We start from the raw sequence: 225718 nt of genomic DNA on the forward strand, positions 1-225718 counted from the left end.
CGGCGATCAGATAGAGGACCAGAGCAGCGGCCACGACCAGGCCGGCGATGTTCTCCGCGTTCATGCCTTCACTGCACACCGCTTGCTGCCCCGTCAGGAGGGTTCTCGCAGGGCTCTCACACCCGCCGACGCAGCTCTCACAGGCTTCTCACATACTTACGCCTGGCATTCCCACCGACAGATGAGGGAAGTACACGTAAGTGACTGAACTGGACACCACCGCCCCCGCCGAGCAGTTCTTCTCCGCGGAGACCCGGACCGCCCTCGCCGAAGCGAGCCGCAAGCTCGCCGAACGGCTCCAGGCGCACACCGACGCCCTGCTCGCGATGACGGGCGACGAGGATCACACCACGCTGTTCGAGCACAACGCCGCCCTCGAAGGCGTGGTCGAGGACTGGAACGACGCGGTCTTCGAGCACACCGGTACGTCGCCGTTGCTGCTGGACGACGCGGCCGACGACGAGGAGGACGAAGAGGCCGAGCAGGACCAGGTGATCAGCGTGGTGTCGCGGTTCGACCTGCGCGTCTTCGACCTGGACGCGCTGCTCGAGGCCGGACGCGCCGCGCAGGAGCGGCACCCGGCCGAACTGGACGAGTCCGGCGACCGCGAGCCGGTCGACTCCGCCGAGCAGGCGATCTACGAGATCAGCCGTGAGGTCGGCGAGGCGTGGTTCGAGCTGCCCGGTATCGAGATGGTGGCCGGCGCCCGCGCGTACGTCGTACCCGAGCCGCCCTTCGAGCCGCTCGACGCGGACGCCGAGGATGTCGTCACCGAACTCATCGCCCCGAACGGCGTCGCCACCCACGCCGAGACCTGGGCCTAGACGAGCAACTCCCCGTCCAGCACTGTGACCGCCTGGCCCTTCAGGTAGACGCGGTCGCCGGCCGGCACGACCTGGACGACACCGCCTCGGGCGGACGCCTGGTAACCCACCAGCTCGTCCCGCCCGAGGCGCTCGGCCCAGTACGGCGCGAGGCTCGTGTGTGCGCTCCCCGTCACCGGATCCTCCGGGATCCCGCTCGCCGGCGCGAAGAACCGCGAGATGAAGTCGTACGTCGTACCCTGCGCCGTCACGATCACGCCGCGAAGATTCTCCCGCTGCGTGATCGCGGCGATCGCGTCGTAGTCCGGCGCTACCGTGCGCACCGTCGCCTCGTCGCGGACGACGACCAGCAGGTCACGGAGTTCGCCGGTGACATAGACCTCCGCCGGCTCCACCGCCAGCGCGTCGCCGAGCCCGTCCGGAACCGGAACCTCGATCGGCCGGTTGACCGGAAAGTCCAACGTGATCCCGTCGTCCGCGACGTCGGCCACCAGCACCCCGCTCAGCGTCGCGAACGACGCCTTCCCGGACACCTTTCCGTCCGCCGCGAGTACATGGGCAGTCGCCAGTGTCGCGTGCCCGCAGAGCACCACTTCCTTCGTCGGTGTGAACCACCGCAGGTCCCACTCGGCCTCGGCGCCCGCCGACGGCCGGACGAACGCGGTCTCCGCGTGCTTCATCTCGGCTGCCACGGCTCGCATCCAGCCCTCGTCCGGCCAGTCACCGGCTTCGAGCACACAGACGCCCGCCGGATTCCCGGTGAAGGCTCGGTCAGCGAACGCATCAACCACGCGGATCCTCATGCCTCGACGCTAACCACTGCGCCGGTCCGCGTTCCATAACCACTTTCCGTCCGAGTGGCCATTGAACCGCTCCGCGGAACGGGCCGTATCGAGGGTGTCCCGCATCCCGACCGACAGGAAAGTGACATGTCGTTCCGCTCGAAGGGCCGTCCACTCGCAGTTGCGACCGCACTGGTCGGCAGCCTTGCCCTGGTCGCTCCGGCGACCGCCGACGCACACGGTTCGTCGCAAGCCCTCGCCGTACAGCAGGTCAATCTGGTTTCCGACGAGCCCGGGAAGGCCGTGCTTCAGGATCCGGATCTGGTGAATCCGTGGGGGCTGTCGCTGGGCGCGACGACCCCGCTGTGGGTCTCGAACCAAGGTACGTCGACGTCCACGCTGTACTCGTCCGCGCCGGGTTCGGCCACCGTGACGAAGGTTCCGACCGTCCGCGTCACAGTGCCGCTGCCGACCGGGCAGGTGTCCAACGCGAGCACCTCGTTCGTGGTCAGCAACGCGACCGCGAGCGCCCCGGCCCGGTTCATCTTCGCGACCCTGACCGGGCAGATCGCGGCCTGGAACCCGACGATCAACCCGCTGCTCGGGCCGGCCGACATCAAGGCGACCACGCCCGGCGCGGTCTACACCGGGCTGGCGATCGCCGCGACGCCGGACCGGTTGTTCGCGGCCGACTTCGCCCGCGGGCGGATCGACGTGTTCGACGGGGCGTTCCAGCCGGTGCAGCTACCGAGGTGGGCGTTCCGCGACTTCTCACTGCCTCGCGGCTACGCGCCGTACAACGTGCAGACGCTGGGCGGGCGGATCTTCGTCACCTACGCCAAGCCGGACCCCAAGACCGGCCGCGCGACTCGCGGACAAGGCCTCGGCTTCGTCGACGAGTTCACGACCGACGGCAAGCTGGTCACCCGGGTCGCGTCTCGCAGCACTCTGAACGCCCCGTGGGCTCTCGCTCTCGCCCCTGCCGCCTGGGGTGCGCCGGCCGGCACGCTCCTGGTCGGCAACTTCGGCGACGGGCGGATCAACATTCTCGAACCCAGGTCCCACAACCGCTTCAGGCTCACCGGCCAGGTCCGCGCCACCACCGGCGAACCTCTCGCCGTCGAAGGCCTCTGGGCCCTCATCCCGGGCACACCCACCACAGGCGGCACCGACGTCCTCTGGTTCTCCGCCGGCCCCGCCAACGAAACCCACGGCCTCCTCGGCCAACTCCGCAAACCGTAACTTCTCACCGGAGTTGGGGAGGGTTTCGTGCCGTTCCGGGTACAAAACCCTCCCCAACCCGGGCCGTCTCGGGGTCAGTCGATGGGGCGGAGCTCGTCGGCGTACGAGACGGAGACCCGGCGGAGTACGCCGTCCTTGACCGAGTACTGGCCCATGCGCCACAGGGGCGGGCTGTAGGCGTGGACGGTGACGCTGCCCTTGTCGAGGCCGGTGAGGCGGTGGATGTGGTCGGGGCCGAAGCCGTAGACGTCACCCGCCTCCACCTCGGTCTCGATCGACTCGGTACCGATCGCGAGATTGTGCTCGACAAGCTTGCCGCGGGCAACGGCCACCGCGCCGGACGAGACGTCGTGATCGTGCCAGCCGGTGTCGTTCACGGGCGTCCAGCAGATCAGCCAGACGTCGACGTTCGCGTCTCGGTGGAGTGAAGCGAAGACCCGCTCCTCGTCGCTGTACGCGACCTGGTCCTCCCACAGGTGCGGCTGCGCCGCGATCGACGCGGCCAGCTCGGACAGCTCCGCGGGTGTCAGGTCGCGGCCCGGAAGGTCGTCCAGCGACAGACAGTTGTTGAGCTCCACGAGCCGGCTGGCCTGGCGCGCCGGGACGTTGGGTACGTCGATTGGCTGAGCAGTCATTGCACTCCCCTCTCAGGAGTAGCTGTACCGGTGCCGAACAGCAGCCGGTGTGGATTGTCGTGGCGGATCACCGCGGTCGCGGCGTCGCCCTGGCGGAGCTCGATGCTGTCGGCGTACGGCCGGTCGGTGCCGTGCACGACCTGGTCGATGCCGAGTACCCGTGCGACCGCATCGATCCCTTGCGGGCCGTAGCTCGACGTGTCGACGTACAGGTTCGGGTCGATGGTGCCGAGCCGGCCGCCGCGCGCGGTCAGCCGCTCGTGGTGCACGGGCGCAAGACCGGCGGCAGCAACGAAGCACAGGCGAAGATCAGGGTACGAGCGTCGCCCGCCGAAGGCATGCCACGCCCACCAGGCCGCCTGCAACTGTGTCGTGTAGTCGACGACCGGCGCCCACCACCCCGGCGCCTCGGTCGGTCGCGCCGTACCGGGGTGGACCAGGATCGGCCTGCCCGCCCGCTCGGCGACGCGCAGCAACTCTGCCTGAGCCTCCCAACCGGTGGGTTCAGCAAGCACATGAGCCGGTAGCTGCAGTCCCAGGAATCCCTTGTCCAGAAGGGATTCCAGCCCGGCAACATCAGGATCGACCAGATCAACGGAAGCCCACGCGCGGAACGGCTTCGGGAACTCCGCCGCCCCGTCGTGCCAGGCGGCGAGCAGCTCCGCGTCCCCGAGTTCCTCGACACCGAGCGGACTCGACAGCGACACCGCGGCCAGCGTCGTACCGGAGTCCTCCTCCAGCGCGACCCGCTTGCCGAGCTCGTGCGCCGCCGGATCCACGTCGTACGGCGCTTCGCACGTGGTGTGCAGCGTCCAGCCGTCGAGGTACGGCGGCTCGCGGCGGGCCCGGAGCCGCTCGACGAACGCTTCCGGCCAGAGATGCTGATGGACGTCGATCATCGGCCCCTCCCCTCGCCTGTTTGATCAAATTGAAGCGCTTCAGGATGATTAGAGTGAAGCGCTTCAAAGGGCGGTCTGTCAAGTTTCTGTCCACGGCGACGGCTAGGGTCATGGACATGTCCGGAACCAGCCGGAGGCCGACCCTCAAGGACATCGCCGCCGAGACCGGGCTCTCGATGGCCGCCGTGTCGTACGCGCTGCGCGGTCTGCACGGCACGCCCGAGACCCGGCAGCGGGTCCAGGACGCCGCCGACCGCCTCGGCTACCAGGCCGATCCGGTCGCTCGCGCGCTCGCCTCCGGCCGCAGCGGCTCCATCGGCGTGCTCTGTGCCTCGCTCGAGGATCTCTGGCAGCAACGCGTCGCGGCCGCGCTCGGCCGCGAACTCCTGGCCCCGGACCGGAACGCCTGGATCATCGACTCGGCCGGCGACGCCGACCGCCAACTCGAGCTCGCCCAGCACCTGGTCGACCACCGCGCCGACGCGATCGTGGTGATCCCGATCGACCCGGCCGCGAAGGGCTGGGCCAAGATCGCCCAGCAGGCGCCGGTGATCGCGATCGGCGACGCGCTGCCCGGCGCGAAGGCGAAGTCCGAGGTGATCCTCGACAACGAGTCCGGCGTGAGTACGGCGCTGCGTCGCCTGTCGGACGCCGGCCACCGCGACATCGCCGTACTGAGTCCGACCCGCCGCCTCGAAGTCGAGCGCTCCGCCGAGGAGATCGCGCAGCGGGTGGCCGCCGATCTCGGCCTGAAGATCCGCCTGCTGCAATGCCCGCACGACCTGGCCGGCGCGACCGCCGTCGCCCGGACGCTGCTCTCCGGCACCGCGCGCCCGACCGGCATCCTCGCGCTCGCCGACTCGATGGCCTTCGGGGTGTACGCCGCCGGCCGAGAGCTCGGCCTGCGCATCCCGGACGACCTGTCGCTGCTCGGGTACGACGACCAGCCGATGTCCCAGCTGCTCACGCCGCCGCTCTCGACCTTCCACTGGCCGCTCGACGACCTGGTCAGCCACGTCGTCTCCCGCGTCACGTCCGCCGTCGACACCAACCGCCGGGTCCGCCGGACCACGCTCACCCCGACCCTGATCGAACGCGGCTCGGTCGCCGCCCCGCCCAGCAAGTAGGCGAAGCGGCGGCTGATACGCGACAGGTTCCACGCGCTCGAAACTAGACTAATCCACTGTACTTACTGCCCCTTGTCCATGATCCGGACGTCGGCGTGCGCCTCGGTCCTCGCGGCCGCCCAGCCTGCTGTGGTGCACTGGAGGCAATTGGTGGATCGCCGGGGGGTGATCATGACAGACGGCCTTGTCGGGAGGGACCGAGAGCTCGCCACCCTGTCGGCCTGCCTCGACGCCGCTGGGACGGGCCGGCCACAGCTCGTCATCTGTCGCGGCGAGCCCGGCGTCGGCAAGACCCGACTGGCCCGGGAGTTGGTGGCGCGCGCCCGCGAGGAAGGGTTCCTGACCGGTTTCGGTGCAGCACTCGAGGCCTCCGGGGCTCCGCCGTACTGGTGCTGGTGGCAGGCACTGCGCGAAATCGACGAGGTCGTCGGTCTGGAGGAGCTGGCGCGGGAACGCGGCCTGCAGGCCCAGCTGTCGGGTCTGCGCGACACCGGCCGTCCCCAGCTGGGGACGACTCCTGAAGACCGGTTCCGGCTCTTCGACGGCATCGCGCGGCTGATACGGGAGGTGGCCCGGCGGTCGTCTCTGTTGCTGGTGCTCGATGACATGCACTGGGCCGACGAGGCCAGCCTTCGACTGCTCCAGCACGTGGTGAAAGCGCTGCAGGACGAGCGGCTGCTGCTGCTGGTCAATTCGCGCCGACAGGCAGGAGGCCAGGAGATCGACGTCCTTGGCACCCTGCTGAGCGAGCCGGCGGCCACAGACCTGGCACTCGGCGGACTGGACTGTACGGCGGTGCGCCGGCGCCTCGTCGGGATCACCGGACGGGCCGTCGACGATGCCCTGGTCGAGCGGGTCCGTGCCTCGACCGGCGGCAACCCGTTCTTCGTGGGGGAGGTCGGCCGCGCGCTTGCTGCCGGACCGGATCCGGGTCGGGTACCGGTGACCACCGCGTTGCGGGCGGCGATCGCCGAGCGCCTGCGCAGCCTGGCACCCGCCGCAGCGGAGGTGGTCCGGGCAGCGGCCGTCCTGGGTGCGGAGGTGTCGGTTCCGGAACTCGCCAGACTGGCCGACGCCGACCCGACAGAGGTTGTGCGGCTGCTCGGTGAGGCACAGGACGCCGCGCTGCTCCAGCCTGCGGACGACGCCGGGCGGTGGCGATTCGACCACGCGATCGTGCGGGACGCCGTGCTCGACGCGCTACCGATGCGGACGCGCGGCGCGCTCCACCGGGCGGCGGCCGAAGCACTGGAAGCACGCGTGGGCGCGTGCCCTGGTGCCCACGTAGGCGACATCGCCCACCATCGCGCCGAGGCGGCGGTCGTCGGGGACGACCGCCTGGTCGCCGCAGTTTGGCTCGAACGCGCCGCCGTGCGGGCGATGGGCCAGCTGGCGTTCGAGGACGCGGCGCTGCTGCTGCGTCGTGCACTCGCCCTGGCGGAGGCCGAGCTGGCGCCCGTCGACCGGGTTCGCCTGCTACTGCTGGTCGGGCGCGCCGACCACCTTGCGGGGAACCTCGCCGGGCGGCTCCAGGCCTGCCTGGACGCTGCGGACGTCGCCCGCGAGCTCGGGCGGGCAGACCTCCTGGCCGAGGCGGCGCTCGTCATGGAGGTGACTGCGAGCGCGCCGGGCTTCGAAGTCGTAACCCGGAGGCTGTGCAAGGAGGCCCTGGCCGCGCTCGGCTCGGAGCCCACGTCACTGCGGGCGCGGCTCCTCGCCCGGGTGGTGGACACCCACATGTTCGGCAGCGACCTCGAGAGGGTCGCCCCCGAGAGCGACGAAGCGCTCGCCATCGCGACGGCCTGCGACGACGCGGCGGCGCTGGGTGCGGCGATGGCGGCCCGCCGGATCGTCTGCGCCGGCCCCGGCGGACTGGCGGAGCGGGAGATCCTGGCCGCGCGGATGCTCGAGCTGGCTGCGCGGGACGGCGACCCGCCCACCGAGCTGGCGGCTCGCCTGTGGCAGATCGATGCGTCGAGCGAGCGCGGCGACCTCCAGCGGGTGGCAGACGAGGTCGACGCCCTGGCCCGGTGCGCCTCATCGCTCGGCTGGCTCACCGCCCGCTTCGAGGTAGCGAGGTGCCGTGCGGTCCTGGCGCAGGCGCAGGGCCGGTACGCCGACGCGGTGCGGCTCGAGGACACGGCCTACGAACTCATGAAGGCGCGGGGCCTGGCGTCGACCCTCGTACTCAGGTCGGGACTGCTGCCCGTGGTCGGCCGCCACGTCGGACCGGACCGGCGGTCGATGGACGCCAGCGCGATGATGTCGGGCGACCCGGAGGTCCTGCGTCGCTTCGGGCTGATTGCCCACGTGGCCGCCGCGCACGCCCACGCGACGGCGGGCGAGCTCGGAGAGGCAGAGCGGCTCTATCGCGCGTCGGGTTCGGTCGAGTCCTGGCGTCCGCCGCCGCACGTGGTGCTGCTCGTCGACGCTTTCGGTATCGCGGTGTCGGACGTTCTCGGCGACGCCGGAGACCTGTCCTACTTGCGCGATCGTCTCGCCGCCCATCGCGGCCACCATGTCGTGAGTGGCATTGCCCAGATCTGCTACTTCGGACCGGTCGAGCTGTGGCTCGGCGTGGCCGCGCACCGGCTCGGACTCTTGGACGAGGCCGTAGCCGACCTCGAGCAGGCCGATGCCCACTGTGCGCGCGCCGGCGCCGCAGGCTTCCGGGTGGAGGCCCAGATCCGCCTCGCCGCCGTGCTGGCCGACCGGCGCGGTCACGGCGACCTGACCCGGGCGGGTGTCCTACTCGGTGTGGCGGCTCCGACAGCGCGCCGGCTCGGTATGACGCCGTACGTCGCGACTGCCGCGGCGGTCCAGGCCGAGGTGGACCGGCTCGCCGGCGTCGTCGCACTGTCGCCGCGAGAGACCGAGGTGGCACGGCTGGTGGCGGAAGGGCTGACCAACCGCGAAATCGCGGCGCGCCTGGTGCTTTCGGAGCGCACCGTCGAGCAGCACGTGCGGAGCGTGCTGGCCAAGCTGGGGCTGACCAACCGTGCGCAGGTGGCCGCCTGGGCTGCGCATCGGGTTGCGTACCACGCCTGAGTGGATCCACGGATCCCGCGGACGGGCAGGCGCCCCTACGGTGCGGTCATGACCACCGACACCGCTTCCGCTGCCACGCCCGTCCACGAGACCGTACGGTCCCTGATCAACGCCGCCATACCGGCGCGTTGCCTGCACCTGGTCGCCGAGCTCGGGGTGGCCGACCAGGTCGAAGGCGAGATCGACGTCGCCGCGCTGGCCGAGCGTTGCGCGGTGGATCCCGACTCTCTCGACCGTGTGCTCAGGCTGCTGGTCAGCTACGGCGTCTTCACGCGCCGCGGGTCGACGTACAGCCATAACGACGCCTCCGCGCTGCTCCGCTCCGACCACCCCAGGTCGATGCGCGCCTTCGCGCAGATGATGGGCCTGCCGGTCTTCGACCAGACCTTCGCCCGGCTCACTCACACGCTCGCGACCGGCGCGCCGGCGATCGAGAGCGTCTCCCCGGGCGGCCTGTGGACCTATCTGCGGTCCAATCCGGAAGCGGCCGAGACCTTCAACCGGGCCATGGAGGCGAAGGCGCAGGCCGATATCGGCGCCGTGGTGTCCGCCTACGACTTCCAGCCGTTCGCCACGGTCGCGGACATCGGAGGCGGACGCGGTCACCTGCTACGGGCCGTCCTCGAGGCGGCTCCGGGTGCGCGGGGCATTCTGTTCGAGCTGCCCGGAGTGGTGGACTCGTTGCCGGAGCCCGGCCCGGGCCTCGGCTACCACCGCGGCGACTTCTTCGTGGACCCCTTGCCGCGTGCCGACTGCTACGTACTGATGGAAATCATCCACGACTGGGACGACGCCGAGGCGACCGCGATCCTGCGCGCGATCCGCAGCGCGGCCTCGCCCGGCGCGACCGTGCTGATCGTCGAGGGCATCCGCGACGACGACGTCGACGACCCCCGCGCGGCCACCCTCGACGTGATCATGCTGGCGCTCACCGGCGGCCGGGAGCGTACGCCGGCGCAACTCGGCGCACTCCTCGGCGACGCCGGGTTCCGCACCACCACCGTCATCGACACCCCGAGCGCCATGCGGGTGCTCGAGGCCGTGGCGATCTGACGACACCTACCGACTCGAGGAGGAGTCATGGCCACCGAATCTGCGACCGGTGTCCGCCTGGTGCCACCGCCCCCACGCTGGGTGCTGCGGACGATGAACCACGTGATGCGGCCGCTGCTCGCCTCACCGCTCGGCAGGCGAATGGACGGCGTCATGTTGCTGGAGTTCCAGGGCCGGCGCTCGGGCCGTACCATCCGGGTCCCCGTCAACCTGAACCGCGTGGACGGAGTCTTCATGGCCTTCACCGAGGCGCCGTGGCGGCACAATTTCGTGACCCGCACGCCCGTAACCCTGACCTACCGAGGCCGGGCGCACCACACCCACGGCACGCTGGTGCGCCTCACCCCGGACGAGATGGGTGCGGCCGTCCGCAAGTCGCTGGACAGCGGTGGCTCGGCGCAGCGGATGGGGATCCGCAGTCCGAAGGGGCACGAGCCGACCGCCGAAGAGCTCGCCGCACTAGCTCCGGCCCTGGGCAGGTGCGCAATCCGCCTCGAGCTGGAGCCCGCGGCCCTCGAGGAATGACCGGCAAAGGCTTCTGACGATATGGCCGTGACAGGCAGCCTCGCCTAATGCCCGAGATCGCGGCGACCGGCGCTCAGCCGCGTACCCACCCGCCTGCCCGCGCCAGCCAACCGACACACGAGCAGATATCCCCGCGCGTTCTGGGTTCTCCCTTCCTACACCAGCAGAGAACCCATCACAGCAGGAGATATCCCCTCGCGTGAGCTACCCCGTGGCGGTGGGTGCACGGCGCGGGTCGGTGGGCGGTGCTGGTGGGTCGGCGGCTGGCAGGGCGGGTGGGTCGGTGGGTGCGCAGCGCGGTGGGTTGGTGGGTTGGTAGCGGGCGGGGTGGAGGTGGAATGCCGGAAGGCCGGTCGAGCTGGTGCTCGGCCGGCCTTCTCGGGGGAGGTACTGCGTTGTTGCGGGGGTGCTGGGTTACTTGGTGCCGAAGACCTGGAGTTCGGTCATGTCGGTGAAGCTGCAGCCGCTGGTGGTGCTGCCGGGGCAGGTGGTGGAGAAGTCCGGGACCTGCGGGCTGAGCAACCAGAAGCGGACGTACTGAACGCCGGTCGCGTTGCCGCTCGGGGTGAGCAGGTTGTACTTGCCCTGGTTGGCGGTGGTGAAGGTGCCCTCCTGAGCGGTCGCCCAGGTGGTGCCGTCGGCCGAGGTCTCGATCTTGTACTGGCCGGTCGACGCCGTGCCCGAGTCACCGCAGGTGGCCGACGGGTCGACGTTGAAGGAGCTGATGTTGACCTTCTCCGGCAGCTTGATGTCGACGTGCTTCGGGACCATCGTGCCCGTCGGCGTGCCGTTGTTGTCGCCGGTGGTGCTGCCCCAGCCGGTGCCCTGCGCGTTGTCGATCGCACCGCCCGGGCCGCAACCGAAGTCGCTGTAGTCCGGACCGTTGAAGCCGACGACAGACCCGCCGCCGGAGGAGGCGGCCCAGTTGCGGCGCGGTACGAAGTTCGCCTGAGCGCCGGCGCTGACCTTGACGGGCTGGACGAGCAGCTCGTAGCCCGGAGCGGAGACGACGACCTTCGGGTAGGTACCCGGCGCAACGCCGGTGATCGTGTACTTGCCGGTCGCGTCGGTCGAGCCCGCGTAGTCACCGGCGTAGCCGGACGAGTGACCGCCGACGTACACGAGCGCGCCGGCCACCGGGGCACCGGTGTCCTTGTCCTTCACGGTGCCGGTCAGCGAGGTGGTCGCACCTGTCGGCGGCTTGTGGAAGTCCTGCGCAGGGTAGGCGTCGCCGCCGTCGACGACACCGGCGTACCAGCCCATGCCGCGGTTGGCGAACACGGTCCAGATGATGTCGGCGTTCTTACCGCCGCTGGCGACCAGGTCGGCTTGGACGATCGCGTTGCGCATGTCGAGCATTGTCGGGTCGGCCGGCGACAGCTCCATCGCGCGGGTGATGATGCTCATCGCGTAGGCGCGACCGAACCGCTCACGCAGGTCCCACAGGGTCTGGGCCCAGACCTCGCCGGACGAGTGCACCTCCGGACCGCGGGATCCGATGGTCGGGAAGTCGCCGTACGTGTAGCCGCCCTTGGCACCGTTCGCCTTGACACAGTTCGGGCTCACAGCCTTCACGCGGCAGTCGATCGCCTGGGTGCGGAACAGGTCGCCGTGCGAGACGTACTTGCCCTCGAGGACCTCACCCGCAGCGGTGGTGTCCTTCTCCAGGCCGTGCGAGACCAGGTAGTCCATCGCGTAGAAGTCGCTCCACGCCTCGCCCATCGAGCCGCCCTGGATGCTGTTCAGGGTCGAGTTGCCGGTGGCGTCGACGACCAGGCGGTTCGACAGACCGTGTGTGTACTCGTGGTACAGGATGCTGGCGTCGTTGGCGCCACTGGCCGGGACCCACGGCTCCTGCGCGTCGGACTTGCCCGGCGAGTGCCACAGGTACATCTGCATGGTCGGCGAGGTGCCGTCCGGCGGCGTCGACATGTTCGCGTTGTCGTCGTGGTTGGCGTCGGGTCCTCCGTCCGCACCGGTCGCGGCGCCGTCGAGGGCGTTCAGGTGCACCGGGTCGCCGCCCGCGGCGTCGAACGAGCCGGCCGCCGGGGTGAAGCTGATCGGCGCCTTCGCCAGCCAGTCGTGGAAGTTGCTGGCCAGGTAGAACGCGTTGGTGACGTCCTGGTTCAGGTTCGTCTTCCAGGAGTCCGGCTTCGCCGGGTCCCAGGTGCAGATGAACGAGGCCGAGCAGAACGAGGACGCGTTCTGGAAGGTGGTCAGCTTGTACTCGGCGCCGGTCTTGGTGCCGGGCACCTTGACCGTCTCGCCGGCGTTCGGCTGGTTGTCGTCGTTGACGTCCGCGAAGGCGGCGACCGACGTACCTTCCAGGAGGGTCTTGGCGTTCTTCGGCAGCCACTTGTTGTAGATCAGGTTCTCGACCCGCTGCGTGCCGCCCTTCGCGGCGCCCGGGTAGTTGTCCTGCACGAGTGCGTCGCCGTTGCCCTCGCTGACCAGGTCCTTGCGGTACAGCGTGGCACCGGTCTGGGCGTCGACGACGTGGCTGTAGATCTTGGTGCCACCGGAGTTGGTGTAGGTCAACCAGCCCTTGCGGAGCCCGTCGGCGGTGTGGAACCACACCTGCTTGGCGGTGTCGCCGTTGCTCCACTTGGTGCTCACGCCGGACGTGGTCGCGGTCGCGGACTTCGTCGTACCACCGGCGTCCTGGATCGCGGCGCTGCGGGCGCCCGCGGCGGTGACCTTCGGCGACGCGGCGGCGGACCGGCTCTGCGCGGCGGTGGCGAGGCCGGAGACCGGCGAGCCCATGACCGAGATCAGCTGGCCGTGCTTGGTGACGTTGGCCTTCAGGCCGTTGCCGAACACCTCGACGCCGTCGACGACCTGCGACCAGAAGATGTGGTGGGTACCGAGATCGTCGACGTAGTCCTTGCGCAGCTTCAGCGTGCCGAGGTCGGCGTCGGACAGCTTGAAGATCTCCGGGTGCGCCTTCACATAGCCGAGGGCAACGTCCGTGGCCTTCTTCGCGCTCTTACCGGTGAGGAAGCCGTTGAGCTTGGTGACCTGGGCCGGCGTGCCGGTGTTCGGGTCGACCTCGACGACACCCTGGGTGCCGAGCGAGTCGCGGAACTTCTTCGCGGCGGCCGTCTCCTTGCCCTCGACCTTCGCGGCGCGGGCATAGGTGGTGCGGGCGTTCGGCGTACGGGCGTCGTAGTTGCCCTTGCGGTCCTTGGCTGCACTCTGTTCGGTCTGCGCGGGTTTCTTGCCCTCGGCACCGGAGTTCTGAGCAGCGTCCGCGCCACCGCCGGCCGTCATGGCCAGCACGGTGGCAGCCGCGGAGACGGCTGAGACTGCTAAGAGCCCCCGCCCTCTGCGTGATGTTGTCACAGCGAATCTCCATCAAGTTTCGTGTTCGCGGGTCGCCCTCCACGACCCGTCCCCGGGGGCCGACCTTAAGCCTGCGGAAGGGTCCGGGGAAGAGAAATCACCGGAATGTCGCGGAGTCGAGGGTTGTCCTTCGTGCTCGGAACAGTACCGTTAGTGACCGGAAGGTTGCACGTAGCGACAGACCGGTCACTAACGGTGTCTCAAAGGGGTCAGAAGGCTCCGGCGCCGTTCGGCGTACCGAGGCCTGTCGGACCGTCCCAACCAGTGCGGGCGTTGCACCACTGGGTTGTCGGGCAGGCGCCGTTGCTGCCGCTCGTCACGTCGAACAGCGAGCCCGGGTGGGTGTACGGCAACGCGTTGGCGTATCCGGCGGTGTTGCCCGACAGCGCGTAGACCGCCGCGATGATCGGCGCGGCCTCACTCGTACCGCCGAACTGCGCCCAGGTCGACGCCGTCTTGCTCGTCGGGTAGTAGATCGCCATGCCGCCCTTGGACGGGTCGGCCGCCGCGGACACGTCGGCCATCGCACGCTTCGAGCAACCGGTGTCGAACGACGACGCGGCGCTCAGAGCCGTGTTGTACGTCGAGCAGCCCGAGCCGGCGCCGTCCCAGACGCTCTCGCTCCAACCGCGAGTGTTGCTAGCAGCAACCAACGACGTACCGCCGACAGCAGTCGTGTACGACGAGGACGCCGGGTAACTACCGCCCTGGTAACCGTTGTCACCGGTGGAGGCGGTGACCGCGATACCCGGGTGGTTGTAGTAACTGCCGTACGTCGCGTCGGACGCGTCGCCACCGCCGTAACTGTTGGAGATGGCAACGACTCCCGGCTGCTTGGACGCCGTCACGACCGCGGCGCCGAGGTCGGCGAAGCTCGCCGAGTTCGCCTGGACGACGACGATCTTCGCGTCCGGCGCGGCCGCCGACACCGCGTCGACGTCGAGCGCCTGCTCACCGGCCCAGCCGACGTTGAACCGCGGAAGTGTCGTCCCGCCGCTCTGGTTGATGATCTTCAGGCAGCCGTTGGCCGTCGTACATGCCGACAGGCCGAACTGTGAGCGATAGACGCCGAGGTCGCGCTCCAGGTTCGGGTAACCGTAGGCGTCGACGATCGCGACCGTCCGGCCGCCGGCGCTGAGACCGTTCAGCTTGTACGCGTCGCGCAGGCCGGTCGGGGTGAGACCGGTCGCCGGTGGTGCGGTGGACGCGGGCGCGACACCCTTGTCGTTCACCAGCTTGACCGCCATGCAGGCCGCGGTGTGCGCGGCCGTAGCTGCCGAGCAGACCTTGGCGGCATGCTTCCCGGCCGTGTAGGGGGTGGGCGCCGCGACGGCTCCCGATGCGCTCGACACCGCTGTGGTCAGTCCGACGACGGCAAGTGCGCCGGCACTCAGGGCGGAGACGAGAATCCGTTGCCTCAACTGGACTCCTCGAGGTTGGGGCAGGCCTCCGCGGATGGTCCCGTCGGGCCGGTGGGCGGAGGCCGGCTTGATTTGGGGGTGATCGCATCGTGCGTCCGCCGGAGCACCGGAAGCCAGCGATCGGACCGCTGACAAATGTCATGGGTGACCCCGTGACAACCGCCCCGGCTGGACCGGAATTCTCGCGTGATCGCGGCGTCACGAGGGGGCGCGGGCCGATGAAGGTTTCCCCCTGAGTTTCCGGAGCGCCGACTCTTGACACGGTTTCAGCTCTCGGGACTATGCTGCCGGAATCTCTGAGAAATCGATTTCCCTCGCTGGAGGTTTCGTCATGGACCAAGCCCTGCTCAGCAGACGACGTTTCCTCCAGGCCAGTGGCGGTACGGCGCTCGCCGCATCGCTGGCCGCCTGCGGAGGCGGGGGTAGTGGGGGCGGTGCATCCACCAAGGAGCTGTCGTTCGTCTACATGGGCACGGCGGAGCAGCAGGCGACCTGGAACAAGCTGTTCGCGAAGTTCACCGAGCAGCACCCGGAGATCAAGCTCGAGGCCGAGGGCATCCCGCTGTCGAACTGGGGCGACTTCTTCAACAAGCTCTCCACCCGGATCGCCGGCGGCCAGGTGCCGGATGTCATCCAGATCGCCACCGAGGGCCAGCGGCTGTTCGCGTCCAAAGGCCTGCTCGCGCCGCTCGACGACTACATCAAGAAGGACCAGTCGACGATCGACGAGTACTACGGCGACATGGACCCGAACCTGATCGAGTGGGACAAGAAGTACGCGTCCACCGACGGCAAGACGTACTACCTGCCGGGCGAGTTCAACACGATGTGCATGTGGTACTCGAAGGACCTGTTCGCGAAGGCCGGCGTACCCGAGCCGACCGCGAAATGGACGTGGGACGACTTCCGGCACGGGTGCGAGCAGATCAAGACCAAGACCGGCGCCTTCGGGTACGCCGCCGACTCGGCGTACTTCGCGGCGATCATGCCGTGGCTGCTCACCAACGGGACCAGCAGTTTCTCCGAAGACTGGTCGACGCCGACGTACGACGACCCTCGCGTGATCGAGGCTGCCGAATTCAATCGGAAGCTGGTTGCGGACAAGCTGTCGCCGCCGCCCGGCGGCACGTTCGACGCGTTCACCGCGGCCGCGCAGGGCAAGCTCGCGATGTTCGGCGGTGGCCGCTGGCCGATCATCAGCATCCGGAACCTGAAGGCGACGTCGAAGATGGGCATCGTGCCCTGGCCTGTGAAGGTGCAGCAGGGCTCGCCGGTCGGCTGGAACGGGTACCCGATCCTGAAGGCGTCGAAGAAGAAGGACGACGCCTGGACGTTCATCAAGTTCCTGATCTCGAAGGAAGGCTCGTCGACGTTCGCCCAGCTCGGCGGCACCATCGTCCCGGCGCGGAAGTCGATCGCGAACAGCCAGTCGTTCCTCACCGACGCACCGAACGGGACGGAGTACCTCTACCAGGCGCTCAGCTACGCGACCCCGATCCCGTCGCCGGACAAGGGCGCCGCCGTACAGAAGGCGATCGAGGACGGCTGGAAGCAGGTGCTGACCGGCAACGCCGCGCCGGCCGACGCACTCGGCAAGGCCCAGACCACGCTGGAGGGATTGGTCTGAAACCCCAACGTCGTGACTGGCTGCCGGGCTACTTGTTCATCAGCCCAGCCATCCTGCTCTTCGTCGTCTTCGTCGCCGGGCCTCTGGTCGCCGCCTTCGCGCTCAGCCTGTTCCACTGGGATTTGCTGAGTACGCCGGAATTCGCGGGTCTGGACTACTTCAGGCAACTCGTCACCGACGGCGCCACCGTGCGTGCCGTGATCAACACCTTCGTCTTCGCGCTCGCGTCGGTGGTCACCCATATCGGGATCGGGATGCTGCTCGCGCTCGGCGTACACCGGACGATGACGCGCGGAACGAAGTACTTCGTCAGAACCGCCTATTTCTTCCCGTTCCTGGTGTCCTGGGCGGCGGTCGCGCTGATCTGGAAGTACGTCCTGGATCCGGCGTTCGGGCTGGCGAACTACTACCTCTCGGCGACGACGAACTGGCTCGCCTCGCCGACGCTCGCGTTGCCGACGCTGATCGTGGTCGACTGGTGGCACACGATCGGGTACACGTTCATCATCCTGCTGGCCGGGCTGCAGACCGTGCCGGCGCAGCTGCACGAGGCGGCGCGGGTGGACGGCGCGAACGCGTGGTGGCGGTTCTGGAGCGTGACGCTGCCGGTGATGTCGCCGACGATCTTCTTCGCGACCGTGATCACGTTCATCGGCGCGTTCCAGATCTTCGACCCGATGGTGATCATGACGCAGGGCGGCCCGGACGGGGCGACCCGGAGCATCGTGCAGTACACGTACGAGAAGGGCTTCCAGTCCTTCGAGGTCGGGTACGCCGCGGCGCTGTCGCTCGTCCTGTTCGTCGTGATCATGGTCGTCACCGGCCTGCAGTTCCGCCTGAGCCGGAGGTGGGTGCACCAGTGAGGGGCAAGCTGCTCGACCTCGTGCTGGTGCTCGGCGGGGTGGTGATGATCACGCCGCTGGTGTGGCTGGTCGTGAACGCGTTGTCGGAGCCGATCGACGCGTTCCAGTTGCCGCCGCGGTGGATTCCGCGACCGCCGACGCTGCAGAACTTCCAGCAGGTGCCCGACCTGATCCCGTTCGCGCAGATGGCCTGGAACAGTCTGCAGATCGCGGTGATCACGACGGCCGGCGCATTGCTGACGAGCGCGCTGGCGGCGTACGCGTTCAACCGGCTGCGGTTCCCGGGGCGGGACCAGATCTTCTCGGTTCTGCTGGCAGCGCTGGTTGTTCCGGTGCAGCTGACCGTCGTCCCGATCTTCATCATGATGCGCTGGTTGCATCTGGTGGACACGACGGTGGCGATCTGGTTGCCCGCGTTGGTGAACGTGTTCGGGATCTTCTTCCTGCGGCAGTACATCTCGTCGATCCCGCGGGAGCTGGACGAGGCGGCGATCATGGACGGCGCCGGGCATTTCTGGATCCTGTTCCGGGTGATTCTGCCGCTCGCGCGACCGGGGCTCACGGCACTCGGGATCTTCGTCTTCGAGGCGTCCTGGAACAACTTCTTCTGGCCGTACATCTTCCTGTCGTCGCCGGAGAAGATGACGCTTCCCGTGGGGCTGGTGTCGTTGCAGGGAGCGGTCGGCGGCGGTCCGGCCGTCGTACTGTTCGCCGCGATCACCCTGGTGGTGCTACCGATCCTCGTCCTGTTCCTGATCTTCCAGCGCTCGTTCATCGCCTCCATCGCGTCCACAGGCTTGCGCGCATGACCAACCACCCCGGCGCCACGCACGACCATCTCCCGACCGCGCTCAAGGCGCTCTGGCACGAGCTCCCTCTGCTGGCCACGGCCGGAGCCCTCGTCTGCGCAGCCTCGGCCGTTGTAGTACTACTCAGTCCAGGGCTGTCACCACTCAGCGTTCTCCTAGCCGCATTCGCCATCGCCCCGGTTTGGGCAGCCGTCGTCGCCACCATGGATGCAGTAGTCCGAGAAGACCGCGGCGGCGTACCCTTGCTGCTGAAGAACCTCCGCAGGCACGCACTAGCCGGGCTGGAGGTGGGTGTGGTTCCGGCAGTAGTGATCGCGCTCGCTCTACTGAACTGGCACCTGTACGCCGGACCGCTCTACGCCCTCCCCCTGGCAGTCAGCGGCTGTGCCGGCGTGCTGCTACTACTGGCCTCCTGCTACGCGTTCAGCCTGCGTATCACCTCAGGACTGCGCGGCAAGACACTCTGGTTCACCGCACTCCATCTGGTCGCCCGCGCTCCGCTGGTCCCACTCGGCGTACTCGCACTCGTTTTCGTCGCCCTGCTCCTCGGGACCTCGGTTACCGCCTCACTACTCCTGCTCGCCCCCGGTCCGGTGGCGTTGTTCGCCTCTGCCGGCACCTGGACTTCTTATGGGACGGAGAAACATGCACTACACCGGTGAGAACCTTCGACACTTCGCACTGCCGTTGGGAGGTCTCGGCACCGGCACCGTCGCGCTGGCCGGCAACGGTGCGCTGCGGCAATGGCAGCTGCACAACATCGGCAACCACGAAGGACATGTGCCGGACAGCTTCTTCGCGATCCGCCTCTCCCGGATCGAGCCGCCGCTCGACGAGATCCGCCTCCTCCAAGGCCTGCCGCTGGACCCCACCGACACCCCGCTGGTCACCGATGACGTCGTACCGGCTGGCGAGCAACGACTGCACGAGGTCATCCCGTCGATCGGTACGACGAAGGTGACCGCTACCTATCCCCGCGCCCGTGTGGTGTACGAGACGGAGCTGCCGATCGAGATCAGCCTGGACGTGTTCAACCCGTTGGTGCCGTCGGACGCGGCCGCCAGCTCGCAGCCGGTCGTCGGGTTCACGTTCACGCTGCACAACCCGGGTGACATCGCCATCCACGGCAAGCTCGCAAGCGCGCTCCAGAACTCGGTCGGCTGGGACGGCGTCACCCCGGTCGACGGCGTGTCCTGCAGCCTGTACGGCGGCAACACGAACCGCACCCGCCGCAGCGGCGGCTGGACCTCACTCGTCCTCGAAAACACCACGCTTCCTCTCGATCACCCCGGTTCCGGGCAGCTGGTACTCGCGACCGACTCTGACGCGTTCACTCACCCGCAATGGTCCCGTCCGGACGAATTCGTTGCCTTCCTCAACGGCCCCGTACACCAGGCGAGCGGTGCCAGCGCTCCGGGCACCACCTGGAACGGCGGCCTGGCGGTGCCGTTCAACCTCCGACCAGGTGAGACCGCCACGGTCCGGTTCGTGATCGCGTGGCACTTCCCGAACCGATATGTCGACTTCAACCAGTTCGGACCGCACCCGGAGTACGGTCACACCCGCTTCTGGCTCGGCAACGCGTACACCCGTCGTACGCCGGACGCCGTCGCCGCGGCCGACCACTTCATCGAGCACTGGTCCGAACTGGAAACACTGACGACCGCCTGGACGGAGGCGTTCGAGGAGAGCAGTCTGCCCGGCGAGGCCGGTGCACGGCTAGCAGCGCTAGCGGCCGATGTACGGAGTCCAACCGTCTTCCAGACCGCGGACGGCGACGTACTCGGATTCGAAGGCGTCCTCGGCGCGTCCACCGCGATGTGGGGCGGCCGGTACGGCGGCTCGTGTCCGCTCAACTGCACGCACGTGTGGAACTACGAGCAGACGCTGTCGCGCCTCTTCCCGGCGCTGGAGCAGAACATGCGTGACACGGAGTACGACGTCATGCAGGCACCGGAGGGGTACATCCCGCACCGGGTCCGTGCACCGCTCTACGTGAAGCAACTGTGGGACGTGGTGATCGGTGGACCGGAAGAGCCGGCCCTGGACGGGATGCTGGGCGCGGTACTCAAGACATATAGAGAGGTACGGCAGGGCGCCGGTCTGGACTGGTTGGTTCGACGTTGGCCTCAGGTGGTGCGCCTACTCGACCACATCCACGGCAAGTGGCTGCGGGACGGCGTACTGCGTGGCATCCAGCCCAGTACGCACGACATCGACCTGTGCGGTGTCAACTCGTTCATGGGCACCCTGTGGCTCGCTGCACTACGTGCGGCGGAGGAGATGGCGCTACTGCTCGGCGAGGACGCCAAGGAGTACCGCAGCCTGTTCGACACGGGCAGCACGGCGTACGACGAACTGCTCTTCACAGGCGAGTACTACCGGCAGATCCTGGACCCGGAGGAGACCCGTGACTTCCAGTGGGGTGACGGCTGCCTGGCCGACCAGCTGATCGGGCAGTGGTGGGCGCACCAGCTGGACCTCGGCTACCTGCTCCCGGAGGACCACGTGCGTACAGCGCTGCGAAACGTCGTACGGCACAACCTGCGGACCGGTTTCCGCGACTTCGACCACCCCTACCGCGTCTTCGCCGACGGCGACGACACCGGACTCCTCATGTGCACCTGGCCACACGGCGGCCGCCCCGACATCCCCACCCGGTACTGCGACGAGGTCTGGACCCGGCTCGGAGTACCAGGTCGCCGCCCACTGCCTCTACGAAGGCCTCACCGCCGAGGGCTTGTCCATCCTGCAAGGCCTCTGGACCAGGTACGACGGAACCCGCCGCAACCCGTTCAACCCGATCGAGTGCGGCGACCACTACATCCGCAACGCCGCGGGCTGGTCCGTCCTCGAAGCCCTCACCGGCTACCGCCACAACGCGATCACCAAGACCATCACCTTCGCGCCCCTCCCCCCGGCCCGATCAGGCAACACCTGGCGCTTTCCCTTCACCACCAACACCGGCTGGGCCACCGCCACCCACAACGGCACCACCCTCACCCTCACCTGCCAAACCGGCCACCTCGACCTCCGAACAGTCCACGTGGATGGCACGCCGTACCCGATCGACGCCCCCGTCATCCCCGGAAAACCCTTGGTGATCGCAACAACCTGACACCTACCGTCGAGGCATGGACCTCGTCGAGCGTGCGCAGGCGCTGCAGGCCGAGGCCCAGGAGCTCTATCGACTCCTGGACCTCGGCACGGCCTTCCCCTGGCAACCTGTGCTGATCGGGAGCGCGCTGTCGGGGTTGATGGTGGACCGCGACCTCGACGTCATGTTCGACGCCCCGGACGCGACGACCGCCGCCATCCTCAACGGCCTGATCACCCTGGCCGGCCGGGTGGAGTTGCGCAGCGTCGACTTCCGAGACGAGCGAGCGGACCGCCGCCCCACACCAGCAATCACCGACGAACGCTTCTACGCGGTGTTGCACACCGACGACTGGAAGATCGACCTGACTTTCTGGCTGCATGTGGTGAAGCGACCGCATGTGGCTGATGCGCTGCGGCTGAAGGGAGCGAGCGATGGGCAGCGGCGGCGGATTCTGGAGTCGAAGGATGCCGATGCCGACAGGGACAGTTCGGCGATCTACGCCGCCGTTCTCGGGAAATAGAAGAGTGCCGGCCGTCCGGCAACGCCACCGGACGGGCGGCACTCGATCAGGGGAGTCCTAGTTCGGCGGACTCTTTGTCGGTGAAGAGGCGGGAGCGGATCAGGAAGCGGACGCCCTCGGGGGCCTCCACCGAGAAGCCGCTGCCTCGGCCTTTCACCACGTCGACGGTGAGTTGGGTGTGCTTCCAGTACTCGTACTGGTTCGCGGACATCCAGAAGGCGATCGGATCGTCTACCCCGTCGACGACCAGGTCACCGAGATGCACGTCCGCGGACCCCGTGATGAATTCCCCGTCCGGGTAACACATCGGCGAGCTGCCGTCGCAGCAGCCACCGGACTGGTGGAACATCAGCGGACCGTGCATCCCGGTGAGGCGGCGCAGCCACTCCGCCGCCTCGTCCGTCAACAACACCTTCTCGACCGTCATGAGCTCAGAAGAACCCGAGCTTCGAAGGGCTGTAGCTGACCAGCAGGTTCTTGGTCTGCTGGTAGTGGTCGAGCATCATCTTGTGGTTCTCCCGGCCGATGCCGGAGTTCTTGTACCCGCCGAACGCCGCGTGCGCCGGGTAGGCGTGGTAGTTGTTCGTCCAGACCCGCCCGGCCTGGATCTCCCGGCCGGCCCGGTACGCCGTGTTGATGTCCCGCGACCAGACGCCCGCCCCGAGTCCGTACAGCGTGTCGTTGGCGATCTTCATCGCGTCGGCGTAGTCGTCGAACTTGGTCACCGCGACGACCGGGCCGAAGATCTCCTCCTGGAAGATCCGCATCTTGTTGTCGCCCTCGAAGACCGTCGGCTGGATGTAGTACCCGCCGGCCAGGTCGCCTTCCAGTTCCGCGCGAGCTCCACCGGTCACGACCCGGGCGCCCTCGGCGCGACCGATGTCGAGGTAGGCGAGGATCTTCTCGTACTGGTCGTTGCTGGCCTGCGCGCCCATCATCGTGTCGGTGTCGAGCGGGTTGCCGAGTTTGATCGCCTGCGTCCGGGCCACCGCGTCGCCCAGGAACGATTCGTAGATCGACGACTGGATCAGCGCCCGTGACGGGCAGGTGCAGACCTCGCCCTGGTTCAGCGCGAACATCGTGAAGCCCTCGAGCGCCTTGTCGTAGAAGTCGTCCCGGGACGACGCGACGTCGGCGAAGAACACGTTCGGGCTCTTGCCGCCGAGCTCGAGGGTCACCGGGATGATGTTCTCGGACGCGTACTGCATGATCAGCCGCCCGGTCGTGGTCTCACCAGTGAACGCGACCTTGGCCACTCTGTTGCTCGAGGCAAGCGGTTTGCCGGCCTCGACGCCGAACCCGTTGACGACGTTGAGTACGCCGGGCGGCAGCAGGTCGTGGATCAGTTCGAGCAGCACGTGGATCGAGGCCGGGGTCTGCTCGGCCGGCTTGAGTACGACGGCATTGCCGGCCGCGAGCGCGGGCGCCAGCTTCCAGACCGCCATCAGGATCGGGAAGTTCCACGGGATGATCTGCGCGACCACGCCGAGCGGCTCGTGGAAGTGGTACGCGATGGTGTCGTCGTCGATCACCGACACCGAGCCCTCCTGGGCCCGCAGCGCGCCGGCGAAGTACCGGAAGTGGTCGATCGCCAGCGGCAGGTCGGCGGCCAGCGTTTCGCGGACGGCCTTGCCGTTGTCCCAGGATTCGGCAACCGCGAGCAGCTCGAGGTTGGCCTCGATCCGGTCGGCGATCTTGTTCAGGATGTTGGCGCGCTCGGCCGGTGACGTCCGCCCCCAGCCCGGCGCGGCACCATGGGCGGCGTCGAGGGCACGCTCGACGTCGTCCGCCGTACCGCGAGCGATCTCGGTGAAAGTCTCCCCCGTGACGGGAGTTGGGTTCTCGAAGTACCCGCCCTTGACCGGCGGCACCCACTCCCCGCCGATGTAGTGGTCGTAGCGCGACTTGAACGTGACCGGGCTGCCATCCTGCCCAGGAGCTGCGAAGATCGTCATTGGTTCTCCTTCGGATACCCGACGTTGAACCGAAGGTAGGAGAATGAACGTTGCACCGACGTTGCAGCGCGGAGTGAGGCGGCATGGACGCACCGGATCAGGCCCGCCGGTTGAGCGAGTTGTACGACGAGGTTCTCGGCGGCGGCCGGGCAACGGCCGACCCGCGCCCGCTCGTTGCCGCTTCCTGGGAGCGCTCTCTGGCGGCCGCGGTCGATCCCGAGCTCGACGCGCCGCCGGTGATCGTCGACCCGGACGTGGTCGCGGCGCTCCGCGAGAACCACCCGCTGCAGGCCGTCCTCCCGGTGCTCCGGCAGACGCTGACCACGATCGCCGACGAGGCGTCGCACATCATGATCATCACCGACGCGCAGGGGACGATCCTGTGGCGCGAGGGATCGTCGGAGGTGAAACGCCAGGCCGACCGGATCGCGCTGTCCGAGGGTGCGGTCTGGTCGGAGGAGAAGATCGGGACGAACGGCATGGGTACGTCGCTCGCCGTCGGCCAACCGGTCCAGATCCACTCGGCCGAGCACCTGGTCCGCCGGATCCACGAATGGACCTGCGCCGCCGCGCCGGTCCACGATCCCGACACCGGCAAGCTGCTCGGCGCGGTCGACGTCTCCGGACCGCTGCGCACGGTCCACCCCGCCATGGTCGCCCTGGTGACCGCGGCGGCTCAGCTCGCCGAAGGACAGCTGCGGGTCCGGATGGCCGCCGCCGACGAGATGCTTCGCGCCCGCAACATGCGGCACCTGATGGCGCTCGGCGATGCGCCGGGGGCCTTGCTGACCCCGACCGGCCGCGTGCTCGCCGTCCAGCCGCTCGAATGGTTGCCCGACCGCCTCGTCGTACCGGACGGCGCCGACCGCATCGACCTCGGCGACGGCCGGGAAGGTCTGCTGGAGCGCCTGGACGAGGGCTTCCTGCTCCGCATGCCCGGTACGCCGGTACGCCGTACGCGACCGTCGTTGCGGTTGAAGCTGCTCGGCTCGGGACAGCCGATCGCGGTCGTCGACGGCCGCGAGATCGCGCTGACATTGCGGCGCGCCGAAGTACTCGCACTGTTGTTACTGCAGCCGACCGGGCTCACAGCCGACCAGTTGATGCTCCAGTTGTACGGCGACGAGGGCAACCCGACGACGGTCCGCGCCGAGATGCACCGGCTGCGGAACCTGCTCGGCGGCGGAGTCCTCGACACCAAGCCGTACCGCATCATCGCGGACGTCACCGGCGACGTGACCGAAGTACAGGCCGCGCTGCGCCGCGGCGATCTGCCGAAGGCCCTCGAGCTGTACGCCGGTCCGCTGCTCGCCCGCTCCGACGCCCCGGCACTGCGCTCCGAACGTGACGAACTCGACGCCACTCTGCGCCGCGCCGTCCTGGACGCTGCCGACGCGGACATGCTCTGGCAGTTCGCGCAGACGCCGGTCGGCGCCGAGGACCTCGAAATCTTCGAGGCCCTCGAGGCCCGTCTGCCCGTGGACGACCCGCGCCGCCCGGCGATCGCTGCCCGCCTCGCGCGGCTCGTCGACTGAGCGGACGCCCACCACTCAGCAACCTGTGCCGCAAGGCGCCCGAGGCGGTCCGGCGAGCGTGCGCCCCCGCGCACGCCGCCGTTTGGTGAGTGGCTGAGGTCCGCCTTCACTCGCGGCCGACGAGGATCCACATGTAGTCGCGGTTCTTGGTCGGGAACGTGGCGGTCTTGTTGCTGACTTCCTTGGTCTTCTTGCAGTCGCTGCTGGTGTACTTCCAGCGCACCACCTGGACCCGCCACGACTGCTTGAGCTGATGCAGGCGGCGTACCTTGTTGGCCGGCACTTCGGCGGTGTACGACCAACTGTCGGTGATCGCGTGGGACTTGCCGACCGTCTTGGAGTACTTGTTCTGGATCTCGGCGATCACCAGCGGGATGCTGACCCCGAGGTCACCGGACCAGGACGAGTTCGACTCCGAGGTAGCGGTCTTCTGGTAGGTGATCCGGCCCGGCCCCTCCATCCAGTCGCTGTAGAGGTTCGTGCCGACGTACACCTCGTGCCCGCCGCGGGTGTACCAGTTGACGGTGTTCGTGTCGCACTTCTTGGCCACGGCCGGTGCCGCGCTCGCCGCGGCCGGCACCACCAGACCGGTCGCGATCAGTACTCCAGCAGCGATTACCCGACGAAGACGCATGGTTCTCTCCCACCGAAACCGATTGACAGATACTGCGGTTGCAGTGGTTAGAAACTTACGGATTGGTCCACCACGAGCACAACGAACCTTCTGTAACGCTGTGTGTCGGTTTGGTGACAGCGGAATTGGCGGCGTGACGAGCCCTACACAGACATGACTGACGGGTAACCGACCAATAACATCGCTGGTATGCAGATCCTCGCCATCGTCGTCTCGCTCGCGGTGACACTGGTCGCCGTCGCGCTGTTCGGCAAGACGATCGGGCACATCGTGTCCGTGATCAAGCTCGGTCAGCCGGTCTCCCGGACCGATGAGCCGGGCAAGCGGACCGTCACCCTGGTCAAGGAATCCCTCGGCCACACCCGGATGCTGCAGTGGAGCCACATCGGGGTGATGCACTGGTTCGTCGCGTTCGGGTTCATCGGGCTGTTCCTCAGCCTGGTGACGGCGTTCGGCCAGCTCTTCGACCCGCACTGGGCACTGCCGATCATCGGGCACTGGTTCGTGTTCGAGTGGGTCAGTGAGGCGCTCAGCTGGACCGGCCTGCTGTCGATCATCGGTCTGATCGCGATCCGGTTGCGCAACCTGCCGCGTCGCTCGGGCGGCGAGGAGGGCCGGTACTCGCGGTTCTACGGATCGGTGTCCTGGCAGGCCTACTACGTCGAGTACACAATCCTCGGCGTACTGATCTGCATCCTGTTGCTGCGCGGTCTCGAGTACCAACTCGGAGCAGGCGACAAGTTCCACTTCCCGATGACGTTCTTCCTGGGCAGCGGACTGTTCGGCGGGCTGAGCGAGCACGGTCTGGAGAACGCGGTCTACCTGGTCGCGATGGTCAAGATCCTGATCTCGTTCGCGTGGATGATCACGATCTCGCTGAACGCGACGATGGGCGTGGCCTGGCACCGGTTCACCGCCTGGCCGAACATCTGGTTCAAGCGCAAGGCCGACGGCGGTACGGCGCTCGGCGCGCTGCAGCCGATCTCGGTCAACGGCGCCCCGATCGACTTCGAGAACATCGACGAGCTGGACGAGGACGCGGCGCTCGGTGTCGGCAAGGTCGAGGACTTCACCTGGAAGGGCCTGCTCGACTTCACCACCTGCACCGAGTGCGGGCGGTGCCAGTCGCAGTGCCCGGCGTGGAACACCGACAAGCCGTTGTCGCCGAAGCTGATCATGATGAACCTGCGCGAGCACGCGTACGCCAAGGCGCCGTACCTGCTGGCCGCCGATGACGACGCCCGCAAGTCGTTGCCGGAACTGGTGCTCGCCGAACAGGACAAGCCCTTGGTCGGGCCCGCGGACGTCGCGGTCATCGACGAGGACGCACTGTGGGCGTGTACGTCGTGCGGTGCGTGCGTGCAGCAGTGCCCGGTCGACATCGAGCACGTCGACGCGATCATGGACATGCGCCGGTACCAGGTGCTGATCGAGTCGTCGTTCCCGTCCGAGCTCAACGGGCTGTTCAAGGGTCTGGAGAACAAGGGCAACCCGTGGAACATGAACCCGTCCGGCCGGATGGACTGGGCCAAGGACCTGCCGTTCGAGGTCAAGCAGGTCGGTTCGGACGTCGAGTCGCTGGACGAGGTCGAGTACCTGTTCTGGGTCGGCTGCGCCGGTGCGTTCGAGGACCGCGCCAAGAAGACCACGCAGGCAGTGGCCGAGCTGTTGAACATCGCCGGCGTTTCGTTCGCCGTACTCGGTGACGGCGAGACCTGCACCGGTGACCCGGCGCGGCGGTCCGGCAACGAGTTCGTGTTCCAGCAGTTGGCGATGCAGAACGCGGAGGTCTTCAAGGAGACGAACGTCAAGAAGGTCGTCTCGACCTGTGCGCACTGCTTCAACACATTGAAGAACGAGTACTCGCAGCTGGGCGTCGAGCTCGACGTCATCCACCACACGCAGTTGCTGAACCGGCTGGTCCGCGACGGCAAGCTGACCCCGGTCGCGCCGGCCGACAGCTCGCTCAACGGGCAGAAGATCACGTACCACGACCCGTGCTACCTCGGCCGCCACAACCAGGTGTACGACGCCCCGCGCGAGCTGCTCGACATCATCCCGGGCGCGGAGTACGCCGAGATGCCGCGGAACCAGACGAAGTCGTTCTGCTGCGGCGCCGGCGGCGCGCGGATGTGGATGGAGGAGAAGCTCGGCACCCGGATCAACCTGAACCGGACCACCGAGGCGGTCGAGACCGGTGCGGATAAGATCGCCACCGGCTGCCCGTTCTGCCGGGTGATGCTGTCCGACGGCCTCACCGCCAAGCAGGCGGACGGATCGGCCCGCGAGTCCGTCGAGGTCCACGACGTGGCCCAGCTCCTGCTCACTTCCGTAAAGCGTGGGGAAAGCTGACCTGCAACTAGCTGCAAAACACTTCCTCCCCGGGTGGTCCAGACCATAAGATCCACCGTCTGCATCATCTGGGGAGGAAAACGCATCATGAAGTTCCGCGCCGCCGTGGCCACCGCGGCCGCCGTACCGCTCGCCCTCGGCCTCGCCGCTTGCGGTGGAGAGCCCAAGGCCACCGGCTACAAGCCGACGACTCCGGCCACCACAACGGCCGCACCCAAGCCGGCCGCCACCAGCACGTCCGCACCGGCCAAGCCGGCAACGGTCGTCCACCTGAACCGCGTGACGTTCGTCCCGGCGATGACGACGGCGGTCAGCAAGCAGAAGGCCTGGCACACGGTCGGCACGGTCACCGCCAACGGCTCGCCCCTGATGACGATGGACGGCGTCCAGACCACGAACCCGGTCGCCATGTCCATGGAGATGTCCGGTGCGGCGTTCCAGGGCAAGACCGCGAAGATCGTCGTGATCGGGAAGACCGCCTACCTCTCGATCCCCGGGCTGACGCCGGCCGGGAAGTACAAGAAGGTCGCGTCCGGTCTGAACGACCAGCTGACCGAGCTGATCGAAGGCGGCGACCCGACCAAGATCTACAAGTCCTTCGACAAGAGCATGGTCGACGCCAAGTTCGTCCGCACCGAGACGATCGGCGGGCAGCAGCTCGACCGGTACGCCGTGACGGTGAACACCGCGAAGGCGCTGGCCCTCCAGGGCAAGAAGGTCCCGGCCGGCCTGCCGAAGACGCTGACCTACTCGATGTGGCTGGACAAGTCCCACCTGGTCCGGCGGATGACCTTCGACCTCAGCGGTGTGTCGATGGTGATGACCATGTCCGACTACAACAAGCCGGTGAACATCACCGCGCCGCCGGCGAGCAAGATCGTGAAATAGGCCGGAATCGGTCATTTTCCCACCCTGTTGTGTGAACTTCTCGTAATCTCCCGTTACGGATGTGATCACCTCAGGATGATCGGGTGGGTGGGTGCCGATGCCGACTACACGACGCAACTTCCTTACCGTCAGCGGAGCAGCGGCGGCGCTCGCGCTGAGCGGCAGTCTTCCGGAGATCAAGACGGCCGCAGCGGGCTGGACCGGCCGGGTGGACCGGCGGGATCCGTTCACGCTCGGTGTCGCGTCCGGCGATCCGTTGCCGGACGCGGTGGTGATCTGGACCCGGCTGGCCCCCGATCCACTCGCGCCGTTCGGCGGGATGGATCGGCGGCCGGTCGAGGTGCAGTGGCAGGTCGCGGAGGACGAGGAGTTCCGCCGGATCGTCCGCTCCGGCACGGCCAGGACGGGGCCCGAAGCGAGTCACTCGGTGCACGTCGACGTACGCGGTCTGCGGCCCTGGCGGCACTACTGGTACCGCTTCCGCGTGAACGGGCAGCTCAGCCCGGTCGGTCGGACCAGGACCGCACCGGCGTACGACGCTGTCGTTCCTGAGCTGTCGCTGGCGTTCGCGTCCTGCCAGGCATGGTGGGAGGGCTGGTACACGGCGTACGCCGACATGGCGAAGCGCGACCACGACGTGGTGTTCTTCCTCGGCGACTACATCTACGAGTTCGGGATCGACCGCGGCATCCGGCCGCATTCGAACGAGCCGTACATCACCCAGCAGACCGTGACGCTGGACGAGTACCGGCAGCGGTATGCGGCGTACAAGCTGGATCCGGATCTGCAGAGCGCACACGCGAAGGCGCCGTGGATCGTGACGCTCGACGACCACGAGGTGGTCGACAACTGGGCCGACGAGGCGCATCCGAGTGCGCCGCCCGCCCAGTTCCGGGTACGCCGGGCCAACGCGTTCCGCGCGTACTGGGAACACATGCCGCTGCGCCTCTCAAGCCTGCCCAAGGGTCCGGACATGCAGCTGTACCGACGGTTCAGATACGGGCGGCTGGCAGAGTTCAGCGTGCTCGACACGCGCCAGTACCGGTCGGACCAGGCGTACGGCGACGGCACGAAGGCGCCGGGGCCGGAGACGAAGGACCCGGCGCGGACGATCACCGGTGACGCTCAGGAGAAGTGGCTGCTCGACGGGTGGGCCGCGTCGCAGACGCGCTGGAACGTGCTGGCGCACCAGACCGCGATCGCCCGGCTGGACACGAAGGACGGGCCGGAGGTGCTGGTCCCGATGGACACCTGGGACGGGTACGAGGCATCGCGGAACCGGATTCTCGGCGGCGCGGTACAGCGCAAGGTTCGCAACCTGGTGTCGATCGCGGGCGACCTGCACCGCAGTGTGGCGTCGGACCTGAAGCTGGACTTCAACGATCCGGCATCGGCGACGGTCGGAGCCGAGTTCGTCGGTACGTCGATCACGTCCGGGATCGACGGTCAGGACCTCGACGCCGGCGGCGCGACGTTGCTGCGGGAGAACCCGCACATGAAGTTCGGCAACTTCCAGCGCGGGTACGTCAGCTGCTCCATCACGCCGCAGCGGTGGATCTCCGACTACCGCGTCGTCGACAAGGTGTCCGTCCAGGGCGGCACCGTGAGCACTCGGGCCAAACTCCTCGTGGAGGACGGCCGCCCCGGCATCGCGGAGGTGCAGAAATGAGGATCCGCCGACAGACCGTCGTCGCGGCCGGCACGCTGCTGGCGGCCGCCGTGCTCGGCTCCAGTTCGATGCCTGCGGCAACCTCCGACGTGGCGGCGACCTCCGACGTGGCGGTGAGCGTCGCTCCGGAGCAGCTGAGCGTGGTCGGGCTCCCATGCTTGCCCAGCACCCTCAACCTGACGATGACCAACACCGGCAGCCAGGACCGGTACGCCGACCTGACGCTCGAGCCGACCGGTCCGCTGCAACTGTCCCGCACGCTCTTCTCCTCGTGGCTGCCCGCGGTCGATCCCGACCAGCCCGTGTCCGCGCCGGTCGAGATCCGGGTCCCGCGCGAGACCAGGCCCGGCAGCTATCAGATCGGCGTCGAGGTCGACCGGTCGCGGGTCACGGTCCCGGTGACGGTCGAACCGCTGCCGTCGAAGGGTCCCGGTGACAACCTCGCGCTCGGCGAGCAGGCGACGGCGTCCTCCACCCACGGCAACTTCACCCTCTGCGGCGCCGTCGACGGCGACAAGGACCCAGAACACTGGGACACCCTGACCGGCTGGAACGACGGCACCCGCGCGGTCTTCCCCGACACGTACGACGTCGCACTGTCGGCCCCCGCCACCGTGAACCGGGTAGAGCTCTACACGCTCGACTCAGCGAAGTACCCGGCACGGCTCAACGGCCTACGCGACTGGGACATTCAGGCCAAGGTCGGAGGCGTATGGCAGACCGTCACACAGGTCCGCGGCAACACCCTGGGCCACGTCACGTCGACCTTCGACCCGGTCCAGGCGGAAGCTGTACGTATCCTCTGCCTCGACGGCAACGACCACACCTACTCCCGCATCGTCGAACTCGAGGTCTACGGAACCTAGGTCAACCATTTGAACTATGCCTGGTTCAGAAGAAGTCGCGCTCGCCTTCGATCTGGGCACACCGGACGGCGACCTCATCCACGTCCGGCGCGGCGACGCGGATGCTTGGCGGCTGAACACCTCAACCGGAAGCTATTTCGTCAAGGGGTACTTGGCTGCCGCGGATGTGCACCAACTGGAACTCGCGATGGCGTTCGAGCGTCAGGCACTCGCGTCCGGCGTGGACATGCCAGAGCCGATCGCGCCGACCAATCCTCTTCTTGGCTGGGTGACCCGCATCGAGGATCGGCTGTTCCGCGTCTACCGATGGATCGAGCACCGACCACCTGAACCCGACATCTCGGCCTGGCTCGGCGGAACGATGGCGAAGGTCCATGAACTGCAGCCACTCGGTCGGGCCGGCTTGCCTCGGTGGTGGCGGCAAGCGGTGCAGCCGCCGGGGACCTGGCAGGGCTGGTTCACCCACAACATCGTCACGTCTCCATCCGGTCCAGTATTAGTGGACTGGGACAGTGTCCGGACCGACAGTGCAGCTCTTGAGGCAGGTCGGTCGGCGTACATCTTCGGAGACGGCGAACCCGAGCAGATCAAGAGAATCCTCACCGCGTACGTCGCAGCAGGCGGCGATCTCGGATGGGCCGGCGCGGATCTCTTCCTCAGTGTGGCGAGAAATGTCGTACAGGTGCTCGGCGAGCAGATCCGCGTCTCACTCGGGGAGACCACAGCAGTCCGATGGATGGGCGACCACACGACCATCGAGAACGCCATCGGCAACACTCTGCGGGACCTTCCCGGCAAACTCGACCAACTGCACCGAGCAACGCAAACGATCGATTTACTCTGAGTTGTCCAGCAGACCGAAGTGGCGCAGCGTACGCTCAGCCACCTCCTGCGGCTCGAGCGCGCTGGTGTCGATGACCAATTCGTCCAGATCCGCGGCGTCGAGGCGCGCGGCGATCTCGTCACAGCGCTCCAGGTGCCACTCCAACGCCGACCTCTGACTCGCGGTGTACCGGCCGCGCAGTCGTTTCCTGGTGATGTCGGCATTCGCGGTGAGACGAACCATACGAAGCGGGCTCTCGACCGCGGCCTCGTAGCGCTCTCGATCGGCCGCGGTACTGATCACCCCACACATGACCAACTGACGCGGCCCCACCGACCGATAGGACTTCCAGACCGCGGCAATGTTGTTTGCCTCGATCAGAGCATTGTCCTGCTCAGCAGGCGGCCACGACCGATGGAACCAGTCGACATCCATCAGACTGAACGGCCGACCGGCATTCGCGAGCAGATCCCCGACATGCTCGAGCGCAGCCGACTTCCCAACCCCGAACCCACCGTTCAAAAAGATCGCGTAACCGGACGGCGGCACAGCGCATCCTCCCTGGAACGACAAAACCCGCAGGTCGCAAACACACCGCTGACCTGCGGGTTACCGATGGAGCGGGTGACGGGAATCGAACCCGCACTGTCAGCTTGGGAAGCTGATGTTCTGCCATTGAACTACACCCGCGCGGCCGATCTCCCGGCAGCGGTGAAGAGCATAGCCGATGCGCCAAGGTGCCGGCATCACGGGTCCGGCGCGCCGCGCGACTGCGACGCCGTACCGGGACTGGGAACACCCGCCGGGGACTTGGGACAGGTCATTGCCTGTCTCCTGTCTCCAGCACATGTCCCCGGGTCTTGTCCGAGGTCCCGGGTGGCGGGGTGGTTGTTGCCGGGTCAGGAGGGTTGGTGTGTAGAAGGTGCCCGATGCATCGAAAAGAGGGGGTGGGCGGTTTGCATCGGGGGTTCTTGGGCAGTTTTTCACAAAGGGCACGTTCAGGACTGGGCAGGTTCGTCATCTTCTGGCAGATTAGAACGCGTTGCCGGGGGCAACATTCGACGCAACGTGAGGATGCGGTCCTCGCCGGGACCGGACAAGATGGTTGCGGGGCAACTGGATGAAGGGGTGAACGGTGGCAACAGACACAACTGACGCGGTGGACAACCTGGAGAAGGAACTCGTCACGTTGGCACGGCGGCTGCGCGGTCTGCAGCGGACGCTGTCCGACGAGGCGCATCCGGACCTGGAGCCGGCGCAGTACGCGTTGCTGAACCACGTGGAGGAGCTGGCGCCGGTGCGGATGGCCGACCTGGTGGCAGCGCTCGAGGTGGACAAGGGACCGGTCAGCCGGGCCTGCGCGCGACTCGAGGAGGAGGGCCTGCTGAAGCGGGCCGCCGACAAGTCGGACGCGCGCGCGACCCTGCTGACGCTGACCGCGGCCGGCAAGCGCAAGCTGACGGCGGCCCGGAAGAAGCGGCACAAGGTGATCGAGGACCTGCTCAAGGACTGGTCGCCGGCGCAGGTGAAGACCTTCGCCAGCCAGGTGTCGAAGTTCAACAAGCTGGCCAACTGAAATAGTTGCCTCAGGCCCACGGTCTGGTGGTGTGCTCCCGCCGGGGAGCTGAGGGCTCCGGACGACTCACCACCAGGCACGGGAACGGGCCCGACCGGCAACTCGAGCTGTGCGGACGAGCGGCACGCTGCTAACGTGCGACCGTGCTGCTCTCCGACCGCGACATCTTGGCCGAGCTCGACGCGAAGCGGGTCCAGCTGGATCCGTTCGAAGCTGCGATGGTGCAGCCGTCGAGTGTCGACGTACGGCTGGACCGGTTCTTCCGGGTCTTCGAGAACCACAAGTATCCGCATATCGACCCGGCCGAGGAACAGCCCGATCTGACCCGGCTGGTCGAGCCCGAAGGCGGCGAGCCGTTCATCCTGCATCCCGGTGAGTTCGTCCTGGGATCGACGTACGAGCTCGTCACGCTGCCCGACGACGTCGCCGCCCGGCTCGAGGGCAAGTCGTCGCTGGGCCGTCTGGGCCTGCTGACCCACTCCACCGCCGGCTTCATCGACCCGGGCTTCTCCGGCCACGTGACGCTCGAGCTCTCGAACGTCGCGACACTGCCGATCAAGCTCTGGCCCGGCATGAAGATCGGCCAGCTCTGCTTCTTCCGGCTGTCCTCCCCCGCCGAGTACCCGTACGGCTCGTCGAAGTACGGCTCCCGCTACCAGGGCCAGCGCGGCCCGACCCCGTCGCGCTCGTTCAAGAACTTCCACCGCACCGACATCTGACAAACGAAAGGGCCCCGGGAAACCGGGGCCCTTCTCGCTGACGTCAGGCGGTCGGCTTCAGGAAGATGAACACGGATTCGAGCTCGACTGTGCTCATGCCGTCACCGTTCGGCAACTGCCCGTAGACACCGCCGTACGGCGACACGGCCGACGGCGACAGCATCTTGCCGTCGAACAGACCCATGTCGCCGTTCCCGGGAGACTCGTTGCCCGTCGGAGAGTCGCTGGCGGACGGCGTGTCACTGGACGTGGGCGTGTCACCGGAGGACGGGGTTTCGCTCGAGCCCGGGCTGGACGAGGACGACGCGCTCGGCAGGTCCTCACCGGTCTTCGCGTCCATCAGCACCGGCTGTGCCTCCGTCTGCGCGTAGACGACACCATGGAAGGCCGCGGTCACCCGAGGTACGACACGGCCGCCGGAGTCGTTCGTGTAGCCCCACGTCTTCTTGCCGGTCGCGTCGTCGAACCCGACGATCTCCAGGGCACCGCCCTGGACCGTCCTGCTCGTGCAGACGACCGAGGTCGCCTGATCCGCGAGGCACTCGACCTCGACGTTCGAGTCCGACGGGGCCGCGGGCACGGTCTGCGTGACGGCACCGGTCGACAGGTCGATCACGAACAGGGCCTGGCCCTTGGTGCCGCTGACGTACGACGAGTCCTTGTATCCGTAGAAGTACGCGTGCCCGGCACTGGTGGCCAGCGGCTTGAGGGAGGCCTGCTTGAGCGGGACCTGCTTCGTGACCTTCCCGCTCGCGCCGTCGACGAGCAGGACCGTGCCGTCAGCGGAACCCTCGTCCGCCGCGCCCTTCGAGCCCGCGACCACTCCGTCGTGCACGGCGGCCGGATTCATCCCCGGCACGACCGTGGACTTCTGCGTCTTGGGATCCGCGTACACCGTCTGGTACTTCGACACGCTGCCGGACAGGCTCACGCCGACGGCGATCTGACCGGTCTCCGGGTCGTAGGCCGCGCCCGCGATGCTCGGGGTGCCGGGCGCGGTGTCGCCGGTGCCCTCCAGCGTGCTCACCTTCGCGGACACCTCGGCGATCTTCTGGCCGGACGCCACGTCGACCCAGTGGACGACCACCAGCCCGGTCGGCTTCTGCGTCCCGCTGCCCTTGTCGGACTCGGCGTACGCGACCAGGGCGACGTCCTTGCCGTCGACCTTGACCGCCGCCGGCTTCGTCGCGTCACTGACCTTGGTGGTCTCGGCCTCCGCGGACTTGACCGTCCAGGTCTTCTTCGGGTCGGCGACGTCGTGGCCGGTGAGGCCGGTCCAGCGCCCGATCAGCGCGACCTGGCCGGCCATGCCCGTCTGGGCCTTCGCCTCCGAGAACGGGTTCGCCTTGTCCTTGATCACCGGGTACGCCGCCGCGGCGGTGAAGGCCTTGGGCGGGTCGAACGACGGGGCAGCCGGGGCGGACGGTGTGGCCGAAGTGGTGGACTCGCCGCTTTTGTTCTCGGAGCCCGAGTCGGACTTCTTGTCGTTGCCGCCGCAACCGGCTACCAGGATCAGGGCTGCGGTGACAGCTGTGGTTGCCACCATCGGACGCAACATCGTTGGTTTCTCTCCCATGTCGACCGAGAATGATCGACTGAACGCTAGCAGTGTCCGCGGGTCCGCCCGGCGGTTATCCACAGGCATTGCACGAACCTGCAGCGCTACCGGCGGACCGTCGATCCCGCGCCGAGGAGTCCGAGCCTTTCGAGTACGGCGCAGATCGCGGCGGCCGGGCCGTTCAGCGGTAGGCCGTTCAGCGGTACGCCGTTCATCGGACGATCGAGAGCCCGGTCCCGCGATGGCGGGGCTGCGGCTCGGTCAGGCGGCGGGACGCGGGCTCCAGCCGGTCGGCGATCCTGCGCAACAAGTGCGCCACCCGCGTGCGCAGCGTGGTGCGCGGCCTGCCGTTGCGCCCTATCGCCCGTGCTTCGATTCTCCGCAACTGGTCCTCGACGCGGTAGCGGGCAACTTCCTGCTGCTCGGTCATCATGATGGTGCTCCCCTCGCGTAATCCCCGTGCTGTGCTGGTTTCAGAGTGGTTTCAGGCAGTGCTTCGCCCAGGTCCCGCCCCCAGTGGCGGGACCTTGTGCGGTGGTGGGTGGGTCAGACCTTGACGACGGTGATGTCGCCGGAGACGGTGCGGGCGCGCAGCATCAGGGCGCGGTCCCCTTCGGCCGGCTTCTGGCCGGGCTCGAGATCGCACCGGATCCGTCCGGTGACCGTCTTCAGGTCCAGGTACGTCGGAAGTCCGTCCGGGACCCCGATCTGTACGTCGCCGCGGGCCGTCTCGGCCTGGACGCTCGGCCCGTCGGCGATCTCGACCTTGACGTCGCCGGAGCCGGAGGTGGCGACCGAGTGGTCGCGGATCCGCTCGATGGTGATGTCACCCGAGCCGACCTTGACGGAGGTGGGACCGGCCGCGTCGCCGATCGTGACGTCGCCGGAGCCGGTGCTCAGGCCGAGCGCGTCGCCGGCCTCCTCGATGTCGATCGAGCCCGAGCCGGTGCCGGCCCGGACCGCGCCGGCGGCCGACTCGACCTTGACGTCACCACTGCCGGTGTTGACGCCGAGCTCGTTCTCGACCCGGGTCAGCCGGACGTCGCCGGAGCCGGTCGCGAGCCGTGCCGAGCCGAGCGGGACGTCCGCGGTGATGTCACCGGAGCCGGTCTTGACCCGGGCGTCGAGCACCGCGGAGGTGGCGATCCGGACCTGGATCTCCGGCCCCCGGCGGACGTTGCGCGGGCCCTCGACGATCAGCTCGCCGTCCACGACCTCGACGACGACGTCCTCCTCGGGCCCGCTGTCGACCTCGACGGTGACCGCGGTGCCCTCGCCGTCGGCGTTGGCGCCGATCTCGACCAGGCCGGAGCCGATGTCGATCCGGATCCGCTCGATCCGGTCGTTCTCGTCGTCGATGATCTGCTGGCTGAAGCCGCCCATCACTCCGCCCATCCCGTCAGTCGCTGGCCCGGCCCGTGTCCGCCACGGCGGCGTTCCTTGTCCTCGCGTCGCCGGTCCTTGTCGTCCCGGCGGCGGTCCCGGTCGTCACGACGCCGGTCGCGCTCCCAGCGGCCGCGGTCCTGGCCGAAGACGCCTTCCTCGCCGAACGGGCCGTTCGGGCCGAACACGCCGTTCGGGCCGAAGACCCCGTCGGGGCCGAGCGGTCCGTTCGGACCCAGCGGGCCCTCCGGACCGAACACCGGGCCACGCGGTGGGCGCGGCGGCCGGGGTGGGCGCGGGCCGCCGCGGCGGCGCTCGCTGAGCGCGGTCATCACGGTGCGCATCAGCCACGCGTTCGAGGAGATGCCCTCGGCGTTGGCGGCCTCGTCGACCTTGTTCTTGATCGACATCGGCAGCCGCAGCGTGATCCGCGCGGTCGGCTCGTCGGCGTCGAACACGAACTGCTGGTCCGCGTCGGCGTCGGTCTCGTCGTCGATGTCTTCGTCGGTCTCGTCCGGACCGGTCAGCTGGCTGGGCGCCGGCGTGACCACGAACTCCGGGCGGCCGCCGGCCATCCGGAGCTCGACCGAACCCGGGGACAGCTCACGGCTGATCTCCCCGGCGGCGTCGGACAGGGCTGAGATGAGGGCCAGGCGGCCCGCGTCATCCAGCGTTGCCCCGAGGCGCTGTGCCACGGAGCGAGTTTGCTCGTCGGCCAGGGCGGTGGCGTTCTCAACGCTCCGCCGGACCGACTCGAGGTAATGGTCAAGTTCCATGACAGCAAGCATGACGTCATCGTGACGTCACTGTCAACCCCTTCTGATGTCATGATGGCGGCAAGGGCAGAATTTCGTGCAGTCACCGATAGGAGGACCATGTCTAGAGGAGTACTGATCACCGGTGCGTCGAGGGGTGTCGGCGCGGCTGCCGCGCGGGCGTTCGCGGACGCCGGCGACCGGGTCGTGCTGCATTGCCGGGGCGCCGTCGATCGCGCCGAGGAGGTCCGCGCCGGACTTCCCGGCGAGGGCCACGCGGTGATCGCCGCGGATCTCGGCGATGCGGCCGCAATCCCTTCCCTGGTTGCGGAATCGGCCGCCGAGCTCGGGCGGATCGACGTACTGGTGAACAACGCCGCGATGTTCGTCGACGAGCCGGTTGCGGGCTCCCGCCGGGTCGGTCACCCGCTGGCGGAGACGTCGTACGAGGAATGGGTCGCGACCTGGCGTCGTACCCTCGCCGTCAATCTCGAGGGTGCGGCGCACGTGACCTGGTGCGTGGCGCGGCAGATGCTCGACAAGGAGCCCGCGCAGGGCGTACGGCGGGGCGCGATCGTCAACGTCGGCTCGCGTGGCGCCTACCGCGGTGAGCCCGACGTCCCGGCGTACGGCGCCTCGAAGGCCGGACTGCACTCGCTCGGGCAGTCGTTGGCGGCGTCGTTGGCGCCACATGACATCACCGTGACGTCAATCGCGCCCGGTTTCATCGCGACCGACATGACCGAGACGTTCCTCGCGGGTCCCGGCGGTGACGCGATCCGGGCACAGAGCCCGTTCGGCCGGGTCGCGACCGCCGAGGAGGTCGGGAACGCGATCTACTGGCTCGCCTCAGCCGAGGCGAACTGGGCGAGCGGCGCGGTCCTCGACTTCAACGGCGCGTCGTACCTGCACTGAACAGACCGCCACCAGGAACACCGTCACTCCTGAGATAGGGGGCGATCATCAGGTCGATCTGCTCGGTCAGGAACTCGGACAGCGAGCCCCAGCCGTTCACCGCCCAGACCTGGAGCGCGCCGTTGAAACAGACGAGGGTCTGCCGAGCCAGCGCCGGTACGTCGGTGTCCTCGCGGAGCTCACCGACTTCCACCGCAGCCCGGTAGAACGTCTCGCAGCTGTCGACGATCGCCGCGGAGTGCGCCAGCGCGTGCTGCCGGAACTCCGGATCCGCGACGTCGAGCTGGACGAAACCGAGACCGTTGCCGAGCTCCTCGCGGCGCTTGATGTGCCCGACCGCCGAGAGCGCGAAGTCGCGCAGCGTCGCGAGCGGGGAGGTGTTGCGGGCGGCGGCCTCCTCGGCCCCGAGCTTGACCATCAGTGGCGACCGCGCCGCGGACGCGAGCAGCAGACCGCGCTTGGAACCGAACCGCTGCATCAGCGTCGGCGGCGCCAGACCGACCCGGGAACCGACCGCCGCGAGGGTCAGTTTCACCGGGCCGAGCTCCGCCAGCACCTGGCGAGTGGCGTCCAGGATCGCGTCGTCGCTCACCAGCCGCGGCCGGGCCATGTCAACGCCTCCGGGTTTATGAATGGCTATTCGTTAATACACGGAATCGTAACAGATCCTTGTTGGCTCAGTTATTCAGTGACAACGGGTGAGCTTCCGGACACCTGGAGAGGGGTCCGGACCAGTGCACCCGCCGTCCGGTGCACCCGTCCGTGGGCCGGGCTCGTCGGACAACGGGAGCCTCTTCATGCGTTTCGCCCGCATCACCTTCGGTCTGCTGCTGGCACTTTCAGGCCTGCTCGCCGCCATCGCCGGGGCCGTCGCGGCCTTCTGGCTCGTCGGCCCGGACAACACGATCACGACACCTCGCCGCGAGCTCGCCAGTACGGGTCTCGCGGTCGTCACCGCCCCGTCCCTCCTCGACCGGCACGGCCCGACACTGCGCATGAGCGCGTCGGGCGACAAGCCGCTGTTCATCGGCGTCGGACAGGACCTGGACGTGCGCGACTACCTCGCGGGGACCGCGCACACCCGGCTGATCCAGTTCGAGCCGCCGGCCACGTTCGGCACGCAGGAGCTGCGCGGCGACACCAAGAAGCTGACGCCGCCCGGCGAGCTGGACTGGTGGGTCGCGCAGTCGGCGCCGGGCTCGCAGGCCGTCAATTGGCCGATGCAGGACGGGCTGTACGACGTGGTAGTGATGAACGCGGACGGTACGCCGGCGGTCGGCGCGCAGGTCTCGTTCGGGATCGAGGTGCACCGCCTGTTCGGCATCTGCCTGCTGGTCCTCGGGGCCGGCATCGTGGTGCTCGCGCTCGGCCTGGCCTTGGTACTGCGCCGCCGCTCGGTGGTGAAGGAGATCTCGGACACGACCGAGATCCCGGTCATCACGAACACCCGGATCCCGGTCCTGGTGACGACGGCCCCGGTCCAGCGCGCAGAGGAGGAGAACGCTCCGGCGTATCGCGTCTCCCCCTTCGCCCCCGATCGAGTCAGCCCGTTCGCCCCGGTCGCCGCGAAGAAGGAGCAGGCGGTGAACGAGACGGCACCGGCCGCCGTGACCGCGGCTCCGGCACAGGTCCGCCCGGCTCCGGCTCCAGCTCCGGTGAAGGCGCCCGTACGGCAGGTGCCTGTGCGGCCGGCACCGGTTCGGCCGGCGGCTGCTGTGCCGGCGGCACCGATGTTCATGTCGCCTGCCGCGATCGCGCGGGCCAAGTCGCCCGCGCTCATCGGGGCGGGCGCCTCCCAGCGGTACGACGAGCCTGCGCAGACGACGTACGCCGAACCTGTCGATGAGCCCACCGAGAGCGTTGCGGAGGAGACCGTTCCGTTGGCGGCCTCGCCGGAGTTCGTGAAAAGCGACGAGGCTGTGCGGCGGACGGCGGCGTTGCTGGCCAGCGGCGCGATGTTGCTGACGGCAACCAGCTGCGGGCTGATGCCGCCGAAGAACACGATGACGGCGGCGGACTCCCGCCCGGCCGTCACGCTCGCCGACGCGCAGGCCGTCGTCCAGCGGTACAACCAGCTGAACAACCAGGCGAACAAGACCCGCGACGGGAAGCTGGCCGCGACGATCGAGGGCAACCCGACCCTCGCGCAGACCCAGGCGGGCTTCCTGATCGGCCGGAAGCTCGACGCCGCGGGCAAGGACGTTTCGAAGCCGTTCAGCTACACCGACCCGGAGATCGGCGCGCCGCAGTTCGCCTCGTACCCGATGCGGTTCGTGGTCAGCTCCGGCGTCTCGGACGCGCCCGGGAACCGTCAGCTCGGCGTCTGGCAGCGGGAGAGCGCCGGGAGCCCGTGGCTGCTGACGCACTCGGTCTACCCGCCGAAGGCCGTGGAACTGCCGTCCGTCGACGGGCTGCGTACCCCGGACGCGGACGACCTGAGCAAGCTCCAGGGCCGGCCCGAGGCAGTCGCGAAGGACCTCGCGGCGTACCTCACCGGCGGCAAGAACGCGCCGCAGTCGCAGCTGTTCACGCCGACCCCCAGCCTGACCAAGATGCTCGACCTGCGCGCGAAGTCCAAGGCCGCCGACACCGCGGAGCCGTACATCGCCGACGTCACCGACACGTTCGCGCCGTCCGGTGTCCCGCTGACGTTCATCACGGAGTCCGGCGACGCGCTGGTGTTCCTGTCACTCACCGAGCGGTACCTGCAACGCGTCGAGCCGGGCTCGAACGCCTACTGGACCAGCGGCGAGGCCACCGCGTTCAGCAGCATGGTCAAGTACACCCAGACCCTGCACCAGGACTACCTGCACCAGGTCGCCGTTGTGATCCCGGCCAAGTCAACCGGCGACGCGGTACAGGTCCTCTCAATAGACCCTCAACTAGTCGGCGCCGGCGGCGCCTGACGGGACAGCAGCCACCGCCACCGTGGCTGCTCCGTCACCACACATCCAGCCGCGAGCACGCTGACGACGAGTGCGACAGCAGTCGGCCAGGCAAACCAGGCGGCCACCACTGCGGCGACCAACTGCAGAAGCACCAGCAGGACAGTGACGAAGCCGGGGACCGGTACGACGACGTGCGGCTTGTCACCCCGGGTCTGGAAGACCGTCGGCAGGCCGATCAGGACGACGACCGAGACGATCGCGAGCAGGACGGAGTGCGGAGCGATCGCCCACGGTGTTCCGACCCACGCGATCAGCTCAGTCGCGAACCGCAGTACAGAGGCGAGACGGCTGTCGGGCGCCGTGCGAGTGGTCACGAGCAGAACGATCTCATGTCTTACTGAGCAGTCAGCGGTTGTCGAAGGATAGTTCCGACTGATTGACTTCGCTGGTTAAGTTTTCCCATCCGCCCGGGAGTACCAGTGGATCTCACCCGCCGTCGTCTGCTGTCCTTTGTCCCTGCGACCGCGTTGCTGACTGCGGTCAACCCGGCTCCGGCCGCGCGCGCCGGCAGGGCTGCGGTGAACGCCGACCCCAGCCAGCTACTGGCCAACGCGATCGCGATCTACGCCGGTACGGCGGAGTCGAACGCGCGCCCCGAGGTCGCCGCGAAGGTCACCGCGATGGACAACACCGCCCGTACCTGGCTGGCCGCACTCGACCGCGCCGGCAGCGGGGAGCTGTTCGCGGGCCTCCCACTCGGGACCAGCGATCCGAACCTGAGCTCGTCGTACCAGCACCTCTACGAGATCGCCCTCGCCTACCGGCGGCCCGGACCGGCCTCGGACCTGCAGGGCAACGCGCAGGTCCGCGCGCGGATCGCGGAGAAGCTCGTCTGGATGCACGACAACTACTACGGCGACCAGTCGAAGGGGTACTACGGCAACTGGTTCACCTGGGAGATCGGCATCTCGACGTATGTGTCGAAGACGCTCGCCCTGATCGACGCCCCGGCCGACCTGATCACGCGGTACGTCGCCTCGATGGACGCGTACCTGCGCAACGGCAAGGACGGCGACGTCGACCTCGACTCGCGCTTCCACACCGGCGCGAACCTCGTCGACATCACCGCGAACCGGGTCCTCCAGGGCGCTCTCCTGAACGACGACGCGCGGGTCCGGAAGGCGTTGCAGGACCAGTTCACGGTGTTCGCGACCGTCGACCCGTACAACCTGCAGCACGGCGTCACCGACGGGTACTACGCGGACGGCTCGTTCATCCAGCACGCGTCGGTCGCCTACACGGGCTCGTACGGAAAAGGCCTGCTCAGCAGGGTCGTGCAGACCATCAAGGTGCTCGCCGGGACGGAGTACGCGCAGAGCGACGACCTGGTCGGCGTGGTGCAGGGCTGGGTCGAGCACGGGTTCGCGCCGCTGATCTTCGAGGGCTGGATGATGGAGATCGTCAAGGGCCGCGCGGTGTCCCGGACGGCGACCGGGTACGACGACGTCGCGGTCGTCGTCGAGGCGATCGTCGACCTCGCTGACTACGCGACCGGAGCGGATTCCCAGCGGTTGAAGGCCTTCGCGAAGTTCACCGCACGGCCGACGATCAACGTGAATTCCTTCGTCTCACCAGTGAGCATCGGGCGGTTCGCGGACATCAAGAACGATCCTGCGATCGTCCCGGCCGATCTCAACCCGGCCGCGGGTACGACGGCGTTCAACGCCATGGACCGGACGGTGCATCGCAGGCCCGGATATGCGTTCGCGCTGGCGCGGAACTCGTCGCGGATCAGCAAGTACGAGTACATGAGTGGCGAGAACCTGATGCCGTGGTTCCAGGGCGACGGCGCGCACTACCTGTACCTCGCCGGTCAGGATCAGACGCAGTCCTTCGGCGTCGACTACTTCACCACGGTGTCGCCGTACGCGCTGGGCGGCGTGACGGCGCCGGTCGAGACACGCAAGTCGATCCCGGAGCTGTACGGGACGGCGTACTACGACAACCCGCCGACTTTCACCCCGTCGTCGGAGGCCCAGAACACCTACGTCTACTTCCCGGTCGGGACGAATGAATACTCCGGTGGCGCGACGCTCGATGCGTACGGCGCGGTCGGCTGGGTGCAGTCGGACGACTTCGCGTACGCGTCGCGGGCGAGCCTGCCGGACGACTTCGTGGTCTACCAGAACGCGTCGGCGACCAAGTCGTGGTTCCTGCTGGACGACGAGATCGTCGTACTCGCAGCCGGTGTCGGCGACGCGACCCGCGCGGTGACGACCACTCTCGACACCCGCATCGCCGGCGCCACCGATCCCGTGAGGATCACCGGCGTACGACGTGACGGTCAGACCTGGACCGGCACCGGGGAACCGCGGTGGCTTCGCTACGCCAACGGCGCCGTGTCCGTCGGCTACTACTTCCTTCAGCCGACCGAACTGTCGGCAGATCTCCGGACAGTCACCCGGAGCCGCCGGGTGGTGCGGACCTCCAATCCGGATACCGCGGTCACCAAGCAGGTCTTCGCGCTCACCGTCACCCAACCGGCCGGCACGAAGCGCGCACTCGCCTACGCATTGGTGCCCAACGCAACGGATTCCGCTTTGAAGTCGTATCAGCACGGCCGGATCGCGACGCTCTCGAACACCATGAAAATGCAGGCGATCCAGCACCTCGGGTTGCGCCTCACCGCCGTCAACACGTTCACTCCCGGCCCGCATAACCTCCCGGGGCTGAGCATCGACGGTCCGGCTTCACTGCTTATTCGTCGACAGTCCTCGAGCGTGCAGGTCGCCGTCTCCGATCCGACGACGCAGCGCGACAGCGTCACGGTCAACCTGCGGGCGCAGTACCTCAGGCCCGCGGCACCGGTCGACGGGGTTCAGGTGACGCGCACGGCCACCGGGACGCGACTGACGTTCACCACGCGGCAGACCTACGGGCGGAGCCTCGCGGTCAACCTTCTTCCAGCTTGGTGATCAGCGTCTGCAGCGTGCTGAGCGTCGTACGGAGGTCGTCGACGTCGACGGCCTTGGCGAGTTCGGTGGTCCACGGGCCCTGAGCAAGTGAGATCTGCCGGATCGCCCAGTAGCCCGCCTCGGTGCAGGCGAGGAGCTTCGCGCGGCGGTGGGCCGGGTTGGGCCGGTACTCCGCGAGACCACGTTCGACCAGCAGGTCCGCGATCCGTTGCACGGCTTGTCTACTGACACCCATGATCCGGCCCGCGTCGGCGACCGACCGCGGCTCGTCGAGGACGCCGCCGAGCACCTGCCACCAGGCCGCCGTGATCCCGCCGTTCGCCGCCAAGCCTTGCGCGGCCTCCATCAGCCGCGCGTTCAGCCGGAAGGTGGCGAGGACGACGTCCGTCAAGACCACACCACCTTCGGACCGCTTACCGACCTCCGGCCACTCCGCACGGGGCGGGACGGCCGCCGCGCGCTCGGCCGGTCCCGCTTGATCCTTCGCCGTCATCCGACCAGCGTTGCGTACGCCGCCGGGTCGGCGCGGTGGAACACGCCCTCGTACGCCTCGCGCTTCGGCTCGTCCGCGAGTTCGAGCCGCTCCATGACGGCCCGCGCGAACTGCACCGGCGAGTCCGGTCCCGCCGTGATCAGGTCCTGGTCGACGACCGCGCGGGCATCGACGTACTGCTCCGAACCCTGGTACCCGGTCGCCTGCAGGTACTCCTTGGCCGCACTCGTGTGCTTCCGCTCGTCGAGCAGCCCCGCCCGAGCCAGACCGGCCGTCGCGCCACAGATCGCCGCAACCGGTACGCCGGCATCGAGGAACTGCCCCGCCAACTTCGCGAACGCCTCACCACCACCGACATCCCACTGCCCCGACCCGGCGAGCACGAGCAGATCTCCCGCGTCGGGCGTCACGTCCGCGATCGTCACGTCCGGCACGACCCGCATCCCACCCATGGTCACCACCGACTCCAACGTCTCGCCCACCGTCACCACGTTCCACGGCACCCCGGTGAACCGCCCAGTCCGCAGCTCCACCACCAAATGCCCGATCTCCCAGTCCGCCAACGTCTCGTACACCGCCACATATGCTGTTCTCATAGACAACATGCTGTCATGACGACAACATATTGTCAATGGCTCGCGGGGGCGTCGACGGTCAGTCCGGCGATTCGGGCCGCGTCGGCCAGGCGCTTGTCGTAGGTGACGAACGACGTGAGCGGCTGGACGCGCAACGCGGTCGCGAGATGGATGGCGTCCAGGCTCCGCACCGTCGCCGGCCGCACGGTCTGCGCAAGGATCCGGGCACCGGCATCCAGCTCGAGGAGGTCGATCAGGTCGAGCACGCGGGGCAGCCGCGAGACCGCCTCCGGAACATGCCGCGCGAGGGCGCGGAACGACTCGATCTCCGCGAGCACCGAACTCACCCACCCCACCTCCGCCCGCTCATCGAGCCACTGACGCAGGGCGTGCGACTCGGACTCGGCATGTACCAGTTTCACGATCGCGGCCGAATCGAGGTAGATCATCAGCGCTCGCCGTCCCGCTCCCGGGAGAGTTCGGCACCGACGTCGATCCCGTCCGGATCACCGATGTGCATTCGCAGTACTTCGCGACGCATCGCCGCCGCCCGCTCGTGGCGGACCGCGGCTTCGAGGACGGCCCGCCTGATGACCGCCGACCGCGAGCTGCCGTCGCGTGTCAGCACGTCCAGCGCATGCTCGGTCTCCGCGTCGGTGCGAATCGTGATGGTGTCAGCCATGACACCAATTGTAAGACGAATCGTCTTACAAGGCCACAAGGCGGTCGGATGGTTTGAGTTTGAGGAGGATCAGGCCGGCTAGGGCTGTTGTGGTGGCGGTGAGGGTTAGGGATTGGTGGATGGGAAGGGTGGCCAGGAGGTTCGTCGAGGCGATCAGGGGGACGGTTTGGGCCAGGGAGAGGAGGGATTGGAGGCGGGTCAGGTGGGATCGTGGTGTGCTGCGGACGAAGAGGGGAGCTAGGTGTGAGGTGAACAGGCCGATGCCTACGCCTTGTGTGAGGGTTGCGCCGATGGCGGCTGGGACCGAAGGGGCTAGGGCTAGGCCGGCGATTCCGAGTGCGGCGAGTAGGCAGCCGAGGCCGCCGGTCAGTTCGGCTCGGGTGAAGGTGCCGAAGCGTGCGACGAGGACTGTGACCAGCAGTCCGCCGGCGACGTTGCCCGCCACCACGAAGCCTGCCTGCTTGGCTTCCCAGCCGTTTGAGCGGGCGAGTAGCGGGACGCAGAGGGACGTGACCGGTAGTACGAAGGCTGCGACCAGCGCGACGACCGCGAGGATCATCCGTAGTACGGGATCGCGGACAGCCACGCGGAGTCCGTCCACCGCGTCGCGGACCACCGAGGGGCGGACGCGCTGCGGTGTCACGTCGTACGGCGGTCTGAGCATCAGGAGGACCGCGAACTGGACGGCGAACGTCAGGCCGTCGAGGGTGAGTGCCCCGACCAGCCCGACCGTCGCGACGAGGAGACCGCTGATCGGTCCGCCGGCGAGGGTGATGAGCTGGGTGGCCGACGTACGCAACGCCATTGCCTTGGGCAACTGATCTTCGGGCACGAACAGCCGCGGGAGTACGCCGGCGGCCGGTAGTGCGAAGGCGTCGACGGTGCCGACGACGACCGATGTGGCCAGCAGCAGGCCGGCCGAGACTCCGCGGATCCCGACAGCGACGGCCAGCAAGAAGCAGCACGAGCCGACGATCGCGGTGCAGGCGAGCAGCAGGCGGCGTGGACCGATGCGGTCACCGAGTACGCCGCCGAGTAGGAGGAGTACGGCGCGGGGCAGGGTGAACCCCGTCAGCACCAGCGCGGCGACCCGCGGGCCGATGCCCGTCGCGGCCCAGCCGAGCGCGAAGAACAGCGCGGTGTCGCCGAGAACCGAGAGTGTCGAACCTGCCAGCCAGCCGTAGTACGACCGGTTCACCCGTCCAGCCGGACGGGCATGACGAGGGTGGTGAACGTGCCCTGGTCGGCCGACCGTACGACGACCGGTCGCGCCGGCTCACAGATCTCGAGCAGCACGTCCGGCCCGACACTCGCCTCGAGCGCGGCCGCCAGCAGGCTTGCGGTGAACCCGATCCGCACCGAACCGGTCCCGATCGCGTCGAGCTTCACCTCGTCGCCGATCCGCAGACTCTGCTGATCGATGTCTAAGGCAACGACGTCGCGGCCCGCCAGCACGTCCAGCAAACGCAGGCGATCGACTACTACGCGGCACGCCGGCGGCGTCAGGCCGTCGAGGATCTGACCGTACGCCGGATACTCCGCATCAACCGTCTGCAGTTCACGCGACTCGTCTCCTCGCACCAGTGTCAGACCGCCGTTCACCTCTACCCGTACGACGTCCCCCGCTGCAGCCCACCTACTTACCTGAGCCAGCTCGTCGGCGCGTACCAGCAACCGCGCCGCCACCCCGCCGAACTCCACCGGCCGCACGGTCCGCACCGCCAGCCGATACCGATCCGTCGCAACAAACGTAACCTCGTCCGGCCCCAGTTCAATCAGCACACAGCTCAACACCAGCCCCAGGTCCTCCTCCCCCGGTGGGGCTGCGGTGGGGGTTACTTGGCGGATGGCGCTGGCTAGTTCGGGGCCGCCTAGGAGGGCGGTGGTTTTTTGGGAGAGGAGGTTGGTGAGGAGGCGGGTTGCGGCTGTGCGGGTGGCGGTGGATTTCGCTTCCAGGGTGCGGAGGTGGGCGCGGACCAGGTCGGCGACCTCCGACGGAGAAGCGTCCAGGGCGAGGCGGACGTCGGGGAGTGGGAGGTCGATCTCGCGGAGGTCGCGGAGTAACTGGGCCCGCGGTTGTTGCGACTTGTCGTAGTACCGGTAGCCGTTCGTCGCGTCGACCTCGGCGGGTGGGAGCAGACCGCAGTCGTCGTAGAACCGCAGCGCACTCGGCGCCAGTCCCACCAGCCGTGCGAACTCACTGATCGTCAGCCTCATGGGCCCGACCTTCATCCCTGCACCAACTCGAAGGTCAACTCCGGAACCGGCCCCACAGGCTCAGGGTCTTGCCGAAGCGTTCCCCGCGGATCCAGTCCAGGATGCTCCTCGCGACCCGCTCCGGCGAGACGTCCCCGCGCACCGAGCGCGGTACGAGCTTACGGATCTCGGCCGCATCCGCGATCGCCTCGTCGATCTGGGACTCCGGCCAGCCACGGCGCGCCAGCCGCTTCCGCCGTACCGCGTCCGGACAGTCCAGGTGCAGCCACCGGCCCTCGGGCAGCTCGGCCGGCTGCGCCGGGGACAGCAGCAGGACCGGTATGCCGGAGCGCCGGATCAGCTCGGTGATCCGCAGCCACAGCGCGTTGTACGCCGGCCAGATCGGCGCCGCCATCGGACTCGCGATGTCGAGCCCGAGCAGCCGGCCGTCGTCGTCCAGCAGCTCGTCCATGTCCATCACGACCAGGTTCCCAGGATTCAGCCGCACGAGCTCCGGCACGACCGTCGACTTCCCCGACCCAGGTGCCCCAGTCACCACGAACAATCTCGTCACAGGACTAGTGTGCGGTCACTCGAGCAGGAGGCGCACGGGTGGTCGTGCCTCGACTGAGATGGTCGGTAGTCCGCCCAGACCGGGGGTGACCGAGCCGAGGACGCTCGAGTGTCCGGCGCCGGTGCAGCTCGGAACTGTTCCACCGAGGCCGTGGACGGTGAGGAAGCCGAGTACGGCGAATGCGTACGCCTCCTTCGCCGCCGACGGCATCCCCAGCTCGTCGGTGGTCCGGACCGGAACGTCCAACTCGTCCGCCAGCAGATGCATCAGCGCCGGGTTCCGGATCCCGCCACCCGACGCCACCACCTCGGTCCCGCCGTACCGCCGTACGGCGTCGGCCACGGTCCGCGCCGTCAGCGTGGTCACAGTCGCGACCAGGTCCTCCGCCGGGATCACCGGCAGTCCCTCCATCGCCTGGGCCAGGTACGCGAGGTTGAACAGCTCCTTCCCCGTCGACTTCGGCGCCGGCCGCGCGTAGTACGGCTCGGCCAGCAACCGCGCGAGCAACTCGTCATGCACCTGCCCGCGCGTCGCCATCACCCCGTCCGCGTCGAACGGCTGCCCGGTCAGCTCCGTCACGACCGCATCGATCAGCGCATTCGCCGGACCGGTGTCGAAGGCAACCGGTTCGTCCTGGACGACGGTGATGTTCGCGATCCCGCCGAGATTCAGCGCCACAGGTACGCCGGGCCGCCCGCGCAACCACAGCACGTCGAGAATGCTGACCAGCGGCGCCCCCTGCCCACCCGCCGCGACGTCCCGCGCTCGCAGGTCCGACACCACCGGTACGCCGGTCGCCTCCGCGATCCAGGCCGGCTGCCCGAGCTGCAGCGTTCCGCGCACCGCCCCGTTGTCGACCCAGTGGAAGACCGTCTGCCCGTGCGACACGATCAGGTCCGCGTACCCACCGCAGAGCTGCTCGACCGCCTGCCCCGCCACCGCCGCGAACGACTGCCCGATCCCGGTGTCGAGCTTGCACACCTGCTCGACCGAGGTGGACGCCGGCGGCAACGACGCCGCAACGGCCGCTCGCAGCTCGTCCGGATACGGCTGACTCAACATCCCCAACGGCGTCAGCACCAACTCGTCGCCGTCCAGCCGCAGGTCCGCAGCAGCGGCGTCGATCGCGTCGTACGACGTCCCGGACATCAATCCGATGACTCGCATGTCAGTCCCGCAGCTCCCGTCGGTAGTCGTCGCCTCGCAGTGTGAGCAATGCGATCACACTGACGGCACACGTGACCACCACGTACCAGGCCGGAATGTCGACGTTCTTCGTCCGCTTGATCAACTCGGTGATGATCAGCCCGGCCGATCCCGAGAAGACCGCGTTGGACAGCGAGTACGCCAACCCGAGCCCGGTGTAGCGCGCCCGGGTCGGGAACATCTCCGCGAGCATCGCCGGACCCGGGCCCGCCATCAGCCCCACGACGAGCCCGGCCACGAACACCGCGAGCCCCTTGGCGGCGTTGCCCGACTCCTTGTCCTGCAGCAGGTTCATCAAGGGGAACGCCAGTACGACGACCAGCGCCGCGCCGGCCACCATCACCGGCCGCCGCCCGATCCGGTCACTCAACCACCCGGCCGGGAGGATCGAGACCGCGAACCCGGTGTTCGCGAGCACGGTCGCGACCAAGGCCTGCTGGAACGTCGCGTGCAGGGTCGCCTGCAGGTACGACGGCATCACCACAAGGAACGTGTATCCGGCCGCGGACCAGCCCATCAGCCGGCCGATGCCGAGCGCGATCGCCTTGGCCACCTCACCGGCCGGGGCAGGGCGCGGCTGCTCCTGGACCCGTGCGAAGCTCGGCGTCTCGTCCAGTTTGAGCCGCAGCCACAGCGCGACCAGGCCGAGCGGCAGCGCCACCAGGAACGGCACCCGCCAGCCCCAGTCCGACAATGCTTCCTTGCTCAACGTGGTCGCGAGAATCGCCGCTAGTCCGGCTCCCGCGAGCAGGCCGAGTGCGACCGTGAACGACTGCCAGGCGCCGTACAGGCCGCGCTTGGTCCGGGGCGCGAACTCGGTCATGATCGACACGGCGCCGCCGAACTCACCACCCGCCGACAGCCCTTGCAACGCCCGCACCAGCGTCAGTAACCACGGTGCGGCCGCGCCGACACTCGCGTACGTGGGCAGCAGACCGATCAGCGTGGTCGACAGCGTCATCAGCAGCAGCACCAGGATCAGCGTGGGCCGCCGCCCGATCCGGTCACCGACCCGGCCGAAGATCGCGGCGCCGATCGGCCGGAAGAAGAACGCCAGCGCGAACGAGGCGTACGTCTTGATCAAGCTCTCCGCGTCGCTGGTCGCCGTACTGCTGAAGAAGTTCGCCGCGATCACGGTGGCGAAGAAGCCGTAGGCACCGAACTCGTACCACTCGACGAAGTTACCGACCGTCCCGGCGACCAGTGACCGCCTGGTGCGCGCCGTCGTGGCCTGGTCAACAGTGCTCATCGGGTCCTCCTCCAGAAAAGGCCCCCGTAAGTTTCTCCCGCCCCTCCGACTCATCTTCGTGCATAACTTCCCAGGTAGGCGAGCCCGGAGGCAACCTTCCGCGCGCCGCCGGTGTCATTCTCGGTGACAGGCCGACTGACCGAGGAGGGGCGGATGGTCACCCGGGGAGACGATTTCGACGACTTCGTCCGCGGCAGCGCGACCCGGCTGCTGCGCACCGCCGTACTGCTGACCGGCGACCGGGCGGCGGCCGAGGATCTCGTCCAGGAGACGTACGAGCGGATCTACGTCCGCTGGCGGCGGATCCACAGCGCTCCCGAGGCATATGCGCACAAGACCCTTGCGAACCTGACTGCCAACCGCTGGCGCAGCCGGGGACGCAAACCCGAGGTCGCCCTGGCCGACCATGACCGTGCTACCCCGGACGGTTCCGACAACTTCGCCATCCGCGACCAGTTGCTGGCCGCACTGCAGGAGCTGCCGCCGCGGCAGCGCGCCGTCATCGTCCTGCGGTACTACGAGGACCTGACCGAGGCGCAGACCGCCGACGTACTGGGCTGTTCGGTCGGCACGGTCAAGAGCCAGGCCTCGCGAGCCCTCGACCGGCTCCGGCTGATCACTGAACCCACCATCCTGGAGGGACTCCGATGACTGATCTCAAGCAGCGATTGATCGACATCGTCGAGGACGTCGAAGCGCCGTCCGACCTGCTGGACCGCACCCGCCTCGGCGGCACCCGTCGCGTCCGGCGGCGCCGATCCGCCATCCTGACCGGCACGACCTTCGCCGCAGCCGCGCTCGTCGGCGGCGCGGTCGTCGTCCCGGGGCTGCTCGACGGCCGCACGAACGACCAGCCGGCCGCCAGCCCCGCGCCGGTCACGCCGGCCGCCGATGATCCGTACAAGTCGTTGATGCAAGGACTGACCCGGGGCGATCTCGCCGGCGACAAGGCCTACCTCGACAAGGTGCTCGCTACCTGGCGCGGTTCCAGCAGCGGTTTGTTTTCCGTCCGCGACTCCGCCGTCACCGGCGCGCTGCGCGGCGACCCGAAGGTCTACTGGGCGGGGAACACCCCGGCCGGCCGGATCGCGATCGTGGCGCAACACTACGAGGTGCATCCTCGGGGCAACGTCAAGCTGGCCATGGAGGGGGTCTACACCCTCGTCGCCTTCGTTGCCGATGACAACAAAGGTAATCCGTCGGTGCCGGTGGTGCTGTACCCGCTGCCGGCCGGCGGCCGCCTACCCAGCCACGTGGCATCGAAGGGCGGTACGAATGTGCTCGTCACGGCCGACGTCGGCCAGCCGGCCGGCTGGTCCGCGGGTGCCGACGCGAAGGGCCGGCACCAGTACACCCCATTGCATTTCAAAGATGGCGTCAGCGTGCTGGTCCTGCCGGCATCCGTTGACCCCGCCAAGCTCAGCGTCCTGCCGCTGCAGCCCCGGTAGCCCGACCTCTTGACACCGGGTATTCGCCGATCGATGATCGGTGTCGCTATACCGGTTTATCTCTCGTCGCCGTCTGGGTGTTCGGCCAGGCGGCGACGACCACTTAACCGATATAGCGATACCGCCCATCGTTTGACGAGGAGTCGATCAGCTCATGAAGCGAAGGACCCTGTTGTCAGCTCTGGCCGTCGGGACCGCCGCGGCCGCCACCGGTGCCGCGCTGCCCGCCGAGGCCGCCGACAAGCGCCGCCCGCGCGCGAAGACCGGACCGGTCACCGTCGCGTACATCGAGGTCAACGACCACAGCATGCTGAACGCGGGCAAGTACACGCTCGCGAACGGCGGCGCGCAGGTGATCGACGTCGCGGTGATCTTCGCGGCGAACATCAACTACGACGGCACGAAGGCGTACCTGTCCTTCAACCAGCAGGTCCAGAGCGTGCTGGACAACGTCGCCACGCAGGTCCGGCCGCTGCAGCAGAAGGGCATCAAGGTCCTGCTCTCGATCCTCGGCAACCACCAGGGCGCCGGGTTCGCGAACTTCCCGGACCAGGCGTCCGCCGAGGCCTTCGCCCAGGAACTCGCGGACGCGGTCAACCAGTACGGCCTGGACGGCATCGACTTCGACGACGAGTATGCCGAGTACGGCAACAACGGCACCGGCCAGCCGAACGACTTCTCGTTCGTCTACCTGGTCCAGGCGCTCCGCGCGAAGCTTCCGAACAAGCTCATCACGCTCTACGACATCGGCCCGGCCGCGGACCGGCTCACCTACAACGGCCAGAGCATCGTCGACACCTTCGACTACGGCTGGAACCCGTACTACGGCACCTGGGGCGTCCCGTCCGCGCCGAGCGCCAAGTCGCGCGTGTCCCCCGCCGCCGTGTCGTACACCGCCACCAGCTCCTCGACCGCCGCAAGCCTCGCCCAACGCACGGTCAGCGAGGGGTACGGCGTCTTCCTCACGTACAACCTCACCGAGTCCGACACGTCGTCGTACATGAGCGCCTTCACGCAGAAGCTGAAACAACAACGGGATGGTCGGCCAACCGAGCCGGCCATCCCGGTCAGTACTCCCAGCCCGGTTGCCAGTTGACGCCGTCGGCAACCAACTGCTCCATCGGGGCGCGGCTGCCCACGAGGTGTTCGAGGGACCAGCGGTTCGCCGAGTGGGCCACCACGAGCACCACCTGGTCCTCGTACCATCGCTTGAGGTCAGCGAGGAACGAGCGCGTCAGTTCGAGTACGTCGTCGTACGACTGGCCACCGGGAAACGGCGTACCGACGCGCTCGACCCGCGGCTCGAGCGCGTCTCGCGGCGCGCCGTTCAGCTCGCCGTAGTTGCACTCGCGCAGCCGCCAGTCCTGGAAGTGCGACACGGTGAGCCCGGACAGCTCGACGGTCTGCACGGCGCGCCGCAGATCCGAGCTGAACACCACATCGACCTCTCGCCGGCGCTCGCCGAGTTCCCGCGCCTGCTCGCGGCCCGCGGCCGACAGTTCACCCGGCAACCAACCGGTCGCGATCCCGCGTTCGTTGTCGACCGTGGTCGCGTGCGTCTCGTAGATCAACTTCATACCTCACAGTCAATCTCCCTTTGCCCTCATTACCGGCGGGTATATACTTAAGTTACTGGCGAGTAAAGTTGGGGAGTGTCTGTGACTCACTACAAGTCGAATCTGCGGGACATCGAGTTCAACCTGCTCGAGGTGCTGGGCCGGGGCGACGTGCTCGGTCAGGGCCCGTACGCCGATATGGACGTCGACACCGCCCGCGAGGTGCTCGCGGAGATCGACCGGCTGGCCAAGCACGAGCTGGCCGAGTCCTTCGCGGAGGCCGACCGGAACCCGCCGGTCTTCGACCCGGAGGCCCATGAGGTCCGGATGCCGGAGGCGTTCAAGAAGAGCTACCACGCCTACATGGACGCCGAGTGGTTCAAGCTCGAACTGCCGGCCGAGCTGGGCGGTCAGCCGACTCCGCCGTCGCTGCGCTGGGCCGCCGCCGAGCTGGTCCTGGGCGCCAACCCGCCGGTGCACATGTACGCCGCCGGCCCCAACTTCGCGCACGTGCTCTGGCGCAACGGGACCGAGCGGGACAAGAAGATCGCTCACCACATCATCGAGCGCGGCTGGGGCGCCACCATGGTGCTGACCGAGCCGGATGCCGGCTCCGACGTCGGCGCCGGACGGACCAAGGCCACGCTGCAGGACGACGGCTCCTGGCACATCGAGGGCGTCAAGCGGTTCATCACCTCGGGCGAGCACGACATGACCGAGAACATCGTCCACCTGGTGCTGGCCCGTCCGCAGGGCGTCGAGGGCGTCGGCGGTCCCGGGACCAAGGGCCTGAGCCTGTTCGTGGTCCCGAAGTACGACTTCGACCTCGAGACCGGCGAGCTGACCGGTGAGCGCAACGGCGCCTTCGTCACGAACGTCGAGAAGAAGATGGGCATCAAGGTGTCCACCACCTGCGAGATCACCTTCGGCGATGGCGTTCCCGCCAAGGGCTGGCTGCTCGGCGAGGTGCACGACGGCATCGCGCAGATGTTCCAGGTGATCGAGTACGCGCGGATGATGGTCGGCACCAAGGCGATCGCGACGCTGTCGACGGGCTACCTGAACGCGCTCGAGTACGCCAAGGAACGGGTCCAGGGCGCCGACATGACGAACCCGGCCAAGGACGCGCCGCGGGTCACGATCACCCACCACCCCGACGTACGGCGTTCGCTGCTGACGCAGAAGGCGTACGCCGAGGCGCTGCGGGCGCTCGTGCTGTTCACGGCGACGTACCAGGACCGGGCCGAGCAGGCGCGGTACGCCGGTGAGCACGACGACCTCGCCGAGCGGGTCAACGACCTGCTGCTGCCGCTGGTGAAGGGCTACGGCTCGGAGAAGTCCTGGACGCTGCTCGGCACCGAGTCGCTGCAGACGTTCGGCGGCTCCGGCTTCCTGCAGGACTATCCGATCGAGCAGTACGTGCGGGACGCGAAGATCGACACGCTCTACGAGGGCACGACCGCCATCCAGGGCCAGGACCTGTTCTTCCGCAAGATCATCAAGGACCAGGGCAAGGCGCTCGGCCACCTCGCCGAGCAGGTACAGGCGTTCGTCGCCTCCGAGGCCGGCAACGGGCGGCTCAAGGAGGAGCGCGGGCTGCTCGCGAAGGGCCTCGAGGACACCCAGAAGATCCTGGGCATCATGGGGCAGGCCCTCATGGCCGCCAACCCGCAGGCGGAGAACGGCGACCCGCGGAACGTCTACAAGGTCGGCCTGAACACCTCGCGGCTGCTGTTCGTCCTCGGCGACGTGGTCTGCTCGTGGCTGATGCTCCGGCAGGCCGAGGTCGCGCTGGAGAAGCTGGGCGGCGAGCTGTCCCCGGCCGACCAGGACTTCTACACCGGCAAGGTCGCGGCGGCGCAGTGGTTCGTGCGCTCGACGATGCCGTCGGTCCGCGCCGAGCGGATCAAGGCCGAGCTCACCGACCTCGAGGTGATGGACCTTCCGGAGTCGGCCTTCTGATCCCGGACTCCTCCGGCTCGGCCACTTGCGCGGGTCGAGCCGGAGGTTCGGGGCCGAGGGCAAGAATGCTCAGGGCAAGAATTGCTCGGGGCAAGGATGCTCAGGACAAACTCGGGGCATGAAATCGGCTGATCTGCCCCAGGTTGCCCCACGATCTGCCCTGTTGCGGAGCGTGATGGTGTAGCAACGTTTCTGTCCTGAAACACCGTGACCCTGGCTTGGTCTCCCCTGTCCGAGCCAGGGTCGCGCCCAATCTCACCCGGGTGGAACCAGTCGATGTGTGCGCGCGTCCGTGTGAATGTGTCCAGGCTCGGTCGTCGTACGCTGTCCGCGATGCCCGTTCGATTCCTCACCGCCCTGCTCGCGGCAGTCGCGTTCCTCCCCGCCCTACCGGCGCGTGCTGAGACGCCTGAGCCGCCCGACCGGATCGCCGCCGCCTGGCGCACCGATCACCTGTCCGTCGACCCGCGGCTGGCGATCCCCGCGACCGAGTTGGACCGGATCCGCGGCGCGATGCGCACCGCGGGCCTTCCGGTGTACGTCGCGCTGGTGCCGCGCACGCCGTACCTGGCGAAGAAGAGACTCGACTGGCCGACCCTGCTGCACGCGCGGGTCGGTGAACCGGGGCTGTACCTGGTCGCGCTCGTGGACGACAACTACTGGTCGACGAGCGCGGAGCTGTACCGGCAGGGCGGGCTCCGGGGCCGCGACCTGACCAGCGTGCGGGCCGAGGACAAGCAGCGCCTCGACCTCCTCACGGATCGTCCGGCGCCGCAGATCGTCCGCACGATCCAGTATGCGTCGACGGCGTACGACGGTCGCGCGCTGCCGGCTGTCCCAGCCGCCGATCTGGAGCCGGAGCGCCCGCACCGCGGCCTCTCGGTGACCGACAAGTCGGACCGGGCCGCGTATGTCGGCCTGGGTGTCGGCGGGTTCCTCGGGCTGGTGCTGACCCTGGTGATCGCACTGCGGCGTCGTGGCGCGCCGAAGCGTTCGGGATCCAGTCAGCGGGCGGTCGATCCGCGGGACGTGCAGCTCAAGGCGGACGGCAAGATCAAGCAGGCCGAACGGGCCCTCGGGCGACTGGACCGGCGTCGCAACAAGACGACCAAACTGCTGGATCAGCGCGACGACGCGTACCGCCGGCTCGACGCGGCGCGGACGCTGCGCGCGGACCAGCCGGAGGACGTCCTCGCGTCGGCCGGCGCGCTCGTGCTCGCCCGGCAGGCCGAGCGGATCGCCTCCGGCGCGGCCCTCCAGCCACCGTGCTTCTTCGACCCGACGCACAACCCCGGAACGGCGAAGGTCGACTGGTCGGACGAGGTCGAAGTACCTGCCTGCCAGCAGTGCGCCAGCGTCGTACGCCGAGGTGATACGCCGCGCGGTCTGCTGGTGCCGGCCAAGTCCGGGCTGCTCGGTGGCGACCGCAAGGGGGTGCCGTACTGGACGCTCGACCCGGAGGACAGCCCGATGGTCGCGACCGGCTTCGGCGCGCTCTCCGACGACCTGGCCGACCGCATCACCGGCCGGAAGGAGGATGTCCGATGAGACGGCTCGTCCTCTTGCTGACGGCAACAGTTGTGCTGCTGACGGGGACTGCGTCGGCGGCGACCCCGACCGATCCCCGGATCACCGCCGCGGTCGCGGCCTGGGCGCAGGAGAACCTGTACGTCGACCCGGACTTCACGTCGATCGCGGACCGCGAGGCGACGCTGCAGGTGATCTCGAACGCGAAGGTGCCCGTTTTCGTGGCCGTCGTACCGAGCGGCGAATGGTTCCCGGAGAAGGGCGACACCACGCTGCTCGCCGGCCGGCTGGCAGCCGCGAACGGCAAGCCGGGCGTGTACGTCGTGATGGACGGCGACCGGTCGTACGGCGTCGCGCACCAACTCGGTGCGTATGTGCCGACGTGGACCTACGCGGACGGGGACGAGGCGCTGAGCAAGCAGCTCTCGCAGTACCTCGACGGCCTGCGGGAGTCGACGTACAGCACGCCGAAGCCGGCCCGGACCGCGCCGCTGCCGCCCGAGCCGGAGGATTCGGCACCGGTGGAGAAGTTCACCGTCGGCAAGGCGATCGGGAACGGCCTCGGCGGCACCGTGCTCGGCCTGATGGGCGGCGGTCTCCTCGGCGGAATCGTGTTGATCGTGGCGGCGCTGTCCCGCCCACGACGAAAGGGACGCGCGTGAAGGCCCGTTTTCTCCTCACCTGCCTCGCGGCGGCGTTGACGCTGCTCGTCGCGGCTCCGGCCGAGGCCGGTACTGCGCGGACCCCGGCGGAGCGGGCGCAAGAGATCGCGACCGCGTTGAAGAAGGACCCGGTCTACGTCGACCCGGCGTACAAGACGGCGCTGCCCGCGAAGCTGCTGGACGACCTGCGGACGAAGGCGAAGGCCCTCGGGTACCCGGTCTACACCGTCGTCCTGCCGCTGACCCCGAGCGACGAGTTCCAGGGCGAGGAGAGTACGGCACTCACCCTGGTGATGGACGCGCTCCGGCAGCCGGGGCTGTACGTCGTGGTGGACGGCGGCAGCCGCTTCCCGTGGTACGAGGCGCGCGACGTCTCACAGGTCAGCGAGGAGAAGCTGGAGGCGGCGCGGACGCGCGCGCTGGCCGACACGGGGTACGACGCCGGGCCGACCGAGGTGCTGACCCGGATGTACGAGCTGCTCGCCCAACCGGGCATCCCGAAGACCTCGAACCGACCGCAGTCGGGTCGGCCGTCACGGGGCATCTCGGACCCAGGCGGTCACGGGTGGATCGTCGCGCTGTCGATCGTCGGCGGTCTCGTCGTCCTGGTCGGTCTCGGTCTGCTGATCGGGCGCAGCCGGGGTTCGGGGTCCAAGACGTTCCGGATCCCGCCGCACGTGGCCGCGACGGTGGCGGCCGAGCGGCGCCGGCGCCTGACCCAGGAGACGAATGCCGAGCTCACCAGGCTCGGCTCGGAGCTGGCCGCGCTGCCGACCGCCGAAGGCGCAGGGCTTGTCCACCAGCAGGCCGCGCTCGACGACCACGCCGCCGCGTCGAAGGTGCTCGACACGTCGCCCGACCTCGTCGACCTGGTCGGCGCGATGGTGCTGCTCGACAAGGCACGGCGGGAGTACGACGCCGCAGTCGCGGTCGCAGCCGACCGGAAGGTGGACGCCGTACCGGATCTGTGCGCTTTCAACCCGCTGCACGGTCGCTCGTCCGGTCGGCCGACCAAGGTGGAGTCGGACGGCACCACGCTCACGCTGCCGCTGTGCAACGAGTGCCGGCAGGCCCTCAAGCGCCGCTCGGCACCGGCGTCGCTGCCCGGCAAGGACGGCCCGTACTGGTACGAGGACTCGGTCTGGGCGCGGACCTTCTTCGGCACCACCGGCGACGATCTGGCCGCGGCGGTGTCCCGGGGCGAGCTGCATCGGTGAGAGGGCTTCCCTGAGAGCGGTTCAGGGACGCGTCGGGGGATCTGCCGGATCCTGGGGCCCGGCTCCGGAGCCTACTGTCGTTGCGACAACGCGGGTGGGCTCGAGAAGAGGCGGACGATGGCGGAGAACAAGCAGCTCGGCGTGATCTTGCTGGTGGCGGCGGCCGGGCTGACGTTCTGGCAGTTCGGGGATCGGGACTCCGACGACACGCACAAGATCGACGACAAGATCACCACCGTCCAGCTCGCCGCAGGCCACGCCGACATCACGATCAACGTGTCCGACGACGACCGGGCCAGCGTGCGGGAGAAGCGCAAGTTCTGGTTCTGGAAGCACGGCGACGCCTACTCGGTGAACGACGGCGTACTCAAGCTGGACGGCGACTGCGGCTGGCAGTGCACCGCCGACTTCGAGGTGACCGTGCCGCGCGGCACCAAGGTCACCGGCGAGAACGGCAGCGGTGATATCGAGATCACCGGCGTGGCCGGGGTCGACGCGAAGTCCAACTCGGGCAAGGTCGAGCTCCGCGAGGTGAAGGGCGACGTCAACCTCGATGTCACCTCCGGCAACGTGTCCGTGCAGGACCTGACCGGGAAACTCGACGTCAAGGCCAACTCCGGCGATATCGAGGCCAAGGACCTGAGCGGCGGCGCGGTGAACGTCGAGACCACGTCCGGCGACATCGAGCTCGACCTCTCCGAGGCCGGCGACATCCGCGCCAAGGGCACCAGCGGGGACATCGAGATCAGCGCCCCGAGCGGCGGCTACAAGGTCACCACCGAGACCAAGCACGGCGAGGTCGAGGACAGCCTCGGCAGCAACACGACCGCCGGCCACACTCTGACCGCTACCACCACCTCAGGCGATATCGAACTCCACAGCCACTGATGAAGGACTACTCCTTCAGGTCGCGGTGGTGTTCCTCGACGACGCGGTATTCCTCTTCGACGGCTGGGTCGATAGCGGTGGTCTCCACCCGCCGGCGGCGGTTGGTGATGTAGAAGGAAAGCAGGATGCCGGCCAGGCCCGCCAGGAGCAGGATGTAGCCGACGACCTGCAGGTTCACGGCGTCCCAGCTGTCGCGGACGGCGAACGCGAAAATGCCGCCGACCACCATCAAAAAGATCCCCACACCGATACTCATCCGGGCCTCCCAGCGAGTCCTTGGACCTACACCTTCGACGGTACCCCTTCGGCAAACAAGTTACTTACCGCCGGACAGAACGAGTTCGACGCGGTTCGGGCCGTCGGGGGTGATGTGGACGGGGACGCCCCAGTCCTGGCGGTGCATATGGCAGGCGGGAAACTCCACCTCGGCGGAGTCGTCGCACGAGGCGGCCTGGACGGCCACGTGGAGGACCCCGGAGCCGGCGTGCGGGTCGACGACGAGACGACGTACGAGATCGGTGGAGTCGCCCGCCCCCTCACGGAGCAGGTTGTCCGGAGTGGAGGAGACCAGAAGCCGGGTGGACGGGCCGTAGCGGTCGTCCAGCTTCTGTCCCGGCGGCGGGTTGAAGACGACCTCGAGCGTGACCTCTCCAGCAGCGAGATCCATCGGCGGACGCTGCGACCGCGTGCTGAACTCGTCGGCCGTCGCGGAAGCCCCGAGCGGGATCCGGGTCAGGCGGTGCGCGGCGGACTCGACGACGAGCAACTCGTTGCCCACGACAACAGCTCCGCTCGGCTCGGCCAGCCCGGTGGCCATCGTGTCGACGGTCTCGGTCCGCGGGTCGTACCGCCGTACGGCGCCGTTGTAGGTGTCGGCGATCGCGACGGATCCGTCAGGGAGGACCGTCACGCCGAGCGGATGCTGCAGCAACGCCTCGCTCGCCTTGCCGTCGCGCAGCCCGAAGTCGAAGAGCCCGGTGCCGACAGCAGTGTGTACCTCGGCGTCGATCCATCGCAGCGCCGAGATCTCCGAATCAGCCAGCCACAGCCGATCGCCGTCCGCCGCGAGCCCGCTCGTCTGCGCGAACCACGCTTCGCCGAGCGGCCCGTCCTTCAGCCCCTCGTTGGTCGTACCTGCCGCGACCGCGGTCTCTCCGGTGAACGGATCGAACGTCCACAGCTGGTGTACGCCGGCCATCGCGATCCACACCTTGTCGCCCCACCAAGCGACATCCCATGGCGAGCTCAGTACGTCGGTCCCGTCGCCGTCCATCCATTGCTTGCCGGTGCCGACCAACGTCGTCACCTGGCCGTCGGCGAGCGACACGCCGCGCAGCGCGTGATTGACGGTGTCCGCGACCACGACGTCGTACCCGACCTTCTCGGCCACGTCGGACGGCAGCACCACCAGACCGTTCGGCTCGGAGAAGCTCGCCTCACCGGCGGCTCCGTCGGCGAAACCACGATGGCCCGATCCGATCCGGCGTACGACGGTGGTCGCGTCGGCGGCGAGCTCGACGATGCTGTGGTTACCTGCGTCTGCGACCAGGAACCCGTTGTCCACCGCAACGACCTTCGCCGGGAAGCGGAGATCGGTCGGCTCGGGCGTCGGAGCGACGTACGGCGACCGGCCGCGGGTCAGGGTCCCTGCCTCGTCGTGCTGCACGATCAGCTCGGCCAGCAGGGCGTCCAGGGCATGCTCGTGGCCTTCACCGGAGTACTGCGCGACGACGTACCCGTTCGGATCCACCAGGACCAGCGTCGGCCAGGCGCGTGCGGTGTAGTTCTGCCAGGTGATCAGCTCCGGGTCGTCCAGCACCGGATGCCCCACCTCGTACCGCTCGACAGCGGCTCGGACCGCGGCTTCCTCACCCTCGTGGGCGAACTTCGGGGAGTGCACCCCCACGATCACCAGCGCGTCGCCGTACTTCTCCTCCAACGGCCGCAACTCGTCCAGCACATGCAGACAGTTGATGCAGCAGAACGTCCAAAAATCCAGCAACAGAAAGCGTCCACGGAAGTCCGCGAGCGACAACTCCCGCCCACCCGTGTTCAACCAGCCACGACCCTTGAGCTCCGGCGCGCGCACATGCATGTCCCCATTGTCCGCCGCGGCTCAACAGCAGCCGCCACAGGCCCGGCGGATGAGATCAGCGCGGCAGGATCAGGGTGTCGGTCAGGAGTTTTGCGGTTTTGCGGAGGGTTGCCGGGGAGGACGAGAGGTCGGTGGCGAGGGTGTAGGGGGTGAGGGTTTCGCCGGGGCCTACCAGGCGGTGGCGGTGCGCGAGGAGCCAGACGATGGCTCGGGGCCAGGTGGAGAGGCGGGCCTTGGCCAGGAGGTCGGGGGCGTCGCGGACCAGGCGTTCGGCAATGTCGAAGGCGTCCGGCGCGTACGCCGTACCGAGGGTTTCACCGGCCATCAGCCAGGCGTGCGGCGCGAGGACCGAGAGCGTCGCGGCTTGGTGATTGTCCAGGCCGCGGAGGTCGGGCTGAGGCGGGGACCCGAGGCCGGCGAGGGCTCGGTAAGCGTCTTCCAGGTCGTTGGTCGCGTCGTCGAGGAAGACCCGCTCGCCAGGCTTCGAGCCGACCGGGTCGATCATCGCGGCGGCTTCCAGGGCCGGTTGCCAGACGTCGACGGCGTCGATCGCCTCGTCGACCGTGTCCAGCGGCAGGTGGGTCCGATCGCCGGCGAACTCGAGCCAGGCCTTCACCACCACCGGGACCGCGTCGAAATAGGTGCTGTCAGCAAGCACCTTGCGCGGCAGCCAGTGCGCGAGGAAGAGCTCGACCAGTACGCCGCTGACGCGCAGCGGACCGCCGACGGTGTGGTCGACCGCGTGATCGATCCACAGCCGGGCGATGTCCGCGGCATCGTCGGGCAGGCCAACGGCGTACCGTGAATCGAGGAACTCCTCGACCAGCTGTTCGCGCTGTCGCGGAGTCATGAGCGGGCGGATCGGCGGCCGGACCGGGCGCTCCGGCATCTGGGTCAGCCGGTTCACCAGCAGGCCGGTGAAGAACTCGAAGTCCTCGCTCACCGGCGGATCGTCGTAGTCGCGGGTCTCGCCGAGCGCCTGCAGGATGATGCCGGCGGCGATCGGCGGCCGCACGGTCCGGATGGTCACCCGGCCCCCGCGCTCGTACGCCTCCAGGACGCGGTCCACCGGCGGGCCGACGAACACGTCCTTGATGATCGCGCCGAGATTGTTGTCGATGAACACCACCACGGTGTGCGGATGCTGCTCGTCGTCGTAGTCGAGCACGACGCTCAGCCCGTCACCGGTGATGTCCTCGGACACGATCGCGCTGGTCAGCCGGAAGCCGGCGATCCGCGTCACCCATTCCGGTACTTCGTCCTGCGTCCGCAACCGGGACACATGCGCCCGCTGCAGCGGCAGTCGCCCGGCCGGGCCGACGGTCCGGGCCAGGCTCGTCAGCAGGACGAAAGACTCGAGATCACGGCGCTCGCCGAGCACCCGCGCAGCGTCGGCCCAGAAGAACCGCTCCACCTCGCCGATCTCGTCCGGGAGCCCGGCCGGCCACAGCTGGTCGGCGAGCATCGCCGCCGAACGCGCCACCGACGCCTCGGCGATCACCGGATGCAGAGCGGCCGGAACCGCGGCCATGTCGAGGGCAAGCGTTTCCAGCAAGGTCTCCAGCACGGCGACGCTAGGCGTGGTGTCGACATCCACAGCCACCGCCGGCGCGGGCGGCTCGCCCGGGTCGGAGCCGACGAGCCGCAGATGGCTGCGCCGTCCGTCCCGTCCACTCGGAGACTTGGTCACCTCCGTGAGATTACCGTCCGCACCCCCTCCCCCGCAGTCCTGTCAGCGCGCCCTGTGGACAACTCCGCCGTACATCCATGAGCACCCACCAACCGTTTCGCGGGTGGAAGTGTGGTTGGTGGGTGCTCGAAGACGGTCGGCTTCAGCCCTTGAGGGCGCCGGCCATCAGGCCGCCGATGAACCAGCGGCCCAGGAGGATGTAGACGAGCAGCGTCGGGAACGACGTGATCAGCGCACCCGCCATACTCGCCGCGTAGTCGACCTTCTGGCCGCCGGACAGTGCCGCCAGGCCCAAGGTCACGGGCCCGTTGTTCTGCTGGGTCAGGAACAACGCGAACAGGAAGTCGTTCCAGACCGAGGTGAACTGCCAGATCAGCGTCACCACGAACCCGGAGATCGAGATCGGCAGGATGATCCGCGCGTACGTCTGGATCAGGCCGGCCCCGTCCACCCGGGCCGACTCGATGATCTCGTTCGGAACGATGGTGGCGTAGTAGTTGCGGAAGATCAGCGTGCAGATCGGGATGCCGTAGATGCAGTGAGCGACGATCAGGGTCGGCACGCCCCGGGTGATGTCCAGCTCGGTGAACGTCGTCCGCAGCGGCAGCATCACCGCCTGGTACGGGATAAACATCCCGAAAAGGATGAACGCGAACACGATGTTCGCGCCCGGGAACCGCCAGCGGGCCAGCACGAACCCGTTCGCGGACCCGATCACCGACGAGATGATCGCGGCCGGGATCGCCAGCGACAGCGACCGGATCATGTACGGCTGCAGCACGTCCCACGCCTTGCGCCACGGCTCCAGCGTCCATTCCTTCGGCAGGTTCCACTGCGAGGCCGCGGTGGTGTCGCCGGAGGTCTTGAAGCTGGTGATCAGTACGACGTACACCGGGGTCAGCACGAACAGCAGGAACAGCAGCAGCAGCACGTACCGGATTGTCCGGCTGCGCCGGGTGGTTCCTTCGCCGAGCCTGCTGCTCGGCGGCTTCCGGCTGATCGCCGCCGCTGCCTTGCCGGTCGCGGCCTGCGCCTCGACGGCGGTCATCGCTCCTCCTCATGCCGGACGGTCAACGCGAGGTACGGGATGACGAGTACGGCGACGACCGCGAGCATCACGATCGCGATCGCGGCCGCCTTGGCCTGGTCACTGCGCAACAAGGTGTTCCACATCAGGATGGCCGGCACCTCGGTGCGGAACTGGTTCGGCCCGGTGATCGCGTAGATCAGGTCGAACAGCTTCAGCGATATGTGCCCGAGGATGATCAGAGCCGACAGCGCGATCGGCGACAGCTGCGGGAACAACACGTGCCGGTACAGCTTGAACTCCGACGCGCCGTCCACCCGGGCCGCCTCACGCAGCTCCGGCGGAATCCCCCGGAAACCGGCCAGGAACAGCGCCATGATGTATCCGGACATCTGCCAGACCGCGGGCAACGCGATGGACATCATCGTCGTCCATCTACTTCCCCCGGTCCACCACGGATTCTCCAGGAAGTTCAGATGGAGAATCGCGAACAGCCGGTTCAGCCCGCGCGCGTCGTCGCCCTGGGACGGGTTCAGCAACCAGCCCCAGACGACGCCCGAGGCGATCATCGAGATCGCCATCGGGAACAGGAAGACCGACCGGAAGATCGACTCGCCGGGCACGCCCTTCTCCAGCAGCAACGCCCAGATCAGACCGAAGATCAGCGTGCCCACGATGAACGCCACCGTGAGCACGCCGAGGTTCTTCAGCGAGTTGAGGAACCGGTCCTCGGTGAACAGGTGCCCGTAGTTCTCGAACCCGACGTAGTCCGCCGGGCCCTTGCGAGCCGTGTGCCGGTTCGTCAGCGAGGTGTTGAAGGACCATGCGATCAGCCCGTAGACGAAGTACCCGAGCAGCAGCACCGTCGGCAGCAGCACCAGGGCGCCAGGGCCCCACGTGCGAATTCTTCCGTGCACCTCTCAGTCCTCCAACGAGCATACGGTCCGCAACGCTGCGCTGAATTTTCTTGGCTGCATCAGCTCGTCTTCATCGCAGTACCAAGGGCTTTCTGCAGCTTCGCGACGTCCTGACTGCCGCTGAACTGGCTGAGCGCCGACAGGATGTCGTTGTTCTGGCCGGCCGTGCACGCGGCACCGTGGGCGCAGGACGGGACGATCGTGTCCTTCTTCCAGTCCGCCATCGCGGTCTGCTGGTACTTCGGGTAGTCGGCCGGGTCGGCGTCCGAACGCGCCGGGATCGAGCCCTTCTTGGTGTTGAACGCCTTCTGGCCCTCGGCCGAGCCGACGACCTTCAGCCAGCACTTCGCACCGTCGGGGTCCGCACCGTTGGTCGGCAGCGTGAACGAGTCCGCGAGGAACTGGAACGAGTCGCCCGTACCCGGGGCCGGCCAGTAGGTGTACGCCGTCTCCGGAACCTTGTTGGCCAGCTGCTGCGCGGCGACCCAGTCACCCATCAGGGTGTATCCGGCCTTGCCGGCATTCACGTAGCCGAGCGAGTCCGACCAGTCGATCGCCTCGCGGTCGGCGTTGCTGAACGACAGCAGCGTCTTGTACTTGTTCAGCGCCGCGGTCACATCGGCGCCGGCCCAGTCAGTCTTGCCGTCCCAGAGACCTTTGAACTTGTCCGGGCCGAGCTCGGCCAGCAGAGTCGTCTCCACCAGCATCTCCTGGGCGAAGCCCTTGGAGAGCCCCAGCGGCGCGGCCACACCGGCGGCCTTCAGCTTGGTCAGATCGGCGATCCACGCGTCCACGCTGGCCGGAGCCTTGGTGGCGTCGATGTTCGCCTTCTTCAGGACCGTCGGGTTCGTCCAGACCACGTTCGCCCGGTGGATGTTGGCGGGGATCGAGTAGATCTTGCCGTCGACGGTCAGATTGTCGATCAGGTTCTGCGGGAAAGCCTTGTCCAGTCCGTAGTCCTTGTACAGCTGGCTGACGTCGTCGACCTGGCCGGCGTTGATGTAGTCCTTCAGCTCCGCACCTGCGTGCGCCTGGAACGTCGACGGCGGCTTGCCCGCCTGCAGATCGTTGGCCAGCACCTGCTTGGCGTTCGCGCCGGCACCGCCGGCCACCGCCGAGTTGACGAACTTGTAGTCCTTGCACTCCGTGCCGAACACGGACACCAGGCCGTCCAGCCCGGCCTTCTCACCACCGTCTGCCCACCAGGTGAAGACAGTGACGTCCTTGCTCGCGGAGGAGTCTCCGCCACCGCTGTCGTCGCTGTTTCCGCAGGCGCTCACCGCGAGAAGACCCGCCGCACCCACCAGCGCCAGGGTCTTGCTCAGACCACCACGCATGATTTTCACTCTCCGATCAATAGATGGAGCCGCCTGTGACAACGATGCCCCCTTGACGGTGCAACTCTGGGACGGCGCGCAGCGGGTGTCAACGTTCCGCGCAGGCGCGTTGCGCAGCCGTGACCCCGCGCACCTTGACAGTGTGAGAGCGCGCACATTCCGGGTTCGATCGACCCCTGCGCGCATCCGCAGTGCGCAAAACGTCAGGGTCTGAGCAGCACCTAGATCGTCGCGTAGCGTCCGCGGCGGTGCACCAGCGCGGGTACGTCGTCGGCGGCGAGCTCCACGTGCGCGATCTCCAGTTGCACCTGGAGCGCCCAGCCGATCTCGGGCGGGTCGGGGTCGACGAGGGTGCAGCCGGCCCAGGTGCTGACGCCGGCCGGCGCCGGGCCCCAGGCGGTATCCGTCCAGTCGATCATCCGGAACGGTCCGCCCGGAGCGGGTGCGACATACCCGAAGGCGTCGGCCAGTTGGCGGTGCGGTTCGCCGAGCAGCGACACCACCGCGGTCCTTGCCTCACGCAACGTTTCCCACAGGTCCGAGTCGGGGTCGAGCAGCCCGATCACGTACCCGGGCTCGCCGTCGGCCACCAGCATCGACGACACCGTGAGCCCGGCCCGCTTCCCGTCGTACGCCGTCGTCCACAGCCCGACCGGCGACGGCAGCCGCCCCCGCAACCGCCGAACCGGACTCCGCTCGGACTCAGGCGGCAGGAACGGATGGTCACCGTGAATGGTCATGGGGCCTCCCGTCCTGGACTGAGGAGTGGAGGGAGCGAAGCGACCGGAGCGACGAGGGAAGGACGGGAGTTAAAGCCCCATGACCCGCCGCGCCGGAGGCGTGGCATGTGTGCTGTCACCGGGCCACGGTAACTCGTTCCGGGAGGGTGAAGGTTTCGATGGGCTCCAGGCTCAGGCCGCTGGAGCCGTGGACCGTCTTGACCGCGCCGTTGGCGTCGAACGTGAAGCGGTACGACTCGCCGTACGAGCCGTAGCCGTTGCCGCCGGTGACGCGGAGCGTGTCGCCGTCCGCCTCGAGCGGCTGCGGTTCGTCAGCCGGGTTCGGGCTGGACGGGTCGGTCGCGTAGAGGCGGCCGCCGATGACGACGAAGTCCGTGACGCCCCAGAGGTTCGCGAAGCGGCCGGTGAAGCGGTGGAGGTCGCCTGCGCCGCGATCCTTCGACTCGGCGAGGTCGAGGAGCCTGAAGAGACCCTCCGCGAACTGCGACGCGGGCCCGTCGATCGCGTTGGTCAGCACCGAGACGACGATCCGGTGCTCGGGGTCGACGAGGGTCCTGGTGATGTGGCCCGGATACCCGCCGCCGTGGCCGAACACCTCCCGGTCGCCGACCTTGCTCACCGCCAGGCCGAGGCCGTACCGCGCCTTCTCGTCCGCCCCGGTCGTCCACAGCGGGTGCTGCATCTCGCGCTTGGACTTGTCCGAGAGCAGCCGGTCGTCGCCGGGCAGGTGCGCGGAGAAGTACGTGACCAAGTCGCGCGCGTTACCGAAGAACCCGGTCGCCGAGGCCAGCGCACGGGTGTCGACATGCTCGATCGGGACGCGCGTGTCGGCGTACGTCAGCGCGCTGTACCCGGCGGCGTACTCGGTCAGCCGGGCCGGATCCAGCTCCGGGCCGAGACCCGACAGCCCGAGCTTGTCCACGATCGCGGTCTGGACATAGGAGTTGTACGGCGTACCGCTCGCCGCCTCGACGACGAGTCCGAGCAGGCCGTAGCCGATGTTCGAGTATTTGAAGCGCTCGTTCTCCGCGATCACGGCCGACGACTCGTCCCGCAGTACCTCGAGCAACTGGTCACGGTCCGGGAAGGCTGTGGACAACTGCCACCAGCTCGCGTCCAGGCTGTCCCGGGTCACGCCTCCGGCGTGCGCGAGCAGCTCACGGACGGTCCGCTCGCCGACCGGCGTACCGACGATCTCGGTGACGTGCTGCGACACCTTGTCGTCCAGCCGCAGCCGGCCCTGCTCGACCAGCTGGAAGATGGCGGTGCCGGTGAACGTCTTCGAGTGCGACGCGATCCGGAACAGGTGCTGGTCGGTCAGCGGTACGTCGTTCTCCACGTCCGCCAGCCCGTACGACGCCGAGAACGCGATCGAGTCCTCGACGTACACCGCGACCTGGACGCCCGGCACCCGCTGGTACCGCTGGTTGAACGCCAGCCAGCTGTCGTAGTAGGCGAGTGCCTCGGTCACGCTTTGTGTCACGGCGGTTCTCCTGGCGGATCGGCGGATGGAGATTTCTGTCAGGCCTTCCGCATCAGGGTCCGCTCAACGACGCCAGGGCAGCAACTTGAGCGCCGCGAGTCCTTTCCAATCCTGTCCATTCCTGCCGAAACGAATCGACCCGCTACCCAGCGTGGCGGCGGGACTGGATGACCCGGAAGCGGCTCGCGACATAGGCGCCGTCGGTGTACGTCGCGTTGGCCGCGGGGTTCGCCCCGGTGCCGTGGAAGTCGCTGAACGCGGCCGACTGGTTCACGAACACCTGGCCGGTCAGATTCTCCGACAGCGCGACGCCCGCGTCGAGGGCCGCGTCCCGGGCCTCGTCCAAGACCTTGGAGTCGGCCGAGTAGATCCCGGCGGTCATCGCGCCGCCCTCGGCGACGGTCTTCCGGAACAGGTCGATCGATTGCGCGGTGTCGGCGGTCTTGACCAGGAACGAGACCGGCCCGAAGCACTCGCGCCCGTACACCTCGGCGTCGTCCGCGCCGACCGCCACGAGCAACGGCGTACGGACCACCGCGTCCGGGAACGCCGGGTGCTGGATCGCCCGGGACTCCAGCACCACCTCGCCGTACTCCGGGGCGAGGTCGAGGCGGCTGATCACCGCCTGGTTCACGATGCCGCCGAGGATCTCGACCGCGCGGGCGTCGTCGCCGAGCAGTCTGCCGATCGCCGTCGCGAGCGCGGCGCCGACCTCCTCGAAGGACTTGTGGCCCTCGTCGGTCTCGATCCCGCCGGCCGGGACGAACAGGTTCTGGGTGGTGGTGCACATCTGGCCGGAGTAGAGGGAGAGCGTGAAAGCCAGGTTGCCGGTCAGTGCCTTGAAGGAGTCGGTGGAGTCGATGACGACCGCGTTCACGCCGGCCTTCTCGGTGAAGACGGTCGCCTGGGTCGCGTTCTGCTCCAGCCACTCGCCGAACTCGCTGCCGCCGGTGAAGTCGATCAGCTTCACCTCGGGCCGGGTCGCCAGCGGCTTGGCCAGGCCGTCACCTGCGCGCTCAGTGGCGAGGGTGACCAGGTTCGGGTCGAAACCGGCCTCGGCGAGCACCTCCCGGCAGACGTCGACGGTGATCGCCAACGGCAGCACGGCCAGCGGGTGCGGCTTGACGACGACCGCGTTGCCGGTGACCAGCGAGGCGAACAGGCCGGGCCAGGAGTTCCAGGTCGGGAACGTGTTGCAGCCGATCACCAGCGCGACGCCGCGGCCGGTGACGGTGAACGTCTTCTCCATCCGGATCGGATCGCCCTTGGCCGGCTTCTCCCAGGTCGCGGTCGCGGGATAACGGTTCATCTCCTCGTGCGCGTACGCGACCGCCTCGAGCGCCCGGTCGAGCGCGTGCGCGCCGCCGGCCTGGAAGGCCATCACGAACGCCTGACCGCTGGTGTGCTGAACGGCGTTGGCGAGCTCGAAGATCCGCTTGTGCAGCCGCTCGAGAATCTCCAGGGCGACCCCGGTCCGCCCGTCGATCCCGGCCCGGCGCCAGTCCGCGAGGCCCTGCTGCGCCGCGGTCAGCAGCTCGTCCAGACCCTCCTCGACGACCCGCGGGTACGAGACGTCCATCGCGATCCCGTACGGCGACTGCTCGGTGACGACGGTGCCGCGCGATCCGGGGATCTCGAGCGCGTACGTCGTACCCAGATGAGCCTCGAAGGCCGCCTTACCGTCGGCCGCCGCAGTCTCGCCGTACACCCGGGGGCTCGGTGACTCCGGGAACGCGGAGTGGTAGCCGCGGTCGTGGATCGCCTTCAGCGCACCGTTGAGGCGCTCGCGGTGGGAGGAGAGCAGGTCGGTGGTCATGAGGGCGATGTTACAGTCGTTGACGCGATTCGTACTAGGGTGTCACAAGCCTCTTCTCGATTGGGCAACGGATGGACGACTTGGCGGCCCGCGTGGCGGCGGCGATGTGGGCGGAGGACACCGCCAGCGCCGGGCTGGGAATGCAGCTGGTGGCGGTCGGCGAGGGTACGGCGCGACTCGAGATGCCGGTGCGCGAGGACATGGTCAACGGGCACGGGATCGCGCATGGTGGATTCGTGTTCTGTCTGGCCGACTCGGCATTCGCGTTCGCCTGCAACTCGCGCAACCAGGTGACGGTCGCGCAGGCCTGCGACATCGTGTTCGTCGCCCCGGCGCGGCGTGGCGATCTGCTGGTCGCCGAGGCCCGGGAGCGGACGTCGTACGGCCGGAACGCGATCTACGACATCACGGTCACCCGCGACGACGAGGTGATCGCCGAGTTCCGCGGCCGCCAACTGTCCGGAACCATCGTTACGGAGGAATCATGACTCGCGAGGCGTTTCTGGTCGATGGTGTCCGCACCCCGATCGGGCGGTACGGCGGTGCGCTCGCCCTGGTCCGTCCGGACGACCTCGCCGCACACGCGATCTCGTCGCTGCTGAACCGGACCGCGCTGGACCCGGCCCGGATCGACGACGTGATCCTCGGTTGCGCGAACCAGGCCGGCGAGGACAACCGGAACGTCGCGCGGATGGCGGTGCTGCTCGCCGGTCTGCCGGACTCGGTCCCGGGGACGACCATCAACCGGCTCTGCGGATCGGGCCTGGACGCGGTCGCGTACGCCGCCCGATCAATCATTGCCGGGGACAACGACATCGTGGTGGCCGGTGGCGCCGAGTCGATGTCGCGGGCGCCGTTCGTGATGCCGAAGGCAACGACCGCGTTCTCCCGGCAGGCGGAGGTCTTCGACACCACGATCGGGTGGCGGTTCGTCAATCCGGTGCTGAAGGAGCAGTACGGGATCGACTCGATGCCGGAGACGGCCGAGAACGTCGCCGCGGAGTTCTCGATCTCTCGCGAGGATCAGGACCTGTTCGCGTTGCGCTCGCAGCAGCGGGCCGCCAAGGCGCAGGCCAACGGACGACTTTCCGAAGAGATCGTTGCGGTCGACGTACCGGGTAAGCGCGGGGCGGTGACTGTCGTTGATGCTGACGAGCACCCGCGTGAGACCTCGCTCGAAGCGCTTGCCGGCTTGAAGACTCCGTTCCGATCGCCTGGGACGGTGACGGCGGGGAACGCGTCGGGGGTGAACGACGGGGCGGCGGCCTTGCTCGTGATGAGCGGTGAGGCTGTGGAGCAGTACGGCGTGACACCGTTGGCCCGGGTCGTGGGGACGGCCGCTGCCGGCGTACCGCCTCGGATCATGGGGATCGGACCGGCGCCCGCGACGCGGAAGCTGCTCGACCGCACCGGGGTCGCGTTGTCCGACATCGACGTGATCGAGTTGAACGAGGCATTCGCGTCCCAGTCGCTCGCCGTACTGCGAGAGCTCGGCCTGCCCGACGACGCCGAGCACGTCAACCCGAACGGCGGCGCCATCGCCCTCGGCCACCCGCTGGGGATGTCCGGCGCCCGCCTCGCGCTCACCGCCGCCCTGGAGCTCCGCCACCGCGACGCCCGGTACGCGCTGGCCACCATGTGCATCGGCGTCGGCCAGGGCATCGCGACCCTGCTCGCCCGTCCCTAGGGAGTCCTTATGCTCGGTGACGCCTGTCCTTCGGAGTTGCGTGATGCCGGCGAGCAGTTGTCGGTCGACGAACTGCGGGCCCGGCAGCTGTCGTTGCTGCAGGCAACCGTACGGCGGGCCTACGAGAACGTCCCGCACTACCGGGCGGCGCTGGACGCGGTCGGGTTCAAGCCCGGCGACCTTGCCGATCTGAGCGATCTGAGCCGGTTGCCGTTCACGGCGAAGAAGGATCTGCGCGACAACTACCCGTTCGGGATGTTCGCGGTACCCAGGACTGAAGTCGTGCGTGTGCATGCTTCGTCCGGGACCACCGGCCGGCCGACGGTGGTCGGGTATACGCGGCGGGATCTCGACAACTGGGCGGACCTGATGGCGCGATCGATCCGCGCGGCCGGCGGGCGCGCGGGCGACGTCTGCCATGTCGCCTACGGGTACGGCCTGTTCACCGGCGGACTCGGTGCGCACTACGGGGCCGAGCGGCTCGGGTGCACCGTCGTACCGGTCTCCGGCGGGATGACCGAACGCCAGGTGGACCTGATCCGCGACTTCGGCGCCCGCATCATCATGGTCACGCCGTCGTACTTCCTCGCGATCGTCGACGAGATGGAGGCCCGCGGCCTCGATCCGCGGGACACGTCGCTGCGGATCGGGATCTTCGGCGCCGAACCGTGGACCGAGCAGATGCGCACCGAGGTCGAGGAACGCACCGGCATCCATGCCGTCGACATCTACGGACTGTCCGAGGTGATGGGACCCGGCGTCGCGCAGGAGTGCGTGGAGACGAAGGACGGCCTGCACATCTGGGAGGACCATTTCTACCCGGAGATCATTGATCCGGTCACCGGCGACGTACTTCCCGACGGCTCCGAAGGCGAACTGGTCTTCACCACGCTGACCAAGGAAGCCTTCCCGGTACTGCGCTACCGCACCAGGGATCTGACCCGGTTGCTGCCGGGAACGGCCCGCCCCGGCCTGCGCCGCATGGAGAAGATCACCGGCCGCACCGACGACATGATGATCGTCCGCGGCGTCAACGTCTTCCCCACCCAGATCGAAGAACAGATCCTCCTGGTCGAAGGCCTCACCCCGCACTACCTCTGCGTCCTCACCCGCCCCCACCGCCTCGACGAACTGACAGTCCAGGTCGAAGCCGCCCCCGACCTGGCGGACCGCACAGCCGCGGCCACCACGTTGTCCCGCCGCATCAAGGACCGGGTAGGCGTCACCGCCACCGTCGAGGTCCTCGACCCCCACGCCCTGGAACGCTCCCTCGGCAAGGCCAAACGCATCAAGGACAACCGCTAACGACAGGAGGTAGTCGCCTGCTGCGCCCGCGCCGCCGCCCGGCTGAGGCGGGAGCGATCGAGCGGGGCCGACTACTTCCTGTCCTTAGCTCAGAGCAGGGGCTCCGCTTGGGATTCCAGGGTGCGGGTTTTGTGGAAGGCGGGTGGGCGGATGTGCGGGCGGACCAGGGCTTCGACCTCGAAGTCCTCGAGGTTGAACTTGGTGGCGATTTCTCGGTAGGGCGCGCCCGTGCGGACCTGCGCGATGACGTCTTCGACCTGGACGTTGTCGACCATCGGACGGCCGTAGGAGCGTTCGGGGTTCACGATCACGTCGATGTCGTGGTAGATCACCAGCCGCAGCGTTGCGGCGTACCCGTCGTCGGACCAGCCGATCGCGGCCGAGCCGCGGCGCAGGACGCCGGGGAAGCCGCCCTGGCTGTCGCGGATCCGTTCCCAGCCCTGTTCCCGGCCCTCGGCGGCGATCTCGACCAGCAGGTCGCGGCCGTCGTGCGCGAGTCCCGACCAGGCCAGCGGATAGCGGCGACCGGCCCTCGATCGTAAGGCGATGGCGGCCTCGCCGATTGCGTGTAAGGACAGCCCGGTACGACGCAGGTGACGGAGCATGTGTGTCTCGACGAGGCCGGCGAACGTGATCGTCGGCTCGCCGCGGCCCCCGCTGCTCGCCTCCAGCGCTCCCGACCGCAACCAGTCCCCGAGCGTCGTAGCCGGCAGCCCAAGATGCAGCGCGGCCTCAGCACGCGTGTACAAGGGCAGGTCGAACCGTGGATCCACGTCTCACCTCTCAGCGAAGGCGGTCGCCGACCAAACGAGCATGCCACCCCACCAGCCCACCAGGGACTCGAGGGCGGTAACCCGGTTACACGCGGGCCGAGGGGTGGATAGGATGTCCGGGATCTGGCACGGGGTAGCGACAAGAGGTGTGATGAGGGAACCCTCCGTACGCCGTTATTCCGGGCGGTCAGTCGAGGAGTGGAAGGCCGCGCGCCGGGAACGGCTACTGGCTGCCGCGCTCGAACTCTTCGGGACCGAAGGCTATCCGGCGACATCCGTGGAACGCCTGTGCACACAGGCGAAAGTGTCCACGCGGCACTTCTACCACGAGTTCCAGAACAAGGAAGCGGTGCTCCTCGCGGTGCACGCGCAGGTGATCGAGCTGGCGGTCGGGACCACCGGGGACGCGCTCCGCCGGACCGCCGACCGGCCGGTGCGGGAGCGGATCGCCGCGGCGGTCGACTCGTACCTGCGCACCATCATGGCCGACCTCCGGCGGGCCCGGATCTCGTTCGTCGAGGTGGTCGGCACCAGCCCGGCGGTCGAGGAGCAGCGGATCGCGTTCCGGGAGCTGCTGATCCGCAACGTCCAGGCCCTCGGCGACTCCGCGGTCGAGCGCGGTGAGATCAAGCGCAAGGACTTCCGGTTCCTCGCGCTGGCGTTCTTCGGCGCGGTGAACACCGTCGTCTACGACTGGATGCTCGCCGACCCCCGCCCACCGGAGCAGAACGTCCAGCAGTCCCTCCGCGACCTCGCCGTCCAACTGATCACGGCTTAGTCAGTGGTATAGCGCGTCGTTAGTCCGTGGTGTAGCGCTTTCGGAGTTCGGCGACGGCGTCGGCGCGAGTCAGGGCCGCGCCTTCGCCGTACGCCGTCTCGTAGGTTTCGTTGCCCAGGGCATCGCGCAGCCGGTCGACGAGGCGCTGTACGTCGGCGTCCGGGATCGCCCGCGTGCCCTTGATCGCGGCGGCGAGACCGAGCGTCCGGGCGGCCGCCGACAGCTCGGCGGTGTTGGTGCCGGCGGCCAGCACGAGCGCGTCCGTCGACGCCTCGACGACGGCTGCCGCGACCGGCATGTCCTCGGTGCTGAGCGCCAGGCCGACCGCTTCCCGGCCGCGCCGCTGCGCTTCCTCGACGTCGCCGGCGGACGCATAGATCCGGCTCAGCTGCGAGAGGACCATCGACTGTCCATGCGGCGCCACGCGCTCCGCCGCGAGATCGAGCCTCGAGTAGGCCAGCTCCGCAAGCTCCTTGGCCTCGTCGAAGTTGCCGGCGCGATGCGCCAGTCGCGCCAGTCCGATGTACGCCATCGTCTGGCCGCCCTGGGACCCGGTCTCCTCGGACAGCCGGATAGCACGCTCCAGATCGGCGCGGGCGCCCTCGTGGTCACCGAGCTCGATGCGGCTCATCGCGCTGCCGCCGAGCAGTTGCGCGACGCCGTCCGTCGTACCGAGCTCCTCGACCAGCCGGAGTGCCTCGAGCAGTGACTCCAGGGCTTTGTCGTGCTCCGCGTGACTGGCCTGGTAGCCGGCGAGTCCGCGCAGCGCCATCGACGAACCGAAGCGGTCGCCGAGCTCGCGGAAGCCGTCGAGCGCGATCGTCAGGGTGGCCGCCATCTCGTCGACCTCGCCTTCGTTCTCGCGGAACATGGCGCTCGTCATCAGGCCCATGTTCCGGATCCAGGGATCCGGGTGCCGGGCCGCGGCCTCGAGCTCGGCGAAGCAGGCCGCCTTGTCCCGCCGGATCGCCGCCCACATCGCATTGGTGAACAGGCCGATCCCGGAGTCGACGAGGATCCGGTGCCGCCGGGTCATCCAGCGGACCGTGGCGAGTCCACGGATCATCTGCTGGAACGACGTTGACGGTTCCCGCTCGGTGGACATCCGGCCGAGCGCGAGCAGGTACAGCGCCTCGGCCTTGTCCAGCGGAACGCTCTTGCCCGGTACCGCGAGGGCGGCCTGCATCCAGCTCACCGCTTCGGCCGGGCGGCCGCTCATCGTCCAGTACTCCCCCAGGACGGCGACCATCTGGACGGCGACTCGCGCCGACCCGACGTCGATCGCCGTCCGGAGCGCGTCGATCAGGTTCTCGTTGTCGGCGGTCAGCCGGGCGATCCACTCGATCTGCTCACCGGTCCGCAGCTTCGGCCGCGCCCTGCGCAGCATGCGGCTGAAGTACATGGTGTGCGCGTGCCTGAACCGCTCGTACTCACCCGAGGCCTTCAGCTGTTCGGCGCCGTACGCACGGACCGTCTCCAGCATCCGGTAGCGCACGGACCTCTCGTCGGCCGCCGCTTCGACGAGTGACTTGTCCACAAGGGATGCGAGTACGCCGAGCACGGACTCGGCGGGGATGCTCTCGTCGCTGCAGATCTGCTCGGCCGCATCGAGTGTTGCGCCGCCTGAGAACAGCGAGAGTCGCCGAGCGACGGCCTGCTCGTCCGGGTCCAGCAGGTCCCAGCTCCACTCCACGACCGCTCGCAGCGTCTGGTGGCGCGGCAGTGCGGTCCGGGAACCGCTCGTGAGCAGCCGGAACCGGTCCGCGAGCCGGTCCACGATCTGCGGCGGGTTGAGCGCCCGCAGCCGAGCTGCCGCGAGCTCGATCGCCAGGGGCATCCCGTCGAGTCGCCTGCAGATCTCGGCGACCGCCTCCCGGTTGGCGTCGGTGAGCTGGAAGTCAGGACGTACGGCACGGGCGCGGTCGACGAACAGCTGCATCGCCGGGTACTCGTCGGTGATCGAGTCCTCTGGGGGAAGGCCGAGCGGACCGACTGGATGCAGATGCTCACCGGGGATGCTCAGCGGCTCGCGGCTGGTGGTCAGGACCCGGAGTCGCGGGCACGACGCCAGCAGGGAGTCGACCATGCCGGCGACCTCTTGGACGAGGTGCTCGCAGTTGTCGAGGACGAGCAGGATCCGGCGGTCGCCGATGACCTCGACAAGTCGCAGGGTCGCGGCCCGGCTCGTCGGAACGTGTTTCGGCCCGAAGGGTGTCGACGGCAGGTCGACGTACTCGCTGGCGCCGAGCGTAGACAGGACAGCAGGCGCCACATCGGCTGCGTCACCGAGTGGTGCGAGCTCTACGAACCAGATGCCGTCGCCGGACTGGCCTACGAGCGTCCTACCGGTCTCCGTGGCCAGTCTGGTCTTGCCGGCACCACCTGGTCCGACCATGGTCACCAGACGGGTCCCGTTGCTCAGCAGACGCGTCAGCTCCGCCACGTCTTCGCGGCGACCGACAAAGCTCGTCATCGGCGCGCGCAGGTTGCTGCGGGGCGGTGCTGGCGCTGGCACGGTGGTTGTCTTCGCAGTCGGGTCTACTGCGTCACCACGCAGTACCGAGACATGCAGGTCGCGCAGGCGGGTGCCGGGGTCGGCTCCTAGCTCGTCAGCCAGTGTGGTCCGGATACGTTCGTACGCCGCCAACGCTTCCGCCTGGCGGCCGTCGGCGTACAGGGAGCGGATGAGGAGCTCGTGCACGCGCTCACGGAGCGGGTGGGTAACGGCGAGCTGCTCGAGGTCGGTGATCAGGTCGCGGGCGTGACCGCAGCTGACGGCTGCCTCGGCCTGGTCCTCTGCGGCGCCGAGGCGCAGCTCGGCCAGCCGGTCCGCCTCGACCGCGGCGAACGGGAGGTCGCGCAGGTCGGTGAGAGCGTCGCCGCGCCACAGCTTCTCGGCCTGGGTGAGGAGCGTGTGCGCCTGCTCCGGGTCGGACGTGAGGAGCGCACGCCCCCGCCGTACCAGCTCTTCGAACTGGAGGGCGTCGACGCAGTCCGGGCCGATCGTCAGCGTGTAGCCCGCCGGACCGGACTGGACGGAGATGCTCGACTCGGTGGCCGGCAGACTTGCCCGCAGCCGGGACACGAGCGACTGCAGAGCGTTCGCACTCGGGGCTTCACTTCCCCACAACCCGTCGACCAGGGTCTCGACGCTGACCGGCCTGCCCGCGCTCAACGCCAGGCGCGCGAGCAACCCGCGCAGGCGGACGCCGCGGATGTCGAGCGGAGTCCCATCGGCCGCCCACATCGCGAGAGGCCCAAGCACCGCTATGCGCACCCCACCAGCCTCGCACATCCGCCCGACCAAACACCCGTGCCTTTTGTCATTCCGGAGCTTAAGGTCGGGAGCCGTGACTGAAATCGCCGCGCAGACACAGGTCGCGCTCTCTCGCATCGTCGCCGAACGTCAATCCAAGGGCCGGGTTCCCGGGGTGGTGGGCGCCGTCGCCCGCGCCGGGTCGCTCGTCTGGTCGACCGGGGTCGGGTCCGCCGACCTGGACAATCCCGGCGTACCGCCGACCGCGGACTCGCAGTTCCTGATCGCGTCGCAGAGCAAGACGCTGACCGCGGTCACGATCATGGCGTTGCGTGACGAGGGCAAGCTCAGCCTCGACGACCCGATCGAGAAGCTGATCGGTGACAGCAAGCACGAGGGCATCACCGTCCGGCAGATGCTCAGCCACGCCAGCGGGATGCAGCGCGAGCCGGTCGGTGACGTGTGGGACCTGATGAAGTTCCCGTCCCGCGAGGAGCTGGTGCCGGGCTGGAACGCCGCCGAGCGGATCGGCAAACCGCACCACCGTTTCCACTACTCGAACCTGGTGTTCTCACTGCTCGGCGAGATCGTCGCGCGGATCGACGGGCGGTCCTGGTACGACGCGGTGAAGGCGCGGATCCTGGACCCGCTCGAGATGCGCCGTACGACGGTCGGGATGGACGGCGGCCCCGCGCAGACCGGGTACTACGTGCCGCCGTGGTCCGACGTACCGGTGCGGGAGCCGCTGCTCGACATCGGCGCGATGGACGCGTGCGGTGGGCTCGCGTCGACCGCGGAGGACCTGGCGAAGTGGGCGATGTTCATTGCGAACCCGGTCGACGAGGTGCTGTCGAAGGACACGCTGGACGAGATGTGCCAGGTGCAGATCATGGCCGACGTGGACCGTTGGCAGCTCGCGTTCGGGCTCGGGTTCATGCTGCTGCGCCGCGGCGACCGGCTGTTCGTCGGCCACGACGGCGGTATGCCCGGCCACATCACGTCGACCTTCGTCGACCGCTCGTCCGGTACGGCGGGGATCGCGCTGTTCGGCGCCACGTCGTCGCCGGCGCCCAGCGCGCTGGCCACCGACCTGATCATCAAGGTCCTCGAGGACGACCCGCTCCCGCCGGAGCCCTGGGTTCCGGGCACAGAGGTCCCCGCCGAACTCGCCGGCGTCCTCGGCACCTGGTTCACCGAAGGCTCGCCGTTCGTGTTCTCGGTGAAGAACGGCGTACTCGAGGCCAAGTCCCCGGCCGCCGCCGAGTACCAGTCCCCCGCGGTCTTCGAACGCCTCTCCGAAGACACCTACCGCACCGTCTCCGGCCGCGAAACCGGCGAACTCCTCCGCATCACCCGCGACCCCTCCGGCACCCCCGCAAAGTTGCACTGGGCAACCTACCTCTGCACCCGCCAACCCCTGGCCTTCGCCGACATCATTCCGCGCTAGACGACGCAGAAGTCGTTGCCTTCGGGGTCCTGCATCCACAGGTGGTCGAGGGTGGTGGAGTTTTCCATGGGGATCTCGCGGACGAGGGTGGCGCCGGCTTCGATGAGGGTTTCGGCGGTGGCGCGGATGCGTTGTTCGCGCAGGTGCTGGGGGACGGCGCGGCCGCCTGCTACCTGGAGGTCCAGGTGCAGGCGGTTCTTGACGGTGCGGGGCTCGGGGACCTTGAGGAACGAGATGCTCGGCAGAACGCCGTTCGGGTCCGAGATCGAGGCGCCGTCGTTCCACTCGTCCTTGGGGACGTTCAGGTCGGTGAGCCAGTCCTCCCAGGTGTCCCAGCCTTGCGGCGGATCCGCCTCCGTGTAGCCGAGCGCCGTACACCAGAAGCGCGCGACGAGGGCCGGATCCGCGCAGTCGATGGTGAGCGTCCAGTTGGTCGTCATACCGGCCACTGTGCCGCTCACCACCGACAATTTTCCTCAGGTACGGCGGCGGTAGGCGCGGATCGCCAAGGGCGCGAAGACCGCGACCAGACCGACCATCCAGGCCAGCGTGATCAAGAGCGGCTTCTGGAGTGCACCGCCGCCCATCAGGGCGCGCTCGGTGTCGACCAGGTACGTGATCGGGCTGACCTTGGTGAAGGCCTGCAGGAAACCGGGCAGCGTGCTGGTCGGGACGAAGATGTTGCTGCCGAAGGTCAGCGGGAACATCACCAGGAAGGCGATGCCCTGCACGCCTTGGGCGGTCTTCATGACCAGGCCCAGCCAGACCCAGATCCAGCACATCGACAGCGCGAACAGCAGCACGATCAGCATGCCCAGGAGGCCGTTGCCGACCCCGTTGTCGAAGCGGAAACCGAGCACGAACCCGCTCGTCATCAGGATCACGATCGACAGCGAGTAGCGGACCGCGTCTCCGAGGACGGCACCGATCAGCGGCGAGACCCGGGCGATCGGCAGGCTGCGGAACCGGTCGAAGACGCCCTTGGCGAAGTCGTCGTTCAGACCGACCCCGGTGCCCATCGTCGCGAACACCACGGTCTGCACGAGCAGGCCGGGCAGCAACTGCGGCAGGTAGCCGCGCCAGCCGCCGCCCCCGGCGATCGCGCCTCCGAAGACGAACAGGAACAGCGCCAGAAAGATGATCGGCTGGAACGTCACGTCCGCCAGGGCTTCCGGGTTCTGCCGGATCCGGACGATGTTCCGCCAGGCGAGTGTCAGGCTCTGCTGTACCCAGGCGAACGGCCGCGAGCGGTGGCCCAGGTGCGCGGCGGGTTCAAGAGTCGCAGTGTTCATCGGCTCGCTCCTTCCAGTACGGCGTCGGGCTGCTTCTCTTCGGCGGTGTGCCCGGTCAGCGCCAGGAACACCTCGTCCAGGCTGGGCAGCCGCAGCGACAGCTCGGTCACCGCGATCCCTGCCTCGTCCAGCCGCCGTACGACGACCGGCATCGACGAACCGTCGCTGACCGGAACGCTGACGAGGGTGTTCACCACGTCGACGTTCGGACGTGACCCGGTCGACTCGGCGACGATCGCGGCGACCCGCTCGAGGTGGGCCGGCTCGGCCGGCCGGACATCCAGCGACTGCTTGCCCGCCTGCGCCTTGAGCTCGGCGGGCCGCCCGTTCGCGACCACGGAGCCCTTGTCGAACACCACGATCGAGTCGGCCAGCGCGTCGGCCTCTTCCAGGTACTGCGTGGTGAGCAGGACCGTGGTGCCGTCGAGCACCAGGTTGCGGACCGTTTCCCAGACGCCGTTGCGGGCATGCGGGTCGAGTCCGGTCGTGGGCTCGTCGAGGTACAGGATGCTCGGGTTGCCGACCAGGCTCGAGGCGAGGTCGAGGCGGCGACGCATACCGCCGGAGTACGTCTTCGCGGTCCGGTCACCGGCGTCGACCAGCTCGAACCGCTCCAGCAGCTCGTCCGCCTTGGCGCGGGCCTGCGGTCGCGAGTAGCCGAGCAGGCGGCCGATCATGATCAGGTTGCGGCGGCCGGACATGTCCTCGTCGACAGAGGCGTACTGCCCGGTCAGCCCGATGATGCTGCGGACCTTGCCCGCCTCCCGTACGACGTCGTACCCGCCGACGGTGGCCTGGCCGCTGTCCGGCCGGAGCAGCGTGCCGAGGATGCGGACCGCGGTCGTCTTGCCGGCGCCGTTCGGGCCGAGGACTCCGAGGACCGTGCCGGTGGGCACGCTCAGGTCGACGCCGGCAAGCGCGGTCGTACTGCCATATTTCTTGACCAGACCGACCGCCTCGATGGCGACCTGGTTCGTTGTGGTCATCGGTTCCTCCCAGCTTTCGCACTTCACTGGGACTACCGTGCCGCGGAGGCCTGGCACCGCTCTGGCACTCGGCTGTCAGGCCGTGACAGCGCGCTGGTATCAGCCCTTGAGCGGGACGATCTCGTTGGCGAGCAGGGCCTGGTAGGCCTCGGGGTTGTACCGTGCCAGGTTGCCGCGGGCCTTCCGCCGGTACTTGAGGATCTGCCGGGTGCCGATCGCCCACAGCACGTACTGGAACGCCAGCGCGAACTTGAAGTCGTCGATCGCCTGCGGTGCACCACCTGACGACGCGTCGAGCAGTACGCCGACCATGCCGATGCAGATCAGGGTGGCGATGAACCCGCCGGTGTTGACCATTCCGTTGGCCGCACCGAACCGCGTTGTGGGGTTGAACGTCCGCGCGTAGTCCAGACCGAGCATCGAGCCCGGTCCGCCGGCCGCCTGTACGACGATGAGCGCGAGGAGCACCGGCAGCGGCGCACGACCCGGCCAGAGCAGTACGACGGTCCACATCACGACCGAGCCCGCGATCACCGCCAGCACGATCCACGAGCGGTAGAACGGGAACTTGGCGGCGTACCGCCCGACCAGCGGGCCGTAGCAGAGCCCAGCCAGCACAGGAATGATCAGCATGGCCGCAGCGGTCGTCGGAGCGAGTCCCTGTCCCTGTACGAGGAACGGGTAGCCCCAGAGCAGTCCGAACGTGCTCCCGGAGAAGCTGGTGGTGAAGTGGGTCCACAGACCGAGTCGCGTACCCGGCTCCTGCCAGGCACGGCGCAGGTTCTTCTTGACCTCGTGCAGCGGCTGCTTGGCCCGGCGGAGCGGTTCGTCGTACGGCGTGTCCTTGATGAGGAACAGGACGAGTAGACCGGCCAGGAGGCTCAGCACGCTCGCACTGGCGAACGTGGTCGTCCAGCCGAAGGCGTGGAAGGCAGCGGCCATCGGCACGGTCGACATGATCGCTCCGAGGCCACCGAGCATTCCGGTCGCCTGCGACATCACAGGCTGCCGTAGCGCGGGGAACCAGGACATGACTACACGCAGCACGCTGATGAAGACCAGTGCGTCGCCTACACCCAGTACGGCGCGTGCGGCGAGCGCAGCGGGGTACGAGTCGACCAGGCTGAAGGCCGACTGCGCTACGAACAGTAGTCCGGACGCGGTGATCAGGAGGCGCTTGGAGCCGTACCTGTCGAGTAGTACGCCGACTGGGACCTGCATGGCGGCGTACACCGTGAGCTGTACGACGGTGAAGCTCGCTAGAGCGGATGCGGAGATGTCGAAGCGTTCTGCGGCCTGGAGGCCGGCCACGCTCATCGAGCCGCGGTGCAGCACGGTCACGAGGTACGTCAGGACAGCAGTGGCCCACACCGCCCAGGCTCGCCGTCCGCCCAGGGGGAAGAGGAGTTCGGTCACCGAGTGCCCCGCAGATCGCTCGCGGCTTCGGCAATGTGGGCGATGACGAGCTCACGGAAGCGCTTGACGCTGTTGGCGCCGAGCGCGTCGATCATCTCCTGGTGCGCGGTGATGGACTTGTCCATCCGCACCGGCTGGACCTCGATCCCGGGCACGCCCATCCGGACCTGACGGTCCCGCAGGCTGTTGTAGAGCTTCGCCAGGATTTGGTTGCCCGCGGCATCGACGATGGCCTCGTGGAAGGCCCGGTCGGCCTCCAGGAAGCTCTTCGCGTCACCGGCCTTGCGGTGCGCGCGCATCTCGTCGACGCGCTCGGTCAGCGTCTCGATCAGCCGCTTGCGCCGCGGCCAGACCTTGGCGGCCGCGTGCGTCTCGATCAGCTCGCGGGCCTCGAGGACGTCGTCGATCTCCTGCGGCAGCACCGGCAGGACGAGCGCGCCGCGCTTCGGGTACAGCTTGACGAGGCCGGACTCCTCGAGGCGGAGCAGCGCCTCGCGTACCGGCGTACGGGAAACACCGACCGCGGTCGCCAGCTCACCCTCGGTGACCAGCTCGCCGCCGGGGTAGACGCGGTCCAGGATCGCGGCCTTCACGTACGCATACACGCGCTCGGCCGCGGGGATCTTCTCCACCCCCGGCGCCGCCTCGACGACCACGCGAGCGATCTCCGCGGTCTCGTCACCCAAGATCAACGCATCCGGCGCCTGCGCCGGCTCCCCGCCTACCACTGAACTCCCACCCATACGGCTCGTATCTCTGTTGTATCTATCTTACACACAACCTAATCCACCGCTGAGGCCGGGTATTCCCCAACTTGTCCACGAGTTATCCACAGGCCGATCCACAGGATGTGGGGAACTGAGAGTGATGCAGGGTTTCCCGTGTGTTGGGGATGAAGGACTCCGTCTGTGGCGAATCCGTCCTAAAGTCTCGGCATACCGGGCCCGTCCGCCCGGTCAGCCCTGAGGAGGCATCTTGTCCCGAACGTCTCGCCCCCGCCGACTGGCGGCCGGCCTCTCCGCCATCGCCCTGGCGTGTGTGTCGCTGGGTGCCGCGACCACGGCGCAAGCCGACCCGGCTCCCGGCCCGCTGATGAACTACGTGGTGAACACGAAGGCCACGCCCGGTCACGTCCGGAAGACCGAGGATGCGGTAAAAGCGGCCGGCGGAACCGTCCTGGTCTCGTACCGGCAGCTCGGCGTGGTGATCGCGCAGTCGACGAACCCCGACTTCAAGACCGACGTCCGCGTTTCGCGTGACGTGCAGTCGGTCGGCGCCACCCGGACCGCCGCGGTCAGCGAAGGCCCCGGCGGGCTGAACTCGAACGACCTCGCCGACGCGACCCCGGTCGCCGACCCGCGTGAGGGCGAGCAGTGGGACATGGTCCAGATCAAGGCGGACCAGGCGCACGCGGTGACCGACGGCTCCCGGAACGTGCTGGTCGGCATCAACGACAGCGGCGTCGACGACACCCACCCCGACCTCGCGCCGAACTTCGACGCGGCGGACTCGGTCAGCTGCGTGAACAACGGCGTACCGGACACCACCACGGGCGCCTGGCGGCCGACGACCAGCGCGCACGGCACGCACGTGGCCGGCACGGTCGCCGCGGCCCGGAACGGCGTCGGGATCGTCGGAGTCGCACCCGGCGTACGGATCGCATCCGTCAAGGTCGTGAACGACGCCGGCTTCATCTACCCGGAGTACTCGATCTGCGGGATCGTGTGGGCCGCCCAGCACCGGATGGCCATCACGAACCACAGCTACTTCATCGACCCGTACGAGTTCTGGTGCAATGACAACGGGGACCAGGGCGCGGTGCAGGAAGCCGTACGGCGCGCGTACGCGTGGGCGACCGACCAGGGCACCCTCTCGGTCGCGGCGGCGGGTAACTCGAACTACGACCTGTCCAACAAGACCACGGACGCCAACAGCCCGAACGACTCGACCGCCGTCACGCGGACGATCAACAACGACTGCCTCGACATGCCCACCGAACTGCCAGGCGTCATCACCGTCGCCAGCACCACGCAGGCCCGCGTGAAGAGCAGCTTCTCCAACTTCGGCCTGAACAAGATCGACGTCGCCGCCCCCGGCAGCTCGATCCTGTCCACAGTCCCCGGCGGCTACGCCAAGTTCAGCGGTACGTCGATGGCGTCGCCGCACGTCACCGGCATCGCGGCCCTGATGAAGTCCACCCACCCGTGGTGGGGCCCACGCGACATCGAGCGCGCCCTCCACCAGGAAGCGGACGACACCGCCTGCCCCACCACCCCCGACCCCCGCTGCACCGGCACCACCGCCAACAACGCCTTCTACGGCGAAGGCATCGCCGACGCCCTAGACGCCGTAACCCCCTGAACCGAGCGGGGGTCCCCCGCCCGGGACCCCCGCTCACCGCAGGAACTGGCTCACCGGGAACTGTGGTTCGCCGGGAATGTGGTCTGCCGGCGAACTGTGGTTTAGCCCGGGAAACTGAGGTTTGCCGGCGACGAAGAGATGTGGATTGCCGAGGAAACTGTGGTCATCCCACGCGGTGCTACGCACGGCTCCTCCGTCGCAGCGCTACGCGCCGCCCATCCTCCGGCTTAGCGCCGGCACATCCGTTTCCGGCTACCGCCGGAGTTGCGGGCTACCGCCCGCCAACCCGCACCTTCTGATCCGTAGGAGTCCGCGCACAGTCATCTCTCCGCTCGCGAGACAGCGCGGATTGCGGCATGAGGGTGCGTTTCGTCTATCCAGCGGCCCGCGATTCGGGATCATGGGCTCGTGACTGTCAACGATGCCGACGCGCGGGTCGCCTTTCATCGGAAGGTGCACGCGCTTGAAGGGCTTCGGATCCACGCAGTGGACTATTGGGACATCCACAACTACGGTCCCGAGCCGGCCCGGTGGGATTACGGCGACTGGCATCACGCCGTCATGGGTGTGCAACTTTCTACGGACGCCGGCCCCGTGACCGTCACATGGACCAGCACCTTCTACCCCTACGGCGTCGAGGTCTTCGCCGAACCCATCGGACGCCATCTTGTTCTGGGAGAGAACGGGCCGGAACGAATCGGCCCCGATGGCGAATCCCGCTGGACAGGCATCCTGGACACCCCTGTACTGCGGACGACGACATCGTGGGAGCGGATCGAACTTGGTCCAGCCACCTTGGCGAGCGGCGAGGTGGTCGAGCCTGCTCGTGTCGTCGAGATTCCTACTGCTCTGCGCCTGGACTTCAGCGCCGGTCCTGTCTGGTTCGCGGCCGCGAGCCCGCAATATCCGTCGATGGAACGTGCGTTCACGGCGGGCGACGAGATCATGATCGTCTTCTCGGCCGCGAAGATGCGCGACATGGGCTACGACGATCCGACCTTCGTGGCCTGAACGCGGCGACTTGTCGACGCCTGGGATCAGGAACCAACCACGGAGGCGACGTCCCTAGCCGTCGGCGACCTGGTTCATGGCTGGCACGAGCGAAGGCCCCTAGAGCCAGGGTGGGTTGTATCGGGCCACGTAGGCGCGGGCGCGTTCTGTCGGATCTGCCCAGTACTGGTGCGGTTGTCGATGGACGTGCTTTTCACAGAACTCCCGAAGGTCAGTTCTGATCGTCTCCACCTCACGGACGGGGAGGCCCTCGAAGTCGCTGTTGGCCTGCAGGAGTTCGGACTCGAGGTTCCAACCCGACGCATCGAACACCCACCTGCCCCACCTCGCGTACACATGTAGCGGATGCTCGAAGTCACCCAGGTACAGCGCCGCCAAGGCGATCCCCTGATCGGGATAGAAATCCCTGCACGTCCAGGCCAGCACATGGCATGCCCCACTCGAAAAGAACGCCTGATCCGTTCGTTCCCAGGAGACTCGTTGATCTGCCCGCTCGATCGCGGTCCGCCGGAACACCCCAGACGCCGTCACTGCCACGGGTCGATGCTAGCCAAGCGGTCGTACTTGACGATGTCTTGGTTGACGCGCGTTCGGGAGAGGCGGCACGATGTGTCGCGGCGTGGCCTGCGCCTCACCTTCGTTGATCGTCCCCAGCGCGGTCCTCTGTGAAGGCAAAGGGACCTTGGTCTCGGGTCGTTATCGCTGGTCCTACCGTCTCGGACGTGGTTGCTGGGGAAGCCGTGTGCCGGGGCACGGAGGACGAAGTGACGAACAGCAGGCAATCCCTTCGCATCGCGGTCGCTCAGACGACTGCCACCGCGGACATCCGCCACAACGGCGGCACGGTACGGCGGCTGATGCGCGATGCCGCGAGTGAGCGAGCTCGGTTGGTGCAGTTCCCCGAAGGTTTCCTGTCCGGATACGCCAAGGAACAGATCCAGGACTGGGGCGACGTCGACTGGCCGGCGGTCCGCGACGAACTCGAGCAGACCGCCGTACTGGCCGCCGAGCTGGGCATCTGGGTCGTACTAGGTTCCGCGCACCCGCTGACTCCACCACACCGGCCGCACAACAGCCTCTACGTGATCTCGGACGAGGGGAAGGTCGTCGATCGCTACGACAAGCGGTTCTGCTCGCACACCGAGATCACGAGCTTCTACAGCCCTGGGTTCGACCCGGTTGTCTTCGAGGTCGACGGGTTCCGGTTCGGGTGCGCGATCTGTATCGAGATCAATTTCCCCGACCTGTTCTCGCAGTACCGCGAACTCGGCGTCGACTGCCTGCTGCTGTCGGCCTATCCCGTCGACGAGGTCTTCGAGGCCAAGGCGCGCGCCCACGCCTCGATCAACACGTACTGGGTCGCCATGGCGTTGCCCTCGCAGACCGCGCACCTGATGAACTCCGGCGTGATCGGTCCGGACGGTCGCTACCTCGCGCAACTCGACGGCGGTGAAGGCGTGGTGTACGCCGACCTGAACCGGCCCGACTTCGACATGTGGTTCGAGAAGGCCCGACCATGGCGCGACAGTGCGATGCACGGTCAGATCTACCGCAGCCAGCGGGTGGACGATCCACGAAGCACCGACCGCACCTGTCTGTAAAACCCGGCCGTCGTCGAGTCGTGGCGATTGGCTCCGACCCCGATCGCCGAGTCGTGGATCGAGGCTCGAATCTTCAGCCAATTCCCACGACTCGGCGGGCGAGGAGCGGTTAGCCGGTGGTGATCAACACGATGCCGGCGACTACTACGGCTGCGGCGGCGGCTCGTTTGGGGCCGAAGCGTTCGTGGAAGAAGATTGCGCCGATGATGGCGCCGAAGATGATGCTGGTTTCGCGGAGGGCGGCGATCGCGGCCAGGGTGCCGCGGGTCTGGGCCCAGAGGACCAGTCCGTACGCGGCCATCGAGACGACGCCGCCGGCCAGCCCGGAGAGGATCGCGGGGCGGGGCAGGTTGAACGCCTGCCGGCCGCGCCAGAACAGGACCGCCAACGGCACCGCGAACCCTTGCAGCATGAACACCCAGCCCATGTACGTCGCCACCGGCATCTTGTGTACGGCGACCCCGTCGACGACCGTGTACGACGCGATCATCAGCCCCGTCCCGATCGCCGCGAACAGCGCCGGGACCTGACCGCGCCCCGGGCGACCGATGAACACGAGCGCGATCAGGCCGGCCGACACGAGCAGTACGCCGGCCAACTCGAGTACGGCCAGGGTCTGGTGCAGTACGACGATGGACACCACGGCCACGACCCATGGCGACGTACCGCGGGCCAACGGGTACATCTGGCTGAACTGACCCAGCTGGTACGACGCCAGCAGCCCACCGAGATACGCGAGGTGCAGCAACGCGGACGCGATGATGTACCACCACGTCCCGGCGGGCGGCAGCCCCATCACCAGCACCGCGACGAGCCCGATCACCCCCGCCGCAAGCTCGAACAACGCCAATCCGGCAACCCGGTCCGGCGCCCCGTGAGCCATCGCGTTCCACGTTGCATGCAGAACCGCCGCCCCAAGCACCACCAAGATCACCAGCACCGCACCACCCTCTCACCGTCCCGCCGACACAGTCAGCGGATTAGGCTCGGTGTGATCTGCAGCTCGACAGGATGTGTCACCCGGCCGGGTAGTGCACCTGAGCGTGAATGCGTCCGTGCGTACAGCGTCTCGCCGGTGCACTACCTGTCGAGCTTGCAGCACTCGGCCGCGAAGAGCCGGTCGCCACGAGCGGGCAACCCTCATCATGGTCTGGTGGAGACCTCGCCTACGGAGCGCTTGTACGACGCGGCCGCCCGTTGCTCCGCGGACCCGTACTGGGCCAACTCCACCCGCCTGATCGAGACCGCAACCCATGCCCTCACAGACGGCCTCGACTCCCCCGGACTGCGAGAACTCGCCGCCGCGTCGCAGTCGGACCGGATCAGAAAACTTCGCCGGCTCCTGCTCGACGCGCTCGACGAACTCTCGGTCCCGCGCCCCGAAGCGTCGCCCGGTCAGCACGTCAGCGGCACGAGGTCGCCCGCCTTCCCACCGACACGCTCCGCCTCGAAATCACGCCGAGCGAGGTGCTGATCCACGTCAACGACCTGGAGATCACCGAGGCGGGCGCCGGAATGGGCATGCACCCGTTCAACCTCTTCGTCCCCACCAACCAGCTCGTTGCGACCACCGAGCCGCGCCACGTCGTGGTCGCTCGCTGCACCTGCGGTGAATCGGGTTGCGGCTCGACCGAGGCCCGGATCACGCGTTTGGGCATGGCCGTCCATTGGGATTGGTACGTCGACCCGCCGCTGGGTCATGGGGTGTCCTTCGACGCCGCGCAGTACGACGCCGAAGTCGAACGGATCGGCAACGACCGGAGCTGGCAGCGGCCGGCGGACACCGCGGCGCGGTTGGTGATCGAGGCGGTCGATCGCGAGCGCTTCATCCCAGCAGGTATGGAGCTCAGCTGGGCGGCGGTCGATCATCAGGACCCGCGGAAGTTCCTGGTAGCGCTGTTCGTGAAAGACGAGCAGTTCCAGGTCTTCCTGCGGTTCCCGATCGGCGATCAAGCGCCCGAGCGGCTGGCAGACGACGTACTGCGAACGCTCCACCAACCGCCGCGAAGCTGGCGTGCCGCCTTCCACTCGATGACAGTGGGTCGGCGCGGGCGGCCGTCCATGGCGGGCCGGCGCTGGCGTTCAGAGGATCCCTGGGGATAGCAGGCCCGGGCGGATGCACCCGGGCCTGCCGGCGGTCAGAACATCAGGGCGCGGGCCGGGTCCTCGAGGATGCCGGCGACGTCGGCGAGGAAGGTGGAGCCCTTCTCGCCGTCGATGAGGCGGTGGTCGAAGGACAGCGCGAGCGTGGTGATCCAGCGCGGGACGATCTCGTCGTCCACCACCCACGGCTGCTTGCGGACCGCGCCGAAGGCGAGGATCGCGGCCTCGCCCGGATTGATGATCGGCGTACCGGCGTCGACGCCGAACACGCCGACGTTGGTGATCGTGAACGATCCACCGGCCTGGTCCGCCGGCTGGGTCTTGCCCTCGCGGGCGGTGGCGACCAGGTCGTTCAGCGCCCGGCACAGGTCGGGCAGGGTGAGCGAGTCGGCGCCCTTGATGTTCGGGACGATCAGCCCGCGCGGGGTGGCCGCGGCGATGCCGAGGTTGACCGCGCCCTTGTAGACGATCTCCTGCGCCTGCTCGTCCCACGCCGCGTTGATGATCGGCGTACGCCGGGCCGCCAGCGTGACCGCCTTCGCGACGATCAGCAACGGCGAGACGCGCAGATCCTTGAACGCCTTGTCGGACTTCAGCCGCTCGACCAGTTCCATGGTGGCGCTGACGTCGACGGTGATCCACTCGGTCACATGCGGCGCGGTGAACGCACTGGCAACCATCGCCTGCGCCATCGCCTTCTGCACACCCTTGACCGGGACGCGGGTGTCTTCGCGGCCGCTGACAACCGGAGCAGGCTCGTACGCCGGAACGTCCGCAACCGCAGGCGCCGCCGCGTAACCCTCGACGTCGGCCCGTGTGATCACTCCACCTGGGCCGGTCGCCGGCACCACAGCCAGATCGATCCCCAGATCCTTGGCGAGCTTCCGCACCGGCGGCTTCGCCAACACGTGAACAGACCCGTTGCCCCCAGCAACCGGCGCCGGAGCGGGGACCGCCGCCGGTGCGGGCGGGGCAACCGGGGCAGCCGCGGGAACCGGAGCTACCGGGGCAGCCGCGGGCACCGCAGCTACCGCGGCAGCCGGAGTCGGGCCGGCGGAGGCTGCGGGCTTGCGTTGGCGGCGTTTGGCGTCGGTGGTCTTCGGCCCGTAGCCGACCAGGACCGCGGTGCGGCCGCCGGTCTCCTCGGGCTCCGGGATCGTCGGAACCATGTCGTCGGCGAGGGCTTCGGCGGACTCGGTCTGCACCGAGATGATCGGCGTACCGACCGGGACCGTCTCGCCCTCCGGCACGAGCAACTCGGTGACCACGCCGGCGAACGGAACCGGGAGCTCGACCAGCGACTTCGAGGTCTCGATCTCGACGACGGTGTCGTTGAGCTTGACCGTGTCGCCGGGCTTGACCTTCCAGCTGACGATCTCGGCCTCGACGAGTCCTTCACCGACGTCGGGGAGGCGGAACTGCTGGATGCCCATCAGTACCCCATCACCTTGTCGACGCCGTCCAGCACCCGGTCGAGGTCCGGAAGGTAGTCGTCCTCCATCCGCGACGGCGGGTACGGGGTGTCGTATCCGGTGATACGCAGCACCGGTGCCTCGAGGTGGTAGAAGCACTCCTCGGTCACCCGCGCCGCGATCTCCGAACCCGGACCGAACGAGTACGGCGCCTCGTGCACGACAACCGCACGCCGCGTCTTCTTGACGGAGGCGAAGATCGTCGCCAGGTCGAACGGCGCGATCGTCCGCAGGTCGATGACCTCCAGGTTGCGGCCGTCCTCGACCGCGGCCTCGGCCGCCTGCAGACAGGTCTTCACCATCGGGCCGTAGCAGAGCAGCGTCGCGTCGGTGCCCTCCCGGAGCACCTTCGCCTTGTGCAGCGGCATCGGCGGCACGGACTCGTCCAGCTCGGCCTTCTCGTGGTACCGGCGCTTCGGCTCGAAGAACACGATCGGGTCGTCGGACGTGATCGCCTGCTGGATCATCCAGTACGCGTCGACCGGGTCGCCGCAGGAGATCACCTTGAGGCCCGGCACGTGCGCGAACAGCGTCTCCGGCGACTCCGAGTGGTGCTCGACCGCGCCGATACCGCCGCCGTACGGGATCCGGATGACGATCGGCATGGTGATCTTGCCCATCGACCGGTAGTGCATCTTCGCGACCTGGTTGATGATCTGGTCGTACGCCGGGAACACGAAGCCGTCGAACTGGATCTCGCAGACCGGCCGGTACCCGCGCAGTGCGAGGCCGACCGCGGTGCCGATGATCCCGGACTCGGCGAGCGGGGTGTCGATCACCCGGTCCTCGCCGAAGTCCTTCTGCAGTCCTTCGGTGACCCGGAACACGCCGCCGAGCTTGCCGATGTCCTCGCCCATCACGACGACCTTCGGGTCCTTCTCCATCGCGGCCCGGAGTCCGGCGTTGATGGCCTTGCCGAGAGTGATCTTGGTCATCGCTCAGCCCTCGCCTTCGAACGAAGCGGCGTACGCAATGAACTGGTCCCGCTGCTCGGCCAGTTGCGGCGTCTCCTCGACGTACACGTTCTGGAAGAAGTCGGTGAGCACCGGGTCCGGCAGCGCGAGGCAGCCGGCCCGCAGTTCGGCGGCGATCTTGTTCCCCTCGGCCTCGACCTCGTCGAAGAAGTCGTGGTCGACGGCGGCGTGCCGACTCAGGTACGCGTGTACGCGCTCGATCGGGTCCTTGAGCTTCCAGTGCTCGAGGTCCTCGTTGAGCCGGTACTTCGTCGGGTCGTCGGACGTGGTGTGCGCGCCCATCCGGTACGTGTACGCCTCGATCAGCGTCGGACCGCTGCCCTCGCGGGCCCGCTTCAGGGCCTGCTGGGTGACGGCGTACGTCGCGAGTACGTCGTTGCCGTCGACGCGGACTCCGGGGAAGCCGAAGCCGGCGGCGCGCTGGTACAGCGGGATCCGGGTCTGCCGGTCGATCGGCTCCGAGATCGCCCACTGGTTGTTCTGGCAGAAGAAGACCACCGGCGCGTTGAACACCGAGGCCCAGATGAACGCCTCGTTGACGTCACCCTGGCTGCTGGCGCCGTCGCCGAAGTACGCGATCGTGGCCTCGCCGTTCTCGGCGTCACCGATCGCGTGGTCGCGCTGCTGGCCCATCGCGTACCCGGTCGCGTGCAGCGTCTGCGCGCCGATCACGATCGTGTAGAGGTGGAAGTTGTTGTCCTTCGGGTCCCAGGCACCCTGGTCGACGCCGCGGAACAGGCCGAGCAGGTTCAGCGGGTTGACCCCCTGACAGAACGCGACACCGTGCTCGCGGTACGTCGGGAAGACCATGTCCTTCTTGTTCAGAGCCCGGCCGGAGCCGATCTGCGCGGCCTCCTGGCCGAGCAGCGACGCCCACAGCCCGAGCTCACCCTGGCGTTGCAGGGCGGTCGCCTCGGTGTCGATCCGGCGGACCAGGACCATGTCCCGGTAGAAGCCCTTGATCGTCTCGTCGTCCAGGTCGAACGTGTAGTCCGGATGCTCGACGCGCTCGCCTTCGGGCGTCAGGAGCTGGACGAACTCGACCTCCTCGGAGGCCTGGGGCGGACTGACCGGCGCCTTGTGGGGCGCGAACACTTCCGGGGCAGGGCCCGGCACCGACTCACTCACATGCACTCCTCGGGTTCGAGCGCGGGATCGCCGCGACCGCAACGTTGCACGGGGCCGGCCCGGTGCGCCGGATGAGGCTTTCGCAGGCTGGTCCGCGTGATTCCAGGGGTTGATGCACTGCTGGCAGTGGACCTCCTCACTGGTCTCACTCCCATCTTGCCGGACACCGTACCGACGAGGTGCCTGATTCGCTAACTGTCTGGACTCCGGCGGGTACGGCGGTACCGAAATCGGTCCTCCGGTGAGACACCAGTCCATCCACTGGTCCTATCGGCACGCTCATATAACAGAGATCTGGCATCTCGACATCAAGTGTCACAAATGGGTCTCGACGTACGCCGAACTGGCGGGAATCCGTGGATCGGTGGCCGGATACCGCCTTGCGGGGAGCCGTCGCGAGCCATAGCGTAAGCATCGTTCTTGCAAAACACCCCTGACACCCCTCTCGAGGAGGTCCCGATGGCCGCGTCCGCTCCCGCCGAAGTGGTCGAGTCCGGTTCCCGGACGGCCTCCGGCGCGATGATCTGGACCGCCCTCGCCGTCGTGTACGTCGTGTGGGGTTCGACGTACCTGGCGATCCGGGTCGTGGTGGAGGCGGACATCCCGCCGATGCTCGGGATGGCCACCCGCTTCCTCACCGCCGCGTTGCTGATGGCCGCCGGCCTGGCCGTGAAGTCGGGCTGGCAGCGGCTGCGGATCACCCGCCGCGAGGCAATCGGCGCGGCCACGGTCGGGGTCCTGCTCCTTGCCTTCGGCAACGGGGCGGTGGCGATCGCGGAGCAGACGGTGCCGTCCGGGCTGGCCGCGTTGCTGGTCGCCGCGATCCCGTTGTGGCTGATGCTGCTGCGCGTCGGCGGCGGCGAGCGACCGCGGGCGATGACGTGGGTCGGCGTACTGATCGGGTTCGGCGGCGCGGCGCTGCTCGCGTTGTCAGGTGGTAACACGAGCGCGAAGCCGCTGTCGGTGGCGATCCTGGTGGTCGGCACGATCTGCTGGGCGACCGGCTCGCGGTACGCGCCGCAACTCGGGCTGCCGCGGGATCCCCTGGTGACAGCGCTCTACGAAATGGTCTTCGGCGGTACGGCGATGGTGCTGCTCGGCGTACTGCGAGGAGAGCCGGGGCGGCTGCACCTGGACCGGATCCAGGGATCCGGGTGGATCGCACTCGCGTACCTGGTGGTGTTCGGGTCGCTGCTCGCGTACACGGCGTACTCGTATCTGCTGGCGAACGCGCCGATCTCGCTGGTGGGCACCTACGCGTACGTGAATCCGGCGGTCGCGGTGTTCCTCGGCTGGCTGATCCTGAGCGAGAGCCTGACCTGGCAGATCCTGCTCGGCGGCGCGGTGATCATCGTCGGCGTTGCGCTCGTGGTCACCTCGGAGCGCCGGCGCTCGTAGCGCCCGTACGAAAAGGAAAGACCCGGGCCCAAGGGACCCGGGTCTCCCACCGCTGCCGATGCGCGCGGCAGCGGGTCTGGCTGCCGGTCGCGCCGTGCCCCGAAAAACACGGCACGAATCTCCGGCAATGGTTCCAACATATTCCGACGAATCGTGCTATTGCCAATTCGGCAGCCACCGAGCCCACCGAAACAATCTTCCGATTCGCCGGGCTTCCGTCACCCGCGCTGACTCAACGACGTACCGGGAGCTCGGTTACGGGACCTTCCGTATCAACTTCCACTCACTACCGTCACCGGCAAGTTGCCTGGTCAGCACGAGGTTTGCTGCTCCGTCAGGGAACTCATCACCGGACTACTATGCATGTCCGTACCCGGAAAATAGTTGACGAAAAAGTTTGTAACCGCCTGTGCCAGGTGTCGTTAGCACTAAGACGAATCCGTCAAAACCCGAAAGGAAACCTGGCATAATGCAGGTAACTCGTAAGATCGTCGCCGCTGCAGCGGTGGCGACTGTCGCCACCCTCGGTCTGGCCACCGTCGTGAGCGCCAACGTTCTCGACGACGCCCAGCAGAAGGCTCAGGTCACCGGCCTGGCCGACGCGGTCTCCTCGGCCAGCAAGGGCTACGACGGCGGCCACGCCCGCTGGTGGGGCATGCACAAGGACGGCTCGCTGGTCGCCATCGACCGCAACGACCTCGGCGCGTTCCAGGCCTGCCACAACCTCGGTGCCGGCACCGGCATCGGCGGCACCGTGCCGGCCAACGACATCACCGGCATCATCGGCTGGGGCAACGACGGCAACAGCGTGACCGCCGTCAAGACCTGCGAGCAGGAGAACGAGCAGAACCGCAAGTGGTACAAGGCCGACGGCAACGGTGTCGTGTCCGTGTCCGACAACAAGGTCGGTCCGTGGCAGGTCTGCCACAACCAGGTCGACATCACGGGCATCGGCGGCACTGTCCCGCTGTCGAACCCGACCGGCATCCTGGGCCTGGACAACGACGGCAACTCCGTCGACTCGCTCAAGACCTGCGAGCAGAGCAACGAGCAGAACAACTGACCCTCCCTGGTCAGTGATGCGGGACCCGAACCAGTCACCTCGGTGGATTGACTGATTCGGAGCAACACAAGCGGCGCCGGGAGCAAGCCTCACTCCTCCCGGCGCCGCTTCTTTGTGCCTGGCCTCAGAGGGTTCGGAGGTCTGTGCAGGTGCCGTTGGGGAGGTTCCGGGGCAGGAGGGACCAGATGCCGGTGGCTGCTGCCTCGGGGGTGGTGAGGGAGCCGGTGGCTTTGAGGGTGTGGAAGCGAGCTACGGCGGGGAAGTCTGCTTCGGGGGTGGATCGGATTTCGGATTGCATGGCGGTGTCTACTACGCCGGGGGCTACGGCGAGGATGCGGCAGCCGTCGGTGGGTTGTTCCTGGCCTACGGTGCGGACCCAGTGCTCTACGGCGGCCTTGCCGGCGTTGTACGACGACCAGCCGGAGTACGCCGTTGTTGCGGCACCGGAGGAGAGCATCACCAGATGGCGCTCGCACGTGAGGTGCGCGGACGCCCGGAGGAACGCGGCCCCGAGGACCTGGGGCGCTGCGGAGTTCAGCAGGACCGCTCGGGTGTAGTCGTCGGGATCTGCTCCAGCCGCTGGGCCGATCGGGGTGATCGTGCCGGCGTTGTGGATGAAGACGACGCGGTCACCGTCGTACGTCGACAGCTCGTCCGTGAAGTGCTCCGCGACGCGGGACCAGTCGGCGGGATCCGCGAGGTCCGCCTTGAAGTGTTCCGGCGTACCGCCGCGGCGTGAGATGTCCACGACCCGGGCATCCGGAAACGGCACCGTCGCGGCGAGCGCGGCGCCGATCCCGGCCGAAGCACCCGAGATCCAAACGAGAGCGCTCACCGGCAGGAACCCCGTCCGCCGACGGTCACTGGCGCCAGGTGCGGGCGACGTTCAGGAACAGGTCGTTGGCCTCGCGTTCGCCGATCGTGACGCGGACGCCTTCGCCGGGGAACGGGCGGACCGAGACACCTTCGGCCTGGACAGCCTCGGCGAACCGGACGGTGTCCTCGCCGAGCTCGAGCCAGACGAAGTTCGTCTGCGACTCCGGGACGTCCCAGCCGGCGGCCTGGAGCGCGGAGACGACCCGCTGACGCTCCTCGACCAGGGCGTCGACCCGCTCCAACAGCTCCTCCTCGACGCCGAGGGACGCGATCGCCGCCGCCTGGGCCACGTAGCTGACGCCGAACGGGAGCGCGCACTTCCGGATCGCCCCGACAACGGCCGGGTGACCGATCGCGTACCCGACCCGGAACCCGGCCAGCCCGTACGCCTTCGAGAACGTCCGCAGGACCAGCACGTTCGGCCGGTCACGGTACAGCTCGACCCCGTCCACGACGTCGGTCTCCCGGACGAACTCGCGGTACGCCTCGTCGATCACGACCAGCACGTTCGACGGTACGGCGTCGAGGAACGCGAGCAGCTCGTCGCGTCGTACCACCGGGCCGGTCGGGTTGTTCGGCGTACAGACCAGCACGACCTTGGTGCGGTCGGTGATCGCGGCCTCCATCGCCTTGAAGTCGTGGCGGGCCTCGGCGGTCAGCGGCACCTTGACCGACGTCGCGCCGGTCAGCTGGACCGCGATCGGGTACGCCTCGAACGAGCGCCAGGCGTAGACGACCTCGTCGCCCTCGGCGACCGTCGCCTGCAGCAAGTGGTACAGCAGCGCGACCGACCCGGTCCCGACCGCGAGGTCGCTCACCGGTACGCCGAACCGGTCCGACAGCGCCTCGAGCAGGTCGACGGCAGCCATGTCCGGGTACCGGTTCATCTGCGCGGCGGCCTCGGTCGCGGCGGCCAGCACACCCGGAAGCGGCGGGTACGGGTTCTCGTTGCTGGACAATTTGTACGTCGGGCGACCGTCGGAGCGCTCCGGCGGACGACCCGGCTTGTAAGCCGCGACATCGTCCAGGCAGGCGCGAAAGCGAACCTCGTTGTCAGGGGTCATGCCCGCAGGTTAGTCCTTACCCGCACCCCGGAACCACCCTCCGGCAAGCGACGTACAGCACGCCGTTTGACTCCGGAAACCTCGAGCCTCAAACTGACTGATTGTCGGACAATCAGGGGATCTGGCAAGATCCGAAACGTCGTCAGGAGGGGTTCATGGGGCAGCCGCTGGAGTGGGGTCGTCGCTATCTGATGGTCCGGCCGGACCACTTCCGGATCGACTACGTGATCAACCCGTACATGTCGACACACGACCAGCCGGACCCGGCACTGACGCTCAAGCAGTGGGAGTCGCTGCGGCAGGCGATCGTGGACGCCGGAGGCGAGGTCGAGGTCCTCGCGCAGCGAGCCGACTCGCCGGACATGGTGTACGCGATGAACCTCGGACTGGCCGCCGCGGACGGCCGCGCGATGCTCTCGCACATGCGGTTCGAGCCGCGCCGCAAGGAGTCGCTGAGCGCGGCCGACTGGTTCACCGAGGCCGGGTTCCGGCTCGACCGGACCGGCAGTGAGGGCGTCGGGCCGCACTTCGAGTCCGGGGATGCGTTCGTGTTCGGCGACAGCCTGGTCGTCGGGTACGGGCCACGGACCGAGGAAGCGGCACTCAAGCACCTCGCGACCGAGTGGAACATCCGGGTCCGTGGGCTGCGCATCGCCCACGAGGGGATGTACCACCTCGACCTGCCGTTCTGCCCGGTGGACAGCACGCACGCGATGATCTACCCGCCGGCGTTCGACGCCGCCAGCCAGGCGGAGCTGTCCGGGATCGTCCCGGACCCGATCGTGCTCACCGACGAGGAGGCGTTCGCGTTCAGCGCGAACTCGATCGTGGTCGGCGAGACGATCATCATGCCGGCCTGCTCGCCGCGGCTGCACGACGTCTTCACGGGTCTCGGGCTGCGCGTCGTCGTCCTGGACCTGTCGGAGTTCCACAAGGGCGGCGGCTCGATCCGGTGCCTGACGAACCCGCTGGACTTCCCGCTGTCCCGGATCGGCACGCCGGGCGGGGAGGTCGTCCTCCCCGCCTGACCTGCGCGGCGTCTACTTGCCGGTGGTCCAGATGATGTCGAGGGTGTCGATGTCCCAGCCGTAGCCCTTGATCCACTGGAGGGCCTTCGTCCTGCCCTGGGGCCCGAAGACCTCGATGACGATCGAGATCGCCTCCGGGTTCGTCGGGTCGCTCTTGGACTTGGTGTACGTCGCCTGAAAGCCGTCGCCGACGTACGGGAGCTGGCTGAGGATCGGGTACTTCTGCTTGAGGCGGGCCTGGACCTCGTCGTACCTCCGGCCGGCCTCGGCCTCGGCCTCACGCTGCTGCTCGGGGTTGTTCTTGGCCCACTCCCGGCCCTCGGCGCTGTTGGCGTAGAGGAACATCTTGTAGCTCAGCCGGTCGCTGCCCGAGGTGAACGTCTGGGTGTAGCTCTGGAAGCCGCGCCGCGAACCCTCCAGGGTGTGCGTGCCTGCCTTGATCTTGACCTCGCCGTTCGCCGGGATCTCGTGGCCGTCCAGCTTCAGGGTCAGGTCGTTCGGGATCGACTGCACGGTCAGCGTCGTCTCCGATCCGCCGCCGCGGAACAGCACGACGCCGCCGATCACGATCAGGACGACCGCCAGCACGACCACGACGACCATGAAGGGCCGCCGGTTCTCATCCAGCATCCGCTGCTCCCGTCCTTGCTCAGCTCGCCGGTTTCGGCGCGTTCTTCAGCCGGTAGACCGTGAAGTTGCCCGAACCGCCGCCGACGTCGTACAGGTGGCCTGCCTCCGGTACGTGACCGTGGAGGGAGGCGGAGGCCGCGTTGTAACCGCCGCCCTCCTTACCCCACGGACCGACGAAGAGGTAGGTGTGACCGGGCCCGTTCAGGATGTCACCCGGCTTCATGCCGCCCGGAGGCTCCCCGTGCCACCAGTCGTACTTCCCGGAGCTCTCCAGATACGTCCGCTGAACGTCGGTTCCGACGTTCGGGTAGTCCTTGTCGGCGCCGCTCATGTGCATCACCGTCGCGACGAAGCGGCCGCAGTCGCTGTAGGGGTCGATGCCGCTGGAGCCGTCGTTGAACTTCTCCATCGCATCGACGTACTCCTTCTTCGCGATGCTCGCGTCGACGCCGTCGTGACCGTCCTCGGGCCAGGCCAGGTTCTTCGCGACCTCGGCGATGTTGCCGCTGCCTTCGCCGCACCCGCCGGTACCGGCGGTCTGCGCGTCCCCGCCCGACGCCGGCGCCGAACCGGCGAACTGGTCGAAAACGTGCCGCGCGTTCGCCTTGCGCTCGGCGTACGTCGGGTGGTTCGGGTTCTCGTGTCCGCCGAACCGCTCGAACTTGTCGCCGAACTCGTACGCAGCCTGCTCGACCGTTGTCGCCGACTTGATGGCGCGCCCGGCCGCCCCTTCCCCGAGGGGTCCGTCGCCGTTGAGCTGCTTGATCAGGAATTCCAGCTGGTAGCCCAGGGAGGCGATCTGCTCGTCCTGGACCCCGGCGTCGCGGGACGGGTTGATCATCTTGCCGGCCGGTGTCCACTGCACGATGCCCCAGCCGAGCGGGGAGTTCACCACTTTGTCCGGCGGGGTGACGACGCCCGGCGCCGTGTTCTGCAGCCGAGCCGGCTCCACGCTGGACTCGGCGATCATGTTGCCGACGATGCCCGCAGCCTGCTCCTTGGAGTAGCCGTTCTGGACGAAGAAGTTGAAGGCCTTCTGCTGGTTGTTGGCCCCGGAGAGGTTGCCGTCGACGCAGCTGCAGCCGCCACCGCCCTTCGAGGTGTCGAGCTCGAACGGGTTCTCCTCCGGCTTCGGGACGATGGACCACTTGTTGTTGTTCTCCTGGTCGGCCCACATCTCCCAGTGCACATGCGCGCCGGCGACACCGATCGGGGCGCCGTTGGCGTCGGTGCCCTCGCTGCCGATGCCGGCGGTGCCGATCGGGTCGCCCCGCTTGACGTCGGCGTCCTTGCTGACGGTGATGGTCTTCAGGAACTTGTACCGCGTCTCGACGCTCTCCAGGCGGATCCGGACCTCGTTCCCCGAAGCCATGACGACCTTGCCGTCCTGCGAGGCGTAGACCTTGTCGTCCTCCTTCACCTGGAAGTCGTAGCCCTGGTGAAAGATGGTCCAGTCCCCGTCGATCTGGTGCCGATCCGTCGGCCAGCCCATCAGGCTCTGGTCCTGACTGTGCTGCGCGCACTGCGCTTCGGCCGAGTCCAGCCCGCTCAGAACGCCGAGCAGCATCAGCAGGACGATGATCAACGGCAGCAACAGCACCAGCCCGACCGCACCGAGGAGCTGAAGCGGACTGATCTTTCCCACGCTCTGCTCCTCGCTGGTTCAAGTGGCTTCCCGCGCTGGGCCCGCGGGCAGTGGCGCCACCAGGGAAATGCTGCCCGAAAACCGGGTCATCTGCCGGAAGTTATCCACAGGCCGCCCGTCCGGGCCGGGTCGGGCGCGACAACGGACCGGGTCTGGACGAGAATCACACCATGTACGAACGGCTGCGGGTGGACCGCTCGACCACGGTGGACCGGGTGGTCGACGCGCTGCGCGCCGCCCTGTTCGCCGGTGATCTGGAGCCGGGTACGCCGCTGCGTGAGCAGCCGCTCGCCGAGGCGCTCGGGGTGGCCCGCAGCACCATCCGCGAGGCGATGACGATGCTGGTCACCGAGGGCCTCGCGGTCCGCGAGCCGAACAAGGGCGTCAGCGTGGCGATCCTGCACCCCGACGCGGTGGCCGACATCTGCCGAGCCCGGTTCGTGCTCGAGTCCGCCGGGATCCGGGCCTGGTACGACGCCGACGAGGCGGCCCGGGAGCGGGTCCGGGAGGCGATGCGGGTGTTCGCCGCGACCGCCAGGGACGGTGCCGACCCGGAGGCCCTGACCGAGACCCATCTGGCCATCCACCGCAGCCTGGTGGCGCTCACCGGCAGTGAACGCTTGATCGCGACCGCCGACTCGATCACCGGCGAGGCGCGGCTCGCGCTGGCCCGGGTGGACGCGCTGCGGCAGGACGCGCGCCAGCAGGTCGCGTCCCACCGCAAACTCGTCCGGTTGCTCGAGCGGGGCGAGCTCGACGAGTGCGTCGAAGAGCTCCGCCGGCACCTCGCCGGCGCCGAGGAGTCCCTCCTCGAGGCCATCGCGATGCCGCCGGCCTGAGCGGTCCCGCTGCGTCTCAGACCAGTCCGTCCGCCGTCACGTCGTACGTCTTCGAGCCGACCCGGAGGCCGGTCAGGCGGGCGTTCGGGTCGAGTGCGGCGACCTGTGGGCTCGCGGTCACGGTGCCGTCCAGTGCGACCTCGATGCCGAAGACGCCCTCCAGGACCAGGCTGACCCAGGCGCCGGACGACGAGCAGGACCAGTCGATCAGGTACGGGAACTGCGGCGGCGATTTCCGCGCTCCCCCCGCCATCGGCGGCTGTGCCTCCTCGACGAAGTGCGCCTGACCGCACGGGCCCTGGTTCGCGGACTTGGCCAGACCCGGAAGCCAGTCCAGCAGTACGTCGCCGCCCCCGAGCGCGAACAGTGCGCGACCGGCGTCGGCCGGCCACGCCGGGTAGGCGCCGTTCCACTGGTGGTCCGGCCGCACGCTGAACGCGGCATCCGCGTCGTACGGCGACAGCGCGCGCATCCAGGTGGGCGTCTGGAGCTCCCGCTGGAAGAACGACACCATCTCGGCGCGCTGCGACTCGGACAGGTCGTCCGGGATCGTCGTACCGACGATGTTGAAGTCGTAGCAGTGCCGGACCGGGACAAGCGTGCCGTCCGGCTGCCGCGCGTGCCAGAAGCCCTTGCCCTCGACGTACAGCTCGTTGACGTGGCCTGCCTGCGCGGACGCCTCCTTGCGAAGCAGAGCAGCACGGTCTGCGTCACCGGAGCGGTCTGCGATCTCAGCCGCTACCCGCATGCACCACACGTTGGCGGCGTTGAAGCTGGCCACCTCGTGCACGTAGCTGCTCACGCACTCCAGCAGGTTGTCGATGCCGCCGTAGTCGGCCAGCGCGTGCTCACCGCGCAGTCCGCGCCAGGCGGTCGCCCAGTCGTGCACGTGCTCCCCGACCGGCTTCGGGCCAACGGAAACGTCCAGGAACGCCGTGTCCCCGGTGAAGCGCACGTAGTCGCGCACCAGCCGGGTCATGGCGAAGTCGTTCACGGAGTACCAGTAGCCGACCGGTCCGCCGGTCAGCCACTCGGTGCCGAAGTGTTTGTGCGTGTCCAGGTCGATCCAGTGCTCGATGTGCTTTCGCATCGGCTCCGGGTCCAGCAGCGCATGCGTCAGCGAGGACAGGCTGTAGTCCCAGATGAAGGTCGTGGTCTGCCAGTACCGCGGCATCAACGTGTCGTACGTCCGCCCGATCACACTGGCCGGGTTGTCCCTCCGGAACCAGATGACACCCAGCACACCCCACCAGTACAGCTTTCGCAGCGCCTCGTTCGACGTCTCCAGTACAGGCAACGAACCGCTGAACCCGTCGCTGTGAGGGTCGAACGCGTCGGCGAGCGCCACGTCCCACATGCTCTCCGCGACCGCGATCACGGAGGGTACGTCGGCCACGCAGACATCGAAGTGCTCCGTCGCCTCCTCCAGTGTCCCCGCCAGCACATGCACGTAGGACAGCCGCCCGCGCCCCGACTCGTCCAGCACGACCGTTGCCTCGAGCATCGCCCTGTCCACAGTGCTGGGCACATCGAGACCCTGCACGCTCACGGCCGATCCGGACTCGCCGGTACCGACAACCCGATTGTCCACAACCTGCAGCGTGTTGGGCTCGGACGGCGGCTCCGGGCGCAACCAGCCCGTCGGCGAGCGCGTCGCAGTACTGGCCAGCGCAAGTCCCAGTCGGACGGACCGCCCCGGTAACCCTGACACTTCCAGTTGGACGACGACGGCTGGTCTGCCCGGAGCGCAGGCGGTGGTCGTGCGGAGGTCGAGGCCGTCGACGGTGGTGGAGCGGACGACGCAGTCCGGCCGCCACACCACCTCCACGGTCCCGCCGTACGAGCGCGCCAGGCGTCCGTCGACGTACAGCTGCCCGGTGATGGTGTCGCCGTGCGAGTACGGCGGGAAGTTGACGCTCCTGATCGCCACGACGTCGTGGTCGACCTGCGCCGTGCCCAGGAAGTTCGTCAGCCCGGGCGGGTTGAACATGTCGTCGTAGGTGTGGACAAGAACGTCGCTCGCCAGATCGGCAGAACGCGGAATCGTCATGACGGGTCGGCCCAATCGGTGTTCGGGAGCAGGGGGTACCAGTCCGGGCGGGCCGGATCGCGGTCGTAGGGGTACGAGCCGAGTTCGCGGAACAGTTCGGCGTACTCGGCCAGCTTGTCGCGGTCCAGCTCGACGCCCAGGCCGGGTGCATCGGGGACCGCGATCGCGCCGTCGGCGTACGGAAGCTTGCCGCCGGCAATGATGTCGTCACGCAGGTGGTGGTAGTGCGCGTCCGCCGCGAACGACAGGTTCGGTACGACGGCGCCGAGGTGCAGCATCGTCGCGAGCTGGATGCCGAGCTCGCCCGACGAGTGCACCGCCACGCCGAGCTGGAACGTCTCGCAGACACCGGCCGCCTTGATGCACGGCCGGATGCCGCCCCAGAACGTCGTGTCCAGCAGGATCACGTCGACCGCGGGGTCGCGGACGTTGGCGGCGAGCTGCTCGAAGTTCACCACGACGGTGTTCGTCGCGAGCGGGATCGGGGTCTTCTCGCGGACCCGGCGCATCCCGTTCAGGCCCCAGGTCGGGTCCTCGAGGTAGTCGTTGTCGAGGTCCTCGATCCCGCGGGCGAACCGGATCGCCTCCTCGACACTGAACGCGCCGTTCGGGTCGAACCGCACGCGGTGGCCCGGGAACGCCTCGGCCAGCGCACGGAAGCATTCGCGTTCGTAATCCGGCGGGAACACGCCGCCCTTCAGCTTGTGCACGCTGAACCCGTGCTGGTCGACCAGCTCGCGGGCGTGCGCTACGAGCTGTTCCGCCGTACGGATCTCGCCTGTGCCGTCCTCGGCCGGATGCCGGAAGAACAGGTAGCTGGCGAAGGGCACGTGCGAGCGCACCTTCCCGCCCAGCAACGCGTGCACGGGCACGCCGAGCTCCCGGCCCTGCAGGTCCAGGCAGGCGAACTCGATGGCGGCCAGCAATTGGGTGCGATTGTTGTACAAGCTCGCTGTTGGGTTGGCGAGCATCCAGCGCAGCGCCTCGGTGCGCGCCGGGTCGTGACCGAGGAGATACGGTTTGAGCCCGGTGACCGCGGCCTCGGCGCTCTGCCCGCCGCCGCCCATCTCGCCGAGTCCGATCAGCCCGTTGTCGGCCTCGACCTCCACGACAGTCCGCACGAAGCGTCCCCAGTGCGCTCCGTTGCTGTGCCGCAGCGGCGCCTCCAACGGCATCGTCACCGTGGTCGCGCGTACGTCGACGATTCTCATGCTTCCCCCACCCCGTCGCCCCAGTCAGGCTTCACTTCGCGTCCTCCGGCAGCACGACGGCCAGCCCGGCGGTCAGCCCACCGTCGACCTTCACGTCCGCCCCGGTCACGAACGACGCGGCCGGCGAGGACAGGAAGTAGATGACCTCGGCAACCTCTTCCGGTGTCGCGACCCGCCCGAGCGGGTGCGAGCGGCCCCATTCGGCGACCACCTCGTCCGTCGTCCGGTCGCCGGCGAACTGTGCGGCCGACGTACGCAACATCGGCGTGTCCACCGACCCCGGGCAGACCGCGTTCACGCGAATCCCGTCCGGAGCGTGATCCACCGCCATCGCCCGTACGAGGCTGAGCAAGGCGCCCTTGCCCATCGAGTACGCCGCGACACCCGTCTGCGCCGCATACGCCTGCACGGACGACACCACGACGACACTGCCGCCGCGCGACATCCGTGGGACGAATGCCTGGCACGCGAAGAACACGCCGCCGACGTTCACCGCCATCACCTCGTCGTAGACCGACGACGGCGTGTCGACGACCGTCCCGTAGCGCTGGATCCCGGCGGCGCAGACCAGCGCGTCCACCGCGCCGAGCTCGTCCGCAGCGGCCGCGAGAGCCTCACGGTCGGAGACATCCACAACCACGCCTGTCACCTGATCACCCAGGGCTAACAGCGCTTCCGCGTCCCGGTCCAGGGCGATCACCCGGTCTCCGGCGGCGACGAAGCGTTCGACTGCACCCCGTCCGATGCCAGCGGCACTGCCGGTCACGACGACTGTGCGGCTACTCATATGTGTCCTCTCAGAACTGGCCCAGGGCGAGGCCCCGGGAGAAGAAGCGTTGGGCGGCGAGGAAGAGGATGACCGTGGGCAGCGAGACGAGCAGGCCACCTGCCAGGACGGTCGGGAGCGAGGCCCCGCCGTACGTGCTCTGCAGGCCGGTGAGGGCCGGCATGATCGGCCGGACCGAGTCCGACTGGCTCAGGGTCAGGCCGAGCAGCAGGTCGTTCCAGACGAACGTCGCCTGCAGGATGAAGATCGCCGCCAGCGCCGACCCCGCCATCGGCAGGTAGATGCTGCGGAAGATCCGGAACAGCCCGCCGCCGTCGACCACCGCGGCCTCGAACACGCTGCGCGCGATCCCGGTGAAGAAGTTCCGCATCACGAATGCCGAGAACGGCACGCTGATCGCGGTGTAGACGATGATCATCCCGATCCGGGTGTCGTACAGCCCGGAGTTCGCGTACCCGGAGAACAACGGCATCAGGATCATCTGCAGCGGGAAGATCGTCCCGCCGAAGATGAACACGAACCACAGGAAGCCGCGCTTCAACCGCAGTACGACGATCGCGTACCCGGCCGCAGAGCCGATCAGCACCGCGACCACCGGCGCGATCACGCTGTACATCGTGGTCGCGACCAACGTGTCCCCGAGCGCCGCCTTGCTCCACGCGTCACCGAAGTTCGCGAACAACGAGAACCCCGCCGGCTTCCACACCGTCTTCGCGTCGTACCCGTCGACGGACTTGGACGCGTTCACGACCAGGAGATAGATCGGCGCGAGCCAGATCAGCCCGAGTACGACGAGGATTGCGGTCTTAACCCTGCTCACGCGCGTCCCCCAACTGGTAACGGAGGTAGAGGATCGAGGCGGCGAAGGTGACCAGGCTCAGGAACAGCGCGATCGCCGCACCCTGTCCGTAGTCGTTCAGCACGAACGTCTCCTTGTACATGGACAGTGCCAGCGTCTCGGACGACGTACCCGGGCCGCCTTGCGTCATCACCCACACCACGTCGAACGTCTTCAGGCTGCCGACGATCGAGAGCCCGATGACCACGGTGGTGATCGGGCGGAGCTGCGGCCACAGGTGGTGGCGGAACAGGCTGAACCCCTCCGCGCCGTCCAGCCTCGCAGCCTCCAGCGGCTCAGCCGGGATCGACTGCAGTCCGACCACGAACAGCAGCGCGTTCACACCCGCTGCCTGCCAGGTGACCGCGACGATCATCATCAGCGTGTTGCCAGGACCTGCCTGCAGCCAGCCGGTGTGGGCACCCGGGAGCCCGAAGAACCCGAGTGCCTGACCAAGTGCGCCGTCCGGCTGCAGTACGAAGCCCCAGATGACTCCAACGGCCACACCGGAGATCGCGTACGGCAGCAGGAACGGCAGCCGCAACCACGTGCCCCACTTGTGCCCGTAGGTCAGTACGGCGATCAGTAGGCCGAGCGCCACGGGCAGTGTCACCATGCCGACCACCCACAGCAGCGTGTTGACCAGTGCGCCGATCAGATCGGGGTCACTGAACATCGCCTTGTAGTTGGCCAGCCCGGACCACACCGGTGACGCCAGGCCGTCGTAGTCGGTGAAGCTGACGTACGTCGTCCACAGGAACGGCAGGTACAACAGGAGTGCTACGACCGCTACAGCTGGTAGGCCGAACAGGGGCGCCTTACGCGCCCCCGTCCGGTCAAGGGCCTGATTGCTCACTTCTGCTTGGCCCAGTACGCGTCCGCCTCGGCCTGGATCTTCTGCAGGCCCGGCATCGGGTCACCGGGCTTGGTCACGAACGCGCCGAACACCTCCAGCGCCTTGTTCGCAACCGGCACGGGCGTCGCCTCGAACCACCGGTTGATCAGCCGGTACCCGTCGCCGCCGACGTCCTTGTTCAGCTTCGACAGCGCCGGGTCCTTGACCTCGGCCTTCGGGTTGAACGACAGGTCGCCGCGGGAGTTCGCCCAGGCGGTCTGCGCCTGCGGCGTGACCCACCAGTCGGTCCACTTCTTCACCGTCGACGCGTGCTCGCCGGCCGCCGCCGAGCAGACCGGGCCGGTCTCGAAGATCATCGAGGTCTTGGGCAGGTCCGGGTTCACGTTCGGGATCACGAAGAAGTCGTAGTCGGTGCCGGCCTTCATCTTCAGCGTGTTCAGGTTGCCGCTGAACCAGGTACCGAAGTTGATCATCGCGACGTCGCCGTTCTTCAGCTGCGCCTGCGGCTCGGTCTTCGCGCCCGGGTCGCTGAAGTACCCGGCGTCGATCATCTTCTTCCACTCGTTCATCACCTCGACCACACCCGGGTCGGTGTACTTCGCCTTACCGGCGGCGAGCGCGTCGTACAGGTCCGGGTCCTTGCCGGCCAGCAGCGTCTCGAACCAGACGAACGAGAACAGGATGTTGGTCTGGTAGAACGGCTTCACACCGGCGGCCTTCACCTTGTCCGCCACCTGGGTCAGCTCGGCCCAGGTCGTCGGGGTCTGGGTGATGCCGGCCTTCTTGAAGACGGCCTTGTTGTAGTACATCACCCAGTAGCCGGCGTTCAGCGGGACGCAGTACTGCTTGTCGCCGTACGTGAAGTACTGCTTGAGCTGCTCGGGGATGTTGCCATCAGCAACTGCCTTGGTCCACTGGTCGGTGGTCTCGGCAACGAGCTTCTGGTCCACCAGGTCCTGAAGTTCCTTGCCGGTGTGCCAGGTGAACAGGTCGGCCTTCTCCTTGGTCCGGAACGAGGAGCGGATGAACGCGGTGTACGTGTTCGAGTCGGAGTACCCGACCGGCTCCATGCCGACGCCGATGTCCTTCTTGCTGGCCGCCCCAACCTGGGTGAACGCGTCCTTCCAGCCGCCCTTGTCGTTGTAGAACTTCAGCGAGTCGACCGGCTTGTCCTCACCCTTGGCCGGCCCTGCGGTCCCGCCACCGCCGCCTCCACAGGCAGAGAGTGCGAGCGCGCCGGCGATCACCAGGGCAGCCAGCGCCTTGCGGTTGGTGTTGCGTTGCATGTGATGCGTCCTTCCAGCTCAGGGATGCTGAAGTCGTTCGTTGATGACGGCTAGGACGCCGTCCAGGTGCTCGCGGGTGAGCAGTTCGGCCAGGTCCGCGTCGCCGGACCGTACGGCGTCGTAGATCGCGCGATGCTCGTCCAGGTCGGCCTGCCGGTCGCCGTGGATGTGCAGGATCTCCAGCTGCTCGCGGGCGTTCACGACCGTGACCGACTCGACCACCTCGGCCAGCGTCGCGTTCCCGGAGGCCTGTGCCAGTGAGCGGTGGAAGTCCATGTTCACTTCGGCCAGTTGCGCATGGTCGCCGGAAGCGATCAGGTCGGCCGCCGCATCGAGGTCCTTGGCCATCTGCTCCAGCGCAGCCTCCGCACGCGTCTGGGCCGCCAGTGCGGCAACAGGTGGCTCGATGAGGGCACGTGCCTGCAGGAGCTCCACCAACCGGTCCGGACTCGGTGCCAGCGCCAGGGGGTTGGCCAGGACCAGCCGGCCGACATTCGGACCGACGTACACACCAGAGCCGTGCCGGAGCTCGACAGCTCCGGTTGCCTCCAGTCGGCGCAGGGCCTCCCGCACAGTCGGTACGGCGACCTTGAACCTCTCCGCCAGTGACCGCACGGCCTCGAACTGATCACCCGGCGCCAGCTTGCGCTCCGCGATCAGGGCGAGCATGGACGTCGCCAGGTCGTCCAGCAGACTCCGCCGTACGACGCCTCCCGTGGTGCTCACTTGGCCGCTGCCAGCGTGACCGAGACGAACCGCGGTCGGTAGATGCTCACGTCGCCGTACAGCTCGTCGCTGACCAGGCTGTTGACGTTGTAGCTCACCAGGAGGGAGGTGCCGCGCCGCAGGTCCGGGTGGTCGTGGGAGTTGTAGGTGATGATGTTCCCGCCCGTCTCGGGGGTCTGGTACAGCTCGACCGGCTTCACCCACGGACCGGTCGGCGAGCAGGAGAAGTACCCGAGGACGCGCTTGCTGAACAGCTCGTTGGTGTCGTGCGTGACCAGCAGGTAGCCGTCGCTCCAGCGGGTCACACTGTGCTCGTTGGCGACGCCCTGGAGCACCCGGGCGGAGGCGGTCTCGTCACTGGACCAGCCCGAGCCGGTCCAGTACTCCCAGGGCTTCGCGGTCAGGTCGTCACCACGCACCCGGGCGACGTGCTGGTACTTCGCTGCGCCCAGGTCCTCGACGCCGTAGACGTACGTGTACCCGTGGTCGCGCAGCAGCCAGCCGGACCACTGCACGTTCGCACCCGACGAAATCGGAGTGAGGCTCTTCAGCTTGAACGTGGTGCTGTCGAACCGCGCCAGGTAGTTGCTGGCCCAGCGCCAGTCCCACTGACCTGTCCCGGTCTTCTCGAAGCGCAGCGCGACCACGTCGAGGTCACGGCCGGCATGGCTGGTCTGCGCTGCCCCGAACCAGTACCAGCCGTTGGACGGCGGCGGCACGAGTGCCGTCGGGTTGGTCGCCGTACCGCCCGTGACCGTCGTCAGCTTCGTGCCCTGCTGGATCACGAACGAGTTGTTGATGAACGGCGCAGTGGTCGGACGGGAGCCGTCCGGGTTCACCGGGCCGAGGAACGTGTCGGAGAAGACCCACGCCGTACGTCCACCGGGGAGCGGCACGGAGTAGGTGCTGTCCGCACCTGTCCAGCCTTTCCCGGTGTTGCTGTAGGCGTTGAGCAGCCCCTCGGGGGCGGCATGTGGAGTCGCCTGCGCGGTCCAGTTCGTCTGGACAGCACCGCAGGTGGACGACGGACTCGCAGCGGCCTGGACAGCCAGGCCTGCGGCCGTGAGTGACAGCGCGACGAGAGCAACCAGTGGACGGGACATGAAAATGATCAGATCACTTGGTCATTTTCGGTGTCAACACCTCCACCAGTTCTTCTTTCGAAGGCAGAGGGGATCAGGGTCCGATCAGGGTGTGTACCGAGCGTGGTGTCACCCGGCGGATGGGAGGATCGCCGGTATGAAGAACTTGATCATCAGGTTGCTGGTCAACGCGATCGCGTTGGCGGCGGCGAGCTGGATCGTCTCCGGAATCACCCTGCAGGGCGCGACCACCGGCAAGCGCGTGCTGACGCTGCTGATCGTGGCCGCGATCTTCGGTGTCGTGAACGCGATCGTGAAGCCCGTGGTGAAGGTGCTGTCCTTCCCGCTGCTGATCCTCACCCTGGGTCTGCTGACCTTCGTGATCAACGCGGCGATGCTGCTGCTGACGTCCTGGATCACCGGCAAGCTCGACGTCCAGTTCCACGTCGACGGCTTCTGGTCCGCGCTCTTCGGCGCCCTGATCATCAGCGTCGTCGGCATGATCCTCAACGCCGTCCTGCCGGAGAAGGCCGAAGTGCACTAGTGCGCGTCGAGATCGTTTGCACCGGGAACATCTGCCGGTCGCCGATGGGCGAGGTGGTGCTGCGCGCCAAGCTCGCCGAGGCCGGTCTCGACGACGTCGAGGTGACCAGCTCGGGCACCGGCGGCTGGCACGTCGGCGACCGGATGGACCCGCGCGCGGCGGCCGCCCTCCGGCGCCGCGGGTACGACGGCAGCGCGCATCGGGCCCGCCAGTTCGAGCGCGCCGGGGACCCGGATCTGATCCTCGCGATGGACTCGAGCCACCTCGACACGCTCACCCGGTACGGCGCCGCGGCGCAGTTGTTCGCCCGCGACGACGTACCCGATCCGTACTACGGCGAGGACAACGGCTTCGACGACGTCCTCGCCCAGATCGAGAAGGCGGCCGGCCAGTGGGTCGACCGCCTCCGCAACAAGTCCTAAGCCTGACCGATCTCCGACTTCAGGGTGACGAACCAGTCGGCGGTCGGGTCGAACTCCTTGCCGCCGGCGATCCGCGGGAACTCGATCGCGCGCAGTTCGTCGCCGCGCTCCTCGTCGTGGCCGACGACGCCGGACTCACCGCGCAGCGCCGCGTCGACCGCGTAGTCGGTGCACTCCTTGATCAGCGCGAGGTCGCGGTCGTTGGCCGCGGCAGAGCGGCTGAAGTACCCGCTCTTCTGCACCATCGTCTTCTCCGCACCGATCCGCTCGGCGAACTGCTTCGCGAACCAGGCGCCCGGGTTGATGGTGTCCAGCTTGACGTGCCCGAACGGGTCCCGGCCGACCTCCTCGCCACGGGCCTCCATCTCCGCCACGATCGACGGTACGCCGGCACCCTCGGACAGGAAGATGTTGACGCAGTCCTCCTCGTCCATCACCTTCCGCAGCCGCTCCGCCTCGGCATCCAGGTCGATCGTTGCCTCCGGCACGTACACGGCGTGCACCGACCAACCGGCCTTCTCCAGGCCGATCCCCGGGTTCCACTCCTGCTCGTCGACCCACTGCTGGTACACCTGCGCCGTTGCCGCGGTCAACCAGCCGCAGTTCCGCCCCATCACCTCGTGGACGATCAGCATCCGCGGGTTCGAGGTGTGCTCGGCGATGATGTTGCGGGCGAACAGCGCGCCCTGCTCGGCGGCGGTCCACGCGCCCAGGCTCTGCCGGATCGGGATCACGTCGTTGTCGATGGTCTTCGGCAGGCCGACCACGGTCAGGTCGTAGTCGTGCTCGTGCAGGTACGCCGCGAGGTCGGCGGCCGTGGTGTTGGTGTCGTCACCGCCGATGGTGTGCAGTACGTCGACGCCGTCCGCGACGAGCCGCTCGGCCGCGACCTGGAGGGCGTTCTGCCCGTCCTGGATCAGGCCGCGCTTGACCAGGTCGGCGGTGTTGGTCAGCTTCACCCGGCTGTTGCCGATCGGGCTGCCGCCGAACTTGTGCAGCACGGACGCGTTCTCCCGCACCTCCGGCGTCACGGTCCGGAACCGGCCGCTGAGCAGGCCGTGGTACCCGTTCAGGTAGGCGATGATCTCCACGTCGGGCGCCACCTCGGTGTAGCGCTCGATCAGCCCGCCGACGGCGGACGACAGGCAGGGCGCGAGCCCGCCGGCGGTGAGCAGGGCAACTCGGCGGACAGACTTGTCGGCAGCCATGGTCCAGGTCCTTCCGGATACGTCGCTGAAATCGCCACCAGACTAGTGATGCAGACCACTCTCAGCGGTGGTTGGGGTTCAGTCTGCGGACAGCGGCACGCTGCGTGGCGGCACCGGCGTGGAGACCACGAACGAACTGGTCGTCTGCCCGTGCACCTGGAACCTGTCCAGCACGCTTTCGAGCGCGGGGATCTCGGCTACCTGGACGCGGATCAGGAAACAGTCCTCGCCGGAGATCCGATGACACTCGACGACCTCCGGGGTGCGCTGGGCCAGCGCGACGATCTTCGGGATCTGCCCCGGCCCGGGCCGCAGCCGCACCCAGGCGGCGACCGGACGGCCGAGCGCGGCCGGATCGATGTCGACGCGGTACCCGCGGATCACGCCGGACTCCTCCAGGCGCGCGACCCGCTCGCGCACCGTCGGCGTCGAAACCCCCAGCCGGCGGGCAAGCTCCGTGGTCCGTAGCCGGGGGTCGGCTGTGAGCTCGTTCAGGATCCGAATATTGAGCTCATCCAGGATCTGACTTCTCGTTTCGGTAAGCAAGACCGCCTCCTAGGCTCCGATCCGTTATGGATCCTCGCACATCTCGTTCCTACTCTAGTGAGGGTGACAACCCTTACCGAAGCTCCGCCGCGCGCCGGTCGTCTCGCCGCGGGCGCCGCCGCCGTCACGGTCGTCCTGTGGGCGTCGTCGTTCGTCGCCATCCGCCACGTCGGCACCGAGATCTCCGCCGGTGCCCTGTCGCTGGCCCGGCTCGGGCTCGGCAGCATCTTCCTCGGCGCCCTCTTGCTGAAGCGGCCACGGCCTTCCGTACGTCGTTGGCCGACGAAGCGCGACTGGCTGCCGCTGATCGCGTGCGGCGTGCTCTGGTTCGGCGTCTACAACCTGGCGCTCAACGAGGCCGAGCGGCGGCTCGACGCAGGTACGGCTGCCATGCTCGTGCACATCGCGCCGCTGCTGATCGCCGTACTCGCCGGAGTCGGTCTCGGTGAGGGCTTCCCGCGGCAGCTGGTGATCGGCGGCTTGGTCGCGTTCGCCGGCATCGTCGTGATCGGTACGTCGACCTCCAGTGGCCGCGCCGAGACGTGGGGCGTCGTGCTCTGCGTCGTCGCCGCGATCTCGTACGCCGTCGGCGTGGTCACCCAGAAGCCGCTCCTGAGCCGTCTCCCTGCTGCAGAGGTCACCTGGCTCGCCTGCACGATCGGAGCGGTCGTCTGCCTGCCGTTCGCGCCCACACTGGTCGAAGAGGTCCGCTCCGCCGACGCGGCGACCATCTGGTGGATCGTCTACCTGGCAGCATTCCCGACTGCGCTCGGGTTCACCACGTGGGCCTTCGCGCTCCGGCGTACGAGTGCTGGACGGATGGGAGTCACCGTGTATGCGGTGCCGGTGGTCGCGATCGTGCTGGGTTGGCTGCTGCTCGGTGAGACTCCGACGGTGCTGGCGTTGGCCGGTGGCGCGCTGTGCCTGGCCGGGGTCGCTATCTCGCGGAGAAGGACTTCATGAAGTTCGGTGTGTTCGTTCCACAGGGCTGGCGGATGGATCTGGTCGAGCTGGACGACCCGGTCGAGCAGTGGGAGGCCATGACCGCTGTAGCCAAGGCAGCCGACGCAGGTCCATGGGACTCGATCTGGCTCTTCGACCACTTCCACACCGTCCCCGAGCCCGCCCGCGAGACTGTCTTCGAGATGTGGACGACCACGGCCGCCCTGGCGCGTGACACGTCGCGGGTGAACCTGGGCCAACTGGTCGGCTGCAACGGGTACCGCAACCCGGCCCTGTTCGCCAAGATGGCCGCCACCGTCGACGTCGCCAGCCATGGCCGCATGTACGCCGGAATCGGTGCAGGCTGGTCGGAACACGAGTGGAAGGCGTACGGCTACCCGTGGACGAGCCAGAAGGAGCGGATGGGCTCGTTCGTCGAGTCTGTCGAGCTGGTGCATCGGTTGTGGACCGAGGACGACGTGGTGTTCCAGGGGCAGTACCACTCGGTCGACAAGCCGTACGTCGTCCCGCGGCGCAAACCCAAGCTCTGGATCGGCGGCGGGGGCGAACGCGTCACATTGCGACTAGTTGCAAAGTACGGCGACGCCTGCAACTTCGGCACCGGCCGGGTCGAGGTGATCGAGCAGAAGCTGGCGATCCTCCGGAAGCACTGCGAGGAGGTCGGCCGCGACTACGACGAGATCATCAAGTCGACCAGTCTGAACGTCTTCCCGATCGAAGCGGGTGCCGATCCCGTGACTGCGACGGCCAGGGCACGTGGTCGGTACAGCCTGCAGGAGTTCCTGGAGATCGGCTCCGGCGGCACCTCCCACGTCCTGGCGGAGATGGTGACGACGAAACAACTGACGGAACATGTCGAGCGGCTGGCGGCGGCGGGGATCGACTACGTGATCTCCTACATCCCCGGCGTCGCCTACGACCGCGAACCGCTGCAGCGGTTCGCGGAGGACGTCGTACCGCAGTTCAGCTGAGTGACCGCAGGTGCTGGTGGATCCCGCCGTACACGGTCGCTCCCGGCAGGAGGCGCTTCGGGATCTTGGTGACAACGCTGTAGTTGACGTCCACGACGTTGGCCAGTGGGACCTCGCTGACCTGACTCAGCAACTGGTACGCGTCCAGCTTGTCGAGTCCGTAGAGATCACCGAGCCAGTGGACCATGTCCACCTGCCCGGCCCGCCACGCGTCTTCGAGCGGCCGGCCCGACCCGACCACTGCCAGGTACTCGTCGTTCTCGATCCGGGGCCAGACCGGGCCGGCCGTCTTCAGCAGCTCGACGATCATCACGACGTTCATCGCGCCCTCGACGGCGGTCCCGCACGACTCGCCCTCGCCCTGGCGGTAGTGACCGTCGCCGACCGAGAACAGCGCGCCGTCGACGTTGACCTTGAGGTAACAGGTCGCACCCGCGCGCATCTCGGGTGTGTCCATGTTGCCGCCGAACATCTCCGGCACCAGCGCCGAGCGCGCCTCGCCCGCGGCCGGCGCGACGCCGACCGTTCCGAGCATCGGCTCCAGCGGCAGCGCGATCTCCAGCTCACTGGCCTGCGCCTGGAAACCGACGGTCTGCTTGTCCGAGTCGACCTCGTAGATCCAGGTCCGCTCCGGCAGCGGGTCCTGCAGCGTCGCCGTCCGATCGGTGCTGGTCAGGCCGCCGAAGTACGGGATCGTGGCGGAGACGCCCCAGCTCCGGGCGGGCGTGAGCTCGACGAGGTGCAGCACCAACGTGTCTCCCGGCTCGGCGCCTTCGACGTAGAAGGGCCCGGTCTGCGGATTCACGAACGGCATCTGCAGCGAGGCGCCGGCGAGGTCCGTCGTACTGCGCAGGCGGCCGCAGTACGCGTCCTCGGTCCACAACCGGAGCATGGTCCCGGGCTTGATCCGGCGGACGGGCGGCACGCCGCCGAAGGTCCAGGCGTAGTCGTCGGGTTCTGGGGTGAATTCGAGGACGTCCACGTCAGGCAACTTAAAGTGTCCGGTAGGGCTTGTGCGAGGGATCAGCGGGTTCTCAGGCGATTCTCACAGAAGCGACCTAGTCTCGGTGACGGAACTTCGAGCGAAGCGGGGCAGACGATGCGGGTACTGGTGGTGGACGACGACCGGGCGGTCCGGGACTCGTTGCGCCGTTCGCTGGAGTTCAACGACTTCGAGGTCGTGACCGCGTCCGACGGTGCCGAGGCGCTCGCGGTGATCGGCAACGTCGAGCCGGACGTCGTGGTGATGGACGTGATGATGCCGCGGCTGGACGGGCTGGAGACCACCAAGGCCTTGCGGGCCGCGGGCAACAATGTGCCGATCCTGGTGCTCACCGCGCGGGACGCGGTCGCGGACCGCGTCGACGGCCTGGACGCCGGCGGTGACGACTACCTGACCAAGCCCTTCGCCCTCGAGGAGCTGCTGGCCCGGCTGCGCGCGCTGCTGCGCCGCAGCAGCACCCCGGGCGACGGCGGCCAGCGCGGCGAGGTGCTGCAGTACGCCGACCTCGTGGTCGACGTCGACGCGCACGAGGTGCATCGCGGGGACGTGGCGATCCAGCTCACCCGGACCGAGTTCTCCCTGCTCGAGCTGCTGATCCGCAACCCCCGCCGCGTGCTGGAGCGCGCGGTCATCCTGGACGCGGTCTGGGGCTACGACTTCCCCACCACCGCCAACTCGCTCGAGGTCTACGTCGGGTATCTGCGCCGCAAGACCGAGGTCAACGGCCTGCCTCGCCTGATCCACACCGTCCGCGGTATCGGGTACGTGCTGAGGGACACCCCGCCGTGAGTGAGCAACGCCCCGAGCAGTTCCCGTCGTACGCCGACCGTTCGCAGCAACCGCAGCAACCGCAACAACAGCCGCAACCGCCGACGCAGTCCCGGCCGCCCGTTGCCAGTAGCAACGGCAATCGTGTCGCGGCGACCGCTGCCCGGACCCAGACGTGGTGGAACGAGACGCTCCACAAGCTCACGCTGCATGCCCGCGTGACGTTGCTCGCGGCGGTCGCGGTCGGCCTCGCGGTGGCGATCGTCAGCATCGCGGCGTACGTCACCGTGCGCCAGCAGATGTACCAGAACCTCGACAACAGCCTCACCCAGCGTGCTGCCCAGGCCGCGAAGAAAGGCGTCCTGACCGATCTCACGATCCTGCAGGGTGTGCCGTCGGACGCTCTCGGCCTGAGTGACATCCGTGTGGGCGTGATCAGCGCCGAAGGGCAGCAGTTCGGGCCGCCGAACAGCCTGCTGCCGCCGATGGGCCAGGACGAACTCCAGGTAGCGCGCGCCCAGGGGAACGAGGTCAGCCTGCGGACCGTCGGCGTACGCAACGTCGGCTCGCATTTCCGCGTGGTCGCCGTCAGCGCGAGCTACTGTCCGCAGGGCCTGAGCCAGGCCTGTCGGGCGGAACCGGAGAACTACCTCCAGCCCGGGGCTCTGGTCGTCGGGCAGTCGTTGGGGCCGATCGATCAGACGCTGCACAACCTCGGCATCGTGCTGTGGGCGTTCGGGCTGATCGGCGTGATCGGGGCGGCGCTCGCGGGTAACGCGGTCGCGCGGTCCGGTCTGCGGCCGTTGGCGCGGCTGACCGGAGCGGCGGAGCACGTCGCGCGGACCGAGGACCTGAAGCCGATCCCGGTGACCGGGACCGACGAGATCTCCCGGCTGGCGATGGCGTTCAACGCGATGCTCGGCGCGCTCGCGCAGTCCCGCGATCGGCAGCGCCGGCTCGTCGGCGACGCGGGCCACGAACTGCGTACGCCGCTGACCAGCGTCCGCACGAACCTGGACCTGCTCGCCCAGGCGGACAAGCGCGGCGGCCTCCGGCCAGAGGATAGGCAGCAACTACTGGACGACGTACGCGCGCAGATGGACGAGCTGACGCAGCTGATCGGCGACCTGACCGAGCTGGCCCGCGACACCCCGCAGGTGCGGAACGCGGAGCTGATCGAGCTGTCCAACCTGGTCGAGGACGCCGTTATCAAGGTACGGCGTCGTGCCCCCGGACTGGAGTGGCACGTCCAGCTCACGCCGTTCCCGGTCTGGGGTGACGAGCGGCTGCTCGGGCGCGCGGTCACGAACCTGCTCGACAACGCGGCGAAGTACAGCGTTCCTGAAGGTACGGAGCAGCGCAGCGACGGACAGCCCGTCGGCCACGTGACGGTCCGGCTGCTGGACGGCGTACTGACGGTGACCGACTCCGGGCCCGGGATCGCCGAGGCGGATCTGCCGCACGTGTTCGACCGGTTCTACCGCTCCAGCGAGGCCCGTAGCCGTCCTGGATCGGGCCTGGGCCTGGCGATCGTGAAGCACGCCGCGGAGCAGCACGGCGGCATGATCTACGCCCGCAACGTGCCCGGAGCCGGCGCGCAGTTCACCCTGTGGCTACCGCACGCGGCGACACAGACCCGATAGGACCCGGCAAGCCCGCGGACGGGGGCTCGAGTCAGCTTTCCTCGTCCGATGCGCTGAGCTCGGCGTTGATCCGCATCGCCTCGGCCAGTTGGTCCTCCAAGATGATGATCCGGCAGGCGGCGTCCAGCGAGGTCCCGTTGTCGACCAGCTCGCGAGCGCGGGCGGCCAGTCGGAGCTGGTAGCGGGAGTAGCGGCGATGTCCGCCCTCGGAGCGCTGCGGGGTGATCAGCTTCGCCTCGTCCAGGCTGCGCAGGAATCCAGGCGTGGCACCGAGCAGCTCGGCGGCCCGTCCCATCGTGTAGGCGGGGAAGTCCTCGTCGTCGAGGTTGGCCGTTGGTGTTTCAGGGTTTTCTGACATCGTTTGCTCCGCTGGCTGGCCTGGGGTCATCGCACCTCCGTGTCGAGGGCCCCGGTGCCGAAGCACCGGGGCCCTGGGTTTGGATTTTCACCATCTACTGACTCTCGAGTCAGCCTCTACTTCCGCGGTCCGCCGTGCAGGCCGGACGTCGCTGGGATCGCACAATGCGTAACCGAGAACCACCTTCCAATCACGATGGGACTGCGGTACCCGCCCGGCGAAACACAGCCACGGCGGGCGATCCTGATGATGTAGATCCACTCCTCTTCTTCAGTGTTCCGACTTCTTGTTGCACCGGCCGAGTACTGCGACTTACCACTTCACTCTTGCTGGTACTGCGACTGCGTACTGCGGTTACTGCACTACTTGACTGCGAACTACAGGTACTGCACTGAATTACAGGTACTGAACTACAGGTACTGCACTACGAACTCGTCGGCCGGGTCCTGCTGATACTGCTCGTACTGCTGGGCGGTCGTTGGCCGCCCGCGTCAGCTTCTCTTGTTCTCTCGTGGCAACAGAAGAGACTTTAGCCAGTCGATCGGCGAATGTCTACCCTGGCCAGCACAGTATTTTGTCAGCGGCGAGTTAAGAGTCGTTCCGGCAGCGCTTCCCTCTTCAGAGGATCTTCATGGAGTTCTTCGGTCACTCCGAGGGGATCTTCAGGGCCCTCTCAGGTCCGGCCGACAAAGTACGTGCCATGACCGAGAACCAGCCGCAGCAGCCGCAGAACCAGCCCGGCCAGAACGCACAGGGACCGCAGGGGCCGGAGCGGACGCAGCAGTTGCCGATGTACGGGCAGCATCAGCAGCAGCAGCACGCACCGCAAGGTGGGCAGCCGCGGCTGGACTCGGGGCCGCAAGGGCAGCGGCCGGGACAGTACCCCTCAGGTGGGAGTACTTATCCGCAGTTCGGGGCGCCGGGGACGCATCAGGGGACGTCTCCGGGCCCGAACTGGCCCATCGGACCGCAGCCGGCCACCGCCACCGCGGTGAAGCCGAAGCGCCGGGGCGGACTGGCCGCAGTGGCGCTGACCGCGCTGCTGGTCGGCGCCGCGAGCGGCGTCGGCGGCGCAGCCGTCTACTCGGCAACCAATGACCACACCACGAACACCCCGTCGGTGACCTCCCCGCTGAACGGCAGCCAGGCGGCTCCCGTGTCGGCGCCGGACGGCTCGGTGCAGAGCGCCGCCGCGAAGGTGCTGCCGAGCGTGGTGAAGATCGCGGTCGCGACCTCGCAAGGCGAAGCGACCGGGTCCGGCATCGTGATCAGCAAGGACGGCCTGATCGTCACCAACAACCACGTGGTCTCCGGGGCCGGTCAGGGCGCGAAGCTCAGTGTGATCCTGAACGACGGCCGCACGGTCAGCGCCACGATCAAGGGCACCGACCCGCTCACGGACCTCGCGGTGATCCACGCCGACGCGACCGACCTGACCCCGGCGACCCTCGGCCAGAGCGGAAAGCTCGCGGTCGGGCAGGGCGTGGTGGCGATCGGCTCGCCGTTCGGCCTGGAGGCGACCGTGACCAGCGGCATCGTCTCGGCGCTGAACCGCCCGGTGACCTCGGGCGACGAGCAGCAGGACAGTACGACGGTCTTCCCAGCAGTTCAGACGGACGCCGCGATCAATCCGGGGAACTCCGGCGGCGCCCTCATCGACCTCGCCGGCCAGGTGGTCGGTATCAACAGCGCGATCAAGACCGCCGGCGGATCGGGACAATCCGAAGGCGGGAACATCGGCCTGGGGTTCGCGATCCCGATCGACCAGGCCAAGCCGATCATCGACGAGCTGGTGGCCAAGGGCAAGGCCACTCATGCGCGGCTCGGTGTGACGGTCGGCGACGCGCAGTCCTCCGACGGGCTCACGAACGGAGCACGCCTCGGCGAGGTTACGCCCGGCGGTGCGGCGGACAAGGCCGGTCTGCAGTCAGGTGACGTGGTCACCGCTGTGGACGGTAAGGCGATCGCGTCAGGGGACGCGTTGGTCGCCGCGGTCCGTTCGCACCGCCCGGGCGATCAGGTGACCCTCACCGTCACCCGCAACGGCAAGCCCCAGTCGATCAAAGCCACCCTCGGCTCCGACAACGGGAACCCGACGGGCTGACCGGACGTCTCACCAGTAGACCGGACTGCGCCGCCCACCGAGCGGCGCAGTCCGTTTTCGTCACCCGGACAGGACCTAAGGTTCCGGGTATGAATCTGCGCGACAAACGACCGCCGATCGTGGCCGACGAGCGAACCCAGTTGGTCGGGTGGCTGGACCTGCAGCGGATGCTGGTACGGCGGAAGCTCGAAAAACTGCGGCCTGAGGACGAACATCGCGCGGTGCTCCCGAAGTCGCCGTTGATGACGCCTGCCGGGCTCGTGTCGCACATGCGGTGGACCGAGCACTGCTGGTTCAACGTGATCTTCCTGGGCGAGCCGGAGGGGACCAACCCACAGTTCCGGAAGGAACCGGAAAGCGCCGACATGCGGGTGGACGGCGTACCACTGGCGCAGCTGCTGGACGAGTTCGATGCGCAGTACGCGCAGTCGAACGAGATCACCGCGGCCCACTCGCTCGACGAGGTCGGGAAGGACCCGGACTACCAGCCGTCTTTGCGCTGGATCCTCATCCACATGGTCGAGGAGACCGCGCGGCATGTCGGGCACCTGGACGCGATGCGCGAACTGCTCGACGGCGAGACCGGGTATTACTAGAACCTGTGGAGATCCATCGGGCGGACGAGCGGTTCCGGACGGCCAGCGAGTGGCTGGACTCGCGGCACTCGTTCTCGTTCGGACCGCATTACGACCCGGCGAATGTCGGGTTCGGCTTCCTGCTCGCCCACAACGACGAGACGGTTGCCCCGGGCACCGGGTTTGAGCAGCATCCGCATCAGGATCTGGAGATTGTGACCTGGGTACTGCGCGGCGCGCTGGCGCACCGGGATTCGCAGGGGAACAGCGGGGTGGTGTATCCGGGGCTGGCGCAGCGGATGAGTGCGGGGTCCGGGATCCAGCACTCGGAGTGGAACGACGGCGGCGAACCGGTGCACTACGTGCAGATGTGGGTCCGGCCCGAGGCGTTGGATCTGCCGCCGTCGTACGAGCAGGCGGAGTTGGATCTGACGACCGGTGAGCTGATCCCGGTCGCATCGGGACTGGCCAAACATGCTTCGAGTACGGCGATCCGTCTCAACCAGCCCCAGGCCGGGATGTCGGTCGCCCGGCTCACGCCGGCGCAGACGGTCGAGCTGCCGGCAGCGCCGTACCTGCATCTGTTCGTGGCGACGGGCACGGCCGAGCTCGAGGACGCCGGTGACCTGAGGACCGGGGACGCCGTGCGGCTGACGGACTCAGGCGGGCGTCTCACCGCCGGCCCGGACGGTGCCGAGTTGCTGGTCTGGGAGATGTACTAGTCGGTCTGCTCGCTCATCGTCCAGACGTGGCGCAGGGACTGGCCGGCCACGCCCTCCGGGTTCTCGGCGAAGCCCTCGACGAACTGGCTCATGTGCTGCTGCCAGCGCTGGTCGGTCGGGTCGTTGCGCAGGTACGCGACCGCGGCCTCGAAGTCGTCGGTCACCACCAGGTGGAAGAGGTCGCGGCCGCTGCGCCAGATCGACCAGTCGCTGATCCCGGCGGTGTGCATCGCGGTGATCAGCTCGGGCCAGACGCGAGCGTGCTCGAGCTCGTAGGCCTCTTCGGTACCGGGAATCAGGCGGCTGTGCAGAGCAAGGCGGGTCACAAAGGAGCAGAATACGCCTGGCGGCGCGCCGCTGGAACGCGGTTCCAGAATCCGGGTCCGCCGATTCGCGCAGCGTCTCGCTCCCGATTCACCCACCCTCTGACGCCAACTCCCGAGCGGGTGCGCGCGTCGTACTTGGGTGGGTTGAGTAGTTTCGCCCTCGTGGTCGGGTAACCACACGCCGAAGACTGTGCCCCGGTGTCCATCCGTCGTCGTGCGAGAGTTGGGATTGTGAAGCGAACCACTGCGATCGTCTGCCTGAGTACTCTGCTGATCACCGCTGGTTGTTCGGACAGCAAGTCCGGCGGCGGTGGGAAGTCCGGGAGCGACGAGCAGCAGGCGTCCGGCGCCGTCATCAAGCAGTTCGCCGACGCCTGGGTGAAGGCGTGGGCGCCGAACGGGAAGCCGGACGCGGCCGGGGCGCTGACCGACAACCCGACGGTGTTCGCCAAGCGGCTCGACGACGTCGACACCGCGCTGGTCGCGAGCACCGTGACCGTCACCCCGCAGGGCGATCCGAAGTGCACCGACGGCAACTGCACCCAGGAACTGGCCGTCGAGGCGCAGCTGCGCGGTATCGGCGCGATGAAGTGGACCAGTACGGCGACCGCGGTGAAGACCGGCGACGCGTGGAAAGTGAAAGCGTCGGGCGACACGATCTACCCCGGTCTCGGCGACAGCAACTACCTGAAGCGGGTCCGCACGCTGCCGGCCCGGGCCTCGATCCTGGACCGCAACGGTGTCGCCCTGACCGCGAACCGGCCGGTCGTGATCGTCGGCGTTGCCGCGGGCACCAAGGCGACGGCAGCGACGTACGCCGCGTTCACGAAATACCTCGACGTCGACGGCGCGAAGCTCGCCGCACGGGCGAAGGCCGCGCCGGCCGGGCAGTTCGTGGACGCGATCACGATCCGGGCCGAGGAGTGGGAGGCGCTCCGGCCGACGATGAGCAAGCTGCCCGGGGTGCTGACCATGGGCGGCACACAGTCGCTGCCGCCGACTTCGACGTTCGCCCGGTCACTGCTCGGCACCATGAAGACCGCGACCGACGAGACCCTGAAGAACGCGGGCCCGACCGCGTCGGCACAGGACCAGGTCGGCACGACCGGCCTGCAGTACGCGTTCCAGCAGCAGCTCGCCGGTACGCCGGGCGGCACGGTCGCGCTGCGGGACGGCAAGACCAAGCTGACGATCAAGACCGTCTTCAGCCAGAAGGGCACCGCCGGCAAGCCGGTGAAGACCACCCTCGACACGAACATGCAGAAGGCCGCCGAGGCCGCGCTGGCGACCAGCAAGCTGCCGGCCTCACTGGTCGCCGTCCAGGCGTCGACGGGACAGATCCTCGCCGCGGCGAACGGGCCGCAGGTGGCCAGCTACAACCGCGCCTTCCAGGGCCGGTACGCACCGGGCTCGACGTTCAAGATCGTCACCTCGGCGGCGCTCCTGGGCAGTGGGCTGACCGCCGCGACACCGCTGCCGTGCACGAACACGATCAACGTGTTCGGCAAGACGTTCAAGAACTACGACGCGCTGAAGGCGTACGGCAACGGCACGATGCAGCAGGCGTTCAACCAGTCCTGCAACACCGCGTTCATCTCCCAGCACGCGCGGCTGCCGAAGGACGGGATGACGAAGGCCGCGGCGATGTTCGGCATCGGGCGGGACCTCAACCTGTCGATCTCGGCGTACGGCGGCCAGGTGCCGGCGCCCAAGGACGACGTCGAGGAGGCCGCGTCGATGATCGGCCAGGGCACGGTCACCGCGAGCCCGCTGGCGATCGCGCTGGTCGCCGCGACGGTCGACCACGGTACGGCGATGAAGCCGGTGCTCGTACCGGGCAAGGACGCCGCCGGTGCGGCTGCCTCCCCGTTGCCCGCGGCAACTGTCGCGGCGCTGCGGACGTTCATGCGCACCACGGTCACCGGCGGTACGGCGAAGGTGCTGGCCGGCAACGGCGCGGTCGCTGCCAAGACAGGTACCGCCGAGGTCGTCGCGAACGGCAAGGTGACCACCAACGCGTGGATGGCCGGCTACCGCGGTGACGTGGCGTTCGCGGTCATCGTGGAAGGCGGCGAGTCCGGCTCGCACACCGCCGGCCCGATCCTGAAGACCTTCCTCGGCAGCTTCAGATGAGGACTTCCTGAGAGTTCGCTGAGAGCGCGCCGTCACGGGAAAATCGTCACTTAGGGTTGCCGGATGGAGAGCTTGGTTTGCCCTAAGTGCCGCGGCGCGATGCGGACGTACGAGCGCAGCGGGATCACCGTCGACCAGTGCGGTGACTGCCGCGGGATCTTCCTCGACCGGGGTGAGCTGGAGCGGCTCGTCGACGCCGAGGCGCGGTTCAACACACCGCAGCAGTCGCAGCAGCCTCGGTACGAGGAGAAGAAGCGGTACGACGACGACCGGCGCTACGACAACGACCGGCGCGACAACGACCGGCGGTACGACCCGCGGTACGGGAACCAGTACCCGCACAAGAAGAAAAAGAAGTCCTTCCTGGAAGAGCTCTTCGACTAGCGGGCGACGATCGTGCCCTGGGCGATCGCGCACAGGGCCGACGTACCGGCGTCGTCGAGCGTGGTGAGCTCGCAGGTGCACGTCGCCTGCCGCCTGCTCGAATACGCGACCTCCGCCACGGCCCGGAGCAGCACGCCCCGGGCCGGGCGGAGGTAGCTGATCGTGAAGCCACCGGTCAGCACCTCGGGGCCGAGCGCTGTACCGCCGGCGAACGTGAGGGCGTTGTCGGCCGCGTAGCTGAGTACGCCGCCGTGCAGGAAACCGTTCTGCTGCAGGAGATCCGGCCGGATGTCGAGCTCGAGCGTCGCGCCACCGTCCCCGAACGCGGTCACCCGGGCCCCGACCAGCACGCTGAACGGCTGCGCCGCCAACAACTTCTGAGCCACCTCTAACGTCAAGTCCACCACCCGCCGCACGATATGCCAGTTGATGCCGGACACCGGGTGCGGGCGGGTTTATGGTCGTGGTCGTGACGACGCCACCGGTGATCCTCCGCCCGATAACCGACAGCGAGTACCCGAGCTGGATGGAGCGCGCCGCCGCCTCGTTCGCGGCCGGAGTCGGGCCTGCCCGCGGGCTGACGCCGGACGAAGCGCTCGCGCTCGCCTACGAGCAGACCGAGCAGCTGCTGCCGGAGGGACCGGCCACCGACCGGCAACTGATCTGGATCGCGGTCGTGGACGACGAGCCGGTCGGCAGCCTCTGGATCAGCACCAAGTCGAAGGTGCCGTTCATCTACGGCATCGAGGTGGACCACGCGCACCGCGGCAAAGGCTACGGCCGGGCGATCATGCTGGCCGGCGAGGAGGAGTGCCGACGGCTCGGCCACACCCAGCTGGACCTGAACGTCTTCGGCGACAACACCACCGCGATCGCCCTGTACGACTCGCTCGGCTACACCGTCATCTCGCAGCAGATGCGCAAGGACCTCTGAAACAGGGTGGACGGCGCTTTCCGTCGCGTCATACCGTGGTCGGTGGCAGCCGCACGTCGGAAGGACCCACAGGGAGCGATGTCGACACGCCGTCGAGATAAGGGTTGATATCCGTTCAACCCCCGCGGTCGGACCGGACCGCGTAGCCGGGACGGACCACAGGGTCCGCCTGGCCGATCTCACTTGGCGTGAGCGGCCTGCGCTCTGCGCGTTTGCGCGTGGACGCTGCCCGGTCCTGACACTCTCTCGAAAGCGGTGCTTTCACGTGACGCCTGTTCACGACCTGCCGCCGGTCATCGCGGCACAAGACCTGACCAAGACCTACACCTTCCACCAGCAGCGCGCCGGACTCGGCGGCGCACTGAAGAGCCTGGTGAAACGCAAGTACGAGACCCGGCTCGCCGTCGATCGGGTCACCTTCTCCATCGGCCGTGGCGAGGTCGTCGGACTGCTCGGCCCGAACGGCGCCGGCAAGACGACCACGCTGAAGATGCTGTCCGGCCTGCTCTACACCACGTCCGGCGACCTGCAGGTGCTCGGCCACACGCCGTCGGACCGCAAGCACGACTACCTGCGCCGGATCGCACTCGTCATGGGCCAGAAAACCATGCTGTGGTGGGACGTTCCGGCGATGGAGAGTCTCCTGCTGCACAAGGACATGTACGGCCTGTCCACCGCGGAGTTCGATCGGAACGTCGCCGAACTCGCCGAGCTGCTCGAGGTCGACCACCTGCTGAACGTGCAGGTCCGCAAGACCTCGCTCGGGGAACGCATGAAGCTCGAACTGATGGCGGCCCTCGTCCACGGCCCGGAGATCCTGTTCCTGGACGAGCCGACGATCGGTCTCGACGTCGTCGCGAAGGCCCGGGTCCGGTCGTTCCTCGCCGACGTCAACCAGCTCCGCGGTACGACGATCCTGATCACCAGCCACGACATGGACGACATCGAGGCGCTCTGCTCGCGGGTGATGATCATCGACCACGGCAGGCTGCAGTTCGACGGCGGTCTGGACGACCTCGTCCGTACGGCGCAACCACGCAAGCTCGTGCGCGCGACGTACGCGAGTCCGGTCGAGACCGACCGGCTGACCGGGCTGAAGGGCGTGAGCGCGGTCGAGGTGTCCGGGCCGACGGTGAAGCTCGAGGCGGATCGGGAGCGCGCCGGATCCGTGATGGAGCAGCTGACGCGGCTGGGTCCGCTGGTCGACCTCGACGTGGCGGACGCCGATATCGAGGACATCATGCGCGACCTGTTCCTGCGCCGCAGCACACTCGGGGAGGGGTCGTGAACACACTCGTCCGCAACCTCCGCGTCGTACGGCGGATGACGGCGGCCGATATCGCGCAGCAGTCGGTGTACCGCGGCGCGTGGATCATCTTCATGCTGGCGAACATCTGCATGCCGATCATCTCGTTGCTGATCTGGCGGACGGCGCTCGCGAGCGGGGCCCAGTTGCCGGTCGACGAGCGGTACATCACGACGTACTTCGTGCTGCTCGGAGTCGTCACGATGGCGACGTCGTCCTGGATGGCCGGGTTCCTCGCCCAGGACATCCGGATGGGAAAGCTGTCCAGCTGGATGATCCGGCCGGCGTCGTTGCTGACCGGGTTCGTCGCGAACAACCTGTCGGAGAAGTTCCTGAAGCTGTTCGCGCTGGTGCCGATGATCGGCATCGTGTGGTGGATCTTCCGCGACTCGATGAACATCCCGGCCGGCCCGGGCCGCTGGGCGCTGTTCGCGATCAGCATCCTGCTCGGGGCGATGCTGGTGTTCATCATCGACATCCTGATCGCGTCGCTCGCGTTCTGGATGGACGACGTGAGCGCACTCGTCCAGGCCCGCGTGATCATCGCGAGCGTGCTGTCCGGTGCCGTCGTACCGCTGGCGCTGATGCCGGAGTGGTCGCGGGGGTTCGTCGACCACCAGCCGTTCCGCTACACGGTGTCGTTCCCGGTCGAGATCGTCGCGGGTGAGCTGACCGGCCGCGAACTCCTTGCAGGGCTGGGATTCCAGCTCGGGTACGTCGTGGTGTTCGCGGCGATCGCCCGACTCGTGTGGTCCGCGGGGATCCGTGCGTACTCGGCGGTGGGCGCATGAGCTGTATTGAATGCGCGCCTCCGGCGCGCGGGTCATGGGGCTGTGACTCCCGGTCTTCCCTCGTCGCTATGGTCGCTTCGCTCCCGCCGCTCCTCAGTCCAGACCGGGAGGCCCCATGAGCCCGCTGGATCGGACCTGGTGGCACAAGCAGTGGCGGCATCTGCGGTTGTGGCGGCGGTTCTTCGCGCAGGCAGTGGTTCGGGAAACTCATTTCCGTGCGCATTTCCTGACCACGCTGCTCGTCGGGCTCGTGCAGCTCGGGCTGGGGATCGTGCCGACGTTGCTGCTGTTCGGGTTCACGTCCGAGGTGGGCGGGTGGTCGCGGGCGGAGGTGATCGCGCTGGTCGGTGTGTTCCAGATCGTCACCGGGCTGATGGCGACGTTCGTGGCGCCGAACCTGAACCGGATGACGACGTACCTGACCGAGGGTGAGCTGGACGGCGTCCTGCTGCGGCCGGTGTCGAGCCAGTTCTACCTGACATTGCGGTGGATCAACGTCGCGGAGCTGACGAACGTCGCCAGCGGCATCGCCGTCCTGGTGATCGGGCTGGTGCAGGCCGACCTCGCCCCTGGAGTGGGTCAGATCGTGCAGGCCGTCGTACTCGTCAGCTCCGGGTTGGTGCTGCTCACCGCGGTGTGGTCGGCGATGTCGTTCCTGGCGTTCTGGCTGCAGTCGGTGAACCCGATCGGGTTCGTGTTCCTGAGCCTGATGGAGGCCGGGCGGTACCCGCTGGTGTTCTTCCCGGTCGCGGTGCGGACGTTCCTGACGTTCGCGTTCCCGGTCGCGTTCGCGACGACGTTCCCGGTGCGCGCGCTGGCGGGCGATCTCGGCTGGGAAACGGTGGCAGTCGGCGTCGGGTTCGCGGTGGTGGCAATGCTGCTGGTGCGGTTGCTGTGGCGGCGCGGGCTGCTGACGTACTCCAGCGCGTCCAGCTGATGTGGTTACCTGTCAGCTATGAGCTGGTGGCTCCTGCACGTGGACATGGATCAGTTCATCGCGGCCGTCGAGATCCGGCGGCGGCCTGAGCTCCGTGGGCTGCCTGTCGTGGTGGGCGGGTCCGGCGACCCGACCCAACCACGGCAGGTGGTCGCCACCGCGTCGTACGAGGCACGGGAGTACGGCGTGCATTCCGGGATGCCGGTGCGGGCGGCGTACAAGAAATGCCCGGACGCCGTTTTCCTTCCGTCGGACCCGGCGGCGTACGACGCGGCGTCAGCCGAGGTGATGGACACGCTGCGGTCCTTCCCGGTCGTCGTCGAGGTCTGGGGCTGGGACGAGTGCTTCGTCGGCGCGGAGACCGACGACCCGGAAGCGCTGGCTCTTGAGCTGCGGACCGCGGTTGTCGATCGGACCGGGCTGACCTGCGCGGTCGGCATCGGCGACAACAAGACCCGCGCCAAACTCGCGACCGGATTCGCCAAGGAGACGCGCTCGCACGCCGAACCCTTCGAGGGCGCCGGCCCGGCCACCGGGATCTACCGCCTCACCGCGGCCAACTGGCGCGAGGTGATGGACCACCGCCCCGTCCGCGACCTCTGGGGCATCGGCCCCCGGATGGAACGCAACCTCAGCGAGCTGGGGGTGCAGACGGTCGCCGAGCTCGCCGCGGCCGACCTGGACGTCCTGAAGAAACGCTTCGGCCCCAAGATGGGCACCTGGTACGCCGCTCTGGGCCGCGGCCTCGGCGACACCGAGGTCACCGACGTACCCCGCGAACCGGTCTCCCGCAGCCACGAGGAAACCTTCCCCGAAGACCTCGCCGACCGCCCGGCCGTGGAACGCGAACTCCGCCGCATCGCCCTCGAGGTCACCCGCGAGGTCGTAGCCGAAGGCCGCACCATCCAACGCGTCTCGGTCAAGGTCCGCTTCATCAACTTCTACACCCCCATCAAGAGCCGCAAACTCAAGACCCCCACCCAAGACCCCGAGGTCATAGCCACCACAGCCCTCGCCATCCTCGAAAAGTTCACCCTCAACCGCCCCATCCGCCTCCTCGGCGTCCGCGTCGAGTTCGTCCCGCCGACGCCCCGAGCCGCTATATAACTTTATTCTAGTAAAGTTATATAGTGGCCGGTGTGAACCAACCCGGAGATCTTCAGCTTGCGGTCGGGTGGGAGCCGTCCGAATGGGACGCGGGCGACATCCCGATGTCTCGTCGTGAGCGGGCGGAGTCGACGGGGTCCTATCTGGCGTCCGTCCCGCCTGGGATCTCGGACCTGGATTTCGACATCCCTTCGGAGGTTGCCGCCGGAGCGGAGGACGCGCTGGTAGAGATCTCCCGCTTCGACGCCGAGCTCGCCGCGTCGCTCCCGCGAGCCGATGGCGAGCTCGCGCCGCTCGCCGTCGTCCTGCTGCGCACCGAGTCGGCGTCCTCCTCGCAGATCGAAGGTGTCACCGCGGGAGCGAAAGCGCTGGCCATCGCCACCCTGAACGAGTCCTCGGGTCAGAACGCCCGGATGGTCGCTGCCAACGTCGAGGCCATGCAGAAGGCGATCGATCTGGCCGATGACCTCAGCACCGACTCGATCCTCGCCGCTCACCGGGTACTGATGCACGACCAGGCCTATGCCCATCCCGGGCGGCTCCGAGACGGTCAGGTCTGGATCGGGGGCGGGCCGACCCCACACACTGCGACGTTCGTCCCGCCCCGGCACGAGCGGGTGCCGGCGTTGATGGACGACCTGGTCGCGTTCTGCCGGCGGACCGACCTCCCGGTCCTCACCCAGGTCTCGATCGCACATGCCCAGTTCGAGACGATCCATCCGTTCAACGACGGGAACGGCCGCACCGGCCGGACTCTCGTCCACGCGATGCTGCGCCGGTCCGGCGTGACCAGGCGGCTGACCGTCCCAGTCTCAGCCGGCCTGCTCACCGACACCGATGCGTACTTCGCGGCGCTCGGCTCGTACCGAGACGGCGACCCCGTCCCGATCATCACGCAGTTCGGCCGAGCGTCGTTCGCTGCCGTCGGCAACGGCCGCCGGCTGGTCAGCGACCTCACCGAAATCTACGCCGACTGGCAGCAAGTCCTCCCGTCACGGAAGGGCTCGGCTGCCCGTCGCCTCCTGCCGCACCTCCTCAGCCAACCGGCCGTCACAATCGCGCACGTCCAGCAGCATCTGGACGTGTCACAGCCGGCCGCGCAGCGCGCCGTCGATCAGCTTGTGGAAGCAGAGATTCTGAAGCAGATCTCGACGGGGAAGCGCGACCGGGCATGGATCGCACGCGAGGTGATCACCGTGCTGGACGACTTCGCAGCGCGCTCCGGGCGCCGCGGCTGATCTCGCCGCTCAGCTGAGTTGGGTGAGGATCTCGGCCATCGTCGCGTAGCTTTCGCGGACGGCTTTGGGGTTGTTGAGGCGGTGGCGTTCGAGGCGGAGTGCGGCTAGGTGGCGGGCCTCGTAGAGGCTTGCTCGCCAGAGGGCGGCCGGGGTTCGGTTCAAGGCGCCGTACGAGTCCCAGAAGGATTCCCGTTCGTCGTGCTTCGCCTGGGCCATGCGGATGGTCCAGTCCGCGGCGGGGTCGCCGAACTCGGTTCGGTCGAAGTCGAGTACGCCGGAGATCAGCGGTTCGGATGCGGTCGCGTCGAGGAGGCAGTTCACCGTCCACAGGTCGCCCGTCAGCAGCCGCGGCTCGCGTACTTCGTCCAGCGTCGCGCGCTCCTGTGCAGCCAGCTCGGCAGCCTTTCGTACGTCGGTGCCGTCGAGACCCGCTTGCTCCAGGTCGTCGGCGATCTGCGTGAAGGATGCGGTCACTGCCTCACTCCAGGACGCGTACGACGGGCCGGCCACGCGGCCGAAGTGCGGTCCGCGTACGTCGTGCACGGTTCGGGCGATCGCGCCGAGTTGGCGGAAGAACGTCGTACGGCCGGATCGTGGATAGCGGCCGAGTTGCTCCGGTGCTGGAATGCCTGCCAGGCAGGTCTGGATCATCCAGTCCCGGTCCACGATGTCGTGAGACCAGTCGACCGCCAGGACCTGTGGCATCAAAGGCGCAATCGCCGCGAGCCAAGGAACGGTCGCGTATTCGTTGCGCATCAGGTGCAGCTCGGACCCGAACTGCACTGCCTCTTGCGGTGCCGCCCGTAGGATCACCGGGTCGTTCCTCCCGGCCACGTCCACCCGGTAGACGCTGTTGTAGCCGCCGTACCCCAGCTCAACAGCCCTCACCGCGCGAGAACCGAACGCCCGCAGGCAGATCGCCTCGATCTCCCCCGCCGTCAGCCCACGCTGAAACGCCCCCGCTTCCCGCGCAACGCCTTGGAGCTCCATCTCCCGCCTTCCGAGTAGTGAGCGGGAGCTACAGGTTGTACGTGCGGGTGGCGGTGGTGGTGAAGATTGCCTCGTGTTCGGTGGGTGACAGGTTGGTGGTGAGGGTTTCGGCGGTTTCTACTACTTCGGCGTACGACGCGGCGAGGAGGCAGACGGGCCAGTCGGAGCCGAACATGACTCGCTCCGGGCCGAAGGCGTTCAGGACGACGTCGGCGTACGGCTGGAGGTCGGTGGGTTTCCAGGTGGTCCAGGGGGCTTCGGTGACCATGCCGGAGAGTTTGCAGGTGACGTTGGGGAGGGCGGCAAGCTCGCGGAGTTGGGTCGCCCACGGCTCGAGAGGCTCGCCGACGGCCGGCTTCGAGATGTGGTCGACGACGAAGGTGAGCTGCGGGAGGTTGCGGGCGGTCTGGATCGCGGCCGGGAGATGCGGTGTCTTGGTGAGCAGGTCGTACACCAGACCGGCGTCGGCGACGGCGGACAGCCCGCGCTGAACGTCGGGGCGCAGGAGCCAGTCGACGTCGGGCTCGTCGTGTACCTGGTGCCGGATGCCCTTCAAATACGAGCCGTCCGGGCGCGCGATCAACCCGTCCAGGGCGGTCGCGACGTCATCGGCCGTGAGGTCGACCCACCCGACCACGCCCGCGACCAAGTCGTTGCCAGCAGCAACCTCCAGGAACTCGACGGTCTCGTCGACGACGCCAACGGTCTGCACCAGGACCGTGGAGGTGACGTCGGCGGCCGCGGCCAACGGCGCGAGGTCGTCGATCGAGAAGGTGCGCCGGATCGGGTCCAGTTCCGGGCCGACCATCCAGGACTGCTCCCGGACGCTCAGATCCCAGATGTGGTGATGGGCGTCGACTCTGCTCATGCTGGTGTGGTCCCTTCACTCAGGCAACGCGCCGGTCGTCGATGGCATCAGCATTCCAGTCGATCCCCAGACCGGGTACGTCGGGCGCGACCGCGTGCCCGTCGACGACGGGCATCTCGGACCTGGTGATGGCCCGCAACTGTGGGATGTGCTCGACGTACCGCCCATTGGGTACGGCGGCCGTGAGGCTGACATGCAGTTCCATCAGGAAATGCGGGCACACCTCGAGGTTGAACGTCTCGGCCAGATGCGCCACCTTCAGCCACGGCGTGATCCCGCCGACCCGCGCCACGTCCACCTGGACGATCCCGGCCCCGCCTGCGGCGACGTACTCCCGGAACTGCGAGACGGAGTACAGCGACTCCCCCACGGCGATCGGGATCGACGTCGACGCCGCCAGGTGCACGTGCCCCGTCAGATCGTCGGCCGGCAACGGCTCCTCGAACCAGGACAGATCCACCGCCTCGAACGCGGCTGCACGCCGGCGAGCCTCGGGGTACGTCATCGACTGGTTGGCGTCGACCATGATGTCCAGCCCGGGCCCGACCGCGTCTCGAACCGCCCGCAGTCGCTCCAGGTCCTCGTGCACCCGCGGCTTCCCGACCTTGAGCTTCACACCGGGCCAGCCGGCCTTCTGTGACGCCAGCGCACCGGCGACCAGCTCGTCCGTTGACAGGTGCAACCAGCCGCCCTCGGTGTCGTACAACGGCACCTGTTGCCGGTAGCCACCGGCCAGTCGCCACAGCGGCTCCCCGGCACGCAGACACCGCAGGTCCCACAGCGCGGTGTCTACCGCAGCCAGAGCGAGGGAAGTGATCGCACCGACAGTCGTGGCATGCGTGGACCAGAACAGGTCGGACCAGATCGCCTCCACGTTGCGGGCGTCCGCACCGACGAGTCGCGGCAGCAGGTGGTCCCGCAGCAATGCGAGCACGGCTGTGCCACCGGTGCCGATCGTGTACGAGTACCCGAGCCCGGTCAGCCCGTCGGATGTCGACAAGGAGACGAAGATCGTCTCCTGCTTCAGGAAGGCCTGGACGGCGTCGGTGCGGACCGTCTCGACCTCCAGGTCGACCAGGTACGCCTCGGCCCGGACGATCGCAGAGCTCACCGATTTCCTCCAAGATCCTATAGGATATTGCGTACCTGATGCTCCCGCTTCACACTGGACCCGTCAAGACGGACTGCGAGTCGGGCAGAATGAGCCTCTTCGGGCGGAGCACAGTGCGGGAGGAGCGGGCGACAGTGACGGATGCGCACGTAGGCCTGGCGGGGCAACTCGCCCGCCTGCCGCAGCGACAGGTGCTGAGTGACGACGTCTACGAGACGGTCAAGGGCCTGATCATGGACAGCGTGGTGGAGCCGGGCACCCGGTTGAACATCGACGCGCTGACCCGTGAGCTGGGCATTTCGCAGACTCCGATCCGGGAGTCGCTGGCCCGGCTGGAGTCCGACGGCCTGGTGATCAAGGAGCCGTTGCGCGGGTACCGCGTGTCGTCCCGGCTGACCCGTGAGGAGTTCGACGACCTCTTCGAGTACCGCCTGCACATCGAGCCGTGGGCGGCCGGGCGCGCTGCCGAGCGGGCGGGCGCCGACGACCTGGCCCGGCTCAAGGCGGAGATGCTCAGCTACACCGACGTACCGGATCGTCCGTCGTACGAGAGCTATCGGGCGATGGCCGCGCACGACCAGCGGTTCCACGACCTGGTGCTGGAGCTGGCCGGCAACGAGACCGCGCGGCTGTCCTTCCAGCGGACACACTGCCACCTGCACCTGTTCCGGCTGTACTACGGTGGCGGCATCGCGACGAAGGCGTTGCGAGAGCACAAGGCAGTGGTGACCGCCGTCCGGAAGGGCAATCCGGAGGAGGCGGCCGCGGCGATGCGGTCGCACATCGAGGCCTCCCGCGCCCGGCTGCGGCCCATGTTCGACAAGACTGATCCGTCCTAGGGAGACATTTGTGGAACTGCTGCGCCTCGGCGCGGTCGGCGAGGAGCGCCCGTACGTGCGCGCGGCCGACGGCACCGTTCACGACCTGAGCCCGCTCACTGCAGACATCGACGGGGCGTTCCTCGCCGCCGACGGCATCGCCCGGATCCGCGCGGCGCTCGAGGCCGGCGAGCTGCCGGTCGCCGACACCGAGGGCCTGCGGGTCGGCGCGCCGATCGCCCGGCCGGGCGCCGTGGTCTGCATCGGCCAGAACTATGCGGCGCATGCCGCCGAGTCGGGCGCCGAGCCGCCGAAGCAGCCGATCGTCTTCTTCAAGCACCCGAACACCGTCGTCGGCGCGTACGACGAGGTACTGGTGCCGCGCGGCTCCGCGAAGACCGACTGGGAGGTCGAGCTCGCGGTCGTCATCGGCAAGCAGGCACGGTACGTCGAGACCGACGAGGACGCGCTCGCCTGCATCGCCGGGTACGCCGTCTCGAACGACGTGTCGGAGCGCGCGTTCCAGATCGAGGTCTCCGGCGGCCAGTGGTCGAAAGGGAAGTGCTGCGAGACGTTCAACCCGCTCGGGCCTTCGCTGGTTCCGGCGGACGAGGTCGACCCGACGAACCTGAACCTGCGCTCGTGGGTGAACGGCGAGCCGCGGCAGGACTCGAACACGCAGGACATGATCTTCTCGGTGGCGGCGCTGATCCGCGACCTCTCGCAGTACATGGTGCTGAGCCCCGGCGACATCGTGAACACCGGCACGCCGGAGGGCGTCGCGCTGTCCGGCCGGTTCCCGTACCTGTCGCCCGGCGACACGATGGAGATGGAGATCGAGGGCCTCGGCCGCCAGAAGCAGTCCCTCGGCAAGGCCTGAAAACTGTCCCCGGCCGACTCTAGGGTCGGCCGGGTGACCGACTATCTCGCCGACATCAGCACCTCGTACGACACCGTCGCGCCGTCGTACGCCGAACTCGTCGTGACCGGCGCCGACTGGGAAGACAACGCCTTCGACCTGCTCACCGAGCTCCTGCCCGGCGACTCCAGGGCCGTGCTGGATGTCGGATGCGGGCCGGGGCGGACCACCGGTCTGCTGGCGGCGCGCGAGCTGCAGGTCGTCGGGATCGACCTGTCGCCCGGGATGATCGAGGTGGCCCGTCGCGACCACCCGGAGCTCGACTTCCGCGTCGGCTCGATGACGGCGCTCGACCTACCGGACGACTCGGTCGCCGGCGTCGTGTCGTGGTGGTCGATCATCCACCTTCCCCGCGACGTCGTTCCGCAGGCGTTCGCCGAGTTCCACCGCGTCCTCACGCCAGGTGGCGTCCTGCTGATGGGCTTCCACGTCGGCGAGGAATCGACCCACAAGACATCCGGGTACGGCGGCCATCCGATGAACATCTACGTCCACCGCTGGACCGCGTCCGCCCTCACCGAGATCGCAGTCGCCGCAGGCTTCACGCCGTACCTGGACCGCCCGGAAATTCCCGAGGACCGGCTGTTCTTCCGGAAGTAGCCTCTGCCCATGACTTCTCGCGTGCGTACGGTGACGTTCGATGCCCACGACCCCTACGAGATCGCCGGCTTCTGGCTGCAGGTCCTGAAGGCCGAGCGTCCCGACGACGACCACCCCGGCGACCCGTACGCCTCGGTCCCTGCCGACGGCCTCACCGTGCTCTTCGAACAGAACAACGACGAGAAGGTCGTGAAGAACCGCGGCCACCTGGACCTCGAACCCGACGGCCCCCGCGACGAGGAAGTCGCCTGGCTCCTCACCCTCGGCGCGACCATCGCCCACGACCACCGCAACCCGGACGGCACCGGCTGGGTCACGATGCAGGACCCCGAAGGCAACGAATTCTGTGTCCTCCGCAGCGCATCCGAACGAGCCGCGACCAGCTGACCGGGCTACTCCGGGATCGCGGGGGTTTCGCCGGAGAGGGTGAGGCGCCATTCGTTGTCCCAGGCGTGGACTGTGACCTGGAAGCCGTCGCGTTCGGCGGCGGCCCGGTGGTGGCCGTTCTCGACGGGCGCGACGGTGGTTCGCCAGCCGCGGCTGGTCAGGGCCGCGACGGCGGCGGCGAGTTCGCCGGCCGGGTCGGTGACGGACGGGTCGCCGTTCTCGACGGTGATCGAGCAGATCGTGTCCGGACCGCTGCCGTCGGACAGTACGGCGGGGTTCACCGGGCCCACGTCGTGGGTGACCACGCCTTCGTAGCCGGGTACGGCGGCTGCCGCGACCGCGAGCAGCTCCGCGCGGAGGAGGTCGCGGGCCTCGGTCAACGTCATCGTTCGGGTCCTTCCTGTGTGCGTGCGCGCCGGGCGCCGTCGAGGACGGTCTTCCTCGACGGCGTCGAGGCGACCGTACGCAGCGCCGCGAGTCCGTCGTACGCCTTGGAGATCGGTACCGCCGCCTTCGACTGGCCGAGCGTACGCAACGGCCCGGCCCAGGACGTGCCGAGCAGGCGGGTCTCCTCCTCGGGTGTGGTCCGGGCGGCCAGCGTCACCGCGTCCAGACCACCACGGACGATCCGGCCGACGTTGATCATCGACTCACTGTTCTTGTCGAAGTAGCTCACGTGCCCGGTGATCTGGACCTGCGCGTTGTCGGTCTCGATCCGTACGACGTCGGGAAACGAGGCGGGATCCGGCCCGTGCTGTTCGGCGTACGACACGTAGTCCCCGCGCGACCGCGCCACCGCGAAGAGCTCGGTGCCGGGCGGTGTCATCTGCGCCGCAGAGGTGATGCTCGGGTCGACACCGGGACTGCCGGTCAACAGGTACCGGTGAGCGCGAGCCCCCTCGAGCATCGCCCGCGCGACGACCTGGGCACCGTAGCTGTTCCCGATCAGCGTGACCTTGGCGTCCGGCGCTCTGACCACCGCGAGCCCTTCCTGGAACCGGCACAGCAACGGCGCAGCCGCACGGGAACTCTCGGTGGACCTTCCCTCGGTCAACCCGAGAGGCGCGTGATACCCGAGCCACACCACCATCGCCGTACCCGGACCAGCTTCCTCACCGATCTCCTTCGCCCGCACCGACTGAGAACGCACGCGTTCCAGGTCGTTGTTCATCCCCGGCACCAGTACGGCGATGTTGCGGGCCGTCCTGAGATCGCCCTGGACCTCGATCATCCGCCCCTGCCCCTCCGGGTCGACGAGCAGGAACTGCCGGGGTACGTCGACCGCGACACGGTTCCCGTCCGCGTCGACCTCGAGGCGTTTGCCGGCCGGCTGCAGCATCGCGGTGAGCGTCGCCAGCCGCCGGCGCTGCGCAAGCGTCGCGTCCCGGCTCTCGACCAGCGCGTGCAGTCGCTGGTGCGCGGCCCCCAGGATCAGGTGGTTCGAGCGGTACCGGAGCTCGGGCGGCGCACCTTCCAGCGGTCCGACCTGCTCAGGCCGACTCTCCGCAAGCGCCCTCGCGGCCTCGGCGGGCAGCGAACCGAAGAACGCGTCCACCTCCGCGACCGCCCGGTCGTGCGGCAGGTCCCGCACCCGCAGGATCAGCGCATCGAGGTCCTCGGACATCCCTCACCTCACGAGACACTGGGACAAACGCTTGCCGGTGCATCGTAGGCGACGGTGAAGGTCCTCCTAGAGATCGTCGACGTACGGAGTCTGGCCGGTGAGGGTCAGGCGCCAGTCGGTGGTTCGGGCGGTGACGGTGAGGTCGTAGCCCTGGCGGCGGGCGGTCAGTTCGTGGCGGCCCTCGCTGGGCTCGGAGATGGTGACCTTCCAGCCGCGGGACTCGAGGGTCTCGGCGGCGAAGCCGATCTGGGCCTCGGGGTCGGGCGTCGTGGTGGGGTCGCCGGTCTCGACGGTGATCGTGCAGACCGACTCCGGACCGCTCTCGTCGGACAGGGCGCCCTGGTCGACAGGGCCGACGTCCTGGGTCACCGTCGGTGTCTGGTCGGGCACGACGGTCGCCGCCACCGCGAGGAGTTCCGAGCGGAGGTGGTTGCGGGCTTCGGTCAAGGTCACGCTTCCGTGATACACCGTGCAGCCAAGCCTCGCGAGGACACGCCGCGTTTCGGTGTCAAGAAACGACGGGAGTCTCCCCGGCGAACGTTATCCGCCAGTCCGCCGACCACGCGTGGACGGCGACCTCGAACCCGTCGCGGGTCGCTGCGACCCGATAATGACCGCTCTCCGGAGGTACGACGTCAGCAGTCCAGCCGCGGGCGCGCAACGCCGCGGCCGCAGCGTCGACCGCAGCCGCCGGGTCCGGGGACCGCGGGTCGCCGGTCTCGACGGTCACCCTGCAGACGGTGGCCGTCCCGCGCCCGTCGAACAGTACGCCGGGATTCACCGGCCCCGGGTCGTGCGTCACAACCGGCCGCTGATCAGGTACGACGGCTTCCGCCACCGCCAGCAACTCGCTCCGCAGGAACTCCCGATCGCCCGTCATCGCTGCCGCCCTTCCGAGCCCCGTCCCGCACCGTTCGTCGTCCGCCCCGCCGCAGCCTGCCCGGCGGCGGCTCCGGCCGACTCCTTCGACGGTTTGGTGAGGGCCACAACACCGTCGTACACCTTGGACGCCGCCCCGGCGGCGGCGTTCAGCGCGCCACCCCACGACGTACCGAGGAAGAGCTTGGTCTCGGCGGATCGGCTGGTGTTCGTGGTCGTGATGGACGTCAGGTCGCCCCGGACCACCCGCCCGATGTTGCGCAGCGACTCACTGTTCGGCCGGTAGTACTCGTTGTGCCAGTGCACCGACACTGGGTCGTCGCCGGCCCGCGGATCGGTGGTCGCCATCCGGATCGCGTCCGAGAAGTTCGCCGGATCCGGTCCGTGCCACTCGGTGTACGAGACGTAGTCTCCCGGCGCGCGCTCGGTGTACAGCCTGGTCGGCGGCTGGACGAAGTCGGCGGCCTCGTCGACGTACTTCGCGATTCCCGGCGAGCCCGTCATCACCAGCCGCTTCGGCCGGGCACCCGCCATCACCGCCTGCGCGGCCACGTCGGTTCCGTACGAATGCGCGACCAGCGTGACATCGGCATCCTCGGCCTTCAGTTCGTCGACCTCGTTCATGAACTCCGCGAGCCGCGGTCCGGCCTCGATCGCCGCGTCCTTGCTCGCGGCCTGCACCAGGCTCTGCGGTGAGTCGTAGTCGAGCCACACGACAACGGCCGTACCCGGTCCGGCCTCCTGCTTGATCAGGTCACCGCGGTCCGACTGCCCGCGGAACGTGTCCAGGCTGTTCCCCATCCCAGGCACGAGCACCGCGATGTTCTTCGCCGCCTGGAGATCACCGAGGACCTCGACCGCACGGCCCTGCCCCTCGGGATCGACCTCGAGGAACTGGCGCGGCCGTTGGACCTCGACGACGTTGCCGTCGGCGTCCACGTCGGTGACGGTGACCGGGGTGAGCAGCTCGTTGACGGTGTCCAGCCGCTTCCGCTGATCGTCACTCGCCGTACCGTCGTCGACGGCGGCCTGCAGCCGGTCCCGAGCCACGACGAGCACGGCATGGTTGGCACGGAACCGTTCGGCAAGCTGGTCGGACTCAGTCATCGTGACTCCCCGTGACAGCCGGTCACCTGGGCGTGCAACCGGGCCAACCGCAGTTTGTCAGGCCTAAGGGGTGAAGGCCAGTGACCAGTTGCCGGAGTGGTACGAGAGGTTGACCGTGGCCAATGGGCGTACGTCGACGTGCCGCAGCGACTCCGCGGGCGCGTCGACGACGTACAGGACGATCGCGCGGACGATCGCCGGATGGACGACCGCCAGCGCGGAACCGTGCTCCCGCGCCGCGAGATCGCCCAACCAATCGGCAACCCGGGCGAGCACGTCGTTCTCGGTCTCGCCACCGGGCGTGGCGGTGTGCGGCCGCTCGAGCCATGCCGGGGTGCGCGATGGCTCGGACGCGAGTAGCTCTTCCAGCTCGCGCCCGGTCCACTCGCCGTACTCACGATCCCGCAGCGCCGGCTCCACCACCGGGTCGTGCCCGAGTACGGCGGCCGTGCGTACGGCGGCCTGCTCCGGCCCGGCGTACACGGCATCGGCAGACAATTTCAGCTCGCGCGCCGCCTCGAGACTCGCCGGATCCGGCTCGGCGTCCCCACCGAGTACGAGTCCGCGCAACGTGGGTGTCAGGGCGTGCGCAAGCACTGTGAGAGCCGTCAAGCGGCAGCCACCTTCGATCGGATCGGCCGGCGGTCCACCGCGACCGCATACCCGAATCCGAGCAGGAGCCACAGCGTCGCCTGCGTACCGAGCGAGGCGAACCGGAACTGCCACAGCAGCGTAGCGGGGAACGTCTCCGGAACCTCGTTGATCCGCGGCAGAATCAGGTACGCCGCCACCACGGTGACGACCAGCCCGGCAACACCACCCGCGAGCCGGGCGACCTCGCCGTACCGCGCCGCCCACCGGGAGAGCGCGACACCGGCCCAGACCGCGAGCAGGCCGATCACCAGGGTCAGGAGATAGGTGACCGTACGGCGGGTGATCGTGTCCGGATCACCGACCGCGGGCGGATTCGGTGGGTACTTGAGGAACGGGACCAGCACGATGCCGACGAACCCCGCCGCGGCGAGTCCGAGCGCGGCGTACGCGTCGTTCCCGGTCCGGAGCTTGCGGCGGAGCAGTGTGAATGCGACCGCGAACAGCCCGCCGAGCGCAACGCCGTACAGGCTCGTCGCGAGGAACAGGCCGGCTCGCTGGCCGTCCCGGCTGACGAGCGGGTCCTCGTGGTGGTCTTCTTCATGAGCGTGAGTGTGCGCGTGACCGCCGGACTCTTCGATAGCGATCGCCGCGTCGACACGCGACTCGCCCACCGCATAGGCGAACGTTCCGGCCAGCAGGCCGGCGAAGAGTCCGACGACCAGTCCGCGCACCAGGAGCGATCCGAAGGTGCGCATGTCGTTAGTGACAGGGAACGCCGAGAAGGTGGCGACCGTCGTGCATCAGCTCGTGCAGGTACATGCCGGAGCGGGAGACCGCACCCTGGTCGAACCCGACCAGATACGCGAGCAGGAGCATCACACCGACGCTGAGCAGCGCGGCGGCGAGAAGCTTGGAAGAGAGCGCCGGTACGGCGACCGACTGGGCAGGAACTGCCATCTGAACTGAACCTCCTGGGGAAGTGCGCGTCCCCTTAGAAAGGCTGCGAGTGCCCGAGCGTCCTGACTTACGAGCCGAAACTCGATCACAGTGGCGCGGCCGCGCCGGCTTCTCACCGGCTTCCCTCATGGCACCGCAGGTTGACCCTCGAACCGTAGGGGCCACCCCACCCCCCGGTCAACGCACCACGGCGCGCCGGTGACCTATCCCACCCCCACCCCGCCGGCGCGGAGGTGGTGTGGACGGGGCGGTGGTGTGGGCAGAGGGAGTAATGGGCGGGAGGCCGTGGGCGGGAGGTGGGATGTGGACGGGAGGTGAGATGTGGACGGGAGGTGAGATGTGGACGGGAGGTGGGACCCCCTTCCCGGCCCCGCACCTGTTCCGACCACCGAGTCGTGTCGTTTGGCTCCCGACCCCCGGAGTCGTGGATCGTGGTCGTTTTTTTCGCCCGTTTCTGGGCCGATTTCCACGACTCGGCGGCGCACCGCGCCAAGCGGGGGTGGGTAGCGCGCAGGGCCGTTGCGCTGAGGAGCCTCGCGACGAAGCAAGCTCCTGCGCTTCGCACAATTGGGCTGACCACATCCGCCCGTCGCGCTTACCCTGGACGACATGCCGTCCGCTCATCACTTGCTTGCGTTTGCGATTACTGCGTTCATCATCATCGTTGTGCCAGGGCCCAGTGTGCTGTTCATTGTCGGGCGGGCGCTGGCGGTTGGGCGGCGAGAAGCTGTGCTGACGATGGTGGGGAACACGCTCGGGGCCGCGATTCTGCTGGGGGCGGTGTCGCTCGGGCTCGGGACGTTGATCGCGGCGAGTGCGATCGCGTTGACCGTGGTGAAGCTCGCGGGCGCGGCGTACCTGATCTTTCTCGGGGTGCAGGCGTTTCGCTCGCGGAAGTCGCTGGTCGAGGCGATGCGCGGTACGGCGAAGCCGAGTACTACCCGGCGGACCATCCGCCAGGGATTCCTGGTGGGGGTGACGAATGCGAAGACGGCGGTGTTCTTCGCTGCTGTGCTGCCGCAGTTCGTCGACAAGGGGGCCGGCGCGCCGGCGTGGGCGCAGATCTTGGTGCTCGGGCTGATCTTCATCTTGATCGCGCTCTGCTCGGACAGCGTGTGGGCGTTCGTGGCCGGCACAGCGCGCGAGTGGTTCGCTCGCTCACCGCGCCGGCTCGAGCTGGTCGGCGGCACCGGCGGCCTCATGATCATCGGCCTCGGCGCCAGCATCGCGGTCACCGGCTCTAAGGAGTAAGTGCGTCTCCTGTGTGCCCCATGTATGGCGAACTGCGGCCGTGAGACAGGTTCTGGTGGGCTCGCACCGGGTATTCCTTGTCCGCAGCGCCCACAGGATGTCTCTTCCTCCAACACCCGACCGACCGCGGGCACGTGCGGACGCATTCCTCCGAAACTGCATCTCGACAGTACGTATACGTCTACTACCCGCCACCGCACACCGGGCGGCGGGCCGGATTCCCGGGCAGTGGACGTATACGTACTGTCGAGATGCACAAAATCCAGTTCCAACACGCGCTGCAAGTACTTAGGCGGTAGCGGTACGGCGGCCTGCTGGTACGCCGAGGAGTGCGAGGAAGGCCGGCAGACCGAAGGCGACTAGGTACGCCAGTACGGCGGAGTGCGGTTCCATCGCGGCGAACAGTGATCCGCCGATCGCGAGGATCGTTGCGGTCGACAACGAGTCGCTGAGCTGCAAGGCGGAGCTGTTGGCGCCTTGTTCGTCGCGTTCGGAGTACTCCAGGACCAGCACGGACAGGGTCGGGAACACGGTCCCCATGCCCAGACCGGTCAGGCTCCAACCGAGGATGCCCACCAGCACCGGCACGTCCGGGTTGAGCGTCAGTGCCGCGGTGACGATGCCGACCAGGATCGCGAGCATGCCGACCTGCAGAAAGACCGCGTGCGAGAACCGCTGGTTCGGGCGGCCGCGGTACCACGACGCGGCGGACCAGCTCAGTGCGCTGACCGTCAGTACGAGACCGGCGAGCGCCGGCGACAGGCCGCGCTCCCGGGTGAGCATCAACGGCAGGAACACCTCGGCGCCGAACCCGGACGCCGCCACCAGCCCGCGCAGCGCGATCACCGACGGCAGCCCACGACCGAACGCGAACGTCCCGGACGGCAACAGTCGCGGCCCGAACGCGATCACCCCCGCCAGACCGATCACGAGCAGCACATTCTGTACGACGCCACGCTGCTGCCCGCCGTAGTGCAGCAGCCCGACACCCACGGCGGCCGCGACTGCCCACAGCGCCCGCTTGTCCCACAGCTTCCCCGGACGTACGTCGGACGCGCTCCCGCGAGCCAGGCCGGGACGCATCACCAGCGCGGCCGGGATCGCGATCGCCGGTACGGCGAGGAACACGAGCCGCCAGCTGGAGTGTTCGACGATCAGGCCGGCGATCGCGGGACCGACGAGGGACGGCACGACCCAGCCGGTCGCGAACGCGGCGAAGATCCGGGGCCTCAGACGGGCCGGGTACAGCTGACCCACGACGACGTACAGCGCGACCGTGAGCAGGCCGGAGCCGAAGCCTTGGATGATGCGGCCCGCGACGAGGATCTCCATCGACGGCGCCAGACCCGCGATCAACAGCCCGGCCAGGAACCACGCCGTACCGTGCCAGAGCGGACGGGTCGGGCCCTTCAGGTCGCTCCAGGTGCCGGAGACAACCATCGCGACCACACCGGAGGCGAGCGGGCCGCCGAACGCGAGCGCGTACAGGTTCAGGCCGTCGAGTGCTTGCGCAACGGTCGGCATCGCGGTCGCGACGGCCAGGGACTCGAACGCGACCAGGGTGATCAGCGCGACCATCCCGATGGTCAGTGCGCGGTACTGCGGTGAAAGGACGCCGCCTGTCTCAACAGTTGGCTCGGCAACGGTGGTCATGACGACGACCATCGTTGCTCAAGTGCACTTCAAGTCAACTAGAGAATCGCGGCGAGAACGAGTGCGGCGATCGGCGGCACCGCCTGGGTGGCGGCGGCACGGAGCATGCGACGGTCGGAGGCGAGGAGCACGATGCCCGCGCCGGCCATGCACGCACATGCGAAGAGCGCGATCGCGTGGCCCTTGTCGCCGCCCCAGATCAGCCCGCCGAGCGCACCGATCGCCAGGAACAGGTTGTAGAAGCCTTGGTTGAACGCCCACGGCCGAGCGGTCTCGACCTCGGTGTCCTTCACCAGGAACCGCCGGTAGGTGCTCGGCTTCCGGAACAGCACGCTCTCCATGGCGAACACGACCACATGGAACACACCCGCGACACCCACGAAGATCTGCGCGATCACGCTCATGCCCGGAAGGTACCGCTACGCCCGCCAATCCGTGGCGAAGGCGCGCGCCGGGTTGTTCCGGAACACGGCGTCGGCGATGTCCGCACCGAAGTACCGCGTGATCCGCGGCCTGAGGTGCGTCAGCAGGTACGGCATCCCCGGACCCTCGCCGGTCGCGGCCCGGGCGCGAGCCGTCGTGGTGTCGCCGCCGAGCAGCAGGCGGTCCGCGTACCCCGCGTCGATCAGCGCCGCGAGGCAATCGGTCAGCCGTGGATCGGTCGCGTTGTTGGCCCGCGACGGTCCGTCGAACGCCAGCCACGCACCTCGCTGCGCCAGCTCGAGATGTACCCGATGGTCGGGAAACCGGTTGAGATGCCCGAGGATCACAGCGGCCGGGTGTACGTCGAGTTGGTCGACGAGCAGATCGAGTACGGCGTCTGCGGCGGAACCGAGCTCGTGGTGGACGGCGATCGGCGCGTTGGTCGCGTGATGGGCCTCAGCCGCTGCCCGCATCACCAGCTCGGCATGTCCGTCGAGGACGTGGAACCCGCCGGCCACCTTGATCAGCCCGGCACGGACCGGAGTGTCGCCGATGCCTGTCGTCAGCTCGCGGACGAAGATCTCGGCCAGCTGGTCCTGCACCTTGTCGACGTACCCGTCCGGGTAGTGTTCGCGCCGGTGCAGGCCGGTCGCGGCGACGATCGAAACGCCTGTGCTGGTTGAGATTCCGGGCAGAAGACCAGCTTGCCGGTTCAGCCCGTGCGGAGTCCATTGCACGATCGCCTGGCCGCCCGCGTCCGCAAACGCCCGTACCTCGGCAACCGCTGCCGCCTCGTCGTCCAGCTCTTGCCCTGGGAGGGCAGCCGAGCGGAAGAACAGGTGGTCGTGCGAGTCGGTGACGCCGAACGCTTCCGGCACGAGATCGTTCAGGACCGTACGGATCCGCATCAGTACCTCTGCCTTTCAGCGGGTCAGCGGCCTCGGCGGGAGGTGCCGGCGCGCGAGCCTGCGGAGAACGCAGCGGCTCCGGCGGGACGAGCCGCCGATCCCGGAGTGCTCGTGCTGTAGCTCTTCGGGCCGCCCGAGCCGGCGCGGGACTTGGAGCGACCGGAGCTCCGCGAGCCACCGGCCGCACGAGTCGCCTGGCCGGAACCCGTCTGGCTTGACCGCTTGCCAGTCGCCTGCTGAGCGGGGCCCGAAGCGCGCCGGCGGCGATTGCCTCGACCCGATCCGCTACCGCCCGAGCTCGCGACGCGGTCCTGCTGGACCGGCCTGGAGGTCGGCTCGACGAAGGATCGTTCGCCCGGAGCCAACTCGGCGAGCAGCGGGTGGTCGGCGTTGAGCTTGGTGACCGTGGCAGCGATGCCGGCCTTGCGGGTCAGGTCGCGGACGTCGCGAACCTGGTCGTCGGTCATCAGGGTGACAACGGTGCCCTCGGCGCCGGCGCGGGCGGTACGGCCCGAGCGGTGCAGGTACGCCTTGTGCTCGATCGGCGGATCAGCGTGGATCACCAGCGTCACGTTGTCGACGTGGATGCCACGGGCCGCGATGTCGGTGGCGACCAGCGTCTTCGCCGTACCGTCGGAGAAGGCTTCCAGGTTGCGCGTGCGGGCGCCCTGGGACAGGTTGCCGTGCAGCTCGACCGCTGGGACGCCCTGGGCGATCAGCTTCTTGGTGAGCGACTTGGCGCCGTACTTCGTCCTGGTGAACACCAGCGAGCGACCCGGCGCGGCGGTCAGGTCGACGAGGACCGGGAGCCGGGTGTCGGGCTGGACGTGCAGGACGTGGTGCGTCATCTGGGAGACCGGCGAACGGGCCGAGTCGACGCTGTGCGTGACCGGGTCGGTCATGAAGCGCCGTACGAGAACGTCCACGCCGGCGTCCAGCGTGGCGGAGAACAGCAGCCGCTGCGCCGTGGCGGGCGTTGCTTCGAGAATCCGGCGTACGGCGGGAAGGAACCCGAGGTCGGCCATGTGGTCTGCCTCGTCGAGCACGGTGATCTCGACGGCGCCGAGCTTCGCGTGACCGGCCTGGACGTGGTCCTCGAGCCGGCCGGGGCAGGCGACGACGATGTCGGTGCCCTTGCGCAGGCCGGTGATCTGCGGGCCGTGACCGACACCGCCGAAGATCGTCATCGAGCGCAGGCCGAGTGCGTCGGCGAGCGGCGTGATCGAGGCCTGGATCTGCGTCGCGAGCTCGCGGGTCGGAGCGAGGATCAGCGCGCGCGGATGGTTGGGACGGCGCTTGGTGCCGCCGGCCGCGAGCCGCGCGAGAACCGGCAGCACGAACGCGTAGGTCTTGCCCGACCCGGTCCGTCCGCGGCCGAGGACATCCTTGCCGGCCAGCGAATCCGGCAACGTGGCCGCCTGGATCGGGAACGGGTTCGACACGCCGGCGGCGGCCAGCGTGGCCACCAGCCGATCGGGTACACCGAGCTCCGCGAAGCTGCGGTTGTCGGGGGCAACCGTTTCGGTCACCTCGTCATCGTTGCTGACGACAACTTCGAGCTGCGGCTCGGTGGCAGGGGACTGCTGGTTGCGTCCGGCACCGGAACGGCGCCGGCGCCGCGGCCGTGACTGCCCGGCGGGCTTGCCGGACCGGGAGGCGGATTGGTTGGACGTGGTTGTAGACGTGAGGCGGCCAGCCGCCATAGTGGTACTCCAAAAATTCGGGGGGTCGTCCTGCCCGGCGCGGCCGTCGGGCCGCGGCGCGTGGTGGTCGACTGCTGGCGCACAGTAGCTGCGCTCACCGGCCCGAGGCAGAACTGGGCGGGCCGTCGGCATCAGTCTACGGCACGACAGGGCCGTTTCTCACGGGACGCTCGTCACACGGGTAGGTTCTGCACGTGACGGAACAGTTTCGGGTCGACCCTCCGACGGTCGCCGACGAGCGGGTACTGCTGCAGGGATTCCTCGACTACCACCGCGGAACGCTGCTGTGGAAACTCTCCGGACTCACGGGCGAGCAGCTCGTCCAGCGCGCCGTGGAGCCGTCCAGCATGTCGTTGATCGGACTCGTCCGGCACCTGAGCGAGGTCGAGAAGTACTGGTTCCATCGCGCGCTGGCGGCCCACGACTCGCCGCCGAAGCACTGGTCCGCCGAGTACCCGGACGGTGACTTCGACCTCGCCGATCCCGCCGCGGCCGAGCAGGATCTCGCCGAGTTCCGCGAGATCGTCAAGACCTCGGACGCCCTGGCCGCGAAGTACGCGTTGGACGACACGTTCCTCCGCCCCGGCTACGAACCGCCGTACTCGCTCCGCTACCTCTACCTCCACATGATCGAGGAGTACGCCCGCCACAACGGCCACGCCGACCTGCTCCGCGAACGCATCGACGGCGCGACCGGCGAATGACTACGGCTTGATCGAGTTGATCAGGCCGACGATGTCGTTCGTGACGCCTCGGACGCCCGGGATGCGGGTCAGGCGGAGCAGGCGGTCGACAAGCGGGACGGCCCGGTCGATCAGGGCACGGCTTCGGCGGACGTCCTCGGACTGGTCGTGGACCCAGAACAGGACCACGCCCATCTGGAGGAGCCAGAGCAGTTCGGGCAGCTCGGCCTTGAGGTCGGCGGCCAGCTTCAGGTCGGAACCGTCGACGACCCGCCGGAAGACCTCGACACTCGCGTCCCGCGCCGGACGCGATTCCTCACTGAACGGCGACAACGGGCTCCGCGGATCGGCCGCCGTCTTGAACAACGTGCCGGCGAACTCGTGGTACGGCGCGGACACGTCCAGCCAGGTCCGCAGTACGCCGGCCAACCGCGGCACGAACGCCTTCTCGGTCGCGAGAATCGGCTCGACCGCCTCGCGGTGCTGATCCTGCAGCAGGTCGTAGTACGCCTGCATGAGGTGATCCTTGGAACCGTAGTAGTAGTACGCGTTCCCCACCGACACGCCCGCCTCGTTGGCGATCGCGCGCATCGTGGTCTTCCCGTACCCCTGCTCCCGGAACAACCGCAACGCCGTCGACAGGATCAGCTCACGCGTCTGCTCACCCTTCGCGGTCGCACTGTCCGTCACACCCGTCAGCGTAATCACCTCCACTCAACCGCCGCAGCCCCGCCGCGGCCTGAACGATCGCCCGCGCCACCGGCCGCATCGCCGGGCTCGCCAGCCGTACGGCGGTGTGCCTGTGCTCCCCCGTGGCCCACAGACACACGATCCAGGCGCGATCGCCGACGTACACGGACCCGTCGTCCGCGACCACGGTCACGTCCCGCAGCGTCGCGTCATGATCCAGCGCGGGGTAGAGCGTCCGCGCATCCGTCGACCCCGCCGCGACGAACCGCAGACGCACCACCCCGCCGTACCCGTCCGGCGCCGGGTGCTGTGCCGCCAGCCAGTCCTTGAAGCGGCGGCACATTCCGCAGTGGGCGTCGTACAGAACCGTCAACTCACGCACGACCCGGCGGCCTTCAATAGCCGTACCGCGCGGCCTGCTCGGTCATCGTGATCGGCTGGATGTTGTCGTTCGGCGGCACCGGCGGCCGGGTCATGCTGTCGAGCCGGCTGCGGGTCCGGATCTTGTTGAAGATCCACACGTTCGTCAGGTGCACGACCCCGAGCACCAGCATCACGATCCCGAGCTTCACGCTGAGCTGCTCGAACACCCCGCTTGCGTCCACCACCTTGCTCCCGCTGCGCAGGAACAGCGTCACGAACCCGAGGTTGATCAGGTAGAACCCGACCACCAGCAACCGGTTCACCGCGTCGGCGAACTCGGCGTTCCCGTGGAACACGTCGACCAGGAAGATCCGCCCGTTCCGGCTCAGCGTCCGCGCCACCCAGATCGTCAGCGGCACGGCGATCAGCAGGTAGACCAGGTACGTCGTGACTGTCATGTCCATCATCGTCCCCACTTCTTGAACACGTTCAACTCTTCCTGTCCTGACCGTACGCCGCTCTTTTGAACATGTTCAAGTCGAGCGGCACGTGATCTGGATCTCCCCTGGGCCACAATGGCGACCATGACGACCTGGGTCTTCGAAGGAACCGTCCTTCCCTCCGGCGACACCGCCCGCCTGTCCTTCGGCCAGGACTCGTCGAGCGAGCAGCTTCCCGGGCAGTACGCCGTACCGGGCCTGGTCGACTCGCACTGCCACCTGACGCTGGCGACCGGTCCGAACGGGCCGGTTCTGCGTGGCGCGGACCTCGCCGCCGAGCGCCTCGCGGAACTCACCCAAGCCGGAGTGAGCGCTGTCCGTGACGTCGGCGGCAACCGCGAGATCACCCTCGAACTCGCCCGGACCGCGGACCCCGACCGTCCGCTCGTCCTCGCGGCCGGACGGTTCCTCGCCCCGAACGGCCGGTACTTCCCCGACGCGTACGAGCCGGTCGCCCCGGCGGACCTGCTCACCGCGGTCGAGGCCGAGATCGCCGCCGGCGCCACCTGGCTGAAACTGGTCGGCGACTTCCCCGAGGTCGGCCCGGACGGCCCGATCCGCGGCAGCAAGGTCAGCCCGTCGTACGAAATCGAGGTGGTCGAGGCGATGGTCGAGCTGGCCCACGCGCGCAACGTCCGCGTCGCGGCACACGTCAACACCGACCACGTCAGCGAGCTGATCCGGGTCGGTATCGACTCGGTCGAGCACGGTACGGCGCTCACCGAGAAGGACCTGCAGGCGCTCGGCGCGAGGGGCGGTGCGTGGACACCGACGCTCTGCGCGTCCGTCAGTCCGAGCCCGGACGAGACCCCGGAGCGCAAGGCCAGGCGTGAAGAACGGTCGGCGTACCTCGCCTCGATCCTCCCGCTCGCCGAGCGGTACGGCGTGCGCGTGCTGACCGGATCCGACGTGGTCGGCACCGTCGCCGCCGAGATCGACCAGCTCGTCAGGCACGGGCTGACCGTGGAGCAGGCGATCACCGCGGCCTCGACCGGCGCGCAAGACTTTCTCGGGCTGAGCGGTACCGGCAACCTCGTCACGTACGACGCGGATCCGCGCGAGCATCCCGACGTACTGGCGACTCCGGCGGCGGTTGTCCTCAACCAGCGGCGGGTCTCGTGAAGGAGAAGGATCTCGACCGTTGGGTCGACAGATACCGGAAGGCGTGGGAGAGCAACGATCCCAAGGACATCGCGGCGCTCTGGACCGAGGACGCCGCCTGGTACCGGCGGCCGGACGAGCCGCCGGTGACCGGCCGGGACGCGATCGTGGCGGCTTGGCTCGAGTTTGCCGACGCGCCCGGCGAGACGACGTTCGAGTACGAGGTGCTCGGGTTCGGCGACGGTGTCGCGTTCGTCCGCGGCTGGACGACGTACCTGACCAATCCGCCGGGCGAGTTCAGCAACCTCTGGGTGATCCGGCTGGAGAAGGATCGCGCCTACGAGTTCACCGAATGGTGGATGGAAAAGCCGCGCTGAGCTAGTCTGCCGGTAGGCGCTTCGGGGTGCCACCGGTCCGCGGGAAGGGCTCAGCCCACCTGGACGATCGCTGTGGTGTGGCACCAGTTCACCTCCTTTCTCGCCTGACGATGCGGACAGCAGGCTCGTAGAGAGGAGGTCGGCGATGCCGACCCGAAATCTTCCGACCGACCCGCACCTCGATCACCTGCGCGGTCAGGCCAAGACCCTGCTCAAAGGCGTCCGCGCCGGTGAGAGCGCAGCGCTCGCACTGGCCGCGGAGTTCCATCCGGTGAAGACACTGGCGGACGCACAGCTGGTGATCGCGCGCAGCTACGGATTCCCCAGCTGGCCGCGGATCGTGCGGCACCTCGAGCTCGTCGACCGCTACAGCCGCTCACCCCACCGGCAGTCCGTCGGCGGTCCGCTCGATACACCTGAACAACGGGCCGACGAGTTCCTCCGCCTCGCGACCTTGCACTACGGACAGGACGATCCAGCTCGCCAACAGTCCGCGCGCAAGCTCCTGGAGCGTTACCCGGAGATTGCCCAGAGCAACATCTACACCCAGGTGGTGGCCGGAGATCTGAACGGCGTACGGGCGAACCTCGCGCAGGCGAGCACCGAAGGCGGACCGTACCGCTGGGAACCGCTCCTCTACCTCACGTACAACCGCCTGGACGCACCGAACCAGCTCGAGATCGCCCGCCTCCTGCTCGAGAACGGCGCCGATCCGAACGCCGGCTACCTCTGGCAGGGCATGCCGTCACCGTTCACCGCGCTCACCGGCGTCTTCGGCCGCGGCGAAGGCGATCAACCACCGCATGCGCATCGCGTCGAGCTCGCCCGACTCCTCCTCGACGCCGGCGCCGACCCCAACGACAGCCAGACGATGTACAACTGCGGTCCCGGCTGTCCCCCGCCGTACGACGACGTGCATCTGGAACTTCTGCTGGAGTACGGATTGGGCCGCGGCGACGGCGGCCCCTGGCACGAACGGATGACGACCGCGCACCCGACCCCGCAGCAACTGCTCGAGGACGAGCTGGTCTTCGCGTCCTGGGCGGGCCTGCTGCACAGGGCCGAGCTGGTACTTGCCCAAGGCACCGACCCGGAGGGTGTCGGGACCAGACACCCGGTGTTCGGCGGCCATCGCCCGTACGAGCTGGCCGCCGTACAAGGGCACACCGAGATCGCCGAACTGCTCCGGGCTCGAGGTGCCGCGCCGCTGGACGAGATCCATGAGGTGTACGCCGCGGCGATGCGCGGTGAGACGCCCGACGTCGACGCCGACCTGGCCGCACGGGCGGTCGCCCGCACCCCGCACCTGCCTGTTCGCGCCGCCGAGGTCGGGCGGGCGGTGGCGATGGAACCTTTGCAGCGACTCGGGTACGACCTGAGCCGGATCTCGGGCGGTGCGGCGCCGATCCACCGCGCCGCACTCAACGGTCATCTGGAGACAGTCAAGAAACTGATCGAACTCGGCGCCGACCCGGACGTACGCGACCCCAACTACAACGCGAACGCACTGGGCTGGGCCGAGCACAATCACCAGCAATCGGTGATCGACTACCTCAAGGGCTTACCGCAAGGAACAGGAACGCACTGAACACCGCGAGGTGAACGGCGCCCTGCAGCAAGGTCGCCCGACCGGTCGAGAGCGTGAACATGCCGGTCACGACGGTCAGCGCGAACAGCACCAACTCCTTGCCGCCCAGCCCGAGAATGAGCGGTCCATCGAGCCAGATGGAGGCGACCGCGATCGCGGGGATGGTCAGCCCGATGCTGGCGAGCGCTGAGCCGAGCGCCAGGTTGACGCTGGTCTGGAGACGGTTCCGCAGTGCCGCGCGCACTGCGGCAACTGTCTCCGGCAGCAAAACGAGCAGCGCGATCACGACACCGACGACGGCCAGCGGCGCACCGGCCGACTCCACCGCGGACTCGAGCTTCGGTGACACGGTCTTCGCGAGCCCGACCACCGAGATCAGGCACACGAACAGCAGCCCGAGGCTCAGCAGCGCGGTCTTCCCGCTCGGCGCGGCCGCGTGATGGTCCTCGTCCTCGTCGACGTCACCGTCCGGGGCGACCGGCAGGAAGTAGTCCCGGTGCCGGATCGTCTGGATGAACACGAACACGCCGTACATCACCAGCGACGTCACCCCCGCGAACGCCAGCTGCGCCGAGCTGAACCGCGGCCCCTCCGCACTCGTGGTGAACGTCGGCAGCACCAAACTTAGCGTGACCAGCGCGGTCGTCACCGAGAGTGCGGAATACGACGCCTGCACCCGGAACTCCTGCACGCGGTGCCGCAGCGAGCCGACGACGAGCGCCAGCCCGAGGATCCCGTTGCAGGTGATCATCACCGCGGCGAACACGGTGTCGCGGGCCAGCGACGCGGCCTTGTCGCCACCCGACGCCATCAGCGTGACGATCAACGCGACCTCGATGATCGTCACGGCGAGCGCCAGGATCAGCGTGCCGAACGGTTCACCGACGCGGTGCGCGACGACCTCCGCATGGTGCACGGCGGCGATCACCGCGGCACCTAGCCCCAGACAGACCAGGATCAGCAGGACCGCGCCCAGGTCGCGGTGCCAGGTCCCGAGCAGGACGACGAAGGCGAGCGGCGGCACGGCCAGCGTCCAGCGCGGCAGCCCTTGGATCACAGAGTTTGTCATCCTCAAACAGCCTATCGGGAATCCCCTTGGCATCCGGCGGATCACGAGTGATGCTTCTCCCACGATGACTGTTGAAATCAGGGAAGCGACCGCTGACGACTGGCCGGCTATCTGGCCGTTCTTCCACGAGATCGTCACCGCCCGCGAGACGTACACGTACGACCCGGACCTCACCGAGGAGCAGGCCCGCGAACTCTGGATGTCGCCGTCCAGCTCGCCGCTCGCGCGGACCACCGTCGCGGTCGATGCCGACGGCACCGTTCTCGGCAGCGCGAACATGTACCCGAACCGTCCCGGTCCCGGCTCGCACGTGGCCAGCGCGAGCTTCATGGTCGACCGGAAGGCCCGCGGCCGGGGCGTCGGCCGCCTGCTCTGCGAGGACATGATCGCGTGGGCCGGCCGCTCCGGGTTCCGCTCGATCCAGTTCAACGCGGTCGTCGAGACCAACGAACCCGCCGTACGTCTGTGGCAGTCCCTCGGATTCCGCATCGCCGGCACCGTCCCTGGAGCCTTCGACCACCCGACGCTCGGGTACGTCGGCCTGCACGTGATGTACCGCCCGCTGCCATGAGTCGGGCCCGCCGGATGTGGAAGGCCCTGGAGCCGTACCACGCGATCACGTACTTCTCGCCCGAGACACGGAAGGCGACCGACGCGCTCGGACTGAAGGGCGGCTGGATGAGCTACTTCGGCTGCCGCGCCGCGCCTCTCGGCCCGGTCGGTCCGGAGATCGTGGCCGCGGTGTTCTACAACTTCCACCCGGCGATGGTCGCGCGATCACTCCCGGATGGGTGGACCTACGCCACCCCGGCTCAGCTCCTCGAGGCTCGCCTGACGGCTGTGGACAACGCCGTCCGTCGGCTGTTCACGGAATCTGATTTGGGGCAGGCAGCTTTCGGGCGGGCGGCCGAGCTGGGTCGGCGTGCGGCGGAGCTCGCACCGGTTGCGGGGCGACCGATCGCGGCGGCCAACGCGGCGTTGGAGTGGCCGGACGAGCCGCACCTGGTGCTCTGGCAGGCGACCACGATTCTGCGGGAGTCGCGCGGTGACGGGCATGTCGCGGCGCTTGTCGCTGCCGACCTCACCCCGTGCCAGGCGCTGGTGACACTGTCCGCGGCGGGTGGACCATCGAAGGAGATCTTCCAGCTCAACCGTCGGTGGAGCGATGAGGAATGGTCGGCCGCCTCAGACGACCTGCGAAGTCGTGGCCTGCTGGACACCGACGGAAGGCTCACCGAGCGCGGGCGCGCGGTGCGGCAGCAGGTGGAGGACACCACGGACTCGTTGGCTGATCAGGGGTGGCGAGCACTCGGCGACGAGCTGGCCGCCGAGTTGCACGATCTCGTTCGTCCGCTGAGCGCCGTACTGATGTCCGACGGCCTGATCCCGGCCGATAATCCGATGGCTATGCGCTGGGACTGACCCGAAGGCCGGCCTCGGCTGCACGTAGCACCGCGGCCGTGAGTGCGTCGAGGACGTCGGACTCGAGCTTCCAGTGCTGCCAGTACAGCGGTACGTCGATGTACTTGCCCGGGGCAACTTCCACCAGACGGCCCGCGGCGAGCTCGGGTCCGGCGACCTGATCCTCGATCATCCCCCAACCGAGCCCGATCCGGATCGCTTCGTGGAACGGCGCCGACGCCGGGATCGCGTGCGACGGCGGATCCAGCTTCCGCCGGGTCACCTTGCGGACCAGCCGGTGCTGCAGCACGTCCTTCTCGTTGAACACCACCATCGGGGCCTCGGCGAGCGCCTCCGGCAGCGGCTTCCCGGCCAGCCAGCGTTCGGCGTACTCCGGGGTGGCCAGCGGCAGGTACCGCATCTTCCCGAGGCGTACGACGCGGCAGCCCTGGACCGGTCGCGGGTCCGCGGTCACCGCCGCCAGGACCGTGCCGTTGCGGAGGTACTCCGCCGAGTGTTCCTCGTCCTCCTGATGGACCAGGAACCGGGCGTGATGGGTCCGGGACAGATCGAGCATCGCGGGCAGGAACCAGTTGTTGAGCGAGTCCGCGTTCACCGCGATCGGGATCCGCTGTGCGTCGACCGTGCCGCGGACGGCGGCGATCGCCTCCAGTTCGAGCAGCGAGACCTGGCGAGCGAGCCGGAGCAGGGCAGCACCGGCCGCGGTCGCGCGAGCGGGCTTGCCGCGCATCACCACGACCTGACCGAGCCGGCTCTCCAACGCCTTGATCCGTTGACTGACCGCGGACGGCGTGACGCGCAGCCGCCGGGCCGCGGCGTCGAAGCTGCCCTCGTCGAGGACCGCCACGAACGTCTCGAGCTGCACGGAGTCGAACTGCATGATGAAGCAATCCTAATGGTGCGTGAGAATCTTTAGCTGGTTTGAAGCGGGTCGGCTGCATACCGTCGAAGACATGCCCCTCCTCGCCGGTTTCGCCACCGCACTGTCGCTGATCGTGGCGATCGGCGCCCAGAACGTGTTCGTCCTCCGCCAAGGCCTGCGGCGCGAGCACGTCCTCCCGGTGGTCCTGACCTGCGCGCTGTCCGACGCGCTCCTGATCTCCAGCGGCATCCTCGGCCTCGGCGCACTCCTGACCCGCAGCCAACTGGCCCTCGACATCGCCAAGTTCGGCGGCGCCGCCTTCCTCTACGCGTACGCGTTCCTCGCCGCGAAACGCGCCTTCAACCCCGGCTCGATGACAGCCGCCGACCACGCCCCGGCCGCCCTGCGCAGCGTCGTACTCGCCTGCCTGGGCTTCACCTACCTCAACCCCCACGTCTACCTCGACACCGTCGTACTCCTGGGCTCGCTGGCAAACCAACGAGGCACCGACGGCCGCTGGCTCTACGGCCTGGGAGCCGTCACCGCCAGCTTCACCTGGTTCTTCTCCCTGGGCTTCTTCTCCCGCAAACTAGCCACCCTCTTCGCCCGCCCAAGAGCCTGGCAGTTCCTTGACTCATCCATAGCCCTCCTCATGACCACCCTCGCCACCTGGATGCTCCTCACCTGATATCCACAGACCGCGGCTCTGGGCGCTACCCCGCACGCCTTCCGAATGGGAGGGTGTTGACCCGTGGACGTGACGGTGTTGTGTGATGCGGTGGCTTTGTTTCCGGAGGGGGTTGCCGGCGCGTTGCCTGGGTGGGGTTTGGAGGAGGCGGCGTGGACTCGGCGGGTGATGGCGGGGAATGTTCGAGGGGATGGGTGGTTGCTGCATTTTCATAGCTATTTGGTGGTGTCTGAGTCGGGTGTGGTGTTGGTGGATGCGGGGGTTGGGCCGGCTGGTGGGGAGGCGGCTGAGTGGTTGGGGGTTGCGGGGCGGTTGCCTCAGTTGATGGGGCAGGTGGGGGTGGAGGCAGCGGATGTGGATGCGGTCGTCTTGACGCACGTGCATCTGGATCATGTGGGGTGGGCGTCCGACGGGGTGCGGGCCGCGTTTCCTCGGGCGGAGTACGTCGTACAGCGGGATGAGCTGGAGCATGTGCGCGGTGGACCGACGTACTCGAAGCGGATTCGGCCGATCGAGGACGCGGGACAGTTGCGGGTGGTCGACGGGGAGGTCGCGCTGCGCGGGATGCGGTTGTTGCCGACGCCGGGGCACACACCTGGGCATCAGTCGGTGGTGACTGAGCGGGCGATCCTCGGTGGTGATGTGCTCGTGCATCCGGCGCAGGCGCGGTGGCCGGAGCTCACGTATGTGTACGAGCGCGACCCCGCCGTCGCCGTCACCTCACGCCGCGACCTCCTTGCGCTGGCAGCCGCAACCGGAGTCCCTATCGCAGCAGCGCACCCACACGCCCCACTGTCGGTCGAGACCGCGCAAGCCCCGTCGCCAGAGACCGGGCTGCCCGTGGACGCCGCCCGGGGCGCGGTATCGGTGGGTGCCGTCGTGGTGGGGTCGGACGGCGACGAGGTGTGCGCGCCGTACCGGCTTTAGCGGTAGCCGGTGGTGTCGGCGGGTTTGCCGGCGTGTTCGACCTCGACGATGTAGCGCCAGGCGTCGGGGCGGGAGCCGTCGAGGTCGGTGAAGTCGTAGACCTTGGCCAGTTCGCCGCTCGACGTGGACTTGCCGTTCCAGCGTCGTACGTCGGGGTCCGCCGCGAGCGCCGCCACCGCGCGGCCGACGTACGACGGGCTTTCGGAGATCGCGAAGTGCGGGATCCGTTCGGTCGCGTCCCGCCAGTTGTCCTCGCGGACACCGAACCCTTCGAGCATCGCCTCGGACCGCAACCACCCGGGCGTGAGCAGTACGGCGGTCGCGTCGTACTTGTCCAACTCGTGCGCCAACGCGAACGCGATCCGCCCGACCGCGCCCTTCGCGACGTCGTAGAAGAACGAGACGCGGTAGTTCTCGGCGTTGAACTCGTTCGTGCCGTCGGTCATCTCGATCACCAGCCCACCGGGTGACTTGATCAGCAACGGCAACGCGTAGTGGCTCGTGATCACGTGCGTGTTCACGCCCAACTGCAGCAACCGCAGACCGCCCTCGAGATCGCTCTCCCACACCGTCTTGTCCCACTCGGGCTCACCGTGCTGACCCCAGATGTCGTTCACCAGGATGTGCAGCGCCCCCTGCTCGCGCTCGATCCGCTCGACCAGCGCACGGACCTGTTCCGGATCCAGATGATCAACGGGTACGGCGATGCCGTGGCCGCCGGCCTTGTCGACCAGCTCCGCTGTCTCCTCGATCGTCTCGGGCCGATTCATCTCGGACCGCCGGTCCCGCGTGCTGCGCCCGGTCACGTACACGGTCGCGCCCGCCGCGCCGAGCTCGACCGCGATTCCGCGTCCTGCTGCCCGGGTCGCACCGGCGACCAGCGCCACCTTCCCCGCCAACGGCTGCATGCCGCCTCCTTATCCATACGTTGTATGATTATGTACCATACGTCGTATGGTTAATGTCGGCAAGCGCTCCGGGCGACCCCGTGCCGGGGAGGAGCGGCTGAGCCGGGACGCGATCCTGACCGCCGCGCTCGGGATCGTCGACGACGAGGGCATCGACGCGCTGACCATGCGACGGCTGGCGGCCACGCTGAAGGTCAACCCGATGTCGCTGTACCACCACCTGCCGAACAAGGCCGCCGTCCTCGCCGGTCTCGCGGAGCTTGTGTTCGCCGGCCTGGAACTCCCCGATCCGGGCGACTCCGTTCCGTGGGACGAGCAGCTCAAGCAGGCGGCCCGCGCCTACCGCGACGGCCTCCGCCAGCACCCGAAGCTCGCGCTGCAGGTGCTGTCGGACACGTCCGCGGTGTCGGACGTCGTCGTAGTCACGATGGAGCCGTTCTACCGGGCCCTCGACCGGGCCGGCCTCGGACCGCGCCAGATCTTCGAGGCCGCGAACACCCTGATCGACTTCATCCACGGCTTCAGCCTCGGCGAGGCGTCGGTGCGCGCGGAAACCTTCGAGCTCGCCCCCGACCTGCTCACCCGGGTCCGCGCACTCCCCGCACACAAGGCCCCGACCCTGACCCGGATCGTCAACGACCTCGGCGCGGACGGCCTCGCCTACGACTTCGACAGCGGCTTCGAGTCCGGGCTGTCCACGCTGACCACCGGCATCGCGGCGACGGCTCGCCGGCGGTAGCGCGAGATCGCGACCCCACCGACACACAGCACGCCGCCGGCGTAAGCGAGCGGCACCGGGCTCTCACCAAGCAGCAGCCACCCGAGGAAGATCGTGATCGGCGGGACGAGGTACGTCATCGCGCCCATCCGGCCCGCCGTCGTCCGAGCCAACGCGTAAGCCCACGTAGTGAACGCGATCGCGGTCGGAAACGCGCCGAGGAACACCACCCACCAGACCGTGACCGGACGCGCATCGGCCGCCTCGCGTAGCAGCGTCGGCCCGAACGGCAAGCAGGCGACGGCACCGATCAGGCACGACAACCAGGTCACCTCCAGCGCGGGCAGGCGAGCCAGCAACGGCTTCTGCGACACGACACCGATCGCGTACGCCGCCGCGGCCACCAGGCACAGCGCCACGCCCCAGGTATCCGCGCCGCCGTGCGACGAGGACAGAGCGATCACCACCACCCCGGCGAACGCGACGACGCTGCCGATCACCAACTGGCGCGGGAACCCTTCGCCCAGCAAGATCCCGGCCAGCAAGGCGATCAGCAACGGTCCGATGTTGACGAGCATCGCCGTTGTCCCGGCGTCGAGGTGTCGCTCGGCCTCGTTCAGCGCCACGTTGTACACCCCGAACCACAGCAGTCCGCACGCCAGCAGAAGCTTCCAGTCCGCCCGCGCCGGCCAGCGCCGCGGCCGGGTGAACACGAAGAACCCCAGCAGCACACTGCCGACCAGCAGCCGCCCGAGCGACAGCGCACCGGCCGACATGTCCTGACCCACATGGCGGATCGCGACGAACGCCGAAGCCCACAACACAACCGTCACCGCGGCCGCTCCGCCGGCGAGCACACCCTGTTTCCTCATACCTTTAGAACGCCCTCATTGGTCATGATGTGAGGCTAGGTATCGGACGCTTCGGCGCTCACCGAACTACGCGGTGACGGCAGCGCGAACGGTACGACGAACGCCGTCAGCAGCACCGGGATCGTCAACGCCGCCACGAGGACCGACATCGTGAACCACACCGATCCGAGCGCGAACCCGCCGTACACCGCGATCGCGGACACCTCGGCGAACAGCCCGGACACCGATGTCACGGTAGCCCGCGCCGGGCCGGTGATCGCGTCCTGCAGGCGCGACTCGGACACCACGATCACCAGTTGCATGAGTCCGTACCCGAGCGCGATCGGCAGGAATCCCCAGGCCGACCGGCTCAGCGATCCGGTCGCGATCAGTACCGCGGTCGCCCCGAGCGCCGCCGCGAAGACTGCCGCAGGCAACTTGTACGCCGGTCCCGCGAGCGCACTGCCGATCGCCTGCGCCGCAACTGTTCCTGCGATCAGCAACGGGATCACGCTCGTCGCCGCGCCGGTCTCCCGGGCAAGCAACGGGAAGTACTCGTCGAACGCGAGAAAGCCGCCGAGCAACGCGACCAACGCAACGGACCGCCGGACCAGCCGACTCGTCAGCACCTCCGCCACGCCTGACCTCAGCATGTGGAGATAGTTGCCGAACGCCGCGCGTGCACCCGGCTCGTCCGACTCCCGGGCCTCCTCGACCGGTCGCGCCTCAGGCAACGACCACGCGACGCCCGCCTGCACGACACAGCTCAGCACGCTGACCACGCCGGCCAACGCGTATCCGCCGAGGTTGAACAGCGGAGTCGCGAGCGCGGTCGCGGCCAGGTTCATCACGAACGACGCGGATCGCGCGCGACCGAGGAGCGTCGGGTAGTGCTCGGTGCGATCCCGCGCGGCGAGTTCGTCGTACACGAACGCCTCGTAGGTCCCGGAGATCAGCGCCGACGACGTACCCCACAGGACGAAGCCCAGCGCGAATCCGGCGAACGACGGGAGCATGATCCACGCGGCGTACCCGACGCCGCTGAGCAGCGCGCCGAGGATCAGCAGCTTGCGCCGTGAGTACGCGTCCGCCCAGGCGCCGGACGGCACCTCGAGAACGAACCCGGTAGCCGACCAGATGACGAACAGCGTCGAGATCTGGGCAGGAGACAGCCCGTGATCGGCGAACAGCAACTGGTACAGCGGGTAGAGCGGGATGAAGTCCTGCAACGCCTCGAAGGCGACGATGCGGACCGACAGCCCTCGGTCAGAGGGTCAGGGGTGCGGGCGCGGAAGTGTCATGTGACGACGATACGGCATAAATCAGGCGCGGATCAGGGGAATTATCGGACAGAGTAGAGCGATGGGAGAGGTCAGCGAACGATTCTGGGCGAAGCTGCCGGACGGTACCCGCGACGCCCTCGTGGACGGGTTGAGCCAGTCGGAGTTGCAGTCCGTCCTGCTGGACGTGACGCGGCGGCGCGCAGCCAAGGTGACGCCGGCGCGGCTCCTGCAGCGCTGGCAGCAGGACCGGTTCGTCCAGCCGTCGACCATCGATCCGCGGGAGCTGGTGCAGACGCAGCAACGCTTGTGGGCGCTGCTCCCGGAGAAGTTCGACGGCGTGCAGCTGTCTCCGGTCACGCCGCTGGGTACGTGTTCGGCGATCGCGACGATCAATCAGCACCAGGTGGTCAGCACGATCCGCGGTACCGAGGTCGCCAGCGATCCGACCAACGAGCTGGCGATCGAGGCCGCCGTACGACGTCGCGCCGGGCAGGAGCGCGTACACCTGGCGGCCTGTCAGCGGGTGGTGCGCGCGCAGCCGTTCGACGGTCCGGGGATGTCCGCGCACTTCGAGCTGTTCGTGCTCGTCTCGAGCGCGCGGGACACCGGGTCGTGCCGGACGGAGGCAGAGTTGCTGATGGACCACCTGAGCTTCTGGCACGCCGTACTCGGCGACAAGGCCGAACTCACGTTCACCGCGTTCACCGAGTCGGCGCTGCGCGACCGGATCGAGGACACGGTCCGCCCTGCGCTCGGTGTCGCGTTCACCGAGGACACCGAGCGGACCAAGAGCGCGGGCTACTACGCCGGCACCGGTCTCGGCATCGACCGCGGCGGCGAAGGGCTGGGCGACGGCGGCTTCACCACGTGGACCGCGGACCTGCTCGGCGACGCCAAGGAACGCTGTCTGACGTCCTGCATCTCGACCGAGCGACTGACCGTCATCGGAGCTTGAGCAGGCCCGCGTCCGTCGGGCGGAAACCGCACGCATCCTCGTAGAAGGCTTTGAGGTGCGGCTCGTAATCGACGTGCAGCCACTCGCACCCGGCCTTGCGGGCCTCCTCGGCCGCGGTCAGCACGAGTTGTTTGCCGATCCCCTGCCGCCCGTGGTCCGGATGTACGGCGGTGTCCAGTACAAACGCGTGGGCACCGCCGTCCCAACACACCTGCACAAAGCCAACCAGTCGATCGTTGCTAAAGGCCCCCACCCAGGTCAGCGCCCATCGCTCCAACCGCTCCGCCCACGGCTGCACCTCCAGCTCCCCCTCGAACGCAGCAGCGTGCAACGCCGACAACTCCGGATCATCCACCGCAAAACGCACGACGTACCTCACAGCATCACCGCCGCAGCTTCGAGGCGAGCGTTCCACTCTCCACCCTCACCATCGGGCAGATCGGACATGCTCAGATACCCCTGCACCATCACCGACGGCAGCACCACGTCCAGCCCGTCGACATCGCCGTACGCCGTCAACGCTTCCGGCCACCGTGCCGGTTCGACGGACGACACCAGGAACCACGCGAGATCCAGTACGCCGGGCGCCGCCGACACGTCCTCCCAGTCGAGCAACGCCACTTGCCGGTCGGGACCGGTTCGCATGTTCTGCGCCGACGCGTCGCCGTGGGCCAACGTCAGTTCCCCTGCCCGCGCCACGTCCGCCTCGGCCTGCAGCACTCGCCCGACCAAGTGCTCGCCGTACGCACGCACCGGCGCGGACAGGTCGGACCGCGCCGCCAAGGTCGGCCACGTGCGGTCGTAGAGCTCGGCGACCAGTACGTCGCCGGCACCGGGCGATCGCAGCCATGCCCACTCGCTGTGCGCTCGTCCCCGCCAGCGGTCGTGGAGTGCGCGGAGCGCTCGTGCTCCGGCGGCCGGCTCGGCACCCGGGGTCCAGTCGGAGAGGTCCTCCAGGACCAGCAGCGTCCCGTCCGGGCCGGACTCCGCCTGGTAGCACTCTGGCACGCGGATGCCTATTACGGGCGCGATGTCGCGATAGAAGCGGACCTCGGACTCGAACATTTGCAGGACAGCGGGGATCGAGCCCGGCGCGGCGGGCGCGCGGCGCTTCACGTGGTTCGGCACCAGGTCAGGCTAGGTACATCGGCCGTTTGGCGTGACTGATTTTCTAGGCGACGAGGGTGTACGCCGTGGGGACGGAGGAGTACGCGCGGGGGCCGGACGGAATGCGGCGGGACGCGGGGTCCTCGACGCGGATCGCGGCGGTCTGGAGACGGATCGGCAGCGTGGACCGGACCGCGGTGGTCAGATCGAACTGCACCTCGGCGAGCAGGTCGGACAGCTCCAGATCGAGCGCCCGGCAGATCGCGGCGAGGATCTCCGAGGACGGCTCCTTGCGGCCGCGCTCGATCTCGGACAGGTACGGCACCGACACCTGGGCCAGCTCGGCGAGCTCACGCAGGGTGATACCCCGCTCGCGCCGCAGCCGGCGGAAAACGCTTCCGATCACCTGGCGTAGCAACACGTCTGGCCCTCCTCGCCTCCGGATCTCCTGTACCGAGTGTGCCACCCCAGCAAGCTCCACCGCCCCGAATCTGCCCTGAGCAGATTCCCCACACCGTTCTGCTCTGCGCAGAATCCAACTTTGAGAAGCCACCAACCACTTTCGCGGCCGAAACATGGTTGGTGGCTTCTCAAAGTCCGGGGAGTCAGGCGTGGGTGAGGGCTTGGGCCAGGTCGGCGGTGAGGTCTTCGGGGTCTTCCAGGCCGAGGCTCAGGCGGAGCAGGGCGTCGGTCGGTTTGGCCTCCGACGCGACCAGGCGGTGGGTCAGGGCGGCGGGGTGCTGGATAAGGGTGTCGACTCCGCCGAGCGAGACGGCGTGGGTGATGAGCTTGAGGCCGCTCGCCACCCGGGACGCCGCTTCGTAGCCGCCGCTGAGCGTGAACGCGAGCACCGCGCCCGGCCCCGCCTGCTGCCGGCCGATCAGCCCGGCCGGATCGGTCAGGCCCGGGTAGTGGACCCGCTCGACGGTCGGCTGCGCGGACAGCCAGTCCGCGACCTTGATGGCGGTCGCCTGCTGCGCCCGTACTCGAACAGGCAGCGTCTGCAGTCCCCGGTGCAGTTCGTACGCCGCCAACGGGTGCAGCAGGCCACCTGTCACAGCGCGGATCTGCCGAAGCCGGCCGACCCACTCCACGCCGGCCGCGACGACGCCACCCATCACGTCGCCATGACCGCCGAGGTACTTGGTTGCCGAGTGCAACACCAGGCTCGCCCCGTGCCGAGCCGGTTGCTGCAGGACCGGCGTCGCGAAGGTGTTGTCGACCAGGACCGGTACGTCACCGGCCGCGGTGGCGACGTACGCGATGTCGACGAGGTCGACGGTCGGGTTCGCCGGGGTCTCGACGATCACCAGGCCGGTGTCCGGGCGGATCGCTCCGGCGACCTCACTCGGCTCGGCGTACGTGACAGTTGTCCCCAGGAGGCCTGTGGACAACAGGTGGTCGGTGCCGCCGTACAGGGGTCGTACGGCGACCACATGTGGACGGCCTGCTGCGACGGTGGCGAGCAGGCACGCGGTGAGCGCGGCCATGCCGGACCCGAAGGCGACCGCGCCGTCGCAGTGTTCGAGCTCCGCGAGCGCGTCTTCGAAGCGCGCGACCGTCGGGTTCCACAGGCGCTGGTAGACCAGGCTCCCGCCGTCAGGCCCGCGACCCTGCGCGAGTTCGTCGTACGACGCTCCGCCGGTGTGGACGTCGGGGAGCGGATAGGTGGTGGACAGGTCGATCGGCGGGACGTGGACGCCGAGGGCGGCCAGGTCGTCGCGGCCGGCGTGTACGGACCGGGTGTCCAGCTGCATCGTCACTGCCTCCTCCACCTGTGGACAAGTGAGGAGACTGTGGAATCTTCTGCGAGATTGGCGCAATAGTTCCGAAGAAAATTCGTCCACAGGGTCATCCACACGCTGTGGATTCTGTGGATGAGCTCTACAGTGGGGGTATGCCGAAGGATCGTCGGAGCCCGGGACCGGCTCCGCGGGCTGCGCCTGGGACTGGGCCTGAAGGGCTCGACGAAGTGGACCGGACGCTGGTCAACCTGCTGACGGCGGACGGCCGGATGCCGAACAACGCGCTCGCCGAGGCAGCCGGCATCGCGCCGTCGACGTGCCTGACCCGGGTGCGGTCACTCCGCGAACGCGGGGTGATCCGCGGATTCCACGCCGACGTGGACCTGGCCGCGCTGGGTCAGCCGCTGCAGGCGCTGATCGCGATCCGGATCGGCGCGCACTCGCGCGACGAGATCGACCGCTTCCGCACGAACGTCCCCCGGCTCCCCGGGGTGCTGTCGCTGTTCCACGTCAGCGGCGCGAACGACTACCTGCTGCACGTCTCCGCGGCGACACCGGACGCGCTCCGGGAGTTCGTGCTCGACCACCTGACCGCCGATCCAGCGGTCAGCCACGCGGAAACGAGCCTCATCTTCGAACACGTCCGCGGGACACCGGACGCGCACCACTCACCAAAGTCGCGGACGCCGGCAAGCTGACGCTCGAGCGACCGGGGGAATCGGTCGTTCGCGCGGGTTGGTGAGTGCTACAGGTCCGCGGTCAGCGCGGCTTCAGGCCCCAGGCTTCGGCGAGCAGCTGGAACGAGCGGCGACGTTCCGCCGGGTTGTGGATATTCGTGGTGATGATCAGCTCGTCGGCGCCGGCGGAGTCGGCGCGGTGACGTAGGTCGGCGGCTACCTGGTCAGGGGTGCCGACGGAGACGAGGCCGGCCCACTCCTCCACGGCTGCCACCTCCGCGTCGGACCACGGGTAGGCCTCTGCCTCCTCGGGCGACGGCAGCGGTCCCGGGCGGCCGGAGCGGAGGCGGAGCATGGAGAGCGCGTTGGCGCGAGCGAGCTGCTGCGCACGTTCTTCGGTCTCGGCGACGATCGCGGCGAGCGCGAGGATCGCGTGCGGCCCGCCGTCGTGCTCGAGGCGCTGGAAGTTCGTCTTGTACGCCGAGATGACGCCGGCCGGATCGAGTGTCCCGAAGTGGCCGGCGTACGCGAATCCGGTCCCGAGCGCGGCGGCCGCCTGACCGCCGTACGTGCTGGATCCGAGGATCCATACCGGCGGCAGCGGTACGTCGTCCGGTTGCGCGCTGATCGGCTCGAACGGATGCCCCGCCGGGAACCCTTCGGCGTATGCACGGAGCTCGGCGTACTGCTCGGTGAAGTCGTCCGCCCCGAGCGCCTCGCGGCTACGGCGCAACGCGAGCGCCGTGCGCTGGTCGGTGCCCGGTGCGCGACCGAGGCCGAGGTCGATGCGGTCCGGGTACAGCCCGCCGAGGACCCGGAACGTCTCGGCGACCTTGAGCGGGGAGTGGTTCGGCAGCATGATGCCGCCGGATCCGACCCGGATCGTCGAGGTCGCGGCCGCCACCGCGGCGATCATCACCTCGGGGCTGGTGCTGACGACGCTCGGGATGTTGTGGTGCTCGGCGAGCCAGAACCGGTGATACCCGGCGGCCTCGGCGGTGCGGGCCAGTTCCAGCGTCTCGTGCAGCGCCTCCGACGGCCGCGTACCCGTCGGCACCGGCGAGAGATCGAGCACGGACAGGGGCATCGGTTCGGCGGTCACGTTGAAGTGCCAACCACCACCTGCGACAACCTATTCCGGGTACGGCGTCTCCGCGCGGGCGTCGCGGAGGGAGCGGGCCCACCAGGCGAGTTGGTGGAGAAGGGCGGTCGCGGCCGCGGTGGTCGTGGGGTCGGCCGGCTCTCCGTCGATGAAGTCCTCTTCGCGGAAGCCGAGGCTGTCGCGGATCGTCACCGCGTGCAGTTCGCCGAAGACGAGCCGGAGCTGCTCGGCCGCACGCAGTCCACCCGACCGTCCGCCGTACACCACGAACCCCACCGGCTTCGCGTACCAAGGCCGGCGTACGGCGTCGATCGCGGTCTTCACGTCCCCCGGGTAGGCGTGGTTGTACTCCGCCGTGACGATCATCACCGCGTCCGCGTCCTCGATCCGCCCCGGCAACTCGGTGAGCGGCACCGTGCTCAGGTCGATCAGGTCGAGCTTGAACTCGTCCGCGCGCTCGACCTCCCGCGCGAACCACCGCGTGACCGCCGTCCCGAACCGCCCGGCGTCGAGATTGCGCGTCAGCACGACGAGCCGGAGCGGATGAACTGTCACAACCAGCGACGCTAATACCTCAACAAGACTTGAGGTCAAACCGTCTCATCTGGAGGCCGGTACCGGTGCGGACCGCAACCCCTCGATCGCCAGTCCCGCAACCACCAACGTCACCGCCCCGAGCGGCCATCGCACCGGCGCGATCAGGAACGCGCCGAACATCATGAGCATTCCGGCGCAGGCCGCGGCCGCGAAGATCGCCACGCCGAACCCGGACCGCCTGCGACCGTTCAGCAAACCCAGCGCGATCAGCGCGACGATCACCACGAACGCCGTCGGGAAGACACTGAAGATCGCCACGTAGCCGTGTGGATCACACGTCGGCGCGTCGCAGGGTATCGACAGCATCGTCACGGGCTGCAGGATCGCCGCGACCGCGATCACCAGCATCCCGACCGCGTTGGCAGGCCAGAGCCAAGGCTTCGTCTTCACTCGACACGCGCCCGCTCGTCGACCGGCTGCTGGTCGGGCAACTGCGGGTCGGGTGGTGCGGCGGGTGGGGTGCTGGTTTCGAGGTTGGTCTGGGCGGCGTTCATGAGTGAAGTCTGGTCCCCCAGGACGCCGACGGTCTGCCAGGCCGTGGTCACCGCGGCGAGTTGCGGCGACTCGTCGCCGAACAGGTCCCGCGCCGCGGCCTCGGTCGCGGCGGCGAAGTCCTTGAGGCCGGCCGACGCTGCGAGCTTCCCCGACGTCAGTGTCGAGTACCAGATCTTGCCGGCGTCGTCGTACGCGTTCCCGCCGAGCTCGGTCGCGACCAGATAGAACGCCCGGTTCGGGATGCCCGAGTTGATGTGTACGCCGCCGTTGTCGTCGGCAGTGTCGACGTACCCGGACATGTCGGCCGGCTGCGGATCCTTTCCCAGCCGCGGATCGTCGTACGCCGTCCCGGGCGCCTTCATCGACCGCAGCGCGACGCCCTGCACACCGGGCTGGAACAGTCCCGCCCCGATCAGCCAGTCGGCGTCCGCGGCACTCTGACCGAGCGCGTACTGCTTCGCGAGCGACCCGAAGACGTCCGAGATGCTCTCGTTCAGCGCGCCCGACTGGCCGTCGTAGGCGAGGTTCGCCGTGAACTGCGTGACGCCGTGGGTCAACTCGTGGCCGGTGACATCGATCGCCGACGTGAAGTTCCCGAAGATCTCGCCGTCCCCGTCGCCGAACACCATCTGCGCGCCGTCCCAGAACGCGTTCGCGTACCCGCGGTCGTAGTGCACCGTCGACGTGAGCACCAGGCCGGCGCCGTCGATCGAGTCGCGCCCGAAGCACTCCTTGAACAACGTCCAGGTGGCGCCGGTGCCGTCGTACGCCTGGTTCGTCGCTTGATCCTGAACGGGGTCGTCGCCCTCGGACCGAACCAGCGTGCCCGGCAGATCGGTCCCGTTCTCGGCGTCGTACACCTTGCGCTGCCGGCCGCCGCCCTCCGCCGCGGCCATGCGCTCCCGACCGGCTGCGGGCCGCGTTCGCAGTACGGCGTCGTGCTGCAGCGACTGCCTGATCCGGGCACGAACGCTGGGGTCACCCGCGGATCGCTCGAGTTGCTCGAGGAGGTACGGCGGGACGATGGCGTGGAACACCACTACAGGAAAACCCGGGCACCGGATAAACTCAAGGATTTGTGGCTGCCGCCGGGAGAATTCCACAAATGCGGCTTGAAACCAACGGCACGGATTTTAACACAAGGGACAGGAATTGCCGAATCCAGTCGACACCGAACAGGCCAACCTGATCACGTTCTACGCTGCGCTGGACGCGGAGCGGGAGCGCACCGACGCACGCGCCGACGAGGAGCAGCTGGTCCAGACCCGCAACGCCCAGGCGCTGCACCAGCGCGACGGCCGGATCCGTGACCTCAAGCTCCGGCAGGCCCGGCTGAACGCCGCCGAGGAAGGCCTGTACTTCGGCCGCCTGGACACCGCCGACGGCGAGATCCTGCACCTCGGCCGGATCGGTCTGCACGACGCGGACTACGAACCCCTGCTGGTGGACTGGCGTGCTCCAGCAGCTCGGCCCTTCTACATCGCGACCGCGGTGGCCAATCACGACGTCGTCCGCCGCCGGCACATCCAGACCCGGCTACGGCGCGTGGTCGACGTCCAGGACGAGCAGCTCGACCTCGGGCGGGACGCGGCGGACGCGTCCAAGCCCGGCACCGGCGTGATCGGCGAGGCCGTGCTGATGAAGGCGCTGGAGGCTCGCCGGACCGGTCAGATGGAGTCGATCGTGCAGACGATCCAGGCCGATCAGGACCGGATCATCCGCTCCGAACTGCCGGGAATCCTGGTCGTCCAAGGCGGTCCGGGCACCGGTAAGACGGCAATCGCACTGCACCGGGCGGCATTTCTGTTGTACACGCATCGTGAGCAACTGGAAAAGCGCGGAATTCTCGTTGTCGGACCGAATGCGGCGTTCCTGCGATTCATCGGCCAGGTGCTCCCGTCACTCGGTGAGGAGGGCGTCCGGCTCGTCACGATCGCCGAACTGTTCCCGGGCGTGAACGCGACCCGCCCCGAGTCGCCGGAGAGTGCCGAGGTGAAGGGCCGGACGGTGATGGCCGACGTGATCGCGAAGGCGGTCGCCGATCGGCAATGGCTCCCGGAGCGCCCGGTCCACGTGACCGTCGAACGCACCGAGCTCACGCTCGACCCTTCCGTGTGCGCGACAGTCCACGCACGGGTCCGCAACCGCAACCTCACCCACAACCAGGCGCGCCCCTTCGTCCTCAACGAGATCACGGACCACCTCACCCATCAGTACGCCGAGCTGATCGGCACCGATCCGCTCGACGGGGAGCAGTTGCTCGACGAGTACGACCTCGCCGAACTGCGCAGCGAGGTGCTCGCCGAGCCCGCTGTACAGGCGCTGCTCGAGCAGCTCTGGCCGTTGCTCAGTCCACAGCGGCTCTTGGAGGATCTGTACGGCGACGAGGATCGGCTCGCGTCCGCGGCGCCGCAGTTGTCCGCGCTGGATCGCGAACACCTGTTGCGGTACGGCGACGACTGGAGTCAGTCCGACGTACCGCTGCTGGACGAGGCGGCGGAGTTGCTCGGTGACGACGGGTCCGAGGCGGCGCGGGAGCGGGCCGCGCGGGCGCGCGCGATCGCTTATGCACAAGGTGCTCTGGACGTTCTCGCCGGTTCGGGGTCGACCGACTTCGACGAGGACGACGAGGCGGAAATCCTTACCGCCAAGGACATTCTCGACGCCGAGGCGTTCGCCGAGCGGTTCGAGGCGGAGGACGACCGGACGCTCGCCGATCGCGCCGCCGCGGATCGGCGGTGGACGTACGGTCATGTGATCGTCGACGAGGCGCAGGAGCTGTCGCCGATGGCGTGGCGGGCGATCGCTCGGCGATGCCCGCTGCGGTCGATGACGGTGGTCGGCGACGTGGCGCAGACGAGCTCGATCGGCGGCGGTACGTCGTGGGCGTCGGCGCTCGGTGAGACGTTCGGCGATCGCTGGCGGCTGGCGGAGCTGACGTTGAACTACCGCACGCCGGCCGAGGTGATGGAGCTCGCGCACGCAGTACTGCGCGAGGTCGACCCGTCGGCGCGGGCGCCGCAATCGGTCCGCTCCACAGGCGTGAAACCGTGGCACGTCGACGTACCGGCGGCCGAACAGGCCTTGTACGTCTACAAGATGGCGGCGGAGGAGACGGCGTACGGCGAGGTCGGCGTGATCACGTCCCGCAGCCGGCTCGAGCTGATCCAGGAGGCCGTCGACGGCCTGACCGGCGTCACGGTCCTCACCGCCCGCGAAGCCAAGGGCCTCGAGTTCGACTCCGTCCTGGTCGTCGATCCGGACGGCATCGTCATCGAGTCTCCCCGCGGTCTCCGCGACCTCTACGTCTCCCTGACCCGCTGCACCCAACGCCTGGGAGTGGTCGGCGAGCTACCCGACGTACTCGAGGATTCGTCCGCCTGGGAAGTTCGCCGCTGACGGCTGTTCGGCACCGTCTCGCGGGCCTACCGTCGAGAGATGAAGAAGCCGCTGAGATGTCGGCTCCACCTGCACACGTGGAAGACCGAGCACAACGAGGAAGGTCAGCGCTACCAGCGCTGTCTCGGCTGCGGGACGACCCGCGACAAGCTCACGCTGAACAATTTCAGCGGCACCTAGCGGTCAGCGCAGCATTTCTGTCGGTGCTGGAGTTCGAAGGGGGATGAGGAGCCCGGGCCATAGACAACGGAGAGTGACCGGGCTTGAATGGCTGGCGGGGGGAATCATGAATGGAGAACCGTCTACACGCACGCATTGTCACCCGCGGAACGAGCGCGGTAACGCGACGCTGGCAGCGCTGGGAGGGGTGGCGGTCGGCGTCATCCTGGTGCTGCTGACCTGGCTCGTGGTGCTGATGACGAAGGACGATCCGGCGCCACGGGCGGCAGACACCTCGCCGCCGACAGAGGTCGCGACCTCGGCGCCGGTGTCGGTGATCACGAAGACCGTCGTACCGAAGCCCACGGTGAAGGGGACGTCGAACCCGGCGCCGGCAGGTGGAGATGTGCGGTCGTTGCCGGCCGGGTTGTTCTGTCGCGATCTGAAGGCGAAGGGATACGGCTACGTCGCGGCGGTCGACTACTGGCGGCTGCACCGGCAGCCGAATCAAATGGATGCCGACCGCAACGGAATTCCGTGCGAGACCGTATATCCGCGCAGCGACGTCGCGGCGTACTGGAACGGGCGCGAGATCAGTGGTGTCGTGTTCTGGTCGGCGGGGTTGTACTGCCGGGACCTCGTTGCGCGAGGTGCGTCGTACTCCGAGGCCGTTCGGTACTGGTGGTACTACGGGATGCCGGACCGAATGGATGCGGACAGGAACGGCATACCGTGCGAAACGGTGTACTCCGCGGCGACCGTCAACGCATTCTGGTTCCTGTGACGCGACGGGCTTGGGTTGCTTTCCTGCTGGCAGTGGTGATCGTCGGCGGCGGCGGGTGGTTCGGATTGTCGGCGGCCGGCGTCTTCGACCGGGCGCAACCCACCGCCGTATCGAGCACGCCTCGAGCTACACCACCACAAACGACCCCACCGACCACTGGTGTGTCACAGCCGAGTGTGCGGCCTCAGTCCAGCAAGCCGGTGCAGTCGAGGGCACCGGCCGTTACGACCGCTCCACCGCGCGCTTCCGCCGTACGGCGGTATGTGTTTCCTGTTGGTGGGTGTCGGGCGGATGCTTCGCAGAGCCATCATGACTACCCGGCGTCGGACATCTTTGCGCACGTCGGGTGTCTGTTTGTCGCGCCGGTTGACGGACGGGTCGACGAGGTGACGCGGATCGACTCGTGGGATGCGAAGACCAATCGGGGTGCTGACCGGGGTGGGCTGTCGGTTTCGGTGGTGGGGGCGGATGGCGTTCGGTACTACGGCTCACACCTCTCGGCGATCCAGCCCGGGATCGCGCCAGGTGTTCCGGTGCGGGCGGGGCAGCCTCTTGGGCGGACAGGGAAGACGGGCAGCGCCCAAGGGACACCACCACACCTGCATTTCGGGATCAGCTGGCCGACGGCGCCCAACATGTGGTGGGTCCGGCGTGGAGCGGTGGCACCGCAGCGGTTCCTGAACAGCTGGCATGACGGCGGTCAGTTGTCCCCCGCGGCGTTGGTCGCGGCAAGCCACCGGGCGTACGGCGCAGACCACGGCTGCCGCTCGTACTGCTGACTCAGCGCGCGCGGCCCTCGCGGAGGGCGGCGATCGACTTCTCGATCCGTCGGGCGCGGGTGGCCTCGGTTTTGGCGGAGGTCACCTGGAGGGTGTGCCACTGGCGGTTGCTGTAGCTGAGCGTGTCCCAGAACGCTTTGGCCTCCGGGTCGGCGGCGAGGGCCGTTGCCAGCGGTTCGGGGATCTCGAGTTCGCGTGGAGCGGTGTCGAGTTCGACGTCGACCTCGAGTACGTCGCCAGGCGTGACGCCGGCCTCGGTACGGCGGTCCGCGCTGAATCCGAGCAGGTACCGTCCGCCCATCCGCGCGATCGACGTACGGAACGTGTACCCGTTGACCGTCACGCTCACCTTCGGCCGACCGCCACCACCGAGCGACTCCACGACCGTGTCGGGCACCTCGAAGCCGGCGGTGTTCTTGCCTGTGGACAGCAGTTCGGCAGTGAACTTCATCTGTTCATCATGCGGGCCGCGCAGGTCATGTCGAGAGTCGGCCGGCTGTTCCGACGTACCGGCGTCAGTGTCAGGCGGAGAGGAAAGATCGTGATTCTCAACAGCATGTTGCTCGGTAGTGCCGACGCGGAGCGGTTGAAGGCGTGGTACCGGGACGGGTTCCGGGCGGAGGTCGACGGGTACGGCAACCTGGACCTCGGCGGGTTCGGTCTGGTGATCGAGCAGCGCGACGACGTCGCGGCCAAGAACTCCGAACCGGGGCGGCACATCGTGAACTTCGCCGTGGACGACATCGAGGCGGCGGCCGCGCACCTGCGGACGCTCGACGTCGACTGGCTGGTGCACCCGGAGGACCGCGGGATCGGCTGGTTCGCGACGGTGATCGACCCGGACGGCAATTACGTGCAGCTCATCCAGATGAAACCGGAGTACTACGCGCAAAAGTGAAAAAACGTTCGCACCGGAGCTGGGGGATCCGGTGCGAACGGGGTTTTTTCGTCAGGCGCATTACAGGGGAGAAATTGGCGGCAAGCGAGGGGCAGAACGCCCGCACTCGCTTGCCGCCGCGTGCCCTTGGAAGAGCACTGCACCGGTTCCTTTGGTTGGTCGAGGTGAGGCGACTCGACCTGGCGACGTTCCGCGTGGGTTGTCTGGTGAGGTACGGAACGCGAAAGGTACCGGACGTTTTCTCAGCGGGGAGCTACGTCCCACATGCGCTCGCCGGGCAGGGGGTCGGGGAGCTTGTCGACGTCCGGCATCGGGTCGTTCGTGACCCGAAGACCGGCGAATCGGCGGCTCATGGCGTCTGCGTACCGCTCGGCCAACGCCGGCTCGGCGTTGTAGTCGGCGATCACGTGCTCACCGAACCAGACACGCACGCGACGACGCGAAATGGTCTGAGTGGCGGTGGCGGTTGTCACTGGTCCTCCTGGCTGATACTTCGAGGGTGGACGGCCTGGAAAACGCGGGCGAGCGCGGTGCCGGTGCGCCGTGTTGTGTTCACCGTCACGTCACTTCCAACGGAGGACGCAGAGCCGAGGTCACGCCCGGAATCAGATTTTCTGGCCGCCCGCCAAAACTTTTTCGGACCCGCCAGGACTCCATTCTTTCGCCACTTTGTTCGATTACTCGAACGGGCCGCGCACGGAGACGCCGCCGTCCAGCACGAGCTGCTGTCCGGTGATGTACGACGCCGCGTCGGAAGCCAGGTAGACCACTGCCCCGGCCACCTCTTCGGAACGCCCGAACCGGCCGGCCGGGATCTCCTCGACGACCTCGGCGGCGACATTCCCCTTTGCCACAGCTGTCGCGATCGCTCCGGCAGCGGCGACGTTCATCCGGATCCCGTCCCGCGCATACTCGGCCGCGACCGTGCGGGCCAGGCTGAGCAGGCCGGCCTTCATCACGCCGTACGCCGCCTGCTCGGGCGCGGCCATGAACCCGGTGACGGATCCGACGCTCACGATCGCGCCGCCGGTGCCCTGGTCGAGGAAGACGCGGAGCGCGGCCCGGACCGCGCGGGCGACGTACCGAAGGTTGACCTCGTAGATCGTGTCCCAGTCCTCGTCGGCCATCTCGTGCAACTTCACCGCGGGCACGAACGCGACCTGCCCGCCGACGACGGTGACGAGTACGTCGAGTCCGCCGAGCTTCTCGACCGCACCCGCGACCATCGCCTCGACATCGGTCGCCGAGCGGACGTCACCGGAGATCGGGTACGCCGTACCGCCGGCTGCCCTCACGGCGTCGGCGGCTTCCGCGGCACGTTGCGGATCGAGGTCCGCGACCATCACCGCGGCCCCTTCGTTGCCGAAGGCTTCAGTAGTCGCCCGCCCGATCCCGCCCCCGCCGCCACCGATCACCAGCACTCGTTTCCGCATGGCGGGAGCGTAGATCAGGGAGGTCGTGAGATTCACAGGGATTCCTCAGGAAAGACACGCCGAACCTGTCGGAACGGCTCCGTACGCTGGGACACGTGACCATCGAAGACGCTGGTATCAGGCCGCTCACCAACGGATCCACGGACAGTGGATCCGTTGGTGAGCCGGTCGTGGCGAACGGCCTCGTGGTACCCGAACGGATCATCGGCGGCGTCGTACCGTCACCTGTGCGGCCTGGTCCGACGGGGATCGCGGCCGTCCAGACCGAGCACCTGATCAGTGACGTCGGCGACGCGCTCCGGCTGCTCGACGCGGTGGAACGCGTGCGTGGTCACGCGCACCCGCTGATCCTGGGTCTGCAGGAAGCGATCGGCCTCAAGATGCCTGCCGCGCTGGTGCTGAGCGCGATCGCGAACGGCCGCACGTCGGCGGACGAGGTCGCGAAGCAGGTCGGCATCACGCCCGGCGAGGCGGAGCTGGCGATCGCCGACCTGGAAGCGCTCGGCATGGTCCGGACCACGCCCGAGTTGGTCGTCACGTCGATGGGTCAGGCCCGCCTCTCCCAGCTCGACGGCCTCACCGTCCGGGTCCTCGACGTCATCACCGGCATCCTCGGCCCGACCGACGCCGCCCACCTGGTCCGCCTCCTGCACACGGTCGCCGACGGCCTCGAGTCCGCCTCGGTAGCCGCCGCCGTAAACCCGACCCTCCCCCAGGCCCTCCACAACTGACCCGACGGTGTCGAGAACGGGTTGACGGTCTCGACGTAGCTGGTGTCAAGTGAATTGGGAGGCATCAGATGTTGAAGGACAGCAAGGCGTTCAGTGGGTTTTCGGTGGATGACCTGTCGCGAGCGAAGGAGTTCTACGGCGAGACGCTTGGGATCGAGGTCGCCGAGGAGAACGGGTTGTTGCACCTGCGGACCGGTGGTGGGAACACGGTTCTCGTCTATCCGAAGGACAATCACGTGCCGGCGGAGTACACCGTGCTCAACTTCCCCGTCGACGATATCGAGGCGACAGTGCGGGAGCTGACCGCGCGCGGGATCGTGTTCGAGAAGTACGTCGACGAGCAGGACGAGCTCGGGATCAATCGCGGTCCGGGACCGTTGATCGCCTGGTTCAAGGATCCGGCGGGAAACGTGCTGTCGATCATTCAGGAGTGAGGGATCGGGTCGTCGTACTGCCCTAGGCGGCCTTGGTAGCCGGCGCCGTTCAGGTACGGCCAGGCGTACGCGGTGCAGCCGTGCAGGCCGAGGGTCTGCTGTTGCATGACCGGCGCCGGTTGACCGGGGCCCGGGCACAGCTCGTGGCCGCGCCCGAGCCGGTGGCCGGTCTCGTGGTTGACCATGTACTGCCGGTACGTCGTCAGCGCGGCGGCGTAATTCCGTACGCCGTGCGCCCACCGCGCCACGTTCAGCACGACCCGGTTCCCGATCCGGCAACTCGTGTATCGATCCCTCGCCCCGCAGAGGAGATCCCGCGTCTGGGGCGTGACCAGCAGCAAGGTGAAATCGGGGATCGTCCCCGGCCCGACCTGCTGGAACCGCCACAGCCCGTGCGACGCCCACCCCTGGGCCCCGCCGTACGTCGCCCGCACGAATCGCGCGAACCCCCCGCGGTCGATACCGGTGATCCCGCCCTCGATCGCGATCTGGAACCGCATCAGCTTCCCCGCCCGCCCGATCACCGCAGGATCCCCGGGCAGTACGGCGTACGACCCCGTGCCCGCCACCGGGTACGAGATCGCCTCCGGAGGTCGCTGCGAAACCACAGACCGCGCCTGCGGTTGCACGGGCTCCGACTTGGCGGGCTGGACAGGCTGGTCCGACTGGACCGACACCGGTACGACGCTACGGCCCGGGTACCCGTGCCGGCCGGATGGGCCGGCAGGAAACAGCACCCAGGCGGCGACCACGACGGCGATCGCGACGACAACGGTCCAGCGGCGCATCCGGTGAGCTCCTCCCAGCACGCTCGGGGCGGGCGTGTTCCGACTCCTTCCTGCCAACTGTGCCCCGAAATCCTTCTCCGTCCACGGGTGGAGACCGGATTTCCATCTGCCACTTTCTGATACACCTGCGTAGTTTCGATCGAAGAAGCACACCTGTATCAAATAAGGAGCCTTCGATGAGACGCTGGACCGCCGGCATCGCGACCCTGCTGACCGTCATCACTCCGTTGACGGCGTGGACCACGGCGCCGGCACCGCGGCTGACCGCCGACGTGAACCGCGACGGACTGCTGACCCCCGCCGACGACCTGGCAAAGTCGGCCTGGACCGATGCCCGCGGCGCGATCTTCCTGCCCAACCTGGACGACGACGAGCACCGTTGCACGGTCGACCCGGCGGACCTCGACGCACCCGGCCGCGCGGTCGACGACAAGCTCGCCGCCTGCAACGACGCCGCAGACGACCGCATCAACGGCCACCGCGACGCCGCCGATCTGGCACCGCTCACAATCGATGCCCAACGCAATCTTTCGGACCACGCAACCGGCACCGTCACGATCTCCCCGGCGGACAAGGGCCGCGTCTTCGCCAACGGCCGCCCGGTCAGCACGCTCACCGCAACGGACCTGCAACGCGGCGTCCGGCTGCAACTCGAAGGCCGCGACATCGTCCGCAACCCCAAGCAATGGGACGGCCTGATCACCGTGACCGTGTCCGTCACCGACCGCGGCCGCACCGGCACCGACGTGGTCCGGATGCGCGTCGCCCCGCTCATGCTGCAGAACGATCTCCAGCGCGCACAAACCGTCCTGGCCGGCCGGCCCGCCAACGGCCAGGGTTGGTGGGGCCGCACTCCGCCGTACCAGGACGGCGTACCCGGCGACTGGCAGCAGTTCGCCAAGACATTGCGTCAGGCAACCAAAGTCCAGTTCGTGAAAGGTACGCCGAAAGGCTGGAAGGACATGTGGTTGCAGGACACGTTCGAGCCGGCGACCGTGAGCATGCCGACCGTCGGCGGCCCGCACACGATGCGCATCCTGATCCGCTCCGGCAACGTCTGGGAGGTCCCCGGCGCCGACACACCACGTCCAGCCGGACGGCTCCTCTACCGCGACCTGCGCGGACCCGACATCGGCGTCGTCCAGGAGCTCGCCGACAAGGCCTCCCCCGGTCTCGACGACCTGCTGAACATGGGCGGCAACCTCGAGTCCCTCCCGCCGTACGCCGGATTTCCGCACGGGCGGATCGTCTACGGGTCGGGCGAGCGGCACCCCGATCCCGGGTTCATCACGATGGTGACGAGCCAGGGGTACCAGCCGCCGGTCGTGATCGACACGTCCTGGCTGATGGTCGGGCACGCGGACGAGACCACGCACGTGGTCCGCGCTAACAACGCCCGCGGCTGGACGCTCGCAGTCGCCGACCCTCGACTCGCCGCACACCTGTTGCGCGACGTGCAACGCCAAGGTGGCGGCGGTCAGCGACTGTTCGCGGACACCAACTCCAGACACAAGCCGACGGTCGACGAAGTGCTCGGCACCAAACTGCAAGACAACGAGGCGGCGGCCAAGCGCATCGACAACCAGCTCGAGATCCTGTTGAAGGCGACCGGTCTCCGCGAAGACGAACTGGTCCGGCTGCCGGTGTTCTTCACCAATGTGCCCGGCTACGGGTTGCTCAAGGCAATGACTCCGGGCTTGGTGAACGGGCTCTCGATCACCGATCGCCAGTTCGCGGCACCAGATCCGCATGGGCCGCGGCTGCACGGCCGGGACGTTTTCCGGCAGGCGACCGAGCGGGCCTTCGCGCGTAACGGCGTACGCGTGCACTGGGTCGAGGACTTCTTCTGGGCGCACCTCGGCGGTGGTGAGTTGCACTGCGCAACCAACGCGCTCCGCGACACCGGCGGCGCTACGCCCTGGTGGTCCGGAAACGCAGCGTCGGGGACTTCGACTCGGTGAAGCCGAGCCCACGGTAGAGGTCGATGCCGTAGTCGGTCGCGTGCAACTCGACCTGGCCGACGCCGGTCTCGTCCCGGAACCAGTCCATCACCGCGACCACGCACGCCCGGGCGAGACCGCGCCGCCGGAAGTCCGGTTCGGTGCTGACGTTGAACAGATGGCCGCGAAGAGTGGTCAGGTCGTTCGGGCCCGGCGCGTGCACGTACACGTTGCCGGCCGCTCCCGCCACCACGCCGGCGCTCGGGTCGTCGACGACGTACGCCGCGAACGTGTCCGGCGACGCCAACTGTCCGGCGAACCACTCGAGCGCGGTCGTCCGCCACGGGGCGTCCGGTCCGCCGATGTCGTTGCCCATCGCTGCGAGCATCAATCCGCGTAAATGGACCAGCGACTCCGCATCATCCGGTTTGGCTCGGCGTACCTGAATGTCGGTCACTTGGCCGATCATGCCAACTTTTTGCCGACTCGGTGAATCGAAGAGGGCATGGCCCCGAGCAGAGCGATGCGCGCGAACCGCGCGCGTCGGCCGAGTCCACGCCGACGCTCCGCCTTCGCCGCACTGACGATCGCCGTCCTCGGCGTGCTGCTCCCCGGTACGGCGTACGTCGTCGCTCGCCGGACCAAGCTCGGTTCGACGCTGATCGTGCTGAGCCTCGCGCTGTACGGCGGCGCGGCGTACGTCGGGCTGCGGAAACGGGACGCGGTGATCTCGTGGGCGCTGAATCCGGCGTTCCTGAACTGGATGATCGTCGGCCTGGCCGCGATCGCACTCGTGTGGATCGTCGTCCTGGTCACGTCGTACAAGATGCTCCGGCCGCTGACCGTCGGACCGGGATCCCGGCTGCTCGGGGCGCTGGTGATCGGCGTGATCTGCTTCGCGATGACGGTGAGCACGGCGACCGGCGCGCAGACGTTGATGGCACAGCGGAACCTGGTGACGAAGGTCTTCGGGGGCGATGAGTCGAAGAGCCAGACACGGCCGACGATCACCCCGAAGAAGGACATCTGGCAGCAGCTGCCGCGGCTGAACATCCTGCTGCTCGGCGCGGACGACGGCGAGGGTCGCGGGGGGACGCGGACCGACACGGTGATGGTCGCGAGCATCGACACCAAGACCGGCAACACCTCGCTGATCTCGCTGACCCGGAACTTCATGCGGATGCCGTTCCCGGAGGATTCCCCGCTGCACAAGATCTATCCGACCGGGTTCTGGGACCCGAACGGCCCGCAGGAGCAGTCAGAGTTCTACCTGGACGCCATGTACCGCAACATCCCGAGGCTGCATCCCGGCATCCTCGGCCCCTCGGACAACGAGGGCGCGGACATCCTCAAGGTGTCCGTCGGCGAGGCGCTGGGGCTGCGGATCCACTACTACGTGCAGATCAACCTGGCCGGGTTCGCGCAGCTGGTCGAGGCGCTCGGGGGGATCACGGTGAACATCAACTACCCGGTCCCGGTCGGCGGCAACGACGACAAGAAGATCCCGCCGAGCCGGTACCTCGCTCCGGGTCCGAACCGGAAGCTGAACGGCACCGACGCGCTGTGGTTCGCGCGCGGCCGGTACAAGGTCCCGACCGCGGACCTCGCACGCCAGGCCCGGCAGCGCTGCACGATCAAGGCGATCGTCGAGCGCGCCACCCCGCAGAACGTGCTGACGAACTACGACGCGATCGCGAAGGCCGGCGAGCAGCTGATCCGCACCGACATCCCGCGGAACCAGCTGGGCGCGTTCGCCACGCTGGGAGCGCGGGTGAAGACGGCGAAGATCACCAACGTCGACCTCGACAAGAAGAAGAACTTCCCGACCGGCCGCAACCCGAACTACGCCGGGATGCGCGAGATCGTGGCGCAAGCCCTCAACCCGGTCCGTCGTACGACGACCGTGCCGCGCAAGACCACCACGGCGCCGCCGTCCACTGCGGCCCAGCCGAAGGCCACCCCGAAGCCCGCCGCGGACGACCTGACGTCCGCCTGCGCCTACAACCCAGGCATGCCCCGTTAGGCGCAGTGGACGTCGAGTTCTACTCTCGGGTTCCGGTCAGGATGCAGAACTCGTTGCCGTCCAGGTCGGCCATCGGGATCGCGTCCGCGCCCTCCTGGCCGCTGTCCAGCCGGGTCGCGCCGAGCCCGATCAGCCGCTCGACCTCGGCGTCGACGTCCCCGTCGGCCGGGACGGTGAGGTCCCAGTGCAGCCGGTTCTTCGGTGCCTTCGGGCTGACCGGCCCCCCACCCCACGCGACCTTCGGTCCGCCTGACGGCGCCTGGATCGCGGTCTCCTCGTCCTGGTCCCAGACCAGCGGCCAGTCGACCGCCTTGCTCCAGAAGTACCCGACCGCCCGGGTGCCGTCCGACGCCAGCTCACCGAGGAACGCGGTGTCCGCGAGGAACTTGTTCCCCGCCTCGATCACACAGAACTCGTTGCCTTCCGGATCAGCGAGGACGATATGTTCTTCCTCCGGCTTCTGCCCGACGTCGAGGTGCCGGCCGCCGAGCTCGAGCGCCCTCGCCACCGTCTCCTGCTGCTGCTCAGGCGTTTGGCTGGTCAGGTGGAGGTGGATCTGATTCGGGCGATCCTTCTCGACGTCACTGTGCAAGAACCGCAGCCGGAAACTGGTGTCGGCGTCGGGCAGCAACTCGTTCCCGTCGGCCTGCTCCCACCCGAGCAGGCCCGCCCAGAACCGCGCCAGCCCAGCGGGATCCTTCGCGTCGATCGACAGCGCATAGAGGTTGATACTCATCGGATCTCCCAATCGGCCGGGGATGTCACCGTAGGGCGGTGCCGATCGGTGCCGCAAAGCATTTAGCGGACCGACGCCGCGGCGATCCGCGCGTGGTGATCGGCCTGCTCCCGGGACATCGGCTGCCTCAGGAGGACCACCTGGTGATAGAGCGGTGCGGTCGCGGTGAGCAGGAGCTGATGGGGATCGGTGCCGCTCGGGATCTCGCCGCGTGCGACAGCTCGGCTGACGACCAGCGCGGTGCGCTCGTAGCGGTCCTCCCAGAAGCGGGTGAGTGCGTCGGCGGCATCCGTCGTACGGAAGGAGGCCGCGATCACCGCCTGGGTGATGGACGGCCGGGCGGTGAGTGCAGCGTGGATCTCGCGGTTGACGGCAACCAGATCTCCTTCGAGCGAACCCGTGTCGGCCGGCTCCCACGAGTCGTCGGCACCTGCCTCGAGCAGATCGACCAGGAGGCCGGGGACCGTCTTCCAGCGCCGGTACAGGGTCGTCCGGTGTACGCCGGAACGCGCGGCGACCGCGTCGATCGTGAGCCCGTCGTACCCGTGCTCGGCCAGCTCGGTCTCCACCGCCGCGAGCACGTCCGAGCGCACGCGGGCCGTCCGTCCTCCCGGCCTACTTGCGCGAACCTCAGCGATCATGACATCATCCTAACGCAACGTCCGTCGCATTTAGGGAGCAGCCAGTGATCCTCTGACCCGCCGTTCGCCAACCACGAACCCGCGAGAGGTCAGGAGGATCCTCATGTCTACTCAGCTGTCCCTGCACGACGTCACCAAGTCCTACGACCACCGCCTGGTGCTCGACCAGGTCACCTGCGCCTTCCCGCCCGGGCAGGTCAGCGGCCTGATCGGCGAGAACGGCTCCGGCAAGTCGACGCTGCTGCGGATCCTGGCCCGTCTCGAACCGGCCACGGACGGGACGGTGAACGCCACCGGGAGCATCGGCTTCCTGGCGCAGGACAACCCGTTGCCGCTCGACCTCGACGTACAGGCGCTGGCCGATCATGCGCTCGCCGACCTGCGCCGGATCGAGGCGCGGATGCGTTCGCTGGAAGGATTGCTTGCCGAGGGTCACACCGACGTTCTGGATGAGTACGGCGAACTCCAGACGGTGTTCGAGATCCGCGACGGGTACGACGCCGACGCACGGTTCGCCCGTGCGACGTACGGGCTCGGGCTGTCCACGCTGCCGGGCGATCGCCGGTTGTCCGAGCTGTCCGGCGGCGAGTTGGCGCGGCTGCACCTGGCCGCCGTACTGGCGTCGTCCCCGGAGGTCCTGCTGCTCGACGAGCCGACGAACCACCTGGACGTGTCGGCCGCCACCTGGTTGGAGGACCACCTGCGATCCCGGCGCGGTACGACGGTTGTCGTCTCGCACGACCGCGCCTTCCTCGAGCGGGTCGCTTCGACACTGTTCGAGGTCGACGGCGACACGCACCGGGTCACGCGGTACGGCAACGGCTTCCAGGGCTACCTGCAGGAGAAGGCAGCCGAGCGGGCGCGACTCGAGCAGGCCCGGCAGCAGTGGGAGGACGAGGTCGCGGAGATGCGCGTGCTCGTCCGGACCACCGCCGACCGGGTCGCGTACGGGCGACCGATGAAGGACAACAACAAGGTGGCGTACGACCGGGCGACCGGTCGCGTCAACGAGGCGGAGCGGAGCAAGATCCGCAACGCCAAGGAGCGACTGCGCCGCCTGGAGGAAGACCCGCCGCCGGTGCCGGCGAAGCCGCTCCGCTTCAAGGGGTCGATCCGCACGACCGGCGCTCCGGCCGGGGTGGATGCGGTGGGCATCGCGGTCACGGATCGGCTCCTGGCGACGTCCCTCGACGTACCCGCTGGTGGTCGCGTACTGATCACCGGACCGAACGGCGCCGGCAAGTCGACCCTCCTCGACGTTCTCGCCGGTGCGCTCCAGCCGGACTCCGGGTACGTCGATCGCCACGGACGGATCGGCTACCTGCAGCAGGAAGCGGTCGAGGCGCGCCCGGACGAAACGTTGCGCGAGGCACTCGCACGACATCCCGGCGCGGCGGCTCTGGGGCTGTTCCGTCAGGAGCAGTTGCAGACCCGGGTCGGTGCGTTGTCGACCGGGCAACGCCGACGGCTCGCGTTGGCACGAGTGCTGACCACGCCGTACGACGTACTGCTGCTCGACGAGCCGACGAATCACCTGTCCCTCGTGCTGGTGGAGGAACTGGAGGCGGCGCTCGACCGGTACGCCGGCGCACTCGTCGTTGTCAGCCACGACCGCCGCTTCATCTCCCGCTGGCGCGGCACCATCGTTGATCTCGAGGAGAACACCTATGTCAGTCGATGAGTTCACGGTCGACGGCGCGCCGTACGGCGTGGTCGCGGCGGGCGGTGAGGTGTGGACGACGCTCGTCCACACCGGCCGCGTCGCGACCGTGTCGGGCCGCGTGTTCGACCTCGACGCACCCGGGTCCCGCCCGAGCGTGATCGTCGACGGTCCCGACGACGCCGTCTGGTTCACCCGCAACGGCGACGACCGGATCGGCCGGATCGGGTACGACGGGGCGGTGTCGGCGACCGAGCTCACGGACGCGCCGTACGGACTGTGCGTCGGTCCCGACGGCGCCTTGTGGTGCACGTTGATGAGCATCGACGCGATCGGGCGGATCACGGTGGACGGCGAGGTGTCGACGTACCCGATCGGTACGGCGGGCGCGTTCCCGGGGATGATCACGACGTACGCGGGCGATCTGTGGTTCACGCTCAACCAGACCAACGCGATCGGCCGGATGACCACCGGCGGCGAGGTCACCACCTATCCCCTGCCGACGCCCGCCGCGGGTCCGGTCGGTATCAGCGCGGGGCCGGACGGCGTCTGGTTCACCGAACTGCTCGCGAGCCAGGCGGGCCGGATCAGCGTCGACGGGTCCATCTCGGAATTCGCGCTTCCGATCGATTCGAAGCCGCATGCCGCGGCGGCGACACCTGATGGTGGTTGCTGGCTCACTCTGTGGGCGGCGGCCGCACTGGTCCACATCGATGCCAAGGGCAACATCACTGAACAGGTCGCGTTCACTGAAGGCGCCGAACCGCACGGTCTGTACGCCGACACCTCGGTGTGGGTCGCGCTGGAGAAGGGTTCCGTGGCTCACATCCAAGCGCGCGGGTGAGGAGGTTCACTCGGTGGAGGGAGGACGCGAGGGCCCGTCCGGGAGCACAGTGGTGATGTGAGCACGGACGTGCAGGTACGGGGGCCGCGGGTTCGTGATGTGATCGCGGTGGGTCGCCCGGCGTTCTGGGTCGTGTCGATCGTGCCTTACTACACGGGGATTCTGCTCGCGACCCATCGGCTGATCCCGCCGTTCGGGGAGTGGCCGCGGCTGATCGTCGGGGCCGTCGTGATGGGGCCGCTGGTTTGGCTGGCAGTGCTGGCGGTCAACGACGCGTACGACCTGCCGAGCGATCGGCTCAACCCGCGGAAGGCCAAGTCGCCGCTGCTCGACGGGCGGATCACGCTGCGAGCGGCGAAGCGGCTGGCCTTCGCGGCGGCCGTGGCGGCGGTCGGACTGAGCCTGCATGTCGGGATCGTGTTCGCGCTGGGCGTCCTGCTCGCCGTACTCCTGGGCTACGCGTACTCCGTCCCACCGGTGCGGTTGAAGACCCGCGCCGGCTTCGACGTCGCGGTCAACGCCCTCGCCCTCGGCGCCTTCGGCCCGCTGGCCGGCTGGGCCGCGATCAACCCGGACCTGAGCGACTTCCCTTGGCTGATGGGCCTGCAGGGAACCCTCGCCGCGATCGGCCTCTACCTCCCCACCACGCTCGCCGACCTCGAGGCAGACCGCGCCGCCGGCTACCAGACCATCGCAGTCCGCTTCGGCCCCCGCACGACGTACCTGATCGGGTACGCCGCCTGGATCGCAGCCGCCGCCCTGTCGGTAATCCTCGCCGCCACCAACACCATCATTCCCCGCGCCATGCTGTCCCTCGAGCTGGTGATGGTCCCCGTCCTCATCGCCGCCTACCGCAAACTCATTGGCCCGGGTCAGTCCTTCAAGGGCATCATCGTTCTCGCCTCCCTGTTCCTCTTCCCCTGTGGAACGTTCGCCCTCACCTACACCGGAGTCCTGTAGATGTATCCGGACATCGAGCCGTACGACCACGGGATGCTCGATGTCGGTGATGGACACCGTGTCTACTGGGAGGTCTGCGGCGACCCCGCAGGCAAGCCTGCGCTCGTCGTCCACGGCCGCCGAGCCGACCGTGGACCTGAGCACCAACACCACCGCCCACCTGATCGCAGATTCCGGGACGGCGTACCGGAAGGCCAACGGGACGGGAATCTGGCGCTCGCGTACAGCTGTCTTCTGCACGACCCCGACCCGGCCGTCCGCGAGAAGGCCGCACGTGACTGGTGCGACTGGGAGGACACTCAGGTCCGCACACATCCGGGCAGGCGACCGGACGCCGCGTACGACGATCCCGTCTTTCGGCTGCGGTTCGCGCGACTCGTGACGCACTACTGGGCGCACGCGGCCTGGCTGGAAGAGGACGTTCTCGTGCGGGAGGCGGGGAAGCTGGCCGGGATCCCGGGGGTGCTGATCCACGGCAGGCTCGACATCAGCGGCCCGCCTGACATCGCCTGGCGGATGGCTCAAGCCTGGCCAGGCGCGGAGTTGCACCTCGTAGAGCAAGAAGGTCACGGAGCCGGCGGCCGGCGCACCACGGAGCTGATCCTCGCCGCACTGGACCACTTCGCATTACGGAGCTGACCGGATCGGACGGGCATGCACGTGCACGTGCACGGTGGGCAAAGATTTGATCACTGATCTTTACAGCGATGAAACGTTCATGAACTCTTGGGTCCCATGACTCTGACCCGCCCGGAGCTCGAGACCGATTACGCCCTCAGCCGGTCCGACATCGCACACTTCAGGCAGCACGGGTTCGTGAAGCTGAAGAACGTGCTCAGTGCGGAGACGATCGCGGAGTACGAGCCGGAGATCACCGACAAGGTGATCGAGCTCAACACGCAGGAACAGCCGCTGGACGAGCGCGACACCTACGGCAAGGCGTTCCTGCAGGTCACGAACCTCTGGCAGGACAGCGAGCGGGTGCTGGAGTTCGTCTCGTCGCCGCGGCTCGCGCGGATCGCGGCGCAGCTGCTCGGCGTGCAGTCGGTGCGCCTGTACCACGACCAGGCGCTCTACAAGGAGTCCGGCGGCGGAGTCACCCCGTGGCACGCGGACCAGTACTACTGGCCGTTCATGACCGATCGGTGCGTGACGATCTGGGTCCCGCTGCAGGAGACCCCGATGGAGATGGGGCCGCTGTCGTTCGCGGCCGGCAGTCACACGTTCGAGCACGGGCGGGACCTCCCGATCAGCGACGAGTCGGAGCGCGTGCTGCAGGAAGCGCTGGCCGAGCAGAACTTCCCGGAGATCTCCGAGCCGTACGAGCTCGGCGAGGTCAGCTACCACCTCGGCTGGACCTTCCATCACGCGCCGCCGAACACCACCGACATCCCGCGCCGGGTCATGACGGTGATCTACGTCGACGCGGCGATGACGATCTCGCAGCCGTCGAACGCGAACCAGGTGGTCGATCTGGCCAGCTGGATGCCCGGCAATCAACCCGGCGACACCATCTCCTCGCCGCTCAACCCGATCCTCTACTGAGCGATCCCGCTCCGTCGCCGGCGACAGAGCGCGCGTTCTGTACCTATTGGTATGTACGATGCTGCCATGAACTCATCGATCAGCCGGGTAGTCGTCCTGGATCAGCACCTGCCGGAGGCGCTCCCGGTGCAGCGCGTCGAGGTCCGCCGGATCACGATCGACCCGCACACCGCGCTCGGCGCCCACGTCCACAACGGCCCCGTGTTCGGCAACATCGTGTCGGGGTCGGCGATCTACCAGCAGTCCGAGGACACCGAGCCGCAGGTCCTCCACCCCGGCGACGTGTTCTACGAGCCCGCCGTCGAACGAATCGCACGCTTCGACACCGAGGAAGAGGGCGTCACCTTCCTCGCCTACTTCCCACTGACGGCCGGCCAGGACGCGACACTCGACCTGGTCTAGAGAGTCCGTTTCTGCGGATAGATCGTTTCGCCACGGGCCAGCTGCTCGACGTACAGCGCGATCCGCTTGGCTCGGGTTTCGGGGCGTTTTGCGTCGTTCACCCGGAAGACGACGGCGAACCGATTGGCTTTGGTCAGGATCTCGAACATGGCCTGCGCCGTCGGTTCCGCGGCCAGTGCGGCCGCGAGATCGTCCGGGATCTCGAGCGCGCCCGCCCCGCCGTACGCGTTGTCCCAACGGCCGTCGGCCTTCGCGCGTTCGACCTCGGCGCGTCCGGCCGCGCGCATCCGCCCTTCCTGTTCGAGCCGCGCGATCAGGCCGACGTTCCGTTTCGACCACATGCTCCGCGCGCGACGCGGCGTGTACCGCTGCACGAACGTTTGCTCGTTGCGCCCCCGCCGTTGCCCGTCGATCCACCCGTGACACAGGGCTTCCTCGAGCGCTTCGTCGTACGTCAGGCTCGTCGGCATCGTCACGTTCTTCTTCGCGAGCACGAGCCATACGCCGTCCGAATCCTGGTGATGCTCGCGCAGCCAACTCCGCCAGGCGGCAGCATCCACGACGATCAGTTCTGCGGTCACGAGGCAGCCTCCCGATAGCGCGCGGCCAACTGCGTCGCCGCATCCTTCAACTCTTGAGGACCAACAAACTCCAGATCGCACTCGAACATCCCGAACGTCGCGGCCAGACCCGTCCACGACCATCCGCTGAGCGCGAGCCGGCAACTCGTCGGCGTGAGCTCCTCGACGACGGCACCGTGACCGGCCCATTGCGCGATGTCCGACGCCTTCGCCTGCAGGATCGCCTCTCCACGGCAGGGGTTGCGGTCCTGTCCGCGGAACTTGCTGGAGATGTACGTCGCCACGTCGGGCGCCGGCAGTTCACGCGGCGCGAACCGCGGCCCGGTCGGCGTCTTCGGCGTCATCCGATCCACCCGGAACGTCCGCCAGTCGTTGCGATCCAGGTCCCAGCCGACGAGGTACCACCGCCCGCCCCACGTCACCAGGTGATGCGGCTCCACCTTCCGCGGCGGCACCCATTCCTCGGTGCCGGCACCGGGTGAGGCGTAGTCGAAGCGCAGTACTTCGTTCGCGCGCACCGCCGTACCGATCGAGATCAACTGTTCTGAGTCGACCGTCGTACGGCGGTTGGCGTAGCGGTCGACCGTGGTCACCTGCAGGGCGTCGACCCGTTGCCGCAACCGCGCCGGCATCACCTGACGAACCGTGGCCAGCGCCCGCAGCGCGCCCTCTTCGATCCCGGTGACCGTGGTCGTCGCGGTCTGCAGGGCGACCGCGACGGCGATCGCCTGATCGTCGTCGAACAGCAGCGGCGGCAGATCCGCCCCCGCATCCAGGCGGTAGCCGCCGTCGGGTCCCTTGGTCGCGCGCACGGGATACCCGAGGTCGCGCAGCCGGTCCACGTCCCGGCGGACGGTGCGCGGGCTGACTTCCAGGCGATCGGCCAGGAGCTGCCCGGGCCAGTCGCGGCGGGCCTGAAGCAAGGAGAGCAGCGCGAGCAGTCGGGCTGAGGTCTCGGACATGACTTCAGATTGCCATGAGTAGCGGCCAGAACCTGTCCTCTTTCCCTGGAAATGTCTTCCGTAGAGACCCTGACCGAAGGAGAGATCGTGATCAGCACCCGAGCGCTCACCCGGGACTTCGTGGTGAGCCGTACCGAGACCGTGCACGCGGTCCGCGGCATCAGCCTGGACGTCGAACCCGGTGAACTGGTCGCCGTCCTCGGCCCGAACGGCGCCGGCAAGACGACCACACTGCGCATGCTCACCACCTTGATCACGCCGACCTCAGGCACCGCGACGGTCGCCGGGTACGACGTGACCACACAACCCAGCCAGGTCCGACGCCGGATCGGGTACGTCGGGCAGGGCAACGGCGCCGGTCACTCGCAACGGGTCGGCGACGAACTCGTCGGGCAGGGCGTGATCTACGGGCTCGACCGCCGTACCGCCAAGCTGCGGGCCGGCGAACTGCTCGACGCCCTGGAACTGAAGGACCTGGCGCGGCGCAAGGTGTCGGAACTGTCGGGCGGGCAGCGCCGGCGGCTCGACGTCGCGATGGGTCTGGTGCACGCGCCGTCGCTGCTGTTCCTGGACGAACCGTCGACCGGCCTCGACCCGCAGAACCGGGCGAACCTGTGGGACCACATCCTGCGGATGCGCGAGCAGTACGCGATGACGATCATGCTCACCACGCACTACCTGGACGAGGCCGACTCGATGGCCGAGCGCGTGGTCGTGGTGGACCACGGCGAGGTGATCGCCGACGACACAGCCGACGGGCTGAAGGCCAAGCTTGCCGGTGACCGGCTCGCGGTCACCGTTGCTCCTGGCAACATCGCGCGGTTGAGCGAGCTGGCCGGGAAGTTGCCCGGGGCCCGCGAAGTGATTGCCGTCGGCGACGAGGTGAGCGTCCGGGTCGCGGACGGGCCGGCCGCGCTTCCCGAACTGGTCGCGGCTGCGCAGCGCGACGGCGTACCTATCGCGGCGGCGCAGGTGCACCGCCCGACTCTCGACGACGTGTTCCTCAACCTCACCGGGCGCAGCCTGCGTGAAGACTCGAACGGAAAGGCAGCCTGATGACCACCCTGACCCTGTCCGCAACCTCCACCGCGACCGCGGCCCAGCCCTCGCGGAACCTGCTCCGCGACATCCGGATCGTGATGGCGCGGGAACTCAAGCCGGTACTGCGCGACCCGTTCAGCCTGCTGTTCGGGATGATCCAGCCGCTGGTGTTCCTCGCCCTGTTCGGGCCGCTGCTGTCCGGCTCGATGGGCGGCGCGTTCGGCGACGGCGTGTGGCAGTGGTTCGTCCCGTCGATCCTGGTGATGACCACGCTGTTCGGTACGTCGACCACGGGGGCGAACCTGCTGTCCGAGTTCCAGACCGGTGCGCACGAGCGGATGCTGGTCACGCCGTTGTCCCGCTCCTCACTGCTGATCGGCCGGGCGCTGAAGGAGATGGTGCCGCTGTTCGGGCAAGCGGTGGTCGTGATCGCGGTGATGACACCGTTCGCGTTCGACCTGCACCTCGGCGGCGCGCTGATCGGGCTTGCACTGCTAGCGGTGTTCGGTGTCGGGCTTGGCTCGTTCAGCTACGCGCTGGCGATCGCGGTACGCAAGCAGGACTGGATGTTCTGGGTGGTGCAGCAGACGTTCCTGTTCCCGTTGATGATCCTGTCCGGGATGCTGCTGCCGCTCGAGACCGGTCCCGGCTGGATGCGCGCCGCCTCGAAGTTCAACCCGTTGTCGTACGTCGTCGACGCGGAGCGGACCCTGTTCTCGGGCGACGTACTGTCCAGCGCGGCGCTCTGGGGATGGGCCGCGGCGATCGTGACCGCGGCGCTCGGGCTGACCGTCGGCATCCGCGCGATGCTGCGCTCGGCCGATTGACCCAAATGCGTCACTGTCCCCGCTGGGCCGTCCCCCACGATGGAATTCACCTACGGTAGCGCTCAGATCACCCACCGCCCCCAAAGGAGATCTGATGAGGCCCCGCCCCGCCTTGTTCGCCGTACTGACTTCTCTGGCCGCCGCCGCGCTCGCCGCCTCGAGCGCGGTGGCGGCGCCGTTTCCGCAAACCGACACCGAGAAGCGTGTGGTGGCTGCGACCGATACTGACGGCGACTCGTTGCCCGACACCTGGGAGACGAACGGGTACGACGCGAACGGCGACGGCGTCGTCGACGTGGACCTGCCCGGGATGGGCGCGAACCCGAAGAAGAAGGACCTGTTCGTCGAGATGGACTACATGGCCGGCCGGCTCACCACCACGGCGGGCCTCGACCGGATCGTTCAGGTGTTCGCGTCGGCCCCGGTCGGCAACCCGGACGGCAGCACGGGGATCAAGATCCACCTCGACGCCGGCGCCGCCCGCGGTACGGCGTACAACCTCGGCGGTGGCAACGAGGTCGCGTACGACGCCGACCTGAACCCGTCGGCGACCCAGACGAACGCGATCAAGGCCGCCAACTTCGCGTCGGCGCGCAAGGCCGTCTTCCATTACATGATCTGGGGCGACAGCTACGACGGCGGCTGCAGCAGCGGCCAGGCGTTCAACATCCCGAACGACACGTTCATCGTGACGGTCGGCCCGAAGTGCAACTGGAACGCGACCGACGACATCAACGTGGGCACGTTCATCCACGAGCTCGGCCACAACATCGGCCTGAAGCACGGCGGCACCGACAACCTGAACTACAAGCCGAACTACCTGAGCGTGATGAACTACTCGTTCCAGCTCGGCGGCGTGCTCAAGGCCGACGGTACGAAGTACTGGGGCTACTCGAGCGTCCAGCCGACCTCGATCAACGAGGCCCGGCCGGACGAGAGGGTCGGCCTCGGCAGCCTGGGCGCCGGGTACCGAACGAGCTGGAAGTGCCCGAACGGCTCGACCAGGACGACGGCCGGCGCCGCGAACCAGCCGATCGACTGGAACTGCGACGGCGACACCACCGACACCACGACCGCCGCCGACATCAACGGCGACAAGACCACGTCGATCCTGATCGCCCAGAACAACTGGGCCAACCTCGTCTTCGGCGGCGGCGCGGTCGGCGGAGGCAGCGAACTCCAGTCCAAGACACCCGCCACGGAACTCCAGGAACTCACCCACACCGAGTGGACCGAGATGCAACACCGCTGACCGCCCGCCGGTGGTGTGGGAGGCGGACGGCCAGCACTCATCAATTGAGGTCGGCGCGGGCGGCTGAGCGTGTAGCCGCCTGTGATTTCGCAGTTGTGTAGTGCTGGGCGTCCGCACCTACCCAGCCCAGACCCCGGTCGCCGCGGTTTCGCGGGCCCAGTCGGTGAAGTCGCGGGGTGCGCGGCCGAGCACCTGCTCGACGCCGTCGGAGACGTACTCGGAGCGATGGTTGCGGATGACGGTGAACAGGTCGCGGACGGCGGTGGCATCTTCGGGCGTGAGGCCTTGCTCGGTCAGTTCCGCGACGTGGGCCTCGGGGTCGAGGTCGACGTACTTGATCGGGCGGCCGGTTGCGGTGGTGAGCTCGTCGGCGATCTCAGTCATTGTGAGGGTGCGTGGGCCGGAGATCGCGAGCGTCTGGCCGACGTACGACTCGTTGAGCAGGGCGGTGGTCATCACGTCGCCGACATCGTCGGTGTCGATCCACGCCTCACCACCGGTGCCCGCGGACAGCCGGATCTCGCCGACCAGCACGTGGTAGCGCAGGAAGTCTTCGCTGAAACCCTGCGCGAACCAGGCCGGCTGCACGATCGTCCAGTCCAGTCCGCTGGCGCGCACCACGTTCTCGAGGTCGAGCTGCCCGTCGTACACGGCGAAGTCGCGCCCCGGGCTACCCACGCCACGACCCGACAGCAGGACCACTCGCCGCAGCCCGTCGGCCTGCTCGACGAACTTGCCGGCCTGCGCGAGTCCGGTCGGCCCGACCGGCGGCGCGAGGTACGCCGTGTGGGTGCCGCGGATCGCGTCCGCCCAGGTGCTCTCGTCGTACCAGTCGAACCGTCGCTCGCTGGAGCGGGACGCGAGCCGGTACGGGACGCCCCGCGCCTCGAGCTGCGCCGCGACGCGACGGCCGGTCTTGCCTTTGCCACTGAGGATGAGAATCGGGTTCATGGCTCCAGTCCACTGGAGTGCGGTGAGACAAACCATGGCCGTACGCCGCAATTCCATGTTCGGAACGCTCAACCTGACGTAGGCTCGGCGCATGGACGTGCTCGACGAACTGCTGGCCGGGACCCGCGCGCAGGACGGGGTGTTCAACCTGACGATCCTGGATCTGCCCTGGGCGCTGGAGATCCGCGACGAGGCGCCGCTGGCGCTCGCGATCCTCATCCGCGGATCCGGCTGGATAACCCGCGAGGGCCTCGAGCCGCAGCGGATGGAGCAGGGCGACGTCGCGATCGTCACCGGCCCGGAGCCGTACGTCGTCAGCGACAGCCTGACCACCGCGCCACAGTTACGGATCCACCCCGGCGGCATCTGCGAACCGTTGCCCGGGGCACCGGCCGACTACTCCGCCCGGCTCGGCGTGCGAACGTACGGCGCTCGCAAGTCGGGTGAAGTGATGGTTGCCAGCGGCACCTATCAGGTCGCGGGCGATGTCAACCGGAGGCTCGTGACAGCACTCCCGCCGGTGCTGGTCGTACCCGCGGCCGAGGTGGCGGGGTCGGTGATGGACATGATCACCAGCGAGATCCAGCGGGACGCGCCCGGTCAGCAAAGCGTGCTGGACCGGTGGCTCGACCTCGCGCTGATCACCACCCTGCGCGCGTGGTTCGCCCGGCCGGACTCGCATGCACCGGGGTGGTACCAGGCGCAGACCGATCCGGTGGCGGGTACGGCGTTGCGCCTGCTGCACGAGGATCCGGCGTACCCGTGGAACGTCACCGAGCTCGCGGATCGGGTCGGGATCTCGCGCGCGTCGTTGGCCCGGCGATTCAGCGCGGTCGTCTGTGAGGCGCCGATGAGCTACCTGACCGGCTGGCGGATCACGCTCGCCGCGGATCAGCTGCGGTCGACCCGGGACACCGTCGAGACGATCGCCCGGCGGGTCGGGTACGCGAACGCCTTCGCGTTGAGCGTTGCGTTCAAGCGGGTCCGTGGTGTCACGCCTACCGCTCATCGCCGGGCGGCGTGAAAGCTTCAACCGACAGGTTCAACGATACGATTGAGGCTCATGGGTCATGAAGAAGTCCCGCTGAGCCTTGACGAGCTGCGACAGCTGAGCCTGTGGACGGCCGCCTGCGCGGAACAGGCGTTGCCGCTGTTCGAGGCCGCGGCGCCGGGCGATCGGCGGGCGCGGGACGCGATCGAGGGGGTCCGCGAGTTCGGTGCCGGAGGCAAGCGAACGAAGGCGATCCGGACCGCCGCCTGGGCAGCACTCAAGGCAGCCGGTGAGTTGAACGCAGCCGGTCGCCGGCGGACGGCAGACGATCCCGCAGCGGAGGCGCAGGCAGTGGAGGCGCGGGCGGCGGAGGCAGCTGCGCGGGCGGCGGTCGGCGCCGCTGGTTCGGCGTACCTGCATCCGTTCGCGGCGGCCACTCAGGTGAAGCACATCGTCGCGGCGGCGCAGTATGCGGCGTACGCGCGGGAGCTGGCGACCGGCGATCCGGGAGCGGCCGATGCGGTCGTCCGGTGGGCGGTCGAACGCGTCCCACCCACGGTCCGCGAGGTTCTCGCGCGCTACCCCGACGGCGCACCCGGCCGCACCCGGCTCGGCGAACTGCACCGCCGAATCGAGGCTGAGCTCAGGCGACCGTCGACTTCATGAACGCGAGCGCCTGCGGCCACGCGAGCCGGAACGCGTCCGCGTTGACGTCCTTGTCGTGCCGCGACTTGTCCGAGAACCCGTGGTCCGCACCGGGGAAGTACTGCGCGAACGTCGCGCCGGCGGTCCGCGCCTGCAACACGGTCTGCAACGTCTCGAAGTCCGCATTGGGTACGGCGGCGTCCGCGCTCGGGTAGCTCACCAGCACCGGCGCCGTGACCCCGGCGGCCTCCGCAATCGCGTCGTACGTGTGATGCGGTGGCCGGTTCGACGGCACGGTCGGGTGGAAGGCGACGACGTTCGCCACCCGCTGGTCGCGGGCCCCGAGCAGGAAGGCGAACCGTCCGCCGAGGCACCATCCGATGACGCCGACCTTGCTGCACCCGAGATCGTCGAACAGGTAGTCCAGCAACGCGCCCTGCTCGGCGAGCGCGGCGTCGTCGTCCATCTCCCGCAGCATCCCGCTGAGCTCTTCCCGGGTGGCGTCGTCGGTGCTGCGCCCCTTGAACGGGTCCCACGCCAGCGCGGTGATCCCTTCCCCGGCCAGCTCGTCGGCCCACTCCCGGATCTGCTCACCGATCCCGGTGATCATCGGGAGCAGCAACATCCCGGCCCGCCCGACCCGCGCGAGATAAGCGTCCTGCTCCCCAACCGTCACAGTCACACCCATGCGGGAAATCTTATGGTCAGCTGACGCCGACCGTCTGGTGGTCCACCTCGATGACGCCGATGACGCGTTCCACGTCGCGGCCGTAGGGCCGGCCGATGTACTTCTGGGCGATCTGGTCGACGAGCTCCCAGCCCGCGTCACCGTCGATCCACTCGACGACGCGACCGCGAACGATGACCGGCTCGTACGGGTTGTCGACCGGCGCGAGGGATACCGCGACGCGCGGGTCGCGCTGGAGGTTGCGCGCCTTCTGCGAGGTCGGGCCGGTCAGGAAGATGATCTTGTCGTCGAGCGAGCTCACCCACAGCGGGATGGAGTGCGGCGACCCGTCCGGCAGGACGGTGGCCAGGTGGGCGATGGAGGTGCTCTCGACGGCGTTGCGTACGGCGGGCTTCAACATGACTCTGCTCCTTCAGCAAACGATGCGGGTGAGGTTTCAGCGGACGATCTCGTAGTGCAGGTGGGTGACGCCGGGCGCGGGTACGGCCTCGATCAGGTTCAGGCGGACGTGCTCCGGAAGCTCCTGGAAGAACGGCCGGCCGCCGCCGAGCAGGATCGGCACCTGATGCAGCACGAGCTCGTCGACGAGGCCCGCCTGGAGTGCCGCGGTCACGACCCCGCCACCCATCAGACCCACATCCTTCCCACCGGCGAGCTCACGCGCCGCGGCGATCGCGTCCTCGATGGTGCCGGCGAGAGTCTGCCGTTCGCTGATCTCGGGCACCGGACCGTGACTGACGACCACCAGAGGAGCCTTCGGGTGCGGGCTGCCGCCGCCGAAGTGGCCCGAGTCGTCGTACGTCTTGTGCCCGGCGACCATGGCCCCGACCCGACCGGCGAGCGCGTCGAAGATCCGTGCGCTCGGTGCGCTCAGCTTGAAGCCGTCGAACACCTGGCTCGGGGTGTCGCCGTCGAAGTACCAGTCGAACAGCATCGGCGCGTCGCCGAGGCCGTGATCCGGACCGGACCCGCGTCCGGTGATGTATCCGTCGACCGAGACGGCGAGGGCGCAGACCACCTTGCTCATCGTGTTCACCTTCCCTTGGGGTTCCTTGAAGGAACGCTAACATGATGGAGTTCCTTGAGGGAACCCCAAACGCTAGACTGGTGTCATGCAGCGAACGAACTTCAGTGAGATGGCGTGCTCGATCGCGCGCACGCTGGACGTGATCGGCGAGCCGTGGTCGCCGTTGATCCTCCGCGACATCTGGGTCGGGTTCTCCCGGTTCGAGCAGCTCCAGGCGGACCTCGGGATCTCCCGCAAGGTGCTCACCGAGCGGCTGAACCACCTGGTCGACCGGGGCGTGCTGGAGCGCCGGCCGTACGACAATCGGCCGCGGTACGAGTACGTTCTGACCGACCGCGGCCGCGAGCTGCTCGACGTCCTGATGGTGATGGTTGCCTGGGGCGACAAATGGCTGGCAGGCCAGGCCGGGCCGCCGGTCCTCTACCGGCACCACGCCTGCGGGGAGATCAGCCACGTCGACCTCGCCTGCGCCCATTGTGGCAAACCGATGCACGCCGACGACATCGACATCCTCCCCGGCCCGGGCGCAGCGGCCTAGCGGCCGTTCCTAGCTACAGTACGGGCGGAACACCTCGAGATCGCTGTCCACACGGGCGATCCGGTCGAAGCCCCAGGTCTCCACGCCGGGTCGATCGACCTCTGACATCACCCGTGCGGACATGTCCCGCAGACCGCGGGCAAGGAGCGCGAACTCGAGATGGTCGACGTCCAGGTCGTCAGCGCCGTACTCGTCGAGGAACTCCGCCAGCCGGTCACCGTCGGCTCCGACCCACACGTCGTACTCACGGGGCCCGATCACGGCGTTCTCCCAGTCGAGGATCGCCGCCACCTCACCGTGGTCGTCGATCAAGACGTTCAACCCGTGAAGGTCCGTGTGACACAGGACGTCGCGCACCGGCTTGAGTCGTGTTCGTACGTCGTCCAGCCGCGCGATCGCCGCAGCCACCACGTCCGCCCGGTCCGCGATCCACGGGTGCTGCAGGTGCTGCCCCAAGGTCCTGATGTGGGGTTCGCTGACGTCCGCGGGCGGCAATGTCACCTGCAGCGGAGCCTCATGGATCTGCCGCAACGCCCGGGCCACCGCACGCCGGTCGTTCCAGGTCGCCGTACGTCCTTCGACATAAGGGAAAACTGCGACGTTGTTCGCGGACAGCTCACCCTGCAGCGTCCGCAACGGCTCGACGACCGGCAGCCCGAGAGCGTGCAACTCCGCCAACTGCGACAACCCCGACGGCTCTTCGCCTTCCTTCCACACCTTCACGAACCACCGGCCGTCCGCCACCCAGCCATCGGTGGCGAACCCACCCGCGTGCGGCTCCAACGAGGAGACAGTCAGTCCGTAGTCGCGTTCAAGGTCCACACGCCATCACATCATCTGCGCTGCGCGGCCAGCATCCGGATTACGGCAGCGTTCACCAGGATCAGGATCAGCGCCGAGAAGAGCAGCAGCGCGACCTGGGCCGGGAGGAGCGCGATGCCCAGGCCGATCGCGAGCACCGGGATCGCAAGTCCGGCGTACGCGATCAGGAAGAGGGCGGCCAGGACCTCGCCGCGGGAAGACGGGTCCGCGAGCGAAGCGGCCGTTGCGACTGCGCCGCGGAAGACGAGGCCCACGCCGGCGCCGGCGACGATGCCGCCGATGACGAACAGGTACAGGTTCGGGAGGAGACCGCCGACCGCCACGCCCACCAGCCCGACGGACATCGCCACCAACCCGAGGCGGAGCTGAGCCGGGCGGGAGAGGCGGACGAAGACGGCCTGGCTCGCGGCACCCGCGATGAAGACGGCGAAGGTGACGACACCGGCGAGCAGGCGAGATGTGTGGTGCAGGACGCCGGCCAGGAACGTCGGCGCCAGCGACGTGAACAGACCGAAGATCGCGAACGCTGCGAAGGCGCCGATCGCGGACGCGAAGAAGAGCGGACGGGCGGACGAGGGCAGCGCCACCCGCTGCGGCCGGTACGCCGGACGTTCCTCCAACCGCTCCACGGTCTCGGGCACCAGCGCGATCCCCACCGCGCTGATCAGCAGCAGCACCAGGAAGATCTCGTACGGGCGCTCCAGCGGCGACGACACGTACTGCGCCAGCAGTCCACCCACGAGCGGACCGAACGCCAGCCCGCCGAGGTTCACCATGCTCGAGATCAGCGCGGACCGGCTCGGGTCCTCACCGGGACGCGCGACCTGCCGCAGCTCGGACAGATGGGCGGTCGCGGTCGCCGTCAGTACGCCGACGCCCACCCCGCAGATGAACCGAGCCACAAGCAGCCCGGGAACCTCCGGCCAGATCAGGAAGATCGCCGCCGACAACGCCTCCGCGAGTACGGCGAGCAACGCGACCCGCCGCCGCCCGAGCCAGTCGCTGACATGCCCCGCCAGGTACAGCGACGCCATCACCCCGACCGCGTAACTGGCGAAGATCACCGTGATCACGTACGTCGGGAAGCCGTCGCGCTGCTGGTAGATCGCATAGAGCGGAGTCGGGATCGTCGAGAAGGCCATCGTGGTGAGGAAGGCCGCCGCGATCACCCAGAATCCAGGGGCATGAGCGAACCGGATCCGTACGCCGGCCCGCGAAGACGTCATGGTGGACATGTTTCCAGCGTGCCGCGCTCCATCTATCGAGTCCAACGAAAGTTCTTGCACGCTCTTATCGCCAGAACCGATAATTGAGTCTGTGGACAGTCGCCAGCTGGAGTACTTCGTCGCCGTCGCCGAGGAACTGAGTTTCACCCGCGCAGCGCACCGGCTGTTCACGGTGCAGTCCACGGTCTCGGCCGCCGTACGCGCACTCGAGACCGATCTTAAGACGACCCTGTTCGATCGCTCGACCCGGCGCGTCGTGCTGTCGGCGGCCGGTCAGGCGTTGCTGCCCGAGGCGAAGGCCGCACTGGAGGCGTTGGACCGCGCGCGGGCAGCGGTCGAGGAGGCGTCGTCGGGGTTGCGCGGCAGCATCCGGATCGGAACGCTGGCGCGGCTCAGCCTGGTGAACATGGCCGAGCTGCTCGGGGCGTTCCATCGCAAGTACCCGTTGGTCGAGGTGCAGGTCGCAACCTCGCCGACCGGATCCACCGGCCTCGCGGACGACGTACGGCACGGTCGTCTGGACATCGCGTTGCTCGGGCTGCCGCGTCCGGAGTTGTCCGGCCTCGAGGTCCGCGACATCGCCACGGTTCCGTTCGTGGCGCTGGTCCCGTCGTCGCATCCGCTCGCCGAGCGCACCGGCATCGGACTCGACGAGCTGGCCGCCGAGCGGTTCGTGGACATGCCGGCGGGATTCGGGAACCGGAAGATGGTCGACCGGGCCTTCGACACGATCGGGACGCCCCGGCGGATCCAGGTCGAGGTACCGGAACTGACCACGATCCCGGACTACGTTCGGGCCGGTCTCGGCGTCGGCGTCGTACCGGATCTCGAACTGGCCGAGGAGCCTGGCGTCGCCAAGCTGGCGATCACCGGCGCGGAGCTCACCTGGACGTTGTCCGTGGTGACGATCGCCGGACGGCGACCGAGCAGGGCGGTGAGCGCCCTGCTCGATCTGATCGGCGAATCGACCCGGCCGGAAGGTCCGTACTTCTAGGCGGCCCAGATCTTCCAGTCGGACAGTTCGTTGAAGCGGCGGAGGGCGGCGACCCCGCTGAGCCAGCCGAGCCAGGCGGCGTACGGCGGGTTGGACTCGTCGAACCCGCTCATCACGAAGGTGAGCCGGGTCTTCCCGTCGGACTCGGCGAGCTCCCAGGTGCTGATTCCGGCCGGACCCCAGTCCATCGACATCGTCCGGCCCTCGACCAGGTCGACGATCTCCACGCCCGGGCCGGCGTCGAACCCGCCCATCGCGAACCGGCCGCCCTTCCGGAGGTCGATCTCGACCGGATACCCGAACCAGGCCGACGCCTTCTCGGAATCGGTCAGCGACGAGTACACCTCGGCGACCGGTGCGTCGATCAGCGCCTCGCCCTCGAAGACCGGTGAGGTGAAGTCCGGCCTGGTGGTGAGCTCGCGACCCTCGAGATGGTCGACGAGGTTCGCGAGCGCCAGCGACCAGAAGGTCTGCAGTACGCCGCGGATGTTCGCGCCGCTGATCGCGTCCGCGAAGTCGAAGCCGGTCTGCGACAGCTTGACCACCGTCGCGTCGTCACCGTCAGGTGCCAGCGTGATCTCGGTGGTGGTCTCCTCGCCGCCGAGTGTCCACGCCAGCGTCAGCGTGCTCCCGTCGTACCCGAGGACCCGCTGGTGCGGCGCGTCGCCCTCGGGGATGTAGCGGCCCCAGAACTCGAACGTGCCGGGCAGGTCGACGGTCGAGTGCTCACCGAGCCAGAGGTTCAGGGCCTTCGGATCGGTCAGCGCCTGCCGGACGTCGTCGATGCCGGCCTTGGCGCGCACTTGCAGGACAAGTGGTTCAGTCATTGCTTCGATCTCCCTTGGGGTAGCAGGCCACCGCGAGCTTGAAGGCGTCGCCCTCACTGCCGCCGTAGCGCTCGAAGAGGTCCTGCAGCGTGCCGCGCAGGTCCTCGAAGAACTCCCGCCGCCGGTCCGGTGGGACCCGGATCTCACCGGACACCCCGATGGACGGCAGCTCCGGAGCCGACCTGTCCAACGCGGCGATGTCGGTCTGGACCTCTTCCATCAGGTCCAGCACGTAGCCGAGGCTCAGCTCGTCGCGGGTCCGGCGGAGTCCGCCGATCCGGCCGACGAGCGTCGGGGACAGCCAGTACGAACGGGCTGTCGCCTGGTAGATGCCCTCGCGGATCCCGCGCACCTTGCGCTCGTCCACCTGGGTCACCAGTCCCGCCTCGACGAGGCGCTTCACGTGGTAGTAGACGCGCTGTGGAGTCTGGCCGAGCTGCTCGGCCACCTCGCCGCAGGTCGCCGGCTCGGCCAGCCGGCGCAGCACCTCGATCCGTTGCGGCTTGAACAGGGCCTCGGCCTGCTCGAGCTGTTCCAGGTGCATCACGTCCCTCATCACACAAAGAATTTTGTACGTAAAAAAGTTCTTTGTCAATCACGAGATTTACATCACTCGGGAATGTAAATGGGCCGGCGTTCGTTGCCAGAAGTGCTTGGTGATGCGTCACCGAGCAGACACCCAAGACCTGGGGGCCTTTGCTACGGATCGTCCGGCACGTTCCTGCCGGCGAAGGAAAGGAAGCGCGACATGGCAACTGTCTCGTTCAAGGGAGCCACCCGGGTCTACCCGGGCACCGACATCGCCGCGGTCGACAAGCTCGACCTGGACATCGAGGACGGCGAGTTCATGGTGCTCGTCGGGCCGTCCGGGTCCGGGAAGTCGACGGCGCTGCGGATGCTGGCCGGGCTCGAAGAGGTGAACGAGGGAGCGATCTTCATCGGCGACCGGGACGTGACCAACGCCCCGCCGAAGGAACGCGACATCGCGATGGTGTTCCAGAACTACGCGCTGTACCCGCACATGTCGGTGGCCGACAACATGGGCTTCGCCCTGAAGATGCAGGGCATCCACAAGGACGAGCGCGCCCAGCGCGTGCAGGAGGCCGCGAAGTTGCTCGGTCTGGAGGAGTACCTCGACCGCAAGCCGAAGGCCCTGTCCGGCGGTCAGCGCCAGCGCGTCGCGATGGGCCGCGCGATCGTCCGGAACCCGCAGGTGTTCCTGATGGACGAACCGCTGTCGAACCTCGACGCCAAGCTGCGCGTCCAGACCCGCACCCAGATCGCTGAGCTGCAGCATCGGCTCGGTGTCACGACCGTGTACGTCACCCACGACCAGGTCGAGGCCATGACGATGGGCGACCGGGTGGCCGTCCTGCGCGATGGCGTGTTGCAGCAGGTCGACACGCCGTTGAACCTGTACGACAGGCCGCGGAACAAGTTCGTCGCGGGCTTCATCGGCTCGCCGGCCATGAACCTGATCGAGGCCGAGATCGTCGAGGGCGGCGCGAAGATCGGCGACTACGTCGTACCGATCGCACGCGACGTACTGGCGAAGGCCGGCGACGACAAGACGCTGACGCTGGGTATCCGGCCCGAGGCGTTCCACCTCGCCGACGAAGGGCTGCCGGTGAAGGTCGCGGTGATCGAGGAGCTCGGATCGGACGCGTTCCTGTACGGCACCGCGGAACACACCGACGAGAAGCAGCAGATCATCGCCCGGATCGGCACCCGGCTGCACAACGACAAGGGCACCCTCGTCCATCTGGCCCCGGACGCCGACAAGTTGCACCTGTTCTCCACGTCGACAGAGGAGCGCCTCGTCGTTTGATCCCCTCCCTTCTGCTTCTGGCTTGTAGTTTGACCTTGTGGGTCATTGGGAGAAGGACGCACCAGGTGTGATGGAGCTGCCGTCGGGTCGGCTCGTGCGCGGACGCGGTCTGCGGCACGGCCCGGCGGCAGATCCGTTTCCGACGTACGGCGTGTATCTGCTCGGCAAGGAACCGCCGCCGGACGTGCCGTGGGAGACGCACTGGATCAAGTGGCCGGACTTCCGGCTGCCCGTGGATCGCCCGCAGGCGTTGGCGACCTTTCGCGAGGCGTTGGAGCGGACCGGGACCGGACGGGTCGAGTTCGCGTGCGGCGGTGGACGGGGGCGGACCGGGACAGCGCTCGCGTGTCTCGCCGTACTGGACGGGCTGCCTGCGGATCAGGCCGTCGACTACGTACGTCGGGGTTACGACAAGCGCGCGGTGGAGACGCCGTGGCAGAAGCGGTACGTGCTAAATCTGTTGACCCAGAGCTGAGGCATCGAGTTGGGTCGAGGCGTGACCATCGAGCGGAGCAATCCCGACGGACTGCATGCGACGCCTGGGTATCACCACGTGACGCGGGTGCAGGCGGACACCTTGGTCTACCTGGCCGGGCAGTGCCCGTTGCAGGCCTCCGGGGAGTTGGCCGCGGGCGGTCTCGAAGGGCAGACCGCGCAGGTGATCGCGAACATCCTCACCGCACTGAAGTCGGCGGGTGCCACGCCGGAAAACGTCGTACGCACGGTGATCTACGTGGCCAGCTCGGACCGCGACGAATTGGGCGCGGTGTGGGCCCAGCTCAACGAGTCGCCCCTCGCCCCGGCCTTCACGACCGCGAGCACGCTGCTCGGCGTCGCCCAACTCGGCTTCACCGGCCAACTCGTCGAGATCGACGTGACGGCGGCCCTGTGATCGTTCCCGCCGAGGTTGTCGACTACGACCCGCGGTGGCCGCTCTGGTTCGCGGACATCCGCGCGCGCCTGACGCCGTACCTCGCCGAGCTCCCCCACGTCTGCGAGCACGTCGGCAGCACCGCCGTACCCGGTCTGGCGGCGAAGCCGATCATCGACGTCGACATCGTCGTCCCTTCTCCCTCGTTCGTACCGGCGGCGATCTCAGGCTTGAAGGCAGCCGGCTACCGCCACGAGGGCGACCAAGGGATCCCCGGCCGGGAGGCGTTCGCGCTGCCGCCGGACGCGGTCCACTACCACCATCTGTACGTCGTTGTTGAAGGCAACAAGGCGCATCGGGACCACGTGGTGCTGCGTGATCATCTGCGCGCGGACGCGGCCGATCGCGAGCGGTACGCGGCCCGCAAACGCGAGCTGGCGCACCTGCTCACCACCGACCGCACCGCGTATGTCGACGGCAAAGGCGCGTTGGTCGAGGAGCTGATCGCTAGAGCTGGTGGTTCGGCTGCAGACGACGGGTCGGGTCGTAGCGGCGCCTGAGCGCGACGAGCCGCTCGTAGTCGTCGTACGCCTCGGCCACCTCTTCGTCGCTGAGCTTCGCGAAGGTGAAGTTGAGGGCCCGGCCAACGGTTGATGAGGCCCACGGATCGAGCACGTCCCGGCCCGCGTCACCCTTGCCCGGGGTGAGGACGGTCAGCGAGTACGCCGCATCGCGGTGACCGACCGCGTTCGGGATCTCCGGCTGCCGGGCGAGCGCGCCGCCGAGGTGCCGGATGGCGATCACATACATCCGCGATGCACCCGGACCGGCGAGCTCTGGCAGTGTCTCGAGCGCATCGAGGTCCTTCAGCAGCACGTTGAGGGAGGTGTAGCTGTCGGGGCGCTCCGGCTCCGCGAAGATCTGCCCCGAGTCGACGTAGGGCAGCTCCCCCACGGTGTCGAGGACCGGCTTGCCGATCGCCCGGAGCGGTTCGATCAGCTCCTCGCCACGGTCGCCGAGGATCGCGAGCTGCACCTGCCCGACATACTTGCCGCGCAACGGCGCCGGCACCTGCGGGATGTTCGGCATCGGCAGGATCGCGATCGCCGATGTGACCTCATCCGGCACGGACCTGGTCCACTCCCTCCACACCTCGGGCACCGTCGGGTGCTCGGCGAGGTCGAAGTACAGGCTGCCGCCGAACAGCGTCGGTACGTCGAAGAGGTCGATCTCGATCCCCGTCACGACACCGAAGTTCCCGCCACCGCCCCGCAGCGCCCAGAACAGATCCGGGTCCTCCTCGGCGTTGCGCCGTACGCCGTCCGCGGTCACGACCTCGATCCGGCGAACATGGTCCGCGGCGTACCCGAACCGTCGCGCCATCAGCCCGAGCCCACCGCCCAGCGTGTACGAGATCGCGCCGACGCCGGGTGCACTGCCGGAAAGCGGCGCGAGACCGTACGGCGCGGTTGCGTCGAGCACGTCCCGCCAGGTCGCGCCTGCCTGGACCCACGCCGTCTTGCGCTCCGCGTCGACCGTCACGCCGTTGAACGCACTGGTCGCGATCAGCACGCCACCGTCGATCCCCTGCGTCAGACCGTGCCCGGCCGCCTGGACGGCGATGCGCAGATCGTGGTCGACCGCGTACAGCACAGCCTCCTCGATGTGGGCCGTGCTCGTCACCGGAAAGATGGCCGCGGGCCGGTGCGGGTCTCGCCGCTGGAACCCGAGCCGGGCCTCGTCGTACCCCTTACTAGTCGTCGTCAACATCATGCAGATCACGCTAGATGCTCTTGCGGACACATCTTGTCCTCAAGGCATGATTTCTGCGTGAGTGCTCGCAAGGAGATGCCCGGTCGGATGCTGCGGCTGCTGTCGCTGCTGCAGAGCCGGCGCGAGTGGTCCGGCCACGAGCTCGCCGACCGGCTCGGCGTCACCGAGCGCACGGTACGGCGGGACGTCGAACGGCTCCGGTCCCTCGACTACCCGGTGACCGGCACGACCGGCACCGCGGGCGGGTACCGGCTCGGCTCCGGTACGCATCTGCCACCGCTACAGCTGGACGACGACGAGGCGATCGCCGTCGCGCTCGGACTGGTCGGCGCGGCCGGTGGCGGAGTGAGCGGGATGGCGGAGAGCTCGATGAGCGCGCTGGCCAAGCTGGAGCAGGTGCTGCCCGCGCGTCTCCGTCCCCAGCTCGCGGCAGTGGGCTCGGCAGCGGAGGCGATCCCGCGACCCGGCGTACCGCAGGTCGATCCGGACGCTCTCGCCGTACTCGCACGCTGCTGCCGCAACCACGAGATCGTTGCCTTCGACTACCACGGCCGGCAGCGCGGTACGACGCGACGCCGGGTGGAGCCGCATCAGCTGCTGACGTTGTCGTGGCGGTGGTACCTGCTCGCGTTCGACCCCGGACGCGACGACTGGCGGATCTTCCGCGTCGACCGGATCACTTCCGTGAGTCCTGCGTTGCACCGCTTCACGCCACGGGTGCTGGACGGGCCCTCCTACCTGCTGGAGTCGTTCGTGTCGGCGCAGTACGAGCACACGGTCGTCTTGACGGTCGAGGCGTCGTCGGTCGACGTGACCTCGACCTTCGAAGGCGTCGTCCGCGGCATCGTCGAACCGCTCAGCCCTTCGTCGTGCAAGGTCCGCTTCAGCGCGGACTCCCCCGCGATGCTGCTGACACAGGTAGCCGCGATCGCTCACCTCGGTTCCTTCACCGTCGACCAGGCGACCCCGGAAACCGCCGCACTCATCACCCAGACCGGCGAACGCCTCACACAGGCGTTCGCCGGGTTTCGTTAGGCAACAATCAGGCCGATGCCGAGGGTCAGTACGCCGATCGCGAGGGACATCGCGCCGAGCCAGAGGATCCACAGGAACTGGTTCGGCGCGGTGCGGTCCTTGCCGGCGGACGAGGCGAAGAAGCCACCGGACATCAGAATCGCGGCGACCGGGATCCCGAGCCGGCCGACCCACAACCAGAAGCCGGTCAGACCGGTCTGGTCGACGTACAGCAGTCCGACCAGACTGAAGATCACGAGTACGCCGGCATGCGCGTGACCGGCCCGTGCGAACGACTTCTGGAACCCGGTCATCGGGACCTGCCCGCGGACGATCTTGGTCATGAAGTAGCCGCCGAACTCGATCGTCACGACGGTGAGCAGGATGACGCCGGCGATGACGCGGGATGCGTCGGTCATGCGTAGACCTCTTCTTTGACAGGCGCGGTTGCGCGGGACGTGCGCGCTACCCAGAGGGCAACGGCGAGGTACAGGATCTGTTCGGGGATGCGCTGCCAGAGCGGGGTCGCCTCGCCGCCCGCGAACGGGATGTGTGCGACCGCCGCGTGGATGTTGGCCGGCAGCAGTCCGACGAAGAGTGCGGCCAACGCGTAGCCGGCGAGCATCCGGGTCGCGGAGATCACCAGGCCGGCGGCACCGAGCAGTTCGAGTACGCCGGTGAGGTAGACGAGCGCGTCGGCGTACGGCAGGAACGGCGGGACCATCCGCACCATGTCGGCGTGGTTGGGCATCACCGTCACGCTCGCCGGGACGAAGTGTGCGCTCGCGGTCAGCACCAGCATGACCGCCATCGCGTGTGCGGCGGCGACCGGCCAGGTCGTGAACCGCCGGACGCCGAGGGCACCCAGCGCCCGGAAGCCGACGGTGCCCAGGATCAGTACGAGCGGGATCATCCGACTCGCCTCCTTATGGATAGTTCAGGTATCCGCTTATGGATACTGATACTATCCATCACAGACAACAGGAAGGCAAGCGATGCGAATCGGGGAACTCAGCAAGGCCACCGACGTCCCGGTGCCGACCATCAAGTACTACCTGCGGGAAGGCCTGCTACCTGCCGGCGAACTCAGTAGCCCGAACCAGGCGTCGTACGGCGACACCCACGTCCGCCGGCTCCGGCTGATCCGCGCACTGATCGAACTCGCCCAGGTTCCGGTCGCCACGGTGAAGGAGATCCTCGAGTCGCTCGACTCCGACACCGAGCCCCTCCACGAACAGATCGGCCGCGCCCATCGCGCACTCACGCCGACCCGCCGCCTGTCCGCGACCGACGACGCCCGGGCCGCCGCGACCACTCAGGTCACCGACCTCATCGCCGACCGCGGCTGGTCCATCGACCCCGAGGCGCCCGCGCTCGCCACACTCATCGACACCGTCGCCGTGCTCCGCACCCTCGGTCAGGACAACCTCGTCGCCCACCTCGACACCTACGCCGACGCGGTCGAACGCTTCACCCAGTTCGAGATCGATGCCGTCACCGCGAACCCGACCCGCGACCAGCTCGCCGAATCGGTGGTCATCGGCACCGTCCTCGGCGAAACCCTGATCGCCTCACTTCGGCTGCTCGCCCAGGAGTCCATCTCCGCGGACCGCTGGAAGAACCGCTAGCAGTCGCCGAGGAGTCCCGGGAGGAGCTTCGTCATCACCTTGTGCAGAGCACGGCGTTCGGTCTCGGTCAGCGGGTCGAACACCAGTTGGCGAACTCGTTCGACATGTCCTGGCGCGGCCTTCACGAGCTCGGCGTGCCCCTCTGACGTGAGGATCGCATTGGTGAAGCGGCCGTCGTCCGGGTCGGGTTCACGCCGTACCAGGCCGCGATTTTCCAGACGGCGAATGAGGTGGGACAGCCGGGAGAGCTCGGAGTTGGTCAGGATCGCGAGCTGACTCATCCGCATCGTGTGATCGGGCTGATCCGAGAGGCCGGCCAGGACGTAGTACTCCAGGAAGCTCAGGTTGGAATCGCGCTGCAACTGCTCGCCGAGCGCACCCGTGAGCAGCGACATGACGAACTGCAGCGTCCTCCAGGTCTCCAGCTCGTCGGGCGTCAGCCAGCGAGGCTCGGCGGCCTCCCGCGCCGCTTCGGTCCCCATGGCTGCAGCATAGCCACCGGTGTAGTGGCTTGAATATTCATGTATCGTGATCGGTGACATGAACATTCAAGTCAACCCCTCTGAAGGAGTCGTCGCCATGAGCGACCTGAAGATCGCGATCATCCTCGGCAGCACCCGCCCCGGGCGGAACGGAAAGGCGGTGGCCGACTGGGTCCTGTCCCAGGCCCAGCCCCGGACCGGCGCCACCTACGAGTTGATCGACCTCGTCGACTACCCGCTGCCCCACCTGGACGAGGCCGTGCCGCCGTCGGCCGGGCAGTACGCCGGCGAGCACACGAAGGCGTGGGCCGAGAAGATCGCGGCGTACGACGGGTTCGTGTTCGTCACGCCGGAGTACAACCACTCGACGTCCGGCGTACTGAAGAACGCGATCGACTACCTGTACGCCGAGTGGAACAACAAGGCCGCCGGCTTCGTGTCCTACGGCTCCCTCGGCGGGGCGCGGGCGATCGAGCATCTGCGCGCCATCAGCGCGGAGCTCCAGATCGCCGACGTACGTCAGCAGCTGTCGTTCTCGCTCTTCACCGACTTCGAGAACTTCTCCCAGTTCCGCCCCGGCCCGCAGTACGCCGACCAGGCAACCATCCTGTTCGACCAGCTCGAGTCATGGTCAGCTGCCCTCAAGCAACTCCGCGTCGGCCAGCCGGTCGCCGCATAACCATCGCCGTCCGGGTCACTCACCCGTCGTGCGCCATGTCCACGAACCGTGAGTAGTGCCCCTGGAAGGCAACCACCACATCCGCAGTCGGCCCGTTCCGGTGCTTGGCAACAATAAAGTCCGCCTCCCCGGGCCGGGTCGACTCACGCTCGTACGCATCCTCCCGATGCAACAGAATGACAACATCGGCATCCTGCTCAAGGCTGTTATGTAAGGAGATTCCATTAGCCACGAAGTTGTGGGTGCCTAGGACTGTTGCGTCGTACACCTCTTGGTCGCCGAGGCTTTCGACCGAGGTGATGGTGTCCCAGAAGATGTCGTTGGTGGCGAGGACTTCGAGGTCGGCGTTGTCGAGGATGTCGGCGACCTTGGCGAGGCGCTGTCGGCTCGGGGCGTGCTTCCACATCGTCGAGCCGCAGAACTGCGTCCCCAAGGCGGCCGCGAACTCCCGGTGCGTGACGTTGCGGTCGACAAGCACCTCGCGAACCTGCGACCAGACCTCCTTCGGAACCGTGTCGAGGTTGGTGTTCGCCTTCACGCCCCGCAGAGCCGCCGCGACTTCCAGCGCCTTCAAACCCCGAAGGCCGTGTACGCCGATGCCGTCGCAGAACCGCAGCTGGTTCTCAGCGCCGTAGATGTGTAGGTGGTACGAGTCGCGGTATCCCGCCTTCTTCGCCGTCTTGATGCGGCTGAAGATGTTGTGGCGGAGGAGGAGGCGGGCCAGGTCGTCGACGAGGCGGTGGCTGGTGCTGGCGTAGTAGATGCGCGCCTGACCGGTCTTCTCGTCCCAGCGGACGGAGCCGTCGGTGGCCCAGAGGTGGCGGATGAAGTGCGCCACCTGTTCCTTCGGGAGGCCGAACACCCCGTCAGGCACGAACTTCTCGTGGCTGCGCAAGCCGAACAGACCGAGGCCGTCGAGCCAGGCTGCGATCGGGCTCCGTTTGCCGCGGGCCAGCCGGTACGGCGCCGGTAGGTGAAGCGTGGTGACCCGGGCGGCGGCGTACTCGTCGCGGATTGCGGTGATACCGAAGCGCCGGTGTGCCGCCTCAGCGACCGCGGTCAGGTTGGCCTCGTCGATGCTCGCGTACCGGATCGGCTGCCGCTTCACGAACGAGCCGTCGCCCAGCAAGTGAGCAAGCAGCGTGATCTCGTCCTCGTCCCACGGCTTGACGTCGAGTGGAGCCGGAACGTGCCGGAGCGAACCCACACGAGCGCCCGGCGTCAGCTCCCCCAGTGGTTTCCATCCGTTGTACGTCAGGAACGGGTGGTTCGCAGTGGCCTCGATCTCCCGGCCGGACGCCAGCTTTACCCGGAACACCTCCTTCACCCCACTCGGGAAGGCGTGCGTCAACGTGCGCGGCACCAGCTTCAGCCGGTCGTCGAGCGACCAGACCGGGATGTCCCGCGCGTCCGTGGCGAGCAGCTCACCGAGCGAGATCTCCGCGCCGGTATCGGCCCTCATCAGCCGGGTGTCCGCCGTCAGGCAACCCGATTCGCGGAGGTCGGAGGCCATGGGGCGTTTGTCGGAGCGTTGTTCGGAGCCTCGGTTGAGCTGGCAGATGGCGACTACGGGGAGCTCGAGCTCCTTGGCGAGGAGCTTGATGGAGCGGGAGAACTCGGAGACTTCCAGCTGGCGGGACTCGACCTTCTTGCCGGACGTCATCAGCTGGAGGTAGTCGATGACGATCAGTTTGAGGTCGTGGCGCTGTTTGAGGCGGCGGGCCTTGGCGCGGATCTCCATCATCGTCAGGTTCGGCGAGTCGTCGATGAACAGCGGGGCCTCGGAGACCTCGCCCATCTTGCGGGCCAGGCGGGCCCAGTCCTCGTCGGTCATCTTGCCGTTGCGCATGTGGTGCAGCGGGACCTTCGCCTCCGCCGACAGCAGTCGCATGGTGATCTCGTTGCGGCTCATCTCCAGCGAGAAGATGCACGAGGTCAGGCCGTGCTTGATGGACGCCGACCGGGCGAAGTCCAGACCCAGCGTCGAGTTGTGGGTCGGGATCATCGTCTTGCCGGCCAGGTACAGGTGGTCGGGGTTGTCGACCTCGACGCAGCGCACCGGCACGCTGTCGACCGGGTCGACCCACTCGAGCCGCCGCTCGCCCTCGCCGTGCAGCGCGGCCGGGAAGCCGTGCCCGGTGATCTGCCGCGGCGCCGACCCGGGGATCGGCGGTGTCAGCCCGGGACTCGCCGACATCGCCGTGTACAGGTCGGCGGTCGTGCAGACCACCGGGCGGCCGCCGTCCTCGACGCGCCACTGGTGCTCGGCGTCGGCGACGATCGTGCTGCCGTCGGAGAACGACAGCCGGAAGCACGGCCGGTCCACCATCACCTCGGTCGCCGCGACGACCGTGGTCGGCAGCCCGTCGGCGTCCAGCAGCTGGTCGCCGACCGCGACCTCGGCCATCGTGGTCCAGCCGGCCGGCGTCGGCAGCGGGGTGTCGAGCGCGAGCGCCTTCCCCATCGCGGGACGGGCGGCGACGATGATCATCTGGCCGGGGTGCAGGCCGTTGGTCAGCTCGTCCAGGTCGGTGAACCCGGTCGGTACGCCGACCATCGCGTCACCGCGGGAGTCGATCGCCTCGATCTCGTCGAGGGCGCCCTCCATGATGTCCTTCAGCGGCGCGTAGTCCTCGGCGGTCCGCTTCTCGGTGACGGAGTAGATCTCGGCCTGGGCCTCGTCGACGACGTCGTCGACCTCGCCCTCGCCGGCGTACCCGAGCTGGACGATCTTGGTGCCGGCCTCGACCAGGCGGCGCAGGATCGCCTTCTCCCGGACGATGTGCGCGTAGTAGCTGGCGTTGGCCGCGAGCGGGACGGACGCGACCAGGGTGTGCACATACGGCGCGCCGCCGATCCGGGTCATCTCGCCGCGCTTGTTGAGCTCGGCCGCGACCGTGATCGCGTCGGCCGGCTCACCCCGTGCGTACAGGTCGGTGATCGCGTCGAAGACGGCCTCGTGCGCCGGGCGGTAGAAGTCCGTGCTGCGCAGATTCTCGATCACGTCGGCGATCGCATCCTTGCTCAGCATCATCGCGCCGAGCACACACTGCTCGGCCGCGAGATCCTGGGGAGGGGTGCGGTCGAAGCCCATCTCCGGACGCCGCTCTTCGTGGCCGCCGTCCTGGCCCCCGCGGAACTCCGCCACGCTCACTTCGTCCGACCTCCTCGTCCGCCCGCTGCCCAGCCACCGCCGGCCGGTTTCGAACACCTGCTCGAATCCTAGCCAAGCCCACCGACAGTTTTCGGCGACAGGCCTCGCGACCGTACGCCGGTCGCGTCACCAAAGGCCACTCGGTCGTCCACACCCCCTGTGGACGAATCGTGGATAACCCCCGGAAGGGGTGTGCACAGGTTGGGCACAACCCTGTGGATATCTGGGGACAAGAACCCACAACAGCCCCGTGACCTGCGGTTTCTCTAGTTCACAACTGTGGAGAAGAAAAAGTCTGAGACCAATTTCCGACGCGCCCGCGAGTCGTGGGTAACCTCGCTCCGGTGAGACGTCGACAGTGGGTGGGCGAACAGGACCGGGAGATCCTCCGGCTGGCCGTCCCGGCGTTCTTCGCCCTGGTGTCCGAGCCGCTGATGCTGCTCGCGGACTCCGCGATCGTCGGTCACCTGGGCACCCCGCAACTCGCCGCGCTCGGCGTCGCCGGCACCATCCTGCAGACCCTCGTCGGTATCTGCGTCTTCCTCGCGTACGGCACCACGTCCGCGGTCGCCCGCCGGATCGGCGCCGGCGACCACAAGGGCGCCCTTGCCCAGGGCATCGACGGACTCTGGCTGGCGTTGCTGCTGGGCGTCGTACTCGCGCTCCTCGGACTGGCGCTCGCGCCGCAGGCCATCGCGGCGTTCGACCCGTCGCCGGAGGTGGCCGACCACGCGGTGACGTACCTGCGGATCTCCTGCTTCGGCATCCCGTCGATGCTGCTCCTGCTCGCCGCCACCGGCGTACTGCGGGGGCTGCAGGACACGAAGACCCCGATGGTCGTCGCGATCACCGCCAATCTCGCCAACATCGGGCTGAACGTCCTGCTCGTGTACGGCCTGCGTCTGGACATCGCGGGCTCCGCCCTGGGTACGGCGCTCGCACAGACCGGTGCCGGTGTCGCGCTGGTCGTGGTGGTGGTCCGTGGCGCCCGCCGCGACGGCGCCAAGCTCCGCCCCGATCGCCCCGGGATCCTGGCCTCCGCGCAGATGGGCGTACCGCTCGTGATCCGGACGCTGACGCTGCGCGCGGCGATCGTCCTGCTCACGTTCGTCGCCACGGCCCTCGGTACGACGTCGGTCGCGGCTCACCAGGTCGCCTTCACGCTGTGGTCGTTCCTCGCGCTCGCCCTGGACGCCATCGCGATCGCCGCGCAGGCGCTCACCGGCCGCGCATTAGGCGCCGGCGACGTCGCGGGGACGCGCGCGATCACCCGCCGGATGATGTGGTGGGGTCTGTTCTCCGGGCTGATCGGCGGCCTCGCGCTCTGGGGCCTGCGCGACGTCTACGTCCCGTGGTTCACCAGCGACCCCGAGGTACGTCGTACGCTCGCCGCCATCCTGATCGTGTCCGCGTTGTGGCAGCCGATCAACGGAGTCGTGTTCGTGCTGGACGGCGTACTCATCGGCGCCGGGGACGGACGGTACCTCGCAGCGGCCGGCATCGTCGCGCTCGTGCTGTACGTCCCGCTCGCGCTGGCGGTGCTCTGGCTCGGCGGCGGGATCGTGGCGCTGTGGTGGGCGTTCGGCGGGTACATGCTGCTGCGATTCCTCACTTTGACCACACGTGAGCGGCGCGACGCGTGGCTGGTCACGGGAGCTACCCGCTGACCCTGCGGTGCGGCATCGTGGAACAGAAGGAAAGGAGCGGCATGCCCGACACCGACGACGACCAGTCCGTCGAGCTCGAACCCGACCAGCGTGAGCAGGGCGACGACGACACCGAGGCCGCGCGTGAGCGGAAGGCCGCCCAGGCACGAGCAGAGGCCGACAGGCACCCGACCCACGATCTGGCGGAGGAAGCCGAACGCCGGGACGAGGCGGACGAGCAGGCCCGCCAGGAAGAAGACGCGGAGGCGCGCGCGGAAGAGCTCGACGAGCGTGCTGTCAAGGAGCAGCAGGAGCTCACGGAGCGGCGCAGCCGCGAGGAGCTCCTCGATGCCACCGCGGAGACCTCTCGGGCGTTCCAGCTCGCGTACGCCGACGAAGAGGCCCGCGACCGGTACCGGCAGTACGCCACGAACGACGTACAGCGGGGTGTCAGCGACCGGGCCTACGGCCGGCACGAGCTGGACGAGGCGGCAGCGCACCGCGACGAGGTCGGATCGGCAGGGCTGGTCGCGGAAGGCCGCCGGTACCAGAACGCCGCCACCATCGAGGAACGTAAGGCCGTCAGCGACGACAGGATCTCCCGGGAGTACGACGCCTCCGCGCGGGAGCACCGCCGCGAGGCGCAGCCGAACCCGAGCGAGGCCGTCCGCAAGGCACCGGAGGAGGCGCCGGAAGCTCAGCTACCCCAGGCGCGCCGCCACGTCCGCGGTCCCGGCCGGGTCCGGACGAAGCAGGGCAAGGTCGTGAAGCCGAACCGAGCGAGCGAGCCGGACCTGGAGATCTAGCTCGGCTTCGTCGGCTGCAGCTTCTGCGTGTGGATGATCAGTAGGTTCGCTGCGACCACCACGACGTACCCGACGGCGAGCAGCGGGTGCCCCAGGCTCCACAGGGCGGCACCCGCCAGGCCGAAGACGAGAACCTTCACGATCCAGCGCGCCGAGTTCCCGCGCGCCGCGGTCGGCGCCGCGAACATTCCCCAGACGATCGCGGCCACCACCGGTAAGCCGATGACGAGCAGCCACCGCGCGAGCGTCGCATCAGCGGTGTTCCAGCCCCACCAGCCGAAGATGCCCAGGGCAACCACCTCGACGACGAAGGCGACCAGGAGGTTGGCGCCCTTCCACATCTCAGATGCCGCGGATGTTCGGCTGCCGCTGGTCGAAGAACAGGCCGGCCGGCGGCTCCTGCACCGGGAGCGGCGGGATCGGGTAGTCGGTGTGCTGGTTGTTCCGGCAGGCGGCGAACGGGCCGTCCGGGTCCAGCAGCGACATCATGTGCGGGTCCGCGTGGTCGCGCCACCAGACCGACATCCCGGTCGCCGGGTCCAGTCGCAGGTGCTCCCAGGCACGCCAGATCGAGTCCAGCCGGCTCAGTGCCTCCGCGTGCCGGTACCACTCGGGGCACCAGATGAACTGCTGCCCGAGCCGACGCGTGTAGAGGTAGATGAGCCGGTCTTCCACGAACGCCGCGACGTGCGGGTAGAACAGCTCCTGCTCACCATCCACCGCGGTTGTCTCCCTCGTTCTGCTCCCAGACCGGTCGCTCCGGTCCGCGCTGCGGAGGCGCCTGGATACTCGAAGCCACCCACGGGTTGTTGCTGACCGGAACGTTCATTGCCGCTCCCGGATCGTACTTCGCCAGCGACGCCTTCACCGCACCGGCGTCCGGCCGGGTGAACCACGGCACCGTCTTCACCAGCGTGGCCGGGATCCCGGACGGGAACACGACCGCGCGGCCGGGCGGCATCGAGGCGAGGTCGGAGACCTCCATGATGTTGTGCCGCTGGACCTGCTGGCTGGTGCCGCGCTTGCCCTCGTTGTACGACACCGAGCTCGAGCTGATGTCGTAGTCACCGATCATCTTGCTCAGGTTCTCGAGGAAGGACGCGTCGGCCGCGCCACCGCCGTACACCCGGATGTTGGCCGAGCCCCAGAGCTTCTGCATGCCGTGGTCGCCCCAGCACTCCTGGCCCTGCGCCCAGGACTGCAGGATCGTCATCAGCACGATGCCGCGGGAACCGAAGTGCGAGTACAGGTCGGGGAGGTTCTTCCACCGGCACACGTTGGCGGCCTCGTCGAGTACGCCGACCAGCGGGCTGGGCATCCGGCCCATCGGGCAGCCGCGGGCGTACTGCTCGGCGGCCTCCACGACGGCGACCGTCAGCGCGGTGACCAGCGGACCCGCCGTACCCGCGCCTTCCTTCGACAGGCTGTACAGCGTGCCGCCCTGACGGACGAACTCGTGCGGGTTGAACTGCGGCCGGTTGTCGTTCGGGCCGTTCGGGATGACCCAGCGGGTCACCTTGCGGTTGACCAGGAACTGAGCGCTCTGCTGCGCCGTTCCGTAGACACCGGCGCGCTGCTTGTCGGGCGCGTTGATCACACCGGACAGAGCGTCGGCGGACAACTGCAGACCCGGCGTGTTGCGCAGGATCCTCTCCGGCTCGTCGTTCCGCTGGTCGGCCAGCCAGCTGTAGACCTGGGTGATCGGCCGCTTGGCAACGGCGGCCGCGAGCAGCAGACCGGCCAGCAGGTCCGTACCGGCGGCGTCGAAGAACGCGTCGGTCTGGGCACCGACCTGACGCTGCGAGGCGACGAAGTGCTCTGCCAGCTCCCGCGCCTTGGTCTCGTCGGTGATGTAGGTCAGCGGGTTCCACCACCAGTTCGGCGGCTCCTCGCAGACCTCCTGCGGGTCGAACACCCACAGCGGGCCCTTCTCCGAACGCGGCCCGCGGGTGGCGTCGACGATGTCCCGCTTGTTCGAGGTGGCGACGACGCAGCCGGGCGCGTCCAGGATCGCCGGCACGGCGCGCGAGGTGGTCTTACCGGTTCGGGGACCCCAGATGTCGACGTGCATGTCTTCCCAGTTGCCGAAGACCTCCAGGTTGTCCCGGACGGTCCGGCCGATCAGGATGCCCGGACCCGCGTGCCCGGCGCCGAGCTGGTTCGCCTTCTCCTGCGCGCCTTCGCGGGTCAGCTTGTAGATCTCGGACCGCTTCGACATCAGCTGCGCCTGCCTGTCGACCCGGCCGATCGAGCGCTCCCGGTTCCGGAAGAACATCCACCCGCCGCCGACCAGGCCGAGCAGCACCACGATCTCCACGACCAGGATGCCGGTGGCCGCGCCGGACCACTCCAGGTTTCCCTTCGACAGGTCGACGATCGCGTCGAACGGGTTCCCGGGCGTCCGTGAGCCGTTGATCGCGGACGCGACCTTCAGCGCGCCCCACATCGAGAAGACCACCAGCGCGACCGCGCCGATGATCGCAAAGATCAGGACGGCCTCGGGTGAGATCCCACCCGGGCCGGTGCTCTTCCTGCCCTGCGCCATGACTCGTCAGCTCCCCACGCGCGTGGTCGGGTCGGGCGGTGGCAGCAGCATCGGATCGTCCAGGCTGTACTCACCGACGACCTGCTCGGTGCCGTCCGGCGCGACCTCGATCTTCTGTGGCTTCCCGTCGTTGCCGGTGGTCCACAGCTTGTTGGTGTCGTTGATCTCGCGCTCGACCGACGTGAGGCCGACGTGCACCGGGATGCCCGGGCGCCCACCGACCTTGATCAGGAAGTTTCCGCGGCCGGGAGGTGCGGCCTCCTTGCCGGTGGCCGGGTCCCACGCGGGCGGGTCCTGCCAGCCGACGAGCATGTTCTGCTCCTCCATCGACATCGACACGACCTCGGTCAGGTTCTCCATCTCGGCGCGCGGCAGACCACCGCAGATGACCATCCCGGACCGCTCGACGAAACCCTTCGCCTTCATCCGGTCCTCAGGGTTCGGCAGCGCCAACAGGTCGGACATGGTGTGCGAGATCATCGCCATGCCGACACCGCGTTGCCGGTTCAGACGGGTCAGCGCGTCGACGCGGTCGACCAGACCGCTTCCGGCCCGCAGCACCCGCCACAGCTCGTCCAGAATGACGAAGTAGTGCCGCCGCGGCTCCAGTCCGGCGTCCGCCAGCGCCTGCGAGACCGCGACCGCGCCGAACCCGTACGACCAGCAGGCCAGCAGTACGGCGGCCTGCAGGCTGGTCTCGGAGTCGTCGACGTTGGACACGTCGAACACCACCGGGCGGTCCATCTGCATCGGGTTGTCGGTCGGCGCGGAGAAGATCTCGCCCAGCCGGCCGCCGCCGACCAGACCGATCAGCGATGCCTCCAGGCCCTCGGTGATCTGCCGGTAGCGGTCCAGGCTGCCGCGGTCCAGGGCGACGTTGCGGACCCGGTCCGGGGCGTCCTGGATGACCTGGAGCAGGTCCTTCAGCACCGGCGTACCTTGGAACCGCTCGTCGAGGACCTTGAGCGCCTCGTCGAGGATGGTCTCCTCGCGGTCGTTCGGGTTCTGGTTACGCATGATCGCGATCAGCGCCGAGACCATCGTCTGCCGGCGGCCGTGCGCGTCGGCCTGGATCGCCTCGCGGGCCTTGCCGGTCAGCCGGAGCGCGGCCTCCCGGGACTCGCCCGGGTCGAGCACGTTCAGGTGACCACGACCGCGGCCGAGCTGGATGACCTGACCGCCGAGGGCCTCGATGAGGTCCTTGTAGTCCGGCTTCAGGTCACCGAGCACCAACGGCATCACGCCGTACCCGGCCATGCCGAGCGCCATCCGCCGGGTGATCGTCGACTTGCCCAGACCCGGCTTGCCGAGCACGAACATCGACGGGTTCGAGATCAGCTTGGCCCGCATGAACCAGCTGATCGGGTCGCAGCACATGGTCGCGCCGGAGAGGATGTTCCGGCCGATCGGTACGCCGACCATCGGGCTGCCGGTCCCGGCCGAGAACGGCCACATTCCGCAGACCTGGACCGTCGTACCGCGCCATTCCTGCGGAGCCTGCAGGTACGTCGAGTAGCCGCCGCCCATACCGGGCCAGCCACGGGGCATCGGCCGCCGTCCGCGACGGCTCGGGTCAACCGGCTTCTTCTGCTTCTTGCTCACTGTGACCCCCCAGATGTCACTGTGCGAAGTCTCATCATAGGGATTCCCGCAGCCCCGCCGGCACCGCGAGGTGGTTCTGTACGACGACACCCAGCGGGAGTGCGGCGACGAACGCGGAGTCCTGCGAGCCGTACACCGGCCGCAGCAGAACACGCGCGGTGGCGCCGAGGTTGTCGATCGCGGCGATCATGTCCGGAATCTGCTCGGCAGTCATCACGGTGCCGGTGACGGCCATACCGAAGTTGACCAAGCCCGCGCCCCGGGCCTCCTCCTGCGCGGAACGTTCGGCGGCCCGAGCCTCCGCCAGGTTGCGCGCGGACGGCCGGGCGGACGCCGTGGCGCGGAACGACGCGTTGCGCTTGTCGGCCTCCACCATCCGGGCCGCCGTACCGGCGTCGAGCGGGCGGTAGAGCAGCGTCACGCGCTTGCGGTCGATGTCGGGGTGCGGCGCGACCAGCTGCGACAGCACCGACGAGAACACCTCGCCGCGCGGAGCCTGCGACATCTGCCAGGTCACGGACCAGGCCGAGTCGTGCCGGTACTTGTCCCAGAACGCCTGGGTCCCGGCCGGGCCGACATCGGTCCATTGCAGCTCGGGCGGCATGCCCTGGGCACGCGCCTCGTCGATCAAGGCGGCGGACGCCGGGTCGTACGCGATCCGGATCGCCTCGCACAGCTCCTGCGCGCTGACCGGACGAGCGGCGCCCGCACCGGTCGCGTTCAGGCTCTGGGTCAGCGCGGGCAGCCGGGCTGCGAGTTCGCGGCCCATGTCGTCTTCCTTGCGCCGCTTACCGCTCCGGTCGGTGCCCTTGAAGGTCAGCGCGACCCGGGCCGAGACCAGCGCGGAGCCCTCCGGGTACGTCTGCACGACCTCGGTCAGCATTGCCCGGGCGATCGCCGGCGACCCGTCGACCATGTTGTTGCCGACCTCACGGCGCAGCCGGATGCCGGTGTCCGGTGCGCTCTCCACCGTCACCGACGCGGCGACGATGCCCGGCTCGTGACCGAGCGAGGCGAGCCACTGGCCCCAGTGCGCCACCCAGATGTCCACCTGCTCCTCGTCGACGAGCGAGGCGCCGTCGGGCTCGGCGTTGATGACGACGGTGAAGTGCCGGGTGCTCGGGTAGTACAGCAGCGCGAACGGCCGGCCGTAGGAGTCCTGGTACTCGCTCAGCTGGGAGGCTGCGGCGAGACCGGGAAGCTGGAACTTGCCCCAGGCGGTCCGGCCGAGCGGGCCGGAGCGGTAAAGGTTGTGCTTAGCCATCTTTGCTCGTTGCCATCCAATGTGGGTCGAGAGCCGTTGCAGCGTGGAGAACCCGTGCTTGTCCTTCGTGATCAGCAGCCCGAGCGCCGCGCCGACGATCAGCAGGCTGACGAGGGCTGCCCTGATGCCGCCCACCATCGTCGAGATGACGACCAGCAGCAGGCCACCCATCATGATGCCGGTGCCGAGCATCCCCAGGCCGGCGATGCCCGCCGAGGCGGGCCTCCGCCAGTTGCCGTAGGTGCGAGGTGCGCGTCGTACGTTCTCAGCCGCTGCCACTTGGTCCGTCCGGTGGTGGTGGGGGTGGTTGGTTGTTTCGGTCGTCGTCACGGTAGTCGCGAGCGCGGTCTCGCTCGCGGCTCAGGTCGCCGCCACCGCCGCTGCCGGTGGGGCCGCCGCCATCGCTGCCGCCGCCTCCACCGCCGCCCCCGCCTTGCGAGCTCTGGTCCATCTCGTCGTTGCCGATGGTCTCGGATGCGGCCGTCTGACCGACCGCCTTGGTGGCATCCATGCCGGCCTTGACCGCGACGACCGCGACCGCGGCCGGTCCGAGGGCCGCCGCGGCACCGCCGGCAGCTGCACCGCCCGCCGCCGCGCCGCCACCACCGGCAGCACCGCCCGCAGCACCGCCTCCCGCAGCACCGCCTGCAGCAGCGCCTTCGCCTCCGGCGGCCGCGCCTTCACCGGCGCCACCAGTGCTCGGGGCCTGCTGCGACGCCCTCCCGACGTTCTGCGCACCGGTCGGACCGTCGCCCCCTCCGCCGCCACCGCCGCCGCCACCGCCGCCACCGCCGCCTT

Annotated in this window: 233 protein-coding genes, 1 tRNA gene and 1 riboswitch (2 of these 235 running past the window's edge); of the genes, 109 read left to right on the forward strand and 125 right to left on the reverse strand. The window is 68.3% G+C overall.

Annotated features, from left to right (window positions below; genetic code table 11):
* Positions 1-64, reverse strand: partial view of a K(+)-transporting ATPase subunit F gene (kdpF, locus tag EV137_RS15470; RefSeq protein WP_130388079.1) — the 5' portion only. Its footprint begins 26 nt before the window's first position; only the first 64 of its 90 coding nucleotides appear in the window; it begins with the start codon at positions 62-64; its stop codon lies beyond the left edge, outside the window.
* A 136-nt stretch (positions 65-200) separates the two neighbouring features.
* Between kdpF and EV137_RS15475 the strand changes: the two genes are divergently transcribed.
* Positions 201-824, forward strand: coding sequence for a hypothetical protein (locus EV137_RS15475; protein ID WP_134129764.1), 624 nt, complete (start codon positions 201-203; stop codon positions 822-824).
* On the opposite strand, the gene EV137_RS15480 is transcribed toward EV137_RS15475, so the two are convergent.
* Positions 821-1627 carry a PhzF family protein gene (locus tag EV137_RS15480; protein WP_134129765.1) on the reverse strand — a complete coding sequence of 269 codons (807 nt, stop codon included), beginning with the start codon at positions 1625-1627 and terminating at the stop codon, positions 821-823. The two genes, EV137_RS15475 and EV137_RS15480, sit on opposite strands and share 4 nt — an antisense overlap.
* A 126-nt stretch (positions 1628-1753) precedes the next feature.
* On the opposite strand from EV137_RS15480, the gene EV137_RS15485 reads away from it, so the two are divergent.
* Entirely contained in the window at positions 1754-2848 is a 1095-nt protein-coding gene (locus tag EV137_RS15485; protein WP_134129766.1) for a TIGR03118 family protein, read from the forward strand.
* Between the two features lie 74 nt (positions 2849-2922).
* Here EV137_RS15485 and EV137_RS15490 read toward each other — a convergent pair whose 3' ends face one another.
* On the reverse strand, positions 2923-3483 hold the full coding sequence (locus tag EV137_RS15490) for a cysteine dioxygenase (protein ID WP_134012000.1): 561 nt from the start codon (positions 3481-3483) through the stop codon (positions 2923-2925).
* A complete protein-coding gene (locus tag EV137_RS15495; protein WP_134129767.1) occupies positions 3480-4382 on the reverse strand; it encodes an amidohydrolase family protein in 903 nt (300 codons plus the stop codon). The genes EV137_RS15490 and EV137_RS15495 overlap by 4 nt, the downstream gene beginning before the upstream one ends.
* 116 nt (positions 4383-4498) lie before the next feature.
* Here EV137_RS15495 and EV137_RS15500 point away from each other — a divergent pair, with 116 nt between their 5' ends.
* The 4 genes from EV137_RS15500 to EV137_RS15515 all read left to right on the forward strand — a co-directional run bounded on the left by EV137_RS15500 (position 4499) and on the right by EV137_RS15515 (position 10135).
* Positions 4499-5509 carry a LacI family DNA-binding transcriptional regulator gene (locus EV137_RS15500; protein WP_134129768.1) on the forward strand — a complete coding sequence of 337 codons (1011 nt, stop codon included), beginning with the start codon at positions 4499-4501 and terminating at the stop codon, positions 5507-5509.
* A gap of 171 nt (positions 5510-5680) precedes the next feature.
* The gene (locus tag EV137_RS15505) at positions 5681-8557 is read left to right on the forward strand and encodes an ATP-binding protein (protein ID WP_166679898.1); all 2877 of its coding nucleotides are present in this window, start codon (positions 5681-5683) and stop codon (positions 8555-8557) included.
* 48 nt (positions 8558-8605) lie between these two features.
* Complete coding sequence (locus EV137_RS15510; protein WP_134011992.1) at positions 8606-9610, forward strand: methyltransferase; 1005 nt, start codon at positions 8606-8608, stop codon at positions 9608-9610.
* 27 nt (positions 9611-9637) lie between these two features.
* Positions 9638-10135 carry a grhN gene (locus tag EV137_RS15515; protein ID WP_134129770.1) on the forward strand — a complete coding sequence of 166 codons (498 nt, stop codon included), beginning with the start codon at positions 9638-9640 and terminating at the stop codon, positions 10133-10135.
* 414 nt (positions 10136-10549) lie between these two features.
* On the opposite strand, the gene EV137_RS15520 is transcribed toward EV137_RS15515, so the two are convergent.
* Both EV137_RS15520 and EV137_RS15525 read right to left on the reverse strand, forming a co-directional pair.
* Entirely contained in the window at positions 10550-13405 is a 2856-nt protein-coding gene (locus tag EV137_RS15520) for a M36 family metallopeptidase (RefSeq protein ID WP_238175349.1), read from the reverse strand.
* A 281-nt stretch (positions 13406-13686) separates the two neighbouring features.
* The gene (locus EV137_RS15525; RefSeq protein WP_202871004.1) at positions 13687-14898 is read right to left on the reverse strand and encodes a S53 family peptidase; all 1212 of its coding nucleotides are present in this window, start codon (positions 14896-14898) and stop codon (positions 13687-13689) included.
* Between the two features lie 331 nt (positions 14899-15229).
* On the opposite strand from EV137_RS15525, the gene EV137_RS15530 reads away from it, so the two are divergent.
* The 6 genes from EV137_RS15530 to EV137_RS15555 are packed head-to-tail and all read left to right on the forward strand — an operon-like array spanning position 15230 to position 21817.
* Complete coding sequence (locus EV137_RS15530) at positions 15230-16525, forward strand: extracellular solute-binding protein (RefSeq protein ID WP_134129772.1); 1296 nt, start codon at positions 15230-15232, stop codon at positions 16523-16525.
* A gap of 32 nt (positions 16526-16557) precedes the next feature.
* Positions 16558-17388: a carbohydrate ABC transporter permease gene (locus tag EV137_RS15535; RefSeq protein WP_238175350.1), complete on the forward strand. Its 831-nt coding sequence runs from the start codon at positions 16558-16560 to the stop codon at positions 17386-17388.
* Positions 17385-18197 carry a carbohydrate ABC transporter permease gene (locus EV137_RS15540; RefSeq protein ID WP_238175351.1) on the forward strand — a complete coding sequence of 271 codons (813 nt, stop codon included), beginning with the start codon at positions 17385-17387 and terminating at the stop codon, positions 18195-18197. The genes EV137_RS15535 and EV137_RS15540 overlap by 4 nt, the downstream gene beginning before the upstream one ends.
* The gene (locus EV137_RS15545; protein WP_134129773.1) at positions 18194-18859 is read left to right on the forward strand and encodes a hypothetical protein; all 666 of its coding nucleotides are present in this window, start codon (positions 18194-18196) and stop codon (positions 18857-18859) included. Before EV137_RS15540 ends, EV137_RS15545 begins: the two co-directional genes overlap by 4 nt.
* On the forward strand, positions 18843-21431 hold the full coding sequence (locus EV137_RS15550) for a GH116 family glycosyl-hydrolase (protein ID WP_202871005.1): 2589 nt from the start codon (positions 18843-18845) through the stop codon (positions 21429-21431). The genes EV137_RS15545 and EV137_RS15550 overlap by 17 nt, the downstream gene beginning before the upstream one ends.
* Positions 21332-21817 (forward strand): hypothetical protein, encoded by a 486-nt coding sequence (locus tag EV137_RS15555; RefSeq protein WP_134129774.1) that lies wholly within the window; start codon positions 21332-21334, stop codon positions 21815-21817. Before EV137_RS15550 ends, EV137_RS15555 begins: the two co-directional genes overlap by 100 nt.
* Positions 21818-21863: 46 nt before the next feature.
* Here EV137_RS15555 and EV137_RS15560 read toward each other — a convergent pair whose 3' ends face one another.
* Both EV137_RS15560 and adh read right to left on the reverse strand, forming a co-directional pair.
* A complete protein-coding gene (locus tag EV137_RS15560) occupies positions 21864-22244 on the reverse strand; it encodes a DUF779 domain-containing protein (protein WP_134129775.1) in 381 nt (126 codons plus the stop codon).
* A 4-nt stretch (positions 22245-22248) separates the two neighbouring features.
* Positions 22249-23772, reverse strand: coding sequence for an aldehyde dehydrogenase (adh, locus tag EV137_RS15565; protein WP_134011971.1), 1524 nt, complete (start codon positions 23770-23772; stop codon positions 22249-22251).
* Positions 23773-23855: 83 nt separating this feature from the next.
* On the opposite strand from adh, the gene EV137_RS15570 reads away from it, so the two are divergent.
* Positions 23856-25307 (forward strand): helix-turn-helix domain-containing protein, encoded by a 1452-nt coding sequence (locus EV137_RS15570; RefSeq protein ID WP_134129776.1) that lies wholly within the window; start codon positions 23856-23858, stop codon positions 25305-25307.
* A gap of 106 nt (positions 25308-25413) precedes the next feature.
* Here the strand turns inward: EV137_RS15570 and EV137_RS40545 are convergent, their stop codons facing one another.
* Positions 25414-25941 carry a hypothetical protein gene (locus EV137_RS40545; RefSeq protein WP_166679899.1) on the reverse strand — a complete coding sequence of 176 codons (528 nt, stop codon included), beginning with the start codon at positions 25939-25941 and terminating at the stop codon, positions 25414-25416.
* 189 nt (positions 25942-26130) lie between these two features.
* Here EV137_RS40545 and EV137_RS15575 point away from each other — a divergent pair, with 189 nt between their 5' ends.
* The 5 genes from EV137_RS15575 to EV137_RS15595 all read left to right on the forward strand — a co-directional run bounded on the left by EV137_RS15575 (position 26131) and on the right by EV137_RS15595 (position 32560).
* A complete protein-coding gene (locus tag EV137_RS15575) occupies positions 26131-28293 on the forward strand; it encodes a (Fe-S)-binding protein (RefSeq protein ID WP_134129777.1) in 2163 nt (720 codons plus the stop codon).
* A gap of 87 nt (positions 28294-28380) precedes the next feature.
* Positions 28381-29181: a LolA-like protein gene (locus EV137_RS15580; RefSeq protein ID WP_134129778.1), complete on the forward strand. Its 801-nt coding sequence runs from the start codon at positions 28381-28383 to the stop codon at positions 29179-29181.
* Positions 29182-29278: 97 nt separating this feature from the next.
* Complete coding sequence (locus EV137_RS15585) at positions 29279-30850, forward strand: alkaline phosphatase D family protein (RefSeq protein ID WP_134129779.1); 1572 nt, start codon at positions 29279-29281, stop codon at positions 30848-30850.
* Positions 30847-31716 (forward strand): galactose-binding domain-containing protein, encoded by an 870-nt coding sequence (locus EV137_RS15590; protein WP_202871007.1) that lies wholly within the window; start codon positions 30847-30849, stop codon positions 31714-31716. Before EV137_RS15585 ends, EV137_RS15590 begins: the two co-directional genes overlap by 4 nt.
* 16 nt (positions 31717-31732) lie before the next feature.
* Positions 31733-32560 (forward strand): aminoglycoside phosphotransferase/kinase family protein, encoded by an 828-nt coding sequence (locus EV137_RS15595; protein WP_134129780.1) that lies wholly within the window; start codon positions 31733-31735, stop codon positions 32558-32560.
* Here the strand turns inward: EV137_RS15595 and EV137_RS15600 are convergent.
* Both EV137_RS15600 and EV137_RS15605 read right to left on the reverse strand, forming a co-directional pair.
* Complete coding sequence (locus EV137_RS15600; RefSeq protein WP_134129781.1) at positions 32552-33088, reverse strand: hypothetical protein; 537 nt, start codon at positions 33086-33088, stop codon at positions 32552-32554. The genes EV137_RS15595 and EV137_RS15600 overlap by 9 nt on opposite strands.
* Positions 33089-33155: 67 nt before the next feature.
* Positions 33156-33229: transfer RNA gene (locus EV137_RS15605), tRNA-Gly, on the reverse strand.
* A gap of 445 nt (positions 33230-33674) precedes the next feature.
* On the opposite strand from EV137_RS15605, the gene EV137_RS15610 reads away from it, so the two are divergent.
* Both EV137_RS15610 and dcd read left to right on the forward strand, forming a co-directional pair.
* On the forward strand, positions 33675-34115 hold the full coding sequence (locus EV137_RS15610; RefSeq protein ID WP_133784386.1) for a MarR family winged helix-turn-helix transcriptional regulator: 441 nt from the start codon (positions 33675-33677) through the stop codon (positions 34113-34115).
* A gap of 143 nt (positions 34116-34258) precedes the next feature.
* A complete protein-coding gene (dcd, locus tag EV137_RS15615) occupies positions 34259-34834 on the forward strand; it encodes a dCTP deaminase (RefSeq protein WP_134011956.1) in 576 nt (191 codons plus the stop codon).
* A gap of 43 nt (positions 34835-34877) precedes the next feature.
* Here the strand turns inward: dcd and EV137_RS15620 are convergent, their stop codons facing one another.
* The 4 genes from EV137_RS15620 to EV137_RS40550 form a co-directional block, all read right to left on the reverse strand.
* Positions 34878-36410: a hypothetical protein gene (locus tag EV137_RS15620; protein ID WP_134129782.1), complete on the reverse strand. Its 1533-nt coding sequence runs from the start codon at positions 36408-36410 to the stop codon at positions 34878-34880.
* Between the two features lie 193 nt (positions 36411-36603).
* Complete coding sequence (locus EV137_RS15625) at positions 36604-36825, reverse strand: hypothetical protein (protein ID WP_134011952.1); 222 nt, start codon at positions 36823-36825, stop codon at positions 36604-36606.
* Between the two features lie 113 nt (positions 36826-36938).
* Entirely contained in the window at positions 36939-37787 is an 849-nt protein-coding gene (locus tag EV137_RS15630; protein WP_134011950.1) for a DUF4097 family beta strand repeat-containing protein, read from the reverse strand.
* Positions 37775-38551, reverse strand: a complete 777-nt coding sequence (locus EV137_RS40550) for a hypothetical protein (protein WP_166679900.1) — start codon at positions 38549-38551, stop codon at positions 37775-37777. The genes EV137_RS15630 and EV137_RS40550 overlap by 13 nt, the downstream gene beginning before the upstream one ends.
* 99 nt (positions 38552-38650) lie before the next feature.
* On the opposite strand from EV137_RS40550, the gene EV137_RS15640 reads away from it, so the two are divergent.
* A complete protein-coding gene (locus EV137_RS15640) occupies positions 38651-39445 on the forward strand; it encodes an SDR family NAD(P)-dependent oxidoreductase (RefSeq protein ID WP_134129783.1) in 795 nt (264 codons plus the stop codon).
* Here EV137_RS15640 and EV137_RS15645 read toward each other — a convergent pair.
* Entirely contained in the window at positions 39420-40055 is a 636-nt protein-coding gene (locus tag EV137_RS15645; protein ID WP_134129784.1) for a TetR/AcrR family transcriptional regulator, read from the reverse strand. The genes EV137_RS15640 and EV137_RS15645 overlap by 26 nt on opposite strands.
* Before the next feature lie 187 nt (positions 40056-40242).
* On the opposite strand from EV137_RS15645, the gene EV137_RS15650 reads away from it, so the two are divergent.
* On the forward strand, positions 40243-42351 hold the full coding sequence (locus EV137_RS15650) for a DUF8094 domain-containing protein (RefSeq protein ID WP_134129785.1): 2109 nt from the start codon (positions 40243-40245) through the stop codon (positions 42349-42351).
* On the opposite strand, the gene EV137_RS15655 is transcribed toward EV137_RS15650, so the two are convergent.
* Positions 42324-42707 (reverse strand): hypothetical protein, encoded by a 384-nt coding sequence (locus tag EV137_RS15655; RefSeq protein WP_202871008.1) that lies wholly within the window; start codon positions 42705-42707, stop codon positions 42324-42326. The two genes, EV137_RS15650 and EV137_RS15655, sit on opposite strands and share 28 nt — an antisense overlap.
* A gap of 105 nt (positions 42708-42812) precedes the next feature.
* Between EV137_RS15655 and EV137_RS15660 the strand changes: the two genes are divergently transcribed.
* Complete coding sequence (locus tag EV137_RS15660; protein ID WP_134129787.1) at positions 42813-45308, forward strand: polysaccharide lyase family 8 super-sandwich domain-containing protein; 2496 nt, start codon at positions 42813-42815, stop codon at positions 45306-45308.
* Here the strand turns inward: EV137_RS15660 and EV137_RS15665 are convergent.
* Genes EV137_RS15665 through EV137_RS15705 form a run of 9 tightly spaced genes read right to left on the reverse strand, consistent with a single transcriptional unit; the run spans position 45286 to position 52283 of the window.
* Entirely contained in the window at positions 45286-45801 is a 516-nt protein-coding gene (locus tag EV137_RS15665) for a MarR family winged helix-turn-helix transcriptional regulator (protein WP_134129788.1), read from the reverse strand. The two genes, EV137_RS15660 and EV137_RS15665, sit on opposite strands and share 23 nt — an antisense overlap.
* Positions 45798-46397, reverse strand: coding sequence for a DJ-1/PfpI family protein (locus EV137_RS15670; protein WP_134011936.1), 600 nt, complete (start codon positions 46395-46397; stop codon positions 45798-45800). Before EV137_RS15670 ends, EV137_RS15665 begins: the two co-directional genes overlap by 4 nt.
* Positions 46398-46429: 32 nt before the next feature.
* Positions 46430-46825: a type II toxin-antitoxin system VapC family toxin gene (locus EV137_RS15675; RefSeq protein WP_134011934.1), complete on the reverse strand. Its 396-nt coding sequence runs from the start codon at positions 46823-46825 to the stop codon at positions 46430-46432.
* Positions 46825-47058: a ribbon-helix-helix protein, CopG family gene (locus EV137_RS15680; RefSeq protein WP_134129790.1), complete on the reverse strand. Its 234-nt coding sequence runs from the start codon at positions 47056-47058 to the stop codon at positions 46825-46827. The genes EV137_RS15675 and EV137_RS15680 overlap by 1 nt, the downstream gene beginning before the upstream one ends.
* Positions 47059-47083: 25 nt before the next feature.
* On the reverse strand, positions 47084-48256 hold the full coding sequence (locus EV137_RS15685; protein WP_134129791.1) for an MFS transporter: 1173 nt from the start codon (positions 48254-48256) through the stop codon (positions 47084-47086).
* A complete protein-coding gene (locus EV137_RS15690; protein WP_134129792.1) occupies positions 48253-49275 on the reverse strand; it encodes a DNA polymerase III subunit beta family protein in 1023 nt (340 codons plus the stop codon). Before EV137_RS15690 ends, EV137_RS15685 begins: the two co-directional genes overlap by 4 nt.
* Positions 49276-49309: 34 nt before the next feature.
* Complete coding sequence (locus tag EV137_RS15695; protein ID WP_238175352.1) at positions 49310-49828, reverse strand: AAA family ATPase; 519 nt, start codon at positions 49826-49828, stop codon at positions 49310-49312.
* A 15-nt stretch (positions 49829-49843) separates the two neighbouring features.
* Positions 49844-50995: an anhydro-N-acetylmuramic acid kinase gene (locus tag EV137_RS15700; protein WP_134129793.1), complete on the reverse strand. Its 1152-nt coding sequence runs from the start codon at positions 50993-50995 to the stop codon at positions 49844-49846.
* A 1-nt stretch (position 50996) separates the two neighbouring features.
* A complete protein-coding gene (locus EV137_RS15705; protein ID WP_134129794.1) occupies positions 50997-52283 on the reverse strand; it encodes an MFS transporter in 1287 nt (428 codons plus the stop codon).
* A gap of 153 nt (positions 52284-52436) precedes the next feature.
* Here EV137_RS15705 and EV137_RS15710 point away from each other — a divergent pair, with 153 nt between their 5' ends.
* The 3 genes from EV137_RS15710 to EV137_RS15720 all read left to right on the forward strand — a co-directional run bounded on the left by EV137_RS15710 (position 52437) and on the right by EV137_RS15720 (position 54827).
* Entirely contained in the window at positions 52437-52934 is a 498-nt protein-coding gene (locus EV137_RS15710; protein ID WP_134011922.1) for a SigE family RNA polymerase sigma factor, read from the forward strand.
* Positions 52931-53731 carry a hypothetical protein gene (locus EV137_RS15715; RefSeq protein ID WP_134129795.1) on the forward strand — a complete coding sequence of 267 codons (801 nt, stop codon included), beginning with the start codon at positions 52931-52933 and terminating at the stop codon, positions 53729-53731. Before EV137_RS15710 ends, EV137_RS15715 begins: the two co-directional genes overlap by 4 nt.
* 154 nt (positions 53732-53885) lie before the next feature.
* Positions 53886-54827 carry an endo-beta-N-acetylglucosaminidase H gene (locus tag EV137_RS15720; RefSeq protein ID WP_134129796.1) on the forward strand — a complete coding sequence of 314 codons (942 nt, stop codon included), beginning with the start codon at positions 53886-53888 and terminating at the stop codon, positions 54825-54827.
* Here the strand turns inward: EV137_RS15720 and EV137_RS15725 are convergent.
* Complete coding sequence (locus tag EV137_RS15725; protein ID WP_134129797.1) at positions 54799-55308, reverse strand: histidine phosphatase family protein; 510 nt, start codon at positions 55306-55308, stop codon at positions 54799-54801. The two genes, EV137_RS15720 and EV137_RS15725, sit on opposite strands and share 29 nt — an antisense overlap.
* An 81-nt stretch (positions 55309-55389) precedes the next feature.
* Between EV137_RS15725 and EV137_RS15730 the strand changes: the two genes are divergently transcribed.
* The 5 genes from EV137_RS15730 to EV137_RS15750 all read left to right on the forward strand — a co-directional run bounded on the left by EV137_RS15730 (position 55390) and on the right by EV137_RS15750 (position 61543).
* The gene (locus EV137_RS15730; protein WP_134130807.1) at positions 55390-57249 is read left to right on the forward strand and encodes an acyl-CoA dehydrogenase; all 1860 of its coding nucleotides are present in this window, start codon (positions 55390-55392) and stop codon (positions 57247-57249) included.
* 333 nt (positions 57250-57582) lie between these two features.
* Positions 57583-58797, forward strand: a complete 1215-nt coding sequence (locus tag EV137_RS15735) for a hypothetical protein (RefSeq protein ID WP_134129798.1) — start codon at positions 57583-57585, stop codon at positions 58795-58797.
* Positions 58794-59438, forward strand: a complete 645-nt coding sequence (locus EV137_RS15740) for a hypothetical protein (protein ID WP_134129799.1) — start codon at positions 58794-58796, stop codon at positions 59436-59438. The genes EV137_RS15735 and EV137_RS15740 overlap by 4 nt, the downstream gene beginning before the upstream one ends.
* Positions 59435-60655, forward strand: a complete 1221-nt coding sequence (locus EV137_RS15745; protein ID WP_134129800.1) for a hypothetical protein — start codon at positions 59435-59437, stop codon at positions 60653-60655. The genes EV137_RS15740 and EV137_RS15745 overlap by 4 nt, the downstream gene beginning before the upstream one ends.
* Before the next feature lie 117 nt (positions 60656-60772).
* Entirely contained in the window at positions 60773-61543 is a 771-nt protein-coding gene (locus EV137_RS15750; RefSeq protein ID WP_134129801.1) for a DUF4097 family beta strand repeat-containing protein, read from the forward strand.
* A gap of 7 nt (positions 61544-61550) precedes the next feature.
* Here the strand turns inward: EV137_RS15750 and EV137_RS15755 are convergent, their stop codons facing one another.
* The 9 genes from EV137_RS15755 to paaN form a co-directional block, all read right to left on the reverse strand.
* Positions 61551-61799 carry a DUF6458 family protein gene (locus EV137_RS15755; protein WP_134011906.1) on the reverse strand — a complete coding sequence of 83 codons (249 nt, stop codon included), beginning with the start codon at positions 61797-61799 and terminating at the stop codon, positions 61551-61553.
* A gap of 60 nt (positions 61800-61859) precedes the next feature.
* Positions 61860-63638, reverse strand: coding sequence for an NHL domain-containing thioredoxin family protein (locus EV137_RS15760; RefSeq protein WP_134129802.1), 1779 nt, complete (start codon positions 63636-63638; stop codon positions 61860-61862).
* Positions 63639-63693: 55 nt separating this feature from the next.
* On the reverse strand, positions 63694-65328 hold the full coding sequence (locus EV137_RS15765) for a hypothetical protein (RefSeq protein ID WP_238175353.1): 1635 nt from the start codon (positions 65326-65328) through the stop codon (positions 63694-63696).
* A gap of 142 nt (positions 65329-65470) precedes the next feature.
* Complete coding sequence (locus EV137_RS15770) at positions 65471-66376, reverse strand: carbohydrate ABC transporter permease (protein ID WP_134129803.1); 906 nt, start codon at positions 66374-66376, stop codon at positions 65471-65473.
* Positions 66373-67272, reverse strand: a complete 900-nt coding sequence (locus tag EV137_RS15775; protein WP_134011900.1) for a carbohydrate ABC transporter permease — start codon at positions 67270-67272, stop codon at positions 66373-66375. Before EV137_RS15775 ends, EV137_RS15770 begins: the two co-directional genes overlap by 4 nt.
* A gap of 59 nt (positions 67273-67331) precedes the next feature.
* Positions 67332-68609: an ABC transporter substrate-binding protein gene (locus tag EV137_RS15780; protein WP_134011898.1), complete on the reverse strand. Its 1278-nt coding sequence runs from the start codon at positions 68607-68609 to the stop codon at positions 67332-67334.
* A 221-nt stretch (positions 68610-68830) separates the two neighbouring features.
* Entirely contained in the window at positions 68831-69349 is a 519-nt protein-coding gene (locus tag EV137_RS15785) for a flavin reductase family protein (RefSeq protein ID WP_134129804.1), read from the reverse strand.
* Positions 69350-69464: 115 nt separating this feature from the next.
* Complete coding sequence (locus tag EV137_RS15790) at positions 69465-70832, reverse strand: serine hydrolase domain-containing protein (RefSeq protein WP_134129805.1); 1368 nt, start codon at positions 70830-70832, stop codon at positions 69465-69467.
* A 142-nt stretch (positions 70833-70974) separates the two neighbouring features.
* Complete coding sequence (gene paaN / locus EV137_RS15795) at positions 70975-72648, reverse strand: phenylacetic acid degradation protein PaaN (RefSeq protein WP_134129806.1); 1674 nt, start codon at positions 72646-72648, stop codon at positions 70975-70977.
* Between the two features lie 71 nt (positions 72649-72719).
* Here paaN and paaI point away from each other — a divergent pair, with 71 nt between their 5' ends.
* From paaI to paaK, 3 genes are read left to right on the forward strand one after another with little or no spacing between them, the layout of a single operon-like run.
* Positions 72720-73136 (forward strand): hydroxyphenylacetyl-CoA thioesterase PaaI, encoded by a 417-nt coding sequence (gene paaI, locus EV137_RS15800; RefSeq protein WP_134129807.1) that lies wholly within the window; start codon positions 72720-72722, stop codon positions 73134-73136.
* The gene (gene pcaF, locus EV137_RS15805) at positions 73133-74335 is read left to right on the forward strand and encodes a 3-oxoadipyl-CoA thiolase (RefSeq protein WP_134129808.1); all 1203 of its coding nucleotides are present in this window, start codon (positions 73133-73135) and stop codon (positions 74333-74335) included. The genes paaI and pcaF overlap by 4 nt, the downstream gene beginning before the upstream one ends.
* A gap of 9 nt (positions 74336-74344) precedes the next feature.
* Positions 74345-75640 carry a phenylacetate--CoA ligase PaaK gene (gene paaK, locus EV137_RS15810; RefSeq protein ID WP_134129809.1) on the forward strand — a complete coding sequence of 432 codons (1296 nt, stop codon included), beginning with the start codon at positions 74345-74347 and terminating at the stop codon, positions 75638-75640.
* Between the two features lie 89 nt (positions 75641-75729).
* Here the strand turns inward: paaK and EV137_RS15815 are convergent, their stop codons facing one another.
* Positions 75730-76413, reverse strand: coding sequence for a hypothetical protein (locus tag EV137_RS15815; protein ID WP_134129810.1), 684 nt, complete (start codon positions 76411-76413; stop codon positions 75730-75732).
* A gap of 151 nt (positions 76414-76564) precedes the next feature.
* Here EV137_RS15815 and EV137_RS15820 point away from each other — a divergent pair, with 151 nt between their 5' ends.
* Entirely contained in the window at positions 76565-77191 is a 627-nt protein-coding gene (locus EV137_RS15820; protein ID WP_134011882.1) for a TetR/AcrR family transcriptional regulator, read from the forward strand.
* A gap of 19 nt (positions 77192-77210) precedes the next feature.
* Here the strand turns inward: EV137_RS15820 and EV137_RS15825 are convergent, their stop codons facing one another.
* Entirely contained in the window at positions 77211-80456 is a 3246-nt protein-coding gene (locus tag EV137_RS15825; RefSeq protein WP_166679901.1) for an AfsR/SARP family transcriptional regulator, read from the reverse strand.
* A gap of 85 nt (positions 80457-80541) precedes the next feature.
* Between EV137_RS15825 and EV137_RS15830 the strand changes: the two genes are divergently transcribed.
* Positions 80542-81894, forward strand: a complete 1353-nt coding sequence (locus EV137_RS15830; RefSeq protein ID WP_134129812.1) for a serine hydrolase domain-containing protein — start codon at positions 80542-80544, stop codon at positions 81892-81894.
* Here the strand turns inward: EV137_RS15830 and EV137_RS15835 are convergent.
* From EV137_RS15835 to EV137_RS15855, 5 genes are all read right to left on the reverse strand, one after another.
* On the reverse strand, positions 81891-82334 hold the full coding sequence (locus EV137_RS15835) for a VOC family protein (protein WP_134129813.1): 444 nt from the start codon (positions 82332-82334) through the stop codon (positions 81891-81893). The genes EV137_RS15830 and EV137_RS15835 overlap by 4 nt on opposite strands.
* A gap of 36 nt (positions 82335-82370) precedes the next feature.
* A complete protein-coding gene (locus tag EV137_RS15840; RefSeq protein ID WP_134129814.1) occupies positions 82371-83186 on the reverse strand; it encodes an ABC transporter permease in 816 nt (271 codons plus the stop codon).
* A complete protein-coding gene (locus EV137_RS15845) occupies positions 83183-84172 on the reverse strand; it encodes an ATP-binding cassette domain-containing protein (protein ID WP_134129815.1) in 990 nt (329 codons plus the stop codon). Before EV137_RS15845 ends, EV137_RS15840 begins: the two co-directional genes overlap by 4 nt.
* Before the next feature lie 99 nt (positions 84173-84271).
* Positions 84272-85588 carry an MFS transporter gene (locus EV137_RS15850; RefSeq protein ID WP_134129816.1) on the reverse strand — a complete coding sequence of 439 codons (1317 nt, stop codon included), beginning with the start codon at positions 85586-85588 and terminating at the stop codon, positions 84272-84274.
* Positions 85585-86316 carry a GntR family transcriptional regulator gene (locus EV137_RS15855; protein ID WP_238175354.1) on the reverse strand — a complete coding sequence of 244 codons (732 nt, stop codon included), beginning with the start codon at positions 86314-86316 and terminating at the stop codon, positions 85585-85587. Before EV137_RS15855 ends, EV137_RS15850 begins: the two co-directional genes overlap by 4 nt.
* A 247-nt stretch (positions 86317-86563) precedes the next feature.
* Here EV137_RS15855 and EV137_RS15860 point away from each other — a divergent pair, with 247 nt between their 5' ends.
* A complete protein-coding gene (locus EV137_RS15860) occupies positions 86564-87949 on the forward strand; it encodes a S8 family peptidase (protein ID WP_134011866.1) in 1386 nt (461 codons plus the stop codon).
* 408 nt (positions 87950-88357) lie between these two features.
* Positions 88358-88960 (forward strand): hypothetical protein, encoded by a 603-nt coding sequence (locus EV137_RS15865; RefSeq protein ID WP_134129818.1) that lies wholly within the window; start codon positions 88358-88360, stop codon positions 88958-88960.
* Between the two features lie 99 nt (positions 88961-89059).
* Here the strand turns inward: EV137_RS15865 and EV137_RS15870 are convergent, their stop codons facing one another.
* Positions 89060-89497 (reverse strand): hypothetical protein, encoded by a 438-nt coding sequence (locus EV137_RS15870; protein ID WP_134129819.1) that lies wholly within the window; start codon positions 89495-89497, stop codon positions 89060-89062.
* A 227-nt stretch (positions 89498-89724) separates the two neighbouring features.
* Here EV137_RS15870 and EV137_RS15875 point away from each other — a divergent pair, with 227 nt between their 5' ends.
* On the forward strand, positions 89725-90561 hold the full coding sequence (locus EV137_RS15875; RefSeq protein ID WP_134129820.1) for a carbon-nitrogen hydrolase family protein: 837 nt from the start codon (positions 89725-89727) through the stop codon (positions 90559-90561).
* A gap of 109 nt (positions 90562-90670) precedes the next feature.
* Here the strand turns inward: EV137_RS15875 and EV137_RS15880 are convergent, their stop codons facing one another.
* Positions 90671-91501: an EamA family transporter gene (locus tag EV137_RS15880; RefSeq protein ID WP_202871009.1), complete on the reverse strand. Its 831-nt coding sequence runs from the start codon at positions 91499-91501 to the stop codon at positions 90671-90673.
* Positions 91502-91714: 213 nt separating this feature from the next.
* Between EV137_RS15880 and EV137_RS15885 the strand changes: the two genes are divergently transcribed.
* Together EV137_RS15885 and EV137_RS15890 are read left to right on the forward strand one after the other, a co-directional pair.
* Positions 91715-92035: a hypothetical protein gene (locus EV137_RS15885; RefSeq protein ID WP_134129821.1), complete on the forward strand. Its 321-nt coding sequence runs from the start codon at positions 91715-91717 to the stop codon at positions 92033-92035.
* Positions 92029-92664, forward strand: a complete 636-nt coding sequence (locus EV137_RS15890; protein ID WP_134129822.1) for a hypothetical protein — start codon at positions 92029-92031, stop codon at positions 92662-92664. Before EV137_RS15885 ends, EV137_RS15890 begins: the two co-directional genes overlap by 7 nt.
* A 35-nt stretch (positions 92665-92699) precedes the next feature.
* Here the strand turns inward: EV137_RS15890 and EV137_RS15895 are convergent, their stop codons facing one another.
* Genes EV137_RS15895 through pdhA form a run of 3 tightly spaced genes read right to left on the reverse strand, consistent with a single transcriptional unit; the run spans position 92700 to position 96238 of the window.
* Positions 92700-94097, reverse strand: a complete 1398-nt coding sequence (locus tag EV137_RS15895) for a dihydrolipoamide acetyltransferase family protein (protein ID WP_202871010.1) — start codon at positions 94095-94097, stop codon at positions 92700-92702.
* Positions 94097-95071, reverse strand: coding sequence for an alpha-ketoacid dehydrogenase subunit beta (locus tag EV137_RS15900; protein ID WP_134129823.1), 975 nt, complete (start codon positions 95069-95071; stop codon positions 94097-94099). Before EV137_RS15900 ends, EV137_RS15895 begins: the two co-directional genes overlap by 1 nt.
* A gap of 3 nt (positions 95072-95074) precedes the next feature.
* On the reverse strand, positions 95075-96238 hold the full coding sequence (gene pdhA, locus EV137_RS15905) for a pyruvate dehydrogenase (acetyl-transferring) E1 component subunit alpha (RefSeq protein WP_134011854.1): 1164 nt from the start codon (positions 96236-96238) through the stop codon (positions 95075-95077).
* Positions 96239-96697: 459 nt separating this feature from the next.
* Here pdhA and EV137_RS15910 point away from each other — a divergent pair, with 459 nt between their 5' ends.
* Complete coding sequence (locus EV137_RS15910; protein ID WP_134011852.1) at positions 96698-97636, forward strand: EamA family transporter; 939 nt, start codon at positions 96698-96700, stop codon at positions 97634-97636.
* A 469-nt stretch (positions 97637-98105) separates the two neighbouring features.
* Positions 98106-98699: a hypothetical protein gene (locus EV137_RS15915; RefSeq protein ID WP_134011850.1), complete on the forward strand. Its 594-nt coding sequence runs from the start codon at positions 98106-98108 to the stop codon at positions 98697-98699.
* 124 nt (positions 98700-98823) lie between these two features.
* Here the strand turns inward: EV137_RS15915 and EV137_RS15920 are convergent, their stop codons facing one another.
* Both EV137_RS15920 and hisC read right to left on the reverse strand, forming a co-directional pair.
* Entirely contained in the window at positions 98824-99534 is a 711-nt protein-coding gene (locus tag EV137_RS15920; RefSeq protein WP_166679902.1) for an SDR family NAD(P)-dependent oxidoreductase, read from the reverse strand.
* A 25-nt stretch (positions 99535-99559) separates the two neighbouring features.
* Entirely contained in the window at positions 99560-100639 is a 1080-nt protein-coding gene (gene hisC, locus EV137_RS15925; protein WP_134129825.1) for a histidinol-phosphate transaminase, read from the reverse strand.
* A gap of 155 nt (positions 100640-100794) precedes the next feature.
* On the opposite strand from hisC, the gene EV137_RS15930 reads away from it, so the two are divergent.
* Positions 100795-101667: a dimethylarginine dimethylaminohydrolase family protein gene (locus tag EV137_RS15930; RefSeq protein ID WP_134129826.1), complete on the forward strand. Its 873-nt coding sequence runs from the start codon at positions 100795-100797 to the stop codon at positions 101665-101667.
* Between the two features lie 12 nt (positions 101668-101679).
* On the opposite strand, the gene EV137_RS15935 is transcribed toward EV137_RS15930, so the two are convergent.
* Both EV137_RS15935 and EV137_RS15940 read right to left on the reverse strand, forming a co-directional pair.
* On the reverse strand, positions 101680-102297 hold the full coding sequence (locus EV137_RS15935; RefSeq protein WP_134011842.1) for an S-layer protein: 618 nt from the start codon (positions 102295-102297) through the stop codon (positions 101680-101682).
* Between the two features lie 19 nt (positions 102298-102316).
* Complete coding sequence (locus EV137_RS15940; RefSeq protein WP_238175355.1) at positions 102317-103942, reverse strand: phage tail tip lysozyme; 1626 nt, start codon at positions 103940-103942, stop codon at positions 102317-102319.
* Positions 103943-104112: 170 nt separating this feature from the next.
* On the opposite strand from EV137_RS15940, the gene EV137_RS15945 reads away from it, so the two are divergent.
* The gene (locus tag EV137_RS15945; protein WP_134129827.1) at positions 104113-104781 is read left to right on the forward strand and encodes a GntR family transcriptional regulator; all 669 of its coding nucleotides are present in this window, start codon (positions 104113-104115) and stop codon (positions 104779-104781) included.
* A 16-nt stretch (positions 104782-104797) separates the two neighbouring features.
* Here EV137_RS15945 and EV137_RS15950 read toward each other — a convergent pair whose 3' ends face one another.
* Genes EV137_RS15950 through EV137_RS15985 form a run of 8 tightly spaced genes read right to left on the reverse strand, consistent with a single transcriptional unit; the run spans position 104798 to position 113638 of the window.
* The gene (locus tag EV137_RS15950) at positions 104798-106831 is read right to left on the reverse strand and encodes a glucosidase family protein (protein WP_134129828.1); all 2034 of its coding nucleotides are present in this window, start codon (positions 106829-106831) and stop codon (positions 104798-104800) included.
* On the reverse strand, positions 106828-108042 hold the full coding sequence (locus EV137_RS15955) for an enolase C-terminal domain-like protein (protein WP_134129829.1): 1215 nt from the start codon (positions 108040-108042) through the stop codon (positions 106828-106830). Before EV137_RS15955 ends, EV137_RS15950 begins: the two co-directional genes overlap by 4 nt.
* 31 nt (positions 108043-108073) lie before the next feature.
* Entirely contained in the window at positions 108074-108829 is a 756-nt protein-coding gene (locus EV137_RS15960; RefSeq protein ID WP_134129830.1) for an SDR family NAD(P)-dependent oxidoreductase, read from the reverse strand.
* Positions 108830-108839: 10 nt separating this feature from the next.
* Positions 108840-109649, reverse strand: coding sequence for a carbohydrate ABC transporter permease (locus EV137_RS15965; protein WP_134011832.1), 810 nt, complete (start codon positions 109647-109649; stop codon positions 108840-108842).
* Positions 109636-110523 carry a carbohydrate ABC transporter permease gene (locus tag EV137_RS15970; protein WP_134129831.1) on the reverse strand — a complete coding sequence of 296 codons (888 nt, stop codon included), beginning with the start codon at positions 110521-110523 and terminating at the stop codon, positions 109636-109638. The genes EV137_RS15965 and EV137_RS15970 overlap by 14 nt, the downstream gene beginning before the upstream one ends.
* A complete protein-coding gene (locus tag EV137_RS15975) occupies positions 110520-111809 on the reverse strand; it encodes an ABC transporter substrate-binding protein (protein WP_134011829.1) in 1290 nt (429 codons plus the stop codon). The genes EV137_RS15970 and EV137_RS15975 overlap by 4 nt, the downstream gene beginning before the upstream one ends.
* Positions 111810-111827: 18 nt before the next feature.
* On the reverse strand, positions 111828-112535 hold the full coding sequence (locus tag EV137_RS15980) for a FadR/GntR family transcriptional regulator (RefSeq protein WP_202871011.1): 708 nt from the start codon (positions 112533-112535) through the stop codon (positions 111828-111830).
* A complete protein-coding gene (locus tag EV137_RS15985) occupies positions 112532-113638 on the reverse strand; it encodes a DUF5005 domain-containing protein (protein ID WP_134129832.1) in 1107 nt (368 codons plus the stop codon). Before EV137_RS15985 ends, EV137_RS15980 begins: the two co-directional genes overlap by 4 nt.
* A gap of 136 nt (positions 113639-113774) precedes the next feature.
* Between EV137_RS15985 and EV137_RS15990 the strand changes: the two genes are divergently transcribed.
* Together EV137_RS15990 and EV137_RS15995 are read left to right on the forward strand one after the other, a co-directional pair.
* The gene (locus tag EV137_RS15990) at positions 113775-114161 is read left to right on the forward strand and encodes a phage holin family protein (protein ID WP_134129833.1); all 387 of its coding nucleotides are present in this window, start codon (positions 113775-113777) and stop codon (positions 114159-114161) included.
* Positions 114161-114583 carry a low molecular weight protein-tyrosine-phosphatase gene (locus EV137_RS15995; RefSeq protein WP_134129834.1) on the forward strand — a complete coding sequence of 141 codons (423 nt, stop codon included), beginning with the start codon at positions 114161-114163 and terminating at the stop codon, positions 114581-114583. The genes EV137_RS15990 and EV137_RS15995 overlap by 1 nt, the downstream gene beginning before the upstream one ends.
* Here the strand turns inward: EV137_RS15995 and EV137_RS16000 are convergent.
* Complete coding sequence (locus EV137_RS16000; protein WP_134129835.1) at positions 114580-115791, reverse strand: pyrophosphate--fructose-6-phosphate 1-phosphotransferase; 1212 nt, start codon at positions 115789-115791, stop codon at positions 114580-114582. The two genes, EV137_RS15995 and EV137_RS16000, sit on opposite strands and share 4 nt — an antisense overlap.
* A gap of 78 nt (positions 115792-115869) precedes the next feature.
* Positions 115870-116337: an Lrp/AsnC family transcriptional regulator gene (locus EV137_RS16005; RefSeq protein WP_202871012.1), complete on the reverse strand. Its 468-nt coding sequence runs from the start codon at positions 116335-116337 to the stop codon at positions 115870-115872.
* Between the two features lie 63 nt (positions 116338-116400).
* Between EV137_RS16005 and EV137_RS16010 the strand changes: the two genes are divergently transcribed.
* Together EV137_RS16010 and EV137_RS16015 are read left to right on the forward strand one after the other, a co-directional pair.
* The gene (locus tag EV137_RS16010; RefSeq protein WP_134011821.1) at positions 116401-117300 is read left to right on the forward strand and encodes a DMT family transporter; all 900 of its coding nucleotides are present in this window, start codon (positions 116401-116403) and stop codon (positions 117298-117300) included.
* The gene (locus EV137_RS16015; RefSeq protein WP_134129836.1) at positions 117297-118271 is read left to right on the forward strand and encodes a TIGR03560 family F420-dependent LLM class oxidoreductase; all 975 of its coding nucleotides are present in this window, start codon (positions 117297-117299) and stop codon (positions 118269-118271) included. Before EV137_RS16010 ends, EV137_RS16015 begins: the two co-directional genes overlap by 4 nt.
* On the opposite strand, the gene EV137_RS16020 is transcribed toward EV137_RS16015, so the two are convergent.
* Positions 118264-119253 carry an acetamidase/formamidase family protein gene (locus EV137_RS16020; RefSeq protein ID WP_134011817.1) on the reverse strand — a complete coding sequence of 330 codons (990 nt, stop codon included), beginning with the start codon at positions 119251-119253 and terminating at the stop codon, positions 118264-118266. The two genes, EV137_RS16015 and EV137_RS16020, sit on opposite strands and share 8 nt — an antisense overlap.
* 117 nt (positions 119254-119370) lie before the next feature.
* On the opposite strand from EV137_RS16020, the gene EV137_RS16025 reads away from it, so the two are divergent.
* Together EV137_RS16025 and EV137_RS16030 are read left to right on the forward strand one after the other, a co-directional pair.
* On the forward strand, positions 119371-120063 hold the full coding sequence (locus EV137_RS16025; RefSeq protein ID WP_133784226.1) for a response regulator transcription factor: 693 nt from the start codon (positions 119371-119373) through the stop codon (positions 120061-120063).
* Positions 120060-121685, forward strand: a complete 1626-nt coding sequence (locus tag EV137_RS16030) for a sensor histidine kinase (protein ID WP_202871013.1) — start codon at positions 120060-120062, stop codon at positions 121683-121685. Before EV137_RS16025 ends, EV137_RS16030 begins: the two co-directional genes overlap by 4 nt.
* Positions 121686-121716: 31 nt before the next feature.
* On the opposite strand, the gene EV137_RS16035 is transcribed toward EV137_RS16030, so the two are convergent.
* Positions 121717-122043: a MerR family transcriptional regulator gene (locus EV137_RS16035; protein WP_134011815.1), complete on the reverse strand. Its 327-nt coding sequence runs from the start codon at positions 122041-122043 to the stop codon at positions 121717-121719.
* Between the two features lie 700 nt (positions 122044-122743).
* Between EV137_RS16035 and EV137_RS16040 the strand changes: the two genes are divergently transcribed.
* From EV137_RS16040 to EV137_RS16050, 3 genes are all read left to right on the forward strand, one after another.
* Positions 122744-124147, forward strand: coding sequence for a S1C family serine protease (locus EV137_RS16040; protein ID WP_134011813.1), 1404 nt, complete (start codon positions 122744-122746; stop codon positions 124145-124147).
* An 89-nt stretch (positions 124148-124236) separates the two neighbouring features.
* Complete coding sequence (locus EV137_RS16045; RefSeq protein WP_134011811.1) at positions 124237-124743, forward strand: DinB family protein; 507 nt, start codon at positions 124237-124239, stop codon at positions 124741-124743.
* Between the two features lie 5 nt (positions 124744-124748).
* Positions 124749-125444: a pirin family protein gene (locus EV137_RS16050; RefSeq protein WP_134129837.1), complete on the forward strand. Its 696-nt coding sequence runs from the start codon at positions 124749-124751 to the stop codon at positions 125442-125444.
* Here the strand turns inward: EV137_RS16050 and EV137_RS16055 are convergent.
* Positions 125441-125770, reverse strand: coding sequence for an L-rhamnose mutarotase (locus EV137_RS16055; protein ID WP_134011807.1), 330 nt, complete (start codon positions 125768-125770; stop codon positions 125441-125443). The two genes, EV137_RS16050 and EV137_RS16055, sit on opposite strands and share 4 nt — an antisense overlap.
* 231 nt (positions 125771-126001) lie before the next feature.
* On the opposite strand from EV137_RS16055, the gene EV137_RS16060 reads away from it, so the two are divergent.
* Together EV137_RS16060 and EV137_RS16065 are read left to right on the forward strand one after the other, a co-directional pair.
* Positions 126002-127903 (forward strand): penicillin-binding transpeptidase domain-containing protein, encoded by a 1902-nt coding sequence (locus EV137_RS16060; protein WP_134011805.1) that lies wholly within the window; start codon positions 126002-126004, stop codon positions 127901-127903.
* A 63-nt stretch (positions 127904-127966) separates the two neighbouring features.
* Positions 127967-128287 carry a TFIIB-type zinc ribbon-containing protein gene (locus EV137_RS16065; protein ID WP_134011803.1) on the forward strand — a complete coding sequence of 107 codons (321 nt, stop codon included), beginning with the start codon at positions 127967-127969 and terminating at the stop codon, positions 128285-128287.
* Here the strand turns inward: EV137_RS16065 and EV137_RS16070 are convergent.
* Positions 128284-128694, reverse strand: a complete 411-nt coding sequence (locus tag EV137_RS16070; protein ID WP_134129838.1) for a PaaI family thioesterase — start codon at positions 128692-128694, stop codon at positions 128284-128286. The genes EV137_RS16065 and EV137_RS16070 overlap by 4 nt on opposite strands.
* A 62-nt stretch (positions 128695-128756) precedes the next feature.
* Here EV137_RS16070 and EV137_RS16075 point away from each other — a divergent pair, with 62 nt between their 5' ends.
* The 6 genes from EV137_RS16075 (at position 128757) to EV137_RS16100 (ending at position 134600) form a co-directional block, all read left to right on the forward strand.
* Positions 128757-129221 (forward strand): GNAT family N-acetyltransferase, encoded by a 465-nt coding sequence (locus tag EV137_RS16075; protein ID WP_238175356.1) that lies wholly within the window; start codon positions 128757-128759, stop codon positions 129219-129221.
* Between the two features lie 265 nt (positions 129222-129486).
* Positions 129487-130509 carry an ABC transporter ATP-binding protein gene (locus EV137_RS16080; protein ID WP_134129839.1) on the forward strand — a complete coding sequence of 341 codons (1023 nt, stop codon included), beginning with the start codon at positions 129487-129489 and terminating at the stop codon, positions 130507-130509.
* Positions 130506-131318 (forward strand): ABC transporter permease, encoded by an 813-nt coding sequence (locus EV137_RS16085; RefSeq protein ID WP_134011795.1) that lies wholly within the window; start codon positions 130506-130508, stop codon positions 131316-131318. The genes EV137_RS16080 and EV137_RS16085 overlap by 4 nt, the downstream gene beginning before the upstream one ends.
* 115 nt (positions 131319-131433) lie before the next feature.
* A complete protein-coding gene (locus EV137_RS16090) occupies positions 131434-132255 on the forward strand; it encodes an ABC transporter permease (RefSeq protein WP_134129840.1) in 822 nt (273 codons plus the stop codon).
* Positions 132256-132273: 18 nt separating this feature from the next.
* Positions 132274-133362: a DNA polymerase IV gene (locus tag EV137_RS16095; protein ID WP_134129841.1), complete on the forward strand. Its 1089-nt coding sequence runs from the start codon at positions 132274-132276 to the stop codon at positions 133360-133362.
* A gap of 32 nt (positions 133363-133394) precedes the next feature.
* Positions 133395-134600, forward strand: coding sequence for a Fic family protein (locus EV137_RS16100; RefSeq protein WP_202871014.1), 1206 nt, complete (start codon positions 133395-133397; stop codon positions 134598-134600).
* 9 nt (positions 134601-134609) lie between these two features.
* On the opposite strand, the gene EV137_RS16105 is transcribed toward EV137_RS16100, so the two are convergent.
* The 3 genes from EV137_RS16105 to EV137_RS16115 are packed head-to-tail and all read right to left on the reverse strand — an operon-like array spanning position 134610 to position 137569.
* Positions 134610-135590: a phosphotransferase family protein gene (locus EV137_RS16105; RefSeq protein WP_134129842.1), complete on the reverse strand. Its 981-nt coding sequence runs from the start codon at positions 135588-135590 to the stop codon at positions 134610-134612.
* A 28-nt stretch (positions 135591-135618) separates the two neighbouring features.
* Positions 135619-136458, reverse strand: a complete 840-nt coding sequence (locus EV137_RS16110) for an amidohydrolase family protein (protein WP_134129843.1) — start codon at positions 136456-136458, stop codon at positions 135619-135621.
* 19 nt (positions 136459-136477) lie between these two features.
* Positions 136478-137569: a mandelate racemase/muconate lactonizing enzyme family protein gene (locus tag EV137_RS16115; protein WP_238175357.1), complete on the reverse strand. Its 1092-nt coding sequence runs from the start codon at positions 137567-137569 to the stop codon at positions 136478-136480.
* A 134-nt stretch (positions 137570-137703) separates the two neighbouring features.
* Between EV137_RS16115 and EV137_RS16120 the strand changes: the two genes are divergently transcribed.
* The 4 genes from EV137_RS16120 to EV137_RS16135 are packed head-to-tail and all read left to right on the forward strand — an operon-like array spanning position 137704 to position 140293.
* Complete coding sequence (locus EV137_RS16120) at positions 137704-138408, forward strand: GntR family transcriptional regulator (RefSeq protein WP_134011785.1); 705 nt, start codon at positions 137704-137706, stop codon at positions 138406-138408.
* 10 nt (positions 138409-138418) lie between these two features.
* Positions 138419-139267, forward strand: coding sequence for a fumarylacetoacetate hydrolase family protein (locus tag EV137_RS16125; RefSeq protein WP_134129844.1), 849 nt, complete (start codon positions 138419-138421; stop codon positions 139265-139267).
* Between the two features lie 33 nt (positions 139268-139300).
* Positions 139301-139906, forward strand: a complete 606-nt coding sequence (locus tag EV137_RS16130) for a class I SAM-dependent methyltransferase (RefSeq protein ID WP_166679903.1) — start codon at positions 139301-139303, stop codon at positions 139904-139906.
* A 9-nt stretch (positions 139907-139915) separates the two neighbouring features.
* Positions 139916-140293, forward strand: a complete 378-nt coding sequence (locus EV137_RS16135) for a VOC family protein (RefSeq protein ID WP_134011779.1) — start codon at positions 139916-139918, stop codon at positions 140291-140293.
* Between the two features lie 5 nt (positions 140294-140298).
* Here the strand turns inward: EV137_RS16135 and EV137_RS16140 are convergent, their stop codons facing one another.
* The 8 genes from EV137_RS16140 to EV137_RS16175 all read right to left on the reverse strand — a co-directional run bounded on the left by EV137_RS16140 (position 140299) and on the right by EV137_RS16175 (position 145454).
* Positions 140299-140679, reverse strand: coding sequence for a hypothetical protein (locus EV137_RS16140; protein ID WP_238175358.1), 381 nt, complete (start codon positions 140677-140679; stop codon positions 140299-140301).
* Entirely contained in the window at positions 140676-141917 is a 1242-nt protein-coding gene (locus EV137_RS16145; protein ID WP_134129846.1) for an alpha/beta hydrolase, read from the reverse strand. Before EV137_RS16145 ends, EV137_RS16140 begins: the two co-directional genes overlap by 4 nt.
* A 66-nt stretch (positions 141918-141983) precedes the next feature.
* A complete protein-coding gene (locus EV137_RS16150; protein WP_238175359.1) occupies positions 141984-142370 on the reverse strand; it encodes a hypothetical protein in 387 nt (128 codons plus the stop codon).
* Positions 142371-142425: 55 nt separating this feature from the next.
* Entirely contained in the window at positions 142426-142797 is a 372-nt protein-coding gene (locus EV137_RS16155) for a hypothetical protein (protein WP_134129847.1), read from the reverse strand.
* Positions 142794-143903, reverse strand: a complete 1110-nt coding sequence (locus EV137_RS16160; RefSeq protein WP_134129848.1) for an alpha/beta hydrolase — start codon at positions 143901-143903, stop codon at positions 142794-142796. The genes EV137_RS16155 and EV137_RS16160 overlap by 4 nt, the downstream gene beginning before the upstream one ends.
* 63 nt (positions 143904-143966) lie before the next feature.
* A complete protein-coding gene (locus EV137_RS16165) occupies positions 143967-144515 on the reverse strand; it encodes a histidine phosphatase family protein (RefSeq protein WP_134011771.1) in 549 nt (182 codons plus the stop codon).
* Positions 144512-145252 (reverse strand): CbtA family protein, encoded by a 741-nt coding sequence (locus EV137_RS16170; protein ID WP_134129849.1) that lies wholly within the window; start codon positions 145250-145252, stop codon positions 144512-144514. The genes EV137_RS16165 and EV137_RS16170 overlap by 4 nt, the downstream gene beginning before the upstream one ends.
* A gap of 4 nt (positions 145253-145256) precedes the next feature.
* Entirely contained in the window at positions 145257-145454 is a 198-nt protein-coding gene (locus EV137_RS16175; protein ID WP_134129850.1) for a CbtB domain-containing protein, read from the reverse strand.
* A gap of 34 nt (positions 145455-145488) precedes the next feature.
* Positions 145489-145617: riboswitch (cobalamin riboswitch) on the reverse strand.
* A 503-nt stretch (positions 145618-146120) separates the two neighbouring features.
* Between EV137_RS16175 and EV137_RS16180 the strand changes: the two genes are divergently transcribed.
* Positions 146121-146705 (forward strand): LysE family translocator, encoded by a 585-nt coding sequence (locus tag EV137_RS16180; RefSeq protein WP_238175360.1) that lies wholly within the window; start codon positions 146121-146123, stop codon positions 146703-146705.
* A gap of 288 nt (positions 146706-146993) precedes the next feature.
* On the opposite strand, the gene EV137_RS16185 is transcribed toward EV137_RS16180, so the two are convergent.
* The 4 genes from EV137_RS16185 to EV137_RS16200 are packed head-to-tail and all read right to left on the reverse strand — an operon-like array spanning position 146994 to position 151392.
* A complete protein-coding gene (locus tag EV137_RS16185; protein ID WP_134129851.1) occupies positions 146994-148358 on the reverse strand; it encodes an MFS transporter in 1365 nt (454 codons plus the stop codon).
* 38 nt (positions 148359-148396) lie between these two features.
* The gene (locus EV137_RS16190; RefSeq protein WP_134129852.1) at positions 148397-148762 is read right to left on the reverse strand and encodes a DUF1304 domain-containing protein; all 366 of its coding nucleotides are present in this window, start codon (positions 148760-148762) and stop codon (positions 148397-148399) included.
* Between the two features lie 15 nt (positions 148763-148777).
* Positions 148778-149689, reverse strand: coding sequence for a phosphotriesterase family protein (locus EV137_RS16195; RefSeq protein WP_134129853.1), 912 nt, complete (start codon positions 149687-149689; stop codon positions 148778-148780).
* Between the two features lie 23 nt (positions 149690-149712).
* On the reverse strand, positions 149713-151392 hold the full coding sequence (locus tag EV137_RS16200; protein WP_238175361.1) for a DEAD/DEAH box helicase: 1680 nt from the start codon (positions 151390-151392) through the stop codon (positions 149713-149715).
* Positions 151393-151586: 194 nt separating this feature from the next.
* Here EV137_RS16200 and EV137_RS16205 point away from each other — a divergent pair, with 194 nt between their 5' ends.
* A complete protein-coding gene (locus EV137_RS16205; RefSeq protein ID WP_238175362.1) occupies positions 151587-152096 on the forward strand; it encodes a DinB family protein in 510 nt (169 codons plus the stop codon).
* Here the strand turns inward: EV137_RS16205 and EV137_RS16210 are convergent, their stop codons facing one another.
* Genes EV137_RS16210 through EV137_RS16220 form a run of 3 tightly spaced genes read right to left on the reverse strand, consistent with a single transcriptional unit; the run spans position 152097 to position 153586 of the window.
* A complete protein-coding gene (locus tag EV137_RS16210) occupies positions 152097-152765 on the reverse strand; it encodes a TetR family transcriptional regulator (RefSeq protein ID WP_134011747.1) in 669 nt (222 codons plus the stop codon).
* Positions 152737-153147, reverse strand: coding sequence for a thiol-disulfide oxidoreductase DCC family protein (locus EV137_RS16215; protein WP_134129855.1), 411 nt, complete (start codon positions 153145-153147; stop codon positions 152737-152739). Before EV137_RS16215 ends, EV137_RS16210 begins: the two co-directional genes overlap by 29 nt.
* A gap of 13 nt (positions 153148-153160) precedes the next feature.
* On the reverse strand, positions 153161-153586 hold the full coding sequence (locus EV137_RS16220) for a hypothetical protein (protein WP_202871015.1): 426 nt from the start codon (positions 153584-153586) through the stop codon (positions 153161-153163).
* Positions 153587-153712: 126 nt separating this feature from the next.
* Between EV137_RS16220 and EV137_RS16225 the strand changes: the two genes are divergently transcribed.
* The 3 genes from EV137_RS16225 to EV137_RS16235 all read left to right on the forward strand — a co-directional run bounded on the left by EV137_RS16225 (position 153713) and on the right by EV137_RS16235 (position 156694).
* Complete coding sequence (locus EV137_RS16225) at positions 153713-154750, forward strand: amidohydrolase family protein (protein ID WP_134129856.1); 1038 nt, start codon at positions 153713-153715, stop codon at positions 154748-154750.
* Positions 154747-155106 (forward strand): YybH family protein, encoded by a 360-nt coding sequence (locus tag EV137_RS16230; RefSeq protein WP_134129857.1) that lies wholly within the window; start codon positions 154747-154749, stop codon positions 155104-155106. Before EV137_RS16225 ends, EV137_RS16230 begins: the two co-directional genes overlap by 4 nt.
* Before the next feature lie 145 nt (positions 155107-155251).
* Positions 155252-156694, forward strand: coding sequence for an ankyrin repeat domain-containing protein (locus EV137_RS16235; RefSeq protein ID WP_134129858.1), 1443 nt, complete (start codon positions 155252-155254; stop codon positions 156692-156694).
* Here the strand turns inward: EV137_RS16235 and EV137_RS16240 are convergent.
* Complete coding sequence (locus EV137_RS16240) at positions 156660-157763, reverse strand: calcium:cation antiporter (protein WP_134129859.1); 1104 nt, start codon at positions 157761-157763, stop codon at positions 156660-156662. The two genes, EV137_RS16235 and EV137_RS16240, sit on opposite strands and share 35 nt — an antisense overlap.
* Before the next feature lie 64 nt (positions 157764-157827).
* On the opposite strand from EV137_RS16240, the gene EV137_RS16245 reads away from it, so the two are divergent.
* A complete protein-coding gene (locus EV137_RS16245; RefSeq protein ID WP_134011734.1) occupies positions 157828-158334 on the forward strand; it encodes a GNAT family N-acetyltransferase in 507 nt (168 codons plus the stop codon).
* On the forward strand, positions 158331-159185 hold the full coding sequence (locus EV137_RS16250) for an SCO6745 family protein (protein WP_134129860.1): 855 nt from the start codon (positions 158331-158333) through the stop codon (positions 159183-159185). Before EV137_RS16245 ends, EV137_RS16250 begins: the two co-directional genes overlap by 4 nt.
* Here EV137_RS16250 and EV137_RS16255 read toward each other — a convergent pair.
* Complete coding sequence (locus EV137_RS16255) at positions 159169-160065, reverse strand: LysR family transcriptional regulator ArgP (RefSeq protein ID WP_134129861.1); 897 nt, start codon at positions 160063-160065, stop codon at positions 159169-159171. The genes EV137_RS16250 and EV137_RS16255 overlap by 17 nt on opposite strands.
* Before the next feature lie 73 nt (positions 160066-160138).
* On the opposite strand from EV137_RS16255, the gene EV137_RS16260 reads away from it, so the two are divergent.
* On the forward strand, positions 160139-160735 hold the full coding sequence (locus EV137_RS16260) for a LysE/ArgO family amino acid transporter (RefSeq protein ID WP_134011728.1): 597 nt from the start codon (positions 160139-160141) through the stop codon (positions 160733-160735).
* 168 nt (positions 160736-160903) lie between these two features.
* Positions 160904-161662, forward strand: a complete 759-nt coding sequence (locus EV137_RS16265; protein WP_238175514.1) for an MBL fold metallo-hydrolase — start codon at positions 160904-160906, stop codon at positions 161660-161662.
* Here the strand turns inward: EV137_RS16265 and EV137_RS16270 are convergent.
* Positions 161659-162570, reverse strand: a complete 912-nt coding sequence (locus EV137_RS16270) for an SDR family oxidoreductase (protein ID WP_134129863.1) — start codon at positions 162568-162570, stop codon at positions 161659-161661. The two genes, EV137_RS16265 and EV137_RS16270, sit on opposite strands and share 4 nt — an antisense overlap.
* 46 nt (positions 162571-162616) lie before the next feature.
* On the opposite strand from EV137_RS16270, the gene EV137_RS16275 reads away from it, so the two are divergent.
* Positions 162617-163309, forward strand: coding sequence for a TetR/AcrR family transcriptional regulator (locus EV137_RS16275; protein WP_134129864.1), 693 nt, complete (start codon positions 162617-162619; stop codon positions 163307-163309).
* Here the strand turns inward: EV137_RS16275 and EV137_RS16280 are convergent.
* Positions 163231-164160, reverse strand: coding sequence for a DMT family transporter (locus EV137_RS16280; RefSeq protein ID WP_134129865.1), 930 nt, complete (start codon positions 164158-164160; stop codon positions 163231-163233). The two genes, EV137_RS16275 and EV137_RS16280, sit on opposite strands and share 79 nt — an antisense overlap.
* A gap of 35 nt (positions 164161-164195) precedes the next feature.
* Complete coding sequence (locus EV137_RS16285) at positions 164196-165368, reverse strand: MFS transporter (protein ID WP_238175363.1); 1173 nt, start codon at positions 165366-165368, stop codon at positions 164196-164198.
* A 133-nt stretch (positions 165369-165501) separates the two neighbouring features.
* On the opposite strand from EV137_RS16285, the gene EV137_RS16290 reads away from it, so the two are divergent.
* Positions 165502-166377 (forward strand): hypothetical protein, encoded by an 876-nt coding sequence (locus tag EV137_RS16290; RefSeq protein ID WP_134129867.1) that lies wholly within the window; start codon positions 165502-165504, stop codon positions 166375-166377.
* Here EV137_RS16290 and EV137_RS16295 read toward each other — a convergent pair.
* From EV137_RS16295 to EV137_RS16310, 4 genes are all read right to left on the reverse strand, one after another.
* On the reverse strand, positions 166364-166756 hold the full coding sequence (locus EV137_RS16295) for a GNAT family N-acetyltransferase (protein ID WP_134011715.1): 393 nt from the start codon (positions 166754-166756) through the stop codon (positions 166364-166366). The genes EV137_RS16290 and EV137_RS16295 overlap by 14 nt on opposite strands.
* Positions 166753-167505 carry a phosphotransferase gene (locus tag EV137_RS16300; protein WP_134129868.1) on the reverse strand — a complete coding sequence of 251 codons (753 nt, stop codon included), beginning with the start codon at positions 167503-167505 and terminating at the stop codon, positions 166753-166755. The genes EV137_RS16295 and EV137_RS16300 overlap by 4 nt, the downstream gene beginning before the upstream one ends.
* Before the next feature lie 43 nt (positions 167506-167548).
* Positions 167549-167905, reverse strand: coding sequence for a helix-turn-helix domain-containing protein (locus EV137_RS16305; RefSeq protein ID WP_134129869.1), 357 nt, complete (start codon positions 167903-167905; stop codon positions 167549-167551).
* A gap of 184 nt (positions 167906-168089) precedes the next feature.
* Positions 168090-169241 carry a trans-sulfuration enzyme family protein gene (locus EV137_RS16310; protein ID WP_134012488.1) on the reverse strand — a complete coding sequence of 384 codons (1152 nt, stop codon included), beginning with the start codon at positions 169239-169241 and terminating at the stop codon, positions 168090-168092.
* Positions 169242-169381: 140 nt separating this feature from the next.
* Between EV137_RS16310 and EV137_RS16315 the strand changes: the two genes are divergently transcribed.
* A complete protein-coding gene (locus tag EV137_RS16315; RefSeq protein ID WP_134129870.1) occupies positions 169382-169927 on the forward strand; it encodes an Lrp/AsnC family transcriptional regulator in 546 nt (181 codons plus the stop codon).
* A gap of 61 nt (positions 169928-169988) precedes the next feature.
* Here EV137_RS16315 and EV137_RS16320 read toward each other — a convergent pair whose 3' ends face one another.
* Genes EV137_RS16320 through EV137_RS16335 form a run of 4 tightly spaced genes read right to left on the reverse strand, consistent with a single transcriptional unit; the run spans position 169989 to position 173137 of the window.
* Positions 169989-171008, reverse strand: a complete 1020-nt coding sequence (locus EV137_RS16320; protein WP_238175364.1) for an LLM class flavin-dependent oxidoreductase — start codon at positions 171006-171008, stop codon at positions 169989-169991.
* 30 nt (positions 171009-171038) lie between these two features.
* Positions 171039-171563, reverse strand: a complete 525-nt coding sequence (locus EV137_RS16325) for an NADPH-dependent FMN reductase (RefSeq protein ID WP_134129871.1) — start codon at positions 171561-171563, stop codon at positions 171039-171041.
* A gap of 45 nt (positions 171564-171608) precedes the next feature.
* Positions 171609-171995 carry a hypothetical protein gene (locus tag EV137_RS16330; protein WP_134129872.1) on the reverse strand — a complete coding sequence of 129 codons (387 nt, stop codon included), beginning with the start codon at positions 171993-171995 and terminating at the stop codon, positions 171609-171611.
* Positions 171992-173137: a M4 family metallopeptidase gene (locus EV137_RS16335; RefSeq protein WP_134129873.1), complete on the reverse strand. Its 1146-nt coding sequence runs from the start codon at positions 173135-173137 to the stop codon at positions 171992-171994. The genes EV137_RS16330 and EV137_RS16335 overlap by 4 nt, the downstream gene beginning before the upstream one ends.
* Before the next feature lie 115 nt (positions 173138-173252).
* On the opposite strand from EV137_RS16335, the gene EV137_RS16340 reads away from it, so the two are divergent.
* The 4 genes from EV137_RS16340 (at position 173253) to EV137_RS42005 (ending at position 177221) form a co-directional block, all read left to right on the forward strand.
* Complete coding sequence (locus EV137_RS16340; RefSeq protein WP_134011700.1) at positions 173253-175499, forward strand: HelD family protein; 2247 nt, start codon at positions 173253-173255, stop codon at positions 175497-175499.
* Positions 175500-175538: 39 nt separating this feature from the next.
* Complete coding sequence (locus EV137_RS40555) at positions 175539-175679, forward strand: hypothetical protein (RefSeq protein ID WP_166679905.1); 141 nt, start codon at positions 175539-175541, stop codon at positions 175677-175679.
* A gap of 106 nt (positions 175680-175785) precedes the next feature.
* Positions 175786-176442 carry an excalibur calcium-binding domain-containing protein gene (locus EV137_RS16345; protein ID WP_134129874.1) on the forward strand — a complete coding sequence of 219 codons (657 nt, stop codon included), beginning with the start codon at positions 175786-175788 and terminating at the stop codon, positions 176440-176442.
* Positions 176443-176705: 263 nt separating this feature from the next.
* The gene (locus tag EV137_RS42005; protein WP_375372036.1) at positions 176706-177221 is read left to right on the forward strand and encodes a M23 family metallopeptidase; all 516 of its coding nucleotides are present in this window, start codon (positions 176706-176708) and stop codon (positions 177219-177221) included.
* Position 177222: 1 nt separating this feature from the next.
* Here the strand turns inward: EV137_RS42005 and EV137_RS16355 are convergent, their stop codons facing one another.
* Positions 177223-177672: a YdeI/OmpD-associated family protein gene (locus tag EV137_RS16355; RefSeq protein ID WP_134129875.1), complete on the reverse strand. Its 450-nt coding sequence runs from the start codon at positions 177670-177672 to the stop codon at positions 177223-177225.
* A gap of 90 nt (positions 177673-177762) precedes the next feature.
* Here EV137_RS16355 and EV137_RS16360 point away from each other — a divergent pair, with 90 nt between their 5' ends.
* Positions 177763-178119 carry a VOC family protein gene (locus EV137_RS16360; protein WP_238175365.1) on the forward strand — a complete coding sequence of 119 codons (357 nt, stop codon included), beginning with the start codon at positions 177763-177765 and terminating at the stop codon, positions 178117-178119.
* 242 nt (positions 178120-178361) lie between these two features.
* On the opposite strand, the gene EV137_RS16365 is transcribed toward EV137_RS16360, so the two are convergent.
* The gene (locus EV137_RS16365) at positions 178362-178592 is read right to left on the reverse strand and encodes a hypothetical protein (protein ID WP_133784102.1); all 231 of its coding nucleotides are present in this window, start codon (positions 178590-178592) and stop codon (positions 178362-178364) included.
* 204 nt (positions 178593-178796) lie between these two features.
* Positions 178797-179552 carry an SDR family NAD(P)-dependent oxidoreductase gene (locus EV137_RS16370; RefSeq protein WP_134011695.1) on the reverse strand — a complete coding sequence of 252 codons (756 nt, stop codon included), beginning with the start codon at positions 179550-179552 and terminating at the stop codon, positions 178797-178799.
* A 95-nt stretch (positions 179553-179647) separates the two neighbouring features.
* Between EV137_RS16370 and EV137_RS16375 the strand changes: the two genes are divergently transcribed.
* Both EV137_RS16375 and EV137_RS16380 read left to right on the forward strand, forming a co-directional pair.
* Entirely contained in the window at positions 179648-180283 is a 636-nt protein-coding gene (locus EV137_RS16375) for a winged helix DNA-binding protein (RefSeq protein WP_238175366.1), read from the forward strand.
* A gap of 68 nt (positions 180284-180351) precedes the next feature.
* A complete protein-coding gene (locus EV137_RS16380; protein ID WP_134129876.1) occupies positions 180352-180717 on the forward strand; it encodes a VOC family protein in 366 nt (121 codons plus the stop codon).
* On the opposite strand, the gene EV137_RS16385 is transcribed toward EV137_RS16380, so the two are convergent.
* A complete protein-coding gene (locus tag EV137_RS16385; RefSeq protein WP_134129877.1) occupies positions 180708-181505 on the reverse strand; it encodes a DUF3152 domain-containing protein in 798 nt (265 codons plus the stop codon). The two genes, EV137_RS16380 and EV137_RS16385, sit on opposite strands and share 10 nt — an antisense overlap.
* Before the next feature lie 176 nt (positions 181506-181681).
* Between EV137_RS16385 and EV137_RS16390 the strand changes: the two genes are divergently transcribed.
* Entirely contained in the window at positions 181682-183466 is a 1785-nt protein-coding gene (locus tag EV137_RS16390; protein WP_166679906.1) for a protein-arginine deiminase family protein, read from the forward strand.
* Here EV137_RS16390 and EV137_RS16395 read toward each other — a convergent pair.
* Positions 183417-183902, reverse strand: coding sequence for a GNAT family N-acetyltransferase (locus EV137_RS16395; protein ID WP_134129879.1), 486 nt, complete (start codon positions 183900-183902; stop codon positions 183417-183419). The genes EV137_RS16390 and EV137_RS16395 overlap by 50 nt on opposite strands.
* 66 nt (positions 183903-183968) lie before the next feature.
* Between EV137_RS16395 and EV137_RS16400 the strand changes: the two genes are divergently transcribed.
* A complete protein-coding gene (locus EV137_RS16400) occupies positions 183969-185468 on the forward strand; it encodes an LCP family glycopolymer transferase (RefSeq protein WP_238175367.1) in 1500 nt (499 codons plus the stop codon).
* Between the two features lie 19 nt (positions 185469-185487).
* Here the strand turns inward: EV137_RS16400 and EV137_RS16405 are convergent, their stop codons facing one another.
* Positions 185488-186204, reverse strand: coding sequence for a VOC family protein (locus EV137_RS16405; protein ID WP_134129881.1), 717 nt, complete (start codon positions 186202-186204; stop codon positions 185488-185490).
* A 62-nt stretch (positions 186205-186266) separates the two neighbouring features.
* Positions 186267-186845: a TetR/AcrR family transcriptional regulator gene (locus EV137_RS16410; protein ID WP_134129882.1), complete on the reverse strand. Its 579-nt coding sequence runs from the start codon at positions 186843-186845 to the stop codon at positions 186267-186269.
* A gap of 103 nt (positions 186846-186948) precedes the next feature.
* Here EV137_RS16410 and EV137_RS16415 point away from each other — a divergent pair, with 103 nt between their 5' ends.
* The 6 genes from EV137_RS16415 (at position 186949) to EV137_RS16435 (ending at position 192256) form a co-directional block, all read left to right on the forward strand.
* On the forward strand, positions 186949-188526 hold the full coding sequence (locus EV137_RS16415) for an ABC-F family ATP-binding cassette domain-containing protein (RefSeq protein ID WP_134129883.1): 1578 nt from the start codon (positions 186949-186951) through the stop codon (positions 188524-188526).
* Positions 188513-189349 carry a Vgb family protein gene (locus tag EV137_RS16420; protein WP_134129884.1) on the forward strand — a complete coding sequence of 279 codons (837 nt, stop codon included), beginning with the start codon at positions 188513-188515 and terminating at the stop codon, positions 189347-189349. The genes EV137_RS16415 and EV137_RS16420 overlap by 14 nt, the downstream gene beginning before the upstream one ends.
* Positions 189350-189406: 57 nt before the next feature.
* Entirely contained in the window at positions 189407-190309 is a 903-nt protein-coding gene (locus EV137_RS40560) for a UbiA prenyltransferase family protein (RefSeq protein ID WP_238175368.1), read from the forward strand.
* Positions 190310-190948 carry an alpha/beta hydrolase family protein gene (locus EV137_RS40565; protein ID WP_166679907.1) on the forward strand — a complete coding sequence of 213 codons (639 nt, stop codon included), beginning with the start codon at positions 190310-190312 and terminating at the stop codon, positions 190946-190948.
* Positions 190949-191044: 96 nt separating this feature from the next.
* Positions 191045-191854: a phytanoyl-CoA dioxygenase family protein gene (locus tag EV137_RS16430; RefSeq protein WP_134129885.1), complete on the forward strand. Its 810-nt coding sequence runs from the start codon at positions 191045-191047 to the stop codon at positions 191852-191854.
* Positions 191855-191920: 66 nt separating this feature from the next.
* Positions 191921-192256: a cupin domain-containing protein gene (locus tag EV137_RS16435; protein WP_134011669.1), complete on the forward strand. Its 336-nt coding sequence runs from the start codon at positions 191921-191923 to the stop codon at positions 192254-192256.
* On the opposite strand, the gene EV137_RS16440 is transcribed toward EV137_RS16435, so the two are convergent.
* Positions 192253-192837: a YdeI/OmpD-associated family protein gene (locus tag EV137_RS16440; protein ID WP_134129886.1), complete on the reverse strand. Its 585-nt coding sequence runs from the start codon at positions 192835-192837 to the stop codon at positions 192253-192255. The two genes, EV137_RS16435 and EV137_RS16440, sit on opposite strands and share 4 nt — an antisense overlap.
* Entirely contained in the window at positions 192834-193799 is a 966-nt protein-coding gene (locus EV137_RS16445) for a helix-turn-helix transcriptional regulator (RefSeq protein WP_134129887.1), read from the reverse strand. Before EV137_RS16445 ends, EV137_RS16440 begins: the two co-directional genes overlap by 4 nt.
* An 87-nt stretch (positions 193800-193886) precedes the next feature.
* Between EV137_RS16445 and EV137_RS16450 the strand changes: the two genes are divergently transcribed.
* The 3 genes from EV137_RS16450 to EV137_RS16460 all read left to right on the forward strand — a co-directional run bounded on the left by EV137_RS16450 (position 193887) and on the right by EV137_RS16460 (position 196919).
* A complete protein-coding gene (locus EV137_RS16450; RefSeq protein WP_134129888.1) occupies positions 193887-194855 on the forward strand; it encodes an ATP-binding cassette domain-containing protein in 969 nt (322 codons plus the stop codon).
* Positions 194855-195667, forward strand: coding sequence for an ABC transporter permease (locus tag EV137_RS16455; RefSeq protein WP_134129889.1), 813 nt, complete (start codon positions 194855-194857; stop codon positions 195665-195667). The genes EV137_RS16450 and EV137_RS16455 overlap by 1 nt, the downstream gene beginning before the upstream one ends.
* Before the next feature lie 94 nt (positions 195668-195761).
* Positions 195762-196919 carry a zinc metalloprotease gene (locus tag EV137_RS16460; protein WP_134129890.1) on the forward strand — a complete coding sequence of 386 codons (1158 nt, stop codon included), beginning with the start codon at positions 195762-195764 and terminating at the stop codon, positions 196917-196919.
* Positions 196920-197036: 117 nt separating this feature from the next.
* Here the strand turns inward: EV137_RS16460 and EV137_RS16465 are convergent, their stop codons facing one another.
* The gene (locus tag EV137_RS16465) at positions 197037-197870 is read right to left on the reverse strand and encodes an NAD(P)H-binding protein (protein ID WP_134129891.1); all 834 of its coding nucleotides are present in this window, start codon (positions 197868-197870) and stop codon (positions 197037-197039) included.
* A gap of 91 nt (positions 197871-197961) precedes the next feature.
* On the opposite strand from EV137_RS16465, the gene EV137_RS16470 reads away from it, so the two are divergent.
* Positions 197962-198894, forward strand: a complete 933-nt coding sequence (locus EV137_RS16470; RefSeq protein WP_134129892.1) for an AraC family transcriptional regulator — start codon at positions 197962-197964, stop codon at positions 198892-198894.
* 39 nt (positions 198895-198933) lie between these two features.
* Entirely contained in the window at positions 198934-199527 is a 594-nt protein-coding gene (locus tag EV137_RS16475; protein ID WP_134129893.1) for a putative immunity protein, read from the forward strand.
* On the opposite strand, the gene EV137_RS16480 is transcribed toward EV137_RS16475, so the two are convergent.
* The 3 genes from EV137_RS16480 to EV137_RS16490 are packed head-to-tail and all read right to left on the reverse strand — an operon-like array spanning position 199505 to position 201221.
* The gene (locus EV137_RS16480) at positions 199505-200194 is read right to left on the reverse strand and encodes a dienelactone hydrolase family protein (protein ID WP_134129894.1); all 690 of its coding nucleotides are present in this window, start codon (positions 200192-200194) and stop codon (positions 199505-199507) included. The two genes, EV137_RS16475 and EV137_RS16480, sit on opposite strands and share 23 nt — an antisense overlap.
* Before the next feature lie 16 nt (positions 200195-200210).
* Complete coding sequence (locus EV137_RS16485; RefSeq protein ID WP_134129895.1) at positions 200211-200594, reverse strand: TIGR03618 family F420-dependent PPOX class oxidoreductase; 384 nt, start codon at positions 200592-200594, stop codon at positions 200211-200213.
* 36 nt (positions 200595-200630) lie between these two features.
* Positions 200631-201221, reverse strand: a complete 591-nt coding sequence (locus EV137_RS16490; protein ID WP_134129896.1) for a dihydrofolate reductase family protein — start codon at positions 201219-201221, stop codon at positions 200631-200633.
* Between the two features lie 85 nt (positions 201222-201306).
* On the opposite strand from EV137_RS16490, the gene EV137_RS16495 reads away from it, so the two are divergent.
* A complete protein-coding gene (locus EV137_RS16495) occupies positions 201307-201759 on the forward strand; it encodes a winged helix-turn-helix transcriptional regulator (protein WP_134011636.1) in 453 nt (150 codons plus the stop codon).
* 9 nt (positions 201760-201768) lie between these two features.
* On the opposite strand, the gene EV137_RS16500 is transcribed toward EV137_RS16495, so the two are convergent.
* Positions 201769-202581 carry a phosphotransferase enzyme family protein gene (locus tag EV137_RS16500; protein WP_134011634.1) on the reverse strand — a complete coding sequence of 271 codons (813 nt, stop codon included), beginning with the start codon at positions 202579-202581 and terminating at the stop codon, positions 201769-201771.
* An 11-nt stretch (positions 202582-202592) separates the two neighbouring features.
* A complete protein-coding gene (locus EV137_RS16505; RefSeq protein WP_134129897.1) occupies positions 202593-203816 on the reverse strand; it encodes an MFS transporter in 1224 nt (407 codons plus the stop codon).
* A gap of 82 nt (positions 203817-203898) precedes the next feature.
* Between EV137_RS16505 and EV137_RS16510 the strand changes: the two genes are divergently transcribed.
* Positions 203899-204801 carry a LysR family transcriptional regulator gene (locus EV137_RS16510; protein WP_134129898.1) on the forward strand — a complete coding sequence of 301 codons (903 nt, stop codon included), beginning with the start codon at positions 203899-203901 and terminating at the stop codon, positions 204799-204801.
* Here EV137_RS16510 and EV137_RS16515 read toward each other — a convergent pair.
* Entirely contained in the window at positions 204798-205628 is an 831-nt protein-coding gene (locus EV137_RS16515; RefSeq protein WP_134129899.1) for an SRPBCC family protein, read from the reverse strand. The genes EV137_RS16510 and EV137_RS16515 overlap by 4 nt on opposite strands.
* Positions 205621-206184, reverse strand: a complete 564-nt coding sequence (locus EV137_RS16520) for an ArsR/SmtB family transcription factor (protein ID WP_134011626.1) — start codon at positions 206182-206184, stop codon at positions 205621-205623. The genes EV137_RS16515 and EV137_RS16520 overlap by 8 nt, the downstream gene beginning before the upstream one ends.
* Positions 206185-206376: 192 nt before the next feature.
* On the opposite strand from EV137_RS16520, the gene EV137_RS16525 reads away from it, so the two are divergent.
* The 4 genes from EV137_RS16525 to EV137_RS16540 are packed head-to-tail and all read left to right on the forward strand — an operon-like array spanning position 206377 to position 208887.
* Positions 206377-207456 (forward strand): ABC transporter ATP-binding protein, encoded by a 1080-nt coding sequence (locus EV137_RS16525; RefSeq protein ID WP_134011624.1) that lies wholly within the window; start codon positions 206377-206379, stop codon positions 207454-207456.
* 37 nt (positions 207457-207493) lie between these two features.
* A complete protein-coding gene (locus tag EV137_RS16530) occupies positions 207494-207931 on the forward strand; it encodes a phosphatase domain-containing protein (protein ID WP_238175369.1) in 438 nt (145 codons plus the stop codon).
* Positions 207932-207952: 21 nt separating this feature from the next.
* The gene (locus tag EV137_RS16535; protein ID WP_134011622.1) at positions 207953-208348 is read left to right on the forward strand and encodes a RidA family protein; all 396 of its coding nucleotides are present in this window, start codon (positions 207953-207955) and stop codon (positions 208346-208348) included.
* On the forward strand, positions 208345-208887 hold the full coding sequence (locus EV137_RS16540) for a GrpB family protein (RefSeq protein WP_134129900.1): 543 nt from the start codon (positions 208345-208347) through the stop codon (positions 208885-208887). The genes EV137_RS16535 and EV137_RS16540 overlap by 4 nt, the downstream gene beginning before the upstream one ends.
* On the opposite strand, the gene EV137_RS16545 is transcribed toward EV137_RS16540, so the two are convergent.
* Positions 208835-210100: an FAD-binding oxidoreductase gene (locus EV137_RS16545; RefSeq protein WP_134129901.1), complete on the reverse strand. Its 1266-nt coding sequence runs from the start codon at positions 210098-210100 to the stop codon at positions 208835-208837. The two genes, EV137_RS16540 and EV137_RS16545, sit on opposite strands and share 53 nt — an antisense overlap.
* Positions 210101-210157: 57 nt before the next feature.
* Here EV137_RS16545 and EV137_RS16550 point away from each other — a divergent pair, with 57 nt between their 5' ends.
* Entirely contained in the window at positions 210158-211135 is a 978-nt protein-coding gene (locus tag EV137_RS16550; RefSeq protein ID WP_202871017.1) for a helix-turn-helix transcriptional regulator, read from the forward strand.
* On the opposite strand, the gene EV137_RS16555 is transcribed toward EV137_RS16550, so the two are convergent.
* Positions 211132-211533, reverse strand: a complete 402-nt coding sequence (locus tag EV137_RS16555) for a hypothetical protein (RefSeq protein WP_134011616.1) — start codon at positions 211531-211533, stop codon at positions 211132-211134. The two genes, EV137_RS16550 and EV137_RS16555, sit on opposite strands and share 4 nt — an antisense overlap.
* Positions 211530-212027 (reverse strand): DoxX family protein, encoded by a 498-nt coding sequence (locus EV137_RS16560; RefSeq protein WP_134129902.1) that lies wholly within the window; start codon positions 212025-212027, stop codon positions 211530-211532. Before EV137_RS16560 ends, EV137_RS16555 begins: the two co-directional genes overlap by 4 nt.
* 82 nt (positions 212028-212109) lie before the next feature.
* On the opposite strand from EV137_RS16560, the gene EV137_RS16565 reads away from it, so the two are divergent.
* Complete coding sequence (locus EV137_RS16565; RefSeq protein ID WP_134129903.1) at positions 212110-212742, forward strand: MerR family transcriptional regulator; 633 nt, start codon at positions 212110-212112, stop codon at positions 212740-212742.
* Here EV137_RS16565 and EV137_RS16570 read toward each other — a convergent pair.
* The gene (locus EV137_RS16570) at positions 212739-213224 is read right to left on the reverse strand and encodes a MarR family winged helix-turn-helix transcriptional regulator (protein ID WP_134129904.1); all 486 of its coding nucleotides are present in this window, start codon (positions 213222-213224) and stop codon (positions 212739-212741) included. The genes EV137_RS16565 and EV137_RS16570 overlap by 4 nt on opposite strands.
* 97 nt (positions 213225-213321) lie before the next feature.
* On the opposite strand from EV137_RS16570, the gene EV137_RS16575 reads away from it, so the two are divergent.
* A complete protein-coding gene (locus EV137_RS16575) occupies positions 213322-213903 on the forward strand; it encodes an NADPH-dependent FMN reductase (RefSeq protein ID WP_134011608.1) in 582 nt (193 codons plus the stop codon).
* Positions 213904-213922: 19 nt separating this feature from the next.
* Here EV137_RS16575 and EV137_RS16580 read toward each other — a convergent pair whose 3' ends face one another.
* Positions 213923-217057 (reverse strand): replicative DNA helicase, encoded by a 3135-nt coding sequence (locus EV137_RS16580; protein WP_445991792.1) that lies wholly within the window; start codon positions 217055-217057, stop codon positions 213923-213925.
* Positions 217058-217401: 344 nt separating this feature from the next.
* On the opposite strand from EV137_RS16580, the gene EV137_RS16585 reads away from it, so the two are divergent.
* Together EV137_RS16585 and EV137_RS16590 are read left to right on the forward strand one after the other, a co-directional pair.
* The gene (locus EV137_RS16585; RefSeq protein ID WP_238175370.1) at positions 217402-218724 is read left to right on the forward strand and encodes an MATE family efflux transporter; all 1323 of its coding nucleotides are present in this window, start codon (positions 217402-217404) and stop codon (positions 218722-218724) included.
* 41 nt (positions 218725-218765) lie between these two features.
* The gene (locus EV137_RS16590) at positions 218766-219509 is read left to right on the forward strand and encodes a coiled-coil domain-containing protein (RefSeq protein ID WP_134129905.1); all 744 of its coding nucleotides are present in this window, start codon (positions 218766-218768) and stop codon (positions 219507-219509) included.
* On the opposite strand, the gene EV137_RS16595 is transcribed toward EV137_RS16590, so the two are convergent.
* The 6 genes in view from EV137_RS16595 to EV137_RS16620 are tightly spaced (at most 34 nt apart) and all read right to left on the reverse strand, a layout consistent with a single transcriptional unit that may run on beyond the window.
* On the reverse strand, positions 219506-219850 hold the full coding sequence (locus EV137_RS16595; protein WP_134129906.1) for a YrdB family protein: 345 nt from the start codon (positions 219848-219850) through the stop codon (positions 219506-219508). The two genes, EV137_RS16590 and EV137_RS16595, sit on opposite strands and share 4 nt — an antisense overlap.
* A gap of 1 nt (position 219851) precedes the next feature.
* Positions 219852-220229 carry a DUF4913 domain-containing protein gene (locus EV137_RS16600; protein WP_130386388.1) on the reverse strand — a complete coding sequence of 126 codons (378 nt, stop codon included), beginning with the start codon at positions 220227-220229 and terminating at the stop codon, positions 219852-219854.
* A complete protein-coding gene (locus EV137_RS16605) occupies positions 220219-222054 on the reverse strand; it encodes a type IV secretory system conjugative DNA transfer family protein (protein WP_134011602.1) in 1836 nt (611 codons plus the stop codon). The genes EV137_RS16600 and EV137_RS16605 overlap by 11 nt, the downstream gene beginning before the upstream one ends.
* A 6-nt stretch (positions 222055-222060) precedes the next feature.
* On the reverse strand, positions 222061-223656 hold the full coding sequence (locus EV137_RS16610) for a putative type IV secretion/conjugal transfer ATPase (protein WP_238156757.1): 1596 nt from the start codon (positions 223654-223656) through the stop codon (positions 222061-222063).
* 34 nt (positions 223657-223690) lie between these two features.
* Entirely contained in the window at positions 223691-225199 is a 1509-nt protein-coding gene (locus EV137_RS16615) for an SCO6880 family protein (RefSeq protein WP_202871018.1), read from the reverse strand.
* Positions 225186-225718, reverse strand: partial view of a TrbL/VirB6 family protein gene (locus tag EV137_RS16620; protein WP_202871019.1) — the final stretch only. Its footprint extends 1117 nt past the window's final position; only the last 533 of its 1650 coding nucleotides appear in the window; the start codon falls outside the window, past its right edge — the gene reads right to left on this strand; it ends in the stop codon at positions 225186-225188. Before EV137_RS16620 ends, EV137_RS16615 begins: the two co-directional genes overlap by 14 nt.

It is taken from the genome of Kribbella pratensis, assembly GCF_004366075.1.
Classification (GTDB): Bacteria; Actinomycetota; Actinomycetes; order Propionibacteriales; family Kribbellaceae; genus Kribbella; species Kribbella pratensis.

Excerpts from the sequence above, each read along its gene's own strand:
- EV137_RS15480 (WP_134129765.1), bottom strand. The coding sequence starts at position 1,627 with ATGAGGATCCGCGTGGTTGATGCGTTCGCTGACCGAGCCTTCACCGGG.
- EV137_RS15485 (WP_134129766.1), top strand. The coding sequence starts at position 1,754 with ATGTCGTTCCGCTCGAAGGGCCGTCCACTCGCAGTTGCGACCGCACTG.
- EV137_RS15490 (WP_134012000.1), bottom strand. The coding sequence starts at position 3,483 with ATGACTGCTCAGCCAATCGACGTACCCAACGTCCCGGCGCGCCAGGCC.
- EV137_RS15495 (WP_134129767.1), bottom strand. The coding sequence starts at position 4,382 with ATGATCGACGTCCATCAGCATCTCTGGCCGGAAGCGTTCGTCGAGCGG.
- EV137_RS15500 (WP_134129768.1), top strand. The coding sequence starts at position 4,499 with ATGTCCGGAACCAGCCGGAGGCCGACCCTCAAGGACATCGCCGCCGAG.
- EV137_RS15505 (WP_166679898.1), top strand. The coding sequence starts at position 5,681 with ATGACAGACGGCCTTGTCGGGAGGGACCGAGAGCTCGCCACCCTGTCG.
- EV137_RS15510 (WP_134011992.1), top strand. The coding sequence starts at position 8,606 with ATGACCACCGACACCGCTTCCGCTGCCACGCCCGTCCACGAGACCGTA.
- EV137_RS15515 (WP_134129770.1), top strand. The coding sequence starts at position 9,638 with ATGGCCACCGAATCTGCGACCGGTGTCCGCCTGGTGCCACCGCCCCCA.
- EV137_RS15520 (WP_238175349.1), bottom strand. The coding sequence starts at position 13,405 with ATGACGGCCGGCGGTGGCGCGGACGCTGCTCAGAACTCCGGTGCCGAG.
- EV137_RS15530 (WP_134129772.1), top strand. The coding sequence starts at position 15,230 with ATGGACCAAGCCCTGCTCAGCAGACGACGTTTCCTCCAGGCCAGTGGC.
- EV137_RS15545 (WP_134129773.1), top strand. The coding sequence starts at position 18,194 with ATGACCAACCACCCCGGCGCCACGCACGACCATCTCCCGACCGCGCTC.
- EV137_RS15550 (WP_202871005.1), top strand. The coding sequence starts at position 18,843 with ATGCACTACACCGGTGAGAACCTTCGACACTTCGCACTGCCGTTGGGA.
- EV137_RS15555 (WP_134129774.1), top strand. The coding sequence starts at position 21,332 with ATGGACCTCGTCGAGCGTGCGCAGGCGCTGCAGGCCGAGGCCCAGGAG.
- EV137_RS15560 (WP_134129775.1), bottom strand. The coding sequence starts at position 22,244 with ATGACGGTCGAGAAGGTGTTGTTGACGGACGAGGCGGCGGAGTGGCTG.
- adh (WP_134011971.1), bottom strand. The coding sequence starts at position 23,772 with ATGACGATCTTCGCAGCTCCTGGGCAGGATGGCAGCCCGGTCACGTTC.
- EV137_RS15570 (WP_134129776.1), top strand. The coding sequence starts at position 23,856 with ATGGACGCACCGGATCAGGCCCGCCGGTTGAGCGAGTTGTACGACGAG.
- EV137_RS40545 (WP_166679899.1), bottom strand. The coding sequence starts at position 25,941 with ATGCGTCTTCGTCGGGTAATCGCTGCTGGAGTACTGATCGCGACCGGT.
- EV137_RS15575 (WP_134129777.1), top strand. The coding sequence starts at position 26,131 with ATGCAGATCCTCGCCATCGTCGTCTCGCTCGCGGTGACACTGGTCGCC.
- EV137_RS15580 (WP_134129778.1), top strand. The coding sequence starts at position 28,381 with ATGAAGTTCCGCGCCGCCGTGGCCACCGCGGCCGCCGTACCGCTCGCC.
- EV137_RS15585 (WP_134129779.1), top strand. The coding sequence starts at position 29,279 with ATGCCGACTACACGACGCAACTTCCTTACCGTCAGCGGAGCAGCGGCG.
- EV137_RS15590 (WP_202871007.1), top strand. The coding sequence starts at position 30,847 with ATGAGGATCCGCCGACAGACCGTCGTCGCGGCCGGCACGCTGCTGGCG.
- EV137_RS15595 (WP_134129780.1), top strand. The coding sequence starts at position 31,733 with ATGCCTGGTTCAGAAGAAGTCGCGCTCGCCTTCGATCTGGGCACACCG.
- EV137_RS15620 (WP_134129782.1), bottom strand. The coding sequence starts at position 36,410 with ATGGGAGAGAAACCAACGATGTTGCGTCCGATGGTGGCAACCACAGCT.
- EV137_RS15625 (WP_134011952.1), bottom strand. The coding sequence starts at position 36,825 with ATGATGACCGAGCAGCAGGAAGTTGCCCGCTACCGCGTCGAGGACCAG.
- EV137_RS15630 (WP_134011950.1), bottom strand. The coding sequence starts at position 37,787 with ATGGGCGGAGTGATGGGCGGCTTCAGCCAGCAGATCATCGACGACGAG.
- EV137_RS40550 (WP_166679900.1), bottom strand. The coding sequence starts at position 38,551 with ATGGAACTTGACCATTACCTCGAGTCGGTCCGGCGGAGCGTTGAGAAC.
- EV137_RS15640 (WP_134129783.1), top strand. The coding sequence starts at position 38,651 with ATGTCTAGAGGAGTACTGATCACCGGTGCGTCGAGGGGTGTCGGCGCG.
- EV137_RS15645 (WP_134129784.1), bottom strand. The coding sequence starts at position 40,055 with ATGGCCCGGCCGCGGCTGGTGAGCGACGACGCGATCCTGGACGCCACT.
- EV137_RS15650 (WP_134129785.1), top strand. The coding sequence starts at position 40,243 with ATGCGTTTCGCCCGCATCACCTTCGGTCTGCTGCTGGCACTTTCAGGC.
- EV137_RS15665 (WP_134129788.1), bottom strand. The coding sequence starts at position 45,801 with ATGACGGCGAAGGATCAAGCGGGACCGGCCGAGCGCGCGGCGGCCGTC.
- EV137_RS15670 (WP_134011936.1), bottom strand. The coding sequence starts at position 46,397 with ATGAGAACAGCATATGTGGCGGTGTACGAGACGTTGGCGGACTGGGAG.
- EV137_RS15675 (WP_134011934.1), bottom strand. The coding sequence starts at position 46,825 with ATGATCTACCTCGATTCGGCCGCGATCGTGAAACTGGTACATGCCGAG.
- EV137_RS15680 (WP_134129790.1), bottom strand. The coding sequence starts at position 47,058 with ATGGCTGACACCATCACGATTCGCACCGACGCGGAGACCGAGCATGCG.
- EV137_RS15690 (WP_134129792.1), bottom strand. The coding sequence starts at position 49,275 with ATGAGGCTGACGATCAGTGAGTTCGCACGGCTGGTGGGACTGGCGCCG.
- EV137_RS15700 (WP_134129793.1), bottom strand. The coding sequence starts at position 50,995 with ATGCGAGTCATCGGATTGATGTCCGGGACGTCGTACGACGCGATCGAC.
- EV137_RS15705 (WP_134129794.1), bottom strand. The coding sequence starts at position 52,283 with ATGAGCACTGTTGACCAGGCCACGACGGCGCGCACCAGGCGGTCACTG.
- EV137_RS15710 (WP_134011922.1), top strand. The coding sequence starts at position 52,437 with ATGGTCACCCGGGGAGACGATTTCGACGACTTCGTCCGCGGCAGCGCG.
- EV137_RS15715 (WP_134129795.1), top strand. The coding sequence starts at position 52,931 with ATGACTGATCTCAAGCAGCGATTGATCGACATCGTCGAGGACGTCGAA.
- EV137_RS15720 (WP_134129796.1), top strand. The coding sequence starts at position 53,886 with ATGAAGCGAAGGACCCTGTTGTCAGCTCTGGCCGTCGGGACCGCCGCG.
- EV137_RS15725 (WP_134129797.1), bottom strand. The coding sequence starts at position 55,308 with ATGAAGTTGATCTACGAGACGCACGCGACCACGGTCGACAACGAACGC.
- EV137_RS15735 (WP_134129798.1), top strand. The coding sequence starts at position 57,583 with ATGCCCGTTCGATTCCTCACCGCCCTGCTCGCGGCAGTCGCGTTCCTC.
- EV137_RS15740 (WP_134129799.1), top strand. The coding sequence starts at position 58,794 with ATGAGACGGCTCGTCCTCTTGCTGACGGCAACAGTTGTGCTGCTGACG.
- EV137_RS15750 (WP_134129801.1), top strand. The coding sequence starts at position 60,773 with ATGGCGGAGAACAAGCAGCTCGGCGTGATCTTGCTGGTGGCGGCGGCC.
- EV137_RS15755 (WP_134011906.1), bottom strand. The coding sequence starts at position 61,799 with ATGAGTATCGGTGTGGGGATCTTTTTGATGGTGGTCGGCGGCATTTTC.
- EV137_RS15760 (WP_134129802.1), bottom strand. The coding sequence starts at position 63,638 with ATGCATGTGCGCGCGCCGGAGCTCAAGGGTCGTGGCTGGTTGAACACG.
- EV137_RS15770 (WP_134129803.1), bottom strand. The coding sequence starts at position 66,376 with ATGACCGCCGTCGAGGCGCAGGCCGCGACCGGCAAGGCAGCGGCGGCG.
- EV137_RS15780 (WP_134011898.1), bottom strand. The coding sequence starts at position 68,609 with ATGCGTGGTGGTCTGAGCAAGACCCTGGCGCTGGTGGGTGCGGCGGGT.
- EV137_RS15785 (WP_134129804.1), bottom strand. The coding sequence starts at position 69,349 with ATGACCATTCACGGTGACCATCCGTTCCTGCCGCCTGAGTCCGAGCGG.
- paaN (WP_134129806.1), bottom strand. The coding sequence starts at position 72,648 with ATGACCACCGACCTGCTCTCCTCCCACCGCGAGCGCCTCAACGGTGCG.
- paaI (WP_134129807.1), top strand. The coding sequence starts at position 72,720 with ATGGACGACTTGGCGGCCCGCGTGGCGGCGGCGATGTGGGCGGAGGAC.
- pcaF (WP_134129808.1), top strand. The coding sequence starts at position 73,133 with ATGACTCGCGAGGCGTTTCTGGTCGATGGTGTCCGCACCCCGATCGGG.
- paaK (WP_134129809.1), top strand. The coding sequence starts at position 74,345 with ATGCTCGGTGACGCCTGTCCTTCGGAGTTGCGTGATGCCGGCGAGCAG.
- EV137_RS15820 (WP_134011882.1), top strand. The coding sequence starts at position 76,565 with ATGAGGGAACCCTCCGTACGCCGTTATTCCGGGCGGTCAGTCGAGGAG.
- EV137_RS15835 (WP_134129813.1), bottom strand. The coding sequence starts at position 82,334 with ATGACGACCAACTGGACGCTCACCATCGACTGCGCGGATCCGGCCCTC.
- EV137_RS15840 (WP_134129814.1), bottom strand. The coding sequence starts at position 83,186 with ATGAACACTGCGACTCTTGAACCCGCCGCGCACCTGGGCCACCGCTCG.
- EV137_RS15845 (WP_134129815.1), bottom strand. The coding sequence starts at position 84,172 with ATGACCACAACGAACCAGGTCGCCATCGAGGCGGTCGGTCTGGTCAAG.
- EV137_RS15895 (WP_202871010.1), bottom strand. The coding sequence starts at position 94,097 with ATGGGCATCCAGCAGTTCCGCCTCCCCGACGTCGGTGAAGGACTCGTC.
- EV137_RS15900 (WP_134129823.1), bottom strand. The coding sequence starts at position 95,071 with ATGACCAAGATCACTCTCGGCAAGGCCATCAACGCCGGACTCCGGGCC.
- EV137_RS15910 (WP_134011852.1), top strand. The coding sequence starts at position 96,698 with ATGGCCGCGTCCGCTCCCGCCGAAGTGGTCGAGTCCGGTTCCCGGACG.
- EV137_RS15915 (WP_134011850.1), top strand. The coding sequence starts at position 98,106 with ATGCAGGTAACTCGTAAGATCGTCGCCGCTGCAGCGGTGGCGACTGTC.
- hisC (WP_134129825.1), bottom strand. The coding sequence starts at position 100,639 with ATGACCCCTGACAACGAGGTTCGCTTTCGCGCCTGCCTGGACGATGTC.
- EV137_RS15930 (WP_134129826.1), top strand. The coding sequence starts at position 100,795 with ATGGGGCAGCCGCTGGAGTGGGGTCGTCGCTATCTGATGGTCCGGCCG.
- EV137_RS15935 (WP_134011842.1), bottom strand. The coding sequence starts at position 102,297 with ATGCTGGATGAGAACCGGCGGCCCTTCATGGTCGTCGTGGTCGTGCTG.
- EV137_RS15945 (WP_134129827.1), top strand. The coding sequence starts at position 104,113 with ATGTACGAACGGCTGCGGGTGGACCGCTCGACCACGGTGGACCGGGTG.
- EV137_RS15950 (WP_134129828.1), bottom strand. The coding sequence starts at position 106,831 with ATGACGATTCCGCGTTCTGCCGATCTGGCGAGCGACGTTCTTGTCCAC.
- EV137_RS15955 (WP_134129829.1), bottom strand. The coding sequence starts at position 108,042 with ATGAGAATCGTCGACGTACGCGCGACCACGGTGACGATGCCGTTGGAG.
- EV137_RS15960 (WP_134129830.1), bottom strand. The coding sequence starts at position 108,829 with ATGAGTAGCCGCACAGTCGTCGTGACCGGCAGTGCCGCTGGCATCGGA.
- EV137_RS15975 (WP_134011829.1), bottom strand. The coding sequence starts at position 111,809 with ATGCAACGCAACACCAACCGCAAGGCGCTGGCTGCCCTGGTGATCGCC.
- EV137_RS15985 (WP_134129832.1), bottom strand. The coding sequence starts at position 113,638 with ATGTCCCGTCCACTGGTTGCTCTCGTCGCGCTGTCACTCACGGCCGCA.
- EV137_RS15990 (WP_134129833.1), top strand. The coding sequence starts at position 113,775 with ATGAAGAACTTGATCATCAGGTTGCTGGTCAACGCGATCGCGTTGGCG.
- EV137_RS16000 (WP_134129835.1), bottom strand. The coding sequence starts at position 115,791 with ATGGCTGCCGACAAGTCTGTCCGCCGAGTTGCCCTGCTCACCGCCGGC.
- EV137_RS16015 (WP_134129836.1), top strand. The coding sequence starts at position 117,297 with ATGAAGTTCGGTGTGTTCGTTCCACAGGGCTGGCGGATGGATCTGGTC.
- EV137_RS16025 (WP_133784226.1), top strand. The coding sequence starts at position 119,371 with ATGCGGGTACTGGTGGTGGACGACGACCGGGCGGTCCGGGACTCGTTG.
- EV137_RS16035 (WP_134011815.1), bottom strand. The coding sequence starts at position 122,043 with ATGTCAGAAAACCCTGAAACACCAACGGCCAACCTCGACGACGAGGAC.
- EV137_RS16040 (WP_134011813.1), top strand. The coding sequence starts at position 122,744 with ATGACCGAGAACCAGCCGCAGCAGCCGCAGAACCAGCCCGGCCAGAAC.
- EV137_RS16045 (WP_134011811.1), top strand. The coding sequence starts at position 124,237 with ATGAATCTGCGCGACAAACGACCGCCGATCGTGGCCGACGAGCGAACC.
- EV137_RS16065 (WP_134011803.1), top strand. The coding sequence starts at position 127,967 with ATGGAGAGCTTGGTTTGCCCTAAGTGCCGCGGCGCGATGCGGACGTAC.
- EV137_RS16090 (WP_134129840.1), top strand. The coding sequence starts at position 131,434 with ATGAGCCCGCTGGATCGGACCTGGTGGCACAAGCAGTGGCGGCATCTG.
- EV137_RS16095 (WP_134129841.1), top strand. The coding sequence starts at position 132,274 with ATGAGCTGGTGGCTCCTGCACGTGGACATGGATCAGTTCATCGCGGCC.
- EV137_RS16105 (WP_134129842.1), bottom strand. The coding sequence starts at position 135,590 with ATGGAGCTCCAAGGCGTTGCGCGGGAAGCGGGGGCGTTTCAGCGTGGG.
- EV137_RS16110 (WP_134129843.1), bottom strand. The coding sequence starts at position 136,458 with ATGAGCAGAGTCGACGCCCATCACCACATCTGGGATCTGAGCGTCCGG.
- EV137_RS16135 (WP_134011779.1), top strand. The coding sequence starts at position 139,916 with ATGACTTCTCGCGTGCGTACGGTGACGTTCGATGCCCACGACCCCTAC.
- EV137_RS16140 (WP_238175358.1), bottom strand. The coding sequence starts at position 140,679 with ATGACGTTGACCGAGGCCCGCGACCTCCTCCGCGCGGAGCTGCTCGCG.
- EV137_RS16145 (WP_134129846.1), bottom strand. The coding sequence starts at position 141,917 with ATGTCCGAGGACCTCGATGCGCTGATCCTGCGGGTGCGGGACCTGCCG.
- EV137_RS16155 (WP_134129847.1), bottom strand. The coding sequence starts at position 142,797 with ATGACGGGCGATCGGGAGTTCCTGCGGAGCGAGTTGCTGGCGGTGGCG.
- EV137_RS16160 (WP_134129848.1), bottom strand. The coding sequence starts at position 143,903 with ATGACTGAGTCCGACCAGCTTGCCGAACGGTTCCGTGCCAACCATGCC.
- EV137_RS16170 (WP_134129849.1), bottom strand. The coding sequence starts at position 145,252 with ATGCGCACCTTCGGATCGCTCCTGGTGCGCGGACTGGTCGTCGGACTC.
- EV137_RS16175 (WP_134129850.1), bottom strand. The coding sequence starts at position 145,454 with ATGGCAGTTCCTGCCCAGTCGGTCGCCGTACCGGCGCTCTCTTCCAAG.
- EV137_RS16185 (WP_134129851.1), bottom strand. The coding sequence starts at position 148,358 with ATGACCACCGTTGCCGAGCCAACTGTTGAGACAGGCGGCGTCCTTTCA.
- EV137_RS16190 (WP_134129852.1), bottom strand. The coding sequence starts at position 148,762 with ATGAGCGTGATCGCGCAGATCTTCGTGGGTGTCGCGGGTGTGTTCCAT.
- EV137_RS16195 (WP_134129853.1), bottom strand. The coding sequence starts at position 149,689 with ATGCGGATCCGTACGGTCCTGAACGATCTCGTGCCGGAAGCGTTCGGC.
- EV137_RS16200 (WP_238175361.1), bottom strand. The coding sequence starts at position 151,392 with ATGGCGGCTGGCCGCCTCACGTCTACAACCACGTCCAACCAATCCGCC.
- EV137_RS16220 (WP_202871015.1), bottom strand. The coding sequence starts at position 153,586 with ATGACAGTCACGACGTACCTGGTCTACCTGCTGATCGCCGTGCCGCTG.
- EV137_RS16225 (WP_134129856.1), top strand. The coding sequence starts at position 153,713 with ATGACGACCTGGGTCTTCGAAGGAACCGTCCTTCCCTCCGGCGACACC.
- EV137_RS16235 (WP_134129858.1), top strand. The coding sequence starts at position 155,252 with ATGCCGACCCGAAATCTTCCGACCGACCCGCACCTCGATCACCTGCGC.
- EV137_RS16240 (WP_134129859.1), bottom strand. The coding sequence starts at position 157,763 with ATGACAAACTCTGTGATCCAAGGGCTGCCGCGCTGGACGCTGGCCGTG.
- EV137_RS16245 (WP_134011734.1), top strand. The coding sequence starts at position 157,828 with ATGACTGTTGAAATCAGGGAAGCGACCGCTGACGACTGGCCGGCTATC.
- EV137_RS16250 (WP_134129860.1), top strand. The coding sequence starts at position 158,331 with ATGAGTCGGGCCCGCCGGATGTGGAAGGCCCTGGAGCCGTACCACGCG.
- EV137_RS16255 (WP_134129861.1), bottom strand. The coding sequence starts at position 160,065 with ATGCAGTTCGACTCCGTGCAGCTCGAGACGTTCGTGGCGGTCCTCGAC.
- EV137_RS16260 (WP_134011728.1), top strand. The coding sequence starts at position 160,139 with ATGCCCCTCCTCGCCGGTTTCGCCACCGCACTGTCGCTGATCGTGGCG.
- EV137_RS16265 (WP_238175514.1), top strand. The coding sequence starts at position 160,904 with ATGGCGGGGAATGTTCGAGGGGATGGGTGGTTGCTGCATTTTCATAGC.
- EV137_RS16270 (WP_134129863.1), bottom strand. The coding sequence starts at position 162,570 with ATGCAGCCGTTGGCGGGGAAGGTGGCGCTGGTCGCCGGTGCGACCCGG.
- EV137_RS16275 (WP_134129864.1), top strand. The coding sequence starts at position 162,617 with ATGGTTAATGTCGGCAAGCGCTCCGGGCGACCCCGTGCCGGGGAGGAG.
- EV137_RS16280 (WP_134129865.1), bottom strand. The coding sequence starts at position 164,160 with ATGAGGAAACAGGGTGTGCTCGCCGGCGGAGCGGCCGCGGTGACGGTT.
- EV137_RS16290 (WP_134129867.1), top strand. The coding sequence starts at position 165,502 with ATGGGAGAGGTCAGCGAACGATTCTGGGCGAAGCTGCCGGACGGTACC.
- EV137_RS16310 (WP_134012488.1), bottom strand. The coding sequence starts at position 169,241 with ATGCAGCTGGACACCCGGTCCGTACACGCCGGCCGCGACGACCTGGCC.
- EV137_RS16315 (WP_134129870.1), top strand. The coding sequence starts at position 169,382 with ATGCCGAAGGATCGTCGGAGCCCGGGACCGGCTCCGCGGGCTGCGCCT.
- EV137_RS40555 (WP_166679905.1), top strand. The coding sequence starts at position 175,539 with ATGAAGAAGCCGCTGAGATGTCGGCTCCACCTGCACACGTGGAAGACC.
- EV137_RS16345 (WP_134129874.1), top strand. The coding sequence starts at position 175,786 with ATGAATGGAGAACCGTCTACACGCACGCATTGTCACCCGCGGAACGAG.
- EV137_RS16355 (WP_134129875.1), bottom strand. The coding sequence starts at position 177,672 with ATGAAGTTCACTGCCGAACTGCTGTCCACAGGCAAGAACACCGCCGGC.
- EV137_RS16370 (WP_134011695.1), bottom strand. The coding sequence starts at position 179,552 with ATGCGGAAACGAGTGCTGGTGATCGGTGGCGGCGGGGGCGGGATCGGG.
- EV137_RS16380 (WP_134129876.1), top strand. The coding sequence starts at position 180,352 with ATGTTGAAGGACAGCAAGGCGTTCAGTGGGTTTTCGGTGGATGACCTG.
- EV137_RS16385 (WP_134129877.1), bottom strand. The coding sequence starts at position 181,505 with ATGCGCCGCTGGACCGTTGTCGTCGCGATCGCCGTCGTGGTCGCCGCC.
- EV137_RS16390 (WP_166679906.1), top strand. The coding sequence starts at position 181,682 with ATGAGACGCTGGACCGCCGGCATCGCGACCCTGCTGACCGTCATCACT.
- EV137_RS16400 (WP_238175367.1), top strand. The coding sequence starts at position 183,969 with ATGCGCGCGAACCGCGCGCGTCGGCCGAGTCCACGCCGACGCTCCGCC.
- EV137_RS16405 (WP_134129881.1), bottom strand. The coding sequence starts at position 186,204 with ATGAGTATCAACCTCTATGCGCTGTCGATCGACGCGAAGGATCCCGCT.
- EV137_RS16410 (WP_134129882.1), bottom strand. The coding sequence starts at position 186,845 with ATGATCGCTGAGGTTCGCGCAAGTAGGCCGGGAGGACGGACGGCCCGC.
- EV137_RS16415 (WP_134129883.1), top strand. The coding sequence starts at position 186,949 with ATGTCTACTCAGCTGTCCCTGCACGACGTCACCAAGTCCTACGACCAC.
- EV137_RS16420 (WP_134129884.1), top strand. The coding sequence starts at position 188,513 with ATGTCAGTCGATGAGTTCACGGTCGACGGCGCGCCGTACGGCGTGGTC.
- EV137_RS40565 (WP_166679907.1), top strand. The coding sequence starts at position 190,310 with ATGTATCCGGACATCGAGCCGTACGACCACGGGATGCTCGATGTCGGT.
- EV137_RS16430 (WP_134129885.1), top strand. The coding sequence starts at position 191,045 with ATGACTCTGACCCGCCCGGAGCTCGAGACCGATTACGCCCTCAGCCGG.
- EV137_RS16435 (WP_134011669.1), top strand. The coding sequence starts at position 191,921 with ATGAACTCATCGATCAGCCGGGTAGTCGTCCTGGATCAGCACCTGCCG.
- EV137_RS16445 (WP_134129887.1), bottom strand. The coding sequence starts at position 193,799 with ATGTCCGAGACCTCAGCCCGACTGCTCGCGCTGCTCTCCTTGCTTCAG.
- EV137_RS16455 (WP_134129889.1), top strand. The coding sequence starts at position 194,855 with ATGACCACCCTGACCCTGTCCGCAACCTCCACCGCGACCGCGGCCCAG.
- EV137_RS16460 (WP_134129890.1), top strand. The coding sequence starts at position 195,762 with ATGAGGCCCCGCCCCGCCTTGTTCGCCGTACTGACTTCTCTGGCCGCC.
- EV137_RS16465 (WP_134129891.1), bottom strand. The coding sequence starts at position 197,870 with ATGAACCCGATTCTCATCCTCAGTGGCAAAGGCAAGACCGGCCGTCGC.
- EV137_RS16470 (WP_134129892.1), top strand. The coding sequence starts at position 197,962 with ATGGACGTGCTCGACGAACTGCTGGCCGGGACCCGCGCGCAGGACGGG.
- EV137_RS16475 (WP_134129893.1), top strand. The coding sequence starts at position 198,934 with ATGGGTCATGAAGAAGTCCCGCTGAGCCTTGACGAGCTGCGACAGCTG.
- EV137_RS16480 (WP_134129894.1), bottom strand. The coding sequence starts at position 200,194 with ATGGGTGTGACTGTGACGGTTGGGGAGCAGGACGCTTATCTCGCGCGG.
- EV137_RS16485 (WP_134129895.1), bottom strand. The coding sequence starts at position 200,594 with ATGTTGAAGCCCGCCGTACGCAACGCCGTCGAGAGCACCTCCATCGCC.
- EV137_RS16490 (WP_134129896.1), bottom strand. The coding sequence starts at position 201,221 with ATGAGCAAGGTGGTCTGCGCCCTCGCCGTCTCGGTCGACGGATACATC.
- EV137_RS16495 (WP_134011636.1), top strand. The coding sequence starts at position 201,307 with ATGCAGCGAACGAACTTCAGTGAGATGGCGTGCTCGATCGCGCGCACG.
- EV137_RS16505 (WP_134129897.1), bottom strand. The coding sequence starts at position 203,816 with ATGTCCACCATGACGTCTTCGCGGGCCGGCGTACGGATCCGGTTCGCT.
- EV137_RS16515 (WP_134129899.1), bottom strand. The coding sequence starts at position 205,628 with ATGACTGAACCACTTGTCCTGCAAGTGCGCGCCAAGGCCGGCATCGAC.
- EV137_RS16520 (WP_134011626.1), bottom strand. The coding sequence starts at position 206,184 with ATGAGGGACGTGATGCACCTGGAACAGCTCGAGCAGGCCGAGGCCCTG.
- EV137_RS16525 (WP_134011624.1), top strand. The coding sequence starts at position 206,377 with ATGGCAACTGTCTCGTTCAAGGGAGCCACCCGGGTCTACCCGGGCACC.
- EV137_RS16545 (WP_134129901.1), bottom strand. The coding sequence starts at position 210,100 with ATGATGTTGACGACGACTAGTAAGGGGTACGACGAGGCCCGGCTCGGG.
- EV137_RS16555 (WP_134011616.1), bottom strand. The coding sequence starts at position 211,533 with ATGACCGACGCATCCCGCGTCATCGCCGGCGTCATCCTGCTCACCGTC.
- EV137_RS16560 (WP_134129902.1), bottom strand. The coding sequence starts at position 212,027 with ATGATCCCGCTCGTACTGATCCTGGGCACCGTCGGCTTCCGGGCGCTG.
- EV137_RS16565 (WP_134129903.1), top strand. The coding sequence starts at position 212,110 with ATGCGAATCGGGGAACTCAGCAAGGCCACCGACGTCCCGGTGCCGACC.
- EV137_RS16570 (WP_134129904.1), bottom strand. The coding sequence starts at position 213,224 with ATGGGGACCGAAGCGGCGCGGGAGGCCGCCGAGCCTCGCTGGCTGACG.
- EV137_RS16575 (WP_134011608.1), top strand. The coding sequence starts at position 213,322 with ATGAGCGACCTGAAGATCGCGATCATCCTCGGCAGCACCCGCCCCGGG.
- EV137_RS16590 (WP_134129905.1), top strand. The coding sequence starts at position 218,766 with ATGCCCGACACCGACGACGACCAGTCCGTCGAGCTCGAACCCGACCAG.
- EV137_RS16595 (WP_134129906.1), bottom strand. The coding sequence starts at position 219,850 with ATGTGGAAGGGCGCCAACCTCCTGGTCGCCTTCGTCGTCGAGGTGGTT.
- EV137_RS16605 (WP_134011602.1), bottom strand. The coding sequence starts at position 222,054 with ATGGCGCAGGGCAGGAAGAGCACCGGCCCGGGTGGGATCTCACCCGAG.